Raw genomic sequence first — 185,894 nt, 5'->3', positions numbered from 1 at the left:
CACCGCGTTCCAGCGCGGTGTTGCCCAGCAGTTCGGCGATGCCCTGGTCCAGGTTGTTCACCGCCACGTGCTGCACGGCCAGCAGCTGGAAGCTCTGGCCGGCATGCTGCGGGTGCTGGGACAGGGCAAAGGTGGCGCCTGCACCGAGCTGGCGCTCGCTTCCGCTGCCGCTGTAGAGCACCTGGCCCACGCGTAACGCATCCAACCGCGCCTGCGCCTCGGCGTTGGCCCAGCCGGGCTGGGCGAAACGGCCGGCGCGTGGCTGCACGTAGACCTCCAGTGCGGGCAGGGTGCCGGCATCGGCGCTGGACTGCGCGGCGACGGCGTTGACCTGCTCGCTGTGCCAGCTGGCCACGGTGCTGGCGTTGGGCACCAGTTGCTGGCGCTCGGCGAAGGCGGTGATGCCGTCGCTGGCCTCGGCCATGTCGGCACGGTGGAAGCGGAACGTGCCGCTGTCCGGCAGCTCCGCGCCCGGCTCGAACACCACCAGGGTGTGTGCGGCCTCATCGCCCTGCGCCTGCTCGATGCGCCAGGCCAGGCCGGCTTCGGCCAGCAGCCGGGTGACGAAGGCCCAGTCGGTTTCGCGGTACTGGGTGGTGATCGCTCGCACAGGCAGTTCGGCCTGCACGTCGAAGCGGAACACCGCCTGCGGGTAGTCGCCGAAGATCTGCTCGCAGATGGCGCGGGTGTCCTGGTCCTGGAAGATCACCGCATTGCGGCGCAGGCGCAGCAGGGCGGTCCAGGGTTCGAGGACCAGGCGGTAGCGGGCCAGGCCGCCATCGCTGCCCAGCTGCGCCGCTTCGGTGCACAGGCCATGCCACTGCCGCAGCGCGCCGTCGGCCTGGCGCAGCTGCAGGGCCAGCGGCTGTTCCAGCCAGGGCGCGAGGTCGAGGAAAGCGTCAGTCGCCAGGCAGTCGATCTGCAGGCGGTTGTCGCCACAGACCGATTCGGTGCCCTCGAAGCGCTCGACCACCAGGCCCTGTTCGGGGCCCTGCAGCTGGATCAGGCGTTCGCGGTGCGACAGCGAGGCGAGGGATGCAAGCAGGGAGGAGCTTGGGATGTCCATATCATCAGGCTCATGGCAGGGTAATCGTGATGTGGGCGGTGCGCTCGGGCATCTGCACCACGTCGTTGTAGGCGGCCAGCTGCTGGCGCGTCTCGTGGCCCAGGTAGGTGCGCACGCCGAAGAAGGCAACGATGCCGAAGCAGCCCACCACCACCGCCGGCAGCCACAACGGCACCACGCGGCGCAGGCTGTGGCGCACGTTGTCCGGCGGCAGCGCGTGCGGTGCGAAGCCGTGGCGCTTGCCCTTCAGGTAGACGATTTCATCGCCCAGTCGCGCGGTCAGGTAGCCCAGCTTCTCGGTGCCTTCGAGGCGGTACTTGCCCTCGAAACCCATCAGCAGGCAGTAGTGGTAGACCTCCAGCGACGGCAGGCGCGCGGCGCCCTGGCGGCGCAGCTCTTCCAGGCGATCGAAGAAGTGCTCGCCGGCCAGGTGCTCGCCGAACATGCGCAGCTGCAGCGGGTTGCGCTCCCAGGTCTCGTGCAGCTGCGACGGCTGCGACAGGATCGCCTCGTCCACGGCGGCACAGAAGGCGTACTTGGCCGCATAGACATCCTCCGAGGCCACGCCCAGGCGCATCGCATTGCGTTCCACGCCATCAAGGAACTTCTGCACGGTCTGCACGAAGCCTTCGGCATCGTTCGGCAGCTGGCCGCGCTTGAGCAGCAGCAGCAGGTAGAAGCCGTCGGACATCAGGTCCTGCAGGCTCTGCGGGTTGGCGGCCTGCGGCGTGGGGTTGGCCATCGCGCCGTTGGCGGTCAGCGAAGGCATCGGGCCCGGGGTCGGGGGCAGGGGGGAATTCATCATGAGGTCACCGCCACAAGTTCCATCTTCAGTTCGGCAATGCCGGCCGGCACGTAGATCATCAGCGACTGCGACTTGAGCATGCGCTCATACAGTGCGCCGCGTGCATCCAGCTCGAAGTAGTGGCTGCCCGGGCGCACCGGAATCGCCGCGGGCACCTGCGCCGCGTGGACCAGCTTCACGCCCGGCAGCGCGGACAGCACGCACTTCTCCACGTCGTCCGGCGCACCGACCTTGAAGCGGACCGGGACGCTCTGGATCAGTTCCTGCGCCGGCATCGATGCCGACACGGACAGGTAGAACGAGGCCTCGCCGTCGATGCGCTGCGAGTCCAGCCGGCCCAGGTGGTAGGACGGCTTGACCTCGTTGAGCGCGATCTTGAAGTAGCGCGTCGAGATCACCGTATCCAGCAGGGCACGCACGATCTCCAGCAGCTTGCGGAACGACGCTTCCGGCTGGTCGTGGCGGTACACCGGCAGGTCGCTGAGCTGGTAGGCGTTGGAGAAGGTCAGCAGTGCGCCCGCCATGCGCAGCAGCTCCTGGTGCAGGCGCTCGGGATGCAGCTGCGGATGGTGCAGCAGGTGGGCCAGCGCACTGAAGGAACTGTTGATGGTGTGCAGCAGCCAGAACGAGGCGATGTCGCCCGAGCGGAACTCGATGATGTTCTGCGACGTCTGCCGGTGCAGGCCATAAAGCGCATCCACCTTCGCCTGCAGTGCATCGAGCACCGCCCGCAGTTCGCGGTGCAGGAACGGCGAAGCCTGCAGCTGCGCGGAGGGCGGAATGAACTCGTCATCCAGCTCGAAGCCGCCACTGGACGTGCGCCGCACGCGCGCCACCGCGACGGTGCTGTACGCATCGCGCGGCTGGTCGTCGGTAAGCAGCTTCACGGCCTTGCTCAGGTACGACAGCTCGGCCTCGACCGCGTCGGTGAACAGGTCCTGTGTGTCCCGGTTGGCCTGGCGGTACCGCGCCAGCACCGTGCCTTCGGCGTCAGCGCAGTTGGCGCCATCGTCACGCAGCAGGGGCAGCGCCAGATAGACCACGGTGCTCTGGATGCCGGGCGGCAGCTCATGCAGCGACACCGCGTCGGGCAGGCTGTCGTGGGCGGGGGCGTCGTAGGTTTCGCCATCGGGGAACACCGCCGACAGGTCCAGCGGACGCAGGGTGCCACCGGACAGGGCGTGTGGATCGAAACGTACGCGACGCGCGCCCCATGCATACGGGTGCAGCGTCTGGGAAAGGTCCTGCAGTCGCGCCTCGTGGTACGCATCCTGGCGCTGGAAATGCTGGGGGCGCAGGAACAGTCCTTCACCCCAGAGAACCTTCGACATCCTGCTTACATAAGCCACGTTCAATCCTTGGAAATAGCTTGAAAAAAAAGCCCGCGCCAGCGGCGCCGCCGTTATCGTGCGGCAGGATGACAGCTGCCCGGCGCTTCAATGTGAAAGTGTGAATCACTCCACATATTTACTTGTTCGAGGCCTGGCCTCGCGTGGCAGATACTATCCCATCGTGGAATTCGAGTGCCAGAATTCTGGCAGCCATTCACTTTGCCCCCGCGCAGCGGATGGATGCGAGGCTGCCGGGATCGCCGGAGATCCGCGTCAACAGGGCCTTGCTGTCACTGGTCAACGCGCAGGCATGCACGCCGATGGTGACGCCGTCCTGGGGAAGCGTCTTGCCCTTGGTGTCGAAGGCCAGCCGCCAGCGGTTCTCGGCCGGGGCCCGGAACAGCGCCACCACGCCGAGGACTGCACTTCCTTCACTCAACTGCTCGGACAATTCCTGCCGCGCCCCGGGGGTCAGCACCACTTCATTGACCGAAAGCAGGTCCGCGCCCAGTGCGGCCTGTTCGCCGGCCTGGTCGAGGAAGGCATTGAAGGGGGCCTGTTCGAAGCGGTGAAGGCTGCGCAGGTGGTAGATCTTCACGACCGCTGCGGAGGCGCGCTTGTCGTTTCCGGCATTGAGGTTGGTGCCGGCGTACAGGCGCAGGGGGATGACGGGTGGGGCTTCTGGCTTGTCCTCGCGGATGCCAACGACCTGCAGGGTCTTGTCCATCGCCTTGCCCAGCTTGCTGTCAGAGGCGCAACCGGAAAGGGAAGAGGAGATTATCAGCGTCAAAAACGTGACGGATATCACGCGTTGAAATGAGAGGGGCTGCACATTCATGTGGTTGGATGGGCTCTGATGGTGGGTTCAAAGTCACGCAAACAGCGTGTTTTCCTCGCGAATATCACATCGGCATGTGAAGAATGTGTCCAGCAAATCCGCCATATTCTTGACGAAATTCACTATACCGATGCGTATTCGCGAATGTACACTTCCGGCGAATGGGGCAGGAATCCCGTGCGTTGTACCCGCGGAGATTCGGCTTCCTTCAGGAATTAATTTCGACGAGGGATCACTATGGAAGTGAAGGCAATGGGGAAGGCTGTGTACCGGCCGATGTTCGCGCTGATGTTGTTGTCGGGCCTTGCAGCCTGCTCCTCGTCGCCGAAGAAGGCAGAAGTCGTTCCGTTCGAGACGACGCTGAGCAACGCTGAGGCGCAGGTGACCGTGGGTGGCGCCGATGCGGCGATCACCGCGTTCGAGGAAGCCGCCAAGGCTGACCCGACCCGCAAGGAACCGTGGGTGCGCATCGCGCAGCTGCAGTTCGACCAGGGGCAGTACGCGCGTGCCATCGTGGCAGCCGAAGAAGTCCTGCAGCGCGACCCGGAAGATCTGGTTGCCGATGGCGTGATCACCGTTGCGGGCTTCCGCGTTGCCAACCAGTCGCTGACGCGCCTGCAGGGCCGTGGTGCACTGGCATCGGATACCGCCCGCAAGGAAGCGCAGACGCTGGCCAACACCCTGCGCACCACGATGGGTGACGCGATCCTCGCCGACCCGACGCCCAAGCCCAAGCCCCGCGCCCGCACCCGCACGACGCGTTCGGCCGCGCCGGCTGCAAGTCAGCCCGCCGCCCAGCCGGCCAAGCCCGCTGCCCGTTCGAACAACTCCGATCCGTTCCAGAACATCGGCAACTGATCCGGAACCGGCCCCAGTCAGGAGACACACATGGCCAAGAAGGAAAGCATCCAGAAGCGGCTGCAGAAGATCCGCCCGCCGCGCGTCCAGCTCACCTACGACGTCGAGAAGGGTGACGCGATCGAGCAGAAGGAACTGCCGTTCGTAGTCGGCGTGATGGGCGACTTCAGCGGCAATCCGGAACAGCCGCTGCCCAAGGTCAAGGATCGCAAGTTCGTCAACGTTGACCTGGACAACTTCGATGAAGTGATGGAAGGCGTCGCGCCGCGCGCGGTCTACCGCGTGCCGAACAAGATCAGCAACGAGGGCGGCGAATTCGGTGTCGAGCTGAAGTTCAACTCCATCGATGATTTCCGTCCCGAGTCCGTCGTGCAGCAGATCGAACCGCTGCGCCGCCTGCTCGAATCGCGTACCAAGCTGGCCGATCTGCGCAACAAGCTGGCTGGCAACGAGAAGCTGGAAGATCTGCTGACCGATGTGCTCAACAACACCGAGCAGCTGAAGCAGCTCGGCGCGACCAAGGAGGACTGATCGATGTCAGCCGAAGCCAGCCAACTGGCCACCCAGGCCACCGAACTGGAAGACGTCGGTCTTCTTGACCAGATCGTCGAGAAGAGCAAGGTCGCCAAGTCGCAGACCGAGCACGACCGCGCCAAGGACATCATCGCCGCCCTGGCGAAGGAAGTCCTGGACGGCACCGTCGTGGTCTCCGACAACCTCAACCTGACGCTCGACGCGCGCATCGCCGAGATCGACCGGATCATCTCCGAGCAGCTCAGCGCGGTCATGCACGCCGAGTCCTTCCAGAAGCTGGAAGGCAGCTGGCGTGGCCTGCACTACCTGTGCCAGCAGACCTCCACCGGCCCGAACATGAAGATCAAGGTCTTCAATTCGCCGCAGAAGGACCTGGTGAAGGACTTCAAGTCCGCCATCGACTTCGACCAGAGCGCGCTGTTCAAGAAGGTCTACGAAGAAGAGTTCGGCACCTTCGGTGGTGCGCCGTTCGGGGCGCTGATCGGTGACTACTTCCTCGGCCGCCAGCCGGAGGACATGTACTTCATCGAGCAGATGTCGCACGTCGCCGCTGCCGCGCACGCACCGTTCATCTCCGCCGCCAGTGAAGGCATGTTCGGCCTGGAGACCTTCACCGATCTGGGCAAGCCTCGCGATCTGGCCAAGGTGTTCGACACGGTCGAGTACGCGAAGTGGAAGTCGTTCCGCGAGAGCGAGGACAGCCGCTACGTCGGCCTGACCATGCCGCGCTTCCTGGGCCGCCTGCCGTACAACCCGAAGGATGGCACCACGGTCGAGGGCTTCAACTTCGTCGAAGAGATCGAAGCCGCCGACCACAGCAAGTTCCTGTGGTGCAACACCGCCTACGCCATGGGCGCGCGCCTGACCCAGGCGTTCGAGAGCTTTGGCTGGTGTGCGGCCATCCGTGGCGTGGAAGGTGGTGGCCTGGTCGAAGACCTGCCGACCCATACCTTCCGTACCGACGACGGTGAAGTGGCGCTGAAGTGCCCCACCGAAGTGGCCATCACCGACCGTCGTGAAAAAGAACTCAGTGACCTCGGCTTCATGCCGCTGGTGCACTGCAAGAACACCGACTACGCCGCGTTCTTCGGCGCCCAGTCGGCACAGAAGCCGAAGAAGTACAACACCGATTCGGCCAATGCCAACGCGATCCTGTCTGCCCAGCTGCAGTACATCTTCGCGGTCTCGCGTATCGCCCATTACCTCAAGGCGATGATGCGCGAGAAGATCGGCAGCTTCGCTTCGGCGGGGAACGTCGAGGAATTCCTGAACCGTTGGATCGCCCAGTACGTGCTGCTGGACGACAACGCCTCCCAGGAAGCCAAGGCCCAGTTCCCGCTCCGCGAGGCATCTGTGCAGGTTTCGGAGGTGCCGGGCAAGCCCGGTGTCTACCGCGCGGTGGCCTTCATCAGGCCGCATTTCCAGCTCGATGAGCTGTCTGTCTCGTTGCGTCTGGTCGCCGAACTGCCGGCGTCCGCGAAGAAGTCGTAACGATTTGCAGTACCTGAAGCGTCCAGGGGAGTTCACCCCCCGGATTGCAGTGACGCTTATTTCAAGAGGGCGTAGCCCCCCTTAACCGCCAGGCCCCCGCCTGGCACACCAAATCTCACGGAAGAACGGAATTTAGGAGACCAGATATGCAACACGCTTTCCTCTCGATTGACACCATCAAGGGCGAGTCGCACGACGACAAGCACAAGGACTGGATTGAAATCCAGTCGTTCTCGCAGGACCTGCTGCAGCCGCGTTCGGCCACCGCGTCGACCTCCGGCGGCACCACCGCAGCCCGCGTGAACCTGTCCCCGATCGAAATCACCAAGTCGATCGACCTCGCCTCCACGGCCCTGAACCAGGCCGCTTCCAACGGCACCACCTTCCCGAAGGCGCAGATCCAGTTCATGCGCGCCGACAAGGACGGCAACGCGATCAATTACTACATGGTCGAGCTGCTGAACGTGCTGGTCCACCGCGTCACCACCACGGTGGACAAGGAAGGCATGCCGCAGGAAGTTGTTCAGTTGAGCTTCGGCGCCATCAAGTGGACTTACCAGCAGCAGAAGCCGGAAGGCGGAGTTGGTGGCAAGACCGTGGCACAGTGGAGCGCAACCAAGAACATCCCGAACTACACCGTTTGATGTTGTGTCGCTGCGATGGCGCCTTGTGCGCCATCGCAGTCTGATCGTCAGGTGAGGCCAGGAACGGCCTCGCCTTTGCTGCACCGCTGCCGCCCGCACGGATGCCGAACCTGAGTGGATCGTCCAATGAAGGGACTCGAACCCAGCCTGCTGGAAAAACTGTTCGACGACGCGCCGAAGCAACCGGCCGGCGGGCCTGTATTCAAGTCCGTTTCGCTCGAGCAGTACAAGGAATCCATTGCCCGCGACCTGGAGGGGCTGCTGAATTCACGCGCCGCGTTCCAGGAAGGGGACATGAAGGAATTTCCCAATTGCCGTCAATCGTTGCTGACCTACGGTCTGGCGGATTTCTCGGCGATGAGCCTGGCCAATGCGTACGATCGCGCTGCGATCTGCCGTTCACTGGAGCAGGCCGTGGCGCGCCATGAGCGGCGCCTGCGCAATGTCAATGTCCATCTGGATGCAGGCAACCAGTTTGCAGGTGGCCTGCACTTCACCATCCATGCATTGCTCGACCTGGAGCCGGCCCGCGAGCCGGTCAGCTTCGACGCGATGCTGCAGCCTTCGACCCTGCAGTACCAGGTCAGCCGCGCACGTCGTACGCAGGCCGCCTGATGCAGGATCTGCTGCCTTACTACGAGCGTGAGCTGGGCTACCTGCGCCGCTATGGGCGGGAGTTTGCCGAGCGCTATCCGAAGATTGCCGGGCGCCTGCAGTTGTCTGCCGACGGCAGCCAGGATCCGCACGTCGAGCGCCTGATCGAAGCCTTCGCACTGCTGACCGCACGCGTCTCCAAGCGCATCGAGGATGACTATCCCGAATTCACCGATGCGCTGCTTGACGTGCTGTACCCGCATTACCTGCGGCCGTTCCCGTCCTGTTCCATCGCCTGCTTCGACATGGAAGGGGTGGCGTCCAAGTTGAGCGCCCCGGTACGGGTGCCGCGCGGCACCGCCCTGCAGAGCCGCCCGGTTCGCGGCGTGCCCTGCGATTTCCGCACCGCCTATGACGTCGTGCTCGCGCCGATCGGCGTGCAGCAGGTGGTCTACCGCAGCGTGGCCGATGCGCCGATGGCGACGACCCTGCCGGCCGGTACCGGCGGGCAGATTTCCCTTGGTTTCCAGCTGCTGTCCGACCAGCTGGGCTTCCACCAGCTGGGCACCGATCACCTCCGCCTGTTCCTCGATGGTGAGCCGTCGGTGCGCGCTGCCTTGCGCGACGCACTGATGCTGGGTGTGAAGGCGGCCTACGTCGAGTCCGACGGCGATGGCCGCTGGCGCCGCCTGGATACCGTGCCGCTCAGCCCGGTCGGCTTCGCCGACGACGAGGCGCTGATCGATTTCCCGGCGCGATCGCATCCGGCCTATCGCCTGTTGACCGAACTGTTCGCCTATCCGGAGAAGTTCGGCTTCGTCGACCTGCACCTGCCTGCACTCATCGCCAGCGCGAGCCGCCGCTTCACCCTGCACCTGGTGCTCAACGCGCAGGGGCAGGACCGCAACGGAACGATGGTGCTGGAGGAGCTGGGGCCGCACAACCTGCGCCTGGGCTGCACGCCCATCGTGAACCTGTTCAAGACCAGCGGGGAGCCGATCCGGGTCACCCATCGCACGGTCAACTATCCGGTGCTGGCCGATGCGCGTCGCGCGTTCGCCTATGAGGTGCATTCGATCGATTCGGTACACCGCATCCGGCAGACCCCGCAGGGCGAGCTGATCCAGGCGTTCCGCCCGTTCTATTCGCTGCAGCACGGTGAAGATCCCGAGCGCACCGGCCAGTACTGGGTGGCGCGCCGTGACGAGGACGTCGCGCGGCAGAGCCCGGGCTTCGAGACGGAAATCAGCTTCGTCGACCTGGCGTTCAACCCGGTGTTGCCGCAGACCGATACCGTCAGCCTGGAACTGACCTGCAGCAATCGTGACCTGCCCAACCAGCTCGCCTTCGGCGTGGCCGGCGGCGACCTGAACATCGAGGGCGGCAGCCCGGCCAAGGCGATCAGCCTGCTGCGCAAGCCGACCAAGCCGCTGCGCTTCCGCCATGGCCGCAATGCCCAGTGGCGCCTTATCTCCCATCTTTCCCTGAACCAGCTTTCGCTGACGGCCAGTGGCCTGCCCGCGCTGAAGGAGATGCTGCGCCTGTACGACCTGTCGGGCAGCAACGTCTCGGCGCGCCAGATCGACGGCATCCTCGAACTGGAACAGACCCCGGTCACCACCTGGATGCATGGCCGCCAGTTCGCCTCGGTGGTCCGTGGCCTGGAGATCCGGTTGACCCTCAATGAAGCCCATTTCGTGGGTACCGGTGTGGCCGCCTTCGCCCAGGTGATGGACCACTTCTTTGCACTGTACGTGCATGCCAACAGCTTTACTCGACTGGTGCTGGTGTCCAGCGACAGCGGGGAGGAGATCGTCCGATGCCCAGCGCGCAGCGGCGAATCGATCCTGGCGTAGCCCAGCAGCTGCTCGCCGAGCCCCACCGCTTCCAGTTCTTCCAGGCGGTCCGGGTCCTCGAGCAGGTGTTCCAGCGGCAGGGCGTCAAGCCCGGCCAGGCCGTGCCCATGCGGGTGCGCTTCCGCAATTCGCTCTCGCTGGGTTTCCCGGCCACCGAGCTCTCGGCCGAGGGCGAGGTCTATTCGCTGCAGGGCGACCGGCTGCAGGGGCAGGAGGCGATCGAGGAGGCACTGCACGGCGAGACGCTCGCCGAAGTGCACCTGACCCCGCAGTTCATGGGCCTGCTCGGTACCGCTGGCGCGTTGCCGCTGCACTACACCGAAACCCTGCAGCTGCGCGAGCTGTACCAGCGCGATCGCACGGCACGTGCCTTCCTGGACATCTTCTCCAGCCGCGCGGTGTCGCTGCACTATGCCGCCTGGAAGAAGCATCGCCTGGCCGTGCAGTACGAACTGGACCGGCGCGAGCGTTTCCTGCCGCTGGTGCTGTCGCTGCTCGGCATGGGCATGAGCGAGCTGCGCGATCGCCTGCACGAGGGCAAGGGCGACATCTTTGACGAAGCGGTGGCCTACTACGCCGGTGCGGTGCGCCAGCGGCCGGTGTCGGCAGCGCTGATGCAACGCGTGCTTTCGGACTACTTCAAGGTGCCCCTGCACGTGGAGCAGTTCGTCGGCGCGTGGTACCGGGTGCCGGCGGGGCAGGCAACCCGCCTGGGCCAGGCCAACGCCGTACTTGGCGCCAGCGCGCTGGCCGGCGACCGGGTCTGGCAGCGCGACCTGCGCCTGCGCCTGCGCATCGGCCCGCTGCGCCGCGATCAGTTCGATGATTTCCTGCCCGGCGGCAGTGCTGCCGAAGCATTGGCCAAATGGCTGTCGCTGTTGACTGGCGGCATTCTTGAATACGAAGTACGGCTGGTGCTGCGTGCCGAGGATGTGCAGGGCAGCGCACTCGGCAGTGGCGGTGGCGCCCGCCTTGGCTGGGACAGCTACCTCTGCACCCAGCCGCAGGTGACTTCGCGTGAGGACACCACCTATGGCATCCACACGCTGCAATGACAACCTGCCGGTGGCCGTCGCGCCGCCGGCCCCTGAACGGTTCCAGCAAGGAGTGCGCGTTTCCGCATGAGCATCAACCTCAAAACCCTGATCAGCAAGCTGGACGACACCTGCCGCCAGGCGGCCGAGCGGGCTGCGAACCTGTGCATGGCGCGCGGCAACTACGAGGTGGACCTGGAACATCTGTTCCTGGCGCTGCTCGAGCAGCCGCAAAGCGATTTCGTGTTGATCGCACGCCGCAGCGGCATCCTGCCCGAGTCGCTGGAGCGCGATCTCAACGACGAGATCAGCCAGTTCAAGAACGGGAACAGCCGCACGCCGGTGTTTTCCCAGCATATTCCCAAGCTGTTCGAGCATGCCTGGCTGATCGCATCGCTGGATTCGGAAACCACCCGCATCCGCAGCGGCCACCTGCTGCTGGCGCTGCTGACCGAGCCCGATCTGGCGCAGCTGGCCTACCGCGGCTCGAAGCTGTTCGTGCGCTTCAAGCGCGATGAGCTTAAGCACGACTTCGCCAAGCTGACCGAAGGTTCGCAGGAAGCCGTGCAGACGGTCCGCTTCGCCGACGCGTCGGCAACCGGCGAGCCGGCCGAAGGCGACGAGGTGGGGGCAGGGGAGGCCAAGGGCGGCCTGTCCAAGACTCCGGCGCTGGACCAGTTCACCACCAACCTGACCCAGCGCGCACGCGAGGGCAAGATCGACCCGGTGATCGGCCGCGACGGTGAGATCCGCCAGGTGGTGGACATCCTGATGCGCCGGCGCCAGAACAACCCGATCCTCACCGGCGAAGCCGGCGTCGGCAAGACCGCCGTGGTCGAGGGCCTGGCCAAGCGCATCGCCGACAAGGACGTGCCCGATGTCCTGCAGGGCGTCGAGCTGCACACCCTGGACATGGGCCTGCTGCAGGCCGGTGCCAGCGTCAAGGGCGAGTTCGAGAACCGCCTGAAGAACGTCATCGATGAGGTCAAGAAGAGCCCGCATCCGATCATCCTGTTCATCGACGAAGCGCACACGATGATCGGTGCCGGTGGCACGGCCGGCCAGAACGACGCGGCCAACCTGCTGAAGCCGGCACTGGCCCGCGGCGAGCTGCGCACCATCGCGGCCACCACCTGGAGCGAGTACAAGAAGTACTTCGAGAAGGATGCCGCCCTGGCGCGGCGCTTCCAGGTGGTCAAGGTGGAGGAACCCACCGAAGCACTGGCTGCCGCCATGCTGCGTGGCATGGTCGGGCTGATGGAGTCGCACTTCAACATCCGCGTGCTGGACGAAGCCGTGACCGAAGCCGTGCGCCTGTCGCACCGCTATATCAGCGGCCGCCAGCTGCCGGACAAGGCGGTCAGCGTGCTCGACACGGCCTGCGCCAAGGTGGCGCTGGGCCAGAGTGCCACGCCGGCCATCATCGAAGACACGCGCAAGCACCTGGATCGACTGCACGCAGAGATCAGCGCGCTGCAACGCGAATCCGCTGGCGGCAGCGACCATGGCGAGCGCCTGGCGGAACTGCATGTCCAGCAGAGTGAGGCGCAGGCGGTACTGGCCAGCAACGAAGAGCGCCTCGGCCGCGAACGCGACCTGGCCACGAAGATCGCCGCACTGCGCCAGCAGCTGGAGCAGGGCAGCCCGGAACCGGTCGAGCGCGATGGCGCTGCCGATGACGGCGACGGTGATGTCGCCGTCGCCAAGCCTGCCGCCAAGCGTGGCAAGGCGGCGCCCGTGCAGTCGCCGCAGCATGCCGAGCTGGCACGCCTGCAGGCCGAGCTGCGCGAGCTGCAGGGTGAGACCCCGATGGTGCCGTTGCAGGTGGATGGCACGGTGGTGGCCGAAATCGTCTCTGCCTGGACCGGCGTTCCGCTGGGCCGCATGGTGAAGGACGAGATCCGCACGGTACGCACGCTGGGCAACCTGCTGGTTGAACGCGTGATCGGCCAGGACCACGCGCTGGACGCCATCGCCCAGCGCGTGCGTACCGCCACGGCCCGGTTGGAAGACCCGAACAAGCCCCGCGGCGTGTTCATGTTTGTGGGTCCGTCCGGTGTCGGCAAGACCGAAACCGCACTGGCCCTGGCCGACATCCTGTACGGCGGCGAGCGCAAGCTGGTCACCATCAACATGAGCGAATACCAGGAAGCACACAGTGTGTCCGGCCTGAAGGGTTCGCCGCCGGGCTACGTCGGCTACGGCGAGGGTGGCGTGCTGACCGAGGCGGTGCGTCGCAACCCGTACAGCGTGGTGCTGCTCGACGAAGTCGAGAAGGCGCATCCGGACGTGCTGGAAATGTTCTTCCAGGTGTTCGACAAGGGCGTGATGGATGATGCCGAAGGGCGCGAGATCGACTTCCGCAACACGCTCATCATCCTCACCTCCAACATCGGTTCCTCGCAGATCATGCAGGCCTGCCTGAACAAGCCGGCCAAGGAAATCCCCGCAGCCGATGCGCTTGGCGAGGCCCTGCGCCCGGTGCTGATGCGTACCTTCAAGCCGGCCTTCCTCGGCCGCCTGAAGGTCGTGCCGTACTACCCCATCAACGATGACGTGCTGGTGCAGATCATCACGCTCAAGCTCGGTCGCATCCGCGACCGCGTCATCGCCAATCACAAGGCCACCTTCAGCTGGGACGACAGCCTGGTGGAGGCCGTGCTTGCACGTTGCACCGAAGTGGACTCGGGTGCGCGCAACGTTGACCACATCCTCAATGGAACCCTGCTGCCGGAGATCGCCGAAAGCGTGCTGGCAGCAATGGCCGAGGGGAACCGGATCAACGCCATCAAGGTCACCGCCGGCAAGAAGGGTGACTTCAAATACAAAGTGTCATGACACTGAGCAAAAGGAGAACGCTGATGGAATTCTTTGGATTTGACCGCGAAGCAGCCCTGAACCACTGCGACAGCCTGGAACTGGGCCTGGGTCGTGAGCTGGACCGCGTCCGTTCGTGGAACCGGCTGCGCCCGGAACACGTGATCGAACTGCTGGACACCGCCGTGCCGGCTGCCCGCCAGGACGCCCGCACCATCGCTGCCCAGATCAGCCGCGGTTCCTGGCGCATCCACATGGATGCCCCGGTCGTGGGCAAGCCGCAGCTGGTGAGCAATGCACGTGAAGTGCAGATCACCGCCGGTGGCCGCGACTATCGCCTGAAGATCAGCGAAGGCGTGCGCCTGCAGCTGGAAGAGATCGTCCAGGCGGCCTGATCGCCGTGTGCGCCTGCGGCCCGGGAGGGGCGCAGGCCACGCGGAAGCGGGAAGCGGAGGCAACCGATGCGTAAGTCGCATGCAGACCACCTTGAAAGTCGGGACGTCGGGGAAGCACCATGGAACTGGTAAACAGCCTGCGGGCGGCACTGGCCGGCCCGTCACACGCCCAGCGCTTCCTGCGACTGCATACGTCGCTGGGAAGCGATGTGCTGGTGGCCGAAACCCTCGATGGCGTCGAGCAGATCGACGGCATCGGCTTCCAGTGGACGATCACGGCGCTGTCGCTGGATGCGAGCCTGTCGCTGGCACCGCTGATCGGGCAGGGCGCGCTGCTGCAGCTGCAACAGGCCGATGGCAGCGTGCGGCCGCTGCATGGACGCATCACCGCCGCCGAGCGGCTGGGCAGCAACGGCGGTCTGGCGCGCTACCGGCTGCGCCTGCAGCCCTGGCTGGCCTTCCTGTCGCAGCGGGTTGACAGCTACGTCTTCCATGACAAGACCGTGGTCGAGATCGTCGAAGATCTCTTCGCCGATTACGGCACGTTGGCGCCGGCCTGGCGCTGGTCGCTGGGCGATGCCAGCCAGTACGCGCGGCGCAGCCTGACCACCCAGTACCAGGAAAGCGACCTGGCCTTCATCCAGCGCCTGCTGGCCGAAGAAGGCATCTATTACTGGTTCGAGCATGCCGGCGAGCCCGGCGGCGCGGACTTCGGCACGCATACGCTGGTGCTGGCCGACCACAGCCACGACACCGCCGAGCTGGGCGTGGTGCGTTTCCACCGCCGCGACGAGAGCGAGCGCAGCGACAGCGTGCAGCAATGGTCCACGGCCAACCGCTGGCGGCCGGGCAAGGTCGAGCGTGCCACTTGGGATTACCGCACCCTGGAACGCCGCCAGGCCAGTGCCGAGGCCGGGCAGGGCAACGACCTGGGCATCGTTGATCGTGATACCTGCGGTCCGTACGGCTGGCAGGACAATGCCCGCGGCCAGCGCCGCGCACAGCAGCACCTGGATGCACTGCGCGTGCGCGCGCAGACCATCGACGGCGCCGGCCAGTGGCGTGCTCTGGCGCCCGGCGCACGATTCGGCCTGTCGCAGCACCCGCAGGTAGGCGAGGACGCCCGTTTCCTGTGCCTGTCGGTGCGGCACCAGGCGCGCAACAACCTCGACGCCGAGGTGTTTGATGCGCTGGAGAAGACCTTGCGCCCGGCCAGCGTCGCGGCCCCGGCACTGCCCGGCGCACTGTCCGGGCTGGCCTATGGCGATGCACCCGGCGAGGTGTCCACCGCCTTCTACGACAACCGCTTCGTGGCCATTCCGTCTGAGGTGGTCTATCGCCCGCAGACCGAGGATGGCCACGGCGCGCACCTGCATCCGCGGCCGACGATCACCGGCACGCTCAGCGCGATCGTGGTCAGCGATGGCGACCCGCTGCTGTCCGACCGCGATCACCGCATCAAGGTGCAGTTTCCGTGGCAGCGCGGTGGCAACGCCAGCAACGGCCTGGTCCACCCCGGTGGCGACGACAACGCCCCGGCCAACGGCGGCGCCTGGACCTGGGTGCGGGTGATGACCCCGTGGGCCGGCGACAACTGGGGCGGCGTGGTGCTGCCACGGCGCGGGCAGGAAGTGCTGGTGGCGTTCCTGGAAGGCGACATCGATCGCCCGGTGGTGGTCGGCGCGGTCTACAACGGCCGTGGCCAGCAGAATGCGCAGCACAACCAGATCAACGGCGGTGGCGGCAACGCCACCGGCAACGCGGCGGCGTGGTTCGAGGGCAATGACCACGCGGCGGTGTATACCGGCTTCAAGAGCCAGGCGCTGGCTGACAGCCAGGGCGGCACCGGAGGCTACCAGCAGCTGCGGTTCGACGACACGCCCGGGCAGGGCCGTGCCCAGCTGTCCACCACCCAGCACGAAACCACGCTGACGCTGGGCCACCTGAAGGGCGGCCAGGACAACGTGCGCGACGGCGAGCGCGGCTTTGGCGTGGAGCTGGCCACGCAGGCACAGGGCGCACTGCGCGCTGGCCGCGGCCTGCTGCTGACCACCGAGCAGGGCACGCCGCAGATGGCCGCGCCGCAGGCGCTGGCGCAGCTGCAGGAAGGACAGCAGCTGCTGCAGCAGCTGGCCGAATCGGCGGCCAACCAGCAGGCGCAGTTGCCGAGCGACCCGGCCGAACTGCCCGCGGACACCACGCTGGGCGAGCTGCAGGACCACCTGCGTGCGACCCACAGCGGCAGCACGGCCGGCAGCATCACCGGGGGTGATGGCGAAGCACCCGGCTGGAGCGCCCCGATTCTGCTGGGCAGTGGCGTGGCCGGCGTACTGAGCCTGACCCCGGCCGACCAGGTCTGGGTGAGCGGCACGCACACCACCCTGGCCAGCGGCGTGGCGCTGAACTGGATGACGCAGGGATCGCTGACGCTGGCGGTTGCCGGCGGCCTGGTGCTGTACACCGCCGGTGTGCAGCCCAGCGGCGAGAGCCCGAACCAGGAACGCGGCATCGCACTGCACGCCGCGCAGGGCAAGGTGAGCGCACGCGCGCACAAGAACCAGGCGATCGTGGCAGCCAAGACCCAGGTGCGCATTGCCAGCACCGAAGCAGACGTGATGCTGTCGGCGCCGAGCAAGCACCTGCTGGCGACGGCGGCGGGGGCCTACATCCGGATCGAGGGCGACAACATCGAGCTGGGCGCGCCGGGGAAGGTGGAGTTCAAGGCGAGCCAGCGGGAGTGGGTGGGACCAGCGAGTGTGCCGGGGGAAGCGAAGTCCAACGATGGCAAGCTTGCTCTGTGTCCGACCAAGGCGGCCAACGCGGAACGCGCGGGCGCAGCCGTTGTGCCAGTGAGCTGATGCCATGGGTTTCTCACATAGGCAGATCCTTGAGTATCCCATTGCCATCATCAGCGAATCGGTGCTGGATCTCGTCCCGTTGCTGAGCTCATTCCGGACGCTCAGCCTGGAGCCCCAGGCTGTCGCCTTGCCGGCGGGGACGTGTCCGCACCTGGTCTTGCTTGATGGAGCCAGTCCGGATCTGCGAGTGGCGCTGCTTGATGAGCTCGAAAGCACCTATGTGACAGGTGAACCGCGCGGTCTTCTGGCACTGCTTGGAAGCAATGCCCCGGTTGATCAGGTTGCCAGCCACCTTCGCTCGATGATGTTCCGGCGGAAGCCGGGCAGTGACCGGTACTGGATCAGACTCCATGATCCCCGCGTCTTCATGCACCTTCCGCGGATTCTTTCGCCTGCCCAGCTGCACGGCTTGATGGGGTCGATCGATGTGTGGTGCTGGCGGGATCTCGATCTCGGCACCTGGACGTGTACGGCGCGGCCGGCAGAGGACAAACCGCACGACGAATCCTGGAGCGAGTCGCAATGGGATGCGGTCTTCAGAGTCGAGCTGGTCAACCGGACTGCTCGCGAGATCGCCAGGCTCGCACCGGGCACGCTGGCGTCCTCCGCTCTCCATGAGCGCATCGATGCGGCGCTGCGTCGGGCGATCGAGCAGGAAGGAATGGTTTCGACGGAGGACCAGCAGGCATTTGCCGTCGACGCGGTTCTCCATGGCGATGCCTTGTTCCTGCATCCAGTCATGAAGCGGTGTCTCAGCGACATGCGGCAGAGCGGAGGAACCTATCTGGGTGCAACTGCCGACCTGGATCTTGAAGCACTGACCCGTAGCATGGAAACGGCGGACCAGGCTGCGCCGGAATCCGCGCGGCGATGGCCGGAAAACGAAATCACAGGAGTGGGAAATGTCTGAGTTCAAGCCAGGTTGGTATGTGGTTTCCGAACCCGATGGCGAGGGACGAACCTCGCTCAAGTACTTTGCCGAGCGGAATTTGGTCACCTGTGAGTGCTACAGCACCAGCGACGGTCGACAGATCTATGTGTGGGGCAATCGAGAGCGCCCCGCGGGAAAGAAGGAAGCCTGGAAGGCCACCTACAGGTTCGTAGCGACGGACCAGGGCGGCCAGTGGGACAACGAGAAGACAGCTGCGACCAAGCGTGAGGCCGGCGCCGGCAGCACTGCAAAGGTGCTTTCTCCCTGCGAGGATCTCACCAAGCACTGTCCTGCCTGTGATCGCAAGGGCCTCCTGTTGATGCCGTTGCGCTATGCCGTCGCCAGAACGGATGTCAATGCGTGGGCGCAGGCGCCGCAGCTTGCAGGCAGTTTCGCTGGTGGGGGAAGTGCCGTGCAGCTGCCTCGTGCGCTCGCACAGTACACCCTGCGCACAGTGCGGGAAGGGTATGTGTATGTCTTCAATGAGCATCTTGGCGCGAGGGGCTGGAAGGCCTATCTGGCAGACGCCAAGGGCTATCTGACGGAATTCGACATCCACAGTTCCCAGCCGCCAAGCCTGGAGGACCTGGACAATGCTCCCTGCGGTCGTCGGGCAACCTCGGAGATGGCGCGGTGCGTTCCCATTCCCGATGCGCACATCCCAGGCAGGGTCGGCAATGTGTGGATGGCGTTCTGCGATACGCCATGGACAGCTGCCGTACTGAAAGAGCACATGGACAAGCCTGCGGTGCGGCAGGCGAACATGCGCAAGTTCGACGGTGCGGCCTGGTGCCAGTCCAAGGGCGAAGCGGAGCAGCCGCATGCAGGCGCGTTGGCCGCGCATCACGCGGAGGTGGCGGAGTTCAAGGTTGGCGGTGATCTGTTTGAACGGATGATGCAGCCGATCCGTTTCGCATGGCCGTTGGGGCTTGATGCCGGCCAGCAGAGCTCGTCACCAGCGTTTGCCGATTCCCTGAGTCCATTCAACAGTGCGGTTGGGCAGGTTCCACAGTTGCTTGAGGCAGCAAGGCAGGCTGGCAAGGACATCAAGGTGGCGATGGTCGCGCTTGACGATCCGATCGGGATTGCGATGGATCTGAACTCCCAGATCATCCGTCGTACCCATGCATGGACAAACGAGCCCTTGCGTCGTTGGAAGCGGGAGAGCGCGCAGGCGATCGATGCCATTGCCATGGCGGTGCGGCACAATGCAGTGCAGCGAACCAGTGAAACGCGTTCCACGGTTGCCGGTATCTTCGGCACCCTGTTCCCAGCGCACTCCAGTGGTGCCTACCGGGGGCGCAATGCCGGCGAGAAGATGGAGTATGCGGGCTACATCACCGAGGAAGAGGCTGACCGTCTCGGAACCGATGCCTGGCAGAGCGATCACATCGATCTGTTCGACAACACCAAGAAGAAGCAATACATCGAGGTCGAGTACCCGGCTGAACTGTCTGCCTTCGAGAAGGCAACGGTCGAGCCGCTCGATGTTGCATACCTGGCGTGGATGGGCTCTGACGCGTACAGAAATCACTTCATTCACAATTTCGACAAGCGAAACATAGACAGCGGTATCGCCTATGTGCACAAGGCAATGCTAGTGATCACCGACGCCACGGCCAGGGCGAGTGTCATGCGCTTCCTCATGGACCGTCTCGGAGAGGATCCCGAGAAGCCGGGATCCGTAGAGGTCCGTGCCCTGGCGGCGAACCAGGAAGAGATCATCAAGGGCTGGGCCGCGGCCATGAAGGATGGTGCCATCAACAAGGACGGCACCAGTTGGGCGGATGCGTCTGAGAAGATCTGGGGTGTATTCAATACCGTACTGACCAGCGACGGCTACAAGTCTGCAATGGCGGGCGGTCCGGCGCCTGTTGGCGGGAAGTGGATGCAGGTGGCCATGCATGCCATTGCAAAGTATGCGTATCAGATCAGTGGACCCGTTGTTTCAAGACTGAGTGGGCTTGGAGACGGTGCGATTGGCTGGATGGCTGCAAAGCTGCCTGAACGACGCGTCATCTCACTGCTCGGAGCCCTTGCAAAGACAGAAGATCCAAACACAAGACTGAGACTGATCGATCTGCGCACAGAGGCAACGCGAAAGCAGGCTACAAGAATGGTGGCCTCGGCACTGGCGAGCATCTCTGGCGGGAACTCGCATCAGTACCGTAGTGCAGTGCGCGCATCGCTGGACAACATGGAGGACGCCCGAGGCCGACGCTACCCCTATCAGGCCTTCTTGATCGTGGATGAAAGCGAGGCGCAGAGGCTGGTGCAGATGCGGGGCGCTCAGCGCGATCTGCATATTTCCCAGTCCGTCATCGTCCGGCACGAAGAGTTCGACGCCCTGTTGCAGCGCAATGTCAGGCGCGTTTTCGATCTCGATTTCAAGGTGGGCGTCGTCTCCAACATCTTCACCGCGTTCAGTCTTGGACGAGCGTGGGACGAGATGAGGAAGGCGAAGGCCGAAGAGAAGGACGTGAAGATAACCAACTTCGCAGGTGGCGTCGCTGGCCTGACGGGCGGTTTGATGGAGCTGAGTGCGGGCGTCGCCAAGAAGCATCCGTGGTGGGCTGGCAGCCACGGCATAAGGCTGCGGGCACTTTCGGGCCAGTTGAGCAGCAGGGCGGGATTGTTGGGCGGCATCGGCAAGTTCCTTGGTGCCGCCGCGGGATTGATCGGAGGTACGCTGAGCATCATTGATGGCTACCAGGACATCGGCCTTTCGCGTGGCTATGGCATCTGCATGATCGTCCTCGGCCTGGCAAGCATCATCGCTGCGATCCTGCTGTTCACCACGTTCGCTTTCGTTGGCTTGATCATCGGCCTGGTGGTCGCGATCATCACTTTGATCGTTGCCTACTTCAAACCGACGAAGATCCAGAAGTGGCTGGATGCCTCCTATTTCGGAAAGCACAAGAGCCGGAAATTCGATACGCTTCAGGATGAGATGAGTGGCCTGCAGGCTTTGGGTGAGGAGGATTGATGTATACCGGTTGGATGCGCGAGTTTCCCGAAGGTGGTTTCCTTTCGCCCCAGGAGAATGCCTCGCGCTTCAGTCCCAAGGTCGAGCAGGACGTCGCTCCCGACGAGAGAGCTTCGCTGGTTCACTTCAATTCGACATACGTCGACCTGATTGATCGGCGCTTCAGGCTGCGGGGCATGGTGTCCACCACCATGGTCCTGCTTGGAACCATCGGGCTGTTCCTGCTCGGCTTCTTCCTCCTGTTCACCCTGGTGATTCCGAATCTGGAAGGCGACTTCTGGGACTGGGTCATGTATGCCATGGTTGCAGTGTGCGTTGTTGGCGCTCCTGTACTGTTCTGGCACACGACACTCAAGTACGAGTTCTTCACGTACGTCTGGTATCCGACGCGATTCAATCGCCGTAACCGGATGGTCTACTTCTTCACCGGAGGCAAGGAAGGGGCAGTCCGGGTGCCGTGGGATGACGCGGTGTTCTACATCGGTCGGGGAACCACCCAGGACTTCCTGCGCGACCTGCGCTGCAGCATCGTTGACGACCGGGTGGTCAAGCGCACCTTCGCCGTCGGGCACTACTTCGATGACGAGCAGAAGATCAAGGGAATCTGGGAGTTCGTCAGGCGCTACATGGAGAATGGACCGGAGGCCGTGGTCGACAGCATCGACGACCGGCAGATGAACCTCTCGGTGAAGCCGTCCTGGCGCAACTGCTATCTGTTCGTGGTTGCCAGCCTGGGGCCCGCCATGCTGGGTGCCCGATTCGTGTTGATGCCGCTGCTGTTGCCTCTCGTTCTGTGCCGCTGGCTGGTCCTGAAATCCTGCCGTATGCCAGTGTGGCCGCAGTGGGTAGAGGACGAATGCGCGATCGATGCCAATGACCCTCTGAGACTGGTCGAGCCGGAGGTCATGGCGCAGTTCGAGCCAGACCGTCGGCCGGTCTGATCTGAAGGGTGGCGCTTGGGTGAACAGCGCTGGGCAAGCAGTGCGGCATGAGGCTCACATCAGCCGTGTCGAGGAGCCAGTTCGCCGGCTGACTCGTGGCGGCCCTGCGCCCAAGGCGGCGTCCTCGACGTCCGCTTGCTGGCAGCAATGGCCGAGGGGAGCCGGATCAACGCCATCAAAGTCACCGCCGGCAAGAAGGGTGGCTTCAAAAGTGTCATGACACTGAGCGAAAGGAGAACGCTGGTGGAATTCTTTGGACTTGACTGCGAAGTAGCCCTTGACCGCTGCGACAGCCTGAAACTGGGCCTGGGTCGTGAGCTCGACCGCGTCCGTTCGTGGAACGGGCTCCGTCCGGAAGCGGCCTGATGGCCGTGTGCGCCTGCGGCCCGGGAGGGGCGTAGGCCACGCGGAAGCGGGAAGCGGAGGCTGCCGATGCGTACGTCGCATGCAGACCACCTTGAAATTCAGGACGTCGGGAAAACACCATGGAACTGGTAAACAGCCTGCGGGCGGCACTGGCCGGCCCGTCACACGCGCAGCGCTTCCTGCGACTGCATACGTCGCTGGGAAGCGATGTACTGGTGACCGAAACCCTCGATGGCGTCGAGCAGATCGACGGCATCGGCTTCCAGTGGACGATCACGGCGCTGTCGCTGGATGCGAGCCTGGCACTGGCACCGCTGATCGGGCAGGGCGCGCTGCTGCAGCTGCAACAGGCCGACGGCAGCGTGCGGCCGCTGCATGGACGCATCACCGCCGCCGAGCGGCTGGGCAGCAATGGCGGCCTGGCGCGCTACCGGCTGCGCCTGCAGCCCTGGCTGGCCTTCCTGTCGCAGCGGGTGGACAGCTACGTCTTCCATGACAAGACCGTGGTCGAGATCGTAGAGGACCTGTTCGCCGATTACGGCGCGTTGGCGCCGGCCTGGCGCTGGTCGCTGGGCGATGCCAGCCAGTACGCGCGGCGCAGCCTGACCACCCAGTACCAGGAAAGCGACCTGGCCTTCATCCAGCGCCTGCTGGCCGAAGAAGGCATCTATTACTGGTTCGAGCATGCCGGCGAGCCCGGCGGCGCGGACTTTGGTACGCACACGCTGGTGCTGGCCGACCACAGCCACGACACCGCCGAGCTGGGCGTGGTGCGTTTCCACCGCCGCGACGAGAGCGAGCGCAGCGACAGCGTGCAGCAATGGTCCACCGCCAACCGCTGGCGGCCGGGCAAGGTCGAGCGTGCCACCTGGGATTACCGCACCCTGGAGCGCCGTCAGGCCAGTGCCGAGGCCGGGCAGCGCAACGACCTGGGCATCATCGACCGTGATACCTGCGGTCCTTACGGCTGGCAGGACAATGCCCGCGGCCAGCGCCGCGCACAGCAGCACCTGGATGCACTGCGCGTGCGCGCGCAGACCATCGACGGCGCCGGCCAGTGGCGCGTGCTGGCGCCCGGCGCACGATTCGGGCTGTCGCAGCACCCGCAGGTGGGTGAGGACGCCCGTTTCCTGTGCCTGTCGGTGCGGCACCAGGCGCGCAACAACCTCGATGCCGAGGTGTTTGATGCGCTGGAGAAGACCCTGGGCCCGGCCAGCGTCGCGGCTCCGGCACTGCCCGGCGCACTGTCCGGGCTGGCCTATGGCGATGCCCCCGGCGAGGTGTCCACCGCCTTCTACGACAACCGCTTCGTGGCCATTCCGGCTGAGGTGGTCTATCGCCCGCAGACCGAGGATGGCCACGGCGCGCACCTGCATCCGCGGCCGACGATCACCGGCACGCTCAGCGCGATCGTGGTCAGCGATGGCGATCCGCTGCTGTCCGACCGCGATCACCGCATCAAGGTGCAGTTTCCGTGGCAGCGCGGCGGCAACGCCAGCAACGGTTTGGCCCACCCGGGTGGGGACGACAACGCCCCGGCCAACGGCGGTGCCTGGACCTGGGTGCGGGTGATGACCCCGTGGGCCGGCGACAACTGGGGCGGCGTGGTGCTGCCACGGCGCGGGCAGGAAGTGCTGGTGGCGTTCCTGGAAGGCGACATTGATCGCCCGGTGGTGGTCGGTGCGGTCTACAACGGCCGTGGCCAGCAGGATGCGCAGCACAACCAGATCAACGGCGGTGGCGGCAACGCCACCGGCAACGCGGCGGCGTGGTTCGAGGGCAATGACCACGCGGCGGTGTATACCGGCTTCAAGAGCCAGGCGCTGGCTGACAGCCAGGGCGGCACCGGCGGCTACCAGCAGCTGCGCTTCGACGACACGCCCGGGCAGGGCCGCGCCCAGCTGTCCACCACCCAGCACGAGACCACGCTGACGCTGGGCCACCTGAAGGGCGGCCAGGACAACGTGCGCGACGGTGAGCGTGGCTTTGGCGTGGAGCTGGCCACGCAGGCACAGGGCGCACTGCGCGCTGGCCGCGGCCTGCTGCTGACCACCGAGCAGGGCACGCCGCAGATGGCCGCGCCGCAGGCGCTGGCGCAGCTGCAGGAAGGGCAGCAGCTGCTGCAGCAGCTGGCCGAATCGGCGGCCAACCAGCAGGCGCAGCTGCCGAGCGACCCGGCCGAGCTGCCCGCGGACACCACGCTGGGCGAGCTGCAGGAACACCTGCGTGCGACCCACAGCGGCAGCACGGCCGGCAGCATCACCGGGGGCGATGGCGAAGCGCCGGGCTGGAGCGCCCCGATTCTGCTGGGCAGTGGCGTGGCCGGCGTGCTGAGCCTGACCCCGGCCGACCAGGTCTGGGTGAGCGGAACGCACACCACCCTGGCCAGCGGCGTGGCGCTGAACTGGATGACGCAGGGCTCGCTGACGCTGGCGGTTGCCGGCGGCCTGGTGCTGTACACCGCCGGTGTGCAGCCCAGCGGCGAGAGCCCGAACCAGGAACGCGGCATCGCACTGCACGCCGCGCAGGGCAAGGTGAGCGCACGCGCGCACAAGAACCAGGCGATCGTGGCGGCCAAGACCCAGGTGCGCATTGCCAGCACGGAAGCAGACGTGATGTTGTCGGCGCCGAGCAAGCACCTGCTGGCGACGGCGGCGGGGGCCTACCTCCGGATCGAGGGCGACAACATCGAGCTGGGCGCGCCGGGGAAGGTGGAGTTCAAGGCGAGCCAGCGGGAGTGGGTGGGGCCGGCGAGTGTGGCGGGGGAAGGGAAGGTGCCCTCGGGTGCATTCAGAGGATGCGATTACAAAAACCAGGCTGCTGCGGCGGATGGAGCAGCAATTGTCTAATGCAAGCGATGTGGCGCTGGAGATCATCGCCGACGCGATCCGCGATGTCGACGGCGCGAGACGTTGGAATTTCCATCTCTTGATCGATCCAACTCTAGTGGACCCGCTACCGGAGCTGGAGTGCGGCGAGAGGCGGCGGACCAGAGTACCTATCGATCCAACATTGATCAGCGAAGCTCACTGCCCCTATCTGGTTCCTGTCCGCGAAGTCGGGCGGGATCCATTGATTGACGCTGCACTTGCCCGCGCGATGCGCGAAGTAGAGGGGGATTCATCACTTCCTGCTGGAGCGCGATCTGTCTGTGCTTTCATAGCGGGTAAGGCTTCCGCTATCGAGATGGCGAGACGTCTCGCTCGTAGTGCAATTACATATTCTGACGGCGAACGAAAATTATTCCGTTTTTGGGACCCGAGGGTCATGGACCTGCTGCGCCAGTTCATAAGTTCTGATGAGATCAGTCATCTGATTCTCCCGGCCGAGCGGTGGTGCTGGATTGCCCGGGGTGGCAGGGCTGAAGTGCTTGTATTGGATGAGGTGCTGCGAGAGACGATGGGTCGCGATGCTTTAGACACACGTCGGTTCAAGCACTTTGGGCGTATCAACAAAGTGTTAGATGCTCTTGATCTTGATCCGACGTCCTATCGAAACATTGATTGCACCAGGATCGATCGCGATATCCGGGATGGTGAGCGACGCTGGAAGCTGCAGAGTGACTACGAGATGGTCAGTTATGCACTTCACAGTTACCTCGTTGGTAAAAACTTCGATAATGACATTGAAGTGAAGCGGCACATGGAAGCTGCGGTTCAAATTGGAAATTCGCCGGTCATGGCGCTTGAGTCGCTGGATGAGCAGTTCTGGATGGCCATTGCGGAGCGCAAAGGTCATCAAGGGCACTAAGGAGCAGAATATGGCAGACACCGGAATCGTCGGCGCGCGCACCAAAGCCAAGGCAAAGACCCACCAGGCGACGGGAGACAAGTGCCCCAATTGCGTGAAGCAGGGGTTGGCGATCCTGCCGGTCACCTATACCGCACTACCGGTAGGAATGAGGCCGTTTGGTCCCTTCGGTGGCGCCGCGCTAGGTATGTCTCCGGAGCTGGCGCGCGGCTTGACGGCCTTGGACAATGGCTTCTCTGGCCAGGAGGAGGTGAAGCAGCATTGGTACGTGATGAGGGCGCTGCCGCCAGGCTTCTTGTATGTTCTAAAGGTCGATGGATCCTGGGACGCCTATGAGGTCAATAAGCTCGGCCTGCTGCGACGATTCCCCGTTGATCTCCTGCCACAGAAGCCTGGGCCGGAGGCTGCGTGCTCAAGGGCGGAGCACAATGCACACGCCCTTCAGGCGATAGTGCTCGACCCTAAGAAGGATGAAAAGGTTTGGATCGCATACAGCCGCTATCGTTGGACCAGTGGAGTTCTTGCAGGCTACGCGAAGGATGAAGATGGCCGTCGGTCCAAGCGGATGCACGAGCTTGACGTTGTGACTGCAGCATCCGCCCAGCTGCTTGGTGCAGGAAGCAGCATTCCGTTTGCAATGCAGTTGCCAGAGCGTTTGGACGGGTACGTATCTGATTACGCGCCTGCCGTAGTGCGGAACCGCATCAACGAACATCTTCTGGAGCCGCTCTATGAGCGCGGGCTTTCAGGCGAGCTTCTGATGCTTGATTCCAAGTCACCATTCTTTGTCAAGTCGACAGTTGATCAAATTTCGCAGGAAGTTCCAAGAAAGACGGGGATTCTGCTTGTTCTTCCAGACGCGGTGGGCGTGACTGCTCAGATTAATCACAATCGCAACCGCGCGTCCGCCCTTGCTGCCGATGCGTCTGGAATGGTTGATCCAGAGAAGGCGCGACGACGCGTTGTATCAGAGATGATCGAGGGGATTAGAGCCAGCGCGGAAGCGAATCCAGGTCCGTGGTGGAACAAGAACTACGGGCCGGAACGCTATCTAAAACATATCGACGAGGCAAAGTGGCGAGAGGCGTTGGCAACCTCGGAGGAGTTTAAGAGGTACATCGAACAAACGAAGAGCATAGGTGCCGACTTCTGCGTCTGGAAGGAGTCTGCGGCCTGGGATGCTCAACAACGCTATGACTTCGATCATCAAGATCATCAGAGTGCATTGGACTTCGAGTCGATGGTTGTTCAGTGCGTTGCTGGGTCCGGTGTCGATGAGAACGAAAGAAAGACCGTCTGGGAACCTGTGTTAGACCTCCCTGACTCTGATCCAGGCAATTGGTTTTCCAAGGCGCTGGCCGCCTCCGATGAGGGCGCGCTGAAGCTGATGGAAAGCGCTCCGCCGACCTTCAAGGACAAGCTGGATTCAGTTAGCCTCGGGAAATCCATTGCGTCCGAGCTGTTGATTGGAAGCGGAGCCATCGAACGATTAAATGCCATCCGGAGATCCATTCGTATCCAGCGAGCAGCAAATCAGGCAACCGCTTCCCTTATCGCGACTGCGACTGGCGTTATGGGGAGGCTTCAACAGAGTCGGCCCGACCAGTTCGCCATGCTTTTGCGAAGAGTCACAATCGCAGGTCTGGTTAGAGATGACTTGGTCATTGTACCCGAAGTGCACCGCACCACCTGGCAGCGGATTTCTCAATGGATGATGGAAGTGGCAACTGGCCCTGCAAGAATTGATTCCAGAGCCGCAGCAAGCGTGGGTCCGATGGTCGATGGCATGGAGTACATGAGGACTCGCGGCAACTTCCGTCAACAGGGATGGGTGCTTTCTGAGGCGGTGAACGGTGCGGTTCTATTTTCTGAGCCACGTACGCAGGACGAGATGGCGGAAGTCGCTTTGTGGATAGTTCGTAAGGTGCAGACCGGCGAGCAATTGAATGAGGCTGCTTTGCGGCGTTTGGGGCTGGACGCTATTGAAACAAGAATTCCTTCGACGGAGGTTCCTGAGAATCCCTTGCTGAGGAGTCATCTGGGGAGAATCGCTGCAGGCGCGGATGCAATGATGAGCTCGGCTGTTCTTCTCTTCCAAGCCACGTCGATCTGGGGGGCGGTATCTGAATTCAAGAAGGGAAACAATAGGGCTGAAAATGGAGTGAAGCTCTTCGCGGCGGGACTCGCGGCAGTGAGCGCAGGTCTGGAGCTGCGGGTTGCTGTCCAGGTGCTTGTCGCTCGAACCTCCGCAACAGAGCTGGTGCCGGTGAGTGCTTTTGCCGCAAAGCTTGGGTTGTACGCGGGTGTAGCGGATGGTCTCTTCACCGTGTATCAAGGTGCACAGAAGGTTGCAAAAGGTGATTCGGATTCCGGTTGGTGGACAGTTGGTTCTGGTGCGGCTGCCATCGCTGGTTCGGTCGCCGCGTTCGGCTTTACTACTGCCGCACTTGGGGCGACTGCGGGTGGCGCGGCGTCCGCAACGGTTCTTGGGATAACGCTTGGACCAGTGGGCTGGTTGCTCATTGCCGTTGCAGCTTTGGGGCTTGCGGTATACATGGCAATCCAGGCGTTCGGAACTGCTGACGATGAGCTTTCTCCAGTTGAGTTCTGGCTGGACAATGGTGTTTTTGGGCGTCGTAGAAGGATCTCGGGTGACATCGTCAAAAAGAATCCCTTCGCGACGGCGAGCGGAGAGAGTGTCGCGGCATTCTCAGGACTTGAAGATGAGGTGTATCAGTTCCAGCGCGTGACCCTGGTTGCAGCGGCAGATCTGAGTCCGATTGCCAACGGCAATGCGACACTTGGAGTCTACGAAATCGCTCTTCCTAGATATGCGAAGGGTGCTGCGCTCTCGGTTACGTTCTTTGGCTTTACTGAAGATGGCAAGAAGGTAGTAGTTTCATCTTTTGATTTGCTGGATGGCGAGCCCCGTGCGCGGAACTTCAAGAGAGGAATCAGGCTCACCGGGGGTGAAGGTCAGCCCGATGTTGAAGTGGATGAGACTGGTGCTGCCGTAGTCAAGGGGAGACTTGGATCTGGTCGGGGTATGACAGTGGGAATGATGAACACAATCGGGCGATGGTTCGACGACAAGGCTGAGCGGTATACGGAGGTGGTCGGCTTCGGAATGAAGATTGTATATTTCCCGGATAGAATCGCCATTCCTTCCTTGTCGACTAATCTCGAATTCCCCACAGCCAAGAAGAATTAGTTCCGATGAATAAAAGTGCCCGTGATGCTCTGTTTGGCATGAGTAAGCTTCCCGAGAAAAGTGGAGTCTGGGGAAGGTTGCTTAAGTCCGGAAAGATGCCTCCCGAATTGGGGCCGGCGTCTGTCAAGGCGATTCAGTCAATAAATGAATCATTCTTAGTATTTGCTGAGGGTGGTTCTGCTTCTCGCAGAGGCTTTGCTTTCGTGTTCGGGCTCGTAATTGGGTGTGCTGGTGTGAGCATGATTCTCGCTGATATTGTGGTTGGGAATCTTCTCTCGAGTCCGAATTTCTGGCCCAGTGCGGCGGCTGCATATGGGGTTCTGTTACTGATCGCATGCGGTTTCTTTGCTTGGTCGGCTGTCTCGGTGTTTAGACCTATGGCGCCGCCCGTTGTGCTTAGCCGTAGGCATCGGCACTTCTATTCATGGCTTGGACCTAAGGCTGGATGGGTGGTTACGAATTATGATAAAGTTCAGCCTGTGTCCATGGTTTCCAGAAGCTACAGTCTGGCGGGTGCCGCTACCGGGTATGTGTTGGCGATCGTGGATTGTGATGATTCCGATGGGCGAATCAATGTATATGTCCCATTGGCTCAGCCTCATCGAGATGTTCGTGCGCCTGAAATGATCTGGGAGTTCGTCAGAATCTACATGGATGGGGAGTCAGGCAGCCTGCCGGAAGTGGATCCGTTGCCATCACCTGGGAACGCGGCGGCGGACTTGGCCTTGATGGACCGCCAACTCTATGGAGATCTTGTCGACGATCATCACCGAGTCAGGCCAGGTGCACTTGCTTTTGCCTATGTGGCAATTGTCGGGGCCTTTATGTATTGGTTTGAGAAGGCTGGGCTTTGGATATCTCGAGTGGCTCCCAAGCCCGAGTGGCCAGAAGAGATCCGTGCTGAGATGATGTCTGTGGCTACAAAGAATTCCTATCGAGTTAGGCCCCTTACAGAAGCCGAGCGGCTGGCCTATTCTGGAAAGCTACGTTCACTGAATCGACGCTGGGCGCTGCTCGGTTTCATTTCAACGGTTATCGTGCTCATGATGTTTGCGGTTCTCGGCATTCCCCCCTGGTTTTCCGATTCGAAGTTCTAAAAGGTATTGATGCTTTGGATAATCACCCTGGTGAGGGTGTCGTTGATCGGGTGTGATGGTTGGTTTTGCCTCGATTTGGATCTTGCGTACCAGGACGCGCTACTGCGGCCTCGCGAAGAACCCTGGGTGGGTCCCTACACTGTTTTCGCTCTCAAGCCTGTGTATGGTGCGCCAGCAATTGAGGCCGGCGTAGTGGGGGGCTTTGCAAGATGCCGCTAGCAGTACTCCGGGGAAGGTCAAGCATGGCAATTCGCTACATCTGATTGCTCAAACCGACATCCGCGCTGGAGTTCAATACTCGACAACGATTGCTCAGGTCATGCTTAAGTGTGGGCTAGGCGATTACGTAGCAAATTGGAAATGCAATGCAGGATGATTCAACTGCGCCATCTGTTGCGCTGAAGCTTCCCGAGAGGAATCGCCAAGCATCTTCGCGAGCTTCCACGCATGGGGGTGTCTTCGACGTTTACGAGTTTGGGATCTCGTTTGTCGATCAGATGAGTGCCATGCGCGGTTATGCCAGCAGCGGAGGTTGGGTTGGTCTATTCACTGTAGGGTTTGGCCTTTACATCTCTTTTTTTGTAATGGGCTTCAGTTGGGTGACAGTTCTTGAGTTGGTTTTGCTCTTGATTGTACTGGCGCTTATACAGAGCGACTGGGTCGGCTATCGGGCCGAGCCCGTTTTGTTTGATTGCCGCGCAAGTAAGGTCCACATATTCAAGTCAATTGGGCTCCCTTGGTGGCAGTGGTGCTGGAATATTTTTGCGCGACCTCGTTGCGAAGTGCAGTCTTACGATTGGGAGTGCGTAAGCGCGGAGGTTGTCAGCTATACGATCTTCACCGGCCAGGTGCCTCGCCGGGAAGCGAGTCTGGTGCTCACGATCGAGGATCGTCCCGGGAGCCCGGTGGAAATCCAGCGTATTGGCGTTGGCCCGAGCTTTGGCTTCGGTAATCAGTCCGGCCCTGTAGAGCGATGGGAGTACATACGCCGCATGATGGAGGGCAGTGGCCCTGTCTGGACGTCAGGTGAGTCGCGGTATCAGGACTTTGCAGTAAGTTTGGGTGAGGCGTTGACAATTGCGCAGCCTCTGATCGGCCCGGGTTCCCATGAGTACTGGAAGAAGGGGCCGGCAATGTGGCTGTTGGGTACGATCAGCCTGATCGCGCTGCCCTTGACTGCGTACATCGGACTGAATCGCTACGTCAGTTATCGGTTGCAGCGGAAGCCGCAATGGCCAGTTGAGGTGTTGCAATCAGTGGGGGCTGGTCCATTCACTGATGCTACTCTGAGGGAGCGACTCAGCCTGGAGAAGCCGGGGGCGGGTGGTACGAAGCGGCGCAGATAAGGGTTTCGACGTGCCCCGCCATCCGCATTGACAGCGAGCAAGCTCGGGCATCTGCCTTGCCTGTGTCACGTTGCATCCGCATCTCGGCGCAGGACGGTCTTACGCGTACCTGGCCAGCCAGAGATCACGGGGGCTCTGACTCCCCGCCATCTCACTTCGTGCTGACAAAAATCACAGTGAGAAGAACCAGTGCGATGCCCGCGATCAGCGGACTGATGGCAAGCCATCGCTTGCTCCTGGACTGCCAGCCGGTAAACCGGCCAAGGTAGTGATAGATGGAGTGCGCAAGGAGGGCGATGAGTCCAATGGACAGCGCAATGTAGAAAAGGTTTCCAAAAGAAATCGTCATTGTGCAATCGGATACGTACTGATGAGGGACAGCAGCAGGCAAAGAACGCGTTGTCAGCTGCGCAGGAAAACAAGCGAGTAGATGATGAAGCTCCAGCCAATCAAGCTGATCAGGCAACTGAAGCTGCACACCACCGCGACCTGGAGGCCAGCCTTTCTCCTTCCGGCAATGTCTTCCGGGCTGGAGCGCAGAATGGAATAGTGCTCGCTCCTGCCGCGCGTCGAGTTGCTGGCAAATAGGTCCATGGGTGGCGCTACGGGGCGCTTGAACCGGGCATAGAGCATCTGTGACAAGGGTTCTGGCCAGAAAATCAGCCATAGCAGTACGTTCCCCAGATACTGCGGGACAGCGAAGACGTTCCAGTTCATGGCGCGGATGCGTTCAATCATCTCCTTGCCCGCGCCGCCGGCAGAGAGCGGTCCCCGCTCCAGCAAGGATGTCGTCCAGTGCGATGGATCAACCAGGAAAGTGGGGGGCATCGCTTCGGGCGCTTCATCCATATAGCGCCGGATCAGCTCCCATGCCTGCTGGCAGGCCTCCCGGTCTGGAAGAGGGCCATCGACAGTAAAGCGCAGGCGCCACAGTTCAGGACTCTCCGGAAAGACCTCCATCAGGGCGAGAGCCATCATCAAGGGCGCCCCGGGCTGGGGCGAGCCGTGGCCGACGCGGGCATAGGGCCTGACGTTGTTCCAGTCCAACAGGCATTGCTTGCCGTCGACAACACAGAAGACTTTCCGGGTCCTGCGGAAGAAGTACAGATCGCTCTGTTTGCTGCCAATGCTCAGCTTGATGCACAGGAAAGCGGTTCCCAGAAGTGTCGCGACCCCAACGCCCGCGCACGCCGGTGCGAACACACGCATTCCCATGCTTTCTGTGGGTTCAAGCGCCACCATCACCCCCATGTAACCCAGGCCGATGGCCATGCACAGCATCACCAGTGCAGCGACCGGCATGATGGATTCCATCCGCGAAGCAGCATTGCTTTCGGACCAGACCATGGCCTCGTCATCAAGGCGCACCACGTCACGCACGGAGTACGCCTGCGAAGTTGCATCAGGTGGTAGGGGGCCTTCAGTAAAGCGGAGATCCTGTTGAGTCTGCATGCAGCGACATTTTGCTTTGAATGCGAGCTCCATCGAGGCTATGCCCGGAATAGTGCTGACGCAAGCCCATGACGCTGCTGGGCATGAGCATCACTGTGCTGGGGTTGTTTCGAATGGCGGAGTCGGTCGACAGCGAGGCGGGAGGAGTGCTCACCGGCGGCAACGTTCCCGTGCATGTCGCAGGGCCGCACGACACCACGTTGTTGCAGTAGGATCGTTCATGGACTGGGTTGGAGTGGTGAGGTAATGGACTACGCTGGAATCGATGCCAGGAATCTTCGCTTTGCGGTCAATCGTCCCCTCACGGCCGCTGAGGAAGATCAGCGGCTGGACGTTTCGGCTTCAGTGGGAGTTCCCGCAAGGAGCGGGCTGTCCGTGATCAGGTTCAGCTCAACCTGCCTCGAGCTGGTGGATCGCTGGTACCCGGTGAAGGGTTTCAATGTATGGCTCTCGGTCATGGGCGCACTCGCGTTCGTCCCCACGTCGTCCTACCTCTTCGTGAACCTGATTCTCCTGGGTGAGCCATTCCGGGAGGACGAACGCTGGATCCTCTGGTGCTTCTGGCTCTTCATTGCGCCCGTTTCACTGTTCATTCTTGCCGGCATCGTGTGGCTCTTCAGAAGCGAGTGCTTCCGATGGACGCACTATCCGATGCGATTGGATCGCGTGAATCGCAAGGTGCACTTCTTTCGGCAAGACGGCACGGTTGCCAGTGGTGACTGGGACCGCTTGTTCTTCTTCATCGGCGAGTCAACGACGCCGCCCATAGGACGAACCCACGACATACGCGCGCATTTTCTCTCCGATGACCGAAAGACCGTCCTGGAGACGTTCTCGCTGGGCTACGAGTACATGGGGGAGCGGTCGGATCTGCTGGGGCTGTGGGAGTTCATCCGGCTGTACATGCAGGGCGGGGACGCGGAGCTTGAGCATCTTTGCGGGGAGGTAGGTTTCTACTTGCCCATCCATGACAGGAAAGAGGGATTCGTGTTTGGCGTGGTCCGGACCTTTGCCGGCCTGGTTCACTGGCCCTGGTTGCACGTAGTTTCTTGCTTGCCTTTCAGCTTCATTGCCTTGGGGCGCTGGGTGGCAATGAGCACTTGCCGAATTCCCGTGTGGCCGAAGGTGGTCGAGATTGAAGGTCTCGTCACAGAGGATGATCACCTGCAGCGGGATTGGCGCGACAACCCGACATTTGGCTTTCTGGAAAGAACGTGGCCGCTGATCTGTACAGCCCTGGGGGTTGCGGCGGGCTTCTACATCATCTTTCTGATCGAGCGTTCACTGTGATGAGCTTCGTTCAATCTGCCATGGACCCGGACGCATTGCTGGGAATTCGTCAGGCGCTACATGCAGCAAGAGTCTGCGGACGTGGACGACACAATCGAGGCCCGGCAGATGAACCTTTCGGTCCAGCCTTCCTTGCGCGACTGCTACCTGTTGGTAATCACCGGCCTTGGCCCAGTCATGCTGAGCGCCCGGTGCGTGCTGATGCCGTTGCTGCTGCCCCTGGTGCTGTGCCGCTGGCTGGTGCTGCGGCCCTGCCGCAATCGCAGGCGGGTCGGCAGTCCATCTGACCGTGAGAGCCGAGCAGGGCTCGACTCTACGGTTCTCGCTTACATCGCCGGGCAGGCCGGATCTTTCCCGCTCACCGCTGCGCAGATGCGGCGGCGGCAGTCCACGCCCTTCAGCGAGGTCGGGCTGGGGCAGCTGCGAAGCTGTGCCTGGATGCTCGACTCGGTCGATGCGGACTTCTTGCTGGCCACGCGCTCGAATGCGGCACGCTCGTCCTCGGTGCGCTTGCGCTGATCGGCTTCAATCTGCGCAATCAGCTCGTCCATGCTCTGCGGCTGGGCGTTGGCCTTCGCCTTGGCCTTCGCTTTGTCCTTGTCCTCTTCCTTGATGATGCCAAGCAGGGTGCCGAGCAGGTTCTCATCGCCCTGGCCCTTGCTGCCGGGCTGGGTTCCCGCGCGAGCGCTGCGCGCGGCCTGCGAGGTGCCACGTGCGCCGGCGGCCGGTGCCGCTGCAGCCGATGCAGCTGCCGGTGCGGTGGTCGTCGCATCGGTCGGTGCAGCGGCGGCATTCTCCAATGGCGTACCCGTGGCGGCGCCATCGCTGCCTGCAGGTGCATCAACAATCGTGGCGGCGCCGTCATGCGGCGCGCCGACAGGGACGTCCGGATGCCCAGTGGGTCCGCTGGACTGCGCCGGATCCGGGGTCAGCGAGTACTCGCTGGATTCGCTGTAGCCGCCGCTGCCTGAAAGGCCCCAGGCGGCCAGGCCGGCAATGGCGGCGATCGCCACGGCGACCCCCACCCACAGGCCGATGCGGCGGTTGCCGCCAGACGGTGTGCGCGCAGCACGCGTGGACGTGGTGGTCTGTCGACCTTCCATGTCTGCGAGAATTCGGCCCGATGTCGGTGCCTGGCCCTTTGCCTGCGCTCCCCCTGAGAGCAGACTTGGCCGATTGATTCCGCCATTATTCAAGTGCATCCAGCCCTTGGTGTGAGTCGGCAGTTGCCGAAGCGAATTTCCGCATTCTTAGTGAAAGCGGATGGGGCGTCAACCAGAGCGCATGTCAGGGAGGACCGGTGGTACCAATCGTGGTTATGGCCATTGCCGTTGTAATGCTGGTGGCCGGCGTGTGCTGGGTTTTGCTGTTCCCTGAAAGCGTCGAGTCGCTGCGCGCGGTGCTGGGTGCGACGCTGGGCCGTTTCCGCCGCAAGGCGGGGCGTGTCGGGGGGCGGGTCGGTGATGGTGTGACGCGGGTGCGCAGTGGGGTTCGTGAAGAAGCGGGCGCCGCGCACAGCGCGATTCGTCGCCATTGGCCAATCATGGCGATTGCCGCAGCGGCGCTGCTGATTCCTCCAACTGTGATATTGGTCACACGAAAGACGGTGGTGCTGGAAGATTTTCGGGGCGATGATTTCGCAGAGTCGGGTTCCATGGTCGCGCAGCTGTTGCGTGGGGAGCGCCTGGCGCCGCCACCGCCACCGCCGCCGGAGGTTTTCACTACGGCAGAAGTGCGGCGGCTGCGGCCGGAGATCGTCACGGCCGACCGCAAGTGGGACCAGATCGACCCCGACCTGCAGCAGCGTGTGCTGGCCATCTACGAAGTCATGCGGCGCCAATATGGCTATGAGATGGTGCTGATTGAGGGCTATCGCAGCCCGCAGCGGCAGGCCGAGCTGATGGCGGGCGGCAAGGCGACGCGGGCAGGGGCCTGGCAGAGCTGCCATCAGTACGGGCTGGGCGTGGACAGCGCTCCCATGCGTGATGGCAAGCTGCAGTGGGACATGAACGACGCTTGGACCAAGCGCGGGTACTTCCTCTACGGCGAGCTTGCCGAGCAGGCCGGGCTGGACTGGGGTGGCAACTGGCGCAGCATCAAGGATTACGTTCACGTGGAAATGACAGGGCGCTGCCGGGCGGCACGCGCCGCCAAGCGCGAGGAGCTTTCACGCCAAGGGTGATAACGCTTCTGTGATACTGGTATCGTTGCGGGGATGATCCAGGTCGCCGCGTCCGTGGCGATGGAAGGCTGGATTACATGGAATCAAGGAGTGTGATGGATGGCACGACCGTTTATCGTCGTCGGTGACAAGCTCAGCCACGGCGGCAGCGTGGTCGCTGGGACCGGCCAGACCGACATCAATGGAAAGGCCGTGGCGCGTGTGGGTGACCGCGCTGCGTGTGCCATGCACGGTTCAACGACCATCGTCAGCGGCGATGCCACTGTCATCATCGACGGACAACCGGTAGCGCGCGACGGCGACCGCACGGCGTGTGGGGCGACGCTGGTCGCTTCGCAGGCCGTGACGGGCCTGCGCTGAGCGGCGGTTGAGGGAGCATCGCATGGAGCACGGCAACTGATGGCAGGATGGCTGGGCAGGGCGGCGTCGGTGGTGATGGTCTTCATCGCCACCTGGGGCGCGACGATCCTCTATTGGCGCAACAGCGGCACGGTGCCAACGGGCATGCAGATGCTGGCCTACCTCGGGCTGTTGCCGGTGGGCCTGAGCGGTGCAGGCTTCATGGTGCGCGGTGCGCTGCGGCGTGGTGTCGACAGTGCGCTTGAAGCGCCGGCCGCCACGGATGCGACGACCCCGCAGGGCGATGCAGTGAAGGAACCCGGCGTAGTGGCGCCGGCGTCGGTGGCTCTGCTGGCCGGCAGCCTGAAGCTGGGAATCGATCTGGAACCGCAGGCACTGCTGGAGGTGGCCGCCGCGCCACCCCGGCCGTCGCTGGACGGGCGTTTTCGCGACAACCACAATCTGCCTGTGCGGATGAGCGCAGCGCCCGACCTGGACGAGCTGGAAGTGCTGCAGGTGCGGCAGGATGGCATCGATACGGCTGCGCATGAGCGCCGCGCGATGACCCTGCTGCAGCCGGTACTGGAGCAGCTGCTGGAAGCAGTCTACGCAGCGCTGCCGGAGATCGTCGCATCCGAGGAAGTGGTGGTGGCCGGCCTGCGCCGCCGCGACGAACAGCGCGTGGAGAACGTGCTGACGATCGAACTGCTGGTGCCGGGCCGCTGGTCCGATGCGCTGCGGCCGTGGGTGCAGGAGTGGCTGCTTGGGCAGGCGCGCAAGGCCGGTATCGACGCGCGGCGGTTCGACGTGCGCGTCACGACGCTGGACGCGGCGCGCGAGGTCTGGCCGCACGCGCAGCGGGTGATCGATGCCCTTTCTGCGTCCCCCGTGCCGCGTTGGCACCTTCTGCTGGCGGCGTCGTCGTGCATCGATCCCGATGTCGTTTCGTCCTGGCAGTCCGCGGGTGTACTCGCTACGGCGCAGAATCCCGACGGCCGTGTACCCGGCGAGGGTGCAGCCGGCGTTCTGCTGGCGACCCTGGCCCAGGGGCGTGAGGGCGATGGGCGCCTGTGGCGGCCCCAACTGGTGCGTGCCGAACAGATCGAAGGGCAGCGCCCGGCGGAACAGCGCCGCCAGCTTGCCGCCCTGGCGACGCAGTGGCAGTCCGGCCTCAGCGCGGGCCGCGCACCCGTGCAGTTCGTGCTGCATGATGCCGACCACCGTGGCGATCTGATGGTGGATGCGGCAGCGATCACTGCTTCGCTGTCGCCCGACCTGGATTTCAGCCCGCAGAGCCTGGCCGTGGCGGTCAGTGCCGGTGAGCTTGGCCCCGCCCTGCCGCTGGCGCAGTTGGCGCTGGCCCATGCGCAGCTTCAACGCAATGCCGAGCCCGTGCTGCTGCTGGGCGTGGCCGACAACCAGCAGCGCCTGTTCGGCGCGGTTGATCCTCTTTCTTCCCCCATGCCTGCGGCCGATGCGTCGCTGGCTTCCTGACCCCTGGACCCCTGCATGAGTTTGAGCAATTTCAGCTACTACCTGCGTGACTACCGCCTCTGGCTGGTGGTCGGCCTGGTTGGTGCCGCGGCGCTGGCGCACTACGGTGAGGCCGAAGCCCGGCAGATCGGGATCTGGGTGGCGATCGTGCTGGCTGGCCTGCTGGTGCTGGCGCTGCTGGTGTGGATCATCAAGCGGATCCTGGCCCGCCGCGCTGCGAAGCGCGTGGAGGCGATGGTCAAGGACGAGGCGGACAAGGCGGTGGCCGGTGCGCAACCCGCGCAGCGTGCCGACACCGAGGCCCTGCGCACGCGCATGATGGACGCGGTCAAGCAGATCAAGTCCTCGCGGATGGGCGTGCTGAAGGGGAGCGCGGCGCTGTACGAGCTGCCCTGGTACGTGATCATCGGCAATCCGGCGGCGGGCAAGAGCACGGCGATCCTCAATTCCGGCCTGCAGTTCCCGTTCGAGGACAACCGCGGCAACGTGGTGCAGGGCATCGGTGGCACGCGCAACTGCGACTGGTACTTCACCACCAACGGCATCGTGCTGGATACCGCCGGCCGTTACTCGGTCAGCGTTGAAGACCGCATGGAATGGTTGACCTTCCTGGGCCTGCTGAAGAAGAACCGTCCGCGCGCGCCCATCAACGGCGTGATCATCGCCGCCAGCCTGGCCGAGCTGTCCGGCAGCAAGCCGGAGTTCGCCATCGAGCTGGCCAAGAACCTGCGCCAGCGCGTGCAGGAAATCACCGAGCGGCTGGAAGTGTTCGCGCCGGTGTATGTGCTGTTCACCAAGGCCGACCTGGTGGCCGGCTTCAGCGAGTTCTTCCATAACCTGGATCCGGCCGAGCGCGAGCATGTGTGGGGCGCGACGCTGCCCTTCGACGTGCAGCAGCAGGGCGACGCGCTGAATGCGTTCGACAGCCATTTCGATGAGCTGGCCGAAGGCATCAAGGAAATGAGCCTGACCCACATGGCGATGCAGCGCGGCCGCGACGTCTCGCCGGGCCTGCTGTCGCTGCCGTTGGAATTCGTGGGCATCAAGCCGGCGCTGCGCACCTTCATCGCCACCCTGTTCGAAGACAACCCCTACCAGTTCAAGCCGGTGTTCCGCGGCTTCTACTTCTCCAGCGCGCTGCAGGAGGGCCGTTCGGTGCACCATGCATCCGAGCGCGTCGGCCGCCAGTTCGCGCTGCAGCGCGGCTCGAACGTGGACGAAGCACCCACCGGGCACACCGCGTTCTTCCTCAAGGATCTGTTCCGCAAGGTCATCTTTGCCGACAAGGAGCTGGTCCGGCAGTATTCGAGCCCGCACCAGAACCGCCTGCGCTATGGCGTGTTCCTCGGTGCCGTGGGCGTGCTGGCGCTGGCGCTGGGCCTGTGGACCTGGTCCTACACAACCAATGCGCAGCTGGTGGCCAACGCCACCAAGGATCTGGACCAGGCCGTGCGCGTGCAGAAGGACCGCATGGACCTGAAGTCACGCATCGATGCGCTGCTGCTGCTGCAGGACCGCATGGAGCAGCTGGACCGCTACGGCAAGGAGGGCGGCATCACCACCCACCTGGGCCTGTACCAGGGCACGGCGATCCGCGAAAAGCTGCTGCGTGAGTACAACCACGGCATGCAGCAGGTGATGCTGGCGCCGACCGTCTCCAACCTGGAGAACTACCTGGGCCAGGTGGTCGCCGAGCGCGACAAGCTGGGGCAGGGCACTGGTGCCGCCGCCGACAGCGAGGTGCTGTACCAGAACGCATCGCCGACCAGCACCAACGACGCCTACAACGCGCTCAAGACCTACCTGATGCTGGGTAACCCGAAGTATGTGGAAGGCGCCCACCTGTCGCAGCAGTTGACCCTGTTCTGGCGCACCTGGCTGGAAGCCAATCGTGGGCAGATGAGCCGCGAAGAGATGGTGCGTGCTGCCGAGAAGCTGATGACCTTCTACGTGGCGCAGTCGGGCAAGCCCAGCTGGCCGCAGGTGCAGAACAAGGTCACGCTGGTGTCCGATACGCGCCAGGCGCTGGGCCAGGTGATGAAGGGCCAGCCGGCGATGGAGCGCGTGTATGCGCAGATCAAGGCGCGCGCCGGTGCCCGTTTCGGCACCACCACCGTCGACAACCTGATCGGCGTGGAGCGCAACGGCCGCCTGATCAATGGCAGCTACGCCATTTCCGGCGCGTTCTCCCGCAAGGCCTGGGAAGACTATGTGCAGGACGCGATCAAGGAAGCGGCCAACACGCAGCTGAGCACCACCGACTGGGTGCTGGGCACCACCGAGCAGAGCGATCTTTCGCTGGCGGGCAGCCCGGAGCATGTGTCGCGCGAGCTGGTCAACCTGTACAAGAACGACTACGCACGCGAGTGGAGCAAGTTCGTGCAGGGCCTCAGCGTGGCTGAATTCAGCACCTTCGACGAGGCCGTGGCGCGCATCAACAAGCTGGGTGATGCGACCAATTCGCCGCTGCGCATCCTGCTGGAGCGCATCAACGAAGAGACGGTGTGGGACAACCCGGCGGCACTGGCGCGTTCGACGAAGGCACGCAAGGGCTTCGTGGCGTGGTTCCAGCGCACCGTGCTGCGCAAGGATCCGGCCGCGACGGCCGCAGCGCAGCCGGTCGGCCCGATCGGCAAGGCGTTCGAGGGCATCGCGCGGCTGACCAGCGAGCGCGGCGACCAGCCGGCCATCATGACGGCCTACTTCGAAACGCTGGCCAAGCTGCGCGCGCGCCTCAATGCCATCAAGAGCCAGGGCGAGATCGGCGTGGGCACCCGCAAGCTGATGCAGGACACCTTCAGCAACGAGGGGTCCGAGCTGAGCGTGGGCCTGGCCCTGGTCGACGAGCAGGTGCTGACCGGCCTGGACGAGAAGCAGCGCGCCGCCCTGCGGCCGCTGCTGCTGCGCCCGCTCACCCAGACCTTCAGCGCGCTCATCACGCCGACCGAGGATGAGGTGAACAAGACCTGGAAGGCCCAGGTGTACGACCCGTTCAAGGCGCGCATCGGCCAGCAGTATCCGTTCAACCTGAACTCCGACGTCGATGCTGCACCGAGCGACGTGGCGGCTGTGTTCGGCGCCAGCGGCAGCATCGCGGCGTTCAACAAGGAAGCCCTGGGTTCGCTGGTGATCCAGCGCGGGCCGCTGCTGGAGACCCGGCGCTGGGCAGGGCAGGGCGTCAACCTGTCGGCCGACCTGGTCGCCAACTACGGCAACTGGGTCAGCGGCGCGGCAGCGGGTGCGGCACAGGACACCACGGTGTTCGAGATCCTGCCTGCGCCTGCTGCCGGTGCGCTGGAGTACACCATCGAGATCGATGGCCAGGTGCTGCGCTATCGCAATACGCCGCCGCAGTGGACGACCATGCAGTACCCGAACGTCGGCCAGGTGCCGGGCGTGAAGATCACCGCTGTGACCGGCGATGGCAGGACGGTGGAAGTGTTCAGCGCGCCGGGTTCGAACGGCGTCAACCGCTTGATGGGTGCTGGCCAGGTCGAGCGTCTGGATGATTCCAGCCGCATTACCTGGACGGGCAATGGCGTGTCGGTGCCGGTGGAGATGCGCATCGTGCGTCGTGCCGGTGAAGCCGCCGAGGGTGGTGGCGACTGGCAGCGCGGATTGCAGCTGCCCGAACGCGTCGCCGGTGGCGCGCCTGCTGCACCCGCGGCCCCCACTGCTGCACCGGCAGCGGCGCCGGCTCCGGCCGCAGGAGGCGCACAATGAGCCGGGTGGTCAGTGCAGGCGTGTCCTATTTCGGCAAGGTGCCCTCGCGCGGCGATTTCGTCCGCGCGGCCGACAACCACCAGTTGCTCGGCTGGCTCGACCGCTGGGCCGGGGAAAGCCTGGAGCTGCTGAGCCAGAGCCCGGACTGGAAGCAGCGCTACGACGAAGCGCCCGAGATCCACTATGCCTTCCTCGGCTCGCGCAGCAAGATGGTGCTGTGCGGGCACTTCCTGCCCAGCCGCGACGCGTCCGAACGACGCTTCCCGCTGTTGTCGGCACTGCGGCTGGACGCGCCGGAACCGCTGCCCTTCATTGGCCGCAGCCCGCTGGCGATGTCCAACGCCTGGTCGGGCCTGGCCCGCCTTGCACGCCAGGCCTGCCAGGACAGCGATGCCGCACAGGCGCTGGCGCAGCTCGCTGATGCGCGTTTCAGCATCAGCACCGATCCCAGCGACTACAACGGCAGCTTCCAGGACTTCCTGGAAAGCACCACGGTCGCCGACCTCGAACAGCGGCTGCGTGATTCCGGCCACGGTGACGTGGCGCTGCGGCAGGTGCTGCCGGCATTGGGGCTGCTGCTGCAGCCGGTGCTGAGCGGTGGCGACGTCAACATCGACAAGGCGCTGGTGTTCCCGCTGGTGCGCGATCCGGCCTATCGCCCGCTGGTGGCGGCCTTCTGGCTCGACCTGCTGTCCAGCTTCGTCGCCCGCGGCGACTTTGAACTGGCCGTGCTGATCCGCAATGACGCGGCGCCCAGCATGATCGTCGGCTTCAATGGCGCCGACCGCCAGGTGTTGCGCGCGGTGCTTGACCCGGCAGAGGCCGGCGATTTCCTGATCCGCACCCAGCATTCGGAATGGGTCGATGACTACATGCGTGGCGACTACAACCTCAATCGCTTTGGCAGCTTCCTTGACCGTGACGACCTGGCCCTGGCCACCGCACGCAAGCTGTTCGGCGAGACTTTCCTGGGAACCTGATGATGCGCGTGTGCAACCCTCTCCACTTCCTGCTGCCGCTCCTGCTGGCGGCTGCACCGTTGGCCGCGCAGAACACCGCCGCGGGCGCGCCTGCGGCAACCGAGCGGCCGGTGGTCATCGAAGGTGTGGTTCCTGACCAGGCAACCAAGGCCAAGCTGTTGAACAACCTGCGTGCGGTGTACGGCGCCGATCGCGTGGTCGACCGGATCCAGGTGGAGACGATCGCGACCCCGCCGAACTGGGGCGACTACGTCTCGGGCATGATCAACCCGGGCCTGAAGCGTGTCTCGCCCGGCAAGCTGGAAGTCAATGGGCAGTCGGTGCGCATCACCGGCGAGGTCGGCAACGAGGCGCTGCGCCAGCAGGTCGCCAGCGACCTCAGCCTGGCCAGCAATACCAGCTACACGGTGACGAACGCCCTGAAGTTGGGTTCCCAGCAGAACGTGTTGGACCAGACGCTGGCCAACCGCATCATCGAGTTCCAGAGTGGCAGTGCCCGCCTGACCCCGTTCGGCATGGGCATCCTGGACGAAATGGTGGCCAAGATGGCGCAGATGCCGGACAGCCGGTTCCTCATCATCGGCCACACCGACAACGTGGGCCAGCGCGAATCGAACCTGGCGCTGAGCCACGGGCGCGCGCTTGCGGTGAAGAACTACATGATGGCCAAGGGCATCCCGGGCAGCCACATGGACGTGCTGGGCAAGGGGCCGGACGAGCCGGTGGCCGACAACACCAGCAACGACGGCCGCGCCCGCAACCGTCGCATCGAATTCAAGATCCAGTAAACGCAGAAGGATCGGGTATCACCCGATCCTTCCGTTGCGGCGGTGCCCGGAGTGGAGGTCAATCCTCCGGGTTCACATCCAGCATTTCTTCCATCTGCTCCAGCGTGCTGTGGTCCTTGATGACCCGCTTGAGCCAGACGTGCAGTGGCATTTCGCCCCAGCGTGCGGCTTTTTCGGCCAGGTAGGCGACCGGGCTGTGCGGTTCGGTCCGGCGGAAGAACTCGGCCACCTGCCGCAGCTGCTGCAGCGCCTCCTTGCGTGAGGCTGGAGCGCCGGCCGGGCCGCGGCTCGGTGCGACGGGAGCCGTGTCGAACGACGGGCCATCATCGGCAAATGCGGTCTCGCTGAACGCGTCGTCTGCAGGCAGGGTTTCGCCATCGAGCAGGACGCCTGCCTCGCGCGCGAAGCGCAGTACGGTGCGCTGCAGGTGCTCCAGCTGTTCGCGGACGGCGCTGAAGCTGGGGCCATCCAGCCCGAGCCGGTTGTCGACGGCGGCCTGCAGCTCGGCCAGGGCCAGGCTGCAGTCCGGCAGATCATCGGCCATCTGCCGATAGAACCCGTGTTGGGTATCGCGGCGCGCCGCATTGAGGATGTCCAGCCCCGGGCGACCGTCCTCGTCCTCGCCACTGTTGGCGCGGGCGTGGGCGTGTTCGAAATCGGCCAGGCTGAAGCGGCCCTGCGGTGCCGCAATGATCGGGACGGCGCGCAGCCACTGCAGGGAATTGGTCAGCAGCCAGCTCAGGTTGCCGATGCGTTCTTCGAAATCGCCGTCCGGCGCCTGCGGGTGCACATCGTCCCAGAAGCGGTCGCAAAGGCCGGCGGTGACCCGGTAGCCGGCCGCCAGGCCCTGGAAACCTTCGAGCTGGGTGGCTGACTCGCTCAGCCAGCCTGCCAGCCGCAGATCCTTGGTTCGCGTCTGCAGCAGGTCGCTGGCGTCGCGCAGGACGCTGCTCCAGTCGGCGTATTTGATGTCGGTCTGCCACGCGCCCTGATCCAGGGTCGGGTCGTCGGCACGACGGTTTTCGATGATCCGGTCAAACTCGGCGGAGAACGACAGGTCTTCACCGGTCGGGGCGTTGTCAGAAATCGGGGCCAGCAGGGCTTCCTGATCCAGCATGGCAGGTCTCGTTGAGGACTGGGATCGATTCTAGCCCGCGCGTGTGAACAGCGCGCCGGTGTCCGCTGCAACCAAAGCGGCCTTGAGTGCCCGTGCCGTCAATTATGTGACGCAATACCCAGTTTCAAGGGGGCGCGTCTGCCGTGATATTGACGCTCGCATTGTTCTGCTAGCATCGCCGGCTGGAAATCGACGTGCCACGTGAGTGGGTCGACGTTTTTTACTCTGGAATTGGCATGGATCAGCTGAATTACGTGATGACGCCAGTCGCCGGGCTCGGTGATGCGCAGCGTTTGTATCGACTGGAGAACGAGGCGCTGGCCGCCTGCACGGTCGAACGCTGGCGGGGGCGTGATGCACTCTGCGAGCACGCCTGGACCGAGGTGACCCTGCTGGGCACCGATGCGGGCATCGACCTGGCGGAACTGCCAGGCACCCGCGCCACCCTGGTGACCCGCTGCGCCGATGGTGGTGAATGGCGACGCAGTGGCCTGGTTGCGGACGCGTCCTGCCTGGGCAGCGATGGCGGCCTGGCCCGTTTCCACCTGCAGCTGGTCTCGTGGACCTGGTGGCTGCAGTACGCGCGGCACAGCCGCGTGTTCCAGGAGCAGGGCATCCGCGAGATCGTCGATGCGGTGCTCGGCGGCCATGCCGCAGTCGCCCGCTGGCGATGGGCCGAGGGCATGGACGCATTCCTGGAGGAGCGCGTGCGCAGCTACTGCGTGCAGTACCGCGAGAGCGACCTGGATTTCCTGCAGCGCCTGCTGGCCGAAGAAGGTCTTGGCTGGCGGCTGTACGCGGATGACGATGCGCCCTGCGGCAATGGCATGGAAATCTTCGCAGACAGCGTCGACCTGCCGGAAGATGCGGCCAGTTCGGGTGCCGGTGTGCGTTTCCACCGCAGTGATGCGACCGAGTCCAGCGACAGCGTGCAGGCCATCGGCCTGCATCGTCGCCTTGGCAGCACCGTCGTCAACCTGCAGAGCGACGACTACCGCCAGGTCCGTGCGCTGGCCGGTCAGGCGCCGATGGACGGTGGCGGCAGCCAGTCGCCGCGCGAGGATTTCGATGCGGTCGGTGCCTACGCCTTCAGCGATGCGGCTTCGGCCTCGCGGCAGGCCCGCTTGCAGGCCCAGGCCCGTGAGGCCCACAGCCGCAGCTGGCAGGGTCGCGGCACGGTCCGTGGGCTGCACTCCGGGTGCTGGCTGCGCCTGCAGCAGGCGCCGGGCGCCACCCCGCCCGAGCTCCTTCTCGTCGCGGTGGACCATGCAGGCATCAACAACCTGCCGACCGATCTGCGACGCAGCCTGGAGGACGCGCTTGGCGTTGCACCGGGCGATGCGCAGGATGCACCGCTGTGGGCACAGGCCGAAGCAGTGGGATATGGCAACACCTTCCAGGCCGTGGAGCGCACCACGCCGTGGCGTCCGCAGCTGATCGACGGCACCGGCGCGCGCCTCAATCCGCGCCCCACGGTGCCGGGTTACCAGACCGCGGTGGTGGTGGCCGGCCAGGGCGCGGGTAGCCGCGACCTGCATGCCGACAGCCACGGCCGTGTACGCGTGCGCTTCCATTTCCAGCAGGCGCAGGGCGCCGGCGTGCAGGACAGCGCCTGGTTGCGCGTGGCGCAGCGCTATGCGGGCCCGGGCGTGGGCAGCCAGTTCCTGCCGCGCATCGGCCAGGAAGTGCTGGTCGGCTTCCTGGATGGCGACATTGATCGTCCGCTGGTGCTCGGGGCGCTGTACAACGGGCGCGGCGAAGCAGGCGTGGCGCCGACGCCTGCAGGTGCCAATGGCGAAGGCGACCTGTCCGCCTACGGGCAGGCGGCCGATGCACGCAACAGCGCGCAGGCAAACCTCAGTGGTGGCCAGGCGCCGGCGTGGCATGCCGCGGGTGCCGGTGACCAGGCGCATCGCCACGGCGGTGCGCTCTGGGGTATCCGTTCGCGCGAGTGGGACGGTGGCGAAGGCAGCAACCACCTGCTGTTCGATGATTCCAACCAGCAGCTGCGGGCCCAGCTGGCCAGCAGCCAGGAAGTTTCGCAGCTGACGCTTGGCCATCTGCGGCACCAGGCCGACAACTACGTTGGCAGCCTGCGCGGCACGGGTTTCGAACTGCGCAGCGATGCGTGGGGTGCGGTGCGTGGTACTGCCGGGGCGTGGTTCACCGCCTATGGCCATGGCGGCACCACCCCCGCTGGCGAGGCCGTGCAGCCCTCGGCGCTGCTGACGCAGCTGCAGACGCTGGGTGAGCGCTTTACCCAGGCGGCCCGCACGCATGTGACCAGTCCGCTGGCGATGCAGGAGGGGGCGCGCGGAGTGAAGCGCTCGCGGATGGTGCAGACGCAGGCACCACTGGCTGCGATGTCGGCAGCCGCCCGGACCGTCGTAACCGGAACGCAGTACGCCGCTGGCGTGGCGCAGGCACCGCAACACGGTGCCGAGCCCGGCGAGGGTCGTATTCCCCACAGTGGCGCTCCGCTGCTCGGGATGGCGGCGCCGGATGGTGTGGCGCACGTCGCGGGGCAGAGCATCATGTGGAGCAGTGGTGAAGCGCTGCTGCTGGCGAGCGGCGCGCATTCGGACACGACGGTCATGGGGCAGGCCCGGCTGCACGCAGGCCAGTCGCTGGGCCTGTTGGCGGCTGCTGCTACAGGCGCGGGCGGGACTGCCGCCGCCTTGACCCTGGTGGCGGGCACCCGCGAGATCGAAGTCCAGGCCCAGAGCGATGCCATCCGCGTACAGGCGCGAGCCGGCCTGCGCGGCGCGAGCGGCCAGGCGCATGTCGAGCTGGCCGCAGGCAAGACCCTCCACGTCGCCACTGCGGGGGGGGCCAGCATCACGGTGGCCGACGGCAACATCGTGGTCAATGCGCCTGGCGCGATCACCGTGCATGCGCAACGCAAATCCTTCCTCGGCCCCAGCAGCACCAAAAGCGAGCTGCCGTCGTGGGTGCTGGGTGACATGAAGCAGAAGCGGATCATCGGTTTCTCGGGATGAACACAATGAAGAAGATGCTGTTTCTGCTGCCGCTGTCGGCGGCACTGGCATGGCAGTGCGCTGCTGCCGCGCCCCTTGCAGATGCCTCCCTCGATCTTCCGCAGCCAACGTGCGCGGAGCAGCCTCTGGCGACGTATCTGTTTGCTTTGGTGGGCAAGGGAAAGCCGGCCCCCGATGGCTGTGGCCGCAGCAACGCAGACGTGACCAGGGCCTTCGACACGCTTCTGGCAGAGGTGCCCGCCGACGCGGCGCCCCGCTTGAAGGAGCGGCTGCTGACCGGCCCCAGCGCAGCGGGGAAGCCGCTGTCGATCGAAGCGCAGACGTGGTGGCTGTACTCGGCCTGCCAGGCACATGCGTGCGGCACGACGCAGCTCGCCGCGCTGTACGACCCGGCCCATCGGCACATGGTGGGTCGGCTGACGCTGAACTGCGAGGTTCGCTGGCTGGGGAACCCCTCCGATGCACAGCGTGCGGCGCTTGATGCCCGGATGCCGGCGAATCTCGAGATGGTCCGGCGGCTGGGCGAGTGTGGAGACGCGCAATGAGTGCGGGAAACCTCAAGGCGTTCCTTGATGCGGTCGGCTTCGAAGAGTCGAGCGGCAACATCGGCATCATCAACAGCTACAACTACATCGGCAAGTACCAGTTCGGTGAAGAAGCGTTGATGCAGCTGGGGTATTACAAGACCACGGCCGAGATCAAGCTGAAGCAGGAGTGGAAGGGCCACTGGACGGGCAAGAATGGCGTCACCAGTCGGGAAGTGTTCCTGGCCAGTGAGGCGATGCAGGACAAGGCCGGCGAGGAGTGGATGCGCGAACTCTGCCGCCAGGGCCGCTACTTCGGTACGACCAAGTTCATCGGCCAGACCATGAAGGGCTTCGTGGTGACCGAGTCGGGCATCATCGCGGCCGCCCACCTGAAGGGCTACGGCCCGGGCAAGCCGGACAAGAAGACCGGGCAGTGGAAGCGGCCGGCCGTGCTTGCATTCCTGCGCACGGGTGGCGCCGAGGATGGCACCGATGCCTATGGCTCGAGTGTCTCCAAGTACATGAAGAAGTTTGGCGGCTATGAGCTGGGCTGCTGTGCGCCGGTGGAGGCGCAGACCACCTGGATGTATCCCTTCCCGCGGCAGGGCAAGAGTGATGCCTTCGACGGTGCGATGTACCTGGGCCTTCCTGGCCAGGAAGAAGGCGCATTGGCACGTGTCGACGACGGCTTCTTCCCGGTGGGCGCCAGCGGGCTCTGGCACGGTGGCGTCCACTTCGATGCGGGCAGTGGCACGGTGCTCGACCAGACGCAGGGCGTGCGCTGCATCAAGGATGGCGAGGTGGTCGCCTATCGGATCGATGACCGCTATCCGGAAATCACCTTCCCCCAGGTCCAGCGCAAGGCGCTTTACGCGAAGGGATTTGTGCTGGTGCGGCACACCCTGAAGCTGCCGGCCGATGCCAAGGCGAAGTTCGAGGCTGCGGACAAGGCCGCGAAGGAAGAACAGGACAAGAAGGCAGCGCCGAAGGACGCGGCGGCTGCACCCGCAGCGCCGGCAGGAACAGCCGCTGCAGCGGGTCCGGCCAAGGCGGCGGCACCGGCGCCTGCCACGAAGACCTCGAAAGATGCCAAGGATTCCAAGGATCCGAAGGCCGCCGCCGCCGATGCCCGGCCTGAGCCCGGAACCGAGCTGACGTTCTACAGCCTCTACATGCACCTGATGGATTTCACCGGCTACCAGGAGGACCGCAAGCGCGCACGCCCGGGCTTCTGGACGGAAGGCAACGAGTTCGTCGTCGGTGAAAAGGCCAAGGATGCGCAGGAAGTGCCGCCGCCTCCTGCACCGGTGCAGGCCGCAATCGATGAGGACGACCACATTGGCTGTGACTGTGGTGGAACGTCGGGCGAATCGGGTGATGTTGCCGACGCGCTGGAGCAGTTGGGTTGGGGGCCTGGGCAGATGAAGGAATGGGACAACGTCGTGCAGGAGGCACATTCGGATGACTGATGCAGCGCCCGCGCCGATCATCGGCTTGAACATCCGCAGCGAAGCCAGCAGCCGCTCGACCCGGTTGGGCCTGCTGCCGCGCGGCGCACGGATAACCGTGAAGAACCGCAAGGACAAGTGGGCGCAGATCGATCGGATCCTCGAGGGTGATGTCGTCCCGGTCCGGCCCGGCGAGGCCGTGGACCCGGCGGCGAAGCAGGGCTGGATATTCATGCCCGAACTTGACCCGGGTCCGAAGCAACCGGTCCAGCTGGACAAGGTGGTGATTCCCGAAACGCCCATCGCCATCGGCGCTGGCGCGTTGCTGGGGCATGTCGGCGAGTATCAGCAGTACGTGGATGCCCAGCCGCTGCCCAAGCGCGGCACCCGCCCCTTGATGCACCTTGAGGTCTTTGCTGGCAACGATCTTCCTGTGTTCCTGGCCAAGTCGCGCAAGTACGCCTCGCTGCTGCCTCCGGGAACGGGAAGCTTGTTCGTGATCGAGAAGGGCGCAAGGCTGAAGAAGGAAGCCACGCCGGACGGCACGATGGAGCCGGATCCTTCGCTCATCCAGCTCAAGGATTCCGGCTTGGGCGCGTGGACGCTCGTCCAGCGCTCGGAGCTGAAAGTATTCGAGCGCAAGGCGCTGGGTGCCTATTCGGCGAGCAGCAAGAGTTACGCGAACGCAAAGGATGGGCATTTCACCGGCGTTTTCGTCGGCCCTGCCGATACGCAGCGCACGCAGTCCGAGAAGGAAGCGAAGAAGCACAACTATCAGCGGCGCGAAATGCGGATGCCGCTCGGCGAGCCGTTCTGGATCCTTCGCAAGGATCTGCAGATGTGCTCGGCCGGCGGAATGAAGTGGTGGAAGAAGCACCCGCTGCGCACCGACGGTCCGGATGGCGAGCCTGTTGGCTTGGTCCGGGTCATGCCCCGCGCCGAACTTGAGCGGCTGCCTGCGCCGAAGCGGGCGCTGGACAGCGACGGCAAGGCCTGGTGGGAAATCACGGCAATGGGCGAGAAGCCCGGGAGTTTCGTCTCCGGCTGGGCCTGCGAAGCGGGCCATGCCAAGGTGGGCTGGCAGTCCCCCTGGGCGTGGCCGGGCTTTGAGACGGTGGAAGAGGGCAGTATCCAGCCAGTCGACATGATGGCGGCGACGCTGGTGAAGATGGGCGTGTTGAAGGCCCACGAGGTGACCGACCACCGCATGCGCGCCGACAAGGTCGAGCGCAGCGCGCTGGTGCAGAAGCTGCACGCCCTGCTGGACACCGACGGCAACGGACACATCAGCAAGGCCGAGCTGCAGGCGGCAAGCAAGCAGCCCTTGCTGGCCCAGGCGTTGAGCCGGATGATCGTCCGTTACGAGAGTGAGTGGGGCGGCGAAGACGCCAAGTGGGACGAGCTGGACCCGCTGATGCTTGATGGTGCCGTGGAGTGGAACGCTGAGAAGCTGCGCATCCAGAACCTGCGGTGGTGGAAGGACGTTTCACCGAAGGTCAAAGGCTTCCCCGGCGCGCCGGAGGTCTTCCACCTGCACCCGATCGGGCTGCTGAACAACTTCTATTCGGCAATGGCCACGGCCAACGCCAATGCAACCCCCAGCAAGGATGCCAGCTACAACGGCGAACGCGAGAAGAGTGGTGCGCAGTGGCACAAACGCTTCATGCAGAGCAACAAGGTTGCCGATCTGAAGGAACCCTTCAAGTCGAACATCACCCGCTTCCTGGCGGCGCTGGATGCGGCGGGCGTGTCGGTCAACATCAACACGACCCTGCGTCCCCCGCAGCGCTCGTACCTGATGTACTACGCGCGTGAGATCGTCAACGGAATGGATCCGGCCAAGGTGCCGGCGTTCGAACCGCAGAACGGCGACGCGCCCGTGAACATCGACTGGCAGCACCTGGATGCCAGCGGCAAGCCGGACCTGAAGGCTGCCAAGCAGGGCGCCAAGGCGATGGATTCCGCGTATGGGGCCGCCGGGGCGATCGGCAAGCCTTACCGGTCCAACCACAACGGCGGCGAAGCGATCGACATGCGGCTGACCCCCGCCTGGGGCGTTGGCAAGACCGTGAAGAAGGCCGACGGCACCAGTGTGACGATCGGTGGCAAGCGTGACATCATCGATGTCGGTGCCAGTTACAGCGTCCTGCATTGGAACTATGACGGCAAACCGAAGAAGATCGATGATCCCCATTGGTCCAAGACAGGCAATTGACGATGGCAGGATTCATGATTCGAGCTGGGCTTGTTGCCGCAGGTCTGGCACTGGCGACCGGCTGCCAGGCGCAGCCTCCGGAAGTGGGGGGCTGGCGTCGGGTTTCCGACAGCGATCTCGAGCAGCAGTTCCATTTCTCCATGCTGCCGCGTGCCGCCGCCGCCGGAAGCCGCTGGGCAGTCTATGACGCCAAGGCCGGGAAAGTGGTGTGCTGCCTGTCGGTGGAGGGGAGCGAAGTCAGCGAGACCGATCTCCAGGATCGCTTCAACATTCCGGGGCCGTGGGTCACCGACCTGACCAATGGCTGGAACGTCGACGCGGCGCCCTATCGCCCGCACGTGCAGGTGCTGAAGGTGCAGGGCGCCCTGGGCAGCTACACCTTCAAGGAAGAGCGCGAGGCGGCGGGTGGATTGCTGCTGCCGGCCGACGCGCGTGCAGTGGATGCGAAGACGATCGAACTGGGCGGCGCACGCTATACGGTCGAGCGTCGCGACACCTCTCTGGCGGACGATGATGGCGGCGTCCAGACCTACACCCTGAAGCCTGCAGGGGGCGGGGCAGCGCTCAAGGTTGAAGTCCCATTCGGCACCTATTAGGCCTCGATCGATGCGGCCATCATCGGCCGCGTGGCGCGCTGGGGGCGATGCTTGTGCTCGGCGTCATGCTGCCACTGGCCGCCTTCGCCAAGGCGCCTGTTGATGCGCAGCGGGCGGTCGATGCCCCTCCGGAGACGCGGGCGTCGTCGCACGCCGGTGATCCGGACAATACCGGGACGCTCTTCGACGGATTGCTCGATTGTGCGCCACAGGGCTGGTATCTGGATGCAGGCCGCCCCGTCAATCCCTACCTGGCCAAGCATGCATCCGAGCCCTGCGAACGCGATGCAGCATTCGGGATCGCGTACTTCTGTCTGAACGCTGATTTTCATGGAGTCCCGGTCTACCGGGTGGTGGCCCACCTGGGCACGGCGCCGACACCCATTGGCGTACTGATCGACCTGCCGCTGGATGAAGCACGATCGCGCCTGCGCAGGTCGCTGGGCACGGAGTTGCGGGATGGCACAGGCAGCAGGCCGGGCCGGACCCCGGTGCTGGGCCCGCAGGGTGATGACACGCGGAAATCGCAGTTGATCTGCACGCCCGACTGGGCATGATCAACCCCTGGGATGCGCGCGGGAGGTGTGAAGTGAGTGCTGATGGAAACAGCGGACTACCGGCAATGAGCCAGACTCGCCTGCGCAGGCATGCCTTTGGGATCGCGTTGTCTGGCATCGCCTGCCTGGCGGCAGCGTGCAGCAACGCCGGCCCGTCGAGCGTACCGGGCAACGCGCCGTATGCAGGCGTGGTGATGAGCTATCCGCACTCGGGCTGCTCCTACACGTCCAGCCCCGTCGACTTCTGCGATGCCGCGCACCGCACGCAGATCGAGGAGGCCATCCGCACGCAGGCGCCCAACTTCAAGACGCACTACATCCTGGCCCAGCTTGAGGAGCGCAGGGAGTACTTCCAGCGCTCGATCGTGCTGATCGACAGCCGGGACGGAACGGTCTACCCGCTGCCGATCGATGCATTCAGTGGGCCACTGGTCAGCAAGGAGGGGGCACGTGAGTACGGCAAGGTGGAGACCTCGCGGCAAGGCGACACGTTCTGCGTCAGTGGTGCACTGCTGGTTTATCGCGCTTTTGAAGAAGGCCGCTTCTGTTTTGGCTTCGATGGTGTGCGTTTTACCGGGCACACAACGCAGTACATGCAGTAGCACTTCAGCCGGCAGTGATCGCCGCCGTCATGGTTGGCAACATCGCGCCCAGCGCGTGATGCTGACCGGCCTGCTTCCTGCCATTGCCGCCTGCAGCGGAACGCAGGGTCCGCCAGGCCGCGCGACCATGACGGCAACAGCGGATGAAGCCGCATTGGCCAACGAAGATCCGGCGGCCCCGGTGGGAAATGCGCGCTATATCGGCACCAGGATGCTTTCCCCTCATTCCGGATGCTCCTTCCTGAGCAGTCCGGTCAACTTCTGTGATGATCGACATCGCGCCCTGATCGAAAGGGTGATCGCCGAACGACAGCCGAATTTCAACGGGCGCTACATCGTCGCGGAACTGGAAGAAAGGCCTGAGTTCTTCCAGCGCTCCGTGGTGGTCATCAACGCAAGTACCGGCATCGTGTATCCGTTGCCGATCGATGCGCTATCCGGTCCTTTGTCCGCTGATGGGCGGTCCGCCACGTATGGAACGGTGGAGACGTCGCTGGATGCGAAGCAGTTCTGCCTGGTCGGAGCAGTATTGGCGTACCGCTCCATCAATGATGGTCGATTCTGCTTCGGCTTCGATGGTGGGCGTTTTACCGGGCACGTCACACCGTACATGCAGTGAGGGATCAGCTGCGGTATCTGTCCAGCACGTCCATCGGAATGTTTGTTCCGTGTGAAGGCGTTGACGTGCGCTGTCGTTTTCCATCTGTTACCGTCGGCTGGCAGGGGGAGGAACCGCGCGCCGGGGAGCGGTGCGCGGCAACAGTGGGAACGCCATGGAAGCGATGCGCAATCTCATGGTGCAGGCGGCCGGTCTGGATGCTGGCACTCGCCTGTTCCGCTTGGATCTACCGGATCTGCCAGCCGTGGTGGTGGATGCGTGGCAAGGGCACGATGCGTTGTCCACGGGTCGGCACCTGCAGGTGGATGTGCTGTCGCTGGACGCTGCACTGCCGCTGGCCGATTGGCTGGGGCAGCGGGCCAGCCTGTACGTGCGCCAGGCCGACGGCCAGGACTGGCCGCGCCACGGCGTGATTGCCGCTGCGCAATGCCTGCAGGCCGATGGCGGCCTGGTGCGCTACCGCATCACCCTGCGCGACTGGACATGGTGGCTGGACCAGGCAGTGTGCAGCCGGGTGTTCCAGGACCAGGACGTGCGCGCGATCTTCGATGCCGTGCTGCAGACGCACGCACCGCATGCGCACTGGCGCTGGAGCGATGACGTGGATGCGCTGCTGGCGGCCTCGCGGCCGCGCAGTTTCTGCGTGCAGTACCGGGAATCGGACCTGGCCTTCGTGCAGCGCCTGCTGGCCGAGGAGGGCGTGGGCTGGTGCGTGGAGGAGGTGGCCGATGCACCGGCCGGGCACGGCGTGCTCTTGTTTGCCGACTCGACGCTGCTGCCGGAATCGGCGACCTCGCAGGCGCAGGGCGGGATCCGTTTCCATCGTGCTGATGCCACCGAGGACGATGATGGCGTGCAGCAGCTGGGGCAGCAACGGCGGCTGCAGAGCACGCGCGTGCAGCTGCACAGCAGTGACTATCGCAGCGTGAGCTCGCTGACCGGGCAGCTGCCGCTGGAGGGCGCCAGCGAGGGCCTTCGCGAGGACTACGATGCGGTGGGTGCGTATGCATTCGCCGATGCGGCGGAGCTGCAGCACCATGCGCGGCTGATGGCCGAGGCGCGGGAGGCTCAGGCGCTGCAGTGGCAGGGGCGCGGCAGCGTGCGCAGCGCGGATGCCGGCCATGCCTGGGCGCTGACCGGCCTGCCGGGCGATCTGCCGGCCGAGCTGCTGCTGGTGGAAGTGACCCACGCTGGGGTCAACAACCTGCCGGTCGACCTGCGCGAGTGCGTGCAGGCGCTGCTGGGTGAGGCGGAAGAGCCCGACCCCCTGCAGGACGCAGCGAAGCGGCACGGCTACGTGAATGCGTTCAGCGCCGTGGCGCGCGACCGGCGCTGGCGCCCGGTCCTGGAGGACGGCACCGGTGCGCGACGCAATGCGCGACCGCTGGCGCCGGGCTACCAGACCGCGATCGTGGTGGCTGGCGCTTCAGCATCCAACGACCTGCACGCCGACGCGCTGGGACGGATCCGGGTGCGGTTCCATTTCCAGGGCGATGATGGCGGCGCCGACAGCGCCTGGCTGCGCGTGGCGCAGCGCTATGCGGGGCCGGGCGTGGGCAGCCAGTTCCTGCCGCGGATCGGCCAGGAAGTGCTGGTGGGCTTCCTGGAAGGCGACATCGACCGCCCGGTGGTGCTGGGCACGCTGTACAACGGGCGAGGCGAAGCGGGCGTGGCGCCGACCACGGCCGGTGCCAGCGCCGAGGATGATCTGTCGGCCTACGGCCAGGCTGCCGATGCACGCAACAGTGCGCAGGCCAACCTCAGTGGTGGCCAGGCGCCAGCGTGGCACGCGGCGGGCAGCGGCGACCAGGCGCACCGCCACGGCGGCGCGCTGTGGGGTATCCGCTCACGCGAGTGGGAGGGCGGCGAGGGCGGCAACCACCTGCTGTTCGATGATTCGAACCAGCAGCTGCGCACGCAGCTGGCCAGCAGCCAGCAGGTGTCTCAGCTGACGCTGGGCCACCTGCGGCATCAGGCCGACAACTATGTGGGCAGCCTGCGCGGGCAGGGCTTTGAACTGCGCAGTGACGCATGGGGTGCGGTGCGCGGTACGGCCGGCGCGTGGTTCAGTGCCTACGCCCACGCCAGTGCGTCGCCGGCGGGCGAGGCCGCGCAGCCGGCAGCACTGCTGCAGCAGCTGGTGGCGCTGGCGAAGAGCTACAGCGTCGCGGCCGGAACACACCGGACGGTGCTGCCCGCGGCGGAGGCCGGGGTGCAGTCGATGCATCGATCACGCCTGGATGGTGCGCAGTCGCCCTTGCCTGTGCTGTTGGCCAGCGTCCGCAGTACCGTGCCCGCCGAGGCGCTTGCAGAGGCCTCCGCAGCCGCCAGCCAGCGCAGCAGTGGGGCGGGGAAAGGCGTGGTGCCACATACCGGCGATGCCGTGCTGGGCCTGTCGTCACCGGAGGGCGCGGTGATGGTGGCCGGCCAGGGGTTGCACTGGGGGCAGGGCGAGACACTGGTGCTGGGCAGCGGGCAGCACAGCGATGCCGTGGTGATGGGAGATGCGCGCTGGCATGGCCGGCAGGCGATCGGCGTGCTGGCTGCGGCGGCCAGTGGCGCCGATACGCAGGCGCCGACGCTGACCCTGGCCAGCGGTGAGGCGGTGCTGGATTTCAAGGCACAGCAGGATCAGGTAGACGTGCAGTCGCGGCAGGCGCTGCGCGCGGCAAGTGCGCAGGCGTCGGTGGAAGTGGCCGCCGGTCGTACCGTCCAGGTTGCTACGTCTGGTGGTGCCAGCATCACCATCAGCGCAGGCAACATCGTGGTCAACGCGCCCGGTCGCATCGCCGTGCACGCCGGGCGCAAGTCGTTCCTGCCGGGCGGCAGCGGACGCTATCCGTTGCCGGTGTTTCCGCAGTCGGTCTGCAAGGAATGCCTGTTGCTGGCTGCACAGCGGGCCGCGCCGCTGACGCCCAAAGGGGGGGCGGCGTGATTCCGGACTGGCATTTCCCGCCGCTTGATCTGCCGCCGCTGGAGGAGGGCCTGCAGCGCTTCGTCCTGCTGGACGGCGCGCAGTGCAACCAGCCGGTGCAGCTGCTGCGCACGTTGCCGTGGGCACCGCTGCCGCTGTTCGATGGCCTGCTGGCCGATGGTGCCGACGATGCCAGCGTGTTCCTGGCCCGATTGCCGCGCGGTTTCGAGCATGACCGGTTCCTGCAGCGGGCCGCCTCGCAGGGGCGTTCGCCCGGCATGCTCAGCATCATCGAGACGAGCCTGGACGCCCAGCAACTGCAGCAGCGCCTGCAACGGCGCCTGGATGCCAGCTATCCGAACGGCAAGCTGTTCCTTGCGCGCTTTTTCGATGCGCGCGTCCTGCCCTGGTGGGTGCAGGTGCTGGACGAGGCGCAGTGCCGCGCGTTCCTGGCGATGGGAGAGCGTTGGTGGTACCTGCGCCATGACCTGCAATGGGCGCACCTCGAACTGGAGGACGTGGCCCTGGACCCGCACGACCCGCCCTGGGTGCTGGAGGCACCGCAGCGGCGTGCGCTGATCGACGCCAGCTACCCCTATACGCTGATCGACCATTTCCAGCTGACCGATCCCGAACTGCTGGCGCGGCTGCCACGGGCGCGCTGGTACACGTTCTTCCGGCGCGTGGTGGCGACGGCTGCGGCGGCCGGCATCGAGGACAGCCGCCGCGTGGTGATGGTGGCGACCTGGGCACTGCTGGCCGGCAGCGATCTCGGCGAGGATCCGGCCTGGCAGCAGCGCCTGCAGGATTTCGCCAGTGGCCGGCGCAGTGCGGCCGATATCGGCGATGAAGTGTGGCCCCTGGAAGAAAGCTGGGATTGAACGGAGCGAGACCGCGATGATGAGCAACAAGTACCTGTGGTGGAGCGCGCTGGCGGTGATCGCGCTGCTGGTGGTGGGCGTCGGCTGCAGCCGGGCGATGGCGCGCGGCAAGACGCCGATCATGTCGTTGTTCGCGTTCAACTACAGCCCGTATTACCTGGCCGATGTGCGGGTCGATGGGCAGTTTCTGGGTGGCTTGGACGGCTACACCAATGGCGGCTCCGGGATGGGGCCGCGCGCGCCCCGCGGCAAGGGGCCGGACAGCGTGCAGGTCCGTTGGATCGAGGCCAACCGCTACGACCTGGCCACCAACCGCTACCTGAGTGAAGGGCATCGCGTGCCGCGCGAGGCGTTGGTGCCGCTGAAGACGCCGTATCCGCCCAACCCGGCGACGTTGCTGCTGCATTTCTACGCCGACGGCCATGTCGAGGCGGAGCTGCTGGACAAGGGCGTGAACAAATGGGATGTGCGACGTATGCCGGTGCCGAAGGAGCACAAGGACCATGACCAGTACTGATCCGACCGCGATTCCGGGGCAGGTGGATCTCGAACCCGGTACCCCCGATCCGGTCGCGCAGGCCGAGGGCACGGCGCGCACGGCGCGGCTGGCGCGCGGAACGCGTCCGTTGAGTGATGCCGAGCGTCGCCGTCGCCAGGAAGCGATGTGCGGCACGGTGCCCGACAAGGAAGCGGCGACCACCGGCTGCACGCAGAGCCTGCACCTGAGCGTGTTCTTCGACGGCACGGGTAACAATCGCGAAGAGGAGCTGGGCAAGGATGCGGGGGAGCGGGCGCTTTCCAACATCGCCCGGCTCTACGACGCGCATGTAAACGATCGTCGCAACAGCAAGCGCCAGTATCTGGCGGGCGTCGGCACGCCCTGCCCGGAAGTCGGCGACAGCGGCGGCCTGCTCGGGCTGTCGATCGGCAAGGGCGGGCGCGAGCGCATCGACTTCGCGCTGCAGGCGCTGGACGAGCTGATCGATACCCAACCCGAGCCGATGCGCATCCTGGTGGTCAGCGTGTCGGTGCTGGGCTTCTCGCGGGGCGCTGCGTCGGCGCGGGCGTTCGCGCGGGATCTGGCGGCGCGCTGCAAGTGCCAGGCCGATGGCACCTGGTTGTACCGCGAACGCATCCCGCTGCGGATCGGTTTCATGGGCGTGTTCGATACGGTGTGCTCGGTGTGGCCGAACCTGGCTGCGGCAGGGATCAATTACCGCAATGGGCATACCGGCTGGGCCGAAGGCATGGTGGTTCCGGAAATCGTGGAACAGTCGGTGCACATGACCGCCGCCCATGAGCTGCGTGGCCAGTTCCCGCTGGATTCAACGCGGGAGCACGCGGTCTACCCGGCCAACACGGTGGAAATCTGGTTCCCAGGCGTGCACTCGGATGTGGGTGGTGGCTATGACCCCCAACACCAGGGGCGGCAGAACAGCATCGCGCGCTTTGCCCTCAACGAGATGTACGACATGGCGCAGGCCGGTGGCGTGCTGCTCAACCCGATCAGCCTTCTGGAAGATCACGTAAAGGCCGAGTTCGACAAGCAGGATCCGGAGCTGCAGGCCGTGTTCAACGCCTATCTGCAGGCGGTTCGGGTCAAGCGCGGGCGCATGGAGGATGTACAGGCCGCGCACATGCAGCTGCTGTACCGCTGGATGCGGGTGCGCGTGGCGCGGGGCGATCAGTTGCCATCAATGCAGCGCCTGGCGGCGCGCGAGGAGGCGCTGCGTGAACAGGTACGGACCCTGCGCCGGCGGCAGTCGCAGCTGCCCGCGCCCTGGGACAACGACAACCTGCACCTGGCCGACCAGGGCAATGCAGACAAGACCGCCGAGTGGAATCGCGTGTCCGACGAACTCAAGGTGCGTGACGACGAGCTGTCGGCCGTGCGCAAGCAGCGGCGTGGGCTGGAGAAAGAAAACGACACGATGGTCGGCAAGATCGTCGGCCTGCGGCGTCGCCGCGAGCGGGGCGCGTCGTTGACCATGGCCGAGCGGGTGACCCTGGAGTCGTGGGATGACACGACCCTGCTGCCGCCGGAGGTGGAAACCTTCTTTGATGGCTACGGCCACGATTCGGTGGCGCACTGGTTCATCGGCAACCTCAGCCAGTGGCGCGTGCTGTACTTCGGTGCGACCAAGTACACGCCGGGCAAGGTTGAAGAAGCCGAGGTGGAGGCGGCCGTGCCGGGCTGAGGGCCGCGTTACAATGGCCCGCTGGCCCAACCGTTGAATGTGAGTGTCGTGCCCCGTCTGCTTCCGTTGTTCCTGTCCCTGTCCGTGCTGGCCGGTTGTTCCAGCACCCCGGCACCTCCGGCCCATTCCGATGCGTTGTGGCGCCTGATCGAACGCGACTGCCGAAGCGCGCAGGGACCGCAGGGCAGCTGCCTGCAGATGGAAGAAGCGGCTGACCGGCGCGATGTGCTGGTGAAGGACTCCCATGGCGATTTCCAGTTCCTGCTGATGCCGCTGGACAAGGTCAGTGGCATCGAGAGCCCGGGGCTCTACCGCAAGGGCGTACCCAACTATTTTGCCGCGGCGTGGCGGGCCCGTTCCCACACCCAGCAGGCCTTGGCCCAGCCGCTGCCGCGCGAGGTGGCCAGCCTGGCGTTGAACTCGCCGCATGGCCGCTCGCAGCACCAGCTGCACATCCACGTGGACTGCCTGCGTGCCGATGTGGTGCAGGCGCTGGACGCGCAGCAGGCGGCGCTGGGGATGCGCTGGGCACCGTTGCCGGTGCTGCTGCGTGGCCACCAGTACCAGGCGCGCCTGCTGGCCGGTGCGGAGCTGACCGCCAACCCGCTGAACCTGCTGGCCTTCGACCTGAGCGGCCCGGCTGACGTCGGCAACTGGAGCCTGCTGGTGGCGGGCCACCGCGATGTGCGCGGTGCGCCCGGTTTCGTGCTGCTGGCCACCCGGCTCGACCCCGCCACCGGCAACGACGCCAGTGCCGAGGAACTGCAGGACCATGCCTGCAGCGTGCTGACGGGTGCCGGCTCTGCGCTGGAGCGCGTGCGCTAACCCACCGCGGCCTGCTGGGGGCGCCAGGTCGACGCGGTCAGTGCATGCAGGCTGCGATCCTCCCAGCCGTCCGCGCCCAGATGATGGTCGCGCAGCAGGCCCTCCTTCTGGAAGCCGGCCGCGCGCAGCACGTCCGAAAGCCCGGCGCTGTCGTCGGGCGGCAGCATCACGTAGACGCGGTGCAGCCCGACCTGTTCAAACAGGAAGGGGCACAGTGCATGCAGCGTGTGTGCAAAGCGTTGCGCATCGCCCCAGTCGGCCTGGCAGAAGCGTTGCAGCTCGGCACTGCGACCGCGTGCCGACTGCAGCCGCACCGTGATCTGGTCGACCAGGGCGTGGCTGGCCTGGTCGAACACGCCCAGCAGCAGGCGATCATTGTCTTCCTGCAGCCGCGAGCGCTGGATGCCGATGAACAGCTGCACCTCGGCATCGGTGCGGCAGGCCAGGTGGCAGCCACTGCGCCGCTGTCCGCACAGCGTGCGCCAGCCGGCCAGATCGGTGCGCTGCAGCGAGCGCAGGTTGATGGAGCCGTGGCCCAGGTGCAGCAGGTGGCGGCGCAGTACCGGGTGCAGGGCAAGGTGGGAAGCGGAGTTCGGTTCGATGCACATGTGGGCACGATTACGCCTTTGCGCGCCGATGCCCATGAAAATTGTTGCAAAGTGAGCTGCCCTGCGCGCGGGAGGCCTGCGTTGGTTCAGGCGCAGGCCGATCCGCGGGCATCGCGATGAAAGCGAAAGGTCCGATGGCGACGGCCTTCCCTTGATGCGGTGCAGATGGTGGAAGGCGTGCGAACTGGCATGACGTGGGACTTCGACGCAGGGAGCGCAGGGATGGGACTACGAGGGCTATGGATGGCCGGGCTGTTGCTGGCGATGTTGCCAGGCTGCAACAGGGACGATGCTGGAACGACGAACCGCGCCGCTGCGTCCGGACCAGGCGAGCGAGCGACGGCCACGGAGCAGGCAGCGGGTGACGTCGTGTTGCCCGACGACGCTGCACGCACACCTGCCGCGGCGCCGGCGCCGGTGGTTGCGCCTGTGCCGCCTCCGGCCCCTGCGCCCCCTGTACAGCGCGTGGCGGCGTCCAATCAGGATTACCTGGCTGGTGAGTCCCGGTTGCTGAGCGGGAATGCGCTGTCGATGGCGGAGGCCGAAACCGTCTTGCGTTCCCGTGCCGGGTTCGAAACGGCGCTGCAGCAGTTCGAGCAGGATGCCGCACGCCATCAGGATGCGCAGGATCTGAGCACGCTGTACCGGGCGGCGGCCACCCGGGCACTGGGCGGCGATGTGGCCCTTGCTTCGCTGTCATGTGGCTACAGCCTGTGCATGGGCGAGATCCGCAGCCGCAGCGACACTGGATTCCGGGACTGGGTTCGCGCTTTCGGCAAGGACGGCGACGCGCCGCACTACGCGTTGATCACGGCCGAGTACGTGCTGGGCAAGGAGCAATCCGTGGGGCGCTTCGTGTTTTCCATCGATCCGGCGGCCAACGGCATCAGCCAATAGCGTCAAGCCTGACTGACTGACCAGGCCGGCCAGGCCGTTACGGCAGTGCCTGCACGCTGTACGACTCGATGACGTAGCTGAAGGGCTGCTGCTGGCGGTCGCGCAGCAGGGCGCGTACTTCCAGGATCACGCCGTGGTCGCCTTCGCCGCGCGGCGGCCAGAAGGTCTGGTCGGCCAGGGTCTGGCGCTGGAAACCGAGCGGACCCACCACGCGGCCGAAGGGTTCGTCGCTGCTGTCCAGCACCTGGTTCATGGCGGTGCTGAGGCGGTCCGGCAGGTACCAGTTGTCGGCTTCGGAGAGCACGCGGTTGCCGCAGACCAGCTGCACCCGCCGATAGCGCAGCGGAGTACCGGCGCCTGCGCCGAGCGCCTTCAGTACATCGGCCGGTGCCGCCTTGTCCTGGCCATGTACGCGGACGGCGCGCACGCGGGCCTGTTCAGCCAGGCCGTGCTCGGCGCACCAGCTTTCGAGGGTTCCGGTTGCGCTGGGGCCGGCCAGCACGCGCTGGTGCAGCAGCTCGACCAGGGCGGATGGCGCGACGCGCTGCTGTCCGGGCGGTGCCTGCAGGGGCGCGGTGGCACCGGCATCGGCGGCGGACAGGCTGGCGATCGGCGCAGCGGCCAGCAGGGACGCGGCCTGCCAGCGGCGGAGACGATCGTGGCGGTCGGACGGGCCCATGCGGCATCACAGCGGAAACAGGTGTCTATGGTACCCGTTCAGGCGTGCACCGGGCGTGCCGATCACGTCGACACCGGTGGCCATTCATTGCGCTGGCGAATACGAGACATGCAGATATTTCGTTGGCCGATGCCGGGGGGGGCGGCGCACGATGGGCCCCTTGATGGCTTTACGGGAGTTCCCCCCATGACCCTGCAGTTCGTCCAGGGCGGCGTCGATCGCGATGGTGCGCCGGTGCATTTCCACATCCGCGACGGCCGTTTCGAGGGGCTCAACCGCGCGGCGGCCCCGGCCGAAGGTGCCAGGATCATCGACCTGAAGGGTTTCACCTTGCTGCCCGGGCTGGTCGATGGCCATATCCACCTGGACAAGAGCTTCGTCGGTGATCGCTGGCATCCGCATCAACCGGTGGCCAGCCTGCGCGAGCGTCTGGCGGTGGAGAAGGCCGCCGTGGCCGGGGCCGCACCGATGGTGGACCGCGCCGAAGCGCTGATCCGCCAGTGCAGTGGCTTCGGCACCGTGGCCATGCGCTGCCACGTGGATATCGACGCCAGCACCGGCCTGCGCCACCTGCAGGCCGTACGCGAGGCCGCGCAACGCTGTGCGGACATCATGCAGATCCAGCTGGTGGCGTTTCCGCAGGCGGGCGTGATGTCCTGCGCGGGCACGGCCGCGGTGCTGGAACAGGCCCTGGCCGAGGGCGTGGAGGTGCTGGGCGGCATCGACCCGACCACGCTGGATGGGGATGCCGAAGGGCAGCTGGCCCTGCTGTTCGGCCTGGCCGAACGTTATGGCGTGCGCCTGGACATCCACCTGCATGAGCCGGGTGAAACCGGCCTGGCCCAGCTGCTGCGCATTGCCGCGCGGACGCGGGCGGCCGGGCTGCAGGGCAGGGTGGCGGTCAGCCACGCGTATGCCCTGGGCGAGGTGCCGCTGGCGCGCGCGCTGCAGGTGGGCGAGGCATTGGCCGCTGCCGGCGTGGCGATCATGAGCAACGCGCCGGGCGACCACCCGTTCCCGCCGCTGCGGGCGCTGCACGATGCGGGAGTGCGGGTGTTCGCGGGCAACGACAACATCCGTGACTGCTGGTGGCCGTATGGCAATGGCGACCTGCTGCAGCGTGCGATGTTGCTGGGCTACCGCTCGGGGTTCTACACGGATGCGGATCTGATGTTGGCGCTGGAGATGGTGACGACCCATGCGGCGGCGGTGATCGGGCTGCCGGAGCATGGGATGGGCGAGGGGATGCCGGCCACGTTCGTGGCAGTGCGGGCGGATCACGGTCCCGCAGCGGTGGCAGGCGTGCCGGCCGAGCGGCGCGTCGTTGTTGGCGGGCGGTGGGTGTAGTCGGCAGGGCTTGCAGCCCTGCACCTGCAGGGGCAACGTCAACGTCAAAAGCGGGCTATCCGTGGGTTGGCGGGGCGGTGTGGGTGGTCAGGACACGCCGTAAACCCGTCCATGGGGGCTCGATGGCGCCATCCATGGCGCCAACGGTCCTGCCCACCCACACCGCCCCACCTCTGACAGGTTCACGCGGCTGTTGGTAGGTGTCGACTGTTGGTCGACACATCTGTCAGATATCGAATGAATTCATCCACGCATGGCGTGGCTCTACTGGGACGACTCCGACAGGCTGTTGGTAGGTGTCGACCGTTGGTCGACACATCTGTCAGACATCGATATCCGACCCCGTGCCGACCAACGGTCGGCACCCACCAAAGCAGAACGCCGTTTCGACAGCTCGCGAGAAACTGTCGAAGGCGGGGTGGGTCCGGTTGAGGGGGCGTGAGCCGCATGGATGCGGCGACCGAGCTTACATGGACGTACTTGCAGCGACCCCCTCAACCGGACCCACCCCGCCATCCCACGGATAGCCCGCTGTTGCTGTTGCTTCGGCTTCGGCTTCGGCTTCGGCAGGTGCAGGGCGCAGCCCTGCCGAAAACTACTCCGCCTCGCGCTGGACCTGGCGCCAGAGTTCGGCCGCGAGCGCGCGCACTGCATCGTCCGCATCCGGGCGATGCAGCAGCCCGATCTCGTAGTTGTCCACCACCGGCAGGCCACGCTCGCCATCGATGACCCGGTGCTCGCGGCCCACCGCGCGCCGCGGCAGCAGGCTGATGCCGATGCCATCGGCCACTGCGCCCTGGATGCCACTCAGCGAGGAACTGGTGAACGCGATGCGCCAGCGCAGGCCCAGGGCCTCCACCGCCTGGATCATCTCGTCGCGGTACAGGCCGCGTGGCGGGAAGGTCACCAGGGGCAATGGATCCTGCAGCAGGCTGCTGCTGCGCAGGCTGTCGATCCAGTGCATCGGCTCGCGCCGGCAATGCACCGCCTGGCGGGTGTTGCGGCGCTGCTTGACCAGCACCAGGTCCAACTCGCCGTGGTCGAAGCCATGCGCCAGATCGCGGCTCAGGCCGCTGCTGATCTCCAGCTTTACCTGCGGGTGGCGGCGGCTGAAGGCGGCCAGCATGCGCGTGGTCTGCGCGTTGACGAAATCCTCCGGCACGCCGATGCGCACCGCGGTTTCCACCGTGGCGCCAGCCAGGGCTTGGGCCATTTCCTCGTTCAGGTCGAGCATGCGCCGTGCGTAGCCCAGCAGGGTGTGCCCCGCATCGGTGGGGTGCACGTCGCGGTGGCCGCGCTCGAGCAGGCGGTGCCCGGCCAGCTCCTCCAGCCGCCGGACCTTCTGGCTGACCGTGGACTGGGTGGAATGCAGGCGGGTGGCGGCGGTGGTGAAGCTGCCGCAGTCGGCCACCATCACCAGCGCACGCAGCAGGTCCAGTTCGAACAGCGTTCTATTCGATTTGGCACTGTCTTGCATTTGAACATTTCACTTCTGGATGCACGTGGCGACTTCTACCATGCAGGGCAAGGGGCGGCAAGCATGGCGCCCCGTTGCACCGGAGAACCGCAGATGCGAATCCATCGTTGCCGTCGCTGGCCCCGTCCGCTGGGCCGCCTGTTGCTGCTGTGCCTGCTGGCGGTGGTGGTGCCGGCCTGTTCTGCGACCGCCGGTCCGGCCGATGTGCGACTGCGTGATGCCGCCACGCGCGGTGATGCCGATGCCGTGCGTGCGGCTCTGGAAGACGGTGCCGACCTGGAATCGCGCGATGGCCAGGGCTGCACCGCACTGCTGCTGGCGACCCACGGCAACAACGTCGATGCGGCGCGCGAACTGATCGAAGCCGGTGCCGACGTCAACGCCAAGGATGCGATGCAGGACAGTGCCTATCTGTATGCCGGCGCGCGCGGCCTGGATGAAATCCTCGCGCTGACCCTCGCCCACGGTGCGGATCTGCGCAGCACCAACCGGTACGGCGGCACTGCCTTGATTCCCGCCGCCGAGCGCGGCCATGTCGCTACGGTCCGCACGCTGCTGCGTGCAGGCGTGGCGGTGGACCATGTCAACCGCCTGCACTGGACCGCGCTGCTGGAAGCGATCCTGCTGGGCGACGGTGGTCCGCGCCATGTGCAGATCGTGCAGTTGCTGCTCGACGCCGGCGCGAATCCCGAACTGGCCGATGGCGATGGCGTGACGCCGCTGGCGCATGCACGCCAGCGTGGCTACACGCAGATGGAAACCCTGCTGCGCCGCGCCGGCGCCAGCCGCTGAACCCCGCACCCCTTCCACCCCGCGCGCCACGCGCGCCCACCAGGATGCTGTCCATGTTCCGTTCCCGTACGTTGTCCCTCGCGATCCTTCTTGCCGTCGCGCCGCTGTCGGTGTCCGCCGCCGAGCGCGCCGACCTGCTGATCCGCAACGCCACCGTGGTTGATGTCGAGCACGCACGCAGCGTGCCGGGGCAGAGCGTGGTGATCCGTGGCGATGACATCGTCGCGGTGGGCCCTGATGCGCAGCTGCGCAGCCAGTGGACCGCCAGCCGCCAGGTCGACGCCAAGGGCAAGTACCTCATCCCCGGCCTGTGGGACATGCACGTGCACTTCGGCGGCGGCCCGGCGTTGATCGAAGAGAACAAGGCGCTGCTGCCGCTGTACATCGCCCATGGCATCACCACCGTGCGTGACTGCTCCGGCGACCTGCCCGAGCAGGTACTGCAGTGGCGTGGCGAGATCGCCAACGGCACGCTGTTCGGGCCGCGGCTGCTCAGCTCGGGCGCGAAGATCGAAGGCATCAAGCCGGTCTGGAAGGGCACGATCGAGGTGGGCACCGAGGCGGACGCCGACAAGGCGATCGCCCGCCTGCAGCACGACAAGGTCGATTTCGTGAAGATCACCGACAGCACGCTGAAGCCGGGGCTGTTCCTGTACTCGGCCAGCGCCGCGCGCAAGGCCGGCTTCAAGGCCTCGGGCCACATCCCGATGGCGCTGACCGTCGAACAGGCCGTCGACGCCGGCCTCGCTTCGATCGAACATCTCGATTACGCGTTCAAGGCCGGCAGCAAGGATGAAGCGCAGATCGCCGCTGATTTCGGTGCGGGCCGCATCGATCGCGCCGAGGCCAACCGCCGCCTGGATGCCAGCTTCGACCACGATACGGCGATGCACGCCTACCGCGACTTCGCCAAGCGCGGCGTGTTCGTCACCCCGACCCTCAATGGTGGCCGCATCCTCGATTTCCTCGACCAGGATGACCACGCCAACGATCCGTACCTGGCCTACATCGGCCCGGGCCTGCGCGCGACCTACCAGTGGCGCGTGGACCGCGCGGCCAAGGCCAGCCCGGCGCAGATCGAGGCGCGCCATGCGCAGTACCACCAGGTGGCATCGGTGCTGCCGCTGCTGCAGGAAGCGGGCGTGACGATCATTGCCGGTACCGATGCCGGCTTCCTCAACTCGTACAATTTCCCGGGCATTGCCCTGCACCAGGAACTGCAGCTGTTCGTGAAGGAAGGCCTGAGCGCGCCGCAGGCACTCTCGGCCGCCACCCGTTCCGGCCCGGCCTGGTTCGGGCAGATGGATCGCTATGGTGGCGTGGCCACCGGCAAGGCGGCCGATCTGGTGCTGCTGACCGCCAACCCGCTGCAGGACATCGCCGCGACGGAGAAGATCGACAGCGTGATCCTGCGCGGCACCGTGTATGACCGTGCGGCGCTGGACAAGATGCTGGCCGACACCAAGGCCAAGGTGGCTGCGTGGAATGCCGAGGCTGCTAAGCAGGAATGACCCTTCCGGGGTTCACCGCGCTGCCGGCCGCATGCCGTGCAGCTGCGGCAGCGCTTCCTTCATCGCATCGATGAAGGCGCGCAGCCGCAGGGGCTGCTGGCGCGCGGCCGGAAAGACCAGATGCACCGGCAGCGGCGGAGCCTGCCACTGCGGCAGCAGCTGCACCAGGCGGCCTTCGGCCAGATCCTCAGCCACCAGCCATGCCGAAACCACCGCCGCGCCCAGGCCGGCCACGGCGGCACGCTGCACCACGAACAGGTTGTCAGTGAGCAGGCGAGGCGCGATCGACAGCGTGTGCGCGCGCCCCTGCGCGTCGTGCAGCAGCAGGCGTTCGCGGTAGTAGGTCGCCAGTGCGATCCATGGCAGGGCCTGCGCCTGTTCGGGGGTGCGGATGTGCGAGGGATCGGCCAGGGTGGGCGCGGCCACCACGATGCGCGGCACCTCGGCCAGTGGCAGGGCCACCATGCGCGGCTCGTCCACCGGGCCGACGCGCACGGCGCAGTCGATGCCGTCGGCGACGAAGTCCGGGCGATGGTCTTCGAGTATCCATTCCAGGCTCAGCTGAGGATGCCGGGCGAGGAAGTCCAGCATGGTCGGCAGCAGCTGTGCCTGGCCGAACGCGTGCGGCACCATCACCCGCAGGCGCCCACGCAGGACCTGCGCTTCGCCATGCAGCTCGGCCTGCAGCGCTTCCCATTCGTCGATGACCCGCTGCGCGTGGCGCTGGCAACGCTGGCCGTCCTCGGTCAGCTGCAGGCCGTGGGTGGAGCGCTGCAGCAGGCGCAGGCCCAGTTGCCGTTCCAGTGCCTGCAGGCGCCGGCTCACCGTGGGCTGGGTGGTGCCCAGCTGGGTGGCAGCGGCCGAGAGGCTGCCGGCATCGACAATGCGCAGGAAGGTTCTCAGCAGGTCCAGGCGGTCGGCGCCGGCGGGCAGGTCGTTCATGCGTGTGGCGTATGAAGGATATGTGGATGAGCCTACTACAGACGTGCGGCGAATATCGGCAGGCTATGCACCATTCCTCCCCCGGAGTTCCCGAATGTCCACCTCCTCTGTTTCCGTGACCGTCATGCCGACGGCCGCTCCTTCGGCCCCGTTGGTACTGGCGATGGCCGCCGGCGCCGGTTTCTCGGTTGCATCGCTGTACTACAGCCAGCCGATGCTGGGCCTGATCGCCCAGGACCTGGGTGCCAGCGAGCGCGGCGTCGGCCTGGTGCCGACCCTGACCCAGCTTGGCTATGCGCTGGGCATCCTGCTGTTGGCCCCGCTGGGTGACCGCTTTGATCGTCGCCACCTGATCCTGCTGAAGTCGGTGCTGCTGTCCGTGGCGCTGGCCGCTGCCGCGTGGGCCGGGCAACTGCCGGGGCTGCTGGTGGCCAGCCTGCTGGTGGGCCTGATGGCCACGCTGGCCCAGGACATCGTGCCGGCGGCTGCGGTGCTGGCCCCGGACGCGCATCGTGGGCAGATCGTCGGCCGGGTGATGACCGGGCTGCTGCTGGGCATCCTGTTGTCGCGCGTGGTCAGTGGCGTGGTGGCCGAAGCCTGGGGCTGGCGCACGCAGTTCGTGCTGGCTGCGGTGTCAGTGGCAGCGATGGGCGCGGTGATGGCCAAGGCGCTGCCGCGCTTTGCACCGACCAGCACGCTGCGCTATCCCGCGCTGTTGGGGTCGCTGCTGCAGTTGTGGCGCGAGCAGCCGCAGTTGCGGCGCGCGGTGGCCAGCCAGTCGCTGCTGGCAGTGGGTTTCAGTGCGTTCTGGTCGACCCTGGCGCTGATGCTGCACGCCACGCTGGGTCTGGGCAGCGCTGCGGCCGGTGCGTTCGGTATTGCCGGTGCGGCGGGTGCGTTGGCGGCCCCGTTCGCCGGCCGTTACGCCGACCGGCTGGGCAGCCATGCGGTGGCGCGCCTGGCGATTACCGTGGCGCTGGTGGGGTTTGGCCTGCTGCTGGCCGACAGCTGGCTGCCGGCTGCGGCGCTGCTGCCGCTGCTGGTGGTGAGCGCGTTGCTGTTTGACTTCGGTTTCCAGTCGGCGCTGGTGGCGCACCAGACGTTGGTCTACGGCCTGGTACCGCCGGCGCGCAGCCGCCTCAACGCGCTGTTGTTCACGGGCATGTTCATCGGCATGGCCGCGGGCGGCGCGCTGGGCAGCCTTGCGCTGGCGCAGTGGGGTTGGCACGGCGTGGCGTGGCTGGCGGTGGTGTGTGCGGGCAGCAGCCTGCTGGTGCGGTTGAGGTAGGTTTGTTTGTTTTGCAGGGCTTGCAGCCCTGCACCTGCTGAAGCCAGAGCAAGGGCAGAAGCTGGGTTCCCGTGGGTTGGCGAGGTGGGTCCAGTTGAGGGGGACGCTGCAAGTACGTCCATGTAAGCTCGGTCGCGCCATCCATGGCGCTCACGCCCCCTCAACCGGACCCACCCCGCCTTCGACAGTTCTCCGCGATCTGTCAGAACATGCTGCTGCTGTTGGTGGGTGCCGACCGTTGGTCGGCACGGGGGCGGATATCGATGTCTGACAGATGTGTCGACCAACGGTCGACACCTACCAACAGCAAACGGAATCTGCAGGGGGTGGGGGCGGTGTGGCGGGCAGCAGCCTGCTGGTGCGGTTGAGGTAGGTTTGTTTGTTTTGCAGGGCTTGCAGCCCTGCACCTGCCTAAAGCCACAGCAACGTCAAAGGCTGGCTTTCCGTGGGATGGCGGGGTGGGTCCAGTTGAGGGGGACGCTGCAAGTACGTCCATGTAAGCTTGGTCGCGCCATCCATGGCGCTCACGCCCCCTCAACCGGACCCACCCCGCCTTCGACAGTTCTCCGCGATCTGTCAGAACATGCTGCTGCTGTTGGTGGGTGCCGACCGTTGGTCGGCACGGGGCGGATATCGATGTCTGACAGATGTGTCGACCAACGGTCGACACCTACCAACAGCCTGCCGGAGTCGACACGGTAGAGCCACGCCATGCGTGGATGCGTTCATTCGATATCTGACAGATGTGCCGACCAACGGTCGGCACCTACCAACAGCCGCGTGAAATTGTCGGGGGTGGGGCGGTGTGGGTGGGCAGGACCGTTGGCGCCATGGATGGCGCCATCGAGCCCCCATGGATGGGTTTACGGCGTGTCCTGACCATCCACACCGCCCCGCCCAACCAGCAGAAATCCAGAGCTGTTTTTGAACTTGCTTCGGCTTCGGCTTCGGCTTGAAGCAGGTGCAGGGCTGCAAGCCCTGCAGAAAACCCCGGCTTCAATCGTGGCCGGTGTCATCCAGGCTGATGATCCCGCGACGCAGCGCCTGCGTCACCGCATGCGTGCGATCACCCACGCCCAGCTTGTCCATCAGGCTCTTCATGTGCGCCTTCACCGTCTGCTCGGATATCTGCATCCGCTCGCCAATGCGCTTGTTCGACAGGCCGCCGGCCACGTGCCGCAGCACCTCCGTCTCGCGCGGCGACAGCCGGTCCTCCACCACGTGCGCGGCAATGCTCGCTGCCACGGACGGTGGAATCGCGGCGCGCCGGCCGCCAGCCACCGTGCGGATCGTGTCCACCAGCTCGTGGCGCAGCATGTCCTTGAGCAGGTAGGCGCTGGCACCGGCCTGCAGCGCACGTACCGCGCGCACATCGCCGCGGTAGGTGGTCAGCACGATGATGCGTGCGCGCGGATCCAGCGCACGGATCCGCACGATCGCTTCCACGCCGTCCAGGCGCGGCATCTGCAGGTCCATCAGCACCACGTCCGGCTGCAGTTCCTGATAGCGCGCGATCGCTTCTTCGCCATCGGCGGCTTCGCCCAGCAGGCGCAGGTCCGGTTGCGCGCCGAGCAGGGCGGCCAGGCCGTCGCGCAGCAGGGGGTGGTCATCGACCACCAGCACGCCGATCGGGGAAGAGGATTCAGTCATCGCGTTTTCTACTCCAGGGCCAGCGCCAACGCGGTGGCCGGCGGTGATACAGGCGCCGTGCGGGGACCGCCAGCGCCACTTCGGTGCCCAGTCCCGGGCGGGTCCACAGCTGCAGTTCGGCACCCAGGCGTTGCGCGCGTTCGCGCATGCCCTGCAGGCCCCAGTGGCCATGGCCGGCATCGTCGTCGGCGATGCCCACGCCGTCATCGCGCACGTGCAGCAGGAAACAACGGCTGCCGTAGGACAGCTCCACTTCGATGGCGCTGGCCTCGGCATGGCGCAGTGCGTTGCGGATCGCTTCGCGGCCGATCAGGAACACCTCTTCCACCGCGTCGGGTTGCAGCGGCGGCGGTGTGCCCTCCACGGTCAGTCGCAGCGGGTTGGTGCCCTGGCCGGCGTATTCGGCGTGCACGTCGGCCAGCGCGGTGGCCAGGTCACGGCCGGCGAACGGACCATCCCGCAGGGCGTTGACCCGTTCGCGGCCCTCGGCGAGGTTGCGCTCGGCCAGCTGCATTGCCGATTCCAGCTGGGTGCGCACGCTGTCCGGCGTCTGCGCTGATTGGCTGATGGCGTGCAGGCGCAGGATCAGTCCCTGGCTGCCCTGCAGCAGGGTGTCGTGCAGGTCGCGCGCGATGCGCTCGCGTTCTCCGTGGCGTTCCTGCAGGCGGGCACGGAACAGCGCGGCCAACTGGCCGCTGCGGATGCGCACGGCCACCACCAGCGCCGCCAGCACCAGCGCAGCGCACAGCAGCTTGAACCAGACCGTCTGCACGAACGTGGCGGCGATGCTGAAGGTGCGGCTGGCCGGGGCTGTGCTCCAGACACCGTCTTCGTTGGCCGCCTCCACATCGAAGCGGTAACTGCCGGGGGCCAGGTTGGTGTAGTAGGCACGGGTGCTGCTGCCGGCGTCCTGCCAGCCCTCGTCCACGCCGGTCAGCCGGTAGCGGTAGCGGTTGCGTTCCGGGCGGGCCAGTGACAGCGCCACATAGTCGATCTGCAGCTGGGTGGTGCCGGCTGGCAGGCGTAGTCCTTCCTGCAGCGGTGCCTGGGTGGCGCCGTACAGCACATCGCCGATGCGGACGCCGGGTGCCAGGGTGTTGCGGTGCGCGGCGTTGGTGTCCAGCCATGCCAACCCCTGGTTGGTGGCCAGCCAGAGCAGGCCGTCGGCCGCCTGGACGGCCGTGGGGATCGGGCCACTCTGCAGGGCGATGCCAGGCATGCCGTCCACGGCATCGAACAGCCGCGGTGCCACCGGTTGATGGCTACGTACAGCATCGCGCAGGGCCGTGCGGTCCAGTCGCACAAGCCCGCGGCTGCCATTGAGCCAGAGCCGCCCGTGTGCATCGGCGACCATGCCGGTGATGCCTTCCAGTACGCCCGCCATATCCGTGCGCACTTCGCTGAAGGGGGCCTCGCCGATGCGCGCGGCCAGCCCGGCTTCGCCGGCCACCAGCAGCATGTCCTGGTCCTGCAGCAGGGCGGTCACCGGCCCGACGGCGAGGCCCTGGCGCGCATCGAAGGTCGCCACGCCGCTGGCATCCATGCGCCGCAGGCGGCCATCGGCATAGCCCAGCAGCAGCGCACCATCGCTGCCCATCGCCATCGTCGAACATGCCTGCTCGGGCAGGCGCGCCTGGCGGTACCACTGCGCATGCTGGTAGTGCAGGACGCCGCGCTCGCCGACACAGGCCCAGGCCTCCTCATCGTTGGGGAACAGCACCGCTTGCAGGGATTGACCGGTGTACGGGGCTGGCGACGGAATGCGCGTCGCGTGGCCGTTGACGGTGCGCACCAGGTTGATCCAGTCGAACTGCCACAGCGGTGTCGGCGCCTGGCGCGCGGCCTGCTGCAGCTGCGCGGCGCGCTCGCCCAGCAGTGAGCGGCGCAGGTCGTAGGGTTTCAGATCCTCGCCATAGCCGTACACGCGCCCGTCGCTGGCACGTACCAGCGAGCGGTAGGGATCGGTGGGGCCGGCCGCCAGGGCCTGCACGCTGCGCGCGCGGAAGCGGTTGAGGCCGAGGTTGGTGCCGACCCAGAGATTGCCTTCGCGGTCGACGAGGACCGGCACCGCCGACGTCGCGGTCAGGCCCTGCGGCGTATCGAAACGCTCCATGTGCGTGGCCTGGTCACCTTCGAAGGTGACCCTTGCCACGCCGCCGTGCGGGCTCATGGTGGCCCACAGCGCGCCATCGGCAGTGAACTGCAGGCGCGCTGCGACCAGCTTGGGCAGGCGCCGCGCCTCGCGCTCGGCGGCAGGCAGCAGGCCCTGCGCGTTTGCCAGTGGCGAGGTACCCCGGTTGCGGTCGGCCAGCCAGATCTCGCCGCGCGGACTTTCCGCCAGCGAGGCCATCTGCGAGACGGCAATCCCGGTGTCCTCGAACGTGCTGGCACCGGCTGGCCGTCGCCAGACCTTCAGGTCGGCCAGCACCCAGAACGTGCTGTGGCGATCATGCAGCAGCCACTGCACGCGGCGCTCGGGAACGCCGCTGCCGACGGGCAATGCACGCCAGTGCACGCCATCGAACCAGCGCAGGCCACCATTGATGGCCGCCCACAGGTGGCCATCGCGGTCACGGCTGAAGTGCGGCACCACGCCCGTTGGCACGCCCTGGCCACGGCCGAAGCTGCGCAGGTGCGCCGCGGAGAGCTGGCTGATGCCGGCCTGGAAGTATCCGATCCACAGGCTGTCGTCGGCATCCACGGCCAGGCTGACCATGTTGGTGGACGGGAACGCGGAACCGGCCGGTGCCGACTGTCGTTCGAAGCGACGGCCGTCGAAGCGGTACAGCCCCGAACCGGTCGCAAGCCACAGCATGCCCTGGTGGTCCTGGGCGATGTCCCAGATATCGCCGGGCGCCCCCTGGCCCACACGCCATGCCGTGTGCTGGTAGCCGGGCATGCCGTTGGCCACGGCCGGGCGCTGCTCGGCGAAGGCGGGCAGGGCGATCAGCAGCAGGCACGTCAGCAGCGCCGGCAGGCGACGCAGGAAGGGGAAGGGGCGGCCACGCATGGGCAGCATTCTGGCAGGTGCGGGGCAGGCCAGGGTGACCCGAACGGGGTAGGCGCGGTGGCATCCGGATCAGCTATCACGCCGGCAATGGAGTGGCGGAGGCTGAGGATGCAGCGGCTGTTCGTGATGTTCCCTGATCGCGGGCCCGGGCTGGGCCTGCTCTGGCTGCGCCTGTGCCTGGCCGGTGCATTGTGCGCGCCAGGCCTGCATGACGGCGGGCTGGTGGTGCTGTGCGCGCTCGGCGTGGCACTGCTGGTACTGGGCTGGCTGACCCCGCTGTCGGCCGGGCTGGCCTGTGCCGGGCTGTGGCTGCAGGGCGCGGCATTGCCGCTGCTGGCGCTGCCGCTGGCCTTGCTGCTGCTGGGGCCGGGCGCCTATTCGCTGGATGCGCGGCAGTTCGGCCGGCGCCGGCTGGGCCGGCGGCCTCCCCCGAATGGGTGAGTGGCAGCCACGACCGACGGGGGTACGGCGCCAGCGCCGTCCACCGCACCATGGGACACCCCGTCGCGGTGCTCTGTCATGGCCGAAGCTACACCGCCCGTCGTCCTTGCCGCCGCGCTGGCGCCGCACCAGGCTGCCGCCCTGCAGCGCGCACTGCATTACATCGATGCGCACCTGTCGCAGCCGCTGCGGGTGACCGAGCTGGCCGAAGTCGCGTGCGTGAGCCGTTTCCATCTGGTGCGGCTGTTCCGCACCGGCACCGGTGCGAGCCCGCTGCGCTATCTGCGCCGCCGCCGCATCGAACGCGCGCGGCAGTTGCTGCCGGCCGCGGACCAGCCGATGTCCCGCCTGGCCCAGCACCTGGGCTTCTTCGACCAGAGCCATTTCGTCCGCAGCTTCCGTGCCGAGACCGGGTGCAGCCCCGGGCAGTACCTCGCCGGTGATGCCGCGCTGCACCTTCCCGCTGTCCACCCCTCTTCTGTTGCCCCGCCCACTACTGGAACCCACCCATGACCACTGCTACCGCCACGCCTGCAAAGGGCCTGCTTTCCCCGACCGACCACGCCCTGGTGCTGATCGACTTCCAGTCGCAGATGGCGTTCGCCACCCACACCATCGACATCTCCGCGCTGCGCAACAACGTGTCGCTGATCAGCAAGGGCGCCAAGGGCTTCAACGTGCCGGTGGTGCTGACCACGGTTGCCGAGCAGTCGTTCTCCGGCCCGATGTTCCCGGAACTGCCGCAGATCTTCCCCGGCCAGGCTGTGTTCGACCGCACCTCGATGAACACCTGGGAAGACCAGCCGGTGATCGATGAGATCAACCGCATCGGCAAGCAGCGCCTGGTGCTGGCGGGCCTGTGGACCAGCGTGTGCATCGTCGGCCCGACCCTGTCGGCGCTGGAGCAGGGCTTCGAGGTCTACGTGATCACCGATGCCTGCGGCGATGTCAGCGACGAAGCGCACGAGCGTGCCATCACCCGCATGGTGCAGGCCGGCGCGCGCCCGATCACCAGCGTGCAGTACCTGCTGGAGCTGCAGCGCGACTGGGCACGCGGCGAGACCTATGGCCTGACCACCGGCATCGCCCGCGACCACGCCGGCGGCTACGGCATCGGCATCCAGTACGCCAAGACCATGTTCGGCGCGCAGGAAGGCGGCCACTGAACATGGACAGCGGGCACGGCCTGGACCTTGCCCTGCTGATCCTGCGCGTGGCAGCGGGAGGTTTCCTGCTGCCACATGCGCTGGGCAAATTGTTCGGCTGGTTCGGTGGCCCTGGCCTGGCCGGGTTTGCCGGCGAGCTGCGTGGCTTCGGCCTGCCAGCGGTGGCCCCGCTGCCGCTGTTGCTGGCGTTGCTGCAGGTCGCGTCCGGGCTGGCTGTGCTGCTGGGCTGGCAGACCCGTGGTGCGGCGCTGCTCGCGGCCGCGTTCATTGCCTTCACCGCGCTGCTGGCCCTGCCCAAGGGCTGGTTCTGGATGCGCGGCGGCACCGAATACCCGTTGATGTGGACGCTGGCACTGCTGGCGATCGCCCTGGCCGGTCCGGGCGCCTGGGCGCTCGATGGCCTGGCGCGTGCTGGAGACATTGCATGAGTTCTTCCCCCCTCGACCCGGGCCGACGCAACGTCGTGCTGGCCAGCGGCGCCGCGATGGCGCTGGGGCTGGCCGGCGGTGCCGCTGCGGCCATCGATTCCACACCGAAGGAGCGTCGCATGAGCACGCTGGTCATCAGAAACGCCCGCATCACCACTCTGGACCCGCAGCAGCCGCATGCGCAGGCGCTGGCCGTGCAGAACGGCCGCATTGCCGCTGTCGGCAGCGACGAGCAGATCATGCGCGAGTGGGGCAACGAGGCCACCATCCTCGACGCGCAGGGCCGCCGCATTGTGCCGGGCCTCAATGACAGCCACACCCACCTGATCCGCGGTGGCCTGAACTACAACCTGGAGCTGCGCTGGGACGGCCTGCGCTCGCTGGCCGATGCCATGGCCATGCTGAAGGCCCAGGTCGACCGCACCCCGGCGCCGCAATGGGTGCGCGTGGTCGGTGGTTTCACTGCCGCGCAGTTCAACGAGAAGCGCCTGCCGACGCTGCAGGAGCTCAACGACATCGCACCGGATACGCCGGTGTTCCTGCTGCACCTGTATGACCGCGCGCTGCTCAACCGCGCGGCGCTGCGTGCCTGTGGTTACACCAAGGAAACACCGGACCCGCCGGGTGGCCAGATCGTGCGCGACTCGCTGGGCAACCCGACCGGCCTGCTGCTGGCCAAGCCCAACGCGCTCATCCTGTACGCGACGCTGGCCAAGGGCCCACGCCTGCCGATCGAGTACCAGTCCAATTCCACCCGCCACTTCATGCGCGAGTTGAACCGGCTGGGCATCACCTCGGTGATCGATGCCGGCGGCGGCTTCCAGAATTACCCCGAGGACTACCAGGTCATCGAGCAGCTGCACCGCGATGACCAACTGACCGTGCGCATCGCCTACAACCTGTTCACCCAGAACAAGGGCAACGAGGTCAACGATTTCCGCGGATGGAGCGAAATCCTGCAGCCGCGCCAGGGCGATGATCTGCTGCGCCACAACGGCGCAGGCGAAATGCTGGTGTTTTCGGCGGCCGACTTCGAGCTTTTCAGCGAGCCACGCCCCGAACTGCCGCCGGAGCTGGAGCCCGAACTGCACGATGTGGTCAAGCTGCTGGTGGAGAAGCGCTGGCCGTTCCGCATCCACGCGACCTATGACGAGAGCATCACCCGCATCCTGGATGTGTATGAGCAGGTGAACCGCGAGGTGCCGTTCGATGGCCTGCACTGGTTCATCGACCACGCCGAAACCATCACCCCGCGCAACATCGAGCGCATCCGTGCGCTGGGCGGCGGCATCGCCGTGCAGCACCGCATGGCCTACCAGGGCGAGGCGTTCGTCGAGCGCTATGGCGTGCAGGCCGCGCGGCACACACCGCCGGTCAAGCGCATGCTGGCCGAAGGCGTGCCGGTGGGTGCCGGTACCGATGCGACCCGCGTGGCCAGCTACAACCCGTGGGTGGCGCTGTCGTGGCTGGTGACCGGGCGTACCGTCGGTGGACTGGCATTGTATGGCGACGAGAACCTGCTGGAGCGCGAACAGGCCCTGCGCCTGTGGACGCAGGGCAGCGCGTGGTTCTCCGGCGACGAAGCGGTGAAGGGCACGCTGAAGGAAGGTCAGCTGGCCGACTTCATCCTGCTGTCGGCCGATTTCTTCCGTGTCGATGATGCGCAGATCGCCGACATCACCAGCCTGCTGACCGTAGTCGGTGGCCGCATCGTGCATGCCGATGGTGACTACGCTGGCCTGGCCCCGCAGCTGCCGCCGGCGATGCCGGACTGGTCGCCGGTCAACAGGTTCGGTGGCTACCACGTCGGCGGCACCGCCACCGGCCTGGCTGCCGCCCACCGTCATCACCACGGCGTGGCCTGCAGCACCCACGGCGCCCACGGCCATGCCGCGCAGCACGCAACCCCTACCGATGACCTGACCGCGTTCTGGGGTGCGATGGGATGCTCATGTTTCGCGTTCTGAACCACGCCGGTGCCGCGGGCACGGTGGACGCATCGATCGTTGGAGCAAGGCCATGGTGAACGCAGTTCCGCCGCAGGCACCCGCACAGACTGCCGGTGCCTGGTCCCCGCTGAAGATCCGCATGTTCCGCGCACTGTGGCTGGCCATCCTGGCCAGCAACATCGGCACGTGGGTCAATGATGTTGCCGCCGCCTGGGTGATGGCCGAACGTACCGGTTCGCCGCTGATGGTGGCCCTGGTGCAGTCGGCCACCACGGTGCCGATCGTGCTGCTGGCGCTGGTTGCCGGCACGTTGGCCGACATCGTCGACCGCCGCAGGTACCTGTTGTTCACCCAGGGCTGGATGCTGCTGGTGGCGGCGGTGATGGCAGCGCTGACTGCCAGCGGCCACCTGAGCCCGAACCTGCTGGTGGTGCTGACCTTCTGCATGGGCTGCGGCGCGGCGATGGCGATGCCCGCACAGGCCGCCATCGTCTCCGAACTGGTGCCGCAACCGATGCTGGCCTCGGCGGTGGCGCTGAACTCGATCGGCATCAACATCGCCCGGTCGATCGGACCGGCCATCGGCGGCGTCATCGTGGCGCAGCTGGGCGCGGTCTGGGCATTCGGCTTCAATGCCATCACGTTCGCGGCGATGTTGTTCGTGGTGTGGGGCTGGAAGCGCGACCCGAAGGCTTCGAGCCTGCCGCCTGAAGGGTTCGGCGCGGGCCTGAAGGCCGGCCTGCGCTATGCCAGCCGTGCCGGGCGCCTGCAGGCAGTGCTGATCAAATCGGTTGGCTTCTTCTTCTTTGCTGCAGCGATGAACGCGATGCTGCCGGTGGTGGTCCGTGGCCAGATGCACGGCGGGGCAGGGCAGTACGGCATCCTGCTGGGCTGCATCGGCATTGGTGCAGTGGGCGGCGCGCTGCTGCTGCCCAAGCTGCGCGCGAAGCTCGATCGCGACCTGCTGGTGCTGTTGGCGACCCTGGCGCTGGCGGCAAGCCTGGTCGGCCTGGCGTTGACCCGCAGCTGGTACGTGCTGCCGCTGGTGATGCTGGCCAATGGCTTTGCCTGGATCACCGTGCTGTCCTCGCTGCAGATCGCTGCGCAGACTGCGGTTCCGGCGTGGGTGCGCGCGCGTGCATTGGCCCTTTACATCATGGTGTTCTCGGCCGGCATGGCCGCCGGTGGCCTGAGCTGGGGCGCGCTGGCGCAGCGCACCTCGCCGGAGCTTGCGCTGCTGGTGGCTGCTGCGGGTGCGGTGATCGGTGGCCTGCTGGTGTGGCGCGTGCGCATTGCCGGTACCGAGGAACTGAACCTGCGCCCGGCCGGGCACTGGCCCGCACCCGAGCTGTCGGTGCCGGTGTCGCATGACCGTGGACCGGTGCTGGTGACGGTGGAGTACCGCATCAATGCAACTGACCGCGCTGCCTTCCAGACACAGATGCGCGCGCTGGGTACGATCCGCCGCCGCGATGGTGCAGTGGTCTGGGGCGTGGTGGAGGACGTGGCGACGCCGGGCATCCATCTGGAGTATTTCGTGACTGCCTCGTGGCTGGAGCACCTGCGCCAGCACGAACGCATCACCGCCGATGACAAGGCGATCCAGGAATTGCTGCGCGGCCTGCATCGCGGTGAACGCGCGCCGGTGGTGCGGCACTTCGTGGGCGGGCATGACCCGCTGCCGGCAGCCGGCGTTCCGCACCACCACAGCGACATCTGACCGGCACGTGGCAGAGCCGGCCGCTGGCCGGCTGCCCGCGGTATGGATGGGCGCGAGCTGCCGGCCAGCGGCCGGCACTACCGAAGGAGCGGCGGCGCCATTGCGGCGCCGCCGCCACGCGTCACTTGCGTGCGAACGCCAGCAGGTCGGCGTTGAACTGGTCGGCGTGGGTGATGGTCAGGCCGTGCGGGGCGCCGGGCATCGACGTGCTGGCGCAGACCAAGGTAGTGCTGCAGGCCGGCAGCAGCGCGATCACGCTGGAAGGCGGGAACATCACGTTCAGCTGCCCGGGCGAGTTCAAGGTGAAGGCGGGTGAGCATCCGTTTTTGGGTGGGGCGTTCAATCACGCTGCCATCGTGGCGTTGCCGAGGCAGCTTGCGCCACGGTTGAAGTATCGCGGGAAGCTCCGTGTGGTGGATGCGCAGCAGCGGGCGCAGCCCAGCACGTACTACAAAATTGTCACCGCTGACGGTGAAGTGTTGGCTCAGGGCGTTACCGATGACAGCGGGCGCAGCATCACGGTGGGAACTGAATCCAACGATGCGCTTACGGCCTACATCGGCAATGGAGGCTGGACCATCGAGATATCGATTGATGGACAGGATGAAGCATGCGATTGCTGAGTCTCGACATAGGCGAAGGTCAAGGAGAAGCCACCCATGCATACACCTACTAATGCCTGCTCAGCAGGATCGACGCAGCTTCACTTCTCTTCCAGTTTCGGCGAACCGCTGGAGGGAGTGACGTATCGACTGAGAGACGGAAGAGGGGATACCTACGTTGGCAGCACCACAACAGATGGCCGGGGTGTCAGGCTGCATTCCCAGCACGACGGCGGCTCCATGGAGCAGGAAGGAACGTGGCTGCTGCCCGGCTCTGGCCATGTGCAGATCGATATACGCCGCGACGATGACACCTGGAAGCACATTGGAAGCTTCTTCCATCACGCTCACCAGCGCAGCAAGGTAGTGATCACGGCCAACGCAACCGCCTTCCCCTTCGAGGTGGAAATCGCATGACCTCAGCCAAGCGGAAGAAGAACTGATGCGGCGTCGAAACAAACCACCCGCCGCGGCTATCGTGGTCCGTGATCGGGACAACGTGGCCATGAACGTCTACCACGTTCCACTCAGGCACCATGTCGAGATCACTTTCACGATGAATGGCGGGGATGACGGGAAGGCTACTCAGCTGACCAAGGGACTGCCCTACGTCGTAGTACATGCGCGCCCGGAGGATCCCAGCCACTGGCGCGTACTGGCGCGCCCAAGGGGCGCTTCCGGGAAGACGTCCTCGCAGGGTAAAGCACATGTACTCCTCCAGGGTGCGGGGAAGTACAGGATCTACATCAATGAGCCCACAGAGCAGTTTCTTCCGCGGAGCACCTTTTCGATACAGCAGCATGCACTTGCCGATGGTCGGAACAGCGGTCGTGAAGTGCAGCCACTGGTCGAGCTGGATGTCGTCGAAGCAGCCGACCTGAGCCTGTCTGTCCGCACTACCCACCCCAATGGCCTGCTGCGCACTCGTGGCGTGGCAGCTGACTCCATCGCAGCGGACGGCCCCGTTCTACAGTTGACGAACCTTCAAGAGGCCAACAGGAAGGAGATCAAACCCTTGGATCTTGGGCGACACCTTATTTCCTTCCAGGCGTGGGCTGATGCCTCTCGCACCTATGGCAGTGAGCATCTTCTCATCGAGGCCAGCGACTATCGCGAACAGCTACGCATCATCTATGGCGAGAGCCTGACCACGAACAGCAGACCAGGCGCTGACTTGAATGATCGGATACTCGAGCATGGCGAGAAGCGTATTGAGTTCAACCACCAGTCAACTACCGGCGGACGCGGACGGTTCTCCTTCCGCGAAGACAACGGCCATGCCGGAAACCGCATGACTGCAGATGAGAGCCTGCGCAGGACACATCCAGCAACCATGGAGTTCCTCTTGAGGATGATGCATGACCTAGACATCTCGCACATTCGATCTACCGGCGCGTGGCGTCCGCACTTCGGTTCCGTTCTGCATCGCTATGCCTCTGCGCTGGACATTACAAAAGCAGAGGCAACGGTAGCCGACAACGACGGCCGCTTGTACCGAGTAGAGGTCCGCTTTCACCGCAACCTTGGCAAAGAGTGCAACCCTATTCCACCTAGAGGGGCGGAGTTAGATATCAACAGGCGTAGGCGTGAACTAAGTTTCAGAGTACATGCGTATATAGCGCAGGCCAAACAAAACGGTGTGCTGGGGTGGATCGGTGGGCCATGGCGGCTGACGAACGGCCAGCTCGACATCGCACAGCCACCCGGCCAAGAAGTGTTGGCATTCGCCACTGATGACACGCACGTGCATCACATTCACATCAGCCTTGGATACGTCGAATCATGAAACTGATGCTGCTTCTTTCCCTCGCATCTGCAAGCGCGATGCAAGCACCAGTTGACGATCTTCCAATAGCAACCGGGAAAGACTGCCCACCACCACCCGCTACGGTCCGCTTTCTTGAAAGCCGCCAGTATCAGTGCGAGCCCGAAGAAGGCGAGGATGCTTACAAGGACGTCACCCCTCCAGACGACAGCGCGCATTGGAGCTTGAACTTCGGGAGCATCGAACAGCCTCCCCGTGGGACCAGCAACTTCCGTTGGGCTGATGCTTGGCCTTTTCGATCCATCGTCATCATGAGTCTGCCGGCGCGCCAGAGCAGGGATGCGTACTACATTTTTGATCACAACGGCACCGTAATCGACTCCAGCAAGGAAGAAGCAATCGGCGAAAGAATGGCGGAGATGACCATCTCAGGGTTGCGCGTTTGGCCCACTGCCAATGTGTACTACCGGATGCCTACCGGCAAGAATGGCGACGCAGGAACGGACCGTGATCCCATGCAAAGGGTTAACGATCCGTCGTACTTTGCACTGATAGTCGATCAGGCCATGCTCTGCCCAATCCTCAGAGAGTCCGAGTTTGTGAACTGGCCGCGCGACCGGCGCTCTGGCGACAACACTGGGACGTACATCAATGGCCACTGCGGCGATGCGGAAAGCCGCTCTTTCAGCTTCCCAGGGATCGAGCATGACCCGGAGACGTATTACATGTATCCGGGATTTCCAATCAGCAAGCTCGAGCTTTTTTGGACCTTCCAACGCCATGACGAGCCAGAACGTCCGGTACGGGACCGAAAAGGAAGGTGCGTTGCGCTGTGCGGTAGCGATGAGTCGAATCGCTAGAACGCACTCAAGGTTTGTGTGCCATTGAACTGCAGGAATCGACATCACCCATGAAGTACACCCTGTTCTCCTTGTTACTCCTGTCAACGGCGGCCTCTGACGCCCCTGCAGGGGAGTTGAAGAGCTCTCAGCGACGTATCGAGTGTCCCGGCACACCCGCCATCACCTTCGTCAATCGCGATGGGCAGATGCTGCATTGCGTGCGGGATGGAGATGACCCCTATCGACATATCCCCTTCCCGGACGACCGGTCGATCTGGCGACTACCTCTTGGTATGGATCATCCCATCGAGCCCGGCATGCTGAGCTACAGCCCTGCTGCGGAATGGCCATTCAGATCCATTGTCATCGCAGGCGATCCCACTGCCATGGGCCGCGAGCACTACTACCTGTTCAACCGTGCTGGCGTTATCACTCACTCCAGTGACGCCGCTGCGGTAGGTGAGCAGATGATGGAAATTCGACTCGATCAGGCGCGGCTATGGCCTTGGGCTTCGGTCTACTACCGAACTCCACGTACGAAGGCGCTGCGAAGATCGCGATCGTTCAATGCCGTGGCGCGCATCGATCAGACATCACGCTACTCCCTCGTCGTAGATGGAGGCGTGCTCTGTCCGGTGCTGCATAGCCGCCTGTATTCAGACTGGGAGAATCCGCGAACTCCGCCGTCCTTGGAGGCAGCCTACCTCTACGGTCACTGTGCAAGCGCGTTCCGTGCAGATTCCCAGCTTGCGCCGGACGCGCAGGGAACCTGGCTCGCCTATCCGGGGTCTTCGGCCGATGGCCTCAACATGATCTGGAGCGTGCAGCGCCATGACTCGGCTGTACGACCGATCATGGGCCGAAACGGAACGTGTCTGGCGCAGTGCGATGCCGACAAGGGCGAATAGCGCTCATGAACATGATCCTGCTCCCGCCTTTTTGTAGCTTGGTACTTGAGTGGCTCGGACCATGAACCTGCCCATGCCCGACTGGAAGGGATGGACTCGTTGGAAGATTTCCGAGACCGCGTTTGACGCCCGACGCGAGCCGTATCTGCGCCATGAAATGTACGCCACGCGCTTTTATGACCACCTTGGTGGCATCGCGATGGTAACTATGGATCTGCCGAAGTACGCAGATCGGGCACGCAGGGGGGGAATGATGATGTCCACCCAGCAACGTCTGTGGAGTACGTTTGGCTGGATGAGTCTTCAGTACTCCGCCGGTGCTCCCGTCCAGCAATTGGCCGACGTCTGGCCATATGCACTGGAGTGGGCTGAAGAATATGGCCGTATTCACACGGCTTATCATGATTCGCAGGAGAACACCTCCGGCAGAATCATTCCGCACGCTCCACTGGTCTCCCCCAGCTACTGGATCGTCGCGTTGCGCTTGGTCTGTTTCGGCCTGCTGACCGGTAACGCGGAGAAGATGCCACGCGTGATGGCATTCCTGGACTACGTCAACGCCGAGCTGGGCATTCACGACGGTCTGCTGGAGCGACTGGTGGCCCAGTGGGCACCCGGTCGGCCTATCCCAGACAAAGCCACCCGCCATTTGCCGTACCGGCGTCTGTTCAGGGTGTTTTCCGCCGAGCCTGCGCAGCGGCCCGCGCTGATGGTCGACTATCTGGACAAGTGGTACCACCACAGCCGCCGCGAGCCTTACATCGACCAGCACGAAGGCAGTGGCGTCACGTTCTACGGTTACTGGTCCTGGGAGGCTGCGGCCACCACAGTGGTTCTGGGCATTGACGACGCCAGCTACCGCGACATGCCGTTCTACCCGAAGGATCTGGTCGACTTCGCGCGGGAGTGCGCAGCACCGCAGCCGCAACGACCTTCGCGGGTGCCCGCGGGGCAACTCTGCCCGCAAACGGGATGGTGGTACAGCCCCGCCCAAGGCATGAGGCGCTTGTTCGAGGAAGGTGATGTGCTTCCCGACGTCAACGGCGACTGGGGTGACACCTTCTGGATCTGGGCCGCAGATCAGACGCCCCCGACGCTAGGCTGAATCACCGCAACAAGCATCGCTACTTAAAGCATCGCTGGCGTTCGCGATCCAGGCATAGGGAGATAGCGCCTCCATGTTCGGCGCCGAATCAGTAATGGATGACTAGGGCGGGCCGTCCAATGCATTGGTCCAATGTCCCTACGACCGCAGCGTCATCACCGTGGGGGGGCCGAATCACAATCTGCACGACAAGGCGCGCGGGTCCGCTGCTGGCCGGTGTGGCAAAGGCGCAGCCAGCCACCAGATCGCTACTGAATTCATCCTGCCCAACTCGCTGTTGTGGAAATGAGAACGCTCATGACCCTGCCCATGCCCGACTGGAAGCACTGGAACCACTGGAAGATCTCCGAGACCGCGTTCGACGCGCGGCGTGAGCCGTATCTGCGCCACGAAATGTACGCATCCCGTTTTGCTGACAAGCTGGGGGGATTGCGATGGTGACCACGGATCTACCCAAGTACGCAGATCGGGCGCGCAAGGGGGGAATGATGATGTCTACGCAGCAACGTCTGTGGAGCACGCTTGATTGGATGAGTCTGCAATACTCGGCCGGTGCGCCCGTCCAGCAGCTGGCTGATATCTGGCCGTATGCCTTGGAATGGGCCGAAGAATACGGCCGCTTTGATGCAGCCTACGATGAGTCACCGGAGAATACCTCCGGGCGGCGCGTTCCGCATGTTGGACTGGTGGATGAGGAGTTCTGGATCGTCGCCCTGCGCTTGGTCTGTTTCGGCCTGCTGACTGGCAACGCCGAGAGGATGCCACGCGTGATGGCATTCCTGGACTACGTCAACGCCGAACTGGACATCCACGATGGTCTGCTGGAGCGACTGGTGGCCCAGTGGGCACCCGGTCGGCCTATCCCAGACAAAGCCACCCGCCATCTGCCGTACCGACGCCTGTTCAAGGTGTTTGCCGCCGAGCCTGCACAGCGGCCCGCGCTGATGGTCGACTATCTGGACAACTGGTACCACCACAGCCGCCGCGAGCCTTACATCGACCAGCACGAAGGCAGTGGTGTCATGTTCTACGACTACTGGTCATGGGAGGCTGCGGCCACCACAGTGGTTCTGGGCATTGACGACGCCAGCTACCGCGACATGCCGTTCTACCCCAAGGATCTGGTCGATTTCGCCCGGCAGTGCACACCGGCGCCAATAGCTGGATGACCGCCGATCGTCGGTACAGCTACGCCGCGTAAATACCGCCGGGCATGGCCCGGCGCTACCCATTCCGTCATCACCAGGCATGGCCTGGCGCTACCGCCTTACAGCTGGATGCGCGCCACGCTCTCTTCCGAGCCCTTGGCATCCTTCTCGCCGTTCTTGATGCTCACGAACAACACGTTGTTCTTCGCATCCAGCGCCAGGCTGTTCGGGTGCGTCGGCACCGCATAGCTGGCCACCTTCTTGTAGCTGGCGCTGTCATAGGCGGTCACCGTGCCGCCTTCGCGGTTGGTCACGTACAGGCGCTTGCGCGGTGCATCCAGCAGGATGCCCAGCGGGCCGGCATCGGTCGGCAGGCTGGCCAGTTCCTTGCCGGTGCTGCGGTCGAGCACCAGCACGCGCTGGCCCGGGTGCTTGCTGACGAAGCCCTCGCTGCTCTTGGTGACATAGTCGCGGATCATCGCCGAGCCCTGGTCGGTCACGAACAGGCGCTTGCCGTCCGGGTCCAGCGCGATGTTCATCGGCTGCTCGGCGGCGATCTTGTGCTGGGCCACCACCTTCTTCGAATCGGTGCCCACCACCACCAGGTCGGCCAGCAGGTTGCTGGTGTAGACGCGCTTGTTGGCGGCATCCAGCGCCAGGCCCGGCGCCTTCGCCTTGCCCAGGCCCGGGATGGTGTCGATCAGCTTCAGCGTGGTGGTGTCCACCACGAACAGCACGCTGCCCTCGCCGGAATGGCCGGTGACGTACAGGCGGTTGGCGGCGCTGTCGACCACCAGCTCGCGCAGGTCATGGGTGTAGCCGGCCTTGCCGTCCTTGCCCACCTTCTTTTCCATCAGCTGCACGGTGCCGATGGCCTTGTTCTGCGCGGTGTCGACCACGGTCACCGAGGTGTCCACGGTGTTGCCCACGTACAGGCGGTTGTGGGCGTCATCCAGCACCACGCCGAAACCCTTGCGCTCCAGCGGGATGCGGGCCTGCACGGCCAGCGTGGCGGGGTCCAGGCGCAGCACCTGGGACGGGCCGGCGTTGTCGCCGAAGCCACCGGACGAGGCCACGAACACCGCGTTCTGGGTGGGGCTGTAGGCCAGCTCGTACAGGCCCTGGGCGATGGCCTGGCGCTGCACGGCGGTGCTGGCGGCGGGCGCTGCGGTCGCGTTATCGGCAAATGCGGCCGGGGCGCCGACGCTGAGCGAGATGGCAACGGCCAGAGCGGCCGAGCGGAAAGCGGAATGACGGGTCATGCGAGCATCCTTGAAAGGGCACGGGAGGGTGTCCTGGCTCGCTGGGCCGTTCTGCGACGGCCCGCCCTGCAACTGTCTGCGCAGGGTGGGCTGGCTGGGTAGCGGGGGAATGGTAGCAGGTGGGGGGCGTGGAGGGGCGTGCCAGATGCCAGCGGGTGCCTGCGGCCTGCGCGGGTGAACCGTGGCGCACAGCCCGCGCCGCCCGCTGCAAACCCATCGCTAACAATTTGCCGGTGACGGTCGATCTTGTTCCTGAAGCTGCGCCCCTGCGCAGCTCGGCACAAAATCGCCCTCCTAACTCTTGAAAGAACGCGCCATGACGGATGAACCGCAATCTTCACCCAACCCCACCCCGAACTCCGATGCAGCACCCCGTCTCTGGACTCAACAGCTCGCTGAAGCATTTTCGTGGGCCGAGAAGCATCCAGTGAAGCTCACCGCAGCGTCCATTGCCCTGCCCAGCGTCAGCCTGTCTTGCTACCTTCAATCCGAGCACATTCCACTCAGCGTTCTCTCATCTGATGTCATTTCAGGTTTGCCGTCGCTGCTGGTCATGATCTGCGTGATCACTCTGGCGCTGTTTGCTTTTGCACTCATGCCACTCATGGTGATGTTCGAGGAAGCACAGACTGCAAGCGATGGCAGCTTAAATGTGCTGAAGCTCTCGGAGAATATGGTCGCCAACATCGCCAAGTGGATCCTGAGGCTCATGCTCCCTGGAGCGATACTTGCGATCTCAGTCATGCTACTGGCGGCCCATCCTGGCAACGACAAATGGGGTATTCCGCTTGCCATTATCCTGGCAGGCGGCGTGTTCACTGTCTTCGCCTTCTGGCCGGACCCCGACCGCAAGATTCGCCATTGGGTTGAGCGAACCTGGTCTTCCATTGCCTCAAACCTGATTCAGATGATGCTGGCGCTGTTCGTCATGAAGGGCGTGCTGGAACGGTCGACCCACATCGAGAGCGCCTTTTGGATCTTTCTGTTGCTGCTGTTCTCAATGGGAGTGATGGCGCTGGTACAAGTTCTGTTGCTCCGGCTGATCGAAGCAGGCAGCAAGGACGGTAAAATTGTCGAAAGAGCCTTCCGAGCAAGTCTGATCATAATTGCCGTCGTCTGTATCTTCCCCCCAACCGGAGGCTGGCTGGCCGGGCGGGTAGTTTCCAACAGCGCGTCAGGCGGTATGAATTGCCTGCGCCTGGTGATCACTGGCGACAAGTCAGATTTCGGCAGCTTCATTGATCCTGGTGACAAGTCCCAGCAGATCACGAAGGAGCTGAGGATGCGCGCGGCGACCTCCTCGCGGTACTACGTTCGGCTGAAGGGCGAATCGAATGGCATTGGAACGATTCCAAGCGACCGGGTTTCGAAGTTCGTCGAGTGCGCTCCGAAGAGTACAGCGGCTAAAGCGTCCCCTGCCGCAGCTGCGCCGGGAGCGCCACAAAGCTGACCTTCAACCAGAATCACGCGACGCAGCCTGTCGCAGCGCTCCGCACAATGAACACCGACGGATCGACACGGGGCACGGATGCCCCAGCTACCCACCCACGAAGGGAATTCCATGTTCAAGATCATTGGTGCAACGGTGGTTTACGGCTTCGCCCTGTATGGGCTGGGCCGCTGGCTGGTGGAACAGCAGCACGTTGGCGTAGATGACTGAGGCCCGGCTGACCATGTGGGGCCGAGCACAGAAGTTGTCGTATCACTGCAAGGACTGCGGCTGGAAGCGCGTCACGCCGCCCACCGGCGATGTCCGCATCGAGGGGCTTACCTGGTTCCGCAGCTGCCCCGAGTGCCGTTCGACCGCACTGGAGTGCGGCAATGCATACGCGCTGGACACCCTCTGGCAGGGGCTGCCCGAGGCATGGCGCAGGGCACGACGTCTGGAGTAGTTCCCCTGCCACGATCGCTCCGCATAATGGCGGCGATAACAGGGGGAAACATGGATTCGACTACTCTGAAGGAAGCGCATCGCCTTGTCCGCGATGCGCAGACGGATTCCACGCGCGTGCGGCTGCACCGCGCCATCAGTTGGCTCAACCGCGCCGAACAGGAAGACCAGGATACGGATGCCCGTTTCCTGTTTCTGTGGATTGCGCTCAACGCAGCCTATGCTCAGGAATTCGGCTTCGAGAACGCCGAGCGCGAACAGCTGCGCAGGTTCTTCGAGGCACTGCTGGCACATGACCGGCAAGGCAGCCTGCAGGACATCCTGTTCAAGCAGTTTCCCGGGCCCATCCGCACGCTTATTGGAAACCGCTTCGTATACGCACGCTTCTGGAAGGCGCTGCGCGAGCACGACAGCAGCAACCACTGGGCGGAGCGCTTCGCCACGGACCAGCGCTCAGCGCTGCAGGCCGTCGTTGAACGGCGCACCGAGGTCGTGCTCTCCATCGTGCTGGACCGCCTGTATGTGCTGCGCAACCAGCTGGTACACGGCGGGGCCACCTGGGACAGCCAGGCCAACCGCGCACAGCTGCGCGACGGTGCTGCCATCCTGGGCCAACTGGTGCCGGCCATCCTGCAGTTGATGCTGCAGGATGGCGCGCCGGAGCTGGGCGAGGTGGCCTACCCGATGCTGCCGGGGTAAGCCTGGCCCATCGCACAAGGAAGGTGCCGGCAGATTCGGCCGGCACGTTTCCTGGTGCCTTCCCGCATGGAAGGCAGGTCAGATCACAGGTGCAGGCGTGGTCGACTCATCGCCGGTAATGAACACGCTTACCGCCGCGTTGCCGACGATGTTCGTGGTGGCCGCATCGACGGCACCACCGATGACACCGCCGAGGATCGGGACCATCTTGCTCAGGTTCACCACACCGGTGGTGCCGGCCTTGGTGAGAAGCCGGAAACCGACGGCCTTGTTGATGCGCAGGATCGTCGCACCCGTGATGCGATTAATGCTGGCCTGGGCAAGCTTCTTGCCGAACTGGATCCCGACGTCCTTCAGCACTTCCTTGGCGGCATTGCCGGTCAGGCAGGCATAGACCATCGCCTTGACCTTGTCGTCGCGGACATTGCAACCGGCCATGTGCGCGATCGCGGCGATCATGCGGATCTGGATGAAGTAGACGCTGGCCAGGTTGGCCGGAATGGTCACCGGCATGACCAACAGGCCACCCAGGCCGGTAACGAAACCGGACGTCGCTGCCTTGGTGTTCTGCCAACGCACCAGGGAGTTCGCCTTGTCCTCGAGCGAACCCGGCTCACGCATGTAGGAGTCGGCCATTTCAATGGCGGAATCGATGCCCGGCAAGCCGTTCATCGCCTTGTCGTAGGCGTAGTCCAGCGCCTGCATGATCTTGCTTTCGGTCAGTTCTTTTGCCACGGATAGTCCTTCAAGGGCGGAGTAATGCTGCCTGCGGAGGCAGGATGGCGGGTCCATCTGCCTGGAATGCGTAGCACGCACATCGGGCCGCCATTGGCCCGACACACACGTGCACGTGACCACATCGGCAGATGGATATGGAACTTGAGTGGAAATGCTTGTGCATCAACTGTATCGATGGGCTGCTGCGTTCAACTGCCCTGCAATCTCGGCGCGCAATGCTGCCGGCTCCAGGACTTCAACCCGGCTGCCGAACCCCAGAAGCCACCAGCGCAACGTCTGGTCATCCTCAACCGTCGCTGTGAGCTCGACATCTGCGCCGCCCTCGTCGCCGGTAATCTGCTGGTCGGCCGACAACGGCGTATCCCGCAGATGCGCCGCGGCTTCGGCGGCAAAACGGGCCTTCAGCTTCAGCGGACCGGCGGGCCGGTACTTGGGGCCCTCGTGCGCCACATAGTCCTGCAGATTGAATCCATCCGGCCGCTGGCAGTTTTCCGCCGTCACGGACAGGTCACTGAGGCGGTGCAACGCAAGCTTGCGGATGTCGCCGTAGTCGCGAAGGGTACAGATCAGGTACTGCGCCGCACCGCGCATGACCAGGCCCAACGGATGGATCTTCATCCGCTTGGCCTCGCCTGCCGCCCGAGACTGGTACGCACCTTCCAGGCATCGCCCCAGCCCGAGCGCGGAGTGCACGGCTTCCAGCACTGCCGGTTCAACCAGCGGCGCAATCAACGGCATGCCCGACGGCATGATGGCCGTGCGCCGGTGCCAGTCGTGCCAACCGCTCGAGGTCAGCGCGCGCTCCGCCATGTCAAACAACGGCCAGAGATCGGCCATGGCCAACCTGGGCAGGAGGTTGCGCAGGTGCATCCGTGCCGACAACAGGGTGACCGCCTGTGAGTTCGTCAAGCGTGCACCAAAGGCAAAGTTGGCATCACGTGCCCAGCTCCACCCGTAAGGGCGGCTTGATTCGTCCGATGCCAGCGGAAAGCGTTCGGAGAGCTCCTTCAGATCGCGCTCGATGGTGCGGTTGGTGGTAGTGAATCCCTCCACCGCCAACCGCTCCCTCAACTCGCGCACCGTGATCTTCCACGGTGCAGGCCGGATCATCCGCAGCATCTCCCACTGCCGCGCAAGCGCGTCATGGGTTGCCGCGCTCATCCTGCACGCAGCCGCGTGTAATCGCCCATCACCTGCGGCACTGGCACGTTCCGTTTACTGTGGCTGCTCATGTTTTCCCCTGTTCCTGGTTCGCTGCCCCTACTTGTCCGGGTGGCGGCGTGTGTCTGAAAGATCATCCCCGGCGCGCGCAGTCGCGGCGCAGCGCTGGCAAGTGCATCGTGCTGCTGGCGGGGCGGGTGGTTACTGAGGGACTGGACCCACGCAGGCACGTGCAGATCCGGGGTAATGGCGTGATGGGCACAACATCCTCGTCGTCTTCTCCTGCGTCCATGCATCGGTCAAAGCTTGCGAACTGCGTCACAGTTTGGCGCTGCCGAAGCGGAGTATAGGCATAGACCGCTCGGTGTAAACAGGTCGCTTGCAATCCCGACAGACGCCGTCGCCCATCAAGCCCTCAGCGCATTCGATGGAACAGCGTCAGCCATCCCGCCAACGCCAGAAGGGCGACGGCCCGGAACACGGTGCGTTGAATGAAATTCATGCCGAACGGGCTCGGTATGGAAGATGGAATCCATACTCCCCAACGATGCGACATCCTGTGTCGCGTCAAATTCCAGTCACCACCATCCCCGTGTCATGAGGCACAAGTCTAGCGATCGGACATCCGCGCGTATCTGCAATCAGTTTGATATTTGCAGGCAACGTTCGCCGTCCTCGCCGCCGATTGCAGGCAACACCCACGCTACGGGCATCCAGCACTCCTGCAGAGTCCTGGATGCCCGCACCCTCAGCCCACCGCCGTCGGCGAGAACCTCGGCGCAGCAAGCGCCACCCGCTCGGTCAGCGCCAGATACTCTGCATCTGCTTCCGCGGACCGGGGCAGGATGTCACCGTGCAACTGTGCACGCAGCTGGTCCCAGCGCTGCGCCAGTACACGCCAGTGGCCCTCGTCGTAGGTGCCTTCGAACACCACTTGGCGCACCTGGATTCTCGGCACATCCGCCTTGAACGTCGCATCGTCCACCGCAGCCTGCAGACGTTGCTGCCAGAGACTGCCAAGCCGGTCCACACGGCCAATCTGCTGCTCCACTACCGCCGGGTTCCATTCCAGATGCAGCAGAACCACAGTTCGGCAAGCTTCGTGCAGGTTCAGGCCTTCGCGGCCGACCATGGACTGGGCAACCAGGACGCGTGGGAAGGCATGGGGACGGTTGAAGGCAAGCTGCAGCAGCCGGCGGGTACCTGGTTCCATGCCGCCGTGTAGCTGGCGTGCGAAGCGCCCACCGGCATGCGAGTAGTCGCTGTCCAGCCGTGCCAGTACCGCCTCCCACTCATGTGACCGTTGCACACCAATGTGCACCTCGTTCTCCACGGCCGCGTCGTCGGCATCATCGGTCGCCGTGTCCAGGTTGGCCGCCGCCTGCACCAGGTCCATCAGACTGGCCGTTATCTCCGCCGGCGAACCCGACTCGGCGGCCTCGCCCAGGTGGTCGGACAGCGCACGCGCCACAATCGCCAACCCGCCCGTCGTCCCATCGTGGGCAGCCGACGCAGACTCCTGCAGCACGGCCAGCAGTTCACCATAGCGGGCACGCTGCCTGCCCTCCAGCTGCGCGATGCCGTCGCGCAGCTTCGCCAGCAGCCCATTGCGGAAACGCTGGCGGCTGTTCTCCAGCTCGCGGTAGCCGTCCCGCAGCGCCTCATCCAGGGCAACCAGATCCACCTCCTGCCCGTACAACTGCCTGTGCGCCACGCGCACCGCAGCCACTTCATCCTCGTGCACCGCGCGTTGCGGCCACGGATGACCCTGCTTCACCGCGCGCAGCATCGCGCGTGCATTGAGCAGCCGGGTCAGCGCCTGCATCGGGTCGCGATAGCGTGCGAACACCAGCACCTTTTCATCCGAGGCCGTGGACTCGATGAACGTGATCGCTTCGGTAATTGCAGGATGGCGATACAGCACGTCCTCGTCCGGGTGTTCAGAACGAATCACCCGCCCCATTGCCGCCTTCCACCAGCCGGCGCGCTGCGTGCGCTTGTCGTTGGCCGTATCACCCGCAGCGGCTGCTGCGTCGTCCTTCTGCTGATGCTCCGTATCCAGCGTCTCGTCGATCAAGCGTGCAATGCCGTGGCCGTTACCCATGGTCAAGCGCTGGCGCTTGCCGGCGCTGTCCTCGCTCATACGGCTGACGAACGAAAGTGCCTCCGCCGCACACACGGCCTGCCGCCAGCCCGTTGTCATCGACTGCAACCGCACCGGCAGCGTGTCCACATCACGATAGCCGTTGGTAGGCAGACCCGTCTGCGCCACGAACCGGCGCACGGCGTCGTCCTCGCGCTTGTCACGCCGCAGCAGATACGGGTCCAGCGCTTCCTTGTAGCGCGCGGCTGCGGCCACGTAGGCTGCTTCCACCTGCGGGTCTCGCGGCGATCGGCGCAGGTTTTCGACGCCCTTCACGTAAGCGTCGATCGTGGCCGGCAGCATTGCCTGGTCGACGTGGATGCGGCGCAGGCTCTGCTGCCACTGCCCAGCATCCAGCTCAACCGGCGTTGCGCTCATGGCAACACGCCGCGCGCCCGCACGCTCCACCAGCACATCGCTCAGCAGCGTGCTCAACAGGCTGTCGTCGCTGCGGCTTTTATGCGCCTCATCGATGATGACCAGATCGAACACACCCAGCCCCAGCCCGGTGACGCGGTCCAGTTGAGGGCGCAGCGAGCCGCGTGCGTGGTACTGCTCCGCCTCGGCCGAACGCTTCCAGACGGGAATCGACTCCCTGATGTTGTCGAACATTTTCCACGCCAGCGAACGCTTCGGCAGCTGCCCGATGTAGCCGGCAATGGAGGCGCCTGCCGCGTGGGTTTCCGCATCATCAAGCGTGTCAGTGACGTTGTAGCCGGAGGGCAGGCGTTCGCCCAGCACGTCGCGCTGGTACTGGGCCAGTACTTCGGGCAGAAGTGACCAGCGCCAATCAAGGAGCGGCCCCGATGCCCAGCGGTTGAAACCATGCGACAGCAGCACGATGGGCTCGTTGAACCATGGCTTGGACGGCGCATCCTGCGACCATGCCCGCAGGTACTGCGCATGCGTGCGCAGCAGTTCGGGCGTCTGCAACTTTGCCCGCAGCAACTCACGCTGCCATTGCCCACCCAGGCCTGGCGGCGCAACGATGGCCACCCGGCCACCGGCGCGCGTTACGCAGAGCGCCAATGCCACCGCAATGCGCGTCTTTCCCATGCCAACTTCGTCGGCCAGGATCACACCATTGCGCGATAGCCGCTCGCACAGCGCCAGCAGGCTGTCGCGCTGCCCTTGGTTCAACTGCAGACCAGCCTCTGCTTCCACCAGCGGGCTGCCGAGCAGCGCCCTGGCCTGCGCGGCCACCTCAGTCCAATCCAACGCCACCGTCATGCCACGCCCTCCACTGCTGCCAATCCTTGGGTTTTCCATGCCTTCTCCACGCGGTCCAGCATGGCCTCATAGCGCATACCCGGCTCCAGGGCGCCGTCCTCCGCAAATACGGGCCGAAACGGCACCGCACGCAGGGGCGACAGCGGGTTGATCCCCATCGCGACGAACGCGTTGACGGCCTCGCTTTCCTGGGCCTGGCACAAGGTCTGCTCCAGGCGCACGCACCACCGCGCCCAGTCGGTGGCCGCAATGTCCACCTGACGCGATGCAATGCGCTCCACCATGCCCATCATCTGCCGGATGGCTGCGCCCTGGGACACCGCCCGCTGGGCAGCACGCGTCTTTCCGGCAGGGCTACCCGGCGCAACCTCGTGATCCTCGGACTCTGGTACCTCGCCTTCCGGTTCGGGCACCCCTGGAAAGCACATCAGCTGCAGCTCTACATCGGCAAGCTCCATGGCGCCCAACGGTGTTGCCGCTACACGACCAAACGCATCGATCACCGGCACCCACGCTTCACGTCGCTCATCATCACTGTGCCAGCGCAGCCGCACCATGCGCGGCGCTGTACCGGGCCACGCATAGCCGCCCGCAAGGTGTTCACAGGCCTCGCCCGATTCATTCAGTACATCCACCGCGTCCGGCAACGGCTGCGTATCGTCCCCTTCCGCGGAGAGAGCCAGCATGCCCTCTTCCCGCCAATGGAGAAACGCCATCGGTGCCGCGTAGTTCTGGCTGGTCGGCGGCTGCCATGGCTCACCGGCTGAAAGGCCTGGCGCATCGGCGTCCAACAGCGGCCCACCCACCGGCAAGCGGTTGGACAACAGCGCTGGGTCCTTGGCGGAATCCCTGGCATCCCCCCGCCAATACAGATCGTCAGGGAACAGCACCATGCCGGCTTCCAGGTTGCCAGCCCTTGCCGACATCTTCTGCAGCATGCCGGCTTCGGTGAAGTTGCCCGAGCCCAGATAGAGCCAGGCGTTGTTGCAGGCACCGGTCCGCTGGCTCAGGTTGGCGGCGAAGATGAACTTCGCATGCAGCGTGCGCGCGCTTCTCTCGCCATACAGCGCAGCAGTCGGCACAGCGGCATGCACGGCAATCGCATGGTCCGGGTGCTGGCCCAGGTAGTCCACGGCAGCGGCGATGGACTGGCAGGCTGTCGGTTCCACGTACAGCTCGACCTCGCCGTGCTCCTTCAGAAGGTTGGCCTGCTTCAGCTTGCTCACGACCTTCGCCGGAACTACCGGCCGCGCATTGGCGTCACCCGATCCGTTGGCGCGGCCCTCGTAGAAGCCCGATCCCATCGCCAGGTAGCCGCTGGGCTTGCGCTGGCGTGCCACCACGGCGTCCAGGATCTCTTCAAGCAACGGGCGGGTGCGGCTGTCGATGAATCTCGGCAACAGCGCTTGCGGGTTATTGATCTTCTTTCCGCAGGCCCGCAGCCACGTATCCAGCTCCACGACAGCATCGCCGCCAGTGAGCGGTATGCCCGCATCCAGCAGGCGGGTGTCATACAGGGCACGCAGCGCCGCGAGGAACTGCGTTGCGGCCTTGATGTCCACACGTTCCTGCGCGCAGTCTGCCTGCCCAAGCGTTTCGCTGAACACCTGCAGGTCACAGGCCAGATCCAGACTGTCCTCCACGGTCTGCCGGGTCCAGTTGCCCGTGCTGACCACCAACCGAACGCACCAGCGGGCGGCATCCTGCTCGTGGCGGAAGCCAAGCAGGGCCACCTTGGCGTGCATCAGGCGGAATGGCGTCCGGCCCGGGTCTCGCAGCGGCAGATGCGCCAGGCCGGGAACCGACGTAGGCAGCAGCGCGGCCTGGTGCGGGTCCAGCATCAGCGCAAGGCGTACTTCGCCCATCTGCATGCGCTGCAGGCTGCCCTGCCCGGTGAAGCGGTCGGCCGCTTCGTTGAGAAAGCGGACGTCGGCGGAGAATCCACTGATCCAACCGAACGCACCCACGTAGCCCTGCGGCGGGCTGAAATGGGATGCAAGTGATTTGGGCGTGTACTGTCCGCTGCTCATGCGACAGCCTCCTCAGTGGTGTGGGCGGTCGCGTCCTGCGAGGCGTCCTCAAGGTCGCGCTGCAGTCGATAGAGATTGCGGATGCGGTAGGAAATGCCCGCAGGTATCGGCTCGTCAGCAGCCGCCGGTGCGTCTTCCGGATCGCCGTCATCCTCTGTGGCCACCGCTGCCGTCGGCGGCTGGCCGGTATAGGCCGCACCCGGACGTGCACAGCCATCCACCAACCGCAGCACCTGCTCATCACGCAGCAGAAGATGACGCAGCGCTTCGGCATCGGGGGATACGCACTCGGCGCAGAACCGGTTGGCCTCTGCGTCGTGATGCTCCAGCGCCAGGAATACCTTGGCGTGCTCGGCCAGCGCGGCCAGTGCGGCAAGCACCGGCTTCGGCAGCGGCTCCGACAGCGGCAGTGAGCGACCCTTGCGGCATTCCAGCACGCGTTCCACAGCGTCCAACACCTCAATAGCCGCATCGCGCGCAACCACCAGCTGCGCGCCGGCACGCAGATCATGCCAGTGCTGCGGGTCGAGTTCATTCGGGGGCATGGGCTGGTCCAGCGACTCAACGGTCGCGGGCTCACGGTGCAGGCGCGCAACCCAGTGCCAGGCCCGCTGGCGGCGTTCGCGCAGCTCCGGGCTGAGCGCAGTGCCCTGCAGCAAGGCATTCTTCAACCAGGCACGCGCAGGGGACCGCAGCGGCCGCAGCGGGTGCAGCGCTTCGATCAGTCCTGCACTGCCCCACTTCAGCTGCTTGCCCTCCACCCAGCTGCTGAGGTGCTGGAGCACCGTAGAGTTGCCGGCCTTCAGACCGCCGAGGCAGTTGGAGACAAACGTGTCGAGATTGTCATTGCACTCGAACGCGTTGAAGCGCGTGCTCTGGGTATCAACCAGGCCCAACGAGGGAAGCGCCTGCGCGGTGGACATGCGCATCGGCTGGGACACATGGAAGCTGCGCTTGCAGGCCACACGGTAGTCCGGCGATGAGCCGCCGCGAGGCAGCTTGTTGCGCCCACGCATGCGGATGCTCGATTCCCAGTTCGTGTCCTCGTAGCCGATGATGCAGGCAACGGCTTCGATCGCGTTGGCTACATCGATATGGGTGACCTGGACGTCCGGGTTCTCGACCCGCTTGGCCACCGCCATGCTCAGCGCGGCAAACAGTACCTGCTTGGCGTACTGAACCCCACCCAGGCCCGGAACCGCCAGTTCGTTGAACTGTCGAACGGAACGGCCCAGACCCAGTGTGCGTGTACGGCGGGCGCCGGGCAGCGTTTCCGGGGCCAGCAGGCCCCACTGACTTCCTGTCATGCAGGTTCCTTCAGATGTTGTGGTGGGTACAAAAGCGATGGAACGTCCCACACGCCATGCGTATGGGTGCAGCACATGATCGGCCTGTCATGGGAGAACTTGAGCGCATGTTCCGTTTGAGTTCGACCCGGTGGGATGGCGTGCTCGCTCGCTGCAGCGCGAGCGTACCGGGCATTGATCCCATATCCTGAGACTGGCTCTGGCTGGTACGTCCTCCCCCTCCCCCAGGGAGGATGACGATGCAGACATGCTGGAATCGGTGCCTCACCCTTCTCGCTCAGTTTCTTTCACTGGAAAGCTGCAATGGCACGTTGGCAACACACGCTGGCCCTGATGTTTGCCATGGGCATACCGGTTTCCACCGCTGTCGCGGACCCAAGCGTTTCCACCCACGTAATGATGGAAGCGGCCGACAATCCCGGCCGGTCGTCATTCCAGGTGCCCAAGGCGCTGTTTGCACCCCCACCGCGCATCCCACCAGACGTCCTCTCCCCCTCCCCTTCGGAGGTGGTGGTGTTTGCCGACGTAGCGAGCAATGGGGAGGTGCAGGGCGTCTCCATCGCCGTCTCCAGCCGCCTGCGGGATCTCGACCGCGCCGCGCTTGCGGCGGTCAGGCAATGGCGGTTCGAGCCCGCTCCGTCAGGTGGCCGGGCCATGCCTGTTCGGGTTCGCGTGAGCGTGGTCTTTGCCCGCAGCTCGCACCGTCCCAGCCGGTGAGACACCCCTACGTCATCCTCCCCTGCCCCAGGAGGATGACCATGACCAAGATCGACCCCGAATGGCTGGAAGAGTTTGACGAGGCCTTGCTGGGCCTGTTTGCCGTGGACCACAGCGATGCGGGCATGGATGAGTACCTGCTCAACTGCTACGCGGATCTGGAGCCGCGCGAGGCGGCGATGGCGTTTGGCAATGACTACGATCTGGCCCGCACGCCGTTGCTGTGGCCGATGCCGGGTTTGGCGATGCATAGTTGAGTGGTGTCGCAATCGGCACGTTTCGCGGTTTGGCGCTGCGATGGGGCTGTCGTGATTGGGCTTACAAGAGTTTGTAAATCGGGCATTTCTATGTGCATTTGGGTGGCAACTTAACAACGGCGGAAACCATTGCCCTGCAAAGCATTCGGGCGATGGACAGCATGCAACAATGCCGTAAGCGTCAGCACTTGCGGCCTCTTCGGACTGCGGCTTCTTGGCATCCCGCTGCCGGGCGAGTAAACCTTGGCCTGCCACCTCAAACGGGTGGCGCGGGCGTCGAAAACCCGCTGCTCTATAGCGATGTGTAAGCGCTGGTCAGCCGGCGTCACCTTCGGGTGGCGTCGGCTGACAATCCGTTCGCGTTCTATGGCGGGCGGTGCGTGGGGGTCTTCGGGCCCGCCGGATTCGCTATAGACCGGTTTTCGAGCCACGCATCGCCCGCCACCTTATGGGTGGCCCTGCTGTCTTTCTGCATGGAGCATTGCCATGAGCGCAACGAAAGCCCCCGTTCTGAAGATCCAACCCGAACCGGCCATCGACGATCACGAAGAAGATCTGTCCCCCGATCCCAACAGCTTTGTCGCCACGCTGCGGCGCATTGGCGCAGGTGCCGCCGCCGATGGGCAACCGTGGCCCGAGCTGCACCTGAGCCTGGGGCGCCGCATGCAGATGGCCGACGCGGACTGCGCCCTGTGCGGCCTGCGTACGGTCGCCGAGATGGCGCTGGCTGGTGAGCGCTCGCGGCAGAACGGCGCGCGGGAGGATTGCCTGGATGATCGCTCGATGGAGGGGCTGTTGATGGCGGTGTTGTCGCTGACCATCTTGGCTACTGAGCGGGCGCAGGGGCGGGTGTGACTGCACGTAGCTGATTGCGTTGCGCGGAGGGGGCTGACATGAGAGGCGAACGCGTTCGCGGGCTCACGTTTGAGGCGCTGGTGGGCTTGTTGGAGGCGGGTGGCTTTGTTGGGGAGCAAAGCAACCCGGTAAGGGACCGCGGCATCGTCGTGGGGAGCGATGCCGCAACGACTCGCTCGGCGGAGGAGATGCTGATGGCAATGGTCGCGTTGAACGTGATGGCGCTTGAGCGTGCGCCGAGGCAGGTTCGGGAAGCTGCATAGTCCTCACGTTGGTCCTGCAAAGGGGTTTTCCATGAGCGGCTCACCTTCTTACCGGCATGGCTTCGTTGCATGGGTGATCGCCTTGGCTGCCACCGCCTGTGCACCGGAGCCATCTCAGGGCATCGATGACGACATCCTTGCCTTCATGGTGGACCCCGACCGGCCACGCATGGTGGAAGGCCGCAGCTACTCCACGCAGCCGGTGGCGGCGGACGTAGGCCCGCGCCGTTTCACGTTCCCCGCCAATCTGTTCTACAACCAGATCGGCCCGTTTCCTGATGGCGGGGTGATGCTTGCCGTGCTGTGGCCGAATCTGGAGGCCGCCGCGCCGGGCGACTTCCCCTTTCGGACGGTGGAGGATGGCTTCCGGCAGGTATCCATTGAGCTGCGGTATGTGGGCCACGCGCGGACGGGCGATTATCTGGCGCCGCACATTGGAAGTGGCTGGGCGCAGAACCTGGCGGAGCGTGTGGTGCAGCCGCTGCGGTTTGGGCTGACGCCGTATGCCATCGAGCATGCGGCGGGGGCTGGTGACGCACAGGCGCTGGAGCCGGATTGGTATGTGGTTCGCGGCGGGGATGGGAGGGTAAGGACGTTCATCAGCTGCGATGCCGCGAAGGTCGTGACTGATGGACTGGTGATGGGATCGCGGACGCTTGTACGGTCTGGAGAGGACCGGATCGCGATGTGCCGACATTCCATGGTGGATGTGGAGAGCGGGATCGCTGTAGAGATGAACTACGCGCGGGTGATGCTGGTTGAATGGCAGCGGTTGGAAGCGGCTGCGGTGGGGCTGATGCGGCGTTATGAGGTGAGGGAGTGAGCGGGCAGCTCGGATTCAGCACCGCTACTTCATGCCAAGCCAGCGTTCGAGAGCAGGCGCGCCGTTCTTGAGCAGAGCAGACCAATTAAGACAAAACACCGCAGCTGCGGCGCAAATAGCGACCCAAAGCCAGTAGGCGAACGACGCCCGATAACCCATATGGCTCGATATCAGAACATAAGCAATAAGGGCTGCAGCCATGCCAAAGGCGAAGTAGCCTACGAAGAGAGCGATGGCAATTCCGCGCCGAACTGCGGGAACCCCGTACCACCGCCTCTCCCAACGTAGCTCACCGCTTGCGTCGTCCACATCAATTAGGGGCCAGGCGTCAGCAACCTCCTGAATCGCGCGCGAGGGCTGATCAAGCTTTGACAGACGACGAATGATAGAGACAGGCAAATGGGCGCCAAACTGATGCCTGATACACGCCGAAAGCCAAAGGTCATCCTTCTTGTCGACCTCCTGAAAAAGTTCGAGGAACTCCCGCCGAGCAGACCCTCGGGTTTGATGTAGTCCCGCGAGCGCCTTGAAGATCAGTACCAGCACGGCGCATATCGCCAGCGGCACTAACAACTGTCCGCCGTGCAGCTCTATCAAGCGATTAACGATGCCATCCATGGTGCCCCCTGTAGCCGATTCCACTTGGGCAAGGATCTACGATTGCCGTGACGGCCGCAATGGATGGAGGCGCGCTAGCTTGCGCCCCGCTTACCGTCCCACTTTATGAGACTTCCCTACGCCATTCTTCCCTGCCCCAGGAGGAAAATCATGACCAAGATCGACAGTGAGTGGCTGAAAGCCTTTGATGAAGCCCTGCTGGCCCTGTTTGCCATCAACCACAGCGACGCCGGCATGGATGAGTTCCTGCTGGGCTGCTACGCGGACCTACCTCCGTGCGATGCGGCGCTGGCATTCGGCGAGGACTACGACTTGGACCGCGATGATGCTTTGTGGCCACGGCTTGGGCTTGAGCGCCAAAGCTGAGCCGCGATAGCTACGCCTCGTCTGCCAGTAGGGCTGTATGAGGCGTTATGAGGCGAGGAGATGATCTTGCTGGCGCAGTTCCGTGTGAGGACGCCACGCATCCGGCGTCATCAGCAGTCCACGCTCTAGATCAAACGGCAGCACCCAAAGCTGTAGCTCCGCACTGAAATTGAAGGCGGGGAGTGGCTGCGCGAATCCTGCATGATGCGGATAGACCAGCGCCATTTGCCCCACTCCACTCAGGTAGCGTTGCCCGTAAGCAAACATTTGGTAGAAGTCGGATTGTTTGAGCCCGTACTTCTCGCGCGCGTCGCTGGCCGCTGCATCCAACACTTTCCACTTCGTATCAAGTACGCGGAGCTCATCGCCACGTCTCAGCAGAAAGTCTGGAATCAGATTGAACCAGCTTGCCTCACCATGACTGCAAAGGTACTCCGACGCTGCACCGCCCACCCGCCACTCCGGCGCGAACTGACGGGCTAGGCAAACGCCCACGTAGCGCTCAAACAGCCGCTCCATGGGGAACATCATGCTTGGGCTGCGCCAATCGCCTGCCAGTGCCAAGGGGCTCTGGCCCGACAAGATTAGCTCGCACAGCGGGCGCACTTCGCGATAGTGGGCCATCAGCCGGTCACCGCCCCAAGCACGCAGATCGCTAGCCACCTGGGTACTTCGTGGCACGCTGGCCATACGCGTAGACAGCTCCTGGGCAAGCCTCCAGGTTCCCGCGTTGCGCGTACGCGCGCACACGCGGTCCAGGGCGACGCGCAGCAGCCTGTTCTCGGGCCTGTCCTCGCTAAACACATCGTGCTCGATGTTGAACACATGGGCGCGCGTCGGCGACTGACGGAGCTGCCGCGAGATATCCAAGCGACCACGCAGGAACAGCTGCTCCTCGCGAACCCGGGTGTAGTCGAAGCGAAGGCCGCGTTTCAGCAGTTCATCCAGCGCGCCGATGAACCTTCCCATGACCCATTCACTCAAGGGCATATCGAACAGGGTCACATCGGCCGGACTACCTTCCCTCGGTGGAATGTCCAGAACAGTGCACAGCATGCGGCGCAGCAACCGCCTTGCGCCGAGTGCATCATCCGCATGTGCAACGTGCTTCGGTAGCACCTCCAGCGTAGTGCCGTCGGGGCATTCCATGACACCCACATACTGGTCCAGACGCAGCCAGCGTGCGCCATCGCGCTGCATGAGCGCCGCCCCACCCGCTCGCAAGCGCTCGAACTCAGCACAGAGCCAGTCAAAGGAGGCCTGCGGCAAGAACGCGGCATCCAGCCCCTCCTGCCGCGCGCCGCTTTCTGACACGCCGATCCGCGCATACTCGCGCACAGTCAGCACGGCCATCGGTCAGTCCGCCTGGCCGACGAGAATTCCCCTGTAACTGGCTGCCTGCTCGAACGCTGCCTCATGGATGTACCAGTTGGCAGTGTCAGGCGCGAGCTGAGCCTCCGGGACGAACAGACGATTCAACTGCAGCTCGCGCTGGCGCAAGAAGCGCTCACCCTGGGGCTTAGCATCGTCGTTCAGCACCCAAGCGATGCGACGCCAGTCTTCGAAGAAGTACTCCTGTAGCAGCGGCAGAATGCGCAAGCGGAACGCCTCAGCCAGCCCCGGAAGATCCTTAGCGCCCATCAAATAGGCGTGGCCGATCAGGTGGTCCCTGCCGAGCAGCACTTCGATACGAGTGTTTAGCGTCCTTAACAGTTCACCCACGCGAATACCGTCGACGTCCCAATCAAGGAGCTCCGGCTGGGGCGGCATCTCGATGAACCGGAAGCGCCGGCGCAGTGCTACGTCCATCGCAGCCAGCGAGCGGTCCGCAGTGTTCATGGTGCCAAGGAGGTGCAAGTTGGCTGGCACAGCAAAGTCTTGCTTGGAGTACGGCAGGCGAACGGACAACGCTTCACCCATGCCCTGCCGCTTACTGGGCTCAATGAGGGTAATAAGCTCGCCGAAGATGCGGGCAATGTTGCCCCGGTTAATCTCGTCGATGATGAGCACGTAGGGCAGGTCGCTATGTTGCGCATCGATGCAGAGTTCGAGGAAGACCCCGTTCTCGACGCCATACTCGAGCGCACCGCTTGTGCCTGCACGCGCTTTCAGGCCCTCCACGAAGTCCTCATAAGCGAAGCTCTGGTGGAAGGTGACGAAGCGGATACGCCCTTCTTCATGCAGCGCATCGAAGCGTTGCTTAAGCGTGGCACGCGCGCCAGCACCCTGGCCCTTGGTGGCAGCCAGCAACTCCGGATCGAGGATCTCCAGAGCCTTATCCACCACACCGTAGGTCTTGCCGGTACCGGGCGGGCCATAGAGGATGGTGTTGGAGGGAGCGTGCATCACCGGCATGTCGTCATCCTGTTCCACAGCTTCATCTTCTTGTTCCTCAGCCTCTGCACCGTCGCCCTGCTCATAGGCGATGGCTACCCAGAGGAAGGACTGAACATCGATCATGTCTGCGGGCGGCCAGCCGTCTTCCGACAGCCGATCGGCGAGGCGGCGAGACAGCACACGGATGCGCTCCCACTCTTCGCCAGTCATTCCGCCCTTGCGGAAGTCGAAGGTGGGATCGAGCAGCCCCAGGGCGCGGCGCATCTGGCCCGTCTTGATGAAGAAGTAGCGCTCGGAATCTTCGAGCGTGAGCAGGAGGCTTGAGAGCGAGCGCTGGCCAGCAGCCTGTAATGGCGGACTCAGGTTGGACGAGGATTCGTTGAAGGCTTCCAGCGCGGCGACGCCGCCTTGGCCTGCAAGCAGTGAAAGAACGGCGTCGCCCAGCGATACTCGGTCGTCCTCTGACAACTCGGCCAACTGCGCGACGATTCTCCAACCGACGACATTCTGAGGCTGCGGGTTCTCAGCACCGACACGTACTCGCAGGAGCTTGATCAGTGCAGACCACACTTCGTCTGGCTGCTTACTGACTAGGGCCGGACGCAGGATCGCCCCGTACTGCTCTACCAACTGCCGCTTGTAGCTGGTTTCCCGCAACAGGCGCTGGTCGTTAGAGAAGCCGGTGAATCCGGGGAATCGTGCTAGGAAGCGCTCGCGCAGACGTACATAGCCGAGCTCGAACGTGTCTCGGCTGCCCTTGCGCGCCTCAATTCGATACTGCCCATTTGTTTCTTGAATGATGAGCAGCGAATCGCCTGCCGCTACCCCTAGGCGTCTAAAGGCAGGCGCAACCCTTGCGCGGATTCGGGCTGAGCCCGGTCCACTGGCGCGCAGGTCGGAGGTGATCTGATAGCCATCTGAGAACGTAAAAGTGGCTTCTCTTCCTGACGCCACATCTGGACGGCCGAGCATGGCTGCATCGAAGCCTGACCAATTGGGGTCCACTGAGATGTAGCCGTTGCGTATGGCGCCATCGGTGAGCACGACTTCGTAGGTGAGCGGGCCAGTCGCAACAGTGGGCGTAGCGGTAGCGAAGGAACATGCAGCCGCTGGCGGCAGAATCTTTCCGTCACTCTTCAGCCGTACCTGGCGCGCAGAGAACTCGCTTGGAGAGAGGCTAGGGCGCCACTGCAGGATCTCGGTCAGGCTATCGCCATGACCGGATTCAATGTCGACCGCAGCGAACAGGCATGTAACAGGGTGCTCCCCGTCCATCGCCACGAAGTCGAGCCTTCCGCAGTAGACGAATGGGACCGCATTGGAGGCGCCGCGGACCTTTGCTCTCATCCGCGCGAACAGATAAGTGGGCGAGCCGCCGGAGATCCTCCGGATGATCGGGGAGTTTTGACTGTTCCTGTTCTGGCTTTCCCAGTAGAAGTCGGTGCCGTCGAAGACGTCGAGATAGCTGGCCTCCCCTTCCTTCTCGAGTGTGACGAACAGCAACACGGCGTTCCCGAGCTCCAGGATGCCGTCGGCCCAGGGTGTTCCATAAATTTCCGTTGGAACAGGCAGCCCGCCCAGTTGGGCGACATCTTGACGAGAGTGCTCGGAACCGATCCGAAATCCATCCATTTCGATCGATGAGTTGATGCGCCCCATATTAGGTTTAATCCGTTACATTACGCTCCGCAGCGTATCGTAGCGAAAGCGCCCCTTTCGAGACAACTTTTGTCGCAGAAGCCGACTGGGCGAAGTCCGATACAAGTTCGAGGCCCGACGCCATCCTGCCGCGACGTGTCGAATGGCCACTGGATCTTGCCGATACTAGGTGGATTAAAAGTGGAGGACGTCAACGTCAGAAAATAAGAGAAAGCGACTATCCGCATTTCTCAAAAGTACAGATGTGCGATCCTCTTAACGCAGAGGATCGCCCCACCCAATTCGACACATGACTTAAGTGCTCAGCACCGCTTTACGCTTACTAAACTCAGTTAGAAGCACGGAAGCACCAGACGCGACATCCGAGTCGGCCATATCGGACCGAACTCCTTGATTTCCTGACCGCGCCAGCAGCTTTTCGGAGAGCAGCGTAATAGTCCTCCTCAAGTCAGGGTCAGCGATATTCTGTTGAGCTGTCGCCTCGGCGCAAATTTCGAATATATGACCTCGACCAGCTTTCGCAATCACTGCAGATCTAAGCGTCTTTCTGGTTGCTAAAACTGCCCGCGCCTGCTTCATTGCACGGGACTCCATCCACCATATGAACCGCATGCCGCCTACAGACATAAGTGCCGTACCGACTACCGATCCCAATGTTACAACCTCAAAATCCTTTAGCCCATCTAGAACATTTACATATTTAGACAGCCAAAGTGCAAATAGGCCCGGCAAAAGGATTACGCCGACCACCATGGCAAAAGTTACAGATGACAGCAAAAGCGTCCTGTAGTCTACAGAGAATGAACGCACCGCATCTCGGAAAGATATTTTCCGTGAAAGCGAAATTTTCTGAATTCTTATATGAGTGACTAAGAGATTTGTCGCACAGGCGAGTAGCAATCCCAGCGCCGCTAAGTGCACGTAGGCGGGAAGCTCCGCTCGCTCAGAGAACATAAAGAAAGCCGCCACCGAGATTACAGGGGCCATATTTACCGCAAGCATAACGGATTTAAATCTCTCATAAGTAGACCTCTCCTCCAGAGGATTTCGACGCATCAGCCCACCCAGTCTTTCCACAATCCGCATTGGAAAGACTAGCGCTCGAGCGTAGCTGTGCTGCTTGCGTAGAGACTTCGCTCGGTCCACGCAAACGGCCACTTCATATGCCGGAGGGAGCTCGGCTGATAGCGCCTCCCATTTCAGCGCATCCATATTTTTTGTCGCAGTAGCGATCTTTCGCGCGACTCTTTCTCTTATCCACTCCGCGGCCTCGACACTTGGCAGTGTTGCGAATTGACAAGACGATATCGCCTCCTCCTGCAAAGATCCAACACCTGACTGACGGGCATATTCCATCCGTGAGGAATGAGCTTCTGCACGCCCGGCCCCGCCAAGCCTAATAATCATGAGCCTATCAAAAAGATCGCCTCTACTCCAAAGAGGAGCGAACAGCTTCTCAACCACATCTTCGGATTCTTCCCACGCCCGCGAAGGATTGAATGTTTTTACATCCACCATAATTTTAAGAAGATGTAACAACACATCATTCCGCCAATCATGAGTTCGCGTCAAGAAGCCTGAGACACGTTCCTCATGGAGCTTTACCCCGGCAATTTTCAAACGCAGCAACTTGGCGACTTGCGCCACCAGAGGGGTTTCCCTGTCTAGATCGATAGATTGAAGAATCGCCACCACATACTCGCGCCAGCGCGGATTTGAGAGAAGCTCATTCTCGTCAATTACGGTCGGGTTCTCCGTTAAAAATCTTGCAAATATTGCTTCGTGATAGCGCCTGTGGGAGAAAGCAAATCGCCGCTCTTTTCTTGAGGCATTCGCGACATCCATCCGCCCGACCTTTACATACGTGAGAGCTTCAATAATTTTCTCAGTGCTATCACCAAGGATCCCACTCTTCTTTGAGTAAGCGTTTATTTCATCGATGGATGGAGAAAGCCCCATCTCGGGTGCAAACGCGAAGATTCGCGATAGCTTTGCCGCACCTTCTTTCATCTGCCCAGGAGTCAGCCCCCATCGCCCCTCTACGTATTCTTCGTCACGATGACAAAGTGACTCTACGTGACGGTAAAGCAGTTCATGCTCATTCTTAGGCGCAGAGCTGTGCTCTCTCACATAGCGACAGAGAAGAGTCAAGAATAGAGGATTTCTATAGGTGGAACTACGCGAGGTTGAGAGTGCTCGGAGCGAAATTCTCTTCTGCTCCTTCGAAAGAAAGGTATTTGAAATCAATTCTTCTTGCAGCAACTCGCTTAGGGGTAAAATTCGCAGCTTTGGCCAGACGATCCCCTTTGGACTCTTATATTCTCTGGAAGCGAGAACACCTCGACATTGCCCCAGCCCGTCCATGAATTGCTGAATAGCTCTACCGAACTTCTCAACTTGTGCGTCTTCATTGGCCGCATGAAGAACTTCCGGAATTTCATCAAACGAATCAAATAAGAAGAACCATCCGCCATTCTCGTTGAAGCTTCTCCAATTCTCCTTCAGGTAGTCAGCAGTGTCCGCATCTCCTCTTCGGACATTGTCGATAACGAAGTTCTTCACTCGAGTTGCATCTATCTCCCCGTCGATCTCTAGTTCTCTTAAATTAATGTAGAGCGGGATCGGCTCATACATTTTCTTTGAGCGACGCGCGCGCTCTATCATCTGAACCGCCAAGTGACGAAGCGCCACGCTTTTACCAGCGCCCGGGTCGCCAGTGAGGAGCAAGCATCGCTCTGCGCTACCATCAATTGCACCTATCAGTGAGGTCTCTCTTCTCTGTCCGTGTGAGCGACGCTTTCTTATACGGTGAATGAATGATGCGTAGTAGCCGCCATCGATCTGAACTTCAGCTTCTAAGTCAGTGAAATTCTGATCGTTCCAAGCCTCGGCCTTACCAATAGCAGCGAGGTCGGAATTTATGACGGATAGGAATTGCTTCCGTCTCTGGATATGTTCTTTATAAGCTACGCCGCCTCTTATACCTTCAGCGACCGTGCCAAATGCTCGGTGCAGCGCCCCAAAGCCCTTTGCGATGACTTTGCAGAAATCGGTCACCGAAGTTGCCACAAGAAAAATTAGTAACAGCATTATTGCGATAGCTAGATATGTATCATTAGCTGCCGCTTCACGTAGATCACCGACCCACTTAATCAGTTCTTTGAGATCCATCTCCCCACCCCCTGTGGCTGACAGTATTAAAAAAAGAGGCGACATTAAAGTCGCCTCTTTTCGGTTCATTGAATTATTTTAATCAAACCCCAACAGGATTAGCCTTCTCCGGATCAATCTTGTACTGCTTGATCGCCCGGGCCACGTCCTTCCCGGTCATCTTCCCGTCCTTAGCCAGCGCCGCAATCGCGGCATGCGCGATGTAGTACCGGTCAACCTCGAAGAAGCGACGCAGGTTCGCACGGGTATCCGAACGGCCAAAGCCATCCGTACCCAGCACGGTGTACGACATCGGCACGAACGCGCGGATCTGGTCCGCATACGCACGCACGTAGTCGGTGGCGGCGATCGCCGGACCCTGGCGGCCTTCCAGCAGCTCGGTCACGTAGGCCTTGCGCTGTTCGCCTTCCGGGTGGAAGCGGTTGGCACGCTCGGCATCGAAGCCATCGCGGCGCAGCTCGTTGAAGCTCGGGCAGGACCAGATGTCGGCGGTCACGCCGAAGTCCTTGTCCAGCAGCTCGGCGGCGGCAATCACTTCACGCAGGATGGTGCCCGAACCCAGCAGCTGCACGCGCAGGTCGCCCTTCTTCGGCTTGCCGGCGTCGGTCAGCAGGTACATGCCCTTCACGATGCCTTCGGCTGCACCTTCCGGCATTTCCGGGTGGGTGTAGTTTTCGTTCATCAGGGTCAGGTAGTAGTACTCGTCTACCTGGTCTTCCATCATGGCCTTGGTGCCGTGCTGCAGGATCACCGTCACTTCGAAGCCGAAGGTCGGGTCGTAGCTGCGCACGTTCGGGATGCCGCCGGCCACCAGGTGGCTGAAGCCATCTTCGTGCTGCAGGCCTTCACCGTTCAGCGTGGTGCGGCCGGCGGTGCCACCCAGCAGGAAGCCGCGGGTACGCATGTCAGCGGCCTGCCAGGCAATGTCGCCCACGCGCTGGAAGCCGAACATCGAGTAGTAGATGTAGAACGGCAGCATCGGCACGTTGCTGACCGAGTAGCTGGTACCGGCGGCCATCCACGAGCTGATGGCGCCCGGCTCGCTGATGCCCTGCTGCAGCACCTGGCCGCTCTGGTCTTCGCGGTAGAACATCAGCTGGTCGGCGTCGACCGGCTTGTACTTCTGGCCGAACGGCGCGTAGATGCCGATCTGGCGGAACAGGCCTTCCATGCCGAAGGTACGGGCTTCGTCGGCCACGATCGGCACGATGTGCGGGCCCAGTTCCTTGTCGCGCAGGGTGATGTTCAGGCTCTGCACGAAGGCCATGGTGGTGGAATAGCTGCGCTCGCCGCTGCTCTTCAGCAGGCGCTCGTAGGTTTCCAGCTTCGGTGCATTGAAGCTCTTGTCGGCCTTGCGGCGGCGCTGCGGCAGGTAACCGCCCAGGGCGCTGCGGCGCTCCTGCAGGTACTGCACTTCCGGCGAATCCGGGCCCGGGTGGTAGAACGGCACCTGGCCATCGGCCAGCTGCGCGTCGGTCACCGGAATGTTGAAGCGGTCGCGGAAGTGGCGCACCGCTTCGTCGTCCAGCTTCTTGGTCTGGTGGGTCGGGTTCAGGGCCTCACCGGCGCTGCCCATGCCGTAACCCTTCACGGTCTTGGCCAGGATGACGGTCGGCATGCCCTTGGTGTTCACGGCCTGGTGGTAGGCGGCGTACACCTTGTGCGGGTCGTGGCCACCACGGTTCAGGCGCCAGATGTCGTCGTCGCTGAGGCCGGCGACCATCGCAGCGGTTTCCGGGTACTTGCCGAAGAAGTGCTCGCGGGTATACGCGCCGCCGAAGGCCTTGCAGTTCTGGTATTCGCCGTCGACGGTTTCCATCATCAGCTTCTTCAGGACGCCATTGGTGTCCTTGGCCAGCAGGGCATCCCAGTAACCGCCCCACAGCAGCTTGATGACATTCCAGCCGCCGCCACGGAACACGCCTTCCAGTTCCTGGATGATCTTGCCGTTGCCGCGCACCGGGCCGTCCAGGCGCTGCAGGTTGCAGTTCACCACGAAGATCAGGTTGTCCAGGCCTTCACGGCCGGCCAGGGCGATGGCACCCAGGGTTTCCGGCTCGTCGCTCTCGCCGTCGCCGATGAAGCACCACACCTTGCGGTCGGACTTCTCGATCAGGCCACGGTTTTCCAGGTAGCGCATGAACTGCGCCTGGTAGATGGCGGCCAGCGGGCCCAGGCCCATCGACACGGTGGGGGTCTGCCAGAAGTCCGGCATCAGCCACGGGTGCGGGTAGGACGACAGGCCACCGCCGTCCACTTCCATGCGGAACTTGTCGAGCTGTTCTTCATTGATGCGGCCTTCCAGGAAGGCACGCGAGTAGATGCCCGGGGCGCTGTGGCCCTGGATGAACAGCAGGTCGCCCGGGTGGCTGTCGCTCGGGGCGCGCCAGAAGTGGTTGAAGCCCACGTCGTACAGGGTGGCGCCGGAGGCGAAGGAGGCGATGTGGCCGCCCAGGTCGCCCGGCTTGCGGTTGGCACGCACGACGGTGGCCATCGCGTTCCAACGGATGATCGAACGGATGCGCCATTCCAGTTCCGCGTTGCCCGGGCTCTTGGCCTCCAGCTGCGGATCGATGGTGTTGACGTATTCGGTAGTGGGAGAGAACGGCAGGTACGCACCCGAACGACGGGTCAGTTCCACCATGCCTTCCAGCAGCTGATGCGCGCGCTCGGGGCCCTCGACATCAATAACGGCCTTCAACGACTCGATCCACTCCTGGGTTTCCACAGGATTGGTGTCGTTGTTCAGCACTTCGTTCAACCAGTTCATTAGCGCTCCCATTACCGCACGCACGCGCGCGACTGTTGTATAGATTTCTAGACCGCAAAGTGTAGCGCACCAAGGGCTTTCGTCGTTTGGCTACGCTGCCGTATGGATGCAGGCGGCCAGTGTCCGCAAGGCCTGTCCCGGGCCAGCGGGGGGCGGGACAGGCGGCCGCAACCCTCTGTTTTTTCCGCCGTATCGGCCTGCGCCGGCTGTCGTTTCCGGCCAGCTGCGTCCACGTGCAGGACGCAGTGTTACCGCCACGGATGACCGTAGTGGGGCAGCCCGGGCCCCGGGTAAGGCTTGCCTGACGGTGCGCGGCTGAATTTCTGACAACCCGTCGCGTCTGGCTCTGGACCGGGGCGGCCGCAGGTGCGCACTTTGGCCGCGAGCAGGCCCCTTCCCGCGGTTCGCCGCTTGTCTGCCCGCCCCGGAGCACCGGGGCACCCCCGCAGCCGCTGTTGCGTGGCCTGGCACGGATGCCGGGCCACGCAATGGTGGCCTGCAGCGCGCGCACGCCCTGCCCTGTGCCCTTGCCCTGCCTGGCCCCGTGGCCGAAACCGCACATCGGTCTGGCCGAAACCGTACTTGTCCGGCTCGGCTTATCGATATATCGTTTGCACACTCGTTACCGATATATCGAAATGGCCCGGACCTCTACCGCCAAGGTGCGCAAGGAAGACGATGCACCCGCCGTTCCCCGCCGCAACGGCCAGCCCCGCGTGCTCAGCCGCGGCGACCTGCGCCTGCTGGTGCTGGCGCTGATCGGCGAACAGCCGCGCCACGGCTACGAGCTGATCCAGCACATCAGCGGCTTGTTCATGCAGGCCTACACACCCAGCGCCGGCACCATGTACCCGCTGCTGGCCAGCTTCGAGCAGGCCGGCTGGGTGGCCTCGGAAGAAGAGGACGGCCGCCGGGTGTTCCGCATCACCGCCGCGGGCGAGTTCGAGCTGAAGGTGCAGCGCACCCAGGTGCGGCTGGCCCAGCGCCGCGCCTTCGACCGCGCCCGCGAGATCACCAAGGCCTCGCTGCCGCCGCCGCTGGCCGCCGCCCTGCGCGAGTTCAAGCAGGCGCTGGTGCGCCACCACGGCCGCTGGAGCGAAGGCGAGGCCGAAGCCGTGGCCGCGCAGCTGTCGCGTGCGTCTGCCCTGCTGAACGGCGCGCTGGGCGATGCCCCCTACCCCGTTACCCCGACCGAGCCAGACTGACGCCCGCCAGGTCGTTCCCCCCTTCCACGCGCGCGACCCCGCGCGCCTACCTGCACAGGTACTGCAATGACCCAACATGAAAATTCGCGCCTGCGCCTGGATGTGCGCTTCCGCCAGCTGACCGTGCTGCGCACCGAGACTGTCACCCCGCACATGCGCCGCGTGGTGCTGGGCGGCGCCGATCTGGCCGGTTTCGATTCGCCCGGCCCGGATGACCACATCAAGCTGTTCTTCCCCAACAGCAGCGGCGAGATGGTGCTGCCGGTGATGACCGCCGAAGGCCCGCGCTACCCCGAGGGCAAGGAGCACTCGGTGGCGCGCGATTACACCCCGCGCTGGTGGGACCACGAGGCCGGCGAGCTGGCCATCGACTTCGTGCTGCACGACCAGGGCATTGCCGGGCCGTGGGCCGAGCGTGCGCAGCCGGGCGACAGCCTGGCCATCGGCGGGCCGCGCGGCTCGTTCGTGGTGGCCGACGATTACGACGCCTACGTGCTGATTGGCGATGAAACCGCACTGCCGGCCATCGCCCGCTGGCTGGACGTGCTGCCCGATGGCGCCGAGGTGCAGGCGTACATCGAAGTGAGCGACGAGGACGAGCGCCAGGACCTGCCGCAGTACGAGAACGTGCGCATCCACTGGCTGGAGCGCAATGGCTTCCCGGCGGCCAGCAGCACGCTGCTGGAAGACATGCTGACCGACTTCGAAGCGCCCGACGGCGACACGTTCTACTGGATCGCCACCGAATCGCGCCGCGCGCGGATGATGCGCAAGTTCATCGAAGGCCACCTGGGCATGCCGCGCGATTGGATCCGCTCGACCGGCTACTGGAAGGCGCACCCGGACGAAACCGACGGCGATTGATGTCGCTTGGGGTGGGTGCGGACCGTTGGTCCGCACTGCCTGCCCTGTAGAGCCGAGCCCATGCTCGGCTGCTTTACCGGCAAGCCGAGCATCGGCTCGGCTCTACAAGGGCGGCGCTACCCGGCGCACCCGGACGGAACCGACGGCGATTGAGGCTCGGTGGGTGAGAACCAGGTAGTGCCGGCCGCTGGCCGGCAACCTCATCAACCCTCAGCCGGATCCTGCAGTTGCCGGCCAGCGGCCGGCACTACCGTGCTGGGCATTGCCCGGCGCACCCAGCCGAACCGGTGCGCGGCCCAGATTTCCAGCCCCATCAGCAGCACGATGGCCAGCCACGGCAGCAGCAGCCCGAAGTACACGCCGGGCATCATGCCGTTGATCTGCGCCTTGACCAGCCGCACCACGCCGCGCGTGTGCAGCAGCTCGTCCACCTGCATGGTCAGCGCCTCGCGCACGACCTTGGGCTCCACGCCCACCACGCCGGCCTTGTCCGCCAGGGTGTCTTCCACCAGGCCGCGCAGCACGCCTTCACGCACCTTGCCGATGACCCAGCCGCTGGCGCGCCCCATCTGGCCCTCGCCCAGGCGGTCGGCCATCGGCAGCGGGTGTTCGCTGAGGTAGGCCGACGCCACTGCATCGGCGATATCCCCCACCGTGCCCTGGCTGCGCAGCGCCTCGCGCATGCGCGGGTCATCCAGCGAATCGGTGAAGCCGTGGCTCCACGTGCCCACCAGGGTCTGCAAGTGCGGCTGGAAGTGGTCCAGCTGCTTGAGCAGCGCGCGGTGTGCACCGGCGGTGAACCCCAACTGCAGGCCGAAGAACGCCGTGCCCAACGGCAGCAGCACCATGTAGCTGGCCAGCAGCCAGTGGTGCCAGCGCCGTTGCCGATGCAGCCAGCGACGACGATGCAGGGCATACCAGAGGCCCAGGCCGGCCAGCAGCCCCAGCAACGTGCCCAGCACGCTGCCCAGGGCCAGGTCGAACACGCTCAACCCGGCCCAGAATTCGTTCAACCAATACTGTGCTTCCTGCATGGTGTTGCCTTCCGTGGTGTGAAACAGCGGTCCATTGTAGGGCCGCGCCGATGCCCGGCTGCTTTGGGCTCGGCGCTACAGGAACGCGTTGCAACGTTCTCTGCCACAATCGCGCTCCTTCCCTGCACCTGTGAGGCCCTCCATGGGCAAACTGACCCTGGCTGGCGTCGACAAGCTGCGCACCCGCTTTGCCGATGACGCGGCCTGCGATACGGCCCTGGACGCCTTCGCCGACCCGGCCGCCCTGCGCGCACCGCTGCGCGAGCTGCTGGAGGCCGAGCACCGTTTCCTGCAGGCCGAATTCGAAGTGGCCCAGGTGGCCGACATCTTGCGCCGCGACCAGAAGTACGCGCCGGCGGGGCGCCCGTCGGTGCATATCGTGCAGCTGCGCAAGCAGCAGGCGGCCACCAAGCAGGCTGCGCTGATTGCCCGCAACGTGGTGGCCCAGGCCGCACAGACCTTCGCGCGCGCCAGCGGCATGACGGTGAAGGCCAAGCAGAGCCCGAGCGAAGCCTGCGCGGCGTGGCTGATTGCGCTGCGCTGAGGGCGGTAGTGCCGGCCGCTGGCAGGCAGGATTGCGGATGTCCCGGCGGGGTTCTGGAAGCAACGACGGGGTAGAGTCGACTGTTAGTCGACTAACGCGCGCAGCGCGGGATCTTGGCGCACCGCGAAGAGCAGTCGACTAACAGTCGACTCTACCGAAAGCAGGTTCCCGCGCAGACCTGACCGAAAGCAGGTTTCCGTGCAGGCCCGCCCCAAAGCAGGGTTCCGTGCAGGCCCGCCCCAAAGCAGGGTTCCCGCCCAGGCCCATCCCCCCAAAAAAAAAGGCCCGCTTTTCAGCGGGCCTTCTGCCTTCTCACGACGAGTGAGCGGGTTACATCAAGCGGCCGGCTTTTCGCCAGTCGCTTCGGTGGTGATGCGGATGTTCACTTCATCGCTGACGTTCGGGGCGTAGGCGCCGACGCCGAAATCGCTGCGCTTCAGGGTGGTGGTTGCATCGAAGCCGGCGGCCGGGACCTTGGCCATCGGGTGCTCGCCGCCGCCGTTGACGGTGACGTCCAGGGTGACCGGCTTGGTGATGCCCTTGATGGTCAGGTCGCCGGTGACGGTCAGCTTGTTGGTGCCGGCCGCTTCAACCTTGGTGCTCTTGAAGGTGGCATCGGCAAACTTGGCGGCGTCGAAGAAATCGGCGCTCTTCAGGTGTTCGTCGAACTTGGCGGTGAAGCTGTTCAGGCCGCTCAGCGGCAGCTTCACTTCCACGGTGGACTTGGTCACGTCGGCGGCGTCGTACACCAGGGTGCCTTCGGCGTTGCCGAAGTGCGCGCTCGGGTGCGAGAAGCCGAAGTGGCTCCACTGGGCCAGCACGTCGGTGTGGCTCGGGTCGAGCTTGTAGGTGCCCGAGGCGATCTGGATCGCTTCGGCGGCCGGGGCGGCGGCAGCGGCGTCAGCCGACGGGGTGGCGGCAGCCTGCTCGGTGGCCGCCGGGGCGGCAGCATCGGCGGCCGGGGCAGCGGTGTCGGCCGGCTTGGAGCAGGCGGCGATGGCCAGGGTCAGGGCCAGCGGCAGCAGCAGTTTACGGGTGGCGCTCATCTGAGGAACTCTCCGGAATCGTAGGGTGGGTACAAGGTGCAGCAGAGGCCGCCAAGGCGGCGGCCCGAAACCGATACAGCGACTTACGCGATGCGCGCCGCTTCGTCGAACGACAGGCGCGGCAGACGGGGGAACAGGCCCGAGGGGTCACCGTACCCCAGGTTGACCAGGAAATTCGACTTGATGTTGGTGCCGGCGAAGAAGGCTTCGTCGACCTTGGCGTTGTCGAAGCCGGACATCGGGCCGGCATCCAGGCCCAGCGCGCGTGCGGCCAGGATCAGGTAGGCGCCCTGCAGGCTGCCATTGCGGAACGCGCCTTCGTGGCGGCCTTCACGCGGGCCGTCGAACCAGGCCTTGGCATCGGTGTGCGGGAACAGGTACGGCAGCTTCTCGTGGAAGTCCTGGTCGAAAGCGACGATCACGGTGACCGGTGCGGCCAGGGTCTTGTCGTGGTTGCCTTCGGACAGCGCCGGGGCCAGCTTGGCCTTGGCTTCAGCCGACTTCACGAACACGAAGCGCGCCGGGCTGCCATTGGCGGCGGTCGGGCCCCACTTCACCAGCTCGTACAGGGCGTGCAGCTGGGCGTCTTCCACGGGCTTGTCGAGGAAGGCGTTCTGGGTACGGGCAGTGCGGAACAGCTGGTCCAGTGCAGCAGCGTCGAGCGCGTGGGACATCGGTGGATCTCCAGGGCAACAAAAGGGAGTGAGTGCCCGCGGGCGACGCGGGGCGAAACGACGATCAGGAGTGTAGAGTGTCGCGACTGTTGCAACACCCAGCAGGGCTGAAACGAATTAATGCCAATGGTGAAACGATCGAGCGCGCCGTGGACGGTCACTGACGGCCGTGCCGGCAATGTCCGCCAGGCGGTCGCGCTGGCCTCGGCGCTGCGCCAGGGCACCCACCGCCCGCTGGTCCTGCAGCCCCGTGCGCCGTGGCGCTGGCTCTCGCCGCGGCGCCTGCCCGGGGATGTGAACGGCTACGGCGAGGACTTCGCCGAACTGGCCGCGCAGGCCCCTGCGCTGGCGATCGGCTGTGGCCGCCAGGCCGCCGGTGCGCTGCGCGTGCTGCGTGCGCGCGGCAGCCGCACGGTGCAGATCCTCGACCCGCGCCTGCCCTCGCGCCATTGGGATCTGGTGGTGGTGCCCGAACACGATGCCCTGCGTGGCAGCAACGTGCTGACCCTGGTCGGCAGCCTGAACCCGGTGGACGATGACTGGCTGGCCTGGGGCCGTGCGGCGTTTGCCGGTTTCAGCACCCTGCCCGGCCCGCGCACCGCGCTGCTGGTGGGCGGGCCGACACCGCTGGCGCCGTGGGACGAGGCGGCGATGGTGGCCGTGTTCGACGCACTGGCCGAGCAGATCCGCAGCGAAGGCGGCAGCCTGCTGGCCACCACCTCGCGGCGCACGCCGCCGGCGCTGGCCGAGATCCTGCGCGCAAAGTTCGCGCATCTGCCGCATGTGATCTGGGGCGACGGCGGCGACGGGGTGAACCCGTATGCCGGCCTGCTGGGCTGGGCCAACCGTGTGGTGGTATCGCCGGATTCGGTGAACCTGCTCTCTGAAGCCAGCGCCACGCGCATGCCGGTGATGGTGGCCCTGGCCGGCACCGCGCAGGGGCGGCTGGCCCGCTTCCAGCGCCAGTTGCATGAACGCGGGCGACTGCAGGCGCGCTGGCTGGACTGGCAGTACGACCGTATCGAGCCGCTGCGCGAAACCGCGCGGGTGGCGGCGGAAGTGCACGCGCGCCTGTCGCTGGGGTAGTGCCGGCCGCTGGCCGGCAGCCCCTTCGCTCCCGCCACCAGGTTACGGGCGGTTTTGGCTTTGCCGGCCACCGGGCGGATAATGGGCGATTCCCTCGTCCTCCCCTGGCTCGCCATGTCCGTGCGTCCTGACCCTGTGTTTGCCCCGCTGACCCCGCGCGCGCTCGTGCTGGCAGTGCTGGCCATGGGCGCAGTGGTGCTGCTGTCCAACGTGCTGGTGCAGTACCCCATCAACGACTGGCTGACCTGGGGCGCGTTCAGCTACCCGGTGGCGTTCCTGGTGAGCAACCTGATCAACCGCCGCTTCGGCCCGGGCCCGGCCCGCCGCGTGGCGTGGATCGGTTTCCTGGTGGCAGTGGTGCTGTCGGTGTGGGTGGCGACCCCGCGCATCGCCATTGCCTCGTGCTCGGCCTTCATCGTGGCCCAGCTGCTGGACATCACGGTCTTCGACCGCCTGCGCCGTGGCAGCTGGTGGCGCGCACCGATGGTGGCCACCACCTGCAGCGCGACGGTGGACACCACGATCTTCTGGTCGATCGCCTTCGCCGGTTCTGCGCTGCCGTGGGTGAGCTGGGCCGCAGGCGACCTGGCGGTGAAGCTGGCCATCGGCGTGTGCCTGCTGGCACCGTTCCGCGCGTTGCTGTGGAAGATGGCACCGCTGGCCCGGTAGGTGCCGACCGTTGGTCGGCACGATCCTTCAGAGTTCATTGCCGCTGACAGAGTGTGCCGACCAACGGTCGGCACCTACCAACAGCGGGGCATCGCCCGAGCGTTGCTCTGGTGGGTGCCGACCGTTGGTCGGCACGTCGGCACCTCGGCACGCTGGACACCGCCGCATCACCTGCCCCACGCTGTGCCGATGGAGACGGATGCTGCTTACAAGATCGCCGTGGAACGGCATGTGCGCGAACACCTCACCGCCGTAGCAGCCCAGCACGAGGGCCTGCGCGCACGCGGGCTGGGCCTGGTACTGCGTGACGGCCGCACCGAGATCGCCAGCGTGTCGCTGCAGCCACTGCGCGGCGCAGGTGGCTGGGCAGCGACCCTGACGGTGCAATGCCCGCAGGCGCTGGCGTTCTGCCAGCAGTGGGCCGATGGCACGCCGACGACGTTGCTCAATCCACAGCTGCTGATGGCCACCACATCATCCGGTGGCGGCATGCCGGGTTTTGCGGACCAGAGCGGCGCCATCGTGCGCGCCGGCACCCGCGACGCCGACGCGTTGGCCCTGCACCTGGTCGAGCGTCTCTCGGCCAACGGCCTGGTCCGGGCGCTGGCATGGCGTACTGCATCGCTCTCCCTGATCGACGACGTGGTGGCCCACGCCGCGTTCTATGCGTGGCCACTGCAGACGGTGCTGTACATCGCCCACCGCAACGGCCTGCACGCCGATGACCCGCGCCTGCACGATGCCCTGCAACGCCGCGCGATCATGCGCCGCGGGCAGCGCGATCGGGCGTTGGTGGAACAGGTGTTGCCCGCCCGATAGGTGCCGGCGCTGATAGTGCCGACCATCGCTCCGGTGGGTGCCGACCGTTGGTCGGCACGATCCTTCAGGGTTCATCGCAGCTGACAGAGTGTGCCGACCAACGGCGGGCCTCGCCCGATCATTGCTTTGGTGGGTGCCGACCGTTGGTCGGCACGATCCTTCAGGGTTCATCGCAGCTGACAGAGTGTGCCGACCAACGGCGGGCATCGCCCGACCATCGCCCTGGTGGGTGCCGACCGTTGGTCGGCACGATCCTTCAGGGCTCATCGCGGCTGACAGAGTGTGCCGACCAACGGTCGGCACCTACCAACAGCGGGGCATCGCGCGGCCATTGCTCCGGTGGGTGCCGACCGTTGGTCGGCACGATCCTTCAGGGTTCATCGCAGCTGACAGAGTGTGCCGACCAACGGTCGGCACCTACCAACGGCGGGCATCGCCCGGCCATTGCCCTGGTGGGTGCCGACCGTTGGTCGGCACGATCCTTCAGGGTTCATCGCGGCTGACAGAGAGTGCCGACCAACGGTCGGCACCTACCAACGGCGGGCATCGCCCGGCCATTGTTCTGGTGGGTGCCGACCGTTGGTCGGCACGATCCTTCAGGGCTCATCGCGGCTGACAGAGTGTGCCGACCAACGGTCGGCACCTACCAACAGCGGGGCATCGCGCGGCCATTGCTCCGGTGGGTGCCGACCGTTGGTCGGCACGATCCTTCAGGGTTCATCGCAGCTGACAGAGTGTGCCGACCAACGGTCGGCACCTACCAACGGCCGGCATCGCCCGGCCATTGTTCTGGTGGGTGCCGACCGTTGGTCGGCACGATCCTTCAGGGTTCATTGCACCTGACAGAGTGTGCCGACCAACGGTCGGCACCTACCAACGGCGGACATCGCCCGACCATTGCTCTGGTGGGTGCCGACCGTTGGTCGGCACGATCCTTCAGGGTTCATTGCACCTGACAGAGTGTGCCGACCAACGGTCGGCACCTACCAACGGCGCACGTGGTACCCCATCAGCCGAACGGCAGCTCTGCGGCCACGCAGGCGGCACTGATCGCTGCACACGCGTCTTCAATCGCAGGCGTTGTGGCCGCCAGCCGCGGGCGGCGGTCCAGCGTGCAGGCCAGGCCGACATCCAGCAGGGTGGCGTGCGCGCCCTGCAGCGCACGTGCGGTGTCTTCGGGCAGGAATCCCGCCGCCAGTGCGTCGATCAACGACGGCGTGTCGCGCGGTTCCAGCAGCGCCGCAACCTGCGCGCTGCGTGCCAGCACGCCGGTCTGCAGAAGGAACTCCAGATCCACCACGCCACCGGCGCCCTGCTTCAGGTCCAGGCGCGCGGCATCGCTGCGGTCCAGTTCGGTGCGCATGCGCCCGCGCATCTTCAGCACGTCGGCATACAGCGTGGCGTGGTCGCGTTCGCGGCCCAGCGTCTGCGCGCGCACCTGTTCGAAATCGGCCAGCAGGCTGGCATCGCCGGCCACGCCGCGCGCGCGCACCAGGGCCTGGTGTTCCCAGGTCCAGGCGCGCTCGCGCTGGTAGTCGGTGTAGCTGGCCAGCGAGGACACCAGCGATCCCTTGCCGCCATCCGGGCGCAGGCGCACGTCGATGTCGTACAGGCGGCCGGCGGCGGTAACCGCGCCCAGCAGGGCCATCACCTTCTGCGCCAGGCGCGCGTACCAGCGGCCCGGTTCCAGCGGACGGGTGCCATCGCTGGCTTCCACGCCGGCCGGATGGTCGTGCAGGAACACCAGGTCCAGATCGGAACCGAAGCCCAGTTCCAGCCCACCCAGGCTGCCGTAACCGATGATGGCGAAGCGCCCGCCCGGCACCGCACCGTGCGCGGCGTGCATGTCCGCCTCGGCCAGCTTGAGCACGGTGATGACCACCGCCTGCGCCAGCTCGGCCAGCTGGCGGGTGCTGTCCACCGCGCCCTGGCGGCCGTCCAGCGTGGCCATCGCCATGCGGAAGCTGAGCGCGAGCCGCGTTTCATTGAGCCAGCGCAGCTGCGATTCGGGATCTTCCACCGGCAGCACCTGCTGGCACTCGGCCAGCATGCCGGCGAAGTCGGGCATCGGCCCAGATACGCGCACGTCCAGCAGTTCGTCCAGCAGCAGGGGGTACGCCGCCAGGCGTTCGGCCAGCAGCGCGCTGCGCGCCAGCACGTCCACCAACCGCGCCAGGGCGCTGGGTTGCTCGTCCAGCAGCGCCAGGTAGCTGGTTCGGCGCAGCACGGCCTGCAACAGGCCGAGCACGCGCTTGAGTGCGGCATCGGGCTGCGGCGAGCGCGTGGCCGCATGCAGCAGCGCTGGCAGCACGCGGTCCAGGCGCGCACGCGCGGCATCGGACAGTGACTTCACGCCGGTACTCTGGGCGAAATCACGCAGCGACTGGTCGGCGCCGTTGGCATCGAGGAAACCGGCTTCGGCCAGCAGTTCGGCGTTGCTGCCGTCGGGCAGGCTGCGCCAGTAGCTGGCCAGCGCATCGGGGGCGGCCTGGCCCTTGCGCGGGGCCAGCAGCGCGGCGAACTCGGTGCTGACCCGCTGCTGCTGCACGGCCAGGGCCGCACGCAGTTCATCCCAATCGCCATAGCCCAGGCCGAGGGCGATGCGCTGGCGATCCAGCGGGTCGCTGGGCAGCACGTGGGTCTGCGCGTCGCGCAGCATCTGCAGGCGGTTTTCCAGGCGGCGCAGGAACAGGTAGGCCTCGCGCAGCGCGGCACCATCGTCCGCTGCAATCTGGCCGGCGTTGACCAGCGCCTGCAGGGCCACCAGCAGGCGGCGCTCGCGCAGCACCGGCTCGCGCCCGGCGCGGATCAGCTGCAGGGCCTGGCAGAGGAATTCGATTTCGCGGATGCCGCCGGCGCCGCGCTTGATGTCTTCGTGCAGTTCGCGGCGGGCGACCTCGGCGGTGATCGCCGCCTTCATCTCGCGCAGGCCGTCGAGCGCGGTGAAATCCAGGTAGCGGCGGTAAACGAACGGGCGCAGGGTCTGCAGCCACGCTTCGCCGGCGGCAATATCACCGGCCACCGCGCGCGCCTTCAGCCAGGCATAGCGTTCCCAGTCGCGGCCCTCGCGCTGGAAGTACTGGTCCATCGCCGCGAACGACAGCGCGACACGGCCAGCGCTGCCGAACGGACGCAGGCGCAGGTCGACGCGGTGGCTGAAGCCATCGACGGTGGTGTCGTCCAGCAGCTTGGCCAGGCGCTGGCCAAGGCGGGCGAAGTATTCCTCGGCGGCCAGCGGGCGCGGGCCGTCGGATTCACCACCCTGCGGATAGGCGTAGACCAGATCGATATCGGAACTGAAGTTGAGCTCGCCACCGCCCAGCTTGCCCAGGCCGAACACCACCAGCTGCATGGGCTGGCCGTGGTCATCGCGGATGACCCCGTGGCGCTGGGCGAACTCCTGCTGCAGGGCCTCCAGCGCCAGGCGCAGGCAGTCCTCGGCCAGAGTGGTGGCGCCGGCCAGGGTCTGCGGCACGTCGTCCAGGCCGGCCAGATCGCGCCAGACCAGGCGGGTGGACATGGCCGCACGCCAGCGCCGCAGCTGTGCCGGCCAGTCGCTGGGCTGCTGCGGGTCGAGCACCGGCGCCGGCAGCGGCGGGCAGCCCGGCTGCGCCAGATGGGCCAGCAGCGCCGGCTGGCGCACGAGGGTATCCAGGGCGAAGTCGCTGGCCACCGCCAGGCGAGCCAGTGGCGGCTGCAGCTCGGCGGGGATGGGCCCGGGCAGGACGTGGGCCAGGCGCGCCAGGGCGCGGTCGACCAGGGGCTGCAGGGTGGCGGGCAGTTCAGCGGGGGCGAGGGTCATGGGTCGATTGTATCGACCCGGCCGGGGCGCAACGGACCCGGTAGTGCCGGCCGCTGGCCGGCAGGGGTGCGCAGGTTGCCGGTTGCGGGTTGCCGGCCAGCGGCCGGCACTACCGGTAGAGCATGCCCCGCATTCAGCTTTGGCTGAAGGCAATAAAAAAGCCCGCTTGCAGCGAACTGCCAGCGGGCTCTGCTCCCTCCCCCACGTCGGGATGCAGGGCCATCCTGCGGGCTGCGGAAGGACATTGCACGCTGCACTGCAAAACAGAACTGGTGGGTATGGTAGCCCGCAGCCCGGAAAAGCCATTCCACGAAGGTAGAACGCCCCGTACGGCGGGGGATGGCCGATAATCGGGATTCCCCCCTGAAACACGTGTCGTCATGTCTGTTGATCGCATCGCCAACGCGCGTCTCCGTGACCGCGTGGTCTCCGCCGAGGCCGCAGCCGCGCTGATCCAGCCCGGTGAAACCGTCGCCATGAGTGGCTTCACCGGTTCCGGCTACCCCAAGGCCGTTCCCGTGGAACTGGCCCGCCGCATCGAGACGGTGCACGCCCAGGGCCTGCCCTTCCAGATCAAGCTGATGACCGGCGCCTCCACCGCGCCGGAACTCGATGGTGCGCTGGCCAAGGCCGATGGCATCGCCATGCGCATGCCGTTCCAGAGCGACCCGGATGCGCGCAACCGCATCAACGAGGGCAAGCTGGATTACATTGACATCCACCTCAGCCACGTCGCCCAGCACGTCTGGTTCGGCTTCTACGGCGAGATCGATACCGCCGTGATCGAAGTGTCGGCCATCCGCGAAGATGGCTCGCTGGTGCCCTCCACTTCGGTGGGCAACAACAAGACCTGGCTGGACCTGGCCAAGAAGGTGATCGTCGAGGTCAACGAATGGCAGCCGGCCGGCGTCGACGGCATGCATGACATCTACTACGGCACCGCACTGCCGCCGCACCGCAAGCCGATTCCGCTGGTGAACGCCAACGACCGCATCGGCGATACCGCGCTGCGCTGCGACCCGGACAAGATCGTGGCGGTGGTGCGCACCAACGGCCCGGACCGCAACAGCCCCTTCAGCCCCATCGATGCGACCAGCGAGCAGATCGCCTCGCACCTGATCGAGTTCCTCAAGCACGAGGTGAAGAAGGGCCGCCTGCCGCCGAACCTGCTGCCGCTGCAGTCGGGCGTGGGCAACATTCCCAACGCGGTGCTGGCGGGCCTGGCCAAGAGCGGTTTCCGCGATCTGGCCGCGTTCACCGAAGTGATCCAGGACGGCATGCTCGACCTGCTGCGCGACGGCGTGCTGAGCTATGCCTCGTGCACCGGTTTCGCGCTGAGCCCGCAGGCCAACGAGACGTTCAAGGAGCACATCGATTTCTACCGCGAACGCATCATCATGCGCACGCAGGAAATCTCCAACCACCCGGAACTGGTGCGCCGCCTGGGCTGCATCGGCATGAACGGCATGATCGAAGTGGACATCTACGGCAACGTCAATTCGACGCACGTGATGGGCACGCGGATCATGAACGGCATCGGCGGTTCGGGTGACTTCGCCCGCAACGGTTTCCTGTCGGCCTTCCTCAGCCCGTCCACGGCGAAGAACGGCACGATTTCGGCGATTACGCCGATGGTGAGCCATGTCGACCACACCGAGCACGACGTGTCGGTGATCGTGACCGAACAGGGCCTGGCCGATCTGCGCGGGCTGACCCCGCGCAAGCGCGCGCAGGTGCTGATCGACAACTGCGCGCACCCGGATTTCCGCCCGCAGCTGCAGGACTACTTCGACCGCGCCAGCCGCGAAAGCTACGGCAAGCACACCCCGCACCTGCTGCCCGAAGCGCTGTCGTGGCACCAGCGTTGGCTGGATACCGGCACGATGAAGGGCTGATTGCCAGGGGTAGTGCCGGCCGCTGGCCGGCACCATCAACAGCCGGCCAGCGGCCGGCTCTACCCTCAAACGGCGCGCAGCGCCGCCAGCGATTCGGCTTGCAGCCGTTCGTAGATCTCGAACTCGTCGTTCACCGCCACGCCCATCGCCTGCTCGAACGCTTCGCGGTTGGCGTGCGCGGCATAGGCACGCTGCTCTTCGCCGCCCAGGTTGGACTGGAAGATGCCCGCGGCGCTGACCGGCAGGAAATCCTCGTAGACGATCGGGTCGGCCGTGGCCAGGCCGGCGGCCACCAGCACTTCGGCCGGCAGATCGGCCACGCGTTCCGGCGCGGCGCGGCCGGCCTCGGTCAGCTGGTAACGGTAATAGCCCAGCCCTTCCTGGCGCAGGGTGTCGTGGTCATCGGGGAAGCTGGCAAACACCGCCTGCAGGCGCTGGCCGTAGTCACCGCCGGTGCTGCCTTCGCCGCCGGCATCGCGGGCCTGCGACAACAGCTGGTCGTACAGCGCGCGGCCCTTCGGGGTCAGGGCCAGGCCACGCTGCTCGATCTCGCCGAAGCGCGCGGTATGTGTGCCGGCAGCGCCGCCTTCACCGCCCGGGAAATGCACGGCCTCTTCCAGCGCCTTGAAGCTGGTCTGCCGCAGCAGGATCGGGCAGGCGCGGCGCGGCGGGCCTTCGATGACCGCTTTGGCCACCATGCCGTGCTCGATCATCGCCGCCTGTGCGGCATCGATATCCAGCGTGCGCGGGGTGAGGTGGTTGATGTGCGGCCCACGGAAGCTGACCACGTCGGCCACCAGCCGATGTGCATCGTGCAGCGCGTGGTAGGTGGGCAGGTCGACCGTGGCATCGCCGTGCCAGCGGAAGGTTTCCAGTGCCTCGGCAACGAAGCGCTCGGCATCGGCCTGCGACAGGCCACCGTCACGCTCGGCCTGGTCGATCAGCGCCAGCGCGCCCTCGGTGAAGATGCGGCGGCGTTCGAGGATGCGCGCGGACTCGGCGCGCAGGGTTTCGTCCTCGATCAGCTCCAGCCGCAGCAGCGAGGTGAACACGCGGAACGGGTTCTGCGCCAGCGCCGCGCCGGTGAGCGGACGGAAGGCCGTGGAATGCACCGGCACGCCCGCCACCGACAGGTCGTAGTAGGCGACCGGGAACATGCCCATCACCGCGAACAGGCGGCGCAGCGTGGCCAGCTCCTGCGCGGTGCCGACGCGGATCGCGCCGTGGCGCTCTTCGTCCAGGCGTGCGCGCTCGTCGTTGCGCTGCAGCTGCGCGGCCAGCGCCGGGTCCTGGGCAAGCACCTGTGCGTTGATCCGCTCCACCAGTTCCACCAGCGTGCCGTACAGCGGCACTTCGGTGCGGTACATGCGGGACATGGCCTGGGCGAACAGGCGGCGGATCACATCAGGCGAAACGAAAGAGGCGCTCATCAGTCACTCGAATGCGGGAACGGGGAACGGCAAGGGCCGTATTGTCGCCGGTGTGCGCGATGGGGGCGATATGCAGAGCAGCATGACCTGGGACCGGTAGTGCCGGCCGCTGGCCGGCAACCGCAGGAGGTGCCGGCCAGCGGCCGGCACTACCGCTGCAGCTGGCGCTTCAGGGTGGCATCGAGGGTGATCGGCCGGTCCCAGTGCTCGTAGCTGGCCACGATGGCGTGGCGCACCGCGCGGACATGCAAATTGTCCGGCTTCACCGGCATCCGCGTGACCACCGCCTCCCAGCCCCCTTCCGGGTTCTGGCTGAAGGCACGCACGCTGTCGCGGCAGGTCTGGCCGCTGGCCTTGGCCCAGAAGCAGGCGAAGTAGATATCGCCGGCCTGCCAGCCGTGGGTGGTGAACAGCGCGCTGACATAACCGCGCGGCACGTTGGCGTAGCGCGATACCTCATCGAGGAAGGCATCGGGGTAACGCTCGGCGTAGTGGTTGATGTCCTGCAGCTGGGCATCCAGCCAACGGTCACCGGTTTCCACCGTGTAGGCCGCCGAACGTTCGGCGGTCTGCTGGGCCAGCACGGTGGCTGGCGCCAGCAACAGGAGCGACAGCAGCAGGGTCGGAAAGCGCTTCATGCCCCGATTCTGCCGCAGCCGCCGGGCCCTGTCAGGCCGCTGCAGCGGCCTTGGCCTCGATCGCGGCCAGCGCGGCCGGCCAATCCCAGGCGGTATCGGCGGTGACCATGCGCGGTTCGTCGTCGGCCACGCCATGCTGGGTTTCGTGCGCCCAGGTGACCGCGTACGGGGTGTGGATGCCCCAGCCGCCGAGGGTGACCACCGGCTCGATATCCGAGCGCAGCGAGTTGCCGACCATCACGAACTGCTGCATCGGCAGGTCGAATTCGGCCAGCACGCGGGCGTAGGTTTCCGGGTCCTTTTCCGAGACGATCTCGATGCGCGGGAACAGCTCGTGCAGCTTGGCCACCTTGATCTTGGCTTCCTGGTGGAACAGGTCGCCCTTGGTGATCAGCACCACCGGGTACTGCTCGGCGATGGCTGCCACCGATTCGCGCACGCCGTCGATCAGATCGACCGGGTGGCGCAGGGTGTCATGGCCGATGTCCAGCATGCGCTGGATGTCCTTGGCGTCGATGCGCTGGCCGGTGATGTCGATGGCCGCTTCGATCATCGACAGGACCATGCCCTTCACCCCATAGCCGAACACGGCCAGGTTGCGCTGCTGCACTTCCAGCAGGTGGCGGGCGGTCTGGGTGTCGTGCACATCGACGTAGCGCGACAGCAGGTCCAGGTAATCCTGCTCGGCCTTGCGGTAGTAGTCCTCGCTCTTCCACAGCGTGTCGTCACCGTCAAAACCGACCAGGCCGATGGCGCGCGAGCGCGCAGGCGTGGAGACGTTCATGCGACAAGGATACAGCGCTGGCGAAGGCAACAAAAACCCGGGCGGCCAACGCCGCCCGGGCCCCATGCACCGGTTGCCCCGAACGCAACCGGATCCGTTCAACCGGTTCTGGTCAGGCGGCGATCAGTTGCCACCGCCGGCACCGGCACCCGCCTGCTGGGCGGCCACGAAGGCCTTGTACTCGTCGGCGCTGAGTTCGCCGTCCTTGTTGGTGTCGGCCTGGTCGAACACCTGGGCCAGGCCCGCGTTCACCTGTGCCTCGGACTTGCTGATGGTGCCGTTGCCATCGGTATCGATGCTGGCCCAGGTCTGGCCGCCGCCACTGGCCTGTGCCTGCGCCGATGCAGCCGCACTGGAGGCTTGGTCAGCCGCCTGACCCGCCTGGGCTGCCGACTGCTGGGCCTGCGCCGCCTGATTCTGTGCCTGGGCTGCCTGCTGCTGGGCGCTCTGCGCCATGGCCGGGACGGCCAGCACACTACCGGCGGCAACGATCAGGGCGAGCAGGGGCTTGCGGTTGCGAATAGTCATCAGGTGGATCTCCTTTGGGTGGTGGAGCGCGGGGTGTTGTCTCCGCACGGCACCTACCCTGCCACCGCGTTTCTGAATCGATTTTGGGCTGCAACCGGCGTGAATACACCCCATTAACCACTCGCCCCGACGCATGCGTTAGCGCGGTGGTTAGGGCAGAGTGAGCGGTCCATAAGGCGAGCATTCAGCGCGGCCGGATTTAACCGGCACACAACGAAAAACCTGCGTCAATCGACGTTCTGCGCAGATGACCGCGAACTGAACAAGAGCCATCCCAATGCAACGCCGGAGAGCGCACCGGCGATTTCCAGCACCACGCGGCTGCCCAGTTCGTTGGGGTCGTGGATGGTGGAGAGGAAGATGCGCGCATACAGCGGTGATTCCAGCCGCACGATGCCCATGTAGAACAGCTTCCACATATCGATGCCGGCGGAGATGGCCACCGCGAACACGCAGGCCCAGCCGATGGCATGGCCCATGGACCAGCGGAACACGCGGCACAGGTGATGCCAGAGGAAGTACACCAGCAGCCCGACCAGCAGGGCGATGGCACCGGCTTCGAGCGAGCCGAGCAGGCCGAAGTGCAGCGGAAGGTTCATGCGGGTGGGCAGTTGGGAGGCGGTAGTGAGTGTAAGGGTATCGGCAGGGCTTGCAGCCCTGCACCTGCAGAAGCAACAGCAAGAGCCTGCATTCCGTGGGATGGCGGGGCACTGTGGGTTTGCGGGGACGCCGTAAACCCGTCCATGGGGGCTTGGTCGCGCCATCCATGGCGCTCACACCCCGCAAACCCACAGTGCCCCGCCTTCGACAGTTGGCCGGCGGCTGTTGGTGGGTGCCGACCTTGGTCGGCACATCTGTCAGACATCGAATGAATTCATCCGTGCCGACCAGCGGTCGGCACCCACCAGAGCAGAACGCCGTTCCGACAGGTTGCGAAAAACTGTCGAAGGCGGGGTGGGTCCGGTTGAGGGGGTGTGAGCGCCATGGATGGCGCGACCAAGCCCCCATGGATGGGTTTACGGCGTCCCCCTCAACCGGACCCACCCCGCCATCCCACAGGAAGCCAGCTCTTGAAGTTGACGTTGCCCTGGCTTGAAGCAGGTGCAGGGCTGCAAGCCCTGCAAAAAACCCCATCACCTCACGGGAAAATCGTACGCGGTGCCGGCATCTGGTTCCGGCTGCAGCGTGTAGTGCCACCACTCCTGCGGGTAGTTGGCAAACCCGCGCCGCGCCATCGCCTGCAGCAACCGCTGCCGGTTCCCGCGCTGCGCCGCCGTCAGCCCCGCCGCGTCGGTATGCGCGCGCACGCCGAAGAAATCGAAATCCGTGCCCATGTCCATCACCACGCACGCGCCGGCCCGGCAATCCAGCAGCCCCAGGTCCACCGTCGCGCCCCGGCTGTGGCCCGAGCGCTCGGCGATGTAGCCATCGGCCAGCAGCCGCGGCTTGTCCAGCCCCGGATACTGCAGCGCCTTGCGCGACTGCTCGTGCGGATCGTTCACCCAGGCCATGAAGGCCTGCACCGAACGCACCGGGCGATAGCAGTCGTAGATACGCAGCGCGTAACCCTCCCCACGAAGATCACGCTCCACCGCAGCCAATGCCTTTGCCACCGGGGCCAGCAGGTAACACGACGGCGCCTCGTAACCCGGCACGCGCGCGCCGGTGAAGTTGTTGCGGCCGGCGTAACGGATGTCCATCTCGATCTGCGGGGCCAGCGTGCGGATCTCCAGGAGGCCGGCGCTGGCCGCATCGGTGGCTGGCGAGATGCGTGGTGGCTCAGCGGCGTGCGTGCTGCCCGCCAGGGCAATCGCCAATCCGAGTGAAATGCAGGTCCTGGAAGTCATAACTGAAGTCGATGTCCGGATCGATGGCGCGCAGCTGCAGCGTGGGCGGGTCACCGTCACCGGGCTGCAGCCATGCCTGCGCGGATGCCTCCAGCGTATCCCAGTGCAACCGCCACCGGCGCCCCTGCTGCATCACGGTCGCAGCCAGTTTCGGCGAGCGCAGCACCTCGAACCGCAGCGTGCCCGCGACCGGGCACAGCGTGGCCTCGCCCAGCCAGGGATCACGGTAGCGCCCCTGCTGCGCCTTCAGCGCGCCGGTACCGGCGGGCGCGATCGGATCGAGATACTCATCAACGTGGCCGATCACATCCGTCCGGCTCCGCTCATCGGCCAACGCCTGCAGATAGCCCAGCGCAGTCTGGCCCTCCGCAGGGGCGGTGAAGCGCTTCAGCACCGACTGCATCAGCACCGTGCGTGCATCCTCGCCCTCGCCGTTCATCAGCATCACCACGCCCACCCTGCGGTCCGGCAGCAGGGCCAGCGAGGAATACATGCCCGACAGCGTGCCGGTGTGCGCCACCTTCCACTGCCCGTCCATGTCCGAGACACGCCAGCCGTAGCCGTAACCCATGAAGTGCGCGTTGTCCCAGCGACGCTGGCGCTCGCCCAGCGGCATCGGCATGTGCAGGGTCCACAGCGTGCGCCGCTGGTCGCTGCCCAGCCAGCCGGGCACCAGCGCGGGGTCCAGCAGCACCTGCATCCAGCGCGTCATGTCGCGCAGCGAGCAACGGATGCCACCGGCGGCCATCGACGTCAGGTCGGGGCTGATCGCTGCGTCAGCGTTGATCACCACGTTGCGGCCCTTGCGCCAGGCATGTGGCTGGGCGACGTTGCCCACGCGCTTCACCGACCACGCGCCCACCTGGCAGCGGTCCATGCCGAGCGGTTCGAATACCTGCTCGCGCAGCAACTGGTCATAGGGTCTGCCGCCGGCGGCGGCCGCCACTTCACCGGCCACCACGTACATCAGGTTGTCGTAGGCGTAGCCGCTGCGGAAGCTGCTGACCGGCTTCAGGTGGGCCAGGCCGGCGATGATGTCCGCGCGGGTATAGGCGTTGGGCTCCGGCCACAGCATCAGGTCGCCGGCGCCCAGGCCGAGGCCACTGTTGTGGATGAGCAGGTCACGCACCTGCATGTGCTCGCCCACCCACGGGTCATGCATGGTGAAGCCGGGCAGGTGCTTGCGCACCGGGTCATCCCAGCGCAGCCGGCCCTGCTCCACCAGGCGCGCCAGCAGCGCGGCGGTCATCGCCTTGCTGTTGGACGCGATCTTGAACAGGGTGTCCTCGTCGATGCGGCCGCCATCACCGCGCGCGCCTTCGGCGTGCTGGTAAACCACCCTTCCGTGCTCGACCACGGCCATGGCCAGCCCGGGCAGATGCTCGTGCTGGACCACGGCGGCGACATCGGCATCGATGGCGGCGGTGGCCGCCGGTTCCGCCGCCACGGCAGGCATGGCAGCCAGCGCCAGGAAACCCGACGCCACCCGCGCGGCATGCCTCAGAAGTTCCACGTCACCACCAGCTGCGTGTAGCGCGGCGCCTGCCAGCGGGTGCCCGTGGCGAAGGTGGCTTCGCGGTACTGGCCCGGCTGTGCTTCGTAGCGCTGGTGCACGTTGATGGTCTTCTGGTTGTTGGTCAGGTTGTACACCGACAGGCGGGCGCTGAGATCGATGCCCTCCACCGGCAGGCGCCAGGTCACGTTGGCCCCCATCGTCCAGGTCCACGGCAGGCGACCGAACGCGCCGCGCGGGCTGTACTCGAACTGGCGCTGGTCGTACGGCCCGGAGCAGTTGGCCACGCACAGCCAGCCGGTGCCGCCACCACTGCCTTCGCTGGAGGTGCTGCCGCCGGCGATGGTGTCATTCGGCCACATCACGCCATAGGCGGTGATCGGGCCGCCGGACTGCACCTGCAGCGTGGTGCCGAACGACCACTGCTTGTTCAGCGCATAGGCCGCGCGCAGCTTGATCTGGTGGCGGAAGTCGTTGAACAGCACGCCGTAGCGTTCGTTGGTGGCCGGGTGGTCCCAGTACTGCACCATGCCGGTGTCGCCGTAGTTGGTATCGGAGTTCACCGGGCCTTCGAAGTTGCCATCGCTGCGCGACCACAGGTAGGAGGCGTTGAGCATCCACCTCTCGTCCCAGGCGCGATCAATCTGGAATTCCAGGGCCTTGTAGGTGCGCTTGGGCTTGGAATAGCCGATGACCTCGCCGCTGCCGCCCTTGCGGTAGCCGCTGTTGGCGGTGTCGATGGTGATCCAGCCTTCGGTGGCGCAGCCGATGCTCTGGTCGCCCCACAAGGTCAGGCTCTCGCCGGGGTTGCCGATCGGCCACAGCGTGCTCGGCGTCGGGCCGCACGGGGTGTAGTTGATGCGGATGTCATCCAGCGCGCGGGTCATGCGCCGGTAGGTGGCGTTGACGCCCCACGACCAGGCCGCGTTGATCATGCTCTGGAAACCAAGGATGTACTCGTCCTGGTAGACCGCCTTCAGGTCGCGGTCCACGCTCTGCCGCAGGTCGGCGCCACCGGTGTTCATGCGGGTGTCGGTCGGCCCGATCTGCGCGCCGATGATCGGCGCCATGTACGCCGAACCGGTCGGCGAGGTCTTCTGCTCCCAGCCTTCCAGCACGTAGTAGCTGTATTCGTCGGTAAGGCCACCAGCGAAGTTGACGTTGATGTTGTTGGTGACCGGCAGGTAGTAGCGGCCCGCGTTGCCGAACAGCTTGGTGCTGCCATCGCCGCGCATGTCCCACGAGAAGCCCAGGCGCGGGGCGAACAGGTCGTCCATCTTGATGAACGCCTTGCCCTCGGCCGTGCGGTTCTCGAAGCGGTCCCAGCGGATGCCGAGGTTGAGCATCAGATTCGGGGTGATGTTCCAGATGTCTTCCAGGTAGAAGGCGTTGGCCTCGGTCTCAAACTTGCCGCCCGACTGGCGGTTGCGCGCGCGCAGCATCTCGGTGACGCCGGCCGGCACAAAGGCGTTGGCGCCGTCCCACACTTCATCGCCGGGCCGCGCCACGTAGGCGGTGTAGCTCAGCGCGCCCGGCCCGGGGTAGCGGGTCGACTGGTCGGTGGTCATCAGCTCGCGGTCGAGGCCGAAGCGCAGCAGGTGGTCGCCCAGCTGCCATTCGAAATCCAGGCGTGCCACATCGCGGGTGTCATCGCGCTCGGCCACGGCCGTGCCGGTGGGATGGCAGCCGGGACGCAGGCCCTGCAGCTTGCCCAGGCGCGGGCCGTAGGTGCTGTCGGTGAACACCGGGCTGCAGGCCTGGTCCAGCGATGAATTGGTGAAGGCGCGCTGGTTGTTCTGGCCGACCATGGCGCGGGCGGTGAAGTTCTGCCCGAAGTGGCCGGTATAGGTGGCCGACCAGTTGCGGCCGCCGGTTTCGGTGATGGAATCACCGCCCCAGGCACCGATGCGGTCGTCATCCCAGTCGTAGCCGTAGGACGCGTTGGTGACATCGCCCTCATCGGAGAACGCCAGCAGCGCCAGGCTGTGGTTGTCGTTGATGTTCCAGTCCAGCTTGGTACCCCAGAAGCCGTTGCCGGATTTGTTCTTGAACCAGGTGCTGCCATCGGACGAGGTGTTGTGGCCGCGGTCGTCGCGATCCTCGTACATGGCAAACAGGAACAGCCTGTCCTTGATAATCGGGCCCGAGCCCCAGACGTTGGTCTTCAGGAACGAGTTGTTGTCACGGCTGCCATAGGAATGGGCGGTGCCGTCGCGATGGAAGTGGTCGCGTCCACTGGAGCGCCCGGCGCTGGGCTCGACGGTCACTTCCACGCCGCCCTCGAATTCGTTGCTGCCCGAGCGCGTCACCGCGTTGATGACGCCGCCGGTGGAGCGGCCGAATTCCACCGAGTAGCCACCGGTCTTGACCTGGAATTCGTTGAAGAAAGCGAACGGCGCGGTGCTGAAGCCACGCCGCGTGTACATGTCGGTGACGTTGAGGCCGTTGATGAACACCGCGTTCTCGGCCACCGATGAACCGGCAAAGGACAGGCCGCCGAACGAGGAGTTGCCGCCGACCACGCCCGGCGCCATCAGCGCCACCGCAGACAGATCCTGCGCCACCGGCAGCCGCGAGATTTCCTGGCGGTTGATGTTGAACGAGGTTTCGGTGGAATAGACATCCACGCGGTTGACCACGCGCGTGCCGGTCACCTGCAGGGCATCAAGGTTGGTGACGCCGCCAGCGCTGGCCAGGTTGACCGTGGTGGTGCCGCCCACCGCCACGCTGACGGCCACCTGGTCACCCAGGTTCTGGCCCTCGCGGCTGAGCTGCAGCTGGTAGTCGCCTACCGGCAGCTGGCCAAGGCGGTAGCTGCCATCGGCGCCGACGGTGACGGTGCGGGTCAGCCCGGTGCTGCTGCTGACCACGGTGACCTGGTCACCGGCCGTGGCCCGGCCGGCCACGGCGCCGCTCACGTTCTGCGCCATCGCCATGCCGGGCAGCATGATGCCCAGACACGCTCCGAGGGCGACGCACAACGCCGCCCGCTTGATGCTGTAAGCCTTCATCCCCTGCTCTCTCCTGCAAGAATTGAATGGTGTGGTGGTGGAGGTATCGCGCTAGCGTTGCCCGGACGGCACTACCCGCCACTGGAGGTCATAGCCCCATTGGTCGAAGTACAGGTTGCCGCCCGCCCACTCGGCCTCGCCGCGCTGCGAGTCGACCGTTTCCGAGCGGTAATGCTGTTTGGCCGGCACGAACGGCTGGCCGAAATCATCGTTGAAGGCGATGCGGTAGCCATCGAGGCCACCCAGGTAGAAGTCGCGCAGCGCGGGCGTTTCGCTGGCCAGCGCGCCGGTGGTCACGTCCATCGGCAGCCATCCATACGGCGCCAGGTAGACCGCCCCCCAATCGTGCAGGTTGTTGTAGCCGCTGCCGTCGTCGGAGAACACCATGCCCGACTGCCAGCGTGCGGGAATGCCGTTCATGCGCAGCAGCGCGATCAGCAGCAGGGTCTGTTGGCCGCAGTCGGCATGGCCGGCGCGCAGGGCGTAATCGCTGAGGTTGCTGAGAGTGGAGTATTCGCGGGCGCCCGCCCACGGGATGCGGTCGACCGCGGCGTACAGCCTGCGCACCACTTCATACGGGCGCGTCTCGCCCTGCAGCACCTGCTCGGAAAACAGTTTGAGTGCCGGGGTGAAGCGCACATGCGGCAACTGCTCGGCCAGGAACGGCTGCAGCGCTGGATCGGCCGGCGTGGGCTGCACCTTGGCTGGATCGATCGAGGTATGCCGCGCATAGAGGGTGACCGCGTAGCGCACTTCGAAGTGCGTTGGCTGCCCCGCCACCGCCCGGGCTTCCATATAGGCGGTGCGCTGCAGGGTGCTGGCCGGGGCCACGCGCGCCTTGCCCGGCGTGCTGCCCAGCCATTGCACGCGCTCCTGCTGGCCTGGAATTTCGCGCGGGTACGGAATCCACGCGCGGATGGTTTCACCGGCCGGCACGGCATCGGCCTTCACCGTGAGCGACTGGGTAAAGGCAATGCGCTGCGGCAGCACCGAGGCCTGGTCCTGCTGCGCGGCGGCCGCAACCACGCGCGCGTGGTGCGCGTTGAGCACTTCGTTCGGGCCCGGCGCCGGCATCGGCGCATCGGCGCGACGGCGGGCGCGCGCTTCATCGCTGAGCAGGAACAGGTTGGACGGCGCACGCTTGAAGTACCAGCGGGTGCCGTCGATATCCAGATGCTCGATCAGGCCGAGCTGATCCCAGCGCGCGAACTCGGCATCGGTCAGGTCGGGAATCCAGCGGCGTACGGCGGTTTTCGCTGCGGCTTCGTCCAGGCTGAAGTCCAGGCGGATGCGGCGCATGCGTTCGCGCTGGTAGGCCGCCGTGGCGGGCAGGTCGCCACGCGCCAGCAGATCTTCGGCCTGCCCGAAACGGCCGCTGTCGACCAGGTCGACCAGCCGCGTTTCGCCCGCTGCCTGTCTCCCGGCCTCCTGTGCGCCCGCCACCCACGGCCACAGCAGCAGCGCGGCACACAGGCCGGCGGCGGCAGGCAGACGCGGTTTGCGAACGGCGGGATCCACAGCGACACTTCCCCAGCGCGGGTGGTAACGGCTGTGTAACACGGGCCGGATAAGGGGTCAATTATTTATTCTTGCTTTCGTGGATGAAAGGAATAAATATTCCAAAGCAGTCCGCCAACAACCGGAGCCCGTGCGGAATGGAACAGACTCACCTGCGTTGCCCCCAGTGCAGCGCGACGTTCGTACCGGATGCCGCAGGCCTTGCGCTGCTGCAGCAGTCCCGCGCCAAAGGCATGCGCCTGGTGATGATCGAATGCACCCGCTGCGGCAGCTATGGCGATTTCGATCCGCAGACCGGTGAGCGCCCGCCGGCCAGTACAGCCGACGCGACACCGCCCATCCCCTGCCCGGAACCCGGCTGCGACGGCCTGGTCAGTCATGTTGAAACCCTGCGCCCGCCGATCTGGGGCTGCGGCCACTGCGGCACGGTCTGGGCCGACCGCGCTGCACTGGATGCGCAGATCGCCCAGCAGGCACCGGCCACGCCGTAGAGGCCGGCGCGGGACGCCCGCCACATGTTCCAATGGATTCGATAGGGAGCGTTGCGCATGAATCGATCGATCGCTGCACCCCGGCACTGGCCGCGCCGCTTCACCCTGGCCCTGTGCCTGCTGGCCGCACCGGCCTTTGCGCAGGCACCCCGCGCACCGGATCCCGGCGCGCCGCTGCCGTATGTGATCGGCCTGCACGAGGCCTACCTGACCCCGCAGTACTGGGCCGCGCGGCTGGACAACGCCGATACCCCGATCCTCGACCGCACGCAGATCAACGCGCAGAACGCGCGCATGCGCAGCCAGGACGCGCACATCCAGGACATCGCCGGCCTGCCCGCGCAGCTGACCGCCGCGCAGGTGCGCGCCAGCATCAGCGCGCTGTCGGCCTGGCCGACACGGGCCCTGTACGACGACCAGGGCCAGCCCATCGCGGCAGCGCTGCGCGCGTCGATCGAGGCCAACCTTGGCGTGGCGGCCATCGCCGCACAGGTAGCGCCGCAGTACGGCCTGGTGGTGAAGCGCGCGGCATTGCGCACCTTCCCGACCCGCCAGCGCGTCTTCAGTACCGCGGGGGATACCGATATCGACCGCTTCCAGGAATCGGCACTGTTCCCCGGTGACAAGGTGGCGGTGGTCCACCGCAGCGCCGATGGCCGCTGGCTGTTCGTGCACAGCGAACGCTACAGCGCGTGGATCGAAGCCGAGTCGGTCGCCACCGGCGAGAAAGCCAGCGTGCTCGGCTACGGCGCGCAGGGCCCCTACCGCATCGTGACCGGCGCAGTGGCGCATACCGCGTTCACCCCGGAGGAGCCGCGCGTGTCGCGCCTGCAGCTGGACATGGGCGTGCGCCTGCCGGTGCTGGCCGACTGGCCCGCCGCCACCCCGGTCAACGGCCAGCAGGCACATGCCGCCTGGGTGGTGCAGCTGCCGGTACGCGAGGCCGATGGCCAGCTGAAGCTGGTGCCCGCGCTGCTGCCACGTTCGCAGGACACTGCCGGCGAGTACCTGGCGCTGACCCCGCGCCTGCTGCTGCAGCAGGCCTTCAAGTTCCTCGGCGAACGCTACGGCTGGGGCCACGACTACGACACCCGCGACTGCAGCGGGTTCGTGTCCGAGATCTACCGCAGCTTCGGCGTGCTGCTGCCGCGCAATACCAGTGCCCAGGCCGTCAGCCCGGCGCTGGACCGCCTGCCGTTCACCGAAAAGGCCGGCAAGGCCGCGCGCGACCGCGCCGTGAGCGCGCTGCAGGTGGGCGACCTGGTCTACATCCCCGGCCACGTGATGATGGCCATCGGCCACGTCGACGGCCGCACCTGGGTCATCCACGATACGGCGGGCGGCAGCTGGATCGCTGCCGACGGCACGCGCGTGCAGGCCCACCTCAATGGTGTCTCGGTCACTCCGCTGGAGCCGATGATGGCCAGCGACACTGTCCGCTACATCGACCGCATCACCAACATCCAGCGCCTGCGGGCGAAGACTGCCGAATGAAGATCACCGCCATCGAACTGGGCATGCTGCGCGTGCCGCTGAAGACACCGTTCAAGACCGCCCTGCGCACGGTGGAAACCGTGGAAGACGTGGTGGTGCTGATCCGCACCGACACCGGCAACACCGGCTACGGCGAAGCGCCGGCCACCGCGGTCATCACCGGTGATACGCACGGCTCGATCATCGAGGCGATCCGCCACTTCATCGCCCCGCGCCTGGTCGGCCAGGAGGTGGTGAACCTCAACCAGCTGTGCACGCTGGTGCAGACCGCCATGGAGCGCAACACCAGCGCCAAGGCGGCGGTGGAAATCGCCCTGTACGACCTGTGGGCGCAGCTGCATGGCGCACCGCTGTACCAGATGCTGGGCGGTGGCGATCCGGTCATCACCACCGACATCACCATCAGCGTGGACTACATCGACAAGATGGTGGCCGATTCGCTGTCGGCCATCGAGCGTGGCTTCGAGTCGCTGAAGATCAAGGTGGGCAAGGACATCGGCCTGGACATCGAGCGGGTCAAGGCCATCCATGCCGCCGTGCAGGGCCGTGCGCTGCTGCGCCTGGACGCCAACCAGGGCTGGACCGCCAAGCAGGCCGTGCATGCCATGCGCACGCTGGAGGAAGCCGGCGTGGTGCTGGAACTGCTGGAGCAGCCGGTGAAGGCCGCCGACATCAGCGGCCTGAAGTACGTGACCGACCGGGTCAACACGCCGGTGATGGCCGACGAAAGCGTGTTCAGCCCGAGCCAGGTGATGGACCTGATCCAGCAGCGCGCGGCCGACATCATCAACATCAAGCTGATGAAGACCGGCGGGCTGTCCAACGCGATCCGCATTGCCGACATCGCCGGCATCTACGGCGTGCCGTGCATGATCGGCTGCATGATCGAATCGAGCATCAGCGTGGCGGCCGCGGTACACCTGGCGGTGGCCAAGAGTGATGTGATCACCAAGGTCGACCTCGATGGCCCCTCGCTGGGCCAGTTCGACCCGGTCAGCGGCGGTGTACATTTCAACGAATCGGAGATCAGCATCAGCGACGTACCCGGACTGGGCATCACCGAAGTGCGTGGGCTGGAGATGCTGGGTTGATTTCTGCCTTTCGGCTGACGTTGCGTGCCACTGACGGTGGGTCGCGCGTTACTTTTCTTTTCGCGAAAAGAAAAGTAACCAAAAGAAACGCTCCGCCATCCGCGAGCCGACGTGCTGCGCACGCCGGTACCCTGCGCTCCTCGGTCCGTCGAGGGACGGCGCGGAACTCGCTGCGCTCAGACACCCGCGCCTCTTCGCCCTCGCCGGACCTGCGGTGCTCGGCTCGCTACAAGGCGGACTCAACGTCCAATGCAACAGCTGCACCCGGTAGATCCACGCCATGCGTGGATGCACCTGCTTCTGCTCCACCCCGTAACCCCTTCGCGGCTGGTACGCGCGCGACCCACCGCATAATCCGCTCTACGCGGCCAACCGCAACGCAATTGCAGACCCCCGGACGTCCCGCATGCCGCCCCTGCTGAAAATCCGAACCGAGCGCGGGCAGATGTCGGCCATCGAACGCCGCATCGCCGATTTCATCCTCGACAACGCCCATCTGCTGCGCGACTACTCCTCGCAGCAGCTGGCCAGCGCGCTGGGCATCAGCCAGTCCAGCGTGGTCAAGTTCAGCCAGAAGCTGGGCTTCAAGGGCTACCCGGACCTGAAGTATTCCATCGGCCAGGACGTGGCCCGCGCCGGCGCCGACCCGCAGCAGGCCCCCAGCGAACCGGACAACGGCGATCACTACCTGCGCCTGGGCGATGCCCTGCGCCGCAGCAAGGCCCAGGCCGAGGAGGAAACCCGCCAGGCCAACCCGCGCGAGGAGATCGAGCGCATCGTGCAGCTGCTGGACGGCGCGCCGAAGCTGTTCGTGTACGGGCTGGGCGATGACGGCCTGTTCGCGCGCGAGTTCGCCATGCGGCTGTCGCTGCTCGGCCTGCTGGTGGTACCGCACACCGATCCGGTCCTGCTGCTGGCCAACCTGTCGGCCGCGCGCCCCCGCGATGCCCTGCTGGTGTTCTCCGAGTACGGCAACCTGCCGCAGCTCTCGCAGCTGTCGCGGCAGTTCCAGAACATGGGCGGCAAGGTCGTGTCGATCACCCGCCACACCGCCAACCCGCTGCGCGCGCACGCCGATGCATCGCTGGTGGTGTGTGCCTACGACCGCACGCCGCAGGTGGCGCAGCTGCTGTACCGTAGCGCCATGCATGCCCTGCTCGACTTCCTGTTCGTGCTGCTCTGCCACGCCAATCCAGATCGCCAGCGGCAACTGGCGGTGAACCTGGAACGCATTGACCACCTGCTCGATTCCTGACCGGAGCGCCTGCTGATGAAGCCGCTGTCCCGCCTTGTCACCGCTGCGCTGCTGCTGGCCGCGTCGCTGTCCCTCCATGCTGCGCCGCTGGATGGCGCGCGGCAGTTGATCGTGGTCACCAGCGAGGGCTGGGACAGCACCCAGGGCCAGCTGCAGGCGTTCGTGCGCGACGGCAAGGGCTGGCGCGCACAGGGCACGGCCTTCCCGGTGGCGCTGGGCCGCAGCGGCAGCGCCTGGGGCCTGGGCCTGCACCCGGCGCAGGGCGATGGCCCGCAGAAGCAGGAAGGTGATGGCCGCAGCCCGGCCGGGGTGTTCGCCCTGGGCAGCGCGTTCGGCTATGCCGGCACACGCCCGCACACCGCAATGCCCTACCAGCCGATGCTCGACAGCAGCTACTGCATGGACGTGCCGGCCTCGCCGTTCTACAACCGCATCGTCGATGCGGCCAAGGTCGGCCGCGCGGCCGTGCAGGGGTCCACCGAACCGATGCGGCTGGACCTGCACGACAAGGGCGACGTGCGCTACCAGGAAGGCTTCGTGATCGCGCACAACCCGCAGAACCAACCCGGCAAGGGCAGCTGCATCTTCGCCCACCTGTGGCGCCAGCCCGGTGAGGCCACCGCTGGCTGCACGGCCATGCCGCAGGCACGCATGCAGGCGCTGCTGGACTGGCTGCGGCCGCAGGACACGCCGCGCTTCGTGCTGTTGCCGCGCGCCGAGTACACGCGCCTGCAGGCGCAGTGGCAGCTGCCCGCGCTCGCCGGAGCCAACCAGTGAGCGCGCAGGACGAACCGCAGCTGCAACGTGCGGTCAGCCGCTGGCAGATCGTCGGCCTGTCCATCAACGATGTGGTCGGCAGCGGCATCTACCTGCTGCCCGCCGCCACCGTCGCCCTGCTCGGCCCCTTCAGCCTGTGGGGCGTGGTCGCCGCCGGCATCGTCGTGGCCCTGCTGGTGCTGTGCTACGCGCAGGCCGCCAGCTACTTCGATGAACCGGGCGGCAGCTACCTGTACGCGCGCGAAGCGTTCGGCCGCTTCGCCGGTTTCGAGATCGGCTGGATGATCTGGCTGACCCGCATCAGTTCGGCCGCGGCGCTCAGCAATGCACTGGCCGATGCGGTCGCGCGGTTCTGGCCGTGGGCCAGTGCCGGCATGGGTCGCATCGCGGTGATCGTGGTCTCGCTGGGCTTCCTCACCGGGGTCAACATCATCGGCGTGCGCTCGGCGGCGCGCACCGGCATCGTGCTGGTCATCGGCAAGATGCTGCCGCTGCTGCTGTTCGTGGCCATCGGCGCGTTCTACATCGACCCGAAGCTGGCGTTCTCCGGCCAGCGCCCGGACCCGCACGACCTGCAGCGCATGGGCGAAGCCGCGCTGCTGCTGCTGTACGCCTACGCCGGTTTCGAGAACATCCCGGCCGCCGCCGGTGAATACCGCAACCCGCGCCGCGACATCCCGTTCGCCCTGATCACCATGATCGTCACCGTCACGGTCATCTACGGCGCGGTGCAGCTGGTGGCGCAGGGCACGCTGGCCGGCCTGGCCAGTTCGGCCACGCCCCTGGCCGATGCCGCCGCCGGTTTCGGTGGCGAGGCGCTGGCGCTGATCCTCACTGTCGGCGCGACCATCTCCATCCTCGGCACCAACAGCAACACGATGATGATGGGCCCGCGCTTCCTGTTCGCCCTCGCCCGCGATGGCTACGGCCCGAAGGTGCTGGCGCAGGTGCATCCGCGCTTCCGCACGCCGGCCGCGGCAATCTTCTGCCAGGGGCTGATCGCGCTGGGCCTGGCCCTGACCGGCTCGTTCGTGCAGCTGGCCCTGCTGTCGATGACCACGCGCCTGTTTGCCTACATCGGTACGGCGGCGGCGGTGCTGGTGCTGGCCAAGCGCTATGCCGACCGGCCCGGCGCGTTGAAGCTGCCCGGCGGTCCGCTCATTCCGGTGCTGGCACTGCTGCTGTGCGTGGCGCTGTTCGCCAGTGCCAGCTGGCAGAACATCGCCGCCGCGCTGGTCGCCTTCGCCATTGGTGCGGTGATCTACCTGCTGCCGCGCAAGGCCGACGCGACCTGATCTTCACGCAACCGGCCCGGGCGGTTAACCGCCGCACGGGCACCATCAGGCTTCGTCCACCACGGAGCCCGACCGATGAGCCCCGATTACCAGATTCCCGGCCGCGTGCCGGATGACAGCACCCCGCGCGAAACCATTTCCGACTACTGGCGCGACCGCTACAGCGCCGAGCCCTATTACGACGCCAGCCTGCTGTTCGATGACTACGAGCCCGCCTACCAGGTCGGCCATGCGGCGCGCTTCCACGAGACCCGCGCCGACCAGGTAATCCGCGCCTACGAAGAAGTGGAGCGTGAGCTGGAATCGCGCTGGGCCAGCGATCGTGGCCGCAGCCGCCTGGAGTGGGAACAGGCCCGCGCGGCAGTACGCCGTGGCTGGGATGAGGCGAACACGGTGGACCCGCGCCTGGGGCGCCTGGGCTGACACGCCGCGCCACTGTAGAGCCGAGCATGGGCTCGGCTCTACAAGGGTGCGTCAATCGCGTTCCGGCAGCGGCGGCATGGCCGGCTTGCGTGCTGGTTCACCGCCATTGGCGGCAATCAGGTCGCGGGTGTTCTTCTGCACCGCCACCGCACCAAACAGCGACAGCGCGAAGGCCATGCCATAGAAGCCCTTCTCGCTCAGCGCCAGCGTCGCGTTCCACAGGCCGACCAGCAGCAACAGCAGCGAGGCCAGCAGGGCGAACCAGCACAGCGCGTAGTAGAGGCCACTGACCGGAATGTCTTCCACCCGGTCGCGCACGCTCTTCTGCAGCGACACCGCCGCGAACAGGCCGAACAGCAGTAGGGTCAGGTAGTAGCCCTTCTCGTTCAGGGCCATCTCGGCATTGAACAGGCCGATCAGGTAGGCCACCGCGCCCAGCAGCAGGGCCACCCAGGAGGCGGCGATGAACGCGGGCGAAGGCTTGGAGACGACGGTCGGATGCATTGCGGTTCCTTGGCGGGCAACGGGCACGCTTTGCCCGGATGGCCCACCGTAGTCGATCAGCCGCGCGCCGCACAGGGGGGCAGCAGGACCTTTGGACCACGCCCCGTACAACCGCAGTGGTGTACAACGGGGCTTGGCCATCCGCATCCCCACCCTGGAGATACCCATGACCCCTCTTTCACACCGTGCGCCCCTGCTGCTCGCCATGGGCCTGCTGCCCATCCTCGCCACCACCGCCTGCAGTGCCGCCGGTCCAGACACCACCTCCGCTGCGCAGGCCACGCCTGCAGCGGCCAGTGCCGACCAGCGCCCGTTCACCGCCGCCGAGGTCAGCCGCTTCGACCAGCCGTGGGCGATGACCTTCCTGCCCGATGGCAGCCTGCTGGTCACCGAAAAGCGCGGCAAGCTGCAGCACCTGGACCTGGCCAGCGGCCAGAAGCATGAGATCACCGGCGTGCCGAAGGTTGCCTACGGCGGCCAGGGCGGTTTCGGCGATGTCATCCTGCACCCCGATTTCGCCCGCAACAACGTGGTGTATGTCAGCTACGCCGAAGAAGGCACGCTCGATACCCGTGGCGCCGCCGTGGCGCGTGCCACCCTGGCGCTGAACGCCGATGGCGGCGGTGCGCTGAAGGATCTGAAGGTGATCTGGCGGCAGACGCCCAAGGTCAGCGGCCAGGGCCATTACGGCCACCGCCTCGCCTTCGGCCCGGACGGCAAGCTGTGGATCAGCTCCAGCGAGCGGCAGAAGTTCGATCCGGCCCAGGACATGAGCGGCAACCTCGGCAAGATCATCCGCCTCAATGACGATGGCAGCGTGCCGGCGGACAATCCGTTCGCCTCGCAGGGCGGCGTCGCCGCCCAGGTCTGGTCGCTGGGCCACCGCAACGTGCTGGGTATCGCCTTCGACGCCAACGGCAAGCTGTGGGCGCAGGAAATGGGCCCGGCCGGCGGCGACGAACTGAACCTGATCCAGCGCGGTGCCAACTATGGCTACCCGATCGTCTCCAACGGCGACCACTACGATGGCCGCCCGATTCCCGACCACGACACCCGCCCGGAATTCGCCGCACCGAAGGTCACCTGGAACCCGGTGATCTCGCCGGCCGGCCTGATGTTCTACAGCGGCACCCTGTTCCCGCAGTGGAAGGGCAGCGCCTTCATCGGCGGCCTGTCGTCCACCTCGCTGGTGCGGGTGGCCTTCGATGGCGAGAACGCGCGCGAAGCCGAGCGCTTCAACATGGGCGAGCGCATCCGCGAAGTGGAACAGGGCCCCGATGGCGCGCTGTGGCTGCTGGAAGACGGCAGCAAGGCCCGCCTGCTGAAGCTCACCCCGAAGGCCTGACGCCGGTGGTGCCGGCCGCTGGCCGGCACTGCGTTGATGAAACGGCCCCGCATCATGCGGGGCCGTTCGCGTTTACTGGATGGTGCCGACCTTCACCTCGGTGCGGGCACAGGCCTTGTCCAGGCACTCGCCGGTCAGCCACACCTGGCCATCGCCGATCATCACGCCCTGCTGGTTGACGAAGACCTTGCTGAACTCCTGCCCGGACATCGCCTTGACCACCGCCGGGGTGATGATCTTTTCGTAGTTGCGCTGGAACTCGCCCGGGCCGGTGATCTTCCTGCCACCGGCGATGTTCAGCGGAAAGCGCACTTCCTCCACCACGGCAGCACGGTCACCGCCGACCACGGCGGTCTTGAATGCGTTGAACACCTTCTCGTACTGCGCGGCATCGCCCAGCACGCTGTCGATGCGCGCGCGCGCATCGCCTTCATCGGCGGCGGCGGGTGCAGGGGTCTCGCTGGCGTGTTCGGCAGCCGCCTGCGGCGCTGCAGCCGGGTCAGGCGTGGTGCTCGCCGCGGCTTCGGCCGGCGTGGAGCCGGTCATCGGCGGCGGTGCATCCGCCGCGGGCTCGGCCGGCGGTGCCGGCTGCGAACAGGCGGCCAGCAGCAGGGCCGGAATCAGGAAGGCAATCTTGCGCATGCGCGGGCTCCATCGAATGAATGCCCCGATGGTAGCGCCGGGCCACGCCCGGCGTGTTTGCCATGGGTGAGGACGCCCGGCATGGTCCGGCGCCTCACTGCCAGTAGATCCACGCCATGCGTGGATGCTCCACCGGTGGTTCCGGCCGGTGCGGTCAGGCCTTCAGCAGCTCGAACTGCACCGCTTCGCCAGCGGCCGACGAGGCGCACACCCACACGTCAAACTGGCCCGGCTCGGCGCGCAGCACGCCGTCGCGGCCGGTGAATGCCAGCTGCTCGCGGGTCAGAGTGAAGCTCACCTCGGCCGACTCGCCCGGCTGCAGGGCGACCTTGCGGAAGTCCTTCAGCTCGCGCACCGGCCGCACGCGGCTGGCCACGCGGTCGTGGATGTACAGCTGCACCACTTCCTCACCGGCCACGGCGCTGGTGTTGGTCAGCGTGGTGGTCACGGTCAGGGTGTCGTCCCAGCCCAGCTGGGCCGCGCTCAGCTGCGGCACGCCGTAGGCGAAGGTCGCATAGCCGATGCCGTGGCCGAACGGGTACAGCGGCTCGTTCGGAATCTCGCGCCAACGTGCCTTGAACTCCGACATGGTCGGCAGTTCCGGGCGGCCGGTACGCGGGTGGTTGTAGAAGTACGGCTGCTGGCCGGACACCTGCGGGAAGCTGACCGGCAGGCGGCCGGACGGGCTGTAATCGCCGAACAGCACATCGGCAACGGCATGGCCGGTCTGCGTGCCCAGGTACCAGGTGACTGCCACGGCATGGGCATTGCGCACCGCGCCCTGCAGGGCCAGCGCGCGACCGTTGCGCAGCAGCACCACCAGCGGCTTGCCGGTCATCGCCACGGCCTCGGCCAGCGCCTGCTGTGCCGGCGGCAGGGTGATCTCCACGCGCGACTGCGCTTCACCGCTGTAACGCTGCGGTTCGCCCAGTGCCAGCACCACCACGTCGGCGCGCAGCGCAGCGGCCACGGCCGCTTCGGTGCCACCGGGAATCGCCGCTTCCAGCTCGCTGCCCGGCACGACTTCCAGCAGCGCTTCATCGCCGATGGCCGCGCGCACGCCGGTTTCCAGATCCACGTAGCGCTGCTTGTCGCCGAACAGGGTCCAGCAGCCTTCGATGTTCTCGCGGTCCTGCACGAACGGGCCGATCAGGGCGATCTTCTGCCCGGTCTTCTGCAGCGGCAGCACGTTGTCGCGGTTGTTCAGCAGCACGATCGAACGGCGCGCGGCATCGCGCGACAGCTCGTCATGCGCGGCGATGTGCGAGGTGTCCGCTTCGCGCGCCGGGTCCAGCGAACGGTACGGATCGTCGAACAGGCCGATGGTTTCCTTCAGCCACAGGATGCGGCGCACGCCTTCATCCAGCACGGCCATCGGCACGTCGCCGCTCTCGACCAGGCCCGGCAGGTGTTCGGCATAGAAGCCGCTCTGCATGCTCAGGTCCAGGCCGGCGGTGAAGGCCTTGGCGGTGGCGTCGCGGTCGTCGGCGGCATAGCCGTGCGCGACCAGCTCCATGTCGGCGGTGTAATCGGAAATCACCACGCCCGGGAACTTCCACTCACCGCGCAGGATGTCGGTCAGCAGTTCGGCGTTGGCGCTGGCCGGCACGCCGTTGATGTCGTTGAACGAGGACATCACGGTGATCGCGCCAGCGTCGAACGCGGCCTTGAACGGCGGCAGGTGCACGTCGCGCAGGGTCTGCGGCGAGATGTCCACCATGTTGTATTCCATGCCGGCCATCACCGCGCCATAGGCGGCGAAGTGCTTGGGCGTGGCCAGCAGCGAATCGGCCGCGCGCAGGTCGCCGCCCTGGAAACCGCGCACGCGGGCAGCGGCAAAGGCGCAGCCCAGCACCACGTCCTCACCGGCACCTTCGGCGCCACGGCCCCAGCGCTGGTCGCGGGCGATGTCCACCGCCGGTGCGTAGGTCCAGTGCAGGCCGGCGGCGGTCGCCTCGACGGCGGTGGCACGGGCAGTGCGCTCGGCCAGGTCCGGCTCGAAGCTGGCAGCTTCGCCCAGCGGGATCGGGAACACGGTACGCATGCCGTGGATGACGTCGGCGGCCAGGATGACCGGGATGCCCAGGCGGCTCTCTTCGGTGGCGACCTGCTGGATGCGGCGGCCCAGCTCGGCGCCCACGCCGTTGAACAGCGAGCCGACCTTGCCTTCGCGCACCTGCTGCAGCACCTGGTCGGCGTTGCGCACGTTGGCTTCCGGGTTCACGTCCGGGGCAAACGGGCGGACCATGTCCGCGAAGACACCCAGCTGGCCGACCTTTTCCTCGACGGTCATCTGGGCAATGAGGGATTCGATGCGATCGGAGGCCACCAGCTGTCCTTATGAAAACGTTTACAAGCCCGGCATTCTAGCGTTCCCGGGCCATTTGGCGAGAGGTTTCGTCATTCAGTTTCGTGCGCCCGCCCACAGTCTGGGCGGCCCATACGGGGGCGGACGCGAGGGTGGAGCTTACTCCGACCCGGCCAGTGAGCGCTGCCCCGCCATCAACATGGCGTCGCTGGAGGCCTGGAACACCCGCAGGCCAAAGGCCGGAAGAATCGCCAGCAGGTGGTCGAAAATGTCCGACTGCACCCCTTCATAGACCGCCCAGGTGGTGCTGCGGGTGAAGCAGTAGACCTCCAGCGGCAGGCCCTCGGTGGTGGGCTGCATCTGCCGCACCAGCAGGGTCATGTCGGTATGGACGCCGGGGTGACTGCGCAGATAGCGCTCCACGTAGGCGCGGAAGGTGCCCAGGTTGGTCACCCGGCGGCTGTTCACCTCGGCCACGCCCTGCTCGCGCAGGCGCCCGTTCCACTGCTCCAGCTCCTGCGCCTTGTCGCGCAGGTAATCGCCCAGCAGCGCGAACTGGCCCAGGCGCTGCAGCTCGTCCGTGCCCAGGAAGCCGACGCTGTGCTGGTCCAGGTACAGCGCGCGCTTGATCCGGCGGCCGCCGGCCTCCTGCATGCCGCGCCAGTTCTTGAACGACTCGGTCACCAGCTTCTTGGTCGGGATGGTGGTGATGGTCTTGTCGAAGTTCTGCACGGTGATGGTGTGCAGGGCGATATCGATGACATCACCGTCGGCATTCTGGCTGGGCATCTCGATCCAGTCGCCCAGGCGCACGCGGCCATCGCCACTGATCTGCACGCTGGCCACCAGCGACAGGATGGTGTCCTGGAAGATCAGCATCAGCACCGCGGTGGCTGCGCCCAGGCCGGTTACCAGCGGGCCGATCTTCACCCCCAGCAGGGTGGCGACGATGGACAGGCCGGCGGCCACGAACACCACGATCTTGACCACCTGCAGGTAGCCCTTGATCGGCTTGTTGCGCGCATCGGGCTTGCGTTCGTACAGGCTGTTGGCCGCATCCAGCGCGTGCGAGAACGCCAGCGACACGGTCAGCACCGCCCACACGATGCACAGCTTGATGATGACATTGACCAGGCCGGGCGGCAGGTCGGGGATGAGGGCGATGCCCGAGGCGATCACCTGGCTGGGCACCACGTTGGAGAGCCGCGCGATCACCCGCATCAGGTGGCTGCCGCGCCCGGATTCCGCGCCGGGCAGGCGCTGCAGCAAGCGCCGCAGGCCGCGCACCAGAATGCGCTTGGTCACCCAGTTGGCCAGGCCGGCGGCGACCAGCAGCGCCGTGATCATCAACGCCAGGTAGGCGCCGGGATAGGGTTCCAGTGTCATCTGCAGCTGTTCCAGCCACTGTACCGCCACCACCGCATCCACCATCCTTCATCTCCTTCTTTAGTGCTGTTGGGGTTGCCGGCCAGCGGCCGGCACTACCAGGGCTTGCCGGCCAGCGGCCGGCACTACCGGGTCAGTCGCGCGAGCGCTCGATGATCACGCCTACCGCGCGCGCGCCGCGCACCGCACCGGGCTTGCTCAGCTTCAGGCGCAGCCACTTCACGTCGAACTCGTCCAGCACGATCTGCGCGCAGCGCTCGGCCAGGGTCTCGACCAGGCCGAATTCCGATTCGCGCACGAACTGTTCCAGGCGCTTGCTCACCGCCTTGTAGTTCAGGGTGTGGGCGATGTCGTCCGACGCCGCCGGACGGCGGTTGTCGAAGCCCATTTCCAGGTCGAACACCAGGTCCTGCCGGATCCGCCGTTCCCAGTCGTAGATGCCGATCAGGGCGTCGATCGTCAGCCCTTCGATGAAAACCTTGTCCATTGCGGTTACCAGCCGGAAAACAGGCGGCCATGGTAACGGCACGGCGGTGAGCCTGCCCGGAACGGGCGGCGGCGTGGGTGGGGCGGGAAAAACAAAGGGCCCTGCTAGCGGGGCCCTTTGGTACTACCGTTTGTCCCCGGGGGGAGCTGTTGAACAGCCGCGAGTCCCGGTGGCGCAGTATTTGAAATTGAAGCAGGTCAGGCCTGCTGATCAAGAGGCGATTACGACTATGCCGGTGCCTCAAAAGACAAAGGGCCCTGCTAGCGGGGCCCTTTGGTACCTCTCGTCGTCCCCAGGGGAAGCTGGAATCCAGCCGCGAGTCCCGGAGCACACGCCGCAAGGTTAGGAGCGCCTCCCAGACCCGTCAATTGGCAAATGCGTCACGGCAGACGACCGGGTGAAAAACCGAGCTGATCCATGAAAAAACACTGACGATCATGATGCCGTTTTCTGATGTTCCTGCCTCGTTCCCAAGGTCAAGGTAAAGCCACGTTCCCTGGGAGTGAGTTGATGAAGGAAAGCAGGATCCTGCAGGCAGCGCTATCCAGACAAAGATGGTCGACCTACGAGCGCATCGCTGCTCGTTGCGTAGCCGATCCGGCCACGCTCTATGCCTGGAACATGCAGATGTGTGCTGCTCTCCTGCCACCGTTGCACATCTGCGAGGTCGTGATCCGCAATGCAGCCGCTACGGCGCTGGTGCATCGCTATGGTCGATGCTGGCCCTGGCATCCAGCGCTGCTGCGCAGCCTTCCTGCCGAAGGCGCGCTTGCCTCGCTATGCGATGTCCGCGGCAGCGTCGGTTCTCCGAGGGATGTACCGGAGGTCATCGCCAAACTGCGATTCGGCTTCTGGCAGCAGTTGTTCGCTCGACGGTTCGAGCATTCGATCTGGGCCGGGACCATGAGCCTGGCGCTGCCACACGCACCCTCGGCGCCGCTGTCCGTCCTGCGTCGGTCCATCCATGCCGACCTCGACGGCATCCGCCACCTGCGCAACCGCATCGCCCACCACGAGCCCATCCTCGAGCGCGACATCGGTGCCGACCTGGCCGCGATCGGGCGGCTGATCCATGCGCGCTGCCCGCATACCCTGGGGTGGCTGCAGCGCCATGAACGGGCGACGACGGTGCTGGCGGCATCGCCGTTGGCGGGGCGCCCGTGATGCGTCCGCCGGGCGCGGCCCGGCGCTACCGGTTCAGACCGCCGGCAGGGTCGCCATGTCCCAGCGCGGGGTGACTTCCACCTTCGGTGGGTTGTGCTGGCCGGCCTGCAGGCGCAACGCGCCAGCGAAGGCGATCATGGCGCCGTTGTCGGTGCACAGCGCCGGGCGCGGGAAGCAGGCGCGGCCACCCAGGCGCTCGGCCATCTGCTGCAGGCGGGCGCGCAGGCGCTTGTTCGCGCCGACGCCGCCCGCCACCACGATCACGTTGGTGCCCGCCGCTTCCAGCGCGCGTTCGCACTTGATGGACAGAGTCTCCACCACCGCATCCTCAAAGCCACGGGCGATGTCGGCGCGGGTCTGTTCGCTCTGGTCGCTGTCGCGCCAGGCCATCAGGACCTGGGTCTTCAGGCCGGAGAAGCTGAAATCCAGCCCCGGGCGGTCGGTCATCGGCCGCGCGAAGCGGTAGGCGCCCGGCGTGCCCTGCTCGGCCAGCCTGGCCAGCTGCGGGCCGCCCGGGTAAGGCAGGCCCATCAGCTTGGCGGTCTTGTCGAAGGCCTCGCCGGCCGCATCGTCCAGAGTCTCGCCCAGCAGGCGGTACTGGCCGATGGCATCCACCGCCACCAGCTGGGTATGGCCGCCGGATACCAGCAGGGCCACGAACGGGGCTTCCGGCGGGTCGTCTTCCATCAACGGCGCCAGCAGGTGGCCTTCCATATGGTGTACGCCCACCGCCGGTACCTCCAGCGCCCAGGCCAGCGAACGGGCCACGCCCGCGCCGACCAGCAGGGCGCCGACCAGGCCGGGGCCAGCCGTATAAGCCACGCCGTCGATGTCGCCCACACCCAGGCCGGCCTCGGCCAGGGTCTGGCGCACCAGCGGCAGCAGCTTGCGGACGTGGTCGCGGCTGGCCAGCTCGGGCACCACACCGCCGTACTCGGCGTGCAGCGCGATCTGGCTATAGACCGCATGGGCGCGCAGGGCCGCGCTGCCGGCCAGGTCGGTGTCATACACCGCCACGCCGGTCTCATCACAGGAAGATTCGATGCCAAGGACTCGCATGCCTGCTATTATGACGCCCCTGCTGCCCCCTCGGGGGACGTGCAGATCTCACTGCTTTCGAACCCCGGCCCGCATTCAGGGTTGGACGCTTGCAGTTTGTTGATTCGCCGCTATAATGTGCGGCTCGCCGGGCGTGACCCGGTTCTACTGTGTCCCGGAGATTCCATGCCCAGCGTCAAAGTCCGCGAGAACGAGCCCTTCGAGTTTGCTCTTCGCCGCTTCAAGCGCACTTGCGAAAAGGCCGGTGTGCTGGCCGAAACCCGCAAGCGCGAGTTCTACGAAAAGCCGACCCAGGAGCGCAAGCGCAAGGCCGCCGCTGCTGTGAAGCGTCAGCTGCGCCGCTCGTCGCGCGACGTCACCAAGCGTCAGCGCCTGTACTGATCGGACGCATCTTCATTGCGACGGGCTTGCCTGTCGCAGTGGAGCCGAAGCCGGCACGCGCAAGCGTCGCCGGCTTTTTGCGTTTCCGGGTTCGGGCATCCGCCCCTGCCCCACCACCACCACGAGGTTCCTCATGAGCATGAAGCAGCAGCTCACCGACGACATGAAGGCCGCCATGAAGGCGGGCGAGAAGCACAAGCTGGGCGTGATCCGCCTGATCAACGCCGCCATCAAGCAGAAGGAAGTGGACGAGCGTGTCGAGCTGGATGACACCGCCGTCATCGCCGTGCTGGACAAGATGGTCAAGCAGCGCAAGGACTCGGTCACCCAGTTCGTGGCCGCCAGCCGTGAAGACCTGGCCGAGATCGAGCGCGCCGAGATCGTGGTGATCGAAGCCTACCTGCCGGCCAAGATGGGCGAAGCCGAGATCGTGGCCGCCATCCAGGCCGCCATTGCCGAGACCGGTGCCACCGGCGCGGCCGACATGGGCAAGCTGATGGGCGCACTGAAGCCCAAGCTGGCCGGCCAGGCCGACATGGGCCTGGTGTCCAAGCTGGTCAAGCAGCAGCTGTCGTAATCCAGCGTTTCATCCGGTAGCGCCGGGCCATGCCCGGCGTTTCCCAATGTCGCCGGGCATGGCCCGGCGCTACCTGTGTCTGTCTGCTTCACCACGCCTTCGACCCCCGGCTGTTACAACAGCCGCATGGTTGAACCCGCGTCCCCTGTCCCCGTGAATCTACGCAAATACGTCCAGCGCCTGCAGGACAGCTTTCCCATGGCCGTCGGCAAGCGCTTCGTCGAGATCGACGTGCTCACCCAGGCCGCCTCGGTCTCCTTCTACGCCCTGCTCTCGATGGCACCCCTGCTGGTGCTGCTGCTGTGGCTGACCGCCTCGCTGTATCCCCCCGCGCAGCAGGCCCTGGTCGAACAGATCAGCGCCGCCGCCGGCAGCAGCGCGGCCACCGTGGCCGAAACCGTACTGAAGAACGCCGACAACCAGCCCGATGTCGGTTCGCTGGCCGGGCTGTGGAGCACCCTGCTGCTGTTCATCGGTGCCACCGCCGTGTTCGCCCAGCTGCAGAACGCACTGAACCTGATCTTCCGCACCAGCGGCGAGCGGCTCGAGGGCATCAAGGCCTGGCTGCGCAAGCGCGTGTTCTCCTTCGGCGTCGTGCTGGCACTGGGCTTCCTGCTGATCCTGTCGATGACCGCCACCACCATGCTGCAGGTGGCCTTCGCGCAGTTGCCGTCCATCCTGCCGGCCATCGGCTATCTCACCAGCCTGCTGCTGTATGCGGTCGGCTTCGCTTTCATGTACCACTACCTGCCGGACCGCCGCGTGGCCTGGCGCCAGGCCTTCATCGGCGGCGTCATCACCTCGGCGCTGTTCGCGCTGGGCCGCTATGGCATCGGCGTCTACATCGCTACCGTCGCCCCCGGCAGCGCATACGGTTCGATGGGCGCGCTGGTCATCTCGCTGGTCTGGATCTACTACGCCACCGTGGTGTTCTTCGTCGGCGCGCTGATGACCGCGGTAATCGACGAGCGACTGCGCGCCCGCACCCACCTGGCCGCTGCCGGCATCGATCCGGCCAACGCCGGCCCACTGCCCGGCAGGGAGTAAACTAGGCGGATTGATCGTCCGCCTCGCGTGGCCCCTGGCCGCGCCCCTGCCCTGTTGCCCATGGCCCGTATCCCCGACGCATTCATCGACGACCTGCTGGCCCGCTCCGACATCGTCGAGGTGGTGGGCAGCCGCGTGCCGTTGAAGCGCCAGGGCAAGGAATATGCAGCGCGCTGCCCATTCCATGACGAGCGCTCGGCCTCGTTCACGGTCTCGCCCACCAAGCAGTTCTATCACTGCTTCGGCTGCGGCGCGCACGGCACCGCCATCAGCTTCCTGATGAACTACGACCGCCTCGAATTCCTCGATGCGGTGGATGAACTGGCCAAGCGCGCCGGCATGGAAGTGCCGCGCAGCGAGAACCCGCGCAACGCCCAGCAGCAGGACGACAGCCGCGAGCTGTATTCCGCGCTGGATGCGGCCACGAAGTTCTTCCAGAAGAACCTCGAAGGCAGCGAAAAGGCCCGGACCTACCTGGACGGCCGCGGCGTGGACGAGGAAAACCGCGTGCGCTTCCAGATCGGCTACGCACCGGACGGCTACAGCGGCCTGCGCGACGCGCTGGGCAAGGACGAGCGGCGGATGAAGCTGCTCGACCGCGCGGGTCTGTTCTCCAAGAACGACCGCGGCCACGTCTACGACAAGTTCCGCGACCGGGTGATGTTCCCGATCTTCGACCGCCGTGGCCGTGTCATCGCCTTCGGCGGCCGCGTGTTCGAGAAGGACGACGGCCCCAAGTACCTCAACTCGCCGGAAACCGCGCTGTTCCACAAGGGCCGCGAGCTGTACGGCCTGTGGCAGGTGCGCCAGGCCAACCAGAAGATCGAGCGGTTGATCGTGGTCGAGGGCTACATGGACGTGGTCTCGCTGTTCCAGTTCGGGGTCACCCAGGCGGTGGCCACGCTGGGCACGGCCACCACGCCGGACCATGCCGAGCTGCTGTTCCGCAATGCGCCGGACGTGTTCTTCTGTTTTGACGGCGACGCCGCCGGCCGCCGTGCCGGCTGGAAGGCGCTGGAATCGGTGCTGCCGCGCATGAAGGATGGCCGCCAGGCGTTCTTCCTGTTCCTGCCCGACGGCGAAGATCCGGACACCATCGTGCGCAAGGAAGGCGCCGAGGTCTTCAACGACCGCCTGAAGCAGGCCACGCCGCTGTCGCAGTTCTTCTTCGATGAACTGACCCGCGAGATCAACCTCGGCACGCTGGACGGCAAGGCGCGCCTGGCCGAGCGGGCCAAGCCGATGCTGGCGCAGATTCCCGATGGCGCCTTCGGCGACCTGATGAAGCAGCAGCTGGCGCAGCTGACCGGCCTGGGCGGTGGCACTGGCGCGGCCGCACGCGCGCCGATGCCGCAGCGCGCGCCGGCCCGGCAGATCCAGCCCATCGCCAAGCGCAGTCTGGTGCGTGGTGCGATCGCCGTGCTGCTGCAGCAGCCGTCGCTGGCGATGAGCCTGGGCGGCAAGCACCACTTCCAGGGCCTGCGCCTGCCCGGCGTGGAGCTGCTGCTGGAACTGCTGGGCCTGGTCGAACAGCGCCCGGACATCAGCACCGGCGCCCTGCTGGAACACTTCGATGGCCGCGAAGAACAGGCCTCGCTGCATACGCTGGCCGCGCAGACCATGCCCGGCGACGAGGCGATGTGGACCCAGGAACTGCACGACGCGGTGGCCCAGCTGGAGAAACAACTGCTGGTGCAACGTCTGGACGAGCTGTTGGCAAAGCAGCGCCAGCAGGGCCTGGACGATACTGACAAATACGAACTGCGCGAACTGCTGAAGGCCCGCGCCACCCTGCGCCTGTAGCGGCAGCCCCACACACGGAGAGAGCATGCTGCTGCGCCTGACCTGCCTGCTGTTGCTGTCACTCTGCACGACCCTGCCCGCCTGGGCCGGGGACACTCCGCTCAATGAAGTGCGCCCCGGCCTGTATGCCGGCGGCCAGCCCAGCGCTGCGCAACTGCAGTCGCTGGCCGCGCAGGGCGTGCGCACCGTCATCGACCTGCGCCAGCCCGGTGAGGACCGGAGGTTCGACGAAACCGCCCAGGCCGAGGCGTTGGGCCTGCGCTACGTGCGCATCCCGGTGGCCGGCGCCGACGGCCTGGATGCGGCCAACGTGCGCGCGGTGCACCAGGCACTGCAGCAGAGCCAGGGCCCGGTGCTGCTGCACTGCGCCTCGGGCAACCGTGCCGGCGCCGTGCTCGGCCTGGTCAACGCCCGCTACGAGCATGCCAGCCCCGAGCAGGCCCTGCAGCTGGGCCAGCGCGCTGGCCTGACCTCACTGGAAGCGGCCACCCGGCAACGCCTGGCCGCACCCGTTTCCCATCCCTGACCCCCTGTAACGAGGAGCCTGCCCACCATGACCCGCTGGTGGTCGCGCCTGCGACCGGACAACTTCACAATCGCCCTGCTGTGCACCGTCGGCCTGGCCTCGCTGCTGCCGATGAAGGGCGCCGCCGCCATCGTGCTGGACGATGTCACCACCGTCGCCATCGCCGCGCTGTTCTTCCTGCATGGCGCGCGCCTGCCGCGCGAGTCGATCATCGGCGGCATGCTGCACTGGCGGCTGCACCTGACCATCCTGGCGTGCACCTTCATCCTGTTCCCGCTGCTGGGCCTGCTGTTCAAGCCGCTGTCGGGCTGGCTGCTGACGCCTGAGCTGTACATGGGCGTGCTGTTCCTGTGCACCCTGCCCTCCACCGTGCAGTCGTCCATCGCCTTCACCTCGATGGCACGCGGCAACGTGCCGGCAGCGGTGTGCAGCGCCTCGCTGTCGAGCATCCTCGGCGTGTTCCTCACGCCCCTGCTGCTGACCGCACTGGCCGGTACCTCCGGCGGCGTGCATGACCCGCTGCATGCCATCGGCGGCATCATGCTGCAGTTGCTGGTGCCGTTCGTGGCCGGCCACCTGCTGCGGCCGTGGATTGCCGGCTGGGTGGAAAAGCAGCGTGCGCTGCTGCGCTACACCGACCAGGCCACCATCCTGCTGGTGGTGTACTCGGCCTTCGGCGAAGCCGTGACCGAGGGGCTGTGGAGCAAGACGCCGCTGCTGTCCCTGTTCGCCGTGGCCGTGGTGGCCGCCGTGCTGCTGGGCATCGCCATGCCGCTCATCACCTTCCTGGCGCGCCGCCTGCACTTCAACCGCGAAGACGAGATTGCCATCGTGTTCTGCGGCTCGAAGAAGAGCCTGGCCACCGGCGTGCCGATCGCCAAGGTGCTGTTCGCCGGTGGCAGCCTGGGCGCCATCGTGCTGCCGGTGATGATCTACCACCAGATCCAGCTGATCGTCTGCGGCGTGATCGCGCAGCGGTATGCGAAGCGCGCGCCCTGACCGGGCGCGCGGGTTGTTGCGGGGAACCCCATCCACGCATGGCGTGGATCTACTGTAGAGCCGAGCCCATGCTCGGCTGATTGCCGCCGCTAATCTACGATGGCCGCGGCGATGTCATGCAGCACTCGGGCGTTGCGCTCCACATCGCTGCCCGGCTCGCCCGTGGCAATCAGGCTGTAGGTCTTGCTGTCTCCCGTCCAGGCAAGTTCAACCCGGGTACGGCCGGCACCATCCACGACCTTCCCGAGGTTAGCGGGCTTGCCGTTCACCTCGGTGTTCTGCGCCTCCGCGATGACCTCGATCTGCATGCCCGCAGCGAGGAAGTTGTTCTCGCTGAACTCCACGATGCCGACACCCTCCAGCCGGTAAAAGCGGCTCAAGCCCGAGGACTGTCCTCCATCCAGTCTGCCACTGGGCTCCATGCCGATCAGCTTCGCCGGTCCCAGCAGACTGCCTTCCAGCCTGCTGGGTGGCTGCGGCAGGCGCTGGCGTAGTTCCGACGCCGAACGCTGCGTGCGGGGCAAGGCAGCCAGCACTTCGGCCTGCGTTGGGATATCCCCTTCTGCAGCCTCCATGACACTGTTGGATCGCTCGATGTCAGCGCGAAGCCGCCGCTTCACCTCCTCGGGGGCATCGAGGTCTGCCAGTTTCACCACCTGGTAGCTGCCCACGCTGGCGGACGATCTTCCCATTGCCGCGGCCTCCTGCATTGCAGCCTGCATGGCGCGTTGGTGTAACCAGCTCCCTACCGCATCGGGAGCTGGTTCATTCTGGGATGCTTGGGCTGACATGGAAATCGCCAGCGAGAGTGCAATAGAGCAAAGACTCTTCATGATGTTCACCACTCCGAAAGTTGGCAATCGACCGCACTCGTGGATTGCGTAAATACGCGTCCGCCCAGCACCCATGTGTGATATCCGTGAACAACCATTCGTTCTGGATCACTGCCATCACCTGCGTAAAATCGCCAGGAGTACAGTCCGTTGTTACGCGCACCGAAAACATGCTTCGGCTGAATGTTCCCAAGTGGAACGTGCCTGGTTACGGCCGACCCCTGAAAATTGCGAAACTGGGGCCGTTCATAGGTCACGGATTCGTTAATGAATCCAACGCAGTTGGCGCGACTCAGTGCTTTTACTTCTGCTGCCGCATTACCCGCCAGGCACACAAGTGCAACACCTAGAATGATGGGCAGAGAGAAATTGCTTCTCATTGATTGCTCCACAGAAATGCGAGTCATCTCGCCAGTCCTGTGTATCCACTTTGGATCGCCCCGCCGGGCGAGGCAGTGCGAATCCGTGACCCATCGCTCGTCGCAAGGTGGCAGCACGGCAATTTCTTACAGCGTAACAGCTGGATTACCTGGCAAAGTGTGGACCCCAGCGAGTGGAACCCGACATTGAATGCACCGGCTTTGGCAGGAACTTCATCCACGCATGGCGTGGATCTACTCCAAACCGGGGATGGCGTGAACCCGCAGTAGATCCACGCCATGCGTGGATGGGGTGCCTGCCGCTACGGGTCCACCAGCGTGCCAACGCTCAGCTGCGGCATCCATACCCACAGGTCGTACTCGCGGCCGGCGTGGGTGTTGACCTCCGGCGCACGCGCGGGCCGTTCGAGCAGGGCCAGCGCCTTGCAGCGGTCCATGCATCCCCAGAAGTGGCCGCGCAACGCTTCCAACCGCACGCTGTAGATATCCAGGTCGCGCAGTGCCGATGCCATCGGCTGGGTCTGCATTTCCGGCGGAGCATCGGCGGGGCGCTGCAGCATGGCGTGGACATTGCCGGTCAGTACGACCATGCATGCGCCCTCGGGCAGGCGCCGGTACAGGCGCCGTAGTTCGGCGGCCATGCGGTCATCGCGGGCCTGGCTGCCGCCGTCACTGTGATTGACGTCGTAGCCAACCAGCTCGATCGCGCGGCCCTGTGCCTTCAGCGCGCGCAGATCTTCGATCATCGCCAGCATGTCGCGGCTGCGACGCCCATCGTGCTGGTCATCGCGCACGGTCCAGAACGCGCGGCCGTGCAGGCGCTGGCGTGCCGCGGCCCCGCCATCGGAAGCCAGGTAATCGCGCAGCGTGGGGTTCTCGGCACGCGGTAATTCCAGCGCCAGCAGAACTGGCGCGCCGTCGCGGCTGTAGTCGTCCACCAGCTGGCGCACCAGCAGCGGGGTCTCGCGGGTGCCGTGGAATTCGCCCAGCACCAGCAGGCGGTGGTCAGCGGCGTGCTGGCGGATCTGCGCGGCAGTGTCGTCGGCATGCGCGCTCACGGCGACGCCCAGCGCCAGCAGCAGCGCGGTGGTCCAACGGAAGATCGAATGCATCCCTGCTCCTTCCTTTCCTTGGGGTCAGGAACAGCTATGGCGACGCCGCAACCGCGGTTCAAGTAGATCCACGCCATGCGTGGATGTTCCGGCGATCAGCCGAGCATGGGCTCGGCTCTACAGTAGATCCACGCCATGCGTGGATGTCCGCGCGATCAGGCAGCCCATTACAACCAGGGCAGGATCCAGTGATCCACCAGCAGGAACGCGAACAGCGCCATCAGGTACACGATGGAGTAATGGAACATCTTCATCGAGAACAGCTCGTCCGGCGGGTTCAGCATGCGCCAGGCGTACCAGAGGAACACGGCGTTGAGCACGATCGCGCCGCCCAGGTAGAACGGGCCGCTCATGCCGACCAGGTACGGCACCACGCACACCAGCGCCAGCACCACCGAATACACCATGATCTGCTTGCGCGTGTGCACCACGCCATGGGTGACCGGCAGCATCGGGATCTTCGCCTTGGCGTAGTCCTCGCGGCGGAAGATCGCCAGCGCCCAGAAGTGCGGCGGGGTCCAGATGAAGATGATCAGCACCAGCAGCGACGAGTACGCCCAGTCCGACGAACCCTGCATGCCGGTGATCGCCGCCCAGCCCAGCATCGGCGGCATCGCGCCGGCCAGGCCGCCGATGACGATGTTCTGCGAGGTCGCACGCTTCAGGTACACGGTGTAGATCACCGCGTAGCCGATCAGCGAGGCGAAGGTCAGCACCGCGGTGATCCAGTTCACCCACAGCAGCAGGATCGCCATCGACAGCACGATCAGCACGCTGGCAAACACCAGCACCTGCCACGGCTTGACCTTGCCCACCACCAGCGGTCGCCACGAGGTGCGTGCCATCTGCGCATCGATGTGCGCATCCAGCAGCTGGTTGATGGCGGCGGCGGCCGAAGCGGCCAGCCAGATGCCGAGGAAGCCGAGCGCACCGGCACGCACCTGTTCCCAGCTGGGCACGCCCGGAATGGCCAGGACCATGCCGACCAGGGCGGTGAAGACGATCAGGGCCACGACCTTGGGTTTGGTCAGGTCCCAGTACTGGCGGTAATTGGAAAACATGGAATCAGTCCGGGGCACGCAGGCGGGCCAGCAGGCTGACCAGTACGAACAACAGGGCGACGGCCACGCCGTTGTGGGCCACGGCCACTTCCAGCGGCAGGGCCAGCTTCACGTTGAGGATGCCCAGGGTGACCTGCAGCACCAGCAGCGCCACCAGCGCGCTGGCCCAGCCACGCATGCTGGGCACGCGGAACAGGCGCAGGCCCAGCCACAGCAGATAGGCCGCCACCACGATCGCAAACAGGCGGTGCGCCATCTGGATGGCGATGCGCGAGGCGCCATCCAGCACGCCGCCTTCGTAATCCACGCCGATGCCACGCCACAGGGTGAAGCCTTCGGCGAAGTTGTGCTGCGGCCACCACTGGTTGGCGCAGCGCGGGAAGTTGTCCAGCGAAGCGCTGCCGCCACCGCAGGCCAGCGCCGCATAGTTGGCGCTGACCCAGCCACCGAGGGCGATCTGGGTGACCAGCACTGCCACGCCGATGCGCAGCAGCCACTTCAGCTTGGGCGCTTCGGCCAGGGTGATCGGCAGGTGGGTCGCACGCCAGGCCATCCACACCAGCAGCGCGAACATCAGCATGCCGCCCAGCAGGTGGCCCATCACGACGATGGGTTTCAGCAGCAGGGTCACGGTCCACATGCCCAGCAGCGCCTGGAAGATCACCACGGCCAGGGTCAGCAGGGCTGCGCGCGCCAGGTCGATGTTGCTCCAGCGCAGGGCCGCCAGCAGCAGGATCGCCTCGCCCACCAAGGCCAGGGCGCTCGCAGTGCCGTGCCAGCCCATCATGTACAGCGGTATGCCGGCGGCCACCAGTACGCAGGCGGTCACCACCGCCGTGCTTCCGAAGCGCCGCTTGCGGGTGGCCAGCAGGGCCAGGGTGAGGATCTCGATGCCCAGCGCGCCGGCCAGGAAGCGGTGAACCTGCTCGCGCCAGGCCTTGTGGGTTTCCAGCGGGCGGATCTCGGCGGCGGGGTGGCCGATGGTTTCTTCCACGTGCTGCGGCCAGGTGGCCTGGCCATAGCAGGTCGGCCAGTCCGGGCAGCTCAGGCCGGCATCGGACAGGCGGACGAAGGCACCGAACATGATCGTGCTGGCGGTCATGATCATGGCGAACCACGCCAGGCGGTGGAAGTTGCGATGCAGCGCCGGACGCGCGGAAAGGCTCATCAAACAGGACTCACTTCAGTTTCAGCAACGTGGCCATGTCCTTGCGCAGGCCCCCCAGGTCGGAACCGGGGGCATGGCGCATGATCACGAAGCCGTTCGGATCGATCACGTAGACCGGCAGTCCCGCCGGATCATCGACGCCCGGCAGGGCCGCGCGCAGGGCTGGCGACGGGGCCAGCGGCCGCAGCGCGGGCAGCGAGGCGATCGACGCCGGTGGCGTTCCCAGCCACAGGATCTCGACATTATCGGCGTTATGGCCGAACAGCTGCCACACCTTGCCCAGTCCCTGCGACAAAGTGACGCACTGCGCGTCACAGGCGCCGGCGGGGGCGACCAGCAGGCGCCAGGTCCGCGCTTCGGGGTTCCAGGGATAGGCCTGGCCGTTGGCCAGGGTCGGTGGCTGCTGGCGCAGGTCCACCGGCGGCTCCAGCAGCTGGCCGGCATTGCGGTGCGCGGTCGGCTGCCAGCCGGTGAAGCGCAGCACGGCGGCCAGCGCCATCGCCCCGAAGAACACGGCGAACAGCAGCACCAGGGTCCGGCGGCCGGAACCGCGCGCCTGCGGGGACGTAGCAGTGTTCATGCGGGGCATTTTCTCACGGTTGGGAAAGGGATGCCGGTAGTGCCGGCCGCTGGCCGGCAGCAGGAAACCGGGGGATGCCGGCCAGCGGCCGGCACTACCGGGCCATGGGGCGCTTCCTGCGGCGCTCCAGCACCAGGGCCACCACCAGCACGGTCAGGGCCAGGCCGAACCACTGCACGGCATAGCCCAGGTGGCGCTGTGGCGGCAGCGTGTTCGGCAACAGGTCGAGGTCGCGCTCATCGCCGAACGGCAGGGCCGGGTCCAGTCGCAGCACCCGGTCAGGCAGCGCGGCCAGCCCCAGCGCGCGGGCCAGGCCGTCGGCCGGCAGGCGGCTGGCCAGCCAGCGCCCGGCCTCGCCGGTGGGCGACAGCGCCGGCCCCAAGGCCAGGCCGGCCGCGGGCGGCGGCGCCAGCAGCCCGCGTACCGCCACCGGCGAAGGCGGCGCCGGCAGCTGCGGCAACGTGCGATCCGGCGGCAGCGCGCGCCAGCCGAGGTCGACCAGCAGCACGCTGCCGCCGTCACTCTGGAACGGCCGATAGATCTTCACCCCGGCACGGCCATGGCGCATCTGGTTGTCCAGCAGCACCACCCCGGGCAGGAAGCGGCCATGGTCGGCCACCCCATGCAGCGCACCGGGCGCTGCCAGGGCCTGCGCCAGTGGCAGCGCCTGCGCCGCCGCGGGCCCCTGCGCATCCAGCATCGCTTGCTTGGCGTGCATGCGCTGCAGCTGCCAGAACCCCAATGCGGTGAACGCGGCCATCGCCAGCACCGCCATCAGCCAGCCGATCACGCGCGTGTGCTGGCGCATCATGACAAGTCCGCGCAAACGCGGTCAGATAGGCGCATCCATCCTGCCCTCGAGCCGCGCATGAGTGATTCGCTGAAGACCCTGCTGGTAATCGCGTTTCTGATCGTCATCGTCTGGAATCTGGGCGCCGGCCTGTATTACCTGCTGGTCGACCGCGGCCAGACCAAGCGCACGGTCAACGCACTGACACGCCGCATCGGGGTGTCGGTGGCCCTGATCGTACTGGTGATCGTGTGCATCTACATGGGCTGGATCAAGCCGCACGGCATCGGCGGCTGAGGCCGCCGTGACCTGCGCGGTCAAAGCACGTAGACGAACATGAAGAGCATCAGCCACACCACGTCGACGAAGTGCCAGTACCACGCGGCGGCTTCGAACGCGAAGTGGTTGTCGCGGGTGAAATGGCCCTTGGCCGAGCGCAGCCACATCACGATCAGCATGATCGTGCCCAGCAGCACGTGCGCGCCGTGGAAGCCGGTCAGCATGAAGAACGTCGAACCGTAGATGCCCGAACCCAGGGTCAGGTTCAGCTCCTTGTAGGCGTGGATGTACTCCTCCGCCTGCAGGGTGAGGAAGCCCAGGCCGAGCAGCACGGTCACGCCCAGCCAGACCAGCAGCTGGCGGCGGTTGCCGGCCTTCAACGCATGGTGGGCGATGGTCAGGGTCACGCCGGAGGTCAGCAGGATCAGCGTGTTGATCAGCGGCAGGCCCCAGGCCGGGATGGTCTGGAACGCACCGCCGATGGCGGCCGGCCCGTTGGTCGGCCAGCCTGCGGAGTAACCCTGCCACAGCAGCTCGTTGGTCATCACCCCGCGGCCTTCGCCGCTGAGCCAGGACAGGCCCAGGTTGCGGGTGTAGAACAGCGCGCCGAAGAAGGCCCCGAAGAACATCACTTCGGAGAAGATGAACCAGACCATGCCCATCCGGAACGAGCCGTCGACCTGGCGGTTGTAGTGGCCGGCCTGCGATTCGCGCACCACGTCGCTGAACCACCAGAACAGGGTCAGCACCAGCATCGCGATGCCGATGTAGAAGGTCCAGCGCCCCCAGCTGGCATCGTTGAGCCAGCTGGCCACGCCGACCATGGTCACCATCATCGCGATGGAGCCCACGAACGGCCACCGGCTCTGGGCCGGGACGAAGTACACGTTGGCGTCGGTCGGTGTCTGGGCCATGTCGGTATCCGGGTCAGGGAGCGGCGTGCGCGCCTTCCGAGGTGGCGGCAGGTGCCAGCCGGTCGGACAGCGCGTCGTTGCGGTAGAAGGTGTAGGACAAGGTGATCGTCCTGATTTCCGGCGGCAGGTCCGGATCGACGATGAAGCGCACCGGCATGTCGCGCTTCTCGCCGGCCTGCAGCGTCTGCGCGGTGAAACAGAAGCATTCGGTCTTGCTGAAGAAGCCCGACGCGCGCGCCGGTGCGACGGAAGGCACCGCGCTGCCGACCACGGCGTTGGCGCTGTCGTTGCGGGCGAAGTACAGCGCTTCGTTGAGTTCGCCCGGCACCACGTCCATGGTCAGCTGCTCGGGATGGAACGACCACGGCAGCCGCGAATTGACGCCGCCATCGAACTCCACGCGCACGGTCCGCTTGCCGGCCGCAGCGCCGGTGCTGGCCTCGCTGCCGGGGCCGCGCTCCAGGCGCACGCCGAAGACCTTCTCGCAGGCGATGCGGTACAGCGGCACCAGCGAGAACGTCAGCAGGAACACCGCCACCGCCACGCCGATCAGGCGCGGCAGCCCGGCACTGCGGGACGGAGCGGTGGCCGGCGCCTCGCTCATCGGCCGATCACCCCGCTGAGGATGAAGCCGACGTAGACCAGCACCGCGATGGCACCGACCCACAGGGCGGTGCGCCTGGCGCGCTGGCGTTGCTGGTAGAGCTGACCGTTGGTCGGCTGCATCTCGCCAGTCGACCAACGGTCGACTCTACCGGTCGGCTGCTCTGCGCTGTTGTAGAGCCGACCGTTGGTCGGCTGCTCTTCGCGAGTCGACTGACAGTCGACCCTACCGATCGGCAGCGGGCTCTCGTTATGCATGCCCCACCTCAATGCGTGATGTCGTCATGCGCCAGATCCCCCGGGCGGATGGTCGGCGGCGTGGTGAAGGTGTGCGCCGGCGCCGGCGACGGCAGCGTCCACTCCAGGCCGCGCGCACCTTCCCAGCTGCGCGCTTCGGCCTTCTCGCCGTTGCGCAGCGAGGACAGCAGGATCGCGGCCATCATGAACGGCGTGGCGAACATGCCGAACGCACCGATCGAGCTGATCAGGTTCCAGTCGGCGAAGGCCACGCTGTAATCGGGGATGCGGCGCGGCATGCCAGCCAGGCCGAGGAAATGCTGCGGGAAGAACAGCAGGTTGACGAACACGATCGACCACCAGAAGTGCACCTTGGCCCACTTCTCGCTGTACATGCGCCCGGTCCACTTCGGCCACCAGTAGTACACCGCGGCGATCAGCGCGAACACCGCGCCGGTCACCAGCACGTAGTGGAAGTGGGCCACCACGAAGTAGGTGTCGTGGTACTGGAAGTCGGCGGCCACGATCGCCAGCATCAGGCCGGAGAAGCCACCGATGGTGAACAGGATGACGAAGGCCACCGACCACAGCATCGGTGCCTCGAACGTCAGCGAGCCACGCCACATGGTGCTGACCCAGTTGAACACCTTCACGCCGGTCGGGATCGAGATCAGCATGGTGGCGAACATGAAGTAGATCTCGCCGCCCAGCGGCATGCCCACGGTGAACATGTGGTGGGCCCAGACGATGAACGACAGGAAGGCGATCGCGGCGGTGGCGTACACCATTGCCTGGTAGCCGAACAGCGGCTTGCGGCTGAAGGTCGGGATGATCTCGCTGACCACGCCGAAGGCGGGCAGGATCATGATGTAGACCTCGGGATGGCCGAAGAACCAGAAGATGTGCTGGTACATCACCGGGTCACCGCCACCGGCGGCGTTGAAGAAGCTGGTACCAAAGAACTTGTCGGTCAGCAGCATGGTCACTGCACCGGCCAGCACCGGCATCACCGCGATCAGCAGGAAGGCGGTGATCAGCCAGGCCCAGCAGAAGATCGGCATCTTCAGCAGGTCGATGCCCGGCGCACGCATGTTGAGCACGGTGGCGATGATGTTGATCGCGCCCATGATCGAGCTGATGCCGGCGACGTGGATGGCGAACACGCTGAAGGCCACGTTGTAGCCGCCCTGCAGCGACAGCGGCGGGTACAGCGTCCAGCCACCGGCCGGCGCGCCACCGGGCAGGAACAGGGTCAGCAGCAGCAGGCTGAAGGCCACCGGCAGCAGCCAGAACGACCAGTTGTTCATGCGCGGCAGGGCCATGTCCGGCGCGCCGATCTGCAGCGGGATCATCCAGTTGGCCAGGCCGACGAAGGCCGGCATCACGCCGCCGAAGATCATCACCAGCGCATGCACGGTGGTCATCTGGTTGAAGAACTCGGGCTTGACGAACTGAAGGCCCGGCTGCGCCAGCTCGGCCCGGATCACCACGCTCATCGCCGCACCGATGATGAACATGATGAAGCTGAAGCCCAGGTACAGCGTGCCGATGTCCTTGTGGTTGGTCGAGAAGAACCAACGCTCGAAGAAACTCTGGTGGTGGTGGTGATCGTCGTGCCCAACTGCCGAGTGCGCCATCGCAAAACACCTCTCAGAATCGGTTGTCGCCACGGCCGCGAACGGCCGCGGGCTTTACATCACGCGCCGCTGGCTGCGGTGGCAGGGGTATCGCCGGCTTCGGCCGCCGCCGGTGCGGCCGGCGCTGCCGGCGCCTCGCCTGCCGGTGCCGCCGGTTCGGCCGGTGCCGCAGGCGTGGCAGGCGCAGCCGGTGCCGGCTTGCGCTGCGCCAGCCACTGCTTGAAGTCTTCCTTGGACACGGCCTCGACCACGATCGGCATGAAGCCATGGTCCTTGCCGCACAGTTCGGCGCACTGCCCGCGGTACACCCCGGGCTGCTCGATGCTGGTCCAGGCCTCGTTGATGAAGCCGGGGATGGCGTCCTGCTTCCAGCCCAGCGCCGGCACCCACCAGGCGTGGATCACGTCGTCGGAGGTGATGACGAAGCGCACCTTGGTGTCCACCGGAAGCACCAGGCGGTTGTCCACGTCCAGCAGGTAATGCGGGTGGCTTTCGCGGGTGGGCACCACGCCACTCTGCCGCACGCGGTCGGACTCGCGGTCCAGGCGGCTGGTGAAGGTGACGTTCTCGCCGAGGTATTCGTACTTCCACATCCACTGGTAGCCGGTGACCTTCACCGTCATCTCGGCATCGCGGGTGTCGTACATCTTGATCAGGTTGGCCGTGGCCGGCCACGCCATCACGATCAGGATGATCACCGGGATCACCGTCCAGATCACCTCGGCCTTGGTGTTGTGGCTGAAGGTGGCGGCCACCGCGCCCTTGGATTTGCGGAACTTGAAGATGGCGTAGGCCATCGCCCCGAACACGATGACGCCGATCACCGTGCAGATGATCAACGACAGGTTGTTCGACTCCCAGGCCAGGCGTGAGGTCTGGGTCACCCCCTTGCCCATGTTCAGCTGCCACGGCTTGGGATCGGCGGCCTGCGCCCATGCCCATGCCGGAACCAGTCCCCCGGCCACCAGGCTGGCGACCGCTGCAACGCACTTCGTGCCCCACCTGCTGCTTTGCTTCATTGCCTAGACCCTTAGCGTCGTCGGTTGCCGCCATCGCTGGCGGCGAGCAAGCCTTCAAGCATTTCAGCGAGCGTCTGGCGTTCGGCCGGCGCGAGGAAACTCCCCACCTCCACCTGCCGTCCGCTGGATGCCAGCCGGACCCTCTCGTCGTCGGTGAGCAGGCGCACCCAATGGGGGTGGGCCCGGAACACCGGCGATCCACCGGGTACGGGGATGACCTCCACGCACGCCGGCACGACCCGGATCTCCTCCTGCCGTTCACCGCTGCGCCACAAGGCGCGCAAGGCGGCTGCCAGCAACAGGCTGTACAGCAGCGCGAACAGGGGGGCGAATGCATTGCCGGCCAACCACCCGAGGGCGGAGACCAGCCACATCGCACCCGACAACACGGCAAACAACAGGATGAACTGCCGGGCATCGAGCGCCCGTGGGGGACGCAGCCGCAGCTGCGTACCTGACCCATCCGGAGCTGGAAGCACCTCGATCATGTCGCAACCGCGTTCCTGCCGCGGGAAACGTCTCGATGGTAGCCCCGCCCTCTCACCGGTAGCAAGGGTCCATTCACACTTTTTCCCATGTTGCAATACAGCATGACCCCGGCGGCGCGAATGACGAATTCAGCACAAATCCTGTCGAGCTTGCTGAACACGCTGAATCCACCACCGCTAGGGGCTATCAGCCCTCTACAAAGGTGTCTGCGGGGCACTTCCGCAGGGCGCAAAAATGATTAAAATCGCCAAGTTTTCCACTGGCCGGATCGGCATGAACGCACCCTCCTCCTCCCCTGCCGCCCACGACGCCCCGCGTCCGGGCGCGCTGCTGTCGCCGGAACTGCCGGCGTCCCCCAACCCGTTCCGCCAGGCCATCACCGATGCCTGGTTGAAGGACGAGGCCAGCCACGTGCGCGAGCTGCTGGCGCAGGCCCGGCTGCCCGCCGAGGAGCAGGCCCGCGTGCAGGCGCTGGCCGCCGACCTGGTCGGCCGGGTGCGCGTGCGCGCCAAGGACCAGGGGGCAATTGAAGCCTTCATGCGCCAGTACGACCTGGGCAGCGAGGAAGGCGTGCTGCTGATGTGCGTGGCCGAGGCGCTGCTGCGCATTCCGGACCAGGACACCGCCGACAAGCTGATCCGCGACAAGCTGGCCGACGCCGACTGGGAAAAGCACCTGGGCGGCAGCGACTCGGTGCTGGTCAACGCCTCCACCTGGGGCCTGATGCTGACCGGCAAGCTGGTGCAGATGAACGACGCCACCCGCGCCGACGCCCCCAGCGCCTTCAAGCGCCTGGTCGGCCGCGTCGGTGAGCCGGTGGTGCGCCTGGCCGTGCGCCAGGCGATGAAGATCATGGGCCACCAGTTCGTCATGGGCCGCACCATCAGCGAAGCGCTATCGCGCTCGCACAAGGGCGACAACGCCAGCTACCGCTACTCGTTCGACATGCTGGGCGAAGGCGCGCTGACCATGAAGGACGCGCTGCGCTACCTGGAAGACTACCGTCGTGCGATCCACGCCATCGGCGGCGATCACAAGGCACGCGGCGGCCGTCCCGACGGCGACGTCAACAACGCCCCGGGCATCTCCATCAAGCTGTCGGCGCTGTACCCGCGCTACGAGCACGCCAAGCGCGAGCGCGTGCTGACCGACCTGGTGCCGGGCGTGCTGGAACTGGCACAGCTGGCCAAGAGCTACGGCATCGGCTGCACCGTCGACGCCGAAGAGTCCGACCGCCTGGAACTGTCGCTGGACATCATCGAACAGGTGTTCGGCGATGCCTCGCTGGCGGGCTGGGATGGCTTCGGCGTGGTCGTGCAGGCCTACCAGAAGCGCACCCCGTACACGATCGACCACCTGGCCGACATGGCGCGCCGCGCTGGTCGCCGCCTGCAGGTGCGCCTGGTCAAGGGCGCCTACTGGGATGCCGAGATCAAGCGCGCGCAGATCGAAGGCTACCCAGGCTACCCGGTGTTCACCCGCAAGCAGAACACCGACGTGTCCTACCTGGCGTGCGCCAAGCGCCTGTTCACCCATGCCGACGCGATCTACCCGATGTTCGCCACGCACAACGCGCACACCATCGCCGCGGTGCGCAGCATCGCCAACGGTGGCGTGTACGAGCACCAGAAGCTGCACGGCATGGGCGACGACCTGTACGCCGAAGTGGTGCCGGCCGACCGCCTGGGCCTGCCCTGCCGCGTGTATGCGCCGGTCGGTTCGCATGAAGACCTGCTGCCGTACCTGGTGCGCCGCCTGCTGGAAAACGGCGCCAACTCCAGCTTCGTCAACCGCATCACCGACGAACGCGTGCCGATCGCCGACCTGATCCGCGATCCGGTCGAGATGGTCGCCTCGTTCGCCTCGATCCCCCACCCGAAGATCCCGCTGCCGGTTGACCTGCTGCGCAGCCAGAACCACGACAGGAAGAACTCCATGGGCGCCAACCTCGCCAACGACAACGAACTGCGCGCCCTGGCCGAGCAGATCAACGCGGCTGTGAAGCCTTGGCAGGCCGCTCCGCTGGTACCGGGTGCCAACCCAACCGGCGCTGCGCTGCCGGTGGCCAACCCGGCCGACACCCGCGAGGTGGTCGGTCAGTGGCTGGCCGCCGATGCCGCCACCGTGCAGAAGGCCCTGGCCAATGCCGTGTCCGCACAGCCGGCCTGGAACCGCACCCCGGCCGCCAGTCGCGCCGCCATCCTCGAGCACGCCGCCGACCAGCTGGAAGCGCGCATGCCGGAATTCATGGCGCTGTGCGTGAAGGAAGCCGGCAAGAGCCTGCCCGACAGCATCGCCGAAGTGCGCGAAGCCGTGGATTTCCTGCGCTACTACGCCAAGCAGGCGCGCGAGCAGTTCAGCCACGCCGAGAAGCTGCCCAGCCCGACCGGTGAATCCAACGAACTGCAGCTGCACGGCCGCGGCGTGTTCGTCTGCATCAGCCCGTGGAACTTCCCGCTGGCGATCTTCCTGGGCCAGGTGGCTGCTGCACTGGCCGCCGGCAACAGCGTCATCGCCAAGCCGGCCGAACAGACCAACCTGATCGGCTACTACGCGGTGAAGCTGCTGCACGACGCCGGCGTGCCGGCCGAGGTGGTGCAGTTCCTGCCGGGCGACGGCGCCACCGTCGGTGCCGCGCTGACCGCCGACCCGCGCGTGGCCGGCGTGGCCTTCACCGGTTCCACCGACACCGCCCGTGCGATCAACCGCGCGATGGCCGCACGTGACGCCGCCATCGGCGTGCTGATCGCCGAGACCGGCGGCCAGAACGCCTTCATCGCCGACTCCTCGGCGCTGCCGGAACAGCTGGTCAAGGACGCGATCGGTTCGGCCTTCACCTCCGCCGGCCAGCGTTGCTCGGCCGCGCGCGTGCTGTTCGTGCAGGACGACATCGCCGACAAGGTGATGACCATGCTGGCTGGTGCGATGAAGGAACTGAAGGTCGGCAACCCCGGCCTGCTGTCCACCGACGTCGGTCCGGTGATCGACGCCGATGCGCTGAAGATCCTGCAGGACCACGCCGAGCGCATGGACCGCGAAGCGCGCCTGATCGCCGCCGCCGAACTGTCGGCTGAAGCGGCCAGCGGCACCTTCTTCGCACCGCGTGCGTATGAACTGAAGGACCTGGGCCAGCTGCAGAAGGAAGTGTTCGGCCCGGTGCTGCACGTCATCCGCTGGAAGGGCGACCAGCTGGATGCAGTGATCGACCAGATCAACGCCACCGGCTACGGCCTGACCCTGGGCGTGCATTCGCGCATCGACGAGACCGTCGATCGCATCAGCAACGGCGTCCATGTCGGCAATGTCTACGTCAACCGCAACCAGATCGGTGCGGTGGTCGGCGTGCAGCCGTTCGGCGGCCAGGGCCTGTCCGGCACCGGCCCGAAGGCTGGCGGCCCGCACTACCTGCTGCGCTTCGCCACTGAAAAGACGGTGACGGTGAACACCACCGCTGCCGGTGGCAACGCCTCGCTGCTGACCCTGGGCGACTGATCGCCTGCGTCATGCAGTAAACGAAAAACCCCGCGAAAGCGGGGTTTTTTGTGCCATCACGCCACCACGCTGAACCGGTGGTCCGCGCGCTCGGCCAACGCGTCCTGCACCCGCGCGATGCGCGTTTCCAGATCGCCTTCCAGCAGCACGTACCCGACACCCCGCGCCTGCAGTTCGCGCACGTACCATGCATGCTGCTGCGCACGGAACGACTCGCCCACCCGCGTGCCATCCTGGTCGAACGCAATGTCCGGCGCACACAGGAACAGCAGGTCGTAGGGCCGCAACGCCGCCTGCAGCAGCGCCTGCGGGGCCGTGCCGAACATCCAGCCGCTGTAGCCCAGGGTCACCAGCGGCGTGGTATCGCAGAACAGCCAGCGCTGCGCCGCCAGCGCGGCCGCCTCCTCACGCCGGGGCTGCTCCTCGGCAATGCGCAGCAGATCCTGCGCCTGCAGCTCACCGCCCTGCGCTTCCCACAGCGTGCGACCGTACTCGGGCACCCACTGCGTACCCATGCGTTCGGCCAGCACGCGCGCCAGCGTGGTCTTGCCGGTGGACTCGCCGCCGATGAACGCCACGCGCTGCACGTAGGCCGCGTACACCTCCGCTGAAAGACTCTGCCGGTGCGTATGCGGATCGGCGCGCAGCACGGTGCCGCTGGCCTGGCCGACATCGAGGCTGCGCTCCAGCCGCTGGTGCTGCACCGGCGCGTTGAAATGCCCGGCCAGCGCAGCCGCGAAGCCATCGCCGTAGTCCTCGCCGGTGAACACCGCCTGCACCGGCCCACCGAACAGGTGCAGGCACAGCCAGGCGGTGAAATCGCGCTGCGCCTGCTCGCTGTCATCGTCCCGTGGCAGCACGCGCGGTGGCAGGCCGTGCAGTTCGCAGAGCGCCGCCAGGCGTGCATCGTCCAGCACCGCAACCGTCGCCTGCGGGAAGCGCGCACGCAGCCAGCGCTCGCGGCGCGCGGCGCTGTAACCGGCAAAGCCGGGCTGCGACCAGCTGATCACCAGCAAGGCCCGGCAGCGGGAGGCCGCAAAGTCGATCAGGCGTTCGTGGCCGCGGTGCAGCGGACAGAACTTGCCCACCACCAGCCCCCGCTCGACGCGCTCAGGCAGCGGCATCGGCCGCCCCGGCCTCGGCACGCATCAGGTTGCGCCAATGGCGCAGCGCCACCAGCGCGTTGATCCAGAAGCCGATGTAGAGGATCGAGGTCAGGTGCAGGCCGCGGCTGTAGTACAGCGGCACGGCGATGGTGTTGACCAGCAGCCACACCCACCACGATTCCAGCTTGCGGCGCATCATCAGGATCTGCGCGATCACGCTCAGCACCAGCACCGCCGAATCGATGTAGGGCGCGTAGGCATGGGTGAGGCGGGTCAGCATCCAGCCGTAGGCAACGGTGGCCACCACCGCCAGCGGCAGCAGCCAGGCCCACGCCCGCGGGCGCACCGGGGTGATCGGCAGGGGCGCGCCGTGGTCGCCGCGCAGCCACTGCCACCAGCCCAGCACGCTGATGGCGATGAAGAAGAACTGCAGCACCATGTCCGCATACAGGTGCGAACGCTCGAACACCGCCGCGAACAGGGCGCAGCCGACGATGCCCATCCACCAGGTGTGCACGTTGTTGCGCCCGGCCAGCAGGATCGAGCCGGCGACGGCAATGTTGGCAGCCAGCTCCAGCTGGAAGTTCGGATCGGTCAGGTTCATGGCGCCATTGTCGTTGATCCGCGCGGCGAACGTGGATGGCACAGGTACCCGTTCCGCGCACGCCATGCGTAAATGCTGCATGTAGATCCACGCCGTGCGTGGATGGGCCTTACACGCGGGCCATGAAGGCTTCCACCGGCCCGCCCTCGCATTTCCAGTCCGCATACACGCCCACCATCCCGCAGTCGGCGCAGCGGCAACCGATATAGAGCCAGCGGACGTCCTGCGTCCCCTCATACAGCGCCACGCCGCAGTGGATCGACAACGCCGCGTTGTCGCACATGCAGACGTGCTCATCCAGATTGGCGTCGGCCAGGTACTCTGCGCTGTCGAACATCAGGTGCGATTCCCCGCACGCCACGCAGTCGCGGCGAGCAACCCCTTCCACCTCGTCGTCAAACAGATGGAACCGGGCCGAACCGCAGCTGCACAGCGCCGCGCGGAACAACGTGGCCGGGTAGCCCGCCGCCCTGCTGTAGTTGCCGATCACCGCGGCGATGTCGCCGTCCTCGTCGCCGTACCAGTACTTGCCCTTGCGCGTGAGCGCCATCGTTGCCTCCAGCAGGAATCCATCCACCGTGATTGTGCCTGTGCGGTAGATCCATGCCATGCGTGGATGGCTCATCCCACAAAAAGAAAGCCCCGCTTGCGCGGGGCTCCCTCGTGCTGCTTCAGGCCGGAGCCTGGATCAGAACTTGTACTGCATCGAAGCGGCCAGCACGTCGCCGGACACCTTGTACTTGCCGGTCACGGTGTTGCCGGTGGCCGAGGTCGAGGTGATGTTCGGGTCCTTGGTGAACAGGTGGGTGTAGCCCACGCTGTACTCCATCTTCTCCGAAGCGGCGTAGGTCAGGCCCAGCGACAGCCACTTGCGGGTGGTGTCCGGCACGCGCACGTCACGGTGGGCGTCGGTGGTCGGGGTCTGGTCATACGCCACACCGCCACGCAGGGTCAGCTGGTCGTTCAGGCGGTACTCGGTACCGATCGACGCGAAGGTGGTGTCGCGGTAGTTGAACGGCAGCACGCTGTCCGGCTGGTTGGAGTCATAGTCGACGGTGACCTTGTCGAACTTGCTCCACGCGGTGCGCGAAACGTCGGCCATGATCTTCCACTGGTCGTTCACGCGGTGGCTGACGCTGACCGTGGCGCTGGCCGGCAGGGTGATGGTGGCGCGACCGTTGCTGTCGATGAAGGTGCCCGGGGCAGCCTGTGCCAGGAACGCGGCGGCAGCCGGGGTCATGGTGAAGTCAGCCTTGCCGTCGGTGATCTTGTGCTCGACTTCCGAGCGGTAGCTGAAGGCGATGTTGGTGCCTTCCACCGGGCTGACGGTCATGCCCAGGGTGTAACCCACGGACACTTCGTCACCCTTGATGCGCAGGTTGCCATCGGCCGAACCCGGCGAGAAGCCGAGCTGGGCGGCCTGGGCGGCAGCCTGGCGGGCAGCGGCAGCGGCCTGGGCCGGGGTGCCACCGGCAGCCAGCACGGCGGCCGAAGCACGCTGCTGGGCGCTGGCGTTGATGGCGGTACCGGCGTCGACGGCGCTGGTCAGGTCGACGTTCAGGCGCTCGGCGAACACGCCGACACCGAACGACAGGTACGGGTTGATGTCATAGGAGAACGCGACGCCCAGGTCGATCGCCTTCAGGTCGGTCTTCACGCCGTTGTAGCGGCCGACCCAGTCGGTGTCGTATTCGGTCTTGAAGCCGAACGGCACGGTCAGCGATGCACCGAAATGCATGTTGTCCTTCTCGCCGAACGGCACGTGGAAGTACGCGGCCGGGACCGGGGCGATCATGCCGGCGTCGCCGCCGTTGCCGCCGGAAATCGGGGCGCCGTTGCCGTACTGGCCTTCGCCGCGGAACTTGGCGCCGAAGCTGATGGCGCTGACGTCACCCTGGAACTGGGTGCCGTCGAGCAGGCGCATCGAGGCCGGGTTGGTGGCGACCACCGAGGCATCGCCTTCGGCGGAGGTGGAGCCGGCGAACGCACGGCCCAGGCCCTTGGCGCTGTTTTCCTTCAGCTGGAAGGCAGCAGCATTGGCATCGGCGGCGGCCAGCGCACCGGCGACGCCGACGGCCAGCAGGGTCAGTCGGGCAATGGTGGAAGCAGTTTGCATCGTGTTCTCTCTCCGGTAAGCGGTGATGGTGCTCTGAGTGCGCCTGCGCCTACCGGACCCGCAGAGGTCCGCCAGAACGCGCCGGATTCCCCTCCCGACATACGACGCCGTATGCGAGTATTACCCAGAGCCGTTAATGAAACAATAACAGCAGCGGCCGTATTTCCGTTGCGAAAACTGAACAGGCGCCACGCCCGCGCATAGTCCCGGCACGCTAGGCTAGCGCCCATGTTCGTGTCTCTCCCGTCCCGCAAGAAGGCCACGCTGCGCTGGGCTACACCCGTGCTGTTTGCGGCACTGTGGCTGGCGTTCCTGTGGTCGATCTCGCGCCCGGGGGACGCCCGCAACAGCCTCTGGCTGGACTGGGGCGCCCTGTCCACCGGCCTGACCCACCCGCTGGACTGGTGGGCGACCCTGCAGGACGGCAGCGTGCTGCGGTTGTTCACCGCCCTGTTCCTGCACGCTGACTGGTCACACCTGCTGGGCAACCTGGTGTTCCTGCTCATCTTCGGCCTGCCCGCCGAACGGGTGCTGGGGCCCTGGCGCCTGATGCTGCTGTTCCTGGTAGGGGGCGCGGTGTCCAACCTGGTGGCGATCTACACCATGGGCAGCCCGGACCAGATCATCATCGGCGCCAGCGGCGCGGTGTCGGCCATGATCGGCGCCTACCTGGCGTTGTTCCCGGCCGCCCGGCTGGGCGTGGTCATCCCGCTGGGCCTGTTCCTGGAGTTCGTGCGCGCCCCGGCCTACCTGCTGATCGGCGTCTGGGCCGCACTGCAGGTGGTGTTCGCCCACATCGGCCCGAGCTTCGGCATGGTGGCCTGGTGGGCGCACATCGGCGGCTTCGTGTTCGGCCTGCTATACGGCGTGTACGTGCGCGCGGCCATCGCCCGCAAGCTGCGCAAGCGCCACGGCTTCTGACCTGCGGGTAGTGCCGGCCGCTGGCCGGCTCCCCCTCAGCGGTTGCGGGCGCGGCTGACCAGCAACGTGTTGTGGTGGGTATCGAACACCAGCGTTGCGCCACCATCCAGCACCACGGCGTATTCGAAGAACGGCAGCTCGCCCAGCAGAGGCAGAAGCTCGCTCGCCTGCAGTGACCACACCGGCCAGGGCGGTGCGCACTCTTCGGAAACGATCAGCTGGATCTCTCCCTGCGCAGGGGCCAGCAGCTCCTCGAGCCGGGCAAGCCCCTGCATGCCATCGTCGTAGCAGGCGTGCACCTGCGTGGCCGGTGCGCCGTCCCACCAGAGAACCCGGTCGGGGGCGATACAGTGCCGATGCGCGAGCGCGTCCAGCCAAGGCCCGGCTACACCGGGCGCCCATGGCTCCCGGCCCAGCCGTCCAGCGATCAGGGTCGCAACGTCAGCGTCATCCATGAGGCGAGCTCCGTGTCGCCGGGCGTGGCCCGGCGCTACCTCAGGGCTTGGCCGGGGTTTCGGCCGGCTTGGCCGCAGGCTTCGGTTCGGGCTTCGGCTCTGCCTTCGCATCGGGCGTCGCCTCAGGCTTCGGCGCCGGCTTTGCCGCCGCGGCCTTCTCCGCCTCGGCCTTGGCCGCCTCCGCCTTCAGGCGCGCAGCCACCGAACCCGGGTTCTTCAGTTCGGCCAGGGCATCGTTGATCGGGGCATCGCCCGGCAGCACCGCGCCGGCGCGGTAGCCCTCGGTGCCTTCATCATCGCCACGCAGATGGCCCGGCAGGGTCGCCTCGCTGTAATCGCTCAGGCTGGCCGGCAGTGCATCTTCCTCCGGCGTCGGCGCCGGCTTCAGCTCCACGTCGGGCACGATGCCGGTGGCCTGGATCGACTTGCCGCTGGGCGTGTAATAGCGCGCGGTGGTCAGCTTGACCGAATCGCCGTTGTCCAGCGGCAGCACGGTCTGCACCGAGCCCTTGCCGAAGGTGCGGCTGCCGACCACGCGCGCGCGCTTGTTGTCGCGCAGCGCACCGGCCAGCACTTCGGATGCGCTGGCCGAACCGGCGTCGGTCAGCACCACCACCGGTGCGCCCTTCAGCAGGTCGCCCGGGGTCGCATCAAAGCGTGCATCGCTGATGCTGATGCGGCCACGGGTGCTGACGATGTTGCCCTTGTCGAGCAGGTCATCGGCCACCTGCACCGCAGCGGTCAGCAGGCCACCGGGATTGCTGCGCAGGTCCAGCACCAGGCCCTTGAGCTGGCCACCGGACTGCTTCTGCAGCTGCTGCACGTGCTTCTGGAAATCAGAACCGGTATCGGCCTGGAAGGTGCTCAGGCGGATGTAGCCGTAGCCCGGTTCGAGCATGCGGCTCTTCACGCTGGTCACGCGGATGGTCTGCCGGGTCAGGCTGACGTCGAACGGCTTGGGCTTGCCGTCGCGCACGATGGTCAGCACCACCTTGCTGCCAGCGGGGCCACGCAGCGGTTCGCTGGCATCGATGGCGCTGATCGGCTTGCCGTCGATGGCGATGATCAGGTCGCCGGCAAGAATGCCGGCCTTGGCCGCCGGCGTGTCGTCGATCGGCGAGATGACCTTCATGCTGGCGTTGTCCGGCTGCTGCTGCAGCTCCACGCCGATGCCTTCGTAGGCGCCGTTGGCCTGTTCGTCGAAGGCCTCGGCGTCTTCCTTGTTGAAGTAGGTGCTGTGCGGATCGAGGTCCAGCAGCAGGCCGCGCACCGCCGACTGCATCAGCTTGTTGTCATCGACCGGATCGACATAGGCGGCGCGGACCGCGTTGTACACCGAGACGAAGCGACGGATGTCTTCCAGCGGCACCTTCGAGGTCACCGCCTCCTCGTTGCTCGCTGCCTGGCCGGAGGTATCGGTGGCGGCCGGCGCAGTCTGCTGCGCCCAGGACAGCGCTGGCATCAGGGCCAGCAAGAGGGTGGCGGTACGGGCTGCGCGCATGGATCACTCCTGTCGACGGTGGCATCGTGCCCAAGGCACATTCCCCGATTATGCGCGAAGCGTAGCTAAATTCCCGTTGAATCCGGCCCTGCCTGCGGTGCCTTCGATTCAGCGCCGCTGCAGCCAGCTGTCCGGGTTGACCGGCTGCCCGCCACGGCGCAGCTCGAAGTACAGCGCGGTGACGCCCTGGCCACCGGAATTGCCGACCTTGGCCACCGCATCGCCACGGCTGACCCGCGCGCCGGCATCCTTCAGCAGGGTGTCGTTGTGTGCGTACAGGCTCATGTAGCCGTTGCCGTGGTCGACGATCAGGATCATGCCGTAGCCGGTCATCCAGTCGGAGAACACGACGGTGCCATCGGCCACGGCGGTGACGGTGCTGCCGGCCGGTGCGCCGATCAGCACGCCGCTGCTGGTGCGCCCGTCGGGCAGCTTGGCGCCATAGCGGGCCAGCAGGTTGCCGGACAGCGGCCAGCCCAGCCCACCCACCTTCGGCGCAGGCGCAGAGGCCACGGCCGGCGGCACCTTGGTTGGCGGCGGCGGGCGGCCTTCGGCCTTGGCCTGGCGTGCCGCCTTCTCGGCAGCGGCCTTCTCGGCGGCCGCCTTGCGCGCGGCGGCGCGGCGTTCGGCCTCGGCTCGGGCCGCCGCTGCCCGCAGGTTGGCCAGCAGCGTTTCCAGTGCCTTGGCATCCTGGCCGAGCGCCTGTTCCTTCTCGCGCCGGTCCTTGAAGCGTTCTTCCAGCGAGGCCACGGTCTGCGCGCGATCGCGGCGATCGGCGGCCAGCGTGGCCGCCTGCTGCTTCTGGTCGCGCTGCGCGCCCTGCAGGGACTGTCTGCGCTCGGCAATCTGGGCCTGCAGCGTCTCCAGTTCCTTCAGGTCGCCGGTGAGGGTGGCGATGCGCTGGGCGCGCTCGCGCTGCAGGTAACGGTGATACGCCAGGGCGCGGTTGGCATCGGCCACCGTGTCCTGCGACAGCAGCAGCTTGAGCGGGGCATGGTTGCCCAGCTGGTAGGCCGCACGCAGCAGCCCGGCCAGTTCGCGGTTCTGCTGGGCCAGGTTGGCCTGCAGGGTCGCGCGGCGCTGCTCGGCCTCGGCCAGGGCCTGGTTCTGCTCGCGCAGCGCGGTTTCGGTCTGTGCCAGCACCCGGCCGCTGCGAGCGACCTTTTCATCCGCATCGCGCAACTGCCGCGAGGCCTGCCCGCGCTGGCCCTCGATCTGCCGGCGCTCCTGCGCAACGCCCTTCAGTTCGGTGCGCAGCTTCTGCAGCTTGCGCTCGGCCTCGCGGGTCGAGGCGGTCTGCGCACTGCCCGGCAGGGGAACCGCCAGCGCCAAGGCCAGCCCCAGCAACAGGCAACGCCCGGCGCGGGCAGCGGCGGTGTGATGTCGGCGTGAGGGGAAGACGTTGTCGCGCAAGGGCTTTCCAGTGACTTCAGGCAGTTGCAGGGGGTGCCCGGGAATGGTGACATCAACGCACGCGGCCTGCCAGCCGCACAACAACGAGGTCCCCCATGAAAACGCTCTCCATTCCGCTGCTGTTGGGCGCGCTGCTGGTCGCCGGCCCACTCGGCGCGCAGGACAACATCAGCAAGGTCAACGGCAGCATCAGCGCCGATCCGGGCCAGCGCTACGGCAAGCTGGACACCGTCAACGGTGGCATCCGCGTCGGTGATGGCGTCGAGACCGGCAGCATCGACACCGTCAACGGCGGCGTCACCGTGGCCGACCGCGCACACACCGGCAGCATCGAGACGGTCAACGGCAGCGTGCGCCTGGGCCGTGAGGTCATCGCCCGCGGCGATGTCAGCACGGTCAACGGCAGCATCTTCAGCGACCACGGCAGCCAGATCGAAGGCGGTGTGGAAACGGTCAACGGTGGCATCGGCCTGGTCAACAGCCGCGTGCGCCAGGACGTGGAGACGGTCAACGGCGACATCACCGTGGGCATCGGCTCGCAGGTCGGTGGTGGCCTGCGCGTGCGCAAGCCGAACTTCAGCGTTTCGCTCACCGCCAGCCGCAAGCCGCGCGTGATCATCGGCCCGAACGCCGTGGTCGAAGGCGCCCTGCTGTTCGAACGCGAGGTGGTGCTGTACGTGCACCGCACTGCGCGCGTCGGGCCGATCACCGGTGCCGAGCCGATCCCGTTCGACACCGATACCGCGCCGGCGGACTGAGTCCCCGGCGCTGCAGTACGGGGAATGTTCCCCTTCACCGGCCGCGCCCGGCGTGGCCATCCCTCGTGTATCCAGGAAACGACGATGCCCCGCAAACTCCTCCTGTGCCTGGCCGCCGCGGCCGCGCTCAGCGCCTGCAAAGGCGAAGACACTTCCACCCCGGCACCGGCCGCCAGCCCCGACGCTGCGGCCGCCCCGGCGGCCCACACCTTCTCGCCCGGCATCAACGCCGCCGACTTCAGCGAGATGGTCAAGACGCTGGCCTCGGACGAGTTCGAAGGCCGCGCCCCGGGCAGCAAGGGCGAAGAGCTGACGGTCAACTACATCCGCGACCAGATGCAGCGCATCGGCCTGCAGCCGGGCAACGGTGACAGCTGGTTCCAGGACGTGCCGATGACCGAGACCACGGCCGACGAATCGACCGTGCTGAAGATCACCCAGGGCGGCAAGACCACCGAGCTGAAGTTCGGTACCGACATAGTGGTGGGCACCCGTACCGGCCAGGCCGAGGTGAAGGTCGATGCCAGCGACCTGGTGTTCGTCGGCTACGGCGTCGATGCGCCGGAACAGAAGTGGAACGATTACGCCGGCCAGGACTGGAAGGGCAAGACGGTCGTCATGTTCGTCAATGACCCGGGCTTCCACGTCGACGACGAGAAGCTGTTCGACGGCAAGCGCATGACCTATTACGGGCGCTGGACCTACAAGTTCGAGGAGGCCGCACGCAAGGGTGCTGCCGCCGCGCTGATCGTGCACGACACTGCCGGCGCGTCCTATGGCTGGGACGTGGTGAAGAACTCCTGGGCCGGCCCGCAGTACGACCTGCCTGCCAAGGATGATCCGGAAACCCGCATCCCGGTGCAGGGCTGGCTGAGCGCGGAGGCTGCCAAGGCGCTGTTCGCCGGTGCCGGCCTGGACCTGGCGCAGGCCTACAAGGACGCCAGCAAGCGCGGCTTCAAGCCGGTGCCGCTGAAGGCCACGGCCGCCGTCGACCTGAAGAGCCAGATCGCGCAGAAGCAGTCGCGCAATGTGGTGGGCGTGCTGCCGGGCAGCAAGCGTGCCGACGAAGCCGTGCTGTACATGGCCCACTGGGACCACCTCGGCAAGCATGAAGGCGAAGAAGGCGACAACATCTACAACGGTGCCGTGGACAACGCCACCGGCGTGGCGGGCATCCTCGAAGTGGCTGAGGCCATGGCCCACCAGGATCCCAAGCCGGAGCGTTCGGTGGTGTTCCTGGCGGTGACCCTGGAAGAGTCCGGCTTGCTGGGTTCCAAGTACTACGTGGCCCACCCGACCTTCCCGCTGGACAAGATCGCCGGTGTGATCAACATCGATGCGATGTCGGTGGCCGGCCGTGCCAAGGACGTGACGGTGACCGGCTTCGGCAGCTCGGAGCTGGAGGACATGCTCAAGCCGCTGGCCGCCGCACAGGACCGCACCCTGCACGGTGAGACCTCGGTGCAGAGTGGCTTCTACTTCCGCTCGGACCACTTCAACTTCGCCAAGGCCGGCGTGCCGGCGCTGTATGCCGACGGTGGCGAGGACCTGCGCGACGGCGGCGTCGAAGCGGGCCGCAAGGCGGCTGCCGATTACGGCAACAACCGTTACCACGGGCCGAAGGATGAGTTCGATGCCAGCACCTGGAAGCTGGATGGCACCGTGGAAGACCTGGAGCTGATGTACGGCGTGGGCAAGGAACTGGCCGGCGGTGATCGCTGGCCGAACTGGTATGAAGGCAATCCCTTCAAGGCCGCCCGCGACGAGATGATGAAGAACAAGGCTCCGGCCGCAGCAAAGTAGAGTCGAGCTTGCTCGACTGACCAGTGTTGAGGTCCAGGCGGCGCCCCACGGGGCGCCGCTTTTTTTTGTCGGTAGTCGCCAACCTTGGTTGGCGCCTTGGTCGCGAGCGGAAAGCATCCACGCATGGCATGGATCTACCGGACGATGCAACGCCATCGGGTTGCCGGCCAGCGGCCGGCACTACCGCATTATCTGCGCGCAAAGAAAAACCCCGCTGCGTCAGCAGCGGGGTTTTGGGTGTAAACCCTGGCGATGACCTACTCTCGCATGGCTTGAGCCACACTACCATCGGCGCAGCTGCGTTTCACTTCCGAGTTCGGGATGGGATCGGGTGGTTCCACAGCGCTAATTTCACCAGGGAGACGGTTGCAGCAGCGCTTGCAGCGCCAGCTCGCGATCTTGCCCTTGGGGCGGAAGGTACCCGGAAAAGCGATGCCTTCACTTAATAAGAAAAAACCCCGCTGCGCAAGCAGCGGGGTTTTTGGGTATAAACCCTGGCGATGACCTACTCTCGCATGGCTTGAGCCACACTACCATCGGCGCAGCTGCGTTTCACTTCCGAGTTCGGGATGGGATCGGGTGGTTCCACAGCGCT

158 protein-coding genes, 2 rRNA genes and 1 pseudogene are annotated in these 185,894 nt (G+C 65.7%); 95 read left to right on the top strand and 66 right to left on the bottom strand.

The features are described from left to right. The 4 genes from C1927_RS02585 to tssJ all read right to left on the bottom strand — a co-directional run. On the bottom strand, positions 1-1,066 hold a 1,066-nt coding region (locus C1927_RS02585), incomplete at its 3' end, for a type VI secretion system Vgr family protein (RefSeq protein ID WP_159095286.1). 10 nt (positions 1,067-1,076) lie between these two features. Next, positions 1,077-1,871: a type IVB secretion system protein IcmH/DotU gene (gene icmH, locus C1927_RS02580; RefSeq protein WP_174208688.1), complete on the bottom strand. Its 795-nt coding sequence runs from the start codon at positions 1,869-1,871 to the stop codon at positions 1,077-1,079. Next, entirely contained in the window at positions 1,868-3,202 is a 1,335-nt protein-coding gene (gene tssK / locus C1927_RS02575) for a type VI secretion system baseplate subunit TssK (RefSeq protein WP_079222226.1), read from the bottom strand. The genes icmH and tssK overlap by 4 nt, the downstream gene beginning before the upstream one ends. Positions 3,203-3,416: 214 nt before the next feature. Beyond that, complete coding sequence (gene tssJ, locus C1927_RS02570) at positions 3,417-4,040, bottom strand: type VI secretion system lipoprotein TssJ (protein ID WP_079222225.1); 624 nt, start codon at positions 4,038-4,040, stop codon at positions 3,417-3,419. Positions 4,041-4,292: 252 nt separating this feature from the next. On the opposite strand from tssJ, the gene C1927_RS02565 reads away from it, so the two are divergent. From C1927_RS02565 to C1927_RS02475, 20 genes and pseudogenes are all read left to right on the top strand, one after another. Beyond that, the gene (locus C1927_RS02565; RefSeq protein ID WP_237772072.1) at positions 4,293-4,898 is read left to right on the top strand and encodes a tetratricopeptide repeat protein; all 606 of its coding nucleotides are present in this window, start codon (positions 4,293-4,295) and stop codon (positions 4,896-4,898) included. Positions 4,899-4,928: 30 nt separating this feature from the next. After that, positions 4,929-5,429, top strand: a complete 501-nt coding sequence (gene tssB, locus C1927_RS02560; RefSeq protein WP_079222224.1) for a type VI secretion system contractile sheath small subunit — start codon at positions 4,929-4,931, stop codon at positions 5,427-5,429. A 3-nt stretch (positions 5,430-5,432) separates the two neighbouring features. Further along, positions 5,433-6,923 carry a type VI secretion system contractile sheath large subunit gene (gene tssC, locus C1927_RS02555; protein WP_079222223.1) on the top strand — a complete coding sequence of 497 codons (1,491 nt, stop codon included), beginning with the start codon at positions 5,433-5,435 and terminating at the stop codon, positions 6,921-6,923. A 146-nt stretch (positions 6,924-7,069) separates the two neighbouring features. After that, the gene (locus C1927_RS02550) at positions 7,070-7,567 is read left to right on the top strand and encodes a type VI secretion system tube protein Hcp (protein WP_079222222.1); all 498 of its coding nucleotides are present in this window, start codon (positions 7,070-7,072) and stop codon (positions 7,565-7,567) included. Positions 7,568-7,693: 126 nt separating this feature from the next. Then, positions 7,694-8,182 carry a type VI secretion system baseplate subunit TssE gene (gene tssE / locus C1927_RS02545; RefSeq protein ID WP_079222221.1) on the top strand — a complete coding sequence of 163 codons (489 nt, stop codon included), beginning with the start codon at positions 7,694-7,696 and terminating at the stop codon, positions 8,180-8,182. After that, complete coding sequence (gene tssF / locus C1927_RS02540; RefSeq protein ID WP_108745858.1) at positions 8,182-10,017, top strand: type VI secretion system baseplate subunit TssF; 1,836 nt, start codon at positions 8,182-8,184, stop codon at positions 10,015-10,017. The genes tssE and tssF overlap by 1 nt, the downstream gene beginning before the upstream one ends. Then, on the top strand, positions 9,981-11,072 hold the full coding sequence (tssG, locus tag C1927_RS02535) for a type VI secretion system baseplate subunit TssG (RefSeq protein WP_079222219.1): 1,092 nt from the start codon (positions 9,981-9,983) through the stop codon (positions 11,070-11,072). The genes tssF and tssG overlap by 37 nt, the downstream gene beginning before the upstream one ends. A 66-nt stretch (positions 11,073-11,138) precedes the next feature. After that, positions 11,139-13,889, top strand: a complete 2,751-nt coding sequence (tssH, locus tag C1927_RS02530) for a type VI secretion system ATPase TssH (protein WP_108745857.1) — start codon at positions 11,139-11,141, stop codon at positions 13,887-13,889. Positions 13,890-13,912: 23 nt separating this feature from the next. Continuing rightward, positions 13,913-14,263: a hypothetical protein gene (locus C1927_RS02525; protein ID WP_079222217.1), complete on the top strand. Its 351-nt coding sequence runs from the start codon at positions 13,913-13,915 to the stop codon at positions 14,261-14,263. A gap of 119 nt (positions 14,264-14,382) precedes the next feature. Further along, positions 14,383-17,121 (top strand): type VI secretion system Vgr family protein, encoded by a 2,739-nt coding sequence (locus tag C1927_RS02520; RefSeq protein WP_108745856.1) that lies wholly within the window; start codon positions 14,383-14,385, stop codon positions 17,119-17,121. Between the two features lie 4 nt (positions 17,122-17,125). Continuing rightward, the gene (locus C1927_RS02515; protein ID WP_079222215.1) at positions 17,126-18,031 is read left to right on the top strand and encodes a DUF4123 domain-containing protein; all 906 of its coding nucleotides are present in this window, start codon (positions 17,126-17,128) and stop codon (positions 18,029-18,031) included. After that, positions 18,024-21,038, top strand: a complete 3,015-nt coding sequence (locus C1927_RS02510; RefSeq protein WP_108745855.1) for a T6SS effector BTH_I2691 family protein — start codon at positions 18,024-18,026, stop codon at positions 21,036-21,038. The genes C1927_RS02515 and C1927_RS02510 overlap by 8 nt, the downstream gene beginning before the upstream one ends. Then, the gene (locus C1927_RS02505; RefSeq protein WP_079222213.1) at positions 21,038-21,979 is read left to right on the top strand and encodes a DUF6708 domain-containing protein; all 942 of its coding nucleotides are present in this window, start codon (positions 21,038-21,040) and stop codon (positions 21,977-21,979) included. Before C1927_RS02510 ends, C1927_RS02505 begins: the two co-directional genes overlap by 1 nt. Positions 21,980-22,114: 135 nt before the next feature. Beyond that, on the top strand, positions 22,115-22,345 hold the full coding sequence (locus tag C1927_RS02500) for a hypothetical protein (protein WP_159095285.1): 231 nt from the start codon (positions 22,115-22,117) through the stop codon (positions 22,343-22,345). 119 nt (positions 22,346-22,464) lie between these two features. Beyond that, positions 22,465-25,194, top strand: coding sequence for a type VI secretion system Vgr family protein (locus C1927_RS02495; RefSeq protein WP_108745853.1), 2,730 nt, complete (start codon positions 22,465-22,467; stop codon positions 25,192-25,194). Beyond that, positions 25,175-26,095, top strand: a complete 921-nt coding sequence (locus tag C1927_RS02490) for a DUF4123 domain-containing protein (protein ID WP_108745852.1) — start codon at positions 25,175-25,177, stop codon at positions 26,093-26,095. The genes C1927_RS02495 and C1927_RS02490 overlap by 20 nt, the downstream gene beginning before the upstream one ends. A 10-nt stretch (positions 26,096-26,105) precedes the next feature. Next, the gene (locus C1927_RS02485; protein ID WP_108745851.1) at positions 26,106-29,306 is read left to right on the top strand and encodes a toxin VasX; all 3,201 of its coding nucleotides are present in this window, start codon (positions 26,106-26,108) and stop codon (positions 29,304-29,306) included. Between the two features lie 5 nt (positions 29,307-29,311). After that, positions 29,312-30,403: a DUF6708 domain-containing protein gene (locus C1927_RS21305; protein ID WP_159095284.1), complete on the top strand. Its 1,092-nt coding sequence runs from the start codon at positions 29,312-29,314 to the stop codon at positions 30,401-30,403. An 88-nt stretch (positions 30,404-30,491) separates the two neighbouring features. Beyond that, positions 30,492-30,596, top strand: a pseudogene (locus C1927_RS21635) (IS5/IS1182 family transposase); the annotation flags it as partial. Between the two features lie 172 nt (positions 30,597-30,768). Further along, the gene (locus tag C1927_RS02475) at positions 30,769-31,749 is read left to right on the top strand and encodes a DUF6708 domain-containing protein (protein WP_159095283.1); all 981 of its coding nucleotides are present in this window, start codon (positions 30,769-30,771) and stop codon (positions 31,747-31,749) included. Between the two features lie 151 nt (positions 31,750-31,900). Here the strand turns inward: C1927_RS02475 and C1927_RS02470 are convergent, their stop codons facing one another. Both C1927_RS02470 and C1927_RS02465 read right to left on the bottom strand, forming a co-directional pair. Continuing rightward, complete coding sequence (locus tag C1927_RS02470; RefSeq protein WP_108745848.1) at positions 31,901-32,098, bottom strand: hypothetical protein; 198 nt, start codon at positions 32,096-32,098, stop codon at positions 31,901-31,903. 53 nt (positions 32,099-32,151) lie between these two features. After that, the gene (locus tag C1927_RS02465) at positions 32,152-33,129 is read right to left on the bottom strand and encodes a hypothetical protein (RefSeq protein WP_159096648.1); all 978 of its coding nucleotides are present in this window, start codon (positions 33,127-33,129) and stop codon (positions 32,152-32,154) included. A gap of 140 nt (positions 33,130-33,269) precedes the next feature. Between C1927_RS02465 and C1927_RS21300 the strand changes: the two genes are divergently transcribed. Beyond that, positions 33,270-33,413 (top strand): hypothetical protein, encoded by a 144-nt coding sequence (locus tag C1927_RS21300; protein WP_159095282.1) that lies wholly within the window; start codon positions 33,270-33,272, stop codon positions 33,411-33,413. 34 nt (positions 33,414-33,447) lie between these two features. Next, a complete protein-coding gene (locus C1927_RS02460; protein WP_108745846.1) occupies positions 33,448-34,491 on the top strand; it encodes a DUF6708 domain-containing protein in 1,044 nt (347 codons plus the stop codon). A gap of 326 nt (positions 34,492-34,817) precedes the next feature. Here C1927_RS02460 and C1927_RS02455 read toward each other — a convergent pair whose 3' ends face one another. Beyond that, complete coding sequence (locus tag C1927_RS02455; protein WP_108745845.1) at positions 34,818-35,594, bottom strand: hypothetical protein; 777 nt, start codon at positions 35,592-35,594, stop codon at positions 34,818-34,820. A gap of 215 nt (positions 35,595-35,809) precedes the next feature. Here C1927_RS02455 and C1927_RS02450 point away from each other — a divergent pair, with 215 nt between their 5' ends. The 6 genes from C1927_RS02450 (at position 35,810) to C1927_RS02425 (ending at position 43,997) form a co-directional block, all read left to right on the top strand. After that, the gene (locus C1927_RS02450; RefSeq protein WP_079222203.1) at positions 35,810-36,673 is read left to right on the top strand and encodes a M15 family metallopeptidase; all 864 of its coding nucleotides are present in this window, start codon (positions 35,810-35,812) and stop codon (positions 36,671-36,673) included. A 99-nt stretch (positions 36,674-36,772) separates the two neighbouring features. Beyond that, the gene (locus C1927_RS02445; protein ID WP_079222202.1) at positions 36,773-37,033 is read left to right on the top strand and encodes a PAAR domain-containing protein; all 261 of its coding nucleotides are present in this window, start codon (positions 36,773-36,775) and stop codon (positions 37,031-37,033) included. Between the two features lie 39 nt (positions 37,034-37,072). Beyond that, the gene (locus tag C1927_RS02440; RefSeq protein ID WP_108757835.1) at positions 37,073-38,506 is read left to right on the top strand and encodes a hypothetical protein; all 1,434 of its coding nucleotides are present in this window, start codon (positions 37,073-37,075) and stop codon (positions 38,504-38,506) included. A gap of 15 nt (positions 38,507-38,521) precedes the next feature. Next, positions 38,522-42,229 (top strand): type VI secretion system membrane subunit TssM, encoded by a 3,708-nt coding sequence (tssM, locus tag C1927_RS02435; RefSeq protein ID WP_108745843.1) that lies wholly within the window; start codon positions 38,522-38,524, stop codon positions 42,227-42,229. Next, entirely contained in the window at positions 42,226-43,209 is a 984-nt protein-coding gene (tagF, locus tag C1927_RS02430) for a type VI secretion system-associated protein TagF (RefSeq protein ID WP_079222199.1), read from the top strand. The genes tssM and tagF overlap by 4 nt, the downstream gene beginning before the upstream one ends. A gap of 2 nt (positions 43,210-43,211) precedes the next feature. Then, entirely contained in the window at positions 43,212-43,997 is a 786-nt protein-coding gene (locus tag C1927_RS02425) for an OmpA family protein (protein ID WP_108747753.1), read from the top strand. Positions 43,998-44,055: 58 nt separating this feature from the next. On the opposite strand, the gene tssA is transcribed toward C1927_RS02425, so the two are convergent. Then, complete coding sequence (tssA, locus tag C1927_RS02420; protein ID WP_108745842.1) at positions 44,056-45,114, bottom strand: type VI secretion system protein TssA; 1,059 nt, start codon at positions 45,112-45,114, stop codon at positions 44,056-44,058. Positions 45,115-45,350: 236 nt separating this feature from the next. Between tssA and C1927_RS02415 the strand changes: the two genes are divergently transcribed. The 13 genes from C1927_RS02415 to C1927_RS02355 all read left to right on the top strand — a co-directional run bounded on the left by C1927_RS02415 (position 45,351) and on the right by C1927_RS02355 (position 61,495). After that, on the top strand, positions 45,351-48,113 hold the full coding sequence (locus C1927_RS02415) for a type VI secretion system Vgr family protein (RefSeq protein WP_254051529.1): 2,763 nt from the start codon (positions 45,351-45,353) through the stop codon (positions 48,111-48,113). A 5-nt stretch (positions 48,114-48,118) separates the two neighbouring features. After that, positions 48,119-48,658 (top strand): hypothetical protein, encoded by a 540-nt coding sequence (locus C1927_RS02410; protein ID WP_159095281.1) that lies wholly within the window; start codon positions 48,119-48,121, stop codon positions 48,656-48,658. After that, positions 48,655-50,109 carry a hypothetical protein gene (locus C1927_RS02405; RefSeq protein WP_079222196.1) on the top strand — a complete coding sequence of 485 codons (1,455 nt, stop codon included), beginning with the start codon at positions 48,655-48,657 and terminating at the stop codon, positions 50,107-50,109. The genes C1927_RS02410 and C1927_RS02405 overlap by 4 nt, the downstream gene beginning before the upstream one ends. Continuing rightward, positions 50,102-52,303 (top strand): SH3 domain-containing protein, encoded by a 2,202-nt coding sequence (locus C1927_RS02400; protein WP_108745841.1) that lies wholly within the window; start codon positions 50,102-50,104, stop codon positions 52,301-52,303. Before C1927_RS02405 ends, C1927_RS02400 begins: the two co-directional genes overlap by 8 nt. A 2-nt stretch (positions 52,304-52,305) precedes the next feature. After that, on the top strand, positions 52,306-52,899 hold the full coding sequence (locus C1927_RS02395) for a hypothetical protein (RefSeq protein WP_079222194.1): 594 nt from the start codon (positions 52,306-52,308) through the stop codon (positions 52,897-52,899). A 47-nt stretch (positions 52,900-52,946) separates the two neighbouring features. Further along, positions 52,947-53,456, top strand: a complete 510-nt coding sequence (locus tag C1927_RS02390) for a hypothetical protein (protein ID WP_108745840.1) — start codon at positions 52,947-52,949, stop codon at positions 53,454-53,456. A gap of 65 nt (positions 53,457-53,521) precedes the next feature. After that, complete coding sequence (locus C1927_RS02385; RefSeq protein ID WP_108745839.1) at positions 53,522-54,058, top strand: hypothetical protein; 537 nt, start codon at positions 53,522-53,524, stop codon at positions 54,056-54,058. A 58-nt stretch (positions 54,059-54,116) separates the two neighbouring features. Beyond that, positions 54,117-54,677: a hypothetical protein gene (locus C1927_RS21295; protein WP_159095280.1), complete on the top strand. Its 561-nt coding sequence runs from the start codon at positions 54,117-54,119 to the stop codon at positions 54,675-54,677. A gap of 163 nt (positions 54,678-54,840) precedes the next feature. Next, the gene (gene tssI / locus C1927_RS02375) at positions 54,841-57,612 is read left to right on the top strand and encodes a type VI secretion system tip protein TssI/VgrG (protein WP_343125693.1); all 2,772 of its coding nucleotides are present in this window, start codon (positions 54,841-54,843) and stop codon (positions 57,610-57,612) included. Next, a complete protein-coding gene (locus C1927_RS02370; RefSeq protein ID WP_159095279.1) occupies positions 57,609-58,472 on the top strand; it encodes a DUF4123 domain-containing protein in 864 nt (287 codons plus the stop codon). The genes tssI and C1927_RS02370 overlap by 4 nt, the downstream gene beginning before the upstream one ends. A 19-nt stretch (positions 58,473-58,491) precedes the next feature. Beyond that, positions 58,492-58,989 (top strand): hypothetical protein, encoded by a 498-nt coding sequence (locus tag C1927_RS02365; protein WP_159095278.1) that lies wholly within the window; start codon positions 58,492-58,494, stop codon positions 58,987-58,989. Beyond that, positions 58,976-60,670: a DUF2235 domain-containing protein gene (locus C1927_RS02360; RefSeq protein ID WP_159095277.1), complete on the top strand. Its 1,695-nt coding sequence runs from the start codon at positions 58,976-58,978 to the stop codon at positions 60,668-60,670. Before C1927_RS02365 ends, C1927_RS02360 begins: the two co-directional genes overlap by 14 nt. Before the next feature lie 39 nt (positions 60,671-60,709). Next, positions 60,710-61,495, top strand: a complete 786-nt coding sequence (locus tag C1927_RS02355) for a CDP-diacylglycerol diphosphatase (protein ID WP_108745835.1) — start codon at positions 60,710-60,712, stop codon at positions 61,493-61,495. On the opposite strand, the gene C1927_RS02350 is transcribed toward C1927_RS02355, so the two are convergent. Then, positions 61,492-62,103: a GNAT family protein gene (locus C1927_RS02350; RefSeq protein WP_108745834.1), complete on the bottom strand. Its 612-nt coding sequence runs from the start codon at positions 62,101-62,103 to the stop codon at positions 61,492-61,494. The two genes, C1927_RS02355 and C1927_RS02350, sit on opposite strands and share 4 nt — an antisense overlap. 243 nt (positions 62,104-62,346) lie before the next feature. Between C1927_RS02350 and C1927_RS21290 the strand changes: the two genes are divergently transcribed. Continuing rightward, the gene (locus C1927_RS21290) at positions 62,347-63,000 is read left to right on the top strand and encodes a hypothetical protein (RefSeq protein ID WP_159095276.1); all 654 of its coding nucleotides are present in this window, start codon (positions 62,347-62,349) and stop codon (positions 62,998-63,000) included. A 37-nt stretch (positions 63,001-63,037) separates the two neighbouring features. On the opposite strand, the gene C1927_RS02340 is transcribed toward C1927_RS21290, so the two are convergent. Continuing rightward, positions 63,038-63,679: a hypothetical protein gene (locus C1927_RS02340; protein WP_079222184.1), complete on the bottom strand. Its 642-nt coding sequence runs from the start codon at positions 63,677-63,679 to the stop codon at positions 63,038-63,040. Positions 63,680-63,865: 186 nt separating this feature from the next. Here C1927_RS02340 and C1927_RS02335 point away from each other — a divergent pair, with 186 nt between their 5' ends. Then, positions 63,866-65,026: an amidohydrolase family protein gene (locus C1927_RS02335; RefSeq protein WP_108745833.1), complete on the top strand. Its 1,161-nt coding sequence runs from the start codon at positions 63,866-63,868 to the stop codon at positions 65,024-65,026. A gap of 595 nt (positions 65,027-65,621) precedes the next feature. Here C1927_RS02335 and C1927_RS02330 read toward each other — a convergent pair. Further along, positions 65,622-66,503: a LysR substrate-binding domain-containing protein gene (locus C1927_RS02330; RefSeq protein WP_079222182.1), complete on the bottom strand. Its 882-nt coding sequence runs from the start codon at positions 66,501-66,503 to the stop codon at positions 65,622-65,624. Positions 66,504-66,596: 93 nt separating this feature from the next. Between C1927_RS02330 and C1927_RS02325 the strand changes: the two genes are divergently transcribed. Both C1927_RS02325 and C1927_RS02320 read left to right on the top strand, forming a co-directional pair. Further along, complete coding sequence (locus C1927_RS02325) at positions 66,597-67,295, top strand: ankyrin repeat domain-containing protein (RefSeq protein ID WP_108745832.1); 699 nt, start codon at positions 66,597-66,599, stop codon at positions 67,293-67,295. A 53-nt stretch (positions 67,296-67,348) separates the two neighbouring features. Next, positions 67,349-68,806, top strand: coding sequence for an amidohydrolase family protein (locus C1927_RS02320; RefSeq protein WP_108745831.1), 1,458 nt, complete (start codon positions 67,349-67,351; stop codon positions 68,804-68,806). Positions 68,807-68,818: 12 nt separating this feature from the next. Here C1927_RS02320 and C1927_RS02315 read toward each other — a convergent pair whose 3' ends face one another. After that, the gene (locus C1927_RS02315) at positions 68,819-69,748 is read right to left on the bottom strand and encodes a LysR family transcriptional regulator (RefSeq protein WP_079222179.1); all 930 of its coding nucleotides are present in this window, start codon (positions 69,746-69,748) and stop codon (positions 68,819-68,821) included. A gap of 94 nt (positions 69,749-69,842) precedes the next feature. Between C1927_RS02315 and C1927_RS02310 the strand changes: the two genes are divergently transcribed. After that, a complete protein-coding gene (locus C1927_RS02310) occupies positions 69,843-71,036 on the top strand; it encodes an MFS transporter (RefSeq protein ID WP_108745830.1) in 1,194 nt (397 codons plus the stop codon). Positions 71,037-72,032: 996 nt separating this feature from the next. Here the strand turns inward: C1927_RS02310 and C1927_RS02300 are convergent. Next, on the bottom strand, positions 72,033-72,686 hold the full coding sequence (locus C1927_RS02300; protein ID WP_079222177.1) for a response regulator transcription factor: 654 nt from the start codon (positions 72,684-72,686) through the stop codon (positions 72,033-72,035). Next, positions 72,679-75,705 carry a sensor histidine kinase gene (locus C1927_RS02295; RefSeq protein WP_108745829.1) on the bottom strand — a complete coding sequence of 1,009 codons (3,027 nt, stop codon included), beginning with the start codon at positions 75,703-75,705 and terminating at the stop codon, positions 72,679-72,681. Before C1927_RS02295 ends, C1927_RS02300 begins: the two co-directional genes overlap by 8 nt. Before the next feature lie 99 nt (positions 75,706-75,804). On the opposite strand from C1927_RS02295, the gene C1927_RS02290 reads away from it, so the two are divergent. The 14 genes from C1927_RS02290 (at position 75,805) to C1927_RS02235 (ending at position 87,791) form a co-directional block, all read left to right on the top strand. Further along, entirely contained in the window at positions 75,805-76,137 is a 333-nt protein-coding gene (locus C1927_RS02290) for a hypothetical protein (protein WP_108745828.1), read from the top strand. Positions 76,138-76,215: 78 nt separating this feature from the next. After that, on the top strand, positions 76,216-76,650 hold the full coding sequence (locus C1927_RS02285; RefSeq protein WP_079222174.1) for an AraC family transcriptional regulator: 435 nt from the start codon (positions 76,216-76,218) through the stop codon (positions 76,648-76,650). Beyond that, positions 76,647-77,303 carry a hydrolase gene (locus C1927_RS02280; protein ID WP_079222173.1) on the top strand — a complete coding sequence of 219 codons (657 nt, stop codon included), beginning with the start codon at positions 76,647-76,649 and terminating at the stop codon, positions 77,301-77,303. Before C1927_RS02285 ends, C1927_RS02280 begins: the two co-directional genes overlap by 4 nt. Positions 77,304-77,305: 2 nt before the next feature. Then, the gene (locus tag C1927_RS02275) at positions 77,306-77,731 is read left to right on the top strand and encodes a DoxX family membrane protein (RefSeq protein ID WP_079222172.1); all 426 of its coding nucleotides are present in this window, start codon (positions 77,306-77,308) and stop codon (positions 77,729-77,731) included. Between the two features lie 119 nt (positions 77,732-77,850). After that, positions 77,851-79,698, top strand: a complete 1,848-nt coding sequence (locus C1927_RS02270; protein ID WP_174208730.1) for an amidohydrolase — start codon at positions 77,851-77,853, stop codon at positions 79,696-79,698. Positions 79,699-79,750: 52 nt separating this feature from the next. Continuing rightward, positions 79,751-81,400, top strand: a complete 1,650-nt coding sequence (locus C1927_RS02265; protein WP_108745826.1) for an MFS transporter — start codon at positions 79,751-79,753, stop codon at positions 81,398-81,400. Further along, positions 81,397-82,023: a DUF2345 domain-containing protein gene (locus C1927_RS02260; RefSeq protein WP_108745825.1), complete on the top strand. Its 627-nt coding sequence runs from the start codon at positions 81,397-81,399 to the stop codon at positions 82,021-82,023. Before C1927_RS02265 ends, C1927_RS02260 begins: the two co-directional genes overlap by 4 nt. A 36-nt stretch (positions 82,024-82,059) precedes the next feature. After that, a complete protein-coding gene (locus C1927_RS21285; protein WP_152027029.1) occupies positions 82,060-82,419 on the top strand; it encodes a hypothetical protein in 360 nt (119 codons plus the stop codon). An 88-nt stretch (positions 82,420-82,507) separates the two neighbouring features. Further along, on the top strand, positions 82,508-83,788 hold the full coding sequence (locus tag C1927_RS02255) for a hypothetical protein (RefSeq protein WP_159095275.1): 1,281 nt from the start codon (positions 82,508-82,510) through the stop codon (positions 83,786-83,788). Then, positions 83,785-84,627, top strand: a complete 843-nt coding sequence (locus tag C1927_RS02250) for a hypothetical protein (RefSeq protein WP_159095274.1) — start codon at positions 83,785-83,787, stop codon at positions 84,625-84,627. Before C1927_RS02255 ends, C1927_RS02250 begins: the two co-directional genes overlap by 4 nt. A 50-nt stretch (positions 84,628-84,677) precedes the next feature. After that, complete coding sequence (locus C1927_RS02245) at positions 84,678-85,517, top strand: hypothetical protein (protein WP_079220434.1); 840 nt, start codon at positions 84,678-84,680, stop codon at positions 85,515-85,517. Positions 85,518-85,578: 61 nt separating this feature from the next. Continuing rightward, positions 85,579-86,622: a PoNe immunity protein domain-containing protein gene (locus tag C1927_RS02240; protein ID WP_108745822.1), complete on the top strand. Its 1,044-nt coding sequence runs from the start codon at positions 85,579-85,581 to the stop codon at positions 86,620-86,622. A 297-nt stretch (positions 86,623-86,919) separates the two neighbouring features. Next, entirely contained in the window at positions 86,920-87,063 is a 144-nt protein-coding gene (locus C1927_RS21585; protein WP_216821169.1) for a hypothetical protein, read from the top strand. A gap of 89 nt (positions 87,064-87,152) precedes the next feature. Beyond that, a complete protein-coding gene (locus C1927_RS02235; protein ID WP_216821168.1) occupies positions 87,153-87,791 on the top strand; it encodes a PoNe immunity protein domain-containing protein in 639 nt (212 codons plus the stop codon). Between the two features lie 98 nt (positions 87,792-87,889). Here C1927_RS02235 and C1927_RS02230 read toward each other — a convergent pair whose 3' ends face one another. Continuing rightward, positions 87,890-89,032: a YncE family protein gene (locus tag C1927_RS02230; protein ID WP_108745821.1), complete on the bottom strand. Its 1,143-nt coding sequence runs from the start codon at positions 89,030-89,032 to the stop codon at positions 87,890-87,892. 316 nt (positions 89,033-89,348) lie between these two features. Here C1927_RS02230 and C1927_RS02225 point away from each other — a divergent pair, with 316 nt between their 5' ends. Then, the gene (locus C1927_RS02225) at positions 89,349-90,482 is read left to right on the top strand and encodes a hypothetical protein (RefSeq protein ID WP_159095273.1); all 1,134 of its coding nucleotides are present in this window, start codon (positions 89,349-89,351) and stop codon (positions 90,480-90,482) included. Between the two features lie 492 nt (positions 90,483-90,974). Next, positions 90,975-91,622: a HEPN domain-containing protein gene (locus C1927_RS02215; RefSeq protein WP_174208664.1), complete on the top strand. Its 648-nt coding sequence runs from the start codon at positions 90,975-90,977 to the stop codon at positions 91,620-91,622. A gap of 78 nt (positions 91,623-91,700) precedes the next feature. On the opposite strand, the gene C1927_RS02210 is transcribed toward C1927_RS02215, so the two are convergent. From C1927_RS02210 to C1927_RS02190, 5 genes are all read right to left on the bottom strand, one after another. Then, on the bottom strand, positions 91,701-92,327 hold the full coding sequence (locus tag C1927_RS02210) for an EcsC family protein (RefSeq protein ID WP_216821167.1): 627 nt from the start codon (positions 92,325-92,327) through the stop codon (positions 91,701-91,703). Between the two features lie 195 nt (positions 92,328-92,522). Beyond that, complete coding sequence (locus tag C1927_RS02205; protein WP_108745816.1) at positions 92,523-93,521, bottom strand: WYL domain-containing protein; 999 nt, start codon at positions 93,519-93,521, stop codon at positions 92,523-92,525. A gap of 748 nt (positions 93,522-94,269) precedes the next feature. Beyond that, complete coding sequence (locus tag C1927_RS02200) at positions 94,270-96,894, bottom strand: DEAD/DEAH box helicase (RefSeq protein WP_159095272.1); 2,625 nt, start codon at positions 96,892-96,894, stop codon at positions 94,270-94,272. Further along, a complete protein-coding gene (locus C1927_RS02195) occupies positions 96,891-98,924 on the bottom strand; it encodes a hypothetical protein (protein WP_108745814.1) in 2,034 nt (677 codons plus the stop codon). The genes C1927_RS02200 and C1927_RS02195 overlap by 4 nt, the downstream gene beginning before the upstream one ends. Next, entirely contained in the window at positions 98,921-100,231 is a 1,311-nt protein-coding gene (locus C1927_RS02190) for a hypothetical protein (RefSeq protein ID WP_108745813.1), read from the bottom strand. The genes C1927_RS02195 and C1927_RS02190 overlap by 4 nt, the downstream gene beginning before the upstream one ends. Positions 100,232-100,534: 303 nt before the next feature. Between C1927_RS02190 and C1927_RS02185 the strand changes: the two genes are divergently transcribed. The 5 genes from C1927_RS02185 (at position 100,535) to C1927_RS02165 (ending at position 103,146) form a co-directional block, all read left to right on the top strand. Continuing rightward, a complete protein-coding gene (locus C1927_RS02185; protein ID WP_108745812.1) occupies positions 100,535-100,948 on the top strand; it encodes an energy transducer TonB in 414 nt (137 codons plus the stop codon). A gap of 41 nt (positions 100,949-100,989) precedes the next feature. Next, a complete protein-coding gene (locus C1927_RS02180) occupies positions 100,990-101,205 on the top strand; it encodes a hypothetical protein (RefSeq protein WP_174208663.1) in 216 nt (71 codons plus the stop codon). Positions 101,206-101,691: 486 nt separating this feature from the next. Then, positions 101,692-102,060 (top strand): hypothetical protein, encoded by a 369-nt coding sequence (locus C1927_RS02175; RefSeq protein ID WP_108745810.1) that lies wholly within the window; start codon positions 101,692-101,694, stop codon positions 102,058-102,060. Between the two features lie 38 nt (positions 102,061-102,098). Beyond that, positions 102,099-102,323, top strand: coding sequence for a hypothetical protein (locus tag C1927_RS02170; RefSeq protein WP_108745809.1), 225 nt, complete (start codon positions 102,099-102,101; stop codon positions 102,321-102,323). 31 nt (positions 102,324-102,354) lie between these two features. Next, positions 102,355-103,146 carry a hypothetical protein gene (locus C1927_RS02165; protein ID WP_108745808.1) on the top strand — a complete coding sequence of 264 codons (792 nt, stop codon included), beginning with the start codon at positions 102,355-102,357 and terminating at the stop codon, positions 103,144-103,146. Positions 103,147-103,170: 24 nt separating this feature from the next. Here the strand turns inward: C1927_RS02165 and C1927_RS02160 are convergent, their stop codons facing one another. After that, positions 103,171-103,764: a hypothetical protein gene (locus C1927_RS02160; protein ID WP_108745807.1), complete on the bottom strand. Its 594-nt coding sequence runs from the start codon at positions 103,762-103,764 to the stop codon at positions 103,171-103,173. A 150-nt stretch (positions 103,765-103,914) separates the two neighbouring features. On the opposite strand from C1927_RS02160, the gene C1927_RS02155 reads away from it, so the two are divergent. Further along, positions 103,915-104,130, top strand: coding sequence for a hypothetical protein (locus C1927_RS02155; protein ID WP_108745806.1), 216 nt, complete (start codon positions 103,915-103,917; stop codon positions 104,128-104,130). A gap of 45 nt (positions 104,131-104,175) precedes the next feature. Here C1927_RS02155 and C1927_RS02150 read toward each other — a convergent pair whose 3' ends face one another. From C1927_RS02150 to aceE, 4 genes are all read right to left on the bottom strand, one after another. Beyond that, positions 104,176-105,483 carry an McrC family protein gene (locus tag C1927_RS02150; protein ID WP_108745805.1) on the bottom strand — a complete coding sequence of 436 codons (1,308 nt, stop codon included), beginning with the start codon at positions 105,481-105,483 and terminating at the stop codon, positions 104,176-104,178. Between the two features lie 3 nt (positions 105,484-105,486). Further along, positions 105,487-108,126, bottom strand: a complete 2,640-nt coding sequence (locus C1927_RS02145; protein WP_254051527.1) for an AAA family ATPase — start codon at positions 108,124-108,126, stop codon at positions 105,487-105,489. A 294-nt stretch (positions 108,127-108,420) separates the two neighbouring features. Next, positions 108,421-111,297: an NACHT domain-containing protein gene (locus tag C1927_RS02140; RefSeq protein WP_159095271.1), complete on the bottom strand. Its 2,877-nt coding sequence runs from the start codon at positions 111,295-111,297 to the stop codon at positions 108,421-108,423. Positions 111,298-111,379: 82 nt separating this feature from the next. Then, complete coding sequence (gene aceE, locus C1927_RS02135; RefSeq protein WP_108745803.1) at positions 111,380-114,067, bottom strand: pyruvate dehydrogenase (acetyl-transferring), homodimeric type; 2,688 nt, start codon at positions 114,065-114,067, stop codon at positions 111,380-111,382. Between the two features lie 638 nt (positions 114,068-114,705). Between aceE and C1927_RS02130 the strand changes: the two genes are divergently transcribed. Both C1927_RS02130 and C1927_RS02125 read left to right on the top strand, forming a co-directional pair. Next, entirely contained in the window at positions 114,706-115,272 is a 567-nt protein-coding gene (locus C1927_RS02130; RefSeq protein ID WP_108745802.1) for a PadR family transcriptional regulator, read from the top strand. A gap of 66 nt (positions 115,273-115,338) precedes the next feature. After that, positions 115,339-116,136 (top strand): siderophore-interacting protein, encoded by a 798-nt coding sequence (locus tag C1927_RS02125; protein WP_108745801.1) that lies wholly within the window; start codon positions 115,339-115,341, stop codon positions 116,134-116,136. Positions 116,137-116,339: 203 nt separating this feature from the next. Here the strand turns inward: C1927_RS02125 and C1927_RS02120 are convergent, their stop codons facing one another. Continuing rightward, on the bottom strand, positions 116,340-117,170 hold the full coding sequence (locus tag C1927_RS02120) for a hypothetical protein (protein WP_108745800.1): 831 nt from the start codon (positions 117,168-117,170) through the stop codon (positions 116,340-116,342). Positions 117,171-117,312: 142 nt separating this feature from the next. Between C1927_RS02120 and C1927_RS02115 the strand changes: the two genes are divergently transcribed. Further along, a complete protein-coding gene (locus C1927_RS02115; RefSeq protein ID WP_108745799.1) occupies positions 117,313-117,714 on the top strand; it encodes a hypothetical protein in 402 nt (133 codons plus the stop codon). A gap of 335 nt (positions 117,715-118,049) precedes the next feature. Here C1927_RS02115 and C1927_RS02110 read toward each other — a convergent pair whose 3' ends face one another. Next, on the bottom strand, positions 118,050-118,760 hold the full coding sequence (locus C1927_RS02110) for a YceI family protein (protein ID WP_079220406.1): 711 nt from the start codon (positions 118,758-118,760) through the stop codon (positions 118,050-118,052). An 83-nt stretch (positions 118,761-118,843) separates the two neighbouring features. After that, positions 118,844-119,434 carry a malonic semialdehyde reductase gene (locus tag C1927_RS02105; RefSeq protein ID WP_108745798.1) on the bottom strand — a complete coding sequence of 197 codons (591 nt, stop codon included), beginning with the start codon at positions 119,432-119,434 and terminating at the stop codon, positions 118,844-118,846. A gap of 126 nt (positions 119,435-119,560) precedes the next feature. Here C1927_RS02105 and C1927_RS02100 point away from each other — a divergent pair, with 126 nt between their 5' ends. The 3 genes from C1927_RS02100 to C1927_RS02090 all read left to right on the top strand — a co-directional run bounded on the left by C1927_RS02100 (position 119,561) and on the right by C1927_RS02090 (position 122,008). Next, positions 119,561-120,520 (top strand): mitochondrial fission ELM1 family protein, encoded by a 960-nt coding sequence (locus C1927_RS02100; RefSeq protein WP_079220404.1) that lies wholly within the window; start codon positions 119,561-119,563, stop codon positions 120,518-120,520. A gap of 114 nt (positions 120,521-120,634) precedes the next feature. Then, on the top strand, positions 120,635-121,189 hold the full coding sequence (locus C1927_RS02095; protein WP_079220403.1) for a queuosine precursor transporter: 555 nt from the start codon (positions 120,635-120,637) through the stop codon (positions 121,187-121,189). 231 nt (positions 121,190-121,420) lie between these two features. Next, on the top strand, positions 121,421-122,008 hold the full coding sequence (locus C1927_RS02090) for a hypothetical protein (RefSeq protein WP_159095270.1): 588 nt from the start codon (positions 121,421-121,423) through the stop codon (positions 122,006-122,008). Positions 122,009-123,017: 1,009 nt separating this feature from the next. Here C1927_RS02090 and glnE read toward each other — a convergent pair. Continuing rightward, complete coding sequence (gene glnE, locus C1927_RS02085; protein WP_108745796.1) at positions 123,018-125,810, bottom strand: bifunctional [glutamate--ammonia ligase]-adenylyl-L-tyrosine phosphorylase/[glutamate--ammonia-ligase] adenylyltransferase; 2,793 nt, start codon at positions 125,808-125,810, stop codon at positions 123,018-123,020. 380 nt (positions 125,811-126,190) lie between these two features. On the opposite strand from glnE, the gene C1927_RS02080 reads away from it, so the two are divergent. Further along, on the top strand, positions 126,191-127,705 hold the full coding sequence (locus C1927_RS02080) for an acetyl-CoA hydrolase/transferase family protein (RefSeq protein ID WP_079220400.1): 1,515 nt from the start codon (positions 126,191-126,193) through the stop codon (positions 127,703-127,705). A gap of 65 nt (positions 127,706-127,770) precedes the next feature. Here the strand turns inward: C1927_RS02080 and C1927_RS02075 are convergent, their stop codons facing one another. The 9 genes from C1927_RS02075 to C1927_RS02030 form a co-directional block, all read right to left on the bottom strand. Then, positions 127,771-129,135: a VOC family protein gene (locus C1927_RS02075; protein WP_108745795.1), complete on the bottom strand. Its 1,365-nt coding sequence runs from the start codon at positions 129,133-129,135 to the stop codon at positions 127,771-127,773. Positions 129,136-129,284: 149 nt separating this feature from the next. Then, positions 129,285-129,773, bottom strand: coding sequence for a hypothetical protein (locus C1927_RS02070; protein ID WP_108745794.1), 489 nt, complete (start codon positions 129,771-129,773; stop codon positions 129,285-129,287). A 31-nt stretch (positions 129,774-129,804) separates the two neighbouring features. Further along, complete coding sequence (locus C1927_RS02065) at positions 129,805-130,557, bottom strand: HAD family hydrolase (RefSeq protein WP_108745793.1); 753 nt, start codon at positions 130,555-130,557, stop codon at positions 129,805-129,807. A gap of 123 nt (positions 130,558-130,680) precedes the next feature. Beyond that, positions 130,681-131,085 carry an EF-hand domain-containing protein gene (locus tag C1927_RS02060; RefSeq protein ID WP_108745792.1) on the bottom strand — a complete coding sequence of 135 codons (405 nt, stop codon included), beginning with the start codon at positions 131,083-131,085 and terminating at the stop codon, positions 130,681-130,683. A gap of 227 nt (positions 131,086-131,312) precedes the next feature. Next, entirely contained in the window at positions 131,313-131,684 is a 372-nt protein-coding gene (locus C1927_RS02055; RefSeq protein ID WP_108745791.1) for a hypothetical protein, read from the bottom strand. Positions 131,685-132,218: 534 nt separating this feature from the next. Then, positions 132,219-132,932, bottom strand: coding sequence for a M15 family metallopeptidase (locus C1927_RS02045; RefSeq protein WP_108745790.1), 714 nt, complete (start codon positions 132,930-132,932; stop codon positions 132,219-132,221). After that, positions 132,865-134,388: a serine hydrolase domain-containing protein gene (locus C1927_RS02040; RefSeq protein ID WP_108747749.1), complete on the bottom strand. Its 1,524-nt coding sequence runs from the start codon at positions 134,386-134,388 to the stop codon at positions 132,865-132,867. The genes C1927_RS02045 and C1927_RS02040 overlap by 68 nt, the downstream gene beginning before the upstream one ends. A gap of 44 nt (positions 134,389-134,432) precedes the next feature. Further along, positions 134,433-137,456, bottom strand: a complete 3,024-nt coding sequence (locus tag C1927_RS02035) for a TonB-dependent receptor (RefSeq protein WP_108745789.1) — start codon at positions 137,454-137,456, stop codon at positions 134,433-134,435. A 51-nt stretch (positions 137,457-137,507) separates the two neighbouring features. Further along, positions 137,508-138,974 (bottom strand): transglutaminase-like domain-containing protein, encoded by a 1,467-nt coding sequence (locus C1927_RS02030; RefSeq protein WP_108745788.1) that lies wholly within the window; start codon positions 138,972-138,974, stop codon positions 137,508-137,510. Between the two features lie 137 nt (positions 138,975-139,111). On the opposite strand from C1927_RS02030, the gene C1927_RS02025 reads away from it, so the two are divergent. From C1927_RS02025 to C1927_RS01995, 7 genes are all read left to right on the top strand, one after another. After that, complete coding sequence (locus C1927_RS02025; RefSeq protein WP_079220391.1) at positions 139,112-139,465, top strand: hypothetical protein; 354 nt, start codon at positions 139,112-139,114, stop codon at positions 139,463-139,465. Between the two features lie 57 nt (positions 139,466-139,522). After that, on the top strand, positions 139,523-140,959 hold the full coding sequence (locus tag C1927_RS02020; RefSeq protein ID WP_108745787.1) for an SH3 domain-containing protein: 1,437 nt from the start codon (positions 139,523-139,525) through the stop codon (positions 140,957-140,959). Beyond that, positions 140,956-142,050 carry a dipeptide epimerase gene (locus C1927_RS02015; RefSeq protein ID WP_108745786.1) on the top strand — a complete coding sequence of 365 codons (1,095 nt, stop codon included), beginning with the start codon at positions 140,956-140,958 and terminating at the stop codon, positions 142,048-142,050. Before C1927_RS02020 ends, C1927_RS02015 begins: the two co-directional genes overlap by 4 nt. A gap of 406 nt (positions 142,051-142,456) precedes the next feature. After that, the gene (locus C1927_RS02010; protein WP_108745785.1) at positions 142,457-143,305 is read left to right on the top strand and encodes a MurR/RpiR family transcriptional regulator; all 849 of its coding nucleotides are present in this window, start codon (positions 142,457-142,459) and stop codon (positions 143,303-143,305) included. Positions 143,306-143,320: 15 nt separating this feature from the next. Further along, the gene (locus C1927_RS02005) at positions 143,321-144,082 is read left to right on the top strand and encodes a L,D-transpeptidase family protein (protein WP_079220387.1); all 762 of its coding nucleotides are present in this window, start codon (positions 143,321-143,323) and stop codon (positions 144,080-144,082) included. Continuing rightward, entirely contained in the window at positions 144,079-145,377 is a 1,299-nt protein-coding gene (locus tag C1927_RS02000; RefSeq protein ID WP_108745784.1) for an amino acid permease, read from the top strand. Before C1927_RS02005 ends, C1927_RS02000 begins: the two co-directional genes overlap by 4 nt. 75 nt (positions 145,378-145,452) lie before the next feature. Further along, positions 145,453-145,800: a hypothetical protein gene (locus C1927_RS01995; RefSeq protein WP_079220385.1), complete on the top strand. Its 348-nt coding sequence runs from the start codon at positions 145,453-145,455 to the stop codon at positions 145,798-145,800. 51 nt (positions 145,801-145,851) lie between these two features. Here the strand turns inward: C1927_RS01995 and yiaA are convergent, their stop codons facing one another. Beyond that, on the bottom strand, positions 145,852-146,304 hold the full coding sequence (yiaA, locus tag C1927_RS01990) for an inner membrane protein YiaA (protein ID WP_079220384.1): 453 nt from the start codon (positions 146,302-146,304) through the stop codon (positions 145,852-145,854). 166 nt (positions 146,305-146,470) lie between these two features. Here yiaA and C1927_RS01985 point away from each other — a divergent pair, with 166 nt between their 5' ends. Then, complete coding sequence (locus tag C1927_RS01985) at positions 146,471-147,649, top strand: PQQ-dependent sugar dehydrogenase (protein WP_108745783.1); 1,179 nt, start codon at positions 146,471-146,473, stop codon at positions 147,647-147,649. 72 nt (positions 147,650-147,721) lie between these two features. On the opposite strand, the gene C1927_RS01980 is transcribed toward C1927_RS01985, so the two are convergent. The 4 genes from C1927_RS01980 to folB form a co-directional block, all read right to left on the bottom strand. Next, positions 147,722-148,291, bottom strand: coding sequence for a hypothetical protein (locus C1927_RS01980; protein ID WP_108745782.1), 570 nt, complete (start codon positions 148,289-148,291; stop codon positions 147,722-147,724). 154 nt (positions 148,292-148,445) lie between these two features. Continuing rightward, positions 148,446-150,620, bottom strand: coding sequence for a glycoside hydrolase family 3 N-terminal domain-containing protein (locus tag C1927_RS01975; protein WP_108745781.1), 2,175 nt, complete (start codon positions 150,618-150,620; stop codon positions 148,446-148,448). Between the two features lie 138 nt (positions 150,621-150,758). After that, positions 150,759-152,030, bottom strand: coding sequence for a mechanosensitive ion channel domain-containing protein (locus tag C1927_RS01970; protein WP_079225059.1), 1,272 nt, complete (start codon positions 152,028-152,030; stop codon positions 150,759-150,761). 88 nt (positions 152,031-152,118) lie between these two features. Further along, positions 152,119-152,472 (bottom strand): dihydroneopterin aldolase, encoded by a 354-nt coding sequence (gene folB / locus C1927_RS01965; RefSeq protein ID WP_025878255.1) that lies wholly within the window; start codon positions 152,470-152,472, stop codon positions 152,119-152,121. 510 nt (positions 152,473-152,982) lie between these two features. Between folB and C1927_RS01960 the strand changes: the two genes are divergently transcribed. Further along, positions 152,983-153,636, top strand: a complete 654-nt coding sequence (locus C1927_RS01960; protein WP_079225495.1) for a hypothetical protein — start codon at positions 152,983-152,985, stop codon at positions 153,634-153,636. A gap of 33 nt (positions 153,637-153,669) precedes the next feature. On the opposite strand, the gene tsaD is transcribed toward C1927_RS01960, so the two are convergent. Then, entirely contained in the window at positions 153,670-154,695 is a 1,026-nt protein-coding gene (gene tsaD, locus C1927_RS01955) for a tRNA (adenosine(37)-N6)-threonylcarbamoyltransferase complex transferase subunit TsaD (RefSeq protein WP_079225057.1), read from the bottom strand. Between the two features lie 165 nt (positions 154,696-154,860). On the opposite strand from tsaD, the gene rpsU reads away from it, so the two are divergent. The 6 genes from rpsU (at position 154,861) to C1927_RS01925 (ending at position 160,028) form a co-directional block, all read left to right on the top strand. Next, positions 154,861-155,076, top strand: a complete 216-nt coding sequence (gene rpsU / locus C1927_RS01950) for a 30S ribosomal protein S21 (protein WP_002808376.1) — start codon at positions 154,861-154,863, stop codon at positions 155,074-155,076. 133 nt (positions 155,077-155,209) lie between these two features. After that, entirely contained in the window at positions 155,210-155,653 is a 444-nt protein-coding gene (locus C1927_RS01945) for a GatB/YqeY domain-containing protein (protein ID WP_079225055.1), read from the top strand. Positions 155,654-155,779: 126 nt separating this feature from the next. After that, positions 155,780-156,700 (top strand): YihY/virulence factor BrkB family protein, encoded by a 921-nt coding sequence (locus tag C1927_RS01940; protein WP_108745780.1) that lies wholly within the window; start codon positions 155,780-155,782, stop codon positions 156,698-156,700. A gap of 60 nt (positions 156,701-156,760) precedes the next feature. Beyond that, entirely contained in the window at positions 156,761-158,503 is a 1,743-nt protein-coding gene (dnaG, locus tag C1927_RS01935; RefSeq protein WP_108745779.1) for a DNA primase, read from the top strand. A gap of 25 nt (positions 158,504-158,528) precedes the next feature. Next, positions 158,529-159,029, top strand: coding sequence for a protein tyrosine phosphatase family protein (locus C1927_RS01930; protein WP_079225051.1), 501 nt, complete (start codon positions 158,529-158,531; stop codon positions 159,027-159,029). A gap of 27 nt (positions 159,030-159,056) precedes the next feature. Continuing rightward, positions 159,057-160,028 (top strand): bile acid:sodium symporter family protein, encoded by a 972-nt coding sequence (locus tag C1927_RS01925; RefSeq protein ID WP_079225049.1) that lies wholly within the window; start codon positions 159,057-159,059, stop codon positions 160,026-160,028. Between the two features lie 89 nt (positions 160,029-160,117). On the opposite strand, the gene C1927_RS01920 is transcribed toward C1927_RS01925, so the two are convergent. The 7 genes from C1927_RS01920 to C1927_RS01895 form a co-directional block, all read right to left on the bottom strand. Then, complete coding sequence (locus C1927_RS01920) at positions 160,118-160,870, bottom strand: hypothetical protein (RefSeq protein ID WP_152027164.1); 753 nt, start codon at positions 160,868-160,870, stop codon at positions 160,118-160,120. Beyond that, the gene (locus C1927_RS21280; protein ID WP_152027163.1) at positions 160,867-161,268 is read right to left on the bottom strand and encodes a hypothetical protein; all 402 of its coding nucleotides are present in this window, start codon (positions 161,266-161,268) and stop codon (positions 160,867-160,869) included. Before C1927_RS21280 ends, C1927_RS01920 begins: the two co-directional genes overlap by 4 nt. Before the next feature lie 275 nt (positions 161,269-161,543). Beyond that, positions 161,544-162,353: a calcium-binding protein gene (locus C1927_RS01915; protein WP_079225046.1), complete on the bottom strand. Its 810-nt coding sequence runs from the start codon at positions 162,351-162,353 to the stop codon at positions 161,544-161,546. Positions 162,354-162,520: 167 nt separating this feature from the next. Continuing rightward, positions 162,521-163,414, bottom strand: coding sequence for a heme o synthase (gene cyoE / locus C1927_RS01910; protein WP_079225044.1), 894 nt, complete (start codon positions 163,412-163,414; stop codon positions 162,521-162,523). A gap of 4 nt (positions 163,415-163,418) precedes the next feature. After that, complete coding sequence (locus C1927_RS01905) at positions 163,419-164,582, bottom strand: COX15/CtaA family protein (protein ID WP_079225042.1); 1,164 nt, start codon at positions 164,580-164,582, stop codon at positions 163,419-163,421. Positions 164,583-164,592: 10 nt separating this feature from the next. Further along, a complete protein-coding gene (locus C1927_RS01900) occupies positions 164,593-165,162 on the bottom strand; it encodes a hypothetical protein (protein ID WP_108745778.1) in 570 nt (189 codons plus the stop codon). Between the two features lie 94 nt (positions 165,163-165,256). Next, positions 165,257-165,973 (bottom strand): SURF1 family protein, encoded by a 717-nt coding sequence (locus C1927_RS01895; RefSeq protein ID WP_108745777.1) that lies wholly within the window; start codon positions 165,971-165,973, stop codon positions 165,257-165,259. Positions 165,974-166,030: 57 nt separating this feature from the next. On the opposite strand from C1927_RS01895, the gene C1927_RS01890 reads away from it, so the two are divergent. Continuing rightward, positions 166,031-166,249, top strand: a complete 219-nt coding sequence (locus C1927_RS01890) for a twin transmembrane helix small protein (RefSeq protein WP_049468560.1) — start codon at positions 166,031-166,033, stop codon at positions 166,247-166,249. A gap of 20 nt (positions 166,250-166,269) precedes the next feature. Here C1927_RS01890 and C1927_RS01885 read toward each other — a convergent pair whose 3' ends face one another. The 6 genes from C1927_RS01885 to C1927_RS01860 are packed head-to-tail and all read right to left on the bottom strand — an operon-like array spanning position 166,270 to position 171,129. Further along, positions 166,270-167,145, bottom strand: a complete 876-nt coding sequence (locus tag C1927_RS01885) for a cytochrome c oxidase subunit 3 (RefSeq protein ID WP_079225028.1) — start codon at positions 167,143-167,145, stop codon at positions 166,270-166,272. Between the two features lie 13 nt (positions 167,146-167,158). After that, on the bottom strand, positions 167,159-167,749 hold the full coding sequence (locus C1927_RS01880) for a cytochrome c oxidase assembly protein (RefSeq protein WP_079225026.1): 591 nt from the start codon (positions 167,747-167,749) through the stop codon (positions 167,159-167,161). Then, on the bottom strand, positions 167,746-168,006 hold the full coding sequence (locus C1927_RS01875) for a hypothetical protein (RefSeq protein WP_108745776.1): 261 nt from the start codon (positions 168,004-168,006) through the stop codon (positions 167,746-167,748). Before C1927_RS01875 ends, C1927_RS01880 begins: the two co-directional genes overlap by 4 nt. Positions 168,007-168,014: 8 nt before the next feature. Beyond that, positions 168,015-169,622, bottom strand: coding sequence for a cytochrome c oxidase subunit I (gene ctaD, locus C1927_RS01870; RefSeq protein ID WP_057497455.1), 1,608 nt, complete (start codon positions 169,620-169,622; stop codon positions 168,015-168,017). Between the two features lie 59 nt (positions 169,623-169,681). Next, the gene (gene coxB, locus C1927_RS01865; protein ID WP_079225024.1) at positions 169,682-170,641 is read right to left on the bottom strand and encodes a cytochrome c oxidase subunit II; all 960 of its coding nucleotides are present in this window, start codon (positions 170,639-170,641) and stop codon (positions 169,682-169,684) included. Positions 170,642-170,652: 11 nt separating this feature from the next. After that, positions 170,653-171,129 (bottom strand): DUF2244 domain-containing protein, encoded by a 477-nt coding sequence (locus tag C1927_RS01860; protein WP_079225023.1) that lies wholly within the window; start codon positions 171,127-171,129, stop codon positions 170,653-170,655. Between the two features lie 274 nt (positions 171,130-171,403). Here C1927_RS01860 and putA point away from each other — a divergent pair, with 274 nt between their 5' ends. Next, positions 171,404-174,622, top strand: coding sequence for a bifunctional proline dehydrogenase/L-glutamate gamma-semialdehyde dehydrogenase PutA (putA, locus tag C1927_RS01855; protein ID WP_079225022.1), 3,219 nt, complete (start codon positions 171,404-171,406; stop codon positions 174,620-174,622). Positions 174,623-174,678: 56 nt separating this feature from the next. Here putA and C1927_RS01850 read toward each other — a convergent pair whose 3' ends face one another. The 4 genes from C1927_RS01850 to C1927_RS01835 form a co-directional block, all read right to left on the bottom strand. After that, the gene (locus C1927_RS01850) at positions 174,679-175,746 is read right to left on the bottom strand and encodes an AAA family ATPase (protein WP_079225021.1); all 1,068 of its coding nucleotides are present in this window, start codon (positions 175,744-175,746) and stop codon (positions 174,679-174,681) included. Then, a complete protein-coding gene (gene pnuC / locus C1927_RS01845) occupies positions 175,733-176,332 on the bottom strand; it encodes a nicotinamide riboside transporter PnuC (protein WP_079225491.1) in 600 nt (199 codons plus the stop codon). The genes C1927_RS01850 and pnuC overlap by 14 nt, the downstream gene beginning before the upstream one ends. 109 nt (positions 176,333-176,441) lie before the next feature. Continuing rightward, positions 176,442-176,942, bottom strand: coding sequence for a hypothetical protein (locus tag C1927_RS01840; protein ID WP_202818501.1), 501 nt, complete (start codon positions 176,940-176,942; stop codon positions 176,442-176,444). 78 nt (positions 176,943-177,020) lie between these two features. Further along, positions 177,021-178,448 carry an outer membrane protein transport protein gene (locus tag C1927_RS01835; RefSeq protein ID WP_079225020.1) on the bottom strand — a complete coding sequence of 476 codons (1,428 nt, stop codon included), beginning with the start codon at positions 178,446-178,448 and terminating at the stop codon, positions 177,021-177,023. Between the two features lie 228 nt (positions 178,449-178,676). Here C1927_RS01835 and C1927_RS01830 point away from each other — a divergent pair, with 228 nt between their 5' ends. Next, positions 178,677-179,369 carry a rhomboid family intramembrane serine protease gene (locus C1927_RS01830; RefSeq protein ID WP_079225019.1) on the top strand — a complete coding sequence of 231 codons (693 nt, stop codon included), beginning with the start codon at positions 178,677-178,679 and terminating at the stop codon, positions 179,367-179,369. Positions 179,370-179,404: 35 nt separating this feature from the next. On the opposite strand, the gene C1927_RS01825 is transcribed toward C1927_RS01830, so the two are convergent. The 3 genes from C1927_RS01825 to C1927_RS01815 form a co-directional block, all read right to left on the bottom strand. Continuing rightward, positions 179,405-179,824 (bottom strand): hypothetical protein, encoded by a 420-nt coding sequence (locus tag C1927_RS01825; protein ID WP_079225018.1) that lies wholly within the window; start codon positions 179,822-179,824, stop codon positions 179,405-179,407. A 40-nt stretch (positions 179,825-179,864) separates the two neighbouring features. Then, entirely contained in the window at positions 179,865-181,325 is a 1,461-nt protein-coding gene (locus C1927_RS01820; RefSeq protein WP_108745775.1) for a S41 family peptidase, read from the bottom strand. Between the two features lie 108 nt (positions 181,326-181,433). Then, a complete protein-coding gene (locus C1927_RS01815; RefSeq protein ID WP_079225016.1) occupies positions 181,434-182,738 on the bottom strand; it encodes a peptidoglycan DD-metalloendopeptidase family protein in 1,305 nt (434 codons plus the stop codon). A 95-nt stretch (positions 182,739-182,833) separates the two neighbouring features. On the opposite strand from C1927_RS01815, the gene C1927_RS01810 reads away from it, so the two are divergent. Further along, positions 182,834-183,496, top strand: coding sequence for a hypothetical protein (locus C1927_RS01810; RefSeq protein ID WP_108745774.1), 663 nt, complete (start codon positions 182,834-182,836; stop codon positions 183,494-183,496). Between the two features lie 84 nt (positions 183,497-183,580). Further along, positions 183,581-185,299 carry a M28 family metallopeptidase gene (locus C1927_RS01805; protein WP_108745773.1) on the top strand — a complete coding sequence of 573 codons (1,719 nt, stop codon included), beginning with the start codon at positions 183,581-183,583 and terminating at the stop codon, positions 185,297-185,299. Positions 185,300-185,543: 244 nt separating this feature from the next. On the opposite strand, the gene rrf (C1927_RS01800) is transcribed toward C1927_RS01805, so the two are convergent. Both rrf (C1927_RS01800) and rrf (C1927_RS01795) read right to left on the bottom strand, forming a co-directional pair. Beyond that, a 5S ribosomal RNA gene (gene rrf / locus C1927_RS01800) occupies positions 185,544-185,658 on the bottom strand. Between the two features lie 144 nt (positions 185,659-185,802). Further along, positions 185,803-185,894: ribosomal RNA gene (gene rrf / locus C1927_RS01795) — 5S ribosomal RNA — on the bottom strand.

This window comes from Stenotrophomonas sp. ZAC14D1_NAIMI4_1 (genome assembly GCF_003086775.1).
In the GTDB taxonomy this organism is placed as follows: domain Bacteria; phylum Pseudomonadota; class Gammaproteobacteria; order Xanthomonadales; family Xanthomonadaceae; genus Stenotrophomonas.
The sequence above is the reverse complement of the archived record's forward strand: the minus strand, read 5'-3'. Positions and strand labels throughout refer to the sequence as shown.

What these genes read in the sequence shown, in the direction of transcription:
- icmH (WP_174208688.1), bottom strand. Translation starts at nt 1,871, where the DNA reads ATGATGAATTCCCCCCTGCCCCCGACCCCGGGCCCGATGCCTTCGCTG.
- tssK (WP_079222226.1), bottom strand. Translation starts at nt 3,202, where the DNA reads ATGTCGAAGGTTCTCTGGGGTGAAGGACTGTTCCTGCGCCCCCAGCAT.
- tssJ (WP_079222225.1), bottom strand. Translation starts at nt 4,040, where the DNA reads ATGAATGTGCAGCCCCTCTCATTTCAACGCGTGATATCCGTCACGTTT.
- C1927_RS02565 (WP_237772072.1), top strand. Translation starts at nt 4,293, where the DNA reads ATGGGGAAGGCTGTGTACCGGCCGATGTTCGCGCTGATGTTGTTGTCG.
- tssB (WP_079222224.1), top strand. Translation starts at nt 4,929, where the DNA reads ATGGCCAAGAAGGAAAGCATCCAGAAGCGGCTGCAGAAGATCCGCCCG.
- tssC (WP_079222223.1), top strand. Translation starts at nt 5,433, where the DNA reads ATGTCAGCCGAAGCCAGCCAACTGGCCACCCAGGCCACCGAACTGGAA.
- C1927_RS02550 (WP_079222222.1), top strand. Translation starts at nt 7,070, where the DNA reads ATGCAACACGCTTTCCTCTCGATTGACACCATCAAGGGCGAGTCGCAC.
- tssE (WP_079222221.1), top strand. Translation starts at nt 7,694, where the DNA reads ATGAAGGGACTCGAACCCAGCCTGCTGGAAAAACTGTTCGACGACGCG.
- tssF (WP_108745858.1), top strand. Translation starts at nt 8,182, where the DNA reads ATGCAGGATCTGCTGCCTTACTACGAGCGTGAGCTGGGCTACCTGCGC.
- tssG (WP_079222219.1), top strand. Translation starts at nt 9,981, where the DNA reads ATGCCCAGCGCGCAGCGGCGAATCGATCCTGGCGTAGCCCAGCAGCTG.
- tssH (WP_108745857.1), top strand. Translation starts at nt 11,139, where the DNA reads ATGAGCATCAACCTCAAAACCCTGATCAGCAAGCTGGACGACACCTGC.
- C1927_RS02525 (WP_079222217.1), top strand. Translation starts at nt 13,913, where the DNA reads ATGGAATTCTTTGGATTTGACCGCGAAGCAGCCCTGAACCACTGCGAC.
- C1927_RS02520 (WP_108745856.1), top strand. Translation starts at nt 14,383, where the DNA reads ATGGAACTGGTAAACAGCCTGCGGGCGGCACTGGCCGGCCCGTCACAC.
- C1927_RS02515 (WP_079222215.1), top strand. Translation starts at nt 17,126, where the DNA reads ATGGGTTTCTCACATAGGCAGATCCTTGAGTATCCCATTGCCATCATC.
- C1927_RS02510 (WP_108745855.1), top strand. Translation starts at nt 18,024, where the DNA reads ATGTCTGAGTTCAAGCCAGGTTGGTATGTGGTTTCCGAACCCGATGGC.
- C1927_RS02505 (WP_079222213.1), top strand. Translation starts at nt 21,038, where the DNA reads ATGTATACCGGTTGGATGCGCGAGTTTCCCGAAGGTGGTTTCCTTTCG.
- C1927_RS02495 (WP_108745853.1), top strand. Translation starts at nt 22,465, where the DNA reads ATGGAACTGGTAAACAGCCTGCGGGCGGCACTGGCCGGCCCGTCACAC.
- C1927_RS02490 (WP_108745852.1), top strand. Translation starts at nt 25,175, where the DNA reads ATGGAGCAGCAATTGTCTAATGCAAGCGATGTGGCGCTGGAGATCATC.
- C1927_RS02485 (WP_108745851.1), top strand. Translation starts at nt 26,106, where the DNA reads ATGGCAGACACCGGAATCGTCGGCGCGCGCACCAAAGCCAAGGCAAAG.
- C1927_RS21305 (WP_159095284.1), top strand. Translation starts at nt 29,312, where the DNA reads ATGAATAAAAGTGCCCGTGATGCTCTGTTTGGCATGAGTAAGCTTCCC.
- C1927_RS02475 (WP_159095283.1), top strand. Translation starts at nt 30,769, where the DNA reads ATGCAGGATGATTCAACTGCGCCATCTGTTGCGCTGAAGCTTCCCGAG.
- C1927_RS02470 (WP_108745848.1), bottom strand. Translation starts at nt 32,098, where the DNA reads ATGACGATTTCTTTTGGAAACCTTTTCTACATTGCGCTGTCCATTGGA.
- C1927_RS21300 (WP_159095282.1), top strand. Translation starts at nt 33,270, where the DNA reads ATGACGCTGCTGGGCATGAGCATCACTGTGCTGGGGTTGTTTCGAATG.
- C1927_RS02460 (WP_108745846.1), top strand. Translation starts at nt 33,448, where the DNA reads ATGGACTACGCTGGAATCGATGCCAGGAATCTTCGCTTTGCGGTCAAT.
- C1927_RS02455 (WP_108745845.1), bottom strand. Translation starts at nt 35,594, where the DNA reads ATGGAAGGTCGACAGACCACCACGTCCACGCGTGCTGCGCGCACACCG.
- C1927_RS02450 (WP_079222203.1), top strand. Translation starts at nt 35,810, where the DNA reads ATGGCCATTGCCGTTGTAATGCTGGTGGCCGGCGTGTGCTGGGTTTTG.
- C1927_RS02445 (WP_079222202.1), top strand. Translation starts at nt 36,773, where the DNA reads ATGGCACGACCGTTTATCGTCGTCGGTGACAAGCTCAGCCACGGCGGC.
- C1927_RS02440 (WP_108757835.1), top strand. Translation starts at nt 37,073, where the DNA reads ATGGCAGGATGGCTGGGCAGGGCGGCGTCGGTGGTGATGGTCTTCATC.
- tssM (WP_108745843.1), top strand. Translation starts at nt 38,522, where the DNA reads ATGAGTTTGAGCAATTTCAGCTACTACCTGCGTGACTACCGCCTCTGG.
- tagF (WP_079222199.1), top strand. Translation starts at nt 42,226, where the DNA reads ATGAGCCGGGTGGTCAGTGCAGGCGTGTCCTATTTCGGCAAGGTGCCC.
- C1927_RS02425 (WP_108747753.1), top strand. Translation starts at nt 43,212, where the DNA reads ATGCGCGTGTGCAACCCTCTCCACTTCCTGCTGCCGCTCCTGCTGGCG.
- tssA (WP_108745842.1), bottom strand. Translation starts at nt 45,114, where the DNA reads ATGCTGGATCAGGAAGCCCTGCTGGCCCCGATTTCTGACAACGCCCCG.
- C1927_RS02415 (WP_254051529.1), top strand. Translation starts at nt 45,351, where the DNA reads ATGGATCAGCTGAATTACGTGATGACGCCAGTCGCCGGGCTCGGTGAT.
- C1927_RS02410 (WP_159095281.1), top strand. Translation starts at nt 48,119, where the DNA reads ATGAAGAAGATGCTGTTTCTGCTGCCGCTGTCGGCGGCACTGGCATGG.
- C1927_RS02405 (WP_079222196.1), top strand. Translation starts at nt 48,655, where the DNA reads ATGAGTGCGGGAAACCTCAAGGCGTTCCTTGATGCGGTCGGCTTCGAA.
- C1927_RS02400 (WP_108745841.1), top strand. Translation starts at nt 50,102, where the DNA reads ATGACTGATGCAGCGCCCGCGCCGATCATCGGCTTGAACATCCGCAGC.
- C1927_RS02395 (WP_079222194.1), top strand. Translation starts at nt 52,306, where the DNA reads ATGGCAGGATTCATGATTCGAGCTGGGCTTGTTGCCGCAGGTCTGGCA.
- C1927_RS02390 (WP_108745840.1), top strand. Translation starts at nt 52,947, where the DNA reads ATGCTTGTGCTCGGCGTCATGCTGCCACTGGCCGCCTTCGCCAAGGCG.
- C1927_RS02385 (WP_108745839.1), top strand. Translation starts at nt 53,522, where the DNA reads ATGAGCCAGACTCGCCTGCGCAGGCATGCCTTTGGGATCGCGTTGTCT.
- C1927_RS21295 (WP_159095280.1), top strand. Translation starts at nt 54,117, where the DNA reads ATGCTGACCGGCCTGCTTCCTGCCATTGCCGCCTGCAGCGGAACGCAG.
- tssI (WP_343125693.1), top strand. Translation starts at nt 54,841, where the DNA reads ATGCGCAATCTCATGGTGCAGGCGGCCGGTCTGGATGCTGGCACTCGC.
- C1927_RS02365 (WP_159095278.1), top strand. Translation starts at nt 58,492, where the DNA reads ATGAGCAACAAGTACCTGTGGTGGAGCGCGCTGGCGGTGATCGCGCTG.
- C1927_RS02360 (WP_159095277.1), top strand. Translation starts at nt 58,976, where the DNA reads ATGACCAGTACTGATCCGACCGCGATTCCGGGGCAGGTGGATCTCGAA.
- C1927_RS02350 (WP_108745834.1), bottom strand. Translation starts at nt 62,103, where the DNA reads ATGTGCATCGAACCGAACTCCGCTTCCCACCTTGCCCTGCACCCGGTA.
- C1927_RS21290 (WP_159095276.1), top strand. Translation starts at nt 62,347, where the DNA reads ATGGCCGGGCTGTTGCTGGCGATGTTGCCAGGCTGCAACAGGGACGAT.
- C1927_RS02340 (WP_079222184.1), bottom strand. Translation starts at nt 63,679, where the DNA reads ATGGGCCCGTCCGACCGCCACGATCGTCTCCGCCGCTGGCAGGCCGCG.
- C1927_RS02335 (WP_108745833.1), top strand. Translation starts at nt 63,866, where the DNA reads ATGACCCTGCAGTTCGTCCAGGGCGGCGTCGATCGCGATGGTGCGCCG.
- C1927_RS02330 (WP_079222182.1), bottom strand. Translation starts at nt 66,503, where the DNA reads ATGCAAGACAGTGCCAAATCGAATAGAACGCTGTTCGAACTGGACCTG.
- C1927_RS02325 (WP_108745832.1), top strand. Translation starts at nt 66,597, where the DNA reads ATGCGAATCCATCGTTGCCGTCGCTGGCCCCGTCCGCTGGGCCGCCTG.
- C1927_RS02320 (WP_108745831.1), top strand. Translation starts at nt 67,349, where the DNA reads ATGTTCCGTTCCCGTACGTTGTCCCTCGCGATCCTTCTTGCCGTCGCG.
- C1927_RS02315 (WP_079222179.1), bottom strand. Translation starts at nt 69,748, where the DNA reads ATGAACGACCTGCCCGCCGGCGCCGACCGCCTGGACCTGCTGAGAACC.
- C1927_RS02310 (WP_108745830.1), top strand. Translation starts at nt 69,843, where the DNA reads ATGTCCACCTCCTCTGTTTCCGTGACCGTCATGCCGACGGCCGCTCCT.
- C1927_RS02300 (WP_079222177.1), bottom strand. Translation starts at nt 72,686, where the DNA reads ATGACTGAATCCTCTTCCCCGATCGGCGTGCTGGTGGTCGATGACCAC.
- C1927_RS02295 (WP_108745829.1), bottom strand. Translation starts at nt 75,705, where the DNA reads ATGCTGCCCATGCGTGGCCGCCCCTTCCCCTTCCTGCGTCGCCTGCCG.
- C1927_RS02290 (WP_108745828.1), top strand. Translation starts at nt 75,805, where the DNA reads ATGCAGCGGCTGTTCGTGATGTTCCCTGATCGCGGGCCCGGGCTGGGC.
- C1927_RS02285 (WP_079222174.1), top strand. Translation starts at nt 76,216, where the DNA reads ATGGCCGAAGCTACACCGCCCGTCGTCCTTGCCGCCGCGCTGGCGCCG.
- C1927_RS02280 (WP_079222173.1), top strand. Translation starts at nt 76,647, where the DNA reads ATGACCACTGCTACCGCCACGCCTGCAAAGGGCCTGCTTTCCCCGACC.
- C1927_RS02275 (WP_079222172.1), top strand. Translation starts at nt 77,306, where the DNA reads ATGGACAGCGGGCACGGCCTGGACCTTGCCCTGCTGATCCTGCGCGTG.
- C1927_RS02270 (WP_174208730.1), top strand. Translation starts at nt 77,851, where the DNA reads ATGAGCACGCTGGTCATCAGAAACGCCCGCATCACCACTCTGGACCCG.
- C1927_RS02265 (WP_108745826.1), top strand. Translation starts at nt 79,751, where the DNA reads ATGGTGAACGCAGTTCCGCCGCAGGCACCCGCACAGACTGCCGGTGCC.
- C1927_RS21285 (WP_152027029.1), top strand. Translation starts at nt 82,060, where the DNA reads ATGCATACACCTACTAATGCCTGCTCAGCAGGATCGACGCAGCTTCAC.
- C1927_RS02255 (WP_159095275.1), top strand. Translation starts at nt 82,508, where the DNA reads ATGAACGTCTACCACGTTCCACTCAGGCACCATGTCGAGATCACTTTC.
- C1927_RS02250 (WP_159095274.1), top strand. Translation starts at nt 83,785, where the DNA reads ATGAAACTGATGCTGCTTCTTTCCCTCGCATCTGCAAGCGCGATGCAA.
- C1927_RS02245 (WP_079220434.1), top strand. Translation starts at nt 84,678, where the DNA reads ATGAAGTACACCCTGTTCTCCTTGTTACTCCTGTCAACGGCGGCCTCT.
- C1927_RS02240 (WP_108745822.1), top strand. Translation starts at nt 85,579, where the DNA reads ATGAACCTGCCCATGCCCGACTGGAAGGGATGGACTCGTTGGAAGATT.
- C1927_RS21585 (WP_216821169.1), top strand. Translation starts at nt 86,920, where the DNA reads ATGACCCTGCCCATGCCCGACTGGAAGCACTGGAACCACTGGAAGATC.
- C1927_RS02235 (WP_216821168.1), top strand. Translation starts at nt 87,153, where the DNA reads ATGAGTCTGCAATACTCGGCCGGTGCGCCCGTCCAGCAGCTGGCTGAT.
- C1927_RS02230 (WP_108745821.1), bottom strand. Translation starts at nt 89,032, where the DNA reads ATGACCCGTCATTCCGCTTTCCGCTCGGCCGCTCTGGCCGTTGCCATC.
- C1927_RS02225 (WP_159095273.1), top strand. Translation starts at nt 89,349, where the DNA reads ATGACGGATGAACCGCAATCTTCACCCAACCCCACCCCGAACTCCGAT.
- C1927_RS02215 (WP_174208664.1), top strand. Translation starts at nt 90,975, where the DNA reads ATGGATTCGACTACTCTGAAGGAAGCGCATCGCCTTGTCCGCGATGCG.
- C1927_RS02210 (WP_216821167.1), bottom strand. Translation starts at nt 92,327, where the DNA reads ATGCAGGCGCTGGACTACGCCTACGACAAGGCGATGAACGGCTTGCCG.
- C1927_RS02205 (WP_108745816.1), bottom strand. Translation starts at nt 93,521, where the DNA reads ATGAGCGCGGCAACCCATGACGCGCTTGCGCGGCAGTGGGAGATGCTG.
- C1927_RS02200 (WP_159095272.1), bottom strand. Translation starts at nt 96,894, where the DNA reads ATGACGGTGGCGTTGGATTGGACTGAGGTGGCCGCGCAGGCCAGGGCG.
- C1927_RS02195 (WP_108745814.1), bottom strand. Translation starts at nt 98,924, where the DNA reads ATGAGCAGCGGACAGTACACGCCCAAATCACTTGCATCCCATTTCAGC.
- C1927_RS02190 (WP_108745813.1), bottom strand. Translation starts at nt 100,231, where the DNA reads ATGACAGGAAGTCAGTGGGGCCTGCTGGCCCCGGAAACGCTGCCCGGC.
- C1927_RS02185 (WP_108745812.1), top strand. Translation starts at nt 100,535, where the DNA reads ATGGCACGTTGGCAACACACGCTGGCCCTGATGTTTGCCATGGGCATA.
- C1927_RS02180 (WP_174208663.1), top strand. Translation starts at nt 100,990, where the DNA reads ATGACCAAGATCGACCCCGAATGGCTGGAAGAGTTTGACGAGGCCTTG.
- C1927_RS02175 (WP_108745810.1), top strand. Translation starts at nt 101,692, where the DNA reads ATGAGCGCAACGAAAGCCCCCGTTCTGAAGATCCAACCCGAACCGGCC.
- C1927_RS02170 (WP_108745809.1), top strand. Translation starts at nt 102,099, where the DNA reads ATGAGAGGCGAACGCGTTCGCGGGCTCACGTTTGAGGCGCTGGTGGGC.
- C1927_RS02165 (WP_108745808.1), top strand. Translation starts at nt 102,355, where the DNA reads ATGAGCGGCTCACCTTCTTACCGGCATGGCTTCGTTGCATGGGTGATC.
- C1927_RS02160 (WP_108745807.1), bottom strand. Translation starts at nt 103,764, where the DNA reads ATGGATGGCATCGTTAATCGCTTGATAGAGCTGCACGGCGGACAGTTG.
- C1927_RS02155 (WP_108745806.1), top strand. Translation starts at nt 103,915, where the DNA reads ATGACCAAGATCGACAGTGAGTGGCTGAAAGCCTTTGATGAAGCCCTG.
- C1927_RS02150 (WP_108745805.1), bottom strand. Translation starts at nt 105,483, where the DNA reads ATGGCCGTGCTGACTGTGCGCGAGTATGCGCGGATCGGCGTGTCAGAA.
- C1927_RS02145 (WP_254051527.1), bottom strand. Translation starts at nt 108,126, where the DNA reads ATGGGGCGCATCAACTCATCGATCGAAATGGATGGATTTCGGATCGGT.
- C1927_RS02140 (WP_159095271.1), bottom strand. Translation starts at nt 111,297, where the DNA reads ATGGATCTCAAAGAACTGATTAAGTGGGTCGGTGATCTACGTGAAGCG.
- aceE (WP_108745803.1), bottom strand. Translation starts at nt 114,067, where the DNA reads ATGAACTGGTTGAACGAAGTGCTGAACAACGACACCAATCCTGTGGAA.
- C1927_RS02130 (WP_108745802.1), top strand. Translation starts at nt 114,706, where the DNA reads ATGGCCCGGACCTCTACCGCCAAGGTGCGCAAGGAAGACGATGCACCC.
- C1927_RS02125 (WP_108745801.1), top strand. Translation starts at nt 115,339, where the DNA reads ATGACCCAACATGAAAATTCGCGCCTGCGCCTGGATGTGCGCTTCCGC.
- C1927_RS02120 (WP_108745800.1), bottom strand. Translation starts at nt 117,170, where the DNA reads ATGCAGGAAGCACAGTATTGGTTGAACGAATTCTGGGCCGGGTTGAGC.
- C1927_RS02115 (WP_108745799.1), top strand. Translation starts at nt 117,313, where the DNA reads ATGGGCAAACTGACCCTGGCTGGCGTCGACAAGCTGCGCACCCGCTTT.
- C1927_RS02110 (WP_079220406.1), bottom strand. Translation starts at nt 118,760, where the DNA reads ATGAGCGCCACCCGTAAACTGCTGCTGCCGCTGGCCCTGACCCTGGCC.
- C1927_RS02105 (WP_108745798.1), bottom strand. Translation starts at nt 119,434, where the DNA reads ATGTCCCACGCGCTCGACGCTGCTGCACTGGACCAGCTGTTCCGCACT.
- C1927_RS02100 (WP_079220404.1), top strand. Translation starts at nt 119,561, where the DNA reads ATGGTGAAACGATCGAGCGCGCCGTGGACGGTCACTGACGGCCGTGCC.
- C1927_RS02095 (WP_079220403.1), top strand. Translation starts at nt 120,635, where the DNA reads ATGTCCGTGCGTCCTGACCCTGTGTTTGCCCCGCTGACCCCGCGCGCG.
- glnE (WP_108745796.1), bottom strand. Translation starts at nt 125,810, where the DNA reads ATGACCCTCGCCCCCGCTGAACTGCCCGCCACCCTGCAGCCCCTGGTC.
- C1927_RS02080 (WP_079220400.1), top strand. Translation starts at nt 126,191, where the DNA reads ATGTCTGTTGATCGCATCGCCAACGCGCGTCTCCGTGACCGCGTGGTC.
- C1927_RS02075 (WP_108745795.1), bottom strand. Translation starts at nt 129,135, where the DNA reads ATGAGCGCCTCTTTCGTTTCGCCTGATGTGATCCGCCGCCTGTTCGCC.
- C1927_RS02070 (WP_108745794.1), bottom strand. Translation starts at nt 129,773, where the DNA reads ATGAAGCGCTTTCCGACCCTGCTGCTGTCGCTCCTGTTGCTGGCGCCA.
- C1927_RS02065 (WP_108745793.1), bottom strand. Translation starts at nt 130,557, where the DNA reads ATGAACGTCTCCACGCCTGCGCGCTCGCGCGCCATCGGCCTGGTCGGT.
- C1927_RS02060 (WP_108745792.1), bottom strand. Translation starts at nt 131,085, where the DNA reads ATGACTATTCGCAACCGCAAGCCCCTGCTCGCCCTGATCGTTGCCGCC.
- C1927_RS02055 (WP_108745791.1), bottom strand. Translation starts at nt 131,684, where the DNA reads ATGAACCTTCCGCTGCACTTCGGCCTGCTCGGCTCGCTCGAAGCCGGT.
- C1927_RS02045 (WP_108745790.1), bottom strand. Translation starts at nt 132,932, where the DNA reads ATGACTTCCAGGACCTGCATTTCACTCGGATTGGCGATTGCCCTGGCG.
- C1927_RS02040 (WP_108747749.1), bottom strand. Translation starts at nt 134,388, where the DNA reads ATGCCTGCCGTGGCGGCGGAACCGGCGGCCACCGCCGCCATCGATGCC.
- C1927_RS02035 (WP_108745789.1), bottom strand. Translation starts at nt 137,456, where the DNA reads ATGAAGGCTTACAGCATCAAGCGGGCGGCGTTGTGCGTCGCCCTCGGA.
- C1927_RS02025 (WP_079220391.1), top strand. Translation starts at nt 139,112, where the DNA reads ATGGAACAGACTCACCTGCGTTGCCCCCAGTGCAGCGCGACGTTCGTA.
- C1927_RS02020 (WP_108745787.1), top strand. Translation starts at nt 139,523, where the DNA reads ATGAATCGATCGATCGCTGCACCCCGGCACTGGCCGCGCCGCTTCACC.
- C1927_RS02015 (WP_108745786.1), top strand. Translation starts at nt 140,956, where the DNA reads ATGAAGATCACCGCCATCGAACTGGGCATGCTGCGCGTGCCGCTGAAG.
- C1927_RS02010 (WP_108745785.1), top strand. Translation starts at nt 142,457, where the DNA reads ATGCCGCCCCTGCTGAAAATCCGAACCGAGCGCGGGCAGATGTCGGCC.
- C1927_RS02005 (WP_079220387.1), top strand. Translation starts at nt 143,321, where the DNA reads ATGAAGCCGCTGTCCCGCCTTGTCACCGCTGCGCTGCTGCTGGCCGCG.
- C1927_RS01995 (WP_079220385.1), top strand. Translation starts at nt 145,453, where the DNA reads ATGAGCCCCGATTACCAGATTCCCGGCCGCGTGCCGGATGACAGCACC.
- yiaA (WP_079220384.1), bottom strand. Translation starts at nt 146,304, where the DNA reads ATGCATCCGACCGTCGTCTCCAAGCCTTCGCCCGCGTTCATCGCCGCC.
- C1927_RS01985 (WP_108745783.1), top strand. Translation starts at nt 146,471, where the DNA reads ATGACCCCTCTTTCACACCGTGCGCCCCTGCTGCTCGCCATGGGCCTG.
- C1927_RS01980 (WP_108745782.1), bottom strand. Translation starts at nt 148,291, where the DNA reads ATGCGCAAGATTGCCTTCCTGATTCCGGCCCTGCTGCTGGCCGCCTGT.
- C1927_RS01970 (WP_079225059.1), bottom strand. Translation starts at nt 152,030, where the DNA reads ATGGTGGATGCGGTGGTGGCGGTACAGTGGCTGGAACAGCTGCAGATG.
- folB (WP_025878255.1), bottom strand. Translation starts at nt 152,472, where the DNA reads ATGGACAAGGTTTTCATCGAAGGGCTGACGATCGACGCCCTGATCGGC.
- C1927_RS01960 (WP_079225495.1), top strand. Translation starts at nt 152,983, where the DNA reads ATGAAGGAAAGCAGGATCCTGCAGGCAGCGCTATCCAGACAAAGATGG.
- tsaD (WP_079225057.1), bottom strand. Translation starts at nt 154,695, where the DNA reads ATGCGAGTCCTTGGCATCGAATCTTCCTGTGATGAGACCGGCGTGGCG.
- rpsU (WP_002808376.1), top strand. Translation starts at nt 154,861, where the DNA reads ATGCCCAGCGTCAAAGTCCGCGAGAACGAGCCCTTCGAGTTTGCTCTT.
- C1927_RS01945 (WP_079225055.1), top strand. Translation starts at nt 155,210, where the DNA reads ATGAGCATGAAGCAGCAGCTCACCGACGACATGAAGGCCGCCATGAAG.
- C1927_RS01940 (WP_108745780.1), top strand. Translation starts at nt 155,780, where the DNA reads ATGGTTGAACCCGCGTCCCCTGTCCCCGTGAATCTACGCAAATACGTC.
- dnaG (WP_108745779.1), top strand. Translation starts at nt 156,761, where the DNA reads ATGGCCCGTATCCCCGACGCATTCATCGACGACCTGCTGGCCCGCTCC.
- C1927_RS01930 (WP_079225051.1), top strand. Translation starts at nt 158,529, where the DNA reads ATGCTGCTGCGCCTGACCTGCCTGCTGTTGCTGTCACTCTGCACGACC.
- C1927_RS01925 (WP_079225049.1), top strand. Translation starts at nt 159,057, where the DNA reads ATGACCCGCTGGTGGTCGCGCCTGCGACCGGACAACTTCACAATCGCC.
- C1927_RS21280 (WP_152027163.1), bottom strand. Translation starts at nt 161,268, where the DNA reads ATGACTCGCATTTCTGTGGAGCAATCAATGAGAAGCAATTTCTCTCTG.
- C1927_RS01915 (WP_079225046.1), bottom strand. Translation starts at nt 162,353, where the DNA reads ATGCATTCGATCTTCCGTTGGACCACCGCGCTGCTGCTGGCGCTGGGC.
- cyoE (WP_079225044.1), bottom strand. Translation starts at nt 163,414, where the DNA reads ATGTTTTCCAATTACCGCCAGTACTGGGACCTGACCAAACCCAAGGTC.
- C1927_RS01905 (WP_079225042.1), bottom strand. Translation starts at nt 164,582, where the DNA reads ATGAGCCTTTCCGCGCGTCCGGCGCTGCATCGCAACTTCCACCGCCTG.
- C1927_RS01900 (WP_108745778.1), bottom strand. Translation starts at nt 165,162, where the DNA reads ATGAACACTGCTACGTCCCCGCAGGCGCGCGGTTCCGGCCGCCGGACC.
- C1927_RS01895 (WP_108745777.1), bottom strand. Translation starts at nt 165,973, where the DNA reads ATGATGCGCCAGCACACGCGCGTGATCGGCTGGCTGATGGCGGTGCTG.
- C1927_RS01890 (WP_049468560.1), top strand. Translation starts at nt 166,031, where the DNA reads ATGAGTGATTCGCTGAAGACCCTGCTGGTAATCGCGTTTCTGATCGTC.
- C1927_RS01885 (WP_079225028.1), bottom strand. Translation starts at nt 167,145, where the DNA reads ATGGCCCAGACACCGACCGACGCCAACGTGTACTTCGTCCCGGCCCAG.
- C1927_RS01880 (WP_079225026.1), bottom strand. Translation starts at nt 167,749, where the DNA reads ATGAGCGAGGCGCCGGCCACCGCTCCGTCCCGCAGTGCCGGGCTGCCG.
- C1927_RS01875 (WP_108745776.1), bottom strand. Translation starts at nt 168,006, where the DNA reads ATGCATAACGAGAGCCCGCTGCCGATCGGTAGGGTCGACTGTCAGTCG.
- ctaD (WP_057497455.1), bottom strand. Translation starts at nt 169,622, where the DNA reads ATGGCGCACTCGGCAGTTGGGCACGACGATCACCACCACCACCAGAGT.
- coxB (WP_079225024.1), bottom strand. Translation starts at nt 170,641, where the DNA reads ATGAAGCAAAGCAGCAGGTGGGGCACGAAGTGCGTTGCAGCGGTCGCC.
- C1927_RS01860 (WP_079225023.1), bottom strand. Translation starts at nt 171,129, where the DNA reads ATGATCGAGGTGCTTCCAGCTCCGGATGGGTCAGGTACGCAGCTGCGG.
- putA (WP_079225022.1), top strand. Translation starts at nt 171,404, where the DNA reads ATGAACGCACCCTCCTCCTCCCCTGCCGCCCACGACGCCCCGCGTCCG.
- C1927_RS01850 (WP_079225021.1), bottom strand. Translation starts at nt 175,746, where the DNA reads ATGCCGCTGCCTGAGCGCGTCGAGCGGGGGCTGGTGGTGGGCAAGTTC.
- pnuC (WP_079225491.1), bottom strand. Translation starts at nt 176,332, where the DNA reads ATGAACCTGACCGATCCGAACTTCCAGCTGGAGCTGGCTGCCAACATT.
- C1927_RS01840 (WP_202818501.1), bottom strand. Translation starts at nt 176,942, where the DNA reads ATGGCATGGATCTACCGCACAGGCACAATCACGGTGGATGGATTCCTG.
- C1927_RS01835 (WP_079225020.1), bottom strand. Translation starts at nt 178,448, where the DNA reads ATGCAAACTGCTTCCACCATTGCCCGACTGACCCTGCTGGCCGTCGGC.
- C1927_RS01830 (WP_079225019.1), top strand. Translation starts at nt 178,677, where the DNA reads ATGTTCGTGTCTCTCCCGTCCCGCAAGAAGGCCACGCTGCGCTGGGCT.
- C1927_RS01825 (WP_079225018.1), bottom strand. Translation starts at nt 179,824, where the DNA reads ATGGATGACGCTGACGTTGCGACCCTGATCGCTGGACGGCTGGGCCGG.
- C1927_RS01820 (WP_108745775.1), bottom strand. Translation starts at nt 181,325, where the DNA reads ATGCGCGCAGCCCGTACCGCCACCCTCTTGCTGGCCCTGATGCCAGCG.
- C1927_RS01810 (WP_108745774.1), top strand. Translation starts at nt 182,834, where the DNA reads ATGAAAACGCTCTCCATTCCGCTGCTGTTGGGCGCGCTGCTGGTCGCC.
- C1927_RS01805 (WP_108745773.1), top strand. Translation starts at nt 183,581, where the DNA reads ATGCCCCGCAAACTCCTCCTGTGCCTGGCCGCCGCGGCCGCGCTCAGC.